The following is a 230686-nucleotide window of genomic DNA, read 5'->3' on the forward strand; positions in this document are numbered from 1 at the left end:
CGTTCCGAATCCCCGGCGTTCGACCTGCACCACCCCTCGGTACGGACCCTCGACGAGGGCGCCCACCATCCCGGCGCCAGGCCCGCGACCCCCGGGGACCGGCAGGCGTGAACGCGACGGTCCGGCGACAAGGAGGAAGGAGCACCGAGTGGACCCCGACAAGGAGAGCGCCCGCGGACTGGCACAGATGGAGGGCTTTCTGCTGTGGAGCGCCGAGGTCGAGGAGGCGCGCAGGCTGGCCGTCCGTTTCACCGACGAGCTGCCCTGGCTCACCACCACCCAGCGTGAGGACGTGGCCCGCGTCTACACCGCGGACCGTGTCGCCGCTTCCCGGGCGATGCTGGCCCGTATCGCCGCCCGCTCCACCGAACTGCGCGGCGAATACAACGACCGCTACCGCAGGCTCAGGGCGCGCTGTGTCGCGGCCGCGGTCGTCACCGCCGGCGCGGTCAGCGGTACCTGGACGGCGCTCACCCTGCTGACCCGCTGACACCGGGCGGTCGTCCGTTCTGTCGTCCCCAGCAGGCGAACTCGGACCCGGTTCGTGAGGATGGTGGGTGACGGGCGCGTGTGACCGGGCAGGAGAACGGGCGCCCGCGCAGACCCGAGAAGGGACGAACACCGTGGCACGACCCAGGATTCTCGTCGTCGGCGCCGGATTCGGCGGGGTCGAGTGCGTACGCCGTCTGGAGCGCGCACTCAAACCCGGTGAGGCGGACATCGCGCTCGTCGCCCCGTTCTCGTACCAGCTCTACCTGCCCCTTCTGCCGCAGGTGGCGTCGGGCGTGGTCACACCGCAGTCGGTCGCGGTGTCGCTGCGCCGCAGCCGTCGGCACCGCACCCGGATCATCCCCGGCGGGGCGATCGGCGTGGACACGACGGCGAAGATCTGCGTCATCCGCAAGATCACCGACGAGATCGTCGATGAACCGTACAACTACATCGTCCTCGCCCCCGGCAGCGTCACACGCACCTTCGACATCCCCGGCCTGCTCGACAACGCCCGCGGGATGAAGACACTGGCCGAGGCCGCCTACGTACGTGACCATGTGATCGCACAGCTGGACCTGGCGGATGCCAGCCACGACGAGGACGAGCGGGCCTCCCGGCTGCAGTTCGTGGTGGTCGGCGGCGGATACGCGGGCACCGAGACCGCGGCCTGTCTGCAGCGGCTCACCACAAGTGCCGTCCGGTACTACCCCCGGCTGGACCCGAAGCTCATCAAGTGGCATCTGATCGACATCGCCCCGAAGCTGATGCCCGAGCTGGGGGACAAACTCGGGCTCAGCGCCATGGAGGTGCTGCGCGAACGCGGCATCGACGTGTCGCTCGGAGTCTCGGTCGCCGAGGCGGGACCGGACAAGGTGACGCTCACCGACGGCCGGGTGCTGCCCTGCCGCACGCTGATCTGGACGGCCGGTGTCGCCGCGAGTCCACTGGTCGCCACCTTCGGCGCGGAGACCGTACGCGGGCGTCTGGCAGTGACCCCGGAGATGACCCTGCCGGGCTTCGACGGTGTCTTCGCGCTCGGCGATGCCGCCGCCGTACCCGACCTGGTCAAGGGCGACGGCGCGGTCTGCCCGCCCACCGCGCAGCACGCCATGCGGCAGGGCCGCAGACTCGCCGACAACCTGATCGCCACACTCCGCCACCAGCCGCTGAAGCCGTACGAACACAGGGACCTCGGGCTCGTTGTGGACCTCGGCGGCAAGGACGCGGTCTCCAAGCCGCTCGGCGTCGAGCTGCACGGGATCGCCGCGCAGGCAGTGGCCCGCGGTTACCACTGGTCGGCGATGCGGACCAATGTGGCCAAGGCACGGGTCATGACGAACTGGATGCTCAACGCCATCGCCGGTGACGACTTCGTACGCACGGGATTCCAGGCCCGCAAGCCGGGCACGCTGCGCGACTTCGAGTACACGGACTCCTACCTCACCCCGGAACAGGTCCGCCAGCACACCGCCTCGTTGACCGCCCGAGGCTGATCCGGGACGGGACTCCCTCTCCGGTCACATTCCTCTTCTCGTAGGGGGAGCAGCAGGCCGCCGGTCTCTCACACGTCGAGAATCCGCAGATCCATCCGGCCGAGGTGGTCGGCGTCGGCGACGAGGTCGATCGAGACGATCCGCCCGGCCTCGATGGTGAAGGCGATGACGACCCGCGGCCCTCCGCCCGGGGCCCAGACGGCGCCGGGAAGCCCGTCGATCAGGGCGGGCTGTGCTGCCGAGGCGCGCCCCGCGAACGTGCCGGCGACCGCAGTGGCCCCCACCGCCCCGGCCACGCCCGACAGGGCCGCCGCAGGGTCGACGCGGAGTACGACGTCCGGGTCGAGCAGGGCCGGCAGCGCCTCGAAGTCGCCGCCGCGCGACGCGGCCAGGAACGCGTCGACGACTTCGCGCCGACGGGCCAATTCGGTCCCGGGATCCGGGACCGTGCCCTGCACACGCCGGCGCGCACCACTGGCGAGCTGCCGGGTCGCGGCCGGGGTGAGTTCCACGATGGGGGCGATCTCGTCGAACGGCACGGCGAACATGTCGTGCAGCACGAACGCCAGACGTTCCGCGGGCGACAGCGTGTCCAGCACCACGAGCAGCGCCAGCCCGACCGAGTCGGTGAGCTCCGCCTGCTCCTCGGGCTCGGTGCCGACGTCGCGGCCCCCGGCGGGCCCCGGCAGATGCGATTCCCAGGGATCCTCACGGCGGGTCTCGCGGCTGCGCAGCATATCGAGGGAGACCCGGGCGACGACCGTCGTCAGCCATCCGCCGAGGTTCGCCACGTCACCGACGTCGGTACGGCTGAGACGCAGCCAGGTGCCCTGGACGGCGTCGTCGGACTCGGCGGCCGAACCGAGCATCCGGTAGGCCACTGCCCGCAGCCGGGGCCGGTGCTCCTCGAAGCGGGCCGCCAGAAGTTCCTGCTCGTCCATCGGTCACTTTCCTCCGTCGCTCCGTGTCGTACAAGTGACCCATGGGACCAGGCCTTTGTGACACGCTCCGGGCGCCGACACGCCGACACGCCGACACGCCGACACGCCGACACGCCGACACGCCGACACGCCGACGCGTCGCCGCGTCGCCGCGTCGCCCCGTGCGGGAGGCCGGTGACCGCCGGACAGCGGGCACCGGCCTCCCGGAGCCGTGACCGGCCGGCTCAGTCGTTGCCCTCGTGACCTGCGGTCAGCGCCGGGTCGCGCTCCACCACCGGGTCCAGTACGTCGTCGATGGCCTTCAGCAGATCCGCGTCGAACTTCACGCCCGCTGCCTTCACGTTCTCCGTGACCTGCTCGGGCCGGGAGGCACCGATGATCGCAGCGGACACGTTGGGGTTCTGCAGCACCCAGGCGACGGCCAGCTGAGCAAGGCTCAGACCGGCCTGGTCCGCCAGCGGCCGCAGCTGCTGGACCCGCTCCAGGACGTCGTCACGGAGCCAACCGGCGACGAACGATGCCCCGCCCTTGTCGTCCGTCGCCCGCGAACCGGCCGGCGGCTGCGCCCCCGGCTTGTACTTGCCCGTCAGCACGCCCTGGGCGATCGGCGACCATACGATCTGACCGATGCCGAGCTCCTCGGACGCGGGCACGACTTCACCCTCGATGACCCGCCACAGAGCCGAGTACTGCGGCTGGTTGGAGACGAGCGGAACGTTCAGCTCGCGGGCCAGGCCGTGTCCGGCGCGCAACTGGTCCGCCGTCCACTCCGAGACGCCGATGTAGAGGGCCTTGCCGGAGCGGACCACGTCGGCGAACGCCTCCATGGTCTCTTCCAGCGGGGTGCTGTGGTCGTAGCGGTGTGCCTGGTACAGGTCCACATAGTCGGTCTGCAGCCGGCGCAGCGAGTTGTCGATCGATTCGAGGATGTGCTTGCGGCCCAGACCGCGGTCGTTCTGCCCGGGGCCGGTCGGGAAGTAGACCTTGGTGAACACCTCGATGCTCTCGCGGCGCTGGTCCTTCAGCGCCCGGCCGAGGACGGCCTCGGCGCGGGTCTCGGCGTAGACGTCCGCGGTGTCGAAGGTGGTGATTCCGGCGTCCAGGGCGGCCCGGATACAGGCGGCGGCCGCGTCCTCCTCCACCTGGGAGCCGTGGGTGATCCAATTCCCGTAGGCGATCTCACTGATCGTCAGACCGCTGCGGCCGAGTCGGCGGAATTCCATGTGCCTGCTCTCCCTGTGCTGGTGCGTGGACACGTCATGCTATGCGTGCGCCACCGTGCCGGCCGGGAGGACTCAGGCGTCGGGCACGGTGCCTTGGATCCGGCGGAGGAAGGCCGCGTTGTCGGGGGTCTGCCGGATCCTGTCCAGCAGCACTTCCAGCATCGCCTGCGGGTCCCTCGTGTGCAGCGCGCGCCGCAGCCCTCGTACGGCGGTCAGTTCGGCGGCGGGGAGCAGCAGCTCCTCGCGGCGGGTGCCGGACTGCGGAATGTTCACGGCCGGGTGGATCCGCTTGTCCGCCAGTGCGCGGTCCAGCCGGAGTTCCATGTTCCCGGTGCTCTTGAGCTCTTCGAAGAAGTAGTCGTCGGCGCGGGACCCGGTGTCCGCCAACGCGGTGGCGAGGATGGTCAGCGAGCCGCCCTCCTCGGTGCGGCGTGCGGCGCCGAAGAGCCGCTTGGGGCCGAGCAGGGCGGCGGCGTCCACACCACCGCTGAGGGTGCGGCCTCCGGCGGACGCCACGTTGTTGTGGGCCCGGCACAGCCGGGTGAGCGAGTCGAGCAGGATCACCACGTCCTGGCCCTGCTCGACGAGCCGCTTGGCACGTTCCACCGCGAGTTCGGCGAGGGCGATGTGTTCCTTCGCGGGCCGGTCGAACGTCGAGGCGAGCACGTCGCCCCGTACGGAACGGCGCATGTCCGTGACCTCCTCGGGGCGCTCGTCGAGCAGCACCACCATGAGAAGGCACTCGGGATGGTTGGCTGCGACGGCGGCGGCGATCTGCTGCAGCAGCACTGTCTTGCCGGTCCGGGGCGGGGCGACGATCAGCCCGCGCTGTCCCTTGCCGACGGGGGCGACGAGATCGACGATGCGGGTTGCGGGGCTGCCGCCGGGTGTTTCCAGACGCAGTCGTTGCCCGGGGTGGAGCGGGGTGAGATCGGCGAAGTGCGGCCGGCCGCTCAGCGCCTGCGGGGGGCGGCCGTTGATCCGCTCGACCGCTGACAGGGCGCGCGGCCGGTCGCAGAGGCCTTCGACGAGGTCCCCCCTGCGCAGGCCGTGCCGGCGGACGAGGGCCGCAGGTACCTGGACGTCGGCGGGGGAGGGGTGGCCGCCCTCGGTGCGCAGCGCGCCGTGCCCCTGGCGCGTCACGTCGAGGACTCCTGACACGTTCGTGGGGAGTTGTTGCTGGTCAAGAGGGTGCTTGAGGGTGGTGGTCATGCGGGGTGGTCCTTTCGCGACATGGCGAATGAAGGGGCCCGGCGGATGCGTAAGGGCGGTGGGGTCACGCCCCGGACGACGGGCAGGAAAGTCCGTACCGGACTGGAGGAAGGTGGTGCGGGAGCTGCGTCGCCGGTCAGGAAAGGACGGACGGAGCAGCGAAAGGAAGGAGAACCGGCACCGGCGCCCGAATCCAGGGCGTTACACACGTGCCGTTTGCACTGTACCACCTGGCGGACGTGGTAGGTGTCGGGAATGCGGGAAGGGCGGTGGCTGCCGTGCAGCCACCGCCCTTCCCTACCTGCCCTGCCTGATCCGCTCAGTCGCCCCGGAAGGCGGCGAGGATCTCTTCGGCTGCCAGCGTTGCCGTCAACTCGCCGTCACGTACGCGTTGTTCGAGCGAGGGAGTGACCGCACGCACCTGCGGATGGCTGCGCAGGCTGTCCAGCAGCTCGTCGCGCACCATCGTCCAGGTCCAGTCGACCTGCTGGTCACGCCGCTTCGCGGCCAGCCGCCCCGTCGAGTCGAGCAGCGCACGGTGCTGCTCCAGCCGCTCCCACAGGGTGTCGAGGCCGGTCGACTCACGCGCACTGCACGTCAGCACCGGGGGAGTCCAGGCCGCGTCGGCCGGGTGCATCAGCCGCAGCGCGCCCGCCAGTTCGCGGGCCGCCGCGCGCGCGTCACGTTCGTGAGGACCGTCGGCCTTGTTCATCGCGATCGCGTCCGCCAGCTCCAGGACACCCTTCTTGATGCCCTGCAGCTGATCGCCGGTGCGGGCCAGCGTGAGCAGCAGAAACGTGTCGACCATCTGGGCCACGGCCGTCTCCGACTGGCCCACCCCGACCGTTTCCACCAACACCACGTCGTAACCCGCCGCCTCCATCACCACGATGGACTCCCGGGTCGCCTTGGCCACCCCGCCCAGCGTCCCGGCGGTGGGGGAGGGGCGGACGAAAGCCGCGGGATCGACCGCCAGCCGCTCCATCCTGGTCTTGTCGCCCAGGATGGAGCCGCCGGTCCGGCTGGACGACGGATCGACGGCCAGCACCGCGACCCGGTGGGCGAGCCCGGTGAGCATCGTGCCCAGTGCATCGATGAACGTGGACTTCCCGACCCCCGGCACCCCGCTGATGCCGATGCGCCGCGCGTTGCCGGAGTGCGGCAGCAGCTCGCGCAGCAACTGCTGGGCCAGGGCCCGGTGATCGGGGCGGGTGGACTCGACGAGAGTGATGGCGCGCGCGATGTGCGCCCGCTTCCCGTCGAGCACCCCCTTCACATAGCTGTCGATATCGATCGTCGGAGCCATCGGGTCAGCGGCTCACAGCTCATGGCCGAGCGCGGCACCGAGCCGCGTCACCAGATCGAAGGCGGCATCGGGGATCACCGTGCCCGGCGGGAACACGGCCGCCGCACCGGCCTCGTGCAGCGCTTCGACGTCCTGCGGCGGGATCACCCCGCCGACCACGATCATGATGTCGTCGCGGCCCTCGGCGGCCAGCTCCTCACGGAGCGCCGGTACGAGGGTGAGGTGCCCGGCAGCCAGCGAGGAGACGCCCACGATGTGCACATCCGCCTCGACCGCCTGCCGCGCCACCTCGGCCGGCGTCTGGAACAGCGGGCCGACATCGACGTCGAAGCCCAGGTCGGCGAAGGCCGTCGAGATCACCTTCTGGCCGCGGTCGTGGCCGTCCTGGCCCATCTTGGCGACCAGGATGCGCGGACGGCGCCCCTCCGCCTCCTCGAACCGGCCGACCAGCGTCCGGGTACGGTCCACGGAAGGTGACTCCCCTGCCTCGTTGCGGTACACACCGGAGATCGTACGGATCTGGCCCGCATGCCTCCCGTACACCTTCTCCAGGGCGTCCGAGATCTCGCCGACCGTGGCCATCGCCCGCGCCGCGTCGACCGCCAGCGCCAGCAGATTGCCTTCGAGACCCGGGCCGGGACCGCTCTCGGCTGCCGCAGTCAATGCCCGCAGGGCGGACTGGCAGGCCGCCTCGTCGCGTTCCGCGCGCAGCCGCCGCAGCTTCTCGATCTGCTGGGCGCGCACCGACGAGTTGTCGACCTTGAGCACATCGATCTGCTCGTCCGTCTCCACCCGGTACTCGTTGACTCCGATCACCGGCTGCCGCCCGGAGTCGATCCGCGCCTGGGTACGGGCCGCGGCCTCCTCCACCCGGAGCTTCGGGATGCCCGCGTCGATGGCCTGCGCCATCCCGCCTGCGGCCTCGACCTCCTCGATGTGCTGCCAGGCCCGCTGCGCCAGGTCGTACGTCAGCTTCTCCACGTACGCGCTGCCGCCCCACGGGTCGATGACCCGGCAGGTACCCGACTCCTGCTGGAGCAGCAGCTGGGTGTTCCGGGCGATCCGCGCCGAGAAGTCCGTCGGCAGCGCGAGGGCCTCGTCGAGCGCATTGGTGTGCAGCGACTGCGTGTGTCCCTGGGTGGCGGCCATTGCCTCCACACAGGTCCGGGTGACGTTGTTGAACACGTCCTGCGCGGTCAGCGACCAGCCCGAGGTCTGTGAATGGGTGCGCAGCGAGAGGGACTTGGCGTTCTTCGGTTCGAACTCCTTGACCAGCTTCGCCCACAGCAGGCGGGCCGCCCGCATCTTCGCGATCTCCATGAAGAAGTTCATGCCGATCGCCCAGAAGAACGACAGCCGCGGTGCGAACGCGTCCACATCGAGGCCTGCGTCCCGACCGGCTCGCAGGTACTCCACCCCGTCGGCGAGGGTGTACGCCAGCTCCAGATCGGCCGTCGCACCCGCCTCCTGGATGTGATAGCCGGAGATGGAGATCGAGTTGTAGCGCGGCATCTTCTGCGAGGTGTACGCGAAGATGTCGGAGATGATCCGCATCGAGGGCTTCGGCGGATAGATGTAGGTGTTGCGGACCATGAACTCCTTGAGGATGTCGTTCTGGATGGTCCCGGCCAGCTTCTCGGGCGGTACGCCCTGTTCCTCGGCGGCCACGATGTACAGCGCGAGTACGGGAAGCACCGCGCCGTTCATCGTCATGGACACCGTCATCTTGTCCAGCGGGATGCCGTCGAACAGTTGGCGCATGTCGTAGATCGAGTCGATCGCCACACCGGCCATGCCGACGTCGCCGGTCACCCGCGGGTGGTCACTGTCGTAGCCGCGGTGGGTCGGCAGGTCGAAGGCGACGGAGAGTCCCTTCTGCCCGGCCGCGAGGTTGCGGCGGTAGAAGGCGTTGGACTCCTCGGCCGTGGAGAACCCCGCGTACTGCCGGATCGTCCAGGGCTGGTTGACGTACATCGTCGGGTACGGACCGCGCAGATACGGGGCCATGCCCGGATACGTACCGAGGAAGTCGAGCCCTTCCAGGTCACGCCCGGTGTACAGCGGCTTGACCGCGATGCCCTCCGGGGTCTCCCACAGAAGATCGCCGTCGGAGCCACCGGTGGACTCCTTCACCGCCGTGTGCCACTGGTCCTCGGACCCCTCGGCGCCGGTGCCCGGCCCGAGTTCGATGTCGGAGAAGTCGGGGATCCGCATTACGCCACACCCATACGGTCGAGAACGGAGGAGAGTACGGCCACCACGTCGCAGCCCGCGAAGACGTACTCGTCGACACCGGCATACTCTGCGGGCCGGCCCGCGAGGAACACCCACCGCGCACCGGCCGTGCGCAACGCCGAGGCCACGGCCTCCGCCTGCTCGGCGTACAGCGCGTCACCGGAACACAGGCACGCCACCGTGGCCCCACTGGTCGCGAAGGCCTCGGCGGCCGTCGAGGCGTCCACCGACGCCGGGTCGTGCACGGGCTCGATCCCGCCCGCCTGGAACAGGTTCGAGGCGAACGTGGCCCGCGCGGTGTGCACCGACGCGGGGCCGAGCGCCGCAAGGAACACGCGGGGCCGCCGGCCCGTCTCCGCCAGATGGGCGTCCGACCGGGCACGCAACGCCTCGAACGCCTCGTCACGACGGACTGTGGGCAGGCCGCCCGACGCGCCATCGGCGGCGGGGGCCGCCTCGCGCTCCACCAGGCGCTCCGCAAGGTGCGGGAACTCACTGACGCCGGTGACCGGCTCCTTGCGCCGTGCCAGATCCTTGCTACGCGCCGCCCAGGTCGCCGCCAGCCGCTCACCGATCAGGCCGGAGCCGAGCGCCGCCGCCTGACCGCCCGCCCGCTCGATCTCCTGGAAGAACGCCCAGGCGGCGTCGGCGAGTTCGGTGGTCAGCCGCTCCACATACCAGGAGCCGCCCGCCGGGTCGATCACCCGGGCCAGATGCGACTCCTCCATGAGGATCGTCGACGTGTTACGGGCGATGCGCCGGGCGGACGCGTCCGGCAGCCCCAGCGCGTGATCGAACGGCAGCACGGTGACGGAGTCGGCCCCGCCGACGCCCGCACCCAGACATGCCAGCGTCGTCCGCAGCATGTTCACCCACGGATCGCGCCGCGTCATCATCACCGGCGACGTCACCGCGTGCTGGCGCTGCGCGCCGGCGTCCGCGGCTCCGCACACCTCGGCGACCCGCGCCCACAGCCGACGCGCCGCCCGCAGCTTGGCAATGGTCAGGAACTGGTCGGCGGTGGCCGCGTACCGGAACTCCAGCTGGGCGCAGGCCGCCTCGACGGAGAGCCCCGCCCCGGTCAGCGCCCGCAGATAGGCCACGCCGGTCGCCAGCGAACTGCCCAGCTCCTGGGCCGCCGAGCCACCGGCCTCGTGGTACGGCAGCGCGTCCACGGTCAACGCCCGCAGCCCGGGATACTCCTTCGCGCACCGCTCGGCCCAGTGCACGGCGGCCGCCGGCTCCGGGGCACTGCCGCTGCGTGCCGCGCGGCCCAGCGGGTCGGCGCCGAGATTGCCGCGGGCCGACTCCGGGGCCACGCCCCGCCCCTCGTACAGCCGCAGCAACTCTGCCGCGGCGGCGTCGAGTTCGCTGCCCGCGTCGAGCACGACCGGGGCCAGATCGAGATAGACACCGTCCAGCGCACGCGCCAGCCCGGATACCGGTACGCCCGTCGCACCCCCGACGGTCAGCCACAACGAGGTGACACCGTTCTCCAGATCCGCGAGCACGGCTTCGTTGAGCCGGGCCGGATCCGTCAGGCTGTGCCGCTGCCGTACGTCCCAGCCGTTCGCCGCGTTCCCCTCGGCCTTGCTGCCGCGGGTGAAGGGGGCGAAGCCCGGAAAACCGGCATCGGGCGCGTCATCGCGCGAGGTGTACAGAGGGCGGGTGATGAGCCCGTCCTCCACTGTGGTGGACAGCGCTTCCTCGGCTGCCGAACCCGCAACATCCTTGCCCGACTTGCGCAGCACACCTTCGACAAGGCTCTGCCACTGCTCATGGGCTGGGTCAGGGAATTCGGCGGCCAACGAAAGCCCGTCAGCAGGCAGGACCGTCATGCCCAGATGCTAGGCGAAGGCTCAGATGAGCAGCAGGGGAACCGCCTGTGACCTTGCCCTCTCCGCACGCACTTGATCCTTTACGGACGGTGGCGTAGTCAGGGGCTGCCGGCGGGCGGGGCGGGCGTGTCACGGCGGCCCGGGCACGCGCCGGCCGCCCCCGCCCGTTGCTGCTCGACAACCCCTCGCAGCACCCGATCGGACCACCCGCGTCCATGCACGCCACACTCGGCGCACCCATGCCGCCGGCGTCGGCGGCGTCTGCCTGCTCGTCGCCCCGACCCCGTCGAAACGGCTTCCGCACCGACCACGGCCGCGTATTCGACCAGGGACCCCACGAGGCGGCCGCTCAGCTCTCCGTCCCAGGTGAATTGCCACAGTGCATCACTAAATATCCGAAGTTATGCTGCAGGCAATCCATCCGTCAGGAGAGGACACGCCCGTGACTGTGGGACCTGTGGAGTACCTCGTCGTCGCCTTTCCCGGGAGCCGTTTCACCGGGGCCATTGCGCCGGCGCTGGCCGAAGCGGTCGCCTCGAAGGCGGTTCGGATCCTCGATCTGACGTTTGTGTACCGGGGTGAGGACGGCACGCTCGAATCAGTGGAGCTGGACGACCTCGACCCCGATGACCTGGTGTCGTTCGAGCCGGTCGAGGGAGTGGTCGGCGGCCTGTTGAACAGCGAGGACATCCGGACTCTCGGGGAGAGCGTGCCACCGGGCAGCTCCGCCGCACTGATCGTGTGGGAGGACCTGTGGGCGGTTCCGCTCACAGTGGCCGTCCGGGCATCGGGCGGTCAAGTGGTGGCGCATGAGCGGATCCCCGCCGAGATCGCGGAGGCGGCCGTGGCCGCCGGCGGTCCCACCGGCTGACGCTGCCCGGCCCGCTGCACGCCACGCACCGCACGCACCGCACCGCACTGGAAGGGGCGCACATCATGCCGATTTTCCGAGGACCGGGCATGAACCGCAGAGGACCGGGGCTGCTGGGCACCGTGGCGCGCACCGCCGTCGTCGCGGGCACGGCATCGGCGGTCAGCGGACGGGTCCAGCAGCGCCAGCAGCAGAGGTGGGGCGCGCAGGAAGCGGCCGCACAGGAAGGGGCCGCCGCACAGCAGCAACAGACACCCCCTGCCCAGGCGGCGCCTCCCGCGCCCCCGGCGGACGACATCATCGACCGGCTGGAACGACTGGCCGAGCTGAAGAAGCAAGGAATCCTGACCGACGCCGAGTTCGAGGCGCAGAAGGCGAAGGTTCTGGCCGGCTGATCCGGCCGGGGCGAATCCATTCATCAGCCGTGTCCGCAGTAAGCCGTGCCCCGAATGAGTCGCGTCCGGAAAAGGGGAATCCATCGTGCAAACCGCCAGGGCCGTTGCGGCTTCCACCGTTATCAATCTGCGTGACCTGGGCGGAATTTCACTGGGTCGCGACCGCTGCTTCCGGTCCGGGGCGGTGCTGCGCTCCGGTCAGCTCAGCGGATTCGACGCGGCCTGCGACGTGGCGGTGACCGCCCTGGGCATCCGGACGGTCGTCGACCTCCGCACCGCCGATGAGCGCATGGCGGCCCCCGATCGGCTGCCGACCGGAGCCCGGCTGTTCGTCGCCGATGTCCTCGGCGACAACCCGGGCGTGGCACCCGCCCGGCTGCGCGCGCTGCTCAGCGATCCGGTGGCTGCGGAGGAGTTGCTCGGGGGCGGAAAGGCCGAGGAGCTGTTCGCGCAGACCTACCGGAAGCTGGTGCTGTCGCCGGGCGCCTCGGCCGCGTACCGCGCCTTCGTCGAGACGGCCGCGGACGACCGTGCCCGGCCGGTGCTCGTCCACTGCACGGCGGGCAAGGACCGCACCGGGTGGGCGACCACGCTGCTCCTGCTCATGGTCGGGGCGTCACGCGATGTCGTACGGGCGGAGTTCCTCGCCGTGAATCCGGTGGCGCGAGCTGCCTTCCAGCCGTATGTGCAGGGCTTCCTCGACGCGGGCGGCGATCCCGAGATCGCGGCCGCGATCATCGAGGTCCGCCCCCGCTATCTCTCGACCGCCCTCGACGCGATGGATGAGCGGTGGGGCGGCCTGGACGGCTACGTGCGTGACGCTCTGCGGATCCCCGAGCCCGTGGTGGAGCGGCTGCGGAGCGGGCTCGTGGTCTCCGCCCAACCGGAACCGGCCATCGCCGCCACCCGATCGGCCAAAGCGGTCATCCGGGGATCCATGGGGTGACTCCATACCTCTGGCGGGTAGGGTTGCCGCCGCCCTCACGGTCGAGGTGATGCCACAGACGGGGACGCTCGGCGGACACGTGCATCGAGCGGTCCGGTTCCGGGGGACCGGCGCCTGGGCCGTTCTCGGTATCGTGGGGGTACTGGATCAAGGGTTCTCCGAGAGGGGTGCACGTTGACCGAGCGCAAACCCGCCGGCGTCAGCTTCGAATCGTGGGTCGACAAGCAGATCCGTGAGGCCGAGCAACGCGGCGACTTCTCCCAGCTGCCGGGTTTCGGTAAACCGCTGCCCGGTATCGACCGCCCGTACGACGAAACCTGGTGGATCAAGGCGAAGATGCAGCGCGAGGGGGTGTCGATGCTCCCGCCCGCCCTGGCCCTGCGCAAGGAGGCGGAGGACACCCGCGCGGCGGTGTCCGAAGCCCGCTCGGAGGCCGAGGTGCGGCGGATGCTCACCGCGGTCAACGAGAAGATCGAGGCGGCGATCCGTCGGCCGCCGCCGGGGCCCCTGCTGAACAAGCGCCCGTTCGACATCGACGCCGTGGTCGAGGAGTGGCGTGCCGAGCGCGGTTCGGCGTAGGTCACGGCGGGGGCAGGCGAGGCCGGGCATGCGCCCGGCCTCCGATGCGTAATACTCCCTTTATGAAACCGAGTGTTACGGGACCGGTAGGCGGGGCAGGTCACCGGGATGTGATGATCCGACGGGCGACCGCGCGCGACGCCAAGCGCCTCACCCGGTTGGTCAGGAACTCCCGCGCCTACGAGGGCCCGTACGCCCCCATGGTCGCCGGCTACCGGGTGGGGCCCGACTACATCGAGACCCATCGGGTCTTCGTGGCCGTCCACAGCGCTACCGACCGGCTGCTCGGGTTCTACTCGCTGGTCCTCGAACCGGCCGAACTCGATCTGATGTTCGTCGCCGAGGATGCGCAGGGTCGCGGTATCGGACGGCTGATGATCGCGCATCTGCGCGGCGAGGCGCAGCTGGCCGGGCTCACCGGCGTTCGCATCGTCTCGCATCCACCCGCCGAGGGCTTCTACCGCAGTGTGGGTGCCCTGCCGACCGGCACGGCCGCGGCCAACCCGCCCGCGGTGATGTGGGACCGGCCCGAACTGACGCTTCCGGTCGCCTGACGGACCGCAGAAGAGCCCGGCCGGGACCCGGTGACCCGGATCCCGGCCGAAACGCCTGGTGCGCCGGGAACCGTTACGAGGCGAAGCCACCGTACGGGCGCGTGATGATCTCCATGGCATGTCCGGCGGGATCGAGGAAGTAGATGCCCCGGCCGCCGTCATTGTGGTTGATCTCGCCCGGATGCTTCCGATGCGGATCGGCCCAGTAGGTGATCCCGAGCTCCTTGATGCGGGCGTACGACGTATCGAACTCCGCCTCCGAGACCAGGAAGGCGTAATGCTGCCCGACGATCGATTCGGCGGGAATGGTCGCGAAATCCAGCGTGACACCATTTGCCGTGGCGACCGCTACGAACGGTCCCCATTCCGCACCGATTTCCAGACCCAGGATGTGCGCAAGGAATTCGGCGGATTCCCGGTTGTTCCGGGCGTGAATGATGGTGTGATTCAACTCGACTGACACTGTGGAATGCCTCCAACGGGCATCTCACGGGCACCTCCACGCCTCACCCGGCCGGTGACCGGCGCGCGATGCCCTATTCAAGATCGTAGGCGCGACCGCATCGTTCGTCGAGGGCATCGCCGACGGCGCATCCGGGGGGCCACCCCGACGTGAGATCCCTACGGTGGGGTAGAAGGCGACGCAACGGGCTCGACACCTACCGCGGACGGAGGCTCACGGTGACCCCGACACCCGGCGAGGACCACGACGCGGAAAGCGGTCGGGAGCCCGACATCGGCCGCCACGAGACGGCCGAGGAACGAGCGGACCGGCTGTGGTCGGATCTGCTCCAGGAGCTGCGCGTCGCCCAGACCGGCGTCCAGATCCTGTTCGGCTTTCTGCTGGCCGTCGTCTTCCAGTCGCGGTTCGCCGCACTGTCGGACACGGACCGCACCATTTATGTGGTCACCGTGATGCTGGGGTCGGCCACGGCCGCCGCGCTCATCGGGCCCGTCTCCCTCCACCGCCTGCTCACCGGGCACCGGCTCAAGCCGCAGACCGTTGTGTGGGCGTCGCGACTGACCGTGCTCGGCCTCGTCCTGCTGTTCTGCACGATGTGCTCCGCGCTTCTGCTCATCCTGCGGGTGGCCCTGCACAACGCTCTCGCACTGTGGCTGGTGGGCGCCATGGCGCTGTGGTTCCTCATCTGCTGGTTCGTGTTCCCGGCCTGGGTGCTGGCGCGCTCGACATCGGAAGGCGAGAAGTGACCTCGGATACGTACTCGGCGCGCGGCGCACAGCCGAACAGCTGACTGCGACCGTTCGGCTCAGGTCCCCTCGGCAGCCGGGCTTCGGATGTCCGTGACGGTGAACAGCCCGCCGTCCGGGTCCAGCAGGGTCGCCTCCGCGCCGTGTCCCTGTGTCCGTTGCTCGACCACCGAGCCCCCGTGCTGCCGCGCCGCCGAGACAGTCGCCGCCACATCGGCCACCGGGAAGTGGACCTGCCAGTGCGGGCGGACCAGCGGATCCGGTGCGGCCTCGACCGCACCGGAGCTGATCCGGGCCAGCCGCTTGCCGCCGCAGTCCACCACGACCTGGTCCTTCTCGTACGACACCTCGCAGTCGCCGGGACGTCCGGTCGCCCAGTCGAGGACCTGGCCGTAGAAGATTGCGGCCTCGAAAGCGTCCCTGGTGCGCAGCTCGAGCCACGCGTTCGAGTGGTCGTCCGGCGCCGGCGGTGATGTCGCCGCCTCGGTGCGCTCCCAGATGCCGAACACCGCGCCGTCGCGGTCCGCCGCCAGGGCGCCGCGCCCCTTGCCGAGCGTCAGTGGCCCCACCGCCACCGTGCCGCTGCGCTCACGAATGCGCGACGCAGCCGCATCGGCGTTCTGCACGGCGAAGTACGGAGTCCATGCCACAGCGACCCGGAAGGCCGGCACTACCGCCGCGATACCGGCCACCGGCACGTCGTCGCGGCGTGCGACGGAGAATTCCTGCCCCAGCTTTCCCGGCCGGAACGTCCACCCCAGCGTGGCGGTGTAGAACTCCTGCGCCGACTTCAGGTCCCGGGTCATGAGGTTGACCCAGCAGGGCGCCGACGGTCCGGTCAACGGTGCCGAGGGGGGCGCGGTCCTGGGTCTGCTTCCCGTCATGGTGCTGCTGCCTTCATCGGTTCTGCGGCAAACGCATGCCGTGGCGGTCGGGCCTCTACCAGCCTCACTTCGGTCGGTCGGTCGCGCAACACGCGCCGATGCGGGCATGCGCCTGCTCAGTCGCGCGTCTCGTCCTTTTCGTGCCGGATGGGCTCGTTCCCGTGGTCACCCAGTTCGTAGGGGGAGAGTCCGCGCCCGTCGGCCGGGAAGCTGTCGTCGCCGTGGACGTCGCGCTCCTCGACGTGTGTGCGGTGGTCCGGCCGTAGCGGCTGCTCATCGGGCCGAGGCGGCGGCAGTTCCTCGGCCCGGCGCCGCCGTCCCAGCCAGACGGCGCCGATCAGCATGCCCACGAGGGCCACGCCGACGATCGCCATCACCACGCCGAGCGCACCCCGCCCGTCCGCGAGCGTGACGGCCAGGGAATTGAGGGCTCCATTCGATACGTCCATGCATGCCGGATACCCCGAGCCGGGGCCGTCACTCGGCTACGACCATGAATTCATGTTTTAAGTGGATATAAAGAGAAAAGAGTTTCACTGCTCGCCGACCGCTTCGTGTCGCAGACACCCAGCCGTGGGGTGAGCCTGGAGAAGGGCCAGCACTGCGAGCGGAAGGAACCCCCGTGAACAGCACACAGGCGCAGGCGGAGGAGAACCGGTACGGCAAGGAGGTGGCGGTCGCCATCAGCGGCTGCTCGAAGGACGACGCACGGATGGTCTTCGACGTGCTGCGGGCCGCTTTCACCACCGACCGGGCCTCGGTGGACGTACCGCAGGACCTGGGCGGGAAGCGACCCACCGTATGGAACGTGACCGTCGATGTGTCCGAGGCGAGGGTGGTCTCGGGCCCCGTCACGATCGACCGGCCCGTGACGCTCGATGTGCAGGGCGGCTACTGGGCGGTCGACGAGCTCAGGAGGCACCTGGCGGACGCCTTCACGGTGCGGGTCGTCGGAACGGTCTCCGGTGACCAGGAGGAGGAGGTGCGTCTGCGGGTGGAGAGCCGGTGAGGCGCGCACCTGCGCCCGGAGTCGGCGCAATGCGCAGGGAGGCTCCAGCGCATCTGGTACAAAGCTGCCAAAAGGTACAGCTTTGAGAGGTGCGAACGGGTGGAACACGCGAGCCGGCGGGAGGACGGTGCCGGTAATCCGGAGACAGCCCTTCACCGTTCGACGCTGACGCTGCACATCAACGGAACCGAACGGACCCTGTCGCTCGACCACCGCACCACCGTCCTGGACGCGCTGCGTGAGCACCTCGGCCTCACCGGAGCGAAGAAGGGCTGCGACCACGGCCAGTGCGGGGCCTGCACCGTCATCATCGAAGGCCGGCGCGCCAACAGCTGTCTGCTGCTCGCCGTCGCACACGACGGGGCCGCGATCACCACCGTCGAGGGGCTCGCCGACGGGGACGAGCTGCATCCCGTGCAGGAAGCCTTCCTCGCCCGGGACGCCCTGCAGTGCGGATACTGCACCCCCGGCCAGATCTGCTCGGCAGTGGGCATGCTCGACGAAGCGGCCGACGGCTTCCCGTCCGACGCCACCGAAACAGGCCGGCCCGGCGCCACCCCGGCCCGGCTCACTGCCCCCGAGATCCGCGAGCGCATGAGCGGCAACCTGTGCCGCTGCGGTGCGTACCCCCGTATCGTCGAAGCGATCCTGGACGTGGCGCCGTGAAGCCGTTCGAATATCTGCGCGCCCGCACCACCGCCGAGGCGGTCCGCGCGAGCACCGCCCGCCCCGGGGCCGTGTTTCTCAGCGGAGGCACCAATCTGGTCGACCTGATGAAGCTGGGTGTGGCCACCCCCGACCTGCTCATCGACGTAAGCGGACTGCCCCTGGACCAGGTGGCGGACACGCCCGACGGCGGCCTGCGCATCGGCGCGACCGTACGCAACAGCGACCTCGCCGCCCATCACGCCGTGCGCTCCCGCTACGCCGCCCTGTCGCAGGCGCTGCTCTCCGGGGCCTCCGGGCAGCTCCGGAACACCGCCACGACCGGCGGGAACCTGCTGCAGCGCACCCGTTGCCCGTACTTCCAGGACACCTCGAAGCCCTGCAACAAACGGGCACCGGGCACCGGATGTCCCGCCCGCGAAGGCGCCCACCGGGATCTCGCCGTCCTCGGCCACTCCGCGGACTGCGTCGCCACCCAACCCTCGGACATGGCCGTCGCCCTGGCCGCCCTGGATGCCGTGGTCCAGCTGCACGGACCGGACGGCGAACGCTCCGTGCCCGTCACCGAGTTCCACCGGCTACCGGGGGACACACCCGAGCGCGACACGGTGATCCGGCCGGGTGAGCTGATCACCGAGGTGCTGCTGCCGCCAGGTCCGGACGGCGCCGTCTCCCTCTACCGCAAGGCCCGAGACCGCGCCTCGTACGCCTTCGCCCTGGCCTCCGTCGCCGCGGTCGTCACCGTCCGCGACGGCCGGATCCAGCACGCCGCGCTGGCCTTCGGCGGGCTAGCTCACCGCCCGTGGCGCGCCCGGGCCGCGGAAGAGGTCCTGCGGGGCGCCACCGCCACCGACGACACCTTCACCCGGGCCGTGGACGCCGAACTCGCGGCCGCCCGGCCGTTGCGCGACAACGCGTTCAAGGTGGAGCTCGCCCGCCGCCTGGCCGTCGACGCCCTGGCCGCACTCACCGCCGCCGCCTGAGAACGTGAGGACGCCCGCCATGAGCCAGGTCCCCCAGCCGCTGGGCAGCCCCGTGGTCCGCCGCGAGGGCCGGGACAAGGTCACCGGCGCCGCCCGCTACGCCGCCGAGCACAGCCCGCCCGACTGTCTGTACGCCTGGCCCGTACCCGCCACCGTTGTACGCGGCCGGATCACGGCGATCCATACCGGCGAGGCGCTCGCCCTGCCCGGCGTGCACACCGTCCTCACCCATGAGAACGCCCCGAAACTGAGACAGCCCGACGACCCGGTCCTGGCAGTCCTCCAGGACGACCGGGTCCCGCACCGGGGCCGGCAGGTGGCGCTCGTGGTGGCCGACACGTTCGAGGCGGCGCGGGCAGGAGCCGAGGCCGTCCGGATCGAGTACGAGAGCAACGGACACGATGTCCGGCTCACCGAGGACCACCCGGGCCTGTACACACCGCAGACGGTGAACGGCGGATACCCGGCCGTCCGCGAACGCGGCGACTTCGACCGCGCCTTCGCCGTGTCCCCGGTACAGGTCGACGTCACGTACACAGTCGGGCCCCTGCACAACCACCCCATGGAACCGCACGCCTCCACCGCCCACTGGGCGGACGACGGGCAGCTGACCGTGTACGACTCGAGCCAGGGCACCGGAACGGTCCGCGACACCCTGGCCACCGTGTTCGGGCTCCGGCCCGATCAGGTCACGGTCGTCTCCGAACACGTCGGCGGCGGCTTCGGCTCCAAGGGCACCACGCGCCCACAGGCCGTGCTCGCCGCCATGGCTGCGCGCCACACCGGGCGCCCCGTCAAACTCGCCCTGCCACGACGCGAGTTGCCCGCCGTCGTGGGCCACCGCGCCCCCACCGTGCAACGCGTCAGACTCGGCGCGGAGTTCGACGGCACCGTCACCTCGCTCGCCCACGAGATCATCACGCACACCTCCACGGTCAAGGAGTTCGTGGAACAGGCGGCCGTGCCGGCCCGCACGATGTACTCGTCCGGACACAGCCGTACGGTCCACCGGGCGGTCGCCCTGGACGTACCCAGCCCTTCATGGATGCGCGCCCCCGGCGAGGCCCCCGGGATGTACGCGCTGGAGTCGGCCATGGACGAGCTCGCCGTGGCCCTCGGCATCGACCCCGTCGACCTGCGTCTGCGCAACGACCCCGCGTACGAACCCGACTCCGGCCGCCCCTTCAGCAGCCGCGGTCTCGCCGCCTGCCTGGAGGAGGGCGCCGCGCGGTTCGGCTGGTACGACCGCGACCCGCGCCCCGCGGTCCGCACCGAAGGCCCACTGCTGCTCGGTGCGGGCGTCGCCTCCGCCACGTACCCCGTGTACGTCGGCGGTTCCACCGCCTCGGCGCACGCAGCCGCCGACGGCACCTACCGCATCAGGATCAACGCCACCGACATCGGCACCGGCGCCCGCACCGTCCTCGCGCAGATCGCCGCGTCCGTGCTGGACACCCCCGTGGCCGACGTCCGGATCGACATCGGCAGCAGCGCACTGCCCGAAGCGCCGCTGGCCGGAGGTTCCGCGGGTACGGCCTCCTGGGGATGGTCCGTGCACAAGGCGTCCACGGCCCTGGTACGACACCTGAGGGAGCGCACCGGGCCCCTTCCCGACGAGGGCGTCACGGTCACCGCGGACACCAGGGAGGACACGGCGGTGGAATCCCCGTACGCACGGCATGCGTTCGGTGCGCACTTCGCCGAAGTCGCCGTCGACACCCGCACCGGTGAGGTCCGGATGCGCCGCATGCTCGGCGTCTTCGCCGCCGGGCGCATCCTCAACTCCCGTACCGCACGCTCCCAGTTCATCGGCGGCATGATCATGGGGCTCGGCATGGCACTGACCGAGGGCAGCACGATCGACCCCGTCTTCGGCGACTTCACACAGAACGATCTCGCCTCCTACCATGTGCCCGTCTGTGCCGACGTCCCACAGATCGAGGCGCACTGGATCGACGAGGACGACCCGCATCTGAACCCGATGGGCAGCAAGGGCATCGGTGAGATCGGCATCGTGGGCGCCGCGGCCGCTCTCGGCAACGCCGTGCGGCACGCGACCGGCGCCCGGTTGCGCAGCCTCCCGCTCACGCCGGACAAGCTGCTGCCGTATCTGCCGTGAGGGTGGATGCAGCGCGGTCACGCTCCGTGGCGAAATCACGCGCCCGCTCACCTTCGTGTTGCGCAACCGGTCCCACCGGGTCACCCTAAGGAGTGACCTAATAGTGACATCTGCTCACTCTTCGTATTCGGGGGTCGTTGGTTCAACGGGGCGAAGCAGATGGGCCTGGACGTGAGGAGCCTCGACGATGACCGTTCCACTCGACCGGCATTATCTGGTCGAACTCCAGGTATCGGAAGAGCGTGTTTCGCAGTTGCGAAGAATAGTCGCCGCTCATCTGCGCCACTGGAGTCTCGAACTTCACATCCGGCCGGTGTGCCGGGGTGTGGAGGAGCTGCTGACCAATGTCCACCGGCACGTCGGTGGCGACAACAAGTGCGTCGTCGAACTCCGCTGGTCCGGACGGCACCTCACGGTCTCCGTCGCCGACAACAGCTCCGAGATGCCGAGACTGCTCAGCAGCGGCGGCGGTGGTCTCAGCCGTGTCATGGCCCTCAGCCACAGCTGGGGCACCTGTCGGACCCTCGACGGCAAAGTCGTCTGGTTCACCCGCTACGCCGAGGCGCCGTGGAACACCCGACTGCTGCCGCGCGCACCCCTGCCAGGAGTACGCGAGTTCCTGCTGCCGCCGGCCTCCGAGCCGTCCGAGCCGTCCGAGCCCGCCAAGCCCGCCGAGCCCGCCCTCGTCTGAGGCGGGCCCCGACGACAGGGGAGGCGGGGATCCCTGCCCGGACCGGTACCCGAGTCCCTACGCGAAGAAGTCTGCTCTGCCCCCCGGCGCGGATGACGTGCACAGCGCACGCATGGTCCGCGCCGGTCGGGTTACCCGCACCGGAACCCGCGTTGCGCGACGGGGCGTCGCGCGGCACGGTCGAAGAATCCGAGGCAAGGAGACCACAGTCATGCCCATCGCGACGGTCAACCCGGCGAACGGCGAGACCCTCAAGACGTTCGAGGCACTGGGGGCGGCGGAGATCGAGCATCGGCTCGCGACCGCGGACACCACCTTCCGGGAGTACCGCACCACCGCTTTCGGTGAACGGGCCCAACTGCTCAACCGGGCCGCGGACCTCCTCGACGAGGACCAGCAGGACATCGCCCGCACCATGACCACCGAAATGGGCAAGCCCGTCAAAGCGGCCCGCGCGGAGGCCGCGAAATGCGCCAAGGCCATGCGGTGGTACGCGGCCAACGCCGAGGGACTTCTTGCGGACGAGCACCCGCCGGCCGACGACGTACGCGACGCCGGAGCCTCCCGGGCCTATGTCCACTACCGTCCGCTGGGCCCGGTCCTCGCCGTGATGCCGTGGAACTTCCCGCTGTGGCAGGTCGTACGGTTCGCCGCGCCCGCACTCATGGCGGGCAACGTCGGCCTGCTCAAGCACGCGTCGAACGTCCCGCAGACCGCGATGTACCTGGAGGGCCTGTTCCGCCGGGCAGGATTCCCGCCCGGCTGCTTCCAGACGCTGCTGGTGGGAGCGGGAGCGGTCGAGTCGATCCTGCGTGACCGCCGCGTCGTCGCCGCCACCCTCACCGGCAGTGAGCCGGCCGGCCGCTCCGTCGCGTCGATCGCGGGCGACGAGGTCAAGCACACCGTGCTGGAACTGGGCGGCAGTGACCCGTTTCTCGTTCTGCCGTCGGCCGACATCCCGCAGGCCGCCCGCACGGCGGTGACCGCCCGGGTCCAGAACAACGGGCAGTCCTGCATCGCCGCCAAGCGATTCATCGTGCACACCGACGTGTACGACGAGTTCGCCGAGCGGTTCACCGCGGGCATGAACGATCTGACGGTCGGTGACCCGCAGCAGGAGACCACCGACGTCGGCCCGCTCTCCAGCGAACAGGGCCGCGCCGACCTGGAGGAGCTGGTGGACGACGCCGTACACCAGGGCGCGACCGCACTGTGCGGTGGCAGCCGGCCCACCGGCCTGGGCGCGGAGCTGGAGCGCGGCTGGTTCTACACCCCCACCGTCCTCAGCGGGATCACCTCCGCCATGCGGATCCACCGCGAGGAGACCTTCGGCCCGGTCGCCACGCTGTACCGCGTCGAGGACCTGGACGAAGCCGTGAACCTCGCGAACGACAGCCCGTTCGGCCTCAGCTCCAACGTGTGGACGCGCGACGCCGACGAGAGCCGCCAGTGCGTGCGTGATCTGCAGGCCGGCGGCGTCTTCTTCAACGGCATGACCGCCTCCCACCCCGCGCTGCCGTTCGGCGGGGTGAAGCGCTCCGGTTACGGGCGGGAGCTGGCCGGTCACGGCATCCGTGAATTCTGCAATGCCACGACGGTCTGGTACGGCCCCGAGCCGGACGGAAGCGGCTCCGCCTAGCCGCTCCGTCCGGCGGTGGCGAGGGCTCAGCGGCCGACTGCTCTGGCCAGCTGGGCCTTTGTCATGCTCGAGCGACCCTTGACGTTCTTCCTTCTGGCCTCTTCGTAGAGCTGGTCGCGGGTGGGGTCTTCGGCCCCGTCGTGTGAGCGCAGCTCGGCGCGCCGCAGGGACGAGAGGTCGTGGACCAACGTACGGCTAGCGGTCGTCGGCTCACCGGAGCGGGCGCGCTCCTTGTTCGCCGTGCGCGCCGCGATCTCCTCCGCCCGCTCCTCGCTCACTCCGAGCTCCTGCGCGCTCTCCTTGATGTGCTCGTACTGCCGCTCGCGCCTGGGACTGGATCCGCGTGGCATGGTGCGGTCACTTCCTCTCCGTGGCCTCCGTGCCCGAGAGGGACGGTCCGGGGTGCACCTCCCAGTGTCCCAGCGGCTCCCGGGGCTTGCATCGGAATACGGTGCCCTACGGCCGAGGCCGCATCTGCGCCGAGCAATTGCGTGGGCTTACCCGACTGCTCGTCGAGGTGTCGCCGAGGGACACCCGTTCGGGTGTGCGACGGGACGCGGGTCACGTGATTCGGCGGGTGAATTCATACCTTTTGATCCTAATATGGGCGAGCTGGTCGGTTCCGGAGTCCGGAGGTATGCGCGATGTCCACGCTCACCGTGTGGAAGTTCCAGTCCGCCGAGGGCGCGGAGGACGTGGAGAACACACTGAAGGCCCTCCAGAAGGAGGGGCTGATCAAGATCCTCGACGCCGCGGTGGTCAGCTGGCCGACCGACAAGTCGAAGCCGAGAACGAAGCAGTTACTCAACCTGGTCGGCGCCGGCGCCCTGAGCGGCACGTTCTGGGGGATGCTCTTCGGGCTGATCTTCCTCATGCCGTTGCTGGGCGCGGCCATCGGCGCGGCGGCCGGGGCGCTGGGCGGCAAGCTGGCCGACGTCGGCATCGACGACGACTTCATCGCGGAGGTCAAGAAACAGGTGACGCCCGGAACTTCGGCCCTGTTCCTGCTCACCACGAACGAGGTGCCCGACCGGATCAGCGACGCGCTCCCCGGCGACGGCGCCGAGCTTCTCCACAGCAACCTGGACACCCTCAGCGAGGCCCGGCTCCGCGAGATCTTCGGCGAGGACGCCGAGTGATCCGGTGCCTTCCGCCCGTCCAGCCGTATCCCCCTGACTCTCTTTTCCGAGCAGACCCGGAGTGTCCGTGAACCAGCCCAGCCCTCTGCGACGCGCCCTCGGCGGCCGCACGGTCCGCAGTCTGACCCCCGCCGTGCTGGCCGCGGTGCTCATGGTGGGCGCCGCCGCCTGCGACTCCGGTGGAACGTCGCCGGGAACGGCCAGGAGTACCCGTACGGTGTCCCCGGAGCCGCACGAGTCGCCCTCCGCGAGCGCCTCGCCGCGTACCCAGACCGACTTCGAGGCCTCGGTCTCCGCCGAGCTCGAGCGCAGCCGACAGAAGGCCACCAAGCAGCTCGCAGGGGTCAAGGGGCAGGGCAACGCGATCAAGGACGTCTCGGTGAGCGGGCTGCCGATCGCGACGGGCGAGCAGTTCCGCAGCGCGCTGGTACGCGTCACCAACCCCACCGGCAAGGCCGCTTTCTACGCCGTGCGGGTGGAGTTCGTCGACGCTTCGGGGAAGGTGCTCGACTCGGTGGTGCTCGGCTTCCCGGACGCCCCGCCCGGCCGGACGGTCAGCGAACACGCGAACAGCCGTAAGGCGGCCGGGGTCAAGACGTTCCCCCGGATCACCCAGGCCGAGCGCAGCTGACGCCGGGAGCGAGGTGAGCTCCGCGGCCGGTGCGGTGACGGATGCGCTGCGTGAACTGCGCACCCGGTTCGCCGGTGTGCGCGACGGCGAACCGGCCGACTACATCCCGCAGTTGGCCATGGCCGACCCGGAGGCGTTCGGGCTGGCCCTGATCAGCATGGACGGCCATCGCTACAGCACGGGCGAGGTCGACGTCCCGTTCACCATGCAGTCCGTCTCGAAACCTTTCGTCTATGCCCTCGCGCTGTGCGAGCTCGGACTCGACGGGGTGTCCCGGTGGGTGAACGCCGAGCCCAGTGGAGAGGCATACAACGCCATCAGCCTGGAACCGGGCACCGGCCGGCCGGACAACGCCATGGTCAACGCCGGTGCGATCGTCACCACCGCGCTGATCCCCGACACCGCCGACACCCCGAGGTTCGACCGTATCCTCGACTGTCTGAGCCGGTTCGCCGGCCGGCAGCTGGACGTCGACGAGGCGGTGTACGCCTCCGAGGTCGCCACCGGCGACCGCAACCGCGCCCTCGCATATCTGATCCGCAGCGCGGGCCCGCTGCCGGTCGACCCGGTGGGAGCCGTGGAGACGTACTTCCGGCAGTGTGCGGTACGCGTCACCACGCTGGATCTCGCCGCCATGGCCGCGACCCTTGCCAACGGCGGTGTGAACCCTCTCAACGGTGACGTGGTCGTCGAGGAACCGGTCGCCGCGCAGGTGCTCGCCGTGATGGCGACCTGCGGCATGTACGACACGTCGGGCGACTGGCTGCTACGGGTGGGGCTGCCCGCCAAGAGCGGGGTGTCCGGCGGCCTGATCGCCGCGGGACCGGCCCGATTCGGCCTCGCGGCCTACAGCCCACGGCTGGATCCGACCGGCACATCGGTCCGCGGGCGCATCGCCCTCGGGGCGCTGTCGGAACGACTCGGCCTGCATCTGATGCACAACCCGGCGCTCGCCGCCTCGACCGTCACTCTGGTCACCACCGCCGACGATCTGCCGTCCGCCCCGACGGAGGAGCAGGAACGCGCCCTGCGGGAAAAGGTGGCGGTCGTCGCCGCGCAGGGCGCCCTCGACTTCACCGCGGCGGAACGCGTGCTGTACGCGCTCGACGAGTCCGGGCCGGAGGAGACCGCGTCCGTGGTGCTGGATCTGCGGCAGGTGACCGGCATCGACACGGTGGCGAGGTCGATGCTGCGCTCCGGACTGGCCCGGCTCACGGAGGGCGGCCGCCGCACGGCCGTGGTCGACCCGGCCGGTCACCTCGGAGTGACGGGCGGCGACCCGACGGCCCCGCGGCGCTTCACCTCCCGCGAGGAGGCCGTCGAGCGCGCCGCGAGGGAGGCGGGCCGTCCGACGGCCTGACGGCACCGGACAGCGCTGCTACCAGATGGCCTCGACCCACTCGGGGTGGTCGATGAACGGGTTCCTGTTGTGCTGGTACTGGTCGAATATGACGTCGTTGCGCCGCTCCTCGAAGGAGTCCGGCGGGTCCTCCTGGCTCCACTGCTTCAGTACGGAGAGCCTGCCGATGTTCGGCGCGGAGCCGTTGTCCACCCGGTCGTTCGGTTCGAGGTCGGCGAAGGCGTCGTCGCCCTCGTACCGCACCGCCATGTAGAGGATCATGCGGGCGACGTCACCCTTGACCGCGTCGCGCGGTTCGAAGGAGTCGCTGTCGGTGTAGTTGCCCGCCGCCCCGCCCACCGCGGTACCGCCGTTGTCGAAGTCCTTGTTGCCCCGGATGGAGTTGACCGTGACGTCCTCCGGGCGCAGGTGGTGGATGTCGGTGCCGGGTCCGGTGCTGGTGCCGAAGTCGCCGTGGGACTTGGCCCAGACGTGCTCGCGGTTCCACTGGCCGACCGCGCCGCCGTTGTCGCTCTTGGGCTCGGAGCGCCCGGTGTAGAGGAGGATCACGTTCGAGGAGTTGGCGGGGTCCTGGTCGGTGCTCTTGAGCGCGTCCCAGACCTGGCTGTAGGAGATCTTGGTCTGCACGCTGATGATCGAGTGGAGGGCGCTCTTGAGCTGCGTTCCGGTCTTGCCGAGCGCGTCCTGGTAGTACGTGTCGTCGAGCGTGGCGAGCGGCGTCGTGGCCACCGGTGTGATTCGGGGTGCGGCCGGCACGGCGGGTGCGGCGGCCGCGGTGCCGGCGAGTACCGCGAAGGCGGCGAAAGTGGCCAGCACTGGGCGCCGGTAGGGAAGGTGACGACGGGACATGTGGGGTGTCCTCTCCGGAAAAACATGCACCGCGGCGCCGTCACGGGGTGGGGGACGGTGCCGCGGTGTTCGTGTGTGGTGCGTGGTCAGCGGGAGCCTTCCACACGCACGGTGACCCAGGTGTGAACGCTGTGTACCTATCATGTGCAGGTCAAGTGGGCTCTCGGATGCGGTCCTGGAGCCGCAGGGCGAGAATTGCCGCAAGGACGAGGAGGCGGCATGAGCGAAGAGCCCGAATCCGTACCCGTATCCATGGCTCGGGGCGTGACCCCGGACAGCCTCTTGCACACCGGCGGGAGCGAGCATCCGTCGGCCGAGGATCTGGTGCTCGCCTCCGGGCGGGACCTGACTCCGCAGAATCTTGAGTGGGCGCAGCGCCGACTGGCACGAGAGGGCCGGGCGGCGATGGAGAAGCAGCTGCCGTAGGCGGCCGGTGCGGCGGGGAGTGTGTGGGCGCTCCCCGCCGCTCGGCTAGCCTGAATGCACAATGAACCGTTTGACGACGTCACAGGGCGGGTTCGACCTCGCCCGCTTCCCCGAGCACCCGCGCGATCCGTTCCGCGCCTGGGACGCTGCCGACGAATATCTGCTGCGGCAGCTGGAGGGGATCGACGGAGCAGAGCCGGTCGACCTGTCCGGCGCCGTGGTCGTGGTGGGCGACCGCTGGGGTGCGCTGACCACCGTGCTGGCCGGGCACCGACCCGTACAGATCACCGACTCGTATCTCGCGCAGCGCGCCACCCTGGCGAACCTCGCCCGCAACGGTGACGACCCGGACACCGTGCGTCTGCTGTCGGCCAGGGACACGCCGCCGGAGCGGATCGACGTCCTCCTCGTACGCGTCCCCAAGAGTCTGGCGCTCCTGGAGGACCAGCTGCACCGGCTCGCACCCGCCGTGCATGCCGGCACCGTCGTCATCGGCACCGGCATGGTGAAGGAGATCCACACCTCCACCCTCAAACTGTTCGAGCGGATCATCGGTCCCACCCGCACCTCCCTCGCGGTCAAGAAGGCCCGACTGATCCTCTGCAGCCCCGACCCGGCTCTGGCCCGCACCCCCAGCCCATGGCCGCACCGCTACGACCTGCCCGACGGCGTCGGCGCCGTCTCCGGCCGGACCGTCGTCAACCACGCCGGGATCTTCTGCGCCGAGCGCCTCGACATCGGCACCCGCTTCTTCCTGAACCATCTGCCCGAGCGCAGCGGCCGGGACCGCATCGTCGACCTGGGCTGCGGAAACGGGGTCGTCGGCACCTCCGCCGCGCTCGCCAACCCGGAAGCGACGGTGACCTTCATCGACGAGTCGTACCAGGCGGTCGCCTCGGCCGAGGCGACGTTCCGGGCCAACCTCGGGATGGACGCCGAGGCCGCCTTCCTGGTCGGCGACGGGATGGCGGACGTACCGCCGGGCAGTGTCGACCTCGTGCTCAACAACCCGCCGTTCCACTCGCACCTGGCCACCACCGACGCCACGGCCCGGACCATGTTCCACGGGGCGCGCACCGCGCTGCGGCAGGGTGGCGAGCTGTGGGTCGTCGGCAACCGGCATCTCGGGTACCACACCCAGTTGCGCCGCACCTTCGGCAACTGCACCACCGTCGCCGGTGACCCCAAGTTCGTCGTGCTGCGCGCCGTCAAGCGCTGACCGGCGGACAGGCCCTCGTGGCCCTTCCGGATTCTTGCAACACGTTCTAGTGTGTGCGCCGCCGCACACGGGCGACGCGACCGCGAGACTCCTGGAGGGGCCGTGCACCTCGAATACACGCCTGAGCAACAGCAGTTGCGCGCCGAGCTGCGCACGTACTTCGCCGGACTCGTTCCCGACAACGCCTACAGCAGGTACGACGACCCCGCCGCCCAGAAACGCTTCTACCGCGAGACGATCCGCCGCCTCGGCGCCGACGGCTGGCTCGGCGTCGGCTGGCCGACGGAGTACGGCGGACGCGGCCTGTCCCCGATGGAACAGTTCATCTTCTTCGACGAGGCCGCCCAGGCTGGCGTACCGCTGCCCCTGATGGCCCTCAACACCGTCGGCCCGACGATCATGCAGTTCGGCACGGACGAGCAGAAGGCGTACTTCCTGCCGAAGATCCTGGCCGGCGAGATCGACTTCGCGATCGGCTACAGCGAACCCGACGCCGGCACCGACCTGGCGGCCCTCAAGACCCGGGCCGTACGCGACGGCGACGAGGCCACCGGCCATTACATGGTCAACGGTCAGAAGATCTGGACGACCAACGGCGACACCGCCGACTGGGTCTGGCTCGCCGTCCGCACCGACCCCGACGCCCCGCCCCACAAGGGCATCACGATGCTGCTCGTCCCGACCGACGACCCCGGCTACTCCTGCACCCTGATCAACACCCTCGCCTCGCACGACACCACCGCCAGTTTCTACGAGAACATCCGCGTCCCCGTCTCCCGCCGCGTCGGCGACGAGAACAAGGGGTGGCGGCTCATCACCAACCAGCTCAACCACGAACGCGTCACCCTCGCCGCCCACGGCACCATGGCCATCCGTGCCCTCCACAACGTGCAGCGCTGGGCCACCGACACCAAGCTGGCCGACGGGCGCCGGGTGATCGACCTCGGTTGGGTCCGCACCCGACTCGCCCGCACCCACACCCGGCTCGACGCCATGAAACTCCTCAACTGGCAGATGGTCTCCGCCGTCCAGGAGGGCACCCTCACCCCGCAGGACGCCTCCGCTGTCAAGGTCTACGGCTCCGAGGCACGCCGTGACGCCTACGCCTGGCTGATGGAGGTCGTCGGCTCGGCCGGGCCGCTCAAGGAGGGTTCGGCGGGCGCCGTCCTGCACGGCGAACTCGAACGCGGCTACCGGTCCGCGGTCATCTTCACCTTCGGTGGCGGCAACAACGAGATCCAGCGGGAAATCATCTCGTGGATCGGCCTGGGGATGCCGCGCGTGCGCCGCTGACGGGTTGTGACTAGGCTCTTTAGTTGGCACAAAAGCAGGCTAGTTGGCACCGAATATTGCGGCCGTTCTAAAAGGGATGTCCCGCAACTGATCTTGGCATGAAGGTTGGTTGTCAGGACTGGATCCTGGGGACCACTGGGGCGCTCCGTCGCCACGGTCGCGTCGTTCTCGCGGACTGTCCGGTTTGGTCACTTGGTGTCCAAGGGTGCCCCAGGGCGCGACGGGTGGCGGGCGGATCTGTCTGGGGAAATGAGCGGCAGAGTCCGCCTGCTGTGGTGCGCCGATGTCAGCGATCAAGAGGTTCCAAGTCACCTTTGACTGCGCAGAACCTGAGCGCCTCGCTCGTTTCTGGTGCGAGGTGTTGGGGTATGTCATGCCGCCGCCACCGGAGGGGTTCGCCATCTGGGACGATTTCAACCGCACCCTGCCTCCTGTGGAGCAGGGTTCATGGTTCGCCTGCAGTGATCCCTCAGGCGTGGGCCCGCGCCTGTACTTCCAGCGCGTCCCCGAAGGCAAGATCGTCAAGAATCGGGTGCATCTCGACGTCCGGGTCGGCACCGGGCTCGTGGGGGACGAGCGCCTCGCCACGCTCGAAGCTGAGTGCGCACGACTGGTCGCGCTCGGCGCCACCCACGTGCAAACGCTGTATGCCGATGAGGAAAACGAGTCGTGCATCCCAATGCTGGACATCGAGGGCAACGAATTCTGTATCGACTGAGCATTCGCCGAGCCGGGGAGGCGGGGAGCCGCCTCCCCTGGGCCTCTCCGGTCTCGTATGGGGCGGGAGTTACCCCGTGAGGGCGAGGTTGTGCAGCCGGGCGATGCCGAGCATGGCGGTGTGAACGCCGTCGCCTTTCAGAAGGCAGTCACGAAGGATCTTCCATGCCTTCATCCGCGCGAAGGCGTGCTCGACGCGGGCCCGGACCTTGCGGTGGGAGTTGTTGTGCTCCTCTTTCCAAGCTGGTAGTTCGGTCTGGCCGCGTTCACAGCGGTGCGGGATGAGCAGGCCGGTGCCCTGATAGCGCCGTCCGCGATGACCGTGGCCCGGCCGACGGCGGCCTTCGCACCGGAAAGTTCCCACGCCTTGCAATCGTTGCGGTTGCCCGTGACCGGTCGGCCGATGGCGACGACGAGTCGGGTATCGGCGTCGACCGGTGGCGGTTGTCGAGTCGATGCTCACCGACCGTGATGGGGGCTTCTGTTGGGGAGGCGGGTGACGACATGTTGGTGGTGCAGCAGCGGATCGAAGGGTTCCCAGTCTGCGAGAGCCAGGTCAGGTGCCCCCGAGGTCGCAGCGTGGAGAGGGCAGCGCTGGGTGCGCCAGCGCAGCTGCTCGGAGTAGGACAGGCGCCCAAGGTCGTAGACGGCGATGTCGAGTGCGGGCAGAACTAGTTGGCGGCGGCGAGTGGGGGCCGCGGGGATGAGTGTCCACTCCCCGGGGGCGCTTCCGGGGGCAAGGACGGGGCGGGGGCATCGGGTTCGGCGGATGGTCTGGGCAACGCATTGGATGTCTTCGATGGGCTTGGCTGCGAGATAGCGGCAATAGAGGAGCTGGACGACGGGGCGGGCCGGCCGACAGGAGGCTGTTGTGGCTGACTCGGCGACCGGCTTCTCACCGGGGATGAAAGCGCCAGTGTCAAGGAGGCGTCGGGTGCGCAGGGCGAGGCGCCTGCGCAGGTCGTCGAGGTCGGGCGTGAGCTCCTGTGGCGTGGTGCGCTCGGGACACAGAGTGCGGTGGGTGATGCGGCACCAGCGGCTGCCGTCACCGGCCGGATGAGCGATTCCGGAGGCGACGTGCCAGCGGCAGGTGGTGGGGACGATCAGGGTCGGCAGTTCGGCTGGATGGAGTCCCACGGGTTGTTGGTTGCTGGTGATGTGCCAGTCGATTCGGTTGCCGCAGTCACGACATCGGCCGGCCTGAGCGATGCGCAGCAGGCGGCTGGGGCTGTCCGCGGCGACTCGGAGGGTGCGTCGGTAGCCGGGCGTGGTGGGGCTGCCGTCCCAGTGACGGCCGGTGGTGGCAGGGGTGAAGCACATGGGGGCGAAGGTGTCAGCCGCCACGCCGCATTTGTGCGAGCCGCACTGTGTTGGTCCCCTCGTCGGCCCAGCGTGGGGGAACGGGGAAGCGAAATCTCGCCTGTCCGTTCCCATGCCGTGACTGGTTCGGGTGATCCGTTGAGGTCGGAATGCCGACTATGAGGCGTTGTCGCCCGGGGGTTCGTGACCCTCGCAGAGTGCGGCAAAGAGGCCGCCGAGGGGGACATCGAAGGCATGGCCGAGCGCATGCCAGGTGGCGAGGGATCCCACGGTGCGACCCTGCTCGATTTCGATGAGGGTCCGCCTGGACAGGGCGGTTCTCATGGCGAGCTCGTCGTAAGACCAGCCGCGCACGCCCCTCAGGCGCGCGAGCTGCAGGCGCAGCGCGTCGAGGTTCGGCTCGGGCGGCAAGATCGTCACCTGTCCATCCGAAGGCGCATGCCCCTGCCCTGTCAGTGCAGATCTCTGCCCTATTTGCGTAGTCGCCGCTTTTCTCGGAGGGCAGAGATCTGCACTACGGTGTGCCGCCATCACGACACTCCACCCGCCGCCAGCCCTTTCTTGGGTGTCGGAGGCGGCGGGCGACAGAGAGGGGCCATCGGCCGATGAGGCTGTGCACCACGCGCCCGCCGGCGACACGCACCTGGACGGTCGAACTGCGGCCTCAGCCCCAGGGACCGCTCCTAACCTGCACCCAGTGCAATCTCAGGCCCGAGACAGTTCAGGGGAACACCGCACGCTCGGCCGCTCTCGAGCACCTCGCCCGCCATGCTCGCCACTCGCTGCTTCCCCAGCACCTGCGGACCTGCCAGTGCCACGAACGCGGCTGTCAATGGCACCCCCGCCACCGTGGCTGCGCTGGCCCGCTTCTCCTGGTCCTCTCCCGCGAACGAGGCGGTCGCCTGTGGCGTCTCACCGATACATGCATGGCCTGCGCCCGGGCCATCCCAGACGCTTCGGTCGTCCCCGAGACCGCCCTCAGCAACTCAGCATCTGGCCCCTCTCTCCGTCCGCGCCGCCGCTCTACGGTCATGCGCCACGATGGGGCAGAGCGGATGCTGGTGTGCGACATGTTGAGCTACCTTGCCGCCTCGCTCCCGCAAGGCCTCAGCGCGGAGGCCCGAGTTCTGGCCCTTCAGTGCACACTGCGCTCAGCGAGCTCCGGCCTTGTTCATCTGCCACCAGGTCTGACCCGCGGTCTGGCAGTTCACGAACCGCGCCTCCGCTGGGAGGAGCTCGAGGGCGCAGGCTGGCTCTACCTGGCTTCCGGTTCCGCCGCTTGGCTCGTCGACCCCCTCCTTGGCACCCCTGGCCGGCGTCGACGGGCCAGGGCGGCCGATTGGGCGCTGCGCGCGTTTCGAACACATGGCGATCGCCAGCTCAGCGCGTACGTACGCCTCGTCGCCATGGCCCTCATCGCCCACACACCCCCAGAGGAAACAGACGGGGTCTCTGACATGATCCAACTGGCCCGCCGGTGCGGGCTGCAACCGGCGACGCTGATCACCGCAATCCAGATACTGGTTGAGCACTGCGCGCTCGCGGCATGGACGCTTGACCACCGAACGGGCGACCTCGCCTGGATCACAGCTCCGGCAAGCGAATAGATCAGACGGCTTGAGAACGAGTCCGCTCACAAGCACTTCGGGCTTCCCCTTCCTGAACTGGAAGCTGCCCGAGCCGCGAACCGTAACCTGACCCGTCCCTGAACCAGCGCGGATGTCCTGCTGCAGCAAGGGCCATCACGCCGCCCGGAACCGTGGACGGTGGGGCCAAATCATGCCCGTCGGGTCCGCCAACGCGATGGACAGGAGCTGGGGTTCATGGGGGTGTCCCTGTTTCGTCAAGCCGAGCGAGGATGGGATGGGCCGACCGGCCCTTGGCCTCGGCTCCAGGAGTGGAAGACTGGGAACGTAGGCCAGCTCGGCGTGAGTGAGGAGCCCCCCGTGGCTAAACGCGAGAAGACCTCGGCAGGGGCCGAAGCTCGCCGCGCGGTGCCGGCGAAGGCATGGAGGCCCACCGACGAACCCCTGCGGCAGGACATGCTGCTGCGCTACCTCGGCGCGGTGGCCACGGTGTCCGCCAAGCAGGCGGCGGCACGGCGCCCGACCGTTCCCGAAACGGATTCGGCCGGTCGGGTGAAGAAGTCCGCCGAGCCGTCCGCTGCCGAACCCGCGCCTCTGCTGGTCCGTGACGTTATGGACATACCGGCCGCATCGGTGCGCGGTGACATGCCGTTCCTGGACATCGCGCGGAGCTTGACCCGTGAACACGTGGGGTCCCTGCCGGTGGTCGATGCCGACGACCGGGTGATGGGTGTGGTGTCGGAGTCCGACCTGCTGGCGAAGGCCGCGGTAGAGGCCTCCGGATACGAACCCGGTCCGATCGGCAGGCTGAGGGAACGGCGGCTGCACGACAAGGCCCGTACCGAGACCGCCGAGACGCTGATGACCACTCCGGCCGTCACCGTGTTCCCTGGTTCGACCGTCGCCGAAGCCACGTGGCTCGTGTCCCTGTCGCGTCTAAAGCGCCTGCCGGTGACGGACCATGAGGGCCGCCTGGTCGGTGTCGTGCACAGGAACGCACTGCTCAACGCGCTGATACGCGATGATGCCGGGATTCGCGAGGAGATCGAGTCGAGGATCCTCGCCGAAGGCTTCCCGGATGCCCGAAACGCCGTCGAGGTCACCGTACGCAACGGCGTGGTGGACATCAGTGGCCAGATGGCGGAAGACGACGTTCCGCGGCTCGTCGCAGAGATCAAAGACATCGACGACGTGACCGAAGTGATCGATCATCTGCACCTTGTCTCAGGGTGACGCCGGAGTCCCGACTTGCGTCAGCATGCACGCGGTCCACGATCTCGCTCGACCGAGTAGCCTAGCTGTCGCCCAGCGTGATGGTGGTCTCGGGAGGGGCGTCGAGTAAGGAGGCCGGGGCCTCGCTCCAATCATCGGGCTCGCACACAGTGTCCAGCAACGCGCGGGCGCATGCGGCGGGCTGCCAGCCGCGGCTGGTTCCGATCGACGAGAAGCCTGCAGATTCCGTGCACTGCCCCAGGCGCTGCTCGACTGTACGGCTGAGTCGGTTGGAGTCCACCAGGTGCCTCGTGGTGGTCGGTCCTACCGTGGAGGTGTGGCCCGCCCGGGATGGGTGGGTCAAGGTGGAGGCACCGTGGGCGACAACGGAACTGACCGCTGTGGTGGGGCGCGACGTCGGCTGAGCACGTTGCCGGCCGACCTCCAGGGGCGCCTTGATGCCGTGACCCATAGCTCTGCCGGGGCGGCCCTGCTACTGGATGCCGTGATGTCGGTGGGAAGGGGACTCGATCTGCCCCAGGTGTTGCGCCGGATTGTCGAAGCCGCAGTTGTTGTGGTCGATGCCGAGTACGGAGCCCTGGGAGTGGTTGGCGAGGGAACCCGGCTGACGCAGTTCCTGCCCGTGGGCGTCACCGTGGAGCAGCGGGAGGCCATCGGCCCGCTGCCAGCGGGGCACGGCCTCCTGGGCGAGCTCATCCGTCATCCTGAGCCCCTGCGGCTCGCGGAGCTTGCCGAGCATCCAGCGTCGTACGGGTTCCCGCCGAACCACCCCCCGATGCATTCGTTTCTGGGGGTGCCCATCCGGGTTCGCGACGAAGTGTTCGGCAATCTGTATCTCACTGAAAAACGGGGCGGTCGTGCATTCGATGCAGAGGACGAGACCGTGCTGTCGACGCTGGCCGTGGCGGCGGGAGTGGCGATCGAGAACGCTCGCCTGTACGCGGAGACGTGCGATCGCCAACGGTGGCAGGAAGCCAATAGTGAGATCGTCGCGGGTCTGCTGAGCGGGGTGAACGAGGCGCACGTCCTGCAGATGATCGTCGATCGTGCCTCGCGTATTCTCTCCGCGGACCTCGGCGTCCTGGCACTCCCCACGGAGGGTAGGAGCCTCCGGGTGGCACTGGCGTCAGGTGTGGACGCCGAGATTCATCAAGGTCTGGTCCTGCCACGTGAGGGATCGTTCGTCGGCGCGGCTCTCGATGCGGGCGAGCCGATCACCAGCCGCGATGTCGGGCACGATCCGCGGATCACCGAGGGCCCGCCGAGGTGGGCGGGGCTCGGCCCGGCTGTCGCGGTCCCGATGATTACGGGAGAGCGGACCCGTGGGGTGCTGTTGTTGGCCCGCGTACGGGAGCGTCCTGCCTTCACCACGTCGGAAACCTTGCCCCTGCTGACCTTCGCAGGTCAGGCTGCGCTGGCGATGGAACTCACCGAACGGCGCAAGTCCGCCGAGCAGATCGCTCTGCTGGAGGACCGGGACCGCATCGCCCGGGATCTGCACGACCTGGCCATTCAGCGGCTGTTCGCCACCGGTATGACCCTGCAGAGCGTGGTGCGGTTCGTGGATCATCCACAGGCGAGCGAGCGGTTGCTGCGCGCGGTGGACGATCTGGACGAAACCATCAAGATCATCCGATCCACGATCTTTGGCCTACGTGCACGCGGACCGGGCCGTGCCGACCAGGGGCTGCGAGGGCGGACGGTGGCTACGGTGGAACAGGCCGCACGTACCTTGGGCTTTCAACCCTCCCTGCGGATGGGAGGGCTCATTGACACAGATGTGCCGGCAGAGATCGCCGAGCAGGTGATCGCCGTCCTGGGGGAGGCGCTGAGCAATGTTGCTCGCCATGCACAGGCCACGTCGGTGGATATCTCGCTCGTGGTGGGTGAGGGGGCGCTGAACCTCGTCGTGTCCGACAACGGTGTGGGCATGCCCGAGAACGGTGGTTCCCGAAGCGGGCTCGCCAACCTTGCACGGCGCGCCGAGAAGCTCGATGGCGAGATGAGAGTGGGGGCATCGGGGAAGGGCGGCACCCAGCTGAACTGGCGGGTGCCACTGCGGCTGTCCTGATGTTTCGGGGCCGCACGGTTACGTCTGATGCTGTCCGGCTCCAGGCGGCGGGGAAGGTTCCGTGGCGTGCGCAGCGATCACGGCCGCCTGGATGCGGCGCTCGACGCCGAGCTTGGCCAGCAGACGGGAGATATGATTCTTGACGGTTTTCTCCGACAGGTAGAGGCGCTTGCCGATCTGGCTGTTCGTCAGCCCTTCACCGATCAGTTCGAGGACGTCCTTCTCCCGCGGGGATAGCCCGGACAGCGCGTCGTCCCCCTCGGGTTCAGCGGCGGATTCCTCCTCGCGCAGGCTGCTCATCAGCCGTGCCGTGGTCGTCGGGTCGAGGGTCGAACGCCCGGATGCCAGTGTGCGGACGGCGGCAACAAGGTCAGAACCCTTGATTACCTTGAGCACGTAGCCTGCCGCGCCAGCCATGATCGCGTCGAGCAGCGCTTCGTCGTCGTCGAACGAGGTAAGCATCAGACAGGCCAGCTCCGGCATCCGAGAGCGCAGTTCCCGGCACACGGCGATACCGTCGCCGTCCGGCAGCCGCACATCGAGAATCGCGACGTCCGGGCGGAGCGCCGGGCCGCGAGCCAGAGCCTGATCGGCTGTGCCGGCGTCGCCGACGACCTTGATGTCGGGTTCCGCGTCAAGCAAATCCTGCACCCCGCGCCTGACCACCTCGTGATCGTCGAGCAGGAACACGCGGATCGGTCTCTGGGCCGAGAACCCCGTCTCGTCGCTCATGGTGCCCTCCTCGCCGTCGAGGGGTTGCGCAGTCCCGCCCCTCCGCCATAGTGCATCCGCATAGGAGCTACGCACCAGGGCCGAACAGGCCCATGCTGCCGACCGTTCAGATCGCAGGAACCTCGGCCACGGCACCGTACGGCTACAGCAACCGGGGCCGCGTTCCGTCCAGCGGCCGTTCGCCGCCGTCGACTATCTGCGCACGTCGACGGCCAGTGCAGCGGCCTTCCCGCATCGAGGCGGCTGGACTTTAAGAAGACAGCCCCAATGACGCACTCGGGTGGCGATGGCCCACACCGTCGCGGTTCCGGAGGCTGCTCGCCAAATCGGACCCCGCCGGGCTCGGCCGACACTTGGAGTAGCTCCGTCGTGCCCCGAGCCAGCTCCGTCACGGTGGTGTCCACCGCTTCGGCCAGCCGCAGCAGAATCGGATCCCGGCGGAGTCCTCACCCCATCGGCTTTCCACCCGGCCGCGTCACGCGTGCGGGTATCGGCGTCATGCTCAAGGGGTGTGGGGCACAACGGCGACCGGGCAGGGCGCGTAGTGCAGAACCGCGTGATTTACCGGCCCGAGGTGGAGGCCGTGCCGTCCGCCGTCCCGCCGCGCGCCAACGACGAGGAGTTCCGCGCCTGTGGCGGCTTCGATCAGTGTCTGGTGGGCCGGTCCCTGGACCACCGAGTGCTCGATGACGGCATCGGAGCCGGAGCGGTCCAGCACCGCCAGGACGTTTTCGAGGTGTTCCTCGGCTTCCCGGCGGTGTGCGGATGCCGGAGTACCCGAGAGGAGCGGATGGTCCATGGCCTCGTGGGCGGGGCAGCGCCAGGCCCGTACGGCGATCAGTTCACCGTGACGCGATGCCGCTTGTTCGAGTGCGAAGCGGGCCGCTGCTGACGGGCCTGCGGCGTCTCCGATCCCGACGACGATGCGACCGGGCTTCGGTTGCGTGTTCGGCGGGGGCGTCGGGATCACGACGACCGGACAGTGGGAGCGGCCGGCCAGGGCGAGGCTGACGGATCCGAGGAGCATCCCGGCGATTCGGCCCCGGCCGCGGGAACCGAGCACGACAAGGGTTGCCTCGTGGCTCTCCTGGACGAGTGCGGTCACCGGGTCTTCGGGCTGCACGTCGGCGACCATGCTCACCTCCGAATGGAGGCGTTGTGCCCGCTCCTGCGCGGAGGCGACGACATGCTCGGCGAGGATCTGCTCGGCCGGACGCTCGGTGTCGAATGTGGGGCGCAGCCCTTCGTAGTGTTCCCACAGCGATGCGTGGATGACGCGCAGGGGGAGTCCTAGCCGGGCCGCCTCCGTCGCTGCCCAGTCCAGTGCGCGCAGACTGCCCTCTGATCCGTCCACTCCGACGACTACAGGGAGCTGCATCACTCCCACCGCCTTCCCTGCTCGGACGGTCGCCTGCCGCGGTGGCATACGACCGGGTTTCTAAGGTTCGATGGTCAGCACTTGGTTTACGGGGCGGCGTGGTGTGTGGGGCCCCGCCGGGCCGTATCCCAAGCGGATGATCATCTGTGCGTTTCCCGTGCCGAAGACCGGGTCGCGCAGGATCCATCGAAGGTCCGGCCACTCGAGGGGCTGCGTCGCGAATGAGCTGGATACGTGGTGGAGTGTGGCGGTGAGCAGGACGCGTTCCAGAGCCTGGCCGGCGCGCAGCCAGTCTTCGGCCCGGTCGCCCGCGGTGCTCAGAAGGGCCAGCTGCGGCCGGTTCTCGAACAGGACGCGTACTCGGCCTGCGAAAACGGCGGTGCCCGCGAAATCGCGGACGGTCGCCCTTTCGGAAGCGTCGCGGGGCCCGAACGCGTAGTCCGGAATTCCGTCGGCTGGGACCTCAGTTTTTGTGTCCCGGGTCCAGCTGCGCTGTTCCGCCTCTCGCGCCGGATCCCTGCGGTCGTATCCCTCGGCATCCCGGATCAGTTCGAGCACCGTCTCCAGATGCGTCGGAGTCAGGAAGGCGAAGTCCGCGCCCTCGATACGGGCCGCTTCGGCGAAGCGCACACGAATGTCCTCGGGGATGGCTCGCTCGTCGAACGGATAGCGGCTGGTATGCCGGTCCCGAATCGCAGGGTGGAGGGCCGCGAGTGCTTCGTCCGCCGGCTTCCGGGCGGAGTCGGGGCGGATACCCAGGCGTACGACGGCCAGGAGGGACGGGTCCGACGGTTCGGGCAGCAGCGTGGTGACCAAGTCCAGACCGAGGTAGGCGGCGGATACCCGCAGGTTCAACAGGGCCGCGCCGCAGCCGACATGGAGTCCGCGGGTGGAGGGGTCGGCCTCTGGCATCGCACGGTCGAGGTCCGCCCGGAGCGTGAGGGTGCGGCTGGAGCGTTCGTAGCAGAACTGCCAGGGCTGGGCGTTGTGCATGGATGGCGCGGAGGTGGCATCGGCGACTAGGTCGGTCAACGTGGTCTCGTCGAGCCTTTTGGTGAGCATCGCGGGTCTCCCGGAGAATCGGGAACGGTCGATGGCCCCTTCAGCATGGAGCGGTTCGTAGTCCCGTACAAATGGGCCGTTCGTCCCTCGACAGGGCCGGATGGACTCCCCGCCGGGGTCAGGCAGTGCTGGATTCACGGGAGGACGTATGAGGATGCGTTGCTGGACATACGGCGGAACAGCGACCGTCCAGACCCTTACTCATGCCTGTCGCGGGACGCCGCCTTAGCTTAATAGAGGGTGTTGCGGAGCCGGGTAATGGCTTGCGCCAGGTCGTCAAAGGCGCGCTGCTCCTGCTGCGGGGTGGTACGGGATGACTCGAAGATGCTGTCGCGACCTCCGCGGATCCGGGCGTAAGTATCGAAGCGAGCGAGGACGCCGTGCACCAACTCCTTGGGCGGAAAATGGGACGCGGAGGAAGGATCGTTCTGCGGGGACATCAGCGCTCTTCCTTGATCGGACGGCCGTGGGTTGGGAGAACAACGTGGTACTGCCCCGGCATTCTCCCAGCCACAGCTCACGGTCTCGCCACGCCATGGCTGCCCTTCGCGATCACCAACATTGAAAACATCCGCTTACCGGGCCGATGTGACGGCGCCGGGACCCTTCGGCCCGGAACCCGCGGGTGCGAGGTGATCTCCGGCTCAGGGGGATGTCAGGCCTTCGAGCCGACAGTCCACGCTGACCACGCCTTCCACGGACTGAGCGAGCCGGGCGGCGACGGGAATGAGGGTGGCGTCGCTGACGCGACCGGTGAGCGTGGCCACACCCCAGGTGACGCTGACCTTCACGTCTTGGTGCGCGACGGGGAACAGCCGGTTGACGACCTCACGACGAATTTCGGAGGCGAGCTCGTCGTCTGAGCGCAGGAAAACCTTGAGGAGATCGGCGCGGCTGACGATGCCCTTGAGACTGCCATCGGCGTCAACGACCGGTAGGCGCTTGACCTGCTGGTCGGCCATGAGCCGGGCGGCCTGCGGGAGAGGCGCGTCGGGCTTGACTGTGACGGCGGGGCTCGTCATCAGATCCTTAGCCTGGACCGAGCCAGCCTTGGCGATGTCTCCCAGGCGGCGCATATCCTCGATCATGCCGGGCGACTGCTCGTGGAACTCCTCCTTCGGGAGCAGGTCGGCCTCGGAGACGACGCCGACGACTCGGCCCTCGCCTTCGATGACGGGTACAGCGGTGACTTTCCACCGCTCCATGGCGGCGGCGATCTCTTTGAATTGCGCGTCGGGAGTGACGGTGACGACGGTCTTGGTCATGACGTCGTCGACGGTGTACCGGCCAGAGGTCATGTCACATTCCTCGGTGAGTGTGGGCGAGTGGCCGACTGTTGCCGTGAGGGCGAACAGCACGGGTGCGGGCCGATGCGACAGGCGGCCCGCTGGGGTGCGACCGAGGCCGCGGTGATCGCGCGAGTGGTCGACTCGGGAGAATTTCCCGCAGCCCGCTACGGCCGTGGCGTCGAGTCACATCGGATGACATGTCGACGAGCGAAGACGCCTTAGCCTCCATAGTTCGCCTCCAACCCCTCACTCGCAGCCTTGCACTGGGGGTAACGGAGTGCGGGAGAGTCTCGCGGCGTCAGATTGCGCAAGTCGTTCGGTACCAGTCAGCGGACCAGGACAGCCTCCCCAGGCTTGGGTACGACCGCTGTCCAATCCAGCTCATGGTCGATCCGGTCCCGCAGGGCATCGGACGATGACTCCTCGCCGTGGACCAGATAGGTCGTGCGTGGTGCAAGGGAGCCGCGGAGCCAGTCCATGATCTGGTCGGCATCAGCGTGGGCCGAAAAGTGCGGTAGGTCGGCCACCTCCGCGCGTACAGGGACGTAATCGCCGAACATCTTGAGTGTGTGGGCGCCGTCGACCAGGTCGCGGGCCCTGGTGCCAGCGGCTGCGAAACCGACGATGACGACGGCGTTGCGTGGATTGGGCAGGAGCCGGTGGAGGTGGTGCAGGACCCGGCCGCCGGTGGCCATGCCGGCTGAAGAGACAATGACGGCGGGACCGGGCGTGCTGTTGATGTCGATGGACTCCTGGACGGTTCGCGCGGGCAGAAACGGGTCAGGGCTGATCGCTGTCTCGCCGTGGTCGAGAATCTCGGGCCTGATCTCGGGGGAGCGGGCACGCAGTGCTTCGCGGTAGACGTCGAGCGCGGCCAGAGCCATGGGGCTGTCCACATAGACGGGGACGGACCGGGGCAGGACCCCGTCCTGGCGCAGGGCGGCGAGCTCGTGGAGGACAACCTCGGTGCGGTCGATCGCGAAGGCCGGGATGACGACGGTTCCGCCGCGCGCGAGGGTACGCGTGAGTACGGCTGCGAATGCGGCGTGGGCTTTTTCGGGTTCATGGTGACGATCGCCGTACGTCGACTCCATCAGTAGTACGTCGGCGCCGCTGAACGGCTCCGGTGGCAGCAGCAGTGGGTGGCCGGGGCGCCCGAGATCTCCGCTGGTGGCCAGGGTGTGGCCGTCCTCAAGGGTCAGGTGGGCCCAGGCCGAGCCGAGGATGTGTCCACCGTGGTGCAGTGTGAGCCGGGTGCCTTCCATGATCTCGATTTCGCTGCCGACCGGGACGGGGTCGAAGAACTTCACGGTGGTGTCGACGTCGGTCTCGTCATAGAGCGGTTTGGCGGGCCGGTGCTTGGACCAGCCGTGTGTATTGGCGTGGTGGGCCGCCTCCATCTGGAGGTGCGCGCTGTCACGGAGCACGATCTCGGCGAGCCGGGCGGTGCGGGCGCTGGTCAGGATTGGACCCCGGAAGCCGTTCCGGACCAGTCGGGGCAGGTAGCCGCAGTGGTCCAGGTGGGCATGGGTGATGACCACGGCATGGATGTCCGAGGCGTCGCACGGCAGCTTTGCCCAGTTGCGGCGGCGCAGGTCGGCAAAACCCTGGAAGAGACCGCATTCGAGGCGGACCCGGGCATGGTCACTCTCGATGAGGAACTTGCTGCCGGTGACGGTCCGGACACCCCCGAGGAAGCGCAGCAGCGCGGGTCTCGACGAGGGCGTGGCCGGGCCCGAGTCTGTGTCGAACATTGCCGGCCCCTCCTTCGGCGGGTGGTAGCCCTCTCGACCATCACACTCCCGGCACCGGGGCGGGATGGGCCCGACAGGTCCGGACGGGGACCGACCGGCCCATGCGCGACAGACCTGCGCCGAGTCAACCTGGGGGCAAACCTCACCGGAGAATTGGCAGGAAGAGGGGCGGCCTCGTGGAGTCACTCGTTCTTCAGGGCGCGGGGCAGACTGCATGGACGCGGCCCATGGCGTGTTCGCCGTCGAAGCCGCTGGCGCCGGGGCGGAAGCAGGGCATCGTCGCCCTGTGGGCCCGCTCGTCGGCCTCGGCCGGGCCTGGGCTTCAAACGCCGAACCGCACTGGTGCGCCCAAGACCTGGCTGCTGGGTCGTGCATTCATGACCGGAGAGCGGTCATGAGCACGACATGGGCCTGGGACTTCCACGGCTACGACCCCAAGGAGCAGCGGACAATCGAATCCCTGTGCACACTCGGTAACGGCAGGTTCGCCACGCGGGGGTCCGTGCCCGAGTCGCCGGCCGGTGCGGTTCACTATCCCGGGACCTACGCAGCCGGGTGCTGCAACTGGCTTTCCTCGAAGGTCGCAGGCCAGCAGGTCGTCAACGAGGACATGGTCAACCTGCCCGACTGGTCACGCCTGCGCTACCGCTGCCTGCCAGACGACGGACCGGCAGGGGAGTGGCTCACGCCCGATGACCCGAGCCTGCGGCACTACAAGGTCTCACTCGACCTGCGAGGCGGCGTTCTCACCCGCCGCTTGCTTTTCCACGACGGCCATGGCCGTCGACTCGGCGTCACCCACACCAGACTCGTCCACATGGGCGACCCGTACCTCGCCGCCCAGAGGACCACCTTCCGTGGGTACGGCTGGAGCGGTGCGATCGAGGTGGAGTCCGTCATCGACGGCAACGTCACCAATGCCGGCGTCGAGCGCTACCGCGGCCTGAGTCGACGCCACCTCACGGGCCACCGTGCCGGAGTGGAAGCGGACGGCGTCGCCTGGCTGTCCTGCCGGACCAGCTCGTCCCGGATCCGGATCGCAGTCGCCGTCAGAACGTCGTCGCGGCCCCTCGTCGCAGTGGGGGCGAGCTGCACGGAGACCAAAACGGTCCAGAGTATGAGGCTGCCGGTCTCCCGCGGACGTGCCGCGGTCGTCGTCAAGTCCGCCGTGTTGTACACATCCCTGGACCGCCCTCTGGGTGACCCCCTCTCTCTTGCCGTTGAGCGTGCATCACACGCGGAGGCGTTCGCGGCACTGCTCGCTTCTCACCGTGCTGCCTGGGACCGTCTGTGGAGCCAGGGGGAACTGCAGGTGCCGGGCGAATCGGGCCGCGTCCTTAGGCTCCATCTCTTCCACGTCCTTCAGACGCTTTCCCCGCACACGGCAGAGTTGGACGTCGGAGTGCCCGCCAGGGGCCTGCACGGCGAGGCGTATCGAGGGCATGTCTTCTGGGACGAGTTGTTCGTGCTGCCGTACCTCACACTGCACTTCCCCGAGGTGGCCCGAGGCCTTCTCATGTACCGGCACCGACGTCTTCCCGCGGCCCGTAAAGCGGCCCAGCGGGCGGGCTGCAGCGGGGCGATGTTCCCCTGGCAGAGCGGTAGTTCAGGTGCTGAGGAGACGCAGACACTGCACCTGAATCCCCGATCGGGCCGCTGGCTGTCCGACCACTCGCACTTGCAGCACCACGTCGGATCGGCTATCGCCTGGAACGTCTGGCGGTACGGGCAAAGCACCGGCGACACCGGCTTCATCCAAGGCCCAGGGGCAGAGCTGTTGTTCGGGATCGCCCGCTACTGGGGCTCCGTCGCCACGTACGACGCCGATCGCGACCGCTACCGCATCCGCGGTGTGCTAGGCCCGGACGAGTACCACGACGCCTACCCCGAGGCCGCTGCTCCCGGGATCGATGACAACGCGTACACCAACGTGACCGCCGCCTGGGTGCTCGCACGCGCACTCGAAGTGTTCGATGACCTGCCTGCTGCCCGTCGGAGGGAGCTTGCCGAGCAACTCGGCCTCGACGACGAGACGCTGAATCGCTGGGACGACATCTCCCGCCGGGTGTACGTACCGTTCCATGGCGATGTCATCAGCCAGTTCGAAGGCTATGGCGAGCTGGCCGAGCTGGACTGGGATGCCTACCGCTCCCGCTACTCCGACATCCGCCGCCTCGACCGGATCCTGGAGTCCGAGGGGGATACGGTCAACCGTTACCAAGCGTCCAAGCAGGCCGACACACTCATGCTCGGCTATCTCTTCCGCCCCGCCGAGCTGCAGGAACTTTTCGACCGCCTCGGGTACCGGTTCGACGACGAAGTGTGGCGCACGACCGTCAATTACTACCTGACTCGTACCAGTCACGGATCGACCCTCAGCAGCCTGGTGCATGGCTGGGTCCTCGCCCGCCAGAAGGGTCCGGACGCCTGGCGGTACTGGGAGGAAGCCCTGCTCAGCGACGTGGCAGATATTCAGGGCGGCACCACCGGCGAAGGTATCCACCTGGGTGCCATGGCCGGCACCCTCGATCTCGTCGAACGGGTCGTCGCAGGACTGGAGGCAGGCCCGGACGGACTCCGCATCGACCCGGTCCCGCTCCGGGAGGTGCCGCGCTGCTCGTTCACGTTCTGTTACCGCGGGCACCGGGATATCCGCGTCCAGTTTCTGCCTGGCCGGTTGGGGATTCGCGTGCCTCACTCGCGACTCAATCCCCCTCTGCCCGTGTGTCTACCCGGCGAGCGGCTGGTGACCGTGGCCGCGGGGGAACAACGTTGGTTTCGTCTGCCCGTGCGCTCTCTTCGTCGTGACAACGATGGTCGGTACAGCGCGCGCTCGACGGCCGCGAGCCCGAGAATGGAGTAGCTCTCAGCTGGTTCCGGAGGTGCATGGTGTGAATGCCGTACACGGACAGCAGCAGCCCTCGATCGTGGACCCTGAACGCTCAGCCAGGCCCGATCGCCTCTTCGACAAGGAAGACGAATGGGCAGCCTTGATGGCCTTCTCGAGCGATCCGCATCCGGGAACGGGCCTCGGCGTCGTCATGGGCCGGCCCCGCCAGGGCAAGACTCTCCTGCTGGAATCGGTGGCACGCGCCACGGGCGGGTTCTATTTCTGTGGACAGGAAGCCACACAAGCCGAGTCCTTGCGCAGGTTGGGCGAGGAGTACGCGCGATACCGGCAGGTCGCACAGCCCAGCCACTGGCGTGATTGGAAGGAAGGCATCGATGCCTTGCTGGCGCTGGGTGACACCCGGCCGCTGCCCGTCATCATCGACTCGTTCCCCGACCTTGTCGCGGCGAGCCCGGCTTTGCCCTCTGTCATCCACGGAGCCCTCCGGCACCTCGACAGACCGCCACTGGAAAGCCGTGCGCGATTGCTGCTCGGTGGTGAGACCGCACCGGTCATGATCCGGCTGTTCGCGCACTCCTCGCCGCTGCACGCACTCGCCGCTCTGAAGCTCGACATCCAGCCCCTGGACTTCCGCAAGACGGCGCAACTGTGGGGCATCGATGACCCGAGGCTCGCCTTTCTCGTCTACACGGTCGTCGGCGGGACGCCCGCCTATCGGCACGACTACGTCGACGACGATGTTCCTGTCGATCGTGACGACTTCGATGCCTGGGTCTGCCGCACCGTCCTGAATCCGCGCACGCCGCTTTTCCACGAGGCTCGCCATCTCCTCGACGAGGAGACCGGGCCTTGGAGCCACGGGGTTTGTCACTCCGTACTCGCCGCCCTGGCCAGAGGCTGCACGACCCACGGCGAAATCGCCACCTTCCTGGGACAGCAGCTCACAGATGCCTCCCGGACCCTCGCCCTCCTCCGCGACCACGGTCTGCTTCAATCGCAGACGGATGGGCTGCAGCCGGGGGTCAAGCGTCATCGCATCGCGGACCCGCTCCTCGCGTTCGAGCACGCCTTGGCGCGCCCACGCAGGGCCGCTCTTGAGCAAAGCGACGCCGAGACGGTGTGGGCAGGCGCGCGAGCCGATTTCAACTCTCTTGTCGCCGGACCGCAGTTTGCTCAAGTCTGCCGGGAGTGGGCGGTCCGCTTCGCCGACTCGGCTGTCTTCGGTGCCGACCATGTCACGGCGTCGTACGGCTCCCTCAGCGACCCGTCGGCGACGGCCGGGCTGGATGCCGAGGTCGTGGTCCGCCGGCAGGACGGGCCAATGACCGGTTCCCTTCTGTCGGTGGGGCTCGCACGATGGCACACCGGCATGGACATCCACCATCTGCAACGTCTGCGGTGCATCTTGGATGGACTCAATTCCCTTGAGGATGTAAGCCACGTCCGACTGGCCCTCTACGGTGCTTCGGGGTTCAGCCCCGAGCTCCATGCGGCGCATGCTCGTGGCGAGGTCATGCTCGTCGACCTTGACCGTCTGTACCGGGACGCGTAGCAGACGCCGTTGTGAGATGTGTGTGCCCTTCGGTGGTCACCGGCTCCGGGCTGCTCTTTCCGATGGGCCGGTCGGTCCCCTCCGTACAGCCCACTCGGCCCCGTGCTTCTGGTCCCCTCGGCACTGCGGCGACGGCGCCTCCGGAGCGATCGTGGAAGTCGAACGCCGTCTTGGGCTCCGCCTCCCGGAGAGGTGACAACGATGCAGCGCACTCGGATGCAGATGCGGCCGAGGCAGCCGCGCAAGCGCCCGCAGCTGGATCTGCGTACCCTCTTCGGTCGGTCGATGCCCTACTGAACCCCCGGCTACCGCACATACGGCGGAGGACATCATGGCAACCGCTCGACGGGTCGTACCGTTCGCAGAGCTCGGTCGGCAGGATGTCGGCTGTGTCGGTGGCAAGAACGCCTCCCTGGGAGAGATGACCGCACATCTGGCATCTGCAGGCGTGCGGGTGCCTCCTGGTTTCGCGACGACGGCGGACGCGTACAGAGATTTGCTCGACGGCCACGGACTGCGTGCGCGGATCGCAGCGCAGATCGGGCGTCTGCACGAAGGGGCCGGGCTGGATGAGGTGGGGGTGGCGATCCGGTCGATGATCATGGCTGAGGAGCTGCCGACCGGACTGGGGAGCGAGATCGTCACCGCGTACGAGAGGCTCGCGCGCGACCAGGGCCGCGAGGATCCCGAAGTCGCCGTGCGCAGTAGTGCTACCGCCGAGGACCTGCCAGAGGCAAGTTTCGCCGGCCAGCAGGAGACCTACCTGAACGTCCGCGGGCCTGCCCAGCTGTTGCAGGCCTGCCACCGCTGCTATGCCTCATTGTTCACCGACCGCGCGATCGACTACCGGGAGCGGACGGGCTTCGACCACCTTTCGGTCGCTCTCTCCGTCGGCGTTCAGATCATGGTCCGCTCGGACCTCGCGGGCGCCGGAGTGATCTTCACCCTCGACCCCGAAAGCGGCTTCCCCGAGGTCATCGTGGTCAGCGCGGCGTGGGGCCTGGGCGAGACCGTCGTCAGTGGCCAGGTCGACCCTGACGAGCACACGGTCTTCAAGCCGAGCCTGAAGGACCCGGCACTGGATGCCGTGATCGATGTACGGATCGGAGCGAAGCGGAAGAAGGCGGTCTATGGCGAGCACGGCCTGACCCGGACCGTCGACACGACCGGCGAGGAGCGCTCGCGACCTGTCCTGACAGTTGCGGAAGTCCGGCAACTGGCCGTATGGGCGATGACCGTCGAGGAGCACTACGGATGCCCCATGGACCTGGAATGGGCCAAGGACGGACTGACCGGCGAGCTGGCGATCGTCCAGGCCCGCCCCGAAACCGTACAGTCCCGGCGCCGTACAACGACGCTGCGTCGCTGTCGCCTGACCGTCAGCCCGGGGGAGAGCCTCATCGAGGGCATAGCGGTCGGCGAAGCCATCGGGTCCGGTCCGGTCGTCGTCCTCGACTCGCCTGTGGATCTCGACCGCTTCCCGACCGGCGGGGTGCTCGTCACCGGCATCACCGACCCGGACTGGGAACCGGTCATGAAGCGTGCCTCGGCGATCGTCACCGACCATGGCGGGCGGACCTCGCATGCCGCCATCGTCAGCCGCGAACTCGGTGTCCCAGCCGTCGTCGGCACCGGCCGGGCCACCGAGTTGCTGTGCACAGGCCATGAGGCGACCGTCTCCTGTGCCGAGGGTGCTCGCGGTCAGGTCTACGCGGGGCTGTTGGCCTACGAGGAGCGCGAAACCGATCTCGCCGAACTCCCTGCCACCCGGACCCGCGTGATGCTCAATCTCGCTGATCCGTCCGCCGCCTTCCGCTGGTGGCGCCTGCCCGCCGACGGCGTCGGGCTAGCGCGCCTGGAGTTCATCGTCGCCCACCAGGTCAAGGCCCACCCCATGGCTCTGCTGCACCCCGACCGAGTGGACCAGCACGACCGCTGCGCCATAGAGCAACTCACCGAGGGTTGCCTCGACCGCGGCCGGTACTTCGTCGACCGACTGGCGTACGGTGTGGCCCGCATCGCCGCATCTCGATGGCCCGACCCGGTCGTCGTACGGACCAGCGACTTCAAGACCAACGAGTATGCGCGGCTGCTCGGAGGGCGGGCCTTCGAACCGGTCGAAGCGAATCCGATGATCGGCTGGCGCGGCGCGAGCCGCTACTACAGTGACGCTTATCGCGAAGGATTCGCCCTGGAATGCCGGGCACTGCGACGGGTTCGCGACGACTTCGGCCTGACGAACGTCATCATCATGATTCCCTTCTGCCGCACCCTCGAAGAGGCCGACCGGGTTCTGGCCGTCATGGCGGAGCAGGGGCTGCGCAGGGGCGAGAACAGCCTCAAGGTGTACGTCATGGCGGAGATCCCGTCCAACATCATCCTGGCCGAGGACTTCGCCGAGCGCTTTGACGGCTTCTCCATCGGGAGCAACGACCTGACCCAGCTCACCCTGGGCGTCGACCGCGACTCCGAAGCCCTCGCCCATGTCTTCGACGAGACCAACCCCGCGGTCACGCGCAGCATCCAAACGCTGGTTCCGCGCGCCCAGTCCGTCGGCTGCACGGTCGGCCTCTGCGGCCAACGCCCCAGCGACGACCCCGCCTTCACTGAATTCCTGGTGAAGACCGGCATCGACTCGATCTCAGTGGCACCCGACAGCTTCGCCGCGGTGAAGCAGCACGTGGCTGCTGCCGAACTGAGCCTGCACGGAGAGGACCGAACGGCCCATTCGGGACTTGATCGCCCCAAGCGGGCTTGACGTCCGGCGACTGAAACTGAGCCCGACACCGCGGAAAGCGCCGCCAAGGCGCTGGAGACGGAGGACACCATGTCCGGAACCCAGATGGAGCGCAGGCGCCACCTCTTCCCTGACCTCATGGACTGGTTCGGAACCGACTTTCCCCGCATCCCGATGTGGCGGCCGATGGCCGGAGTCCACCTGATCCCGATCGAGGTGACCAGCCAGCAGGGAATGTACGTGCTGCGCGCCGAGCTCCCCGGGATGGACCCCACGAAGGACATCCACATCACGGTCGAGGGCGACACCCTCACCGTCAGCGCCGAACACACTGAGAGCAAGGAGGAGAAGGATCACTCGGAGTTCCGTTACGGCTCCTTCCACCGCACCGTTCGCCTGCCGGCTCAGATTCCGTCCGAGGGGGTCGAGGCAGAGTACGAGGACGGCATTCTCACGGTGCGCGTAGCGATGGAGCCTGACGTACCAGACACGGCACGCAGCATCCCCGTCAAGAGGGCCACAACCAACGGTGACGCCGAGTCGTGACGGATCGGCAGGTGCGGCGGTTGTTCGGCTGCCGTGCGAACGAGTTGCGACGCGCCGCTGACCGACAGCACGGCCACTGGCACGTCGCACCCTCGCTGGGCCGACCGGCCGCGGCGGGGGCGGGAGTGGAAGATGACTGAGGCCGACACCACCCCACACACCACCGGCCAGGGTCCGCTGCTGAGCCCCGACCCACTGGAGCCCCTGCCGTTGTTGCGGCGCGAACTCGGCACAGGGGCGAGCGGCCTTTCCGCACGGGAGGCGGCCCGCCGCCTCGCCGTCTACGGTCCCAACGAGGTCCGCCGCAAGGCGAGGTCATCCTTGGGGCGCGAACTCGTCCGGCAGCTGGTCCACCCGCTCGCCCTGCTGCTCTGGGCGGCCGCGGCGCTGGCGTTCGTCGCCGGCATCCCGGTGCTCGGCTGGGCCATTGTCGCCGTCGTCATCGTCAACGCGGGGTTTGCGCTCCTTCAGGAGCGGCAGGCCGAACGGGCGGTGGAGACGCTGGCGAAATACTTGCCCGAGCAGGCCATGGTGATCCGGGACGGCCACCCGTCGACCGTAGCAGCGAGGGGACTGGTGCCGGGAGACCTGGTCGTTCTCGAAGAGGGTGCCAAGGTCCCCGCCGACGCACGTCTGGCCGACGGCGCCATTGAAGTCGACCTGTCGATGTTGACCGGTGAGTCCGCGCCTGCCGAACGCATCGCCGGTCCCGGACTCGTCGGGGCACCGCTGTTGCAGGAGCCCAACCTCATCTTCAGCGGCACCACGTGCACGGGGGGCCAGGCCCGGGCGATCGTGTTCGCCACCGGCGACCACACGGAGCTCGGACGTATCGCCGCGCTGAGCCAGCGCACCCGACGTGACCCCAGCCCCCTGGAGAAGCAGGTCAAGAAGGTCGCCTGGCTCATTGCAGCCGTAGCGGTTGCCATGGGCGTGGTGTTCCTGATGGCCGGTGTCGCCGTGGGGCTGCCGCTGACTGACTCCCTCATGTTCGCGATCGGCCTGCTCGTCGCCAACGTGCCCGAGGGCTTGCTGCCGACCATCACCCTCGCACTTGCTGTCGGCGTGCGCGTACTCGCCCGCGAAGGAGCGGTGATCAAACGCCTGAGCGCCGTGGAGACGCTCGGATCCACAAACGTCATCTGCACGGACAAGACAGGCACTCTCACCCAGAACCGCATGAAGCTCCAAGCCGTGTGGACGCCGGAGCACGGCAGGGAAAACGGCCCCTGGGCGGGAGCGCTGGCGCGAACCAGCGCACTGTGTACCACCGTCTCCCGCGACGCCCAGGGCGAACTGCACGGAGATCCCACAGAGATCGCCCTGATCGAGGGTGCCGCGGCCCACGCCGCTCCCGTCGACCTCGACCAGCGGGACTCCGGGCGTCACGCCCTCTTCCACTTCGACCCACGGCTGCGCCTGATGTCGGTCGTCCAGGGTGACGATGCGCAGCATCTGCACGTCATCGTCAAGGGCGCACCGGAATCGGTGTCCCGCTGCCTGTCCGACGGCCGCGGTGCGGCAGCGTTGGCTGCGGCGGACGAACTCGCGCATGACGGCATGCGCGTGTTGGCCGTCGCCGGCCGTGAGCTGTCCTCAGGTTCCGAGCCGTCGGCCCGGCGCCAGGATGCGGAGACAGAATTGCGGCTCCTGGGCCTTGTCGGCCTGTACGACCCGCCACGGCCCGAAGTCGCGGACGCCGTTCGCCGCTGTCACGAGGCCGGACTCCGCGTCCACATCGTCACTGGCGACAACGGTGCCACCGCCGCGGCAGTAGCCCGTGAAGTGGGCATCGGAGAACCGAGCCTGCACGTGGTGGCGCAGTCCGAGTCGATCGGCGACCACGACCTCGACCAGGTCCTGGCACACGGGAACGCAGAGGTCGTCTTCGCGCGCTCCTCACCCGAGACCAAGCTGAAAGTGGCCGACACCCTGCGCGCCCACGGGCAGATCGTCGCCATGACAGGCGACGGCGTCAACGACGCCCCCGCCCTCCACAGGGCACACATCGGTGTCGCCATGGGCCGCTCCGGCACAGATGTCGCCCGTGAGGCTGCGACCATGGTGCTGACCGACGACAACTTCGCCACCATCGTCGATGCCATCGAGTCGGGGCGTCGGGTCTACGACAACGTGCGCAAGTTCATCGTCTACATTTTTGCCCACCTCACCCCCGAAGTCGTCCCCTTCCTGGTCTTCGCGCTCTCTGCCGGTGCCGTACCACTGCCGCTGACCGTGCTGCAGATCCTGGCCATCGACCTCGGTACCGAGACTCTCCCGGCGCTCGCACTCGGCCGCGAACGAGCCGAGCCGGGTGTCATGAGCCGCCCACCACGCCCGAGTTCGCAGGGAGTGATTTCCCGCGACATGCTTCTCCGCAGCTGGGGCCGACTAGGCGCGGTCTCCGCCGCTCTGATCATGACCGCCTTCTTCTATGTGCTGTGGCGGGCGGGCTGGCACCCCGGCAGTGCGACAGGCCCCGGCACGGCGCTGCACCACGCGTACATCACCGCGACCACCGCCACGTTCGCCGGCATCGTCACCTGCCAGGTCGGCACTGCGATGGCCGCCCGCACCGACCACGCCGCGCTGCGAGACATCGGCCTGTTCACCAACCCCCTGCTCTTGGCCGGTATCGCCTTCGAGCTGGCCTTCACCGCAGTACTCGTCTATGTGCCGCTCTTCCAAGGGCTGTTCGGTACGGCCGCCCTGCCCCCCGACGTCGTCGCCTTGATTGCTACCTTCCCCGTGCTTGTCTGGGGTACGGACGAACTGCGGCGTTGGGTCCGACGCGCACACCGAAAAACACAGCCCTGACGCATGTTCCGGAGGCTCACCTGCGCGCGGTGTGCCCGTTGACGGAGAACGTGAGGGGCTGGTCACGCGTGCCCGTTTCGGCTGAGCGGTCTGAGGATCTCGCCGGAAGTCAAGACCCAGCTTCACCTGAGTGGTGGCTACAGCAACGATGCGCGTCGCGGCCGCGGCCTATTCGTGCGCGATGACGGCGACAGGTGAGGTGGCGTGATGGAGGACCGCGTGAGTGATCGGTCCGATGTGTGCGCCGATCGAGGACCGGCGGATGCGACGGCCGACGACTATGAGGCCTGCTTCGGACCCTGTCTCCAAGAGCTGCTCGGAGGCACTGCCGACCGTCGCCTGCGCGTCGATGTGGACCGTCGGGTACTTGTCCCGCCAGGGCTTCAGCATGTCGTCCAGACCGGTGTTCATGCTTTGAGTGATCTGCGCAGTGACTTCCGGGTTGTACGCGAATCCGGACCCCGCCAGCGGGGGAAGCATCCAGCTGTGCAGAGCACGGAGTGTGCAGGCCCGCCGTGACGCCTCGTCGAATGCGAAGGCGAGGAGAGCGTCGCACGGCCGGCTGATGTCGATGCCCACGACCATGTCGCGGTCCGCGTGCCGCCCCTGGGCGTGCGGCATTGCGTCCTCTGCCGCGCGCACCAGGACAATGGGCCGCTCCGCGGCCTGAATGACCGCCATGCCGACGGAACCGAGGACGAATCCCGTGAGCGTGCCCAGTCCTCGGGAGCCGAGGACGAGCATGCCCGCGCTCGCTGCCACACCGACCAGCGAGTCAGCCGGTCGACCATCGAACGACTCGGTGGTGATGTCCAGTTGCGGGTGTTCTCCTCGGAGACCGTCATAAGCCTTGCGCAGGAGGGCCTCCGTCCACGGGCGACGCACGTCGGAACTGGCGGCAGGGATGCCGGGAGGCGACGACCATTCTTCGGCATGGACAAGGTGCAGCGGCGCATTGCGAAGGAGCGCCTCGCGCGCGGCCCAACGGGCCGCCGCGATGCTTTCTGTGGATCCGTCGAGGCCGACGACAATACGTTGGTTCATGATGGCCTTCCTCGGACAGGGACTGGCTTGCGGCCACGGGATTCGTTCTTGCGGATATCTGGAGGAGGTGTTTCCACGGCGCTGACAACCGCGCGGCTCATCACCGCGCACCGGCAGTCTTGGCGAGTCACGGCCCTCTCCTACCCTTGGGTGCCCGTCCGTGCATCGACCGGCATGTCGTCCTGCTCGTAGCTGAGCCGATTGATCACGTCCACGACGCCATCGACGCTCCGGCACAGGCGCAGGATGACGGGGACGAGGCTTCGCCGTCTCACGGTGCCGCTGAGGGTCACGAGACCGTCGGCGACCTCGACGGTCAGAGACGAGGGGCTGAGCCGGAGTGTGTGCGTCAGAACGTCTTCGAGGATCTCTTCCTGGATTGCGTGATCCCGGCGCAGGAAGAGTTGTAGGAGGTCGCTGCGGCTCAGGACGCCGATCAGCCGGCCTTCGCCGTCGACAACGGGCAATCTCTTGATCTTGTCCTTCTCCATGACACGGGCCGCGCGGACGACGTTCCACTCGGGCGCCGCAGTGATCGCCGGGTGATTCATGAGATCGACGGCGGTGTTCGCGCGGCCCCTGGAGCTGCGACTGTGGAGCAGGTCGGCTTCGGAGACGACGCCTACGGGACGATCGTCCTCGTCCACGACGGGCACCGCGGTTATGTCGAACTCGTCGAGGAGCCGGGCGATTTCCTTGAACGTGGTGCCGCGCTGGACGCTTACGACCGTCGGCGTCATCATGTCGAAGACTCTGCGATGCCTCATCGTCCCTCTCCTTCAGGCGGGGACTTCGACGTCGAGCCGGGCCGTGACGTCCACGACTCCCGGCACCGTGCGCGCGACACGGACCAGCACGTCGTTGAGCAATGGGTCGGGGATGCAGCCGTCCAGGCGGACGGCACCGTCGGACACCTGGACGTGCACGGTTGCCGAGCCGGACGGGATGAGTTCAGCCATGATCAATTCACGCAGTTCTTCGGCGATGTCCTCGTCCGGGCGGAGATAGATCTTCAGAAGGTCACCCTGGCTGACCAGCCCGATCAGGCGGCCGTCGTCGTCGACAACGGGCAGCCGCTTGAGGTGGCCGCGGGCCATCAGCCGAGCGGCACCCGCGATGCTTGCATTTCGGGTAACCGTCACGGCGGGTACGGTCATGAGTTGACCGGCGGAGACGGCGCGGGACTCGTCCCCGCCTTGCGCTTTGAGCAGAAGGTCTGCTTCGGAGACCACGCCAACGACTTGTCCCTCGTCCGTCAGGACGGGCAGAGCGCTCATCCGCCATTGCCGCATGGTCTTCACGATGTCCTTGAACGGCGCTGTGCGGTTGACCGAGATAACGGCATGCGTCATCACGTCATCGACGGTACGCATTTGTTTCATGATTCCTCCGAGAACGAACGGCCCTATATGTCCCAGCGTCGGCAGCGTTGTCTGCCGGCGGCAGGACCACCCGGGGTCCACAGGGGACTGTTCGGCCCTGTTGTCCTGACGCGAACGGTGCTTTCATGAAATTGACGGAAAGAGTCATTGCGAGGATGCGGAGAAGCGGCTGGCGGCCGTGCACCGCACGATCGGGAACCGCGAGAAGCGGTCGGCTCTTTCCGTCCCATGGTGTGAGCGCTCAGCGGTCGTCTGTATCACGCGCTGAATCCGGGGGCAGGTCCTCCACCGCGTATTCGAGGTACTGGTCGATGCTGACGACACCATCGACGGAAAGGCACAGGTGTTCAATAATCGGAATTGTTGAGTGTTCCTCGATCGTGCCGCTCAGGGTGACGACCCCTTCTTGCACGGTTACTGTGACGCCCCCTGGCGTCATCCGGAGAGTTCGGCCCAGCACCTCGTCGACGATCTCATCGTGTATGGCGTCGTCGCGGCGGAGCATCGGCCGCAGCAAGTCGGACCGGCTGACGATGCCCATGAGTGTTCCTGTGTCGTCGATCACCGGAAGGCGTTTGACCCCGCGCGCGTTCAGGAAGCGGGCTGTTTCGACGATGCCCCAGTCAGGCCGGGCCGTCAGCACGGGCGTGGACATCAGTTCGCCAGCTGTGCGGGCGTCCATGATGCGGCGGTCCACAGCGGCCGTCTCGCGCATTTGGTCACGGCCCTCTGTGTCCGGCAGCCCGGCTTGTCTGCGGAGCAGATCGGCTTCGGAGATGATGCCGATGGGGTGATGGCGGGTGTCCACAACGGGCAGAGCCGAGACATCGTTGTAGTCGAGGCTCCAGGCGACCGACTTGAGTGTCGCCTCGGGGCTGGCCGTGGCCACGTCCCGGGTCATGACTTCGGAGACAGTGCGGTGCAACATGGTCCGTTTTCCCTTTCATTCGGGGCTGTCAGCTGTGGGCTACGACAGCCACGGGGGCTGCGGCATGATGCAGGACGGCATGGGCCACCGGCCCGAGATGCGCACCCAGAGGGGACCGGCGAAGGTGCCGGCCGACGACGACGAGGTCCGCGTCCGCCGAGGCCTGGACGAGGTGAGGACCCGCCGGTCCCATGAGCGCGACCTGGTCGACGTTCACCGACGGGAACTTGCGGCGCCAGGGCTCCAGTAGTTCGTCGAGCATCTTCGCGACACTCCGACCTGCTTCCCGTTCGTTGTCGGGGTCGACGTTGGGGAAGGACCTGTAGGCGCGGGGAAGCTTCCAGCTGTGAATCGCCCGCAAGGCGCAACTGCGGCGGGCGGCCTCTTCGAAGGCAAAGGCCAGAACTTTGTCGGGTGCTTCGTGGATGTCGACCCCCACGATCATCTCGCCGTACCGGTTCGGGTCGGCGTCCTCCGGCACGTCCGCCACCCGTACGAGGGTCACCGGCGTTTCGGTGGCTACAAGGGTCGCCGTGCCCACCGTGCCGACGAGGAAGCCCAGCAGGCTGCCCAAGGAGCGAGAACCAAGGACGAGCAAGTCGGCACCGACTGCTTCGACGGCCAGGGCGGCGGCCGGCCTGCCGGAGAGGTACCGGGTGGTTATCTCCAGATGCGGGTGCCGACGTCGTACATCCTCCAGAGCCGCGGCGAGCGCCTCGTCGGCCCACCGACCGGCCGTGTCACAGTCCAACCGCGGAACGGCTGGACTGATGGGCCAGTCGATCACGTGGACGAGCCTCAGCGGCACCTCCCGCAAGGACGCCTCTTTGGCACCCCAAACGGCGGCCGCCCGGCTCTCGGGGGATCCGTCGACGCCTACTGTCACGAGGTGCTTCATGCCACGAACCTCCCGTCTCGCAGCTTTGTCGCCCACTCTCAGTGTGGCCCGCGGGCCAGGAGCGGAGGAGGGGCCATCTGGCCCGTTGCGGGGCCGATCAGCCCCACCGTGTCTTGGGCGTGCGTCTCACAGCTCTCCGGTCAGCCCATGCGCGGCACACTGTGGGGGGCAGGTGTGGGGGCATCGGCGTGTGCAGTCACATGGCCTACGACCGCGACCACCCCGTCGAGTTGTTCTGCAAGGCGCGTCAGGATCGCAATCTGGCTCCGGCTCTCCAATTGGCCTTCCAGAGTGACGACGCCGTCGATCACATGGACGGCGACCGCGTCGGCTCCGAGCCCCATGGTGCCCACAACTACGTCCTCGATGATGCGTCGTCGTATCTCCGCGTCGGGGCGCAGAAACAGGCGGAGCAGATCCCGGCGCGTGACGATACCGACGAGCCGGTCCTCGTCGTCCACGACCGGCAGCCTCTCCACGCCACTACGCATCATCAGCCGAGCGGCGTCCGGTGCGGTCTCGTCTGCGTGGACGGTCACCGCCGGTGTCGACATGACCTCGGCAGCCATGAATTCCGCTCCCGACGACACTGCGGTCCCGGTGCCGGTCCCTGTGCCGGCGTCTGGTCCGTCGCTCGGCACGAGGTGTCTCGCGGCCTGTCGGTTCACCAGGTCGCTCTCGGAGACGACGCCGACGACCTGGTCCTCTTCGTCGAGCACCGGCAGTCCGCTGATGTTGTACTGGGCGAGCAGCTTCGCGACCTCCTTGAAGGAGGTGGCGGGGACGACCGAGACGACCTCGTCGGTCATCAGGTCTCCCACTCTGATGTGCTTCATGGAGGCTCCTCCTGCCGTCTCGCCGACCCGCACGGACGCAATGCCGGAGGTCGTTCAGAGACCACGATCCGCCGGCCGTACCGGAGTGAGGAGGGCCGAATGGGTCTCAGCCGGGACCGGTCGGACCCGGCTCGAGTGCTCGGGCAGGGCAGGATTCCCTCGGCAGGGACCATTGGGCCCCGGGCGGTCCTGAGCGGCCCTCCACATGCGGGGCCCCGCGGTGCCAGCGTGAGAGCTGCCACTTTTGCTGGCTCTCGGTGAGGAGGAACCATGGAAGGCACGACTGGCAGGCTGGAACTGGGTGCCGTCATCGTCGGCGTCGATGGCTCCAAGCCGGCCCGCCAGGCAGCGTTGTGGGCGGCGGCCGAGGCTGTACGCCGTGACAGTCCACTGCACATCGTCCACGCGGCTGACACGGACCGCCGGGCTCTCTACCTTTCAGTGGAGAGCATCGAGCGTGTACGCAACGCGGGCCAAGAACTGCTGCGGGACACTGCCGCCGCCATCAGGGACCAGTATCCCGGTGTGCACATCACCACGGAGCTCAGCCGCAGCTCCGCCGTCCCCAGCCTGCACCGGACCGCGGGGCTCCGCGGCACTGTCGTGGTGGGGAACCGGGGTCTCGGCGGTTTCGAATCTCTCATGCTCGGATCCGTCGGTCTGAAGGTTGCTGCCGGTGCCACGACGCCCGTGATCGTGGTCAGGGGCGTTGAGAAGGGAGGTGAGGCCGGAGTGGTGCTCGCCGCGGTCCGTGACGAGCACGACGGCGAATGCGCCCGCTACGCGGCGCGCGAAGCCGAGCTCCGCCAGGCATCGCTGCGGCTGTTGCACGTGTGGAACGTACTCGAGTCCGCCGGACTGGCCGTGACCATGCTCGACAACGTCGAAGGAATGGCCGGCGAACAGGTTCACCAACTGACGGCGGTGGCGGACGGGATCCGCGATGAATTCCCGGCCCTGACCGTGCAGACGGATGCTGAGGGAAGCCTCACCGTGGCCGGAGTTCTGGTCGAGGCATCCCATCACGCGGATCTGCTGGTGATGGGCGGACGGCGGTCACCCGGTTACATCGGACGCACCCTCGGGCGGACGACGCACACTCTCCTGCACCACGCGCACTGTCCAGTGCAGCTTATTCCGCGGCACGGTCCCGGACACGGGAGTGAGTCGTGATGGCCGCCGCTGAACGCCGCGAGCTCGTCGTCGGCATCGATCCGGCCAAGGATTGGCACCTGCCGCTGGCCTGGGCGGCGGACGAGGCCCATCGACGCGGGCTGGAGCTTCGGCTCGTCGTGGTCGTATCTCCACTACACGACACGCAGCACTGCGATGACAGCGCGCGCAGGATGTCCATGATCCAAGCCGGGTCACACGCTCTCCAAGCAGGTGCCGACTGGGCCCGGGAGCGCCATCCGCAACTGCAGCCGGTCACCGATCTGCTCGATGGCTTCCCGGCTTCGGTGATCGCCCGACTGTCCGAGGACGCCCGGATGGTCGTCCTCGGATCCCGACACCTGAACCGTACGGCGGAGCACTTCAGCGCCGGCTCCCTCGTCGTCCCCGTCACGGCAAGGGCACGTTGTCCTGTGGTGGTCGTGGGCGACGCGGAGCACGTCACCCAACAGCCGACCTACCTGGTCGTGGGAATTGACGGCAGCGAGTCCTCGAAGGCGGCGCTGGGGCTGGCGTTCGAGGAGGCAGACTTCCGCGGAGCCGCGCTCCGCGCCGTCTCGGTGTGGCAGCCGCCCGTGATCATGCTTCACGACGCGAAGGCCGCCGTGCAGGCTCAGCGTCGGATGCTCTCCGAGACCACAGCAGGTTGGTCGCTGAAGTACCCGGACGTGCACCTGGCCCACGAAGTGCCGACCGGACATCCGGTGGAGGAGCTCGCCAAGGCGTCCGAGCACGCCCTGGCTGTCGTCGTGGGCCGCCGCGGCCGGGGCGGTTACACGGGCATGCGGCTCGGTTCAGTCGTCCACGGACTGCTGCACCGCGCGCACTGCCCGGTGATCACAGTTCCCCTCGTGTGAAGCCTCATCGTGACTACCACCTCGGACGTGGACGAGTGCCGGTAGAGGAGCCCGGCGGGTTGACCGCGGCGGAGGCCGAGCGCCGTCTGGCCGAGCACGGCCGCAACGAGGTGGCGGAGGTGCGTAGCGCACCTCTGTACAGCCGAGTCGTTGCGCAGCTCGGTGATCCGCTGATCATGGTGTTGCTCGGTGCGGCACTGCTGACGATTGTGATCGGCGATCACGCGGACGCGGTGGTCATCGGTCTGGTGATCGTCTTCAACACGACGGTGGGGGTCGCGCAGGAGATCCGCGCTGACCACGCCGTGGCAGCTCTGTCGGCGATGTCGGCACCGAGCGCTCGTGTCCTGCGGGACGGCTCAGCACGGGAGATTGCCGCAACGGTTGTGGTGCCCGGCGACGTACTGCTGCTCGGCGAGGGCGACATCGTCGCTGCCGACGCCGAGCTCATCGAGGCATCTGCCCTACTCATCGACGAATCCATGCTTACCGGGGAGTCCGTCCCTGTGGACAAGGATTCCGGCGCGCTGCTGGGCGCAGGGACTGTCGTGGTGCGCGGACGGGGCGTCGCAACGGTCACAGTCACCGGCGCCGAAAGTGCGCTCGGCCGTATCGCCGCACTCCTCGACGGTGCACGCGAGCCGACACCACTGCAGCGCCGTCTCGCCTCCCTGGGGCGCATCCTGGCCGTCGTCACCCTGGGACTCTGCCTTGTGGTCTTCGTCTTCGGGCTCGCACGCGGCCTGCCGGCCGGGACCATGGCCGTGACGGCGATCAGCCTGGCCGTCGCGGCGGTCCCCGAGTCCCTGCCTGCCGTCGTGACCCTCGCACTGGCGCTGGGCGCCCGGCGTATGGCGGCCCGGCACGCCCTCGTACGCAGGCTCCCGGCCGTGGAGACGCTCGGCTCCGTGGCAGTGCTGGCTACCGACAAGACCGGAACCCTCACCGAAGGTCGCATGGTGGTTCAGCACGTTTGGACGCCGCGGCTTGCAGCGGATTTCTTCGGGGTGGGTTACGAACCTTATGGGGACATCCAGGTCGATGGCAGGAAGCCGACGCCCGCTGAACTTGGCCCCGTACGGGACCTGCTGACGGCGGCATCGCTGTGCAATGACGCCGCCCTGCGGCCACCGAAGGATCATGCCGCCCATGAGAACCGGTGGACTGCGGTCGGTGACCCCATGGAAGCCGCACTCTTGGCGGCAGCGGCCAAAGCAGGTTGTGCGGATCAAACGGAAATCAGGCGGCTGTACCCGAGGACATGGGAAGCACCGTTCGACAGTCTCCGCAAGCGCATGACCACAGTGCACCGAATGCCTTCAGGTGCTCTGCTCGTGTGCTTGAAGGGCGCGCCTGAAGTGGTGCTCGACGTCTCCGTGCTCGCCGACCGCAAAGACGTCCTGATGGGCGCGCGACAGCAGGCGGCGATCCTTGCTTCCCGCGGCTTCCGAGTGCTCGCCGTTGCATCCACCGAGCGGCGGAACGAACCGAGCAACGCTGCCACAGCTGAGACAGGCCTGCGGCTGCTGGGCCTCGCTGCCATCAGCGATCCCCCGAAACCAGCGGCGGCCGCTACGCTCGCCGCCTGCCGTGCAGCGGGGATCACACCAGTCCTTATTACGGGAGATCACCCCGCCACAGCACGCGCGGTGGCCGCTCGTGTGGGACTCATTGACGGAGTCTGCGGTGACGACTCGGTACTTACTGGCCCTGATCTGGCATCAGGGCGCACAGACGACCTCACCACAGCACGGGTATTCGCCCGGACGAACCCGCAGCAGAAACTGGACATCGTCGATGCCTGGTGTTCCCGAGGGGCGGTCACGGCCATGACCGGCGACGGTGTCAACGACGGCCCGGCCCTGCGCCGGGCCGACATCGGTGTGGCCATGGGCAAGCGGGGAACGGAGGTCGCACGACAGGCGGCTGACCTCGTCCTCACCGACGATGACCTGTCGACCGTAGTCGCGGCCGTCGAGGAGGGCCGGCGCGTGTACGACAACATCCGGCGCTTCTTGATTTATGGCCTGGCTGGCGGTACCGCGGAGATCCTCGTCATGCTGGTCGGTCCCCTTGTCGGACTCCCGCTGCCCCTCCGGGCCGGCCAGATCCTGTGGATCAATTTGCTGACCCATGGTCTGACTGGTGTGGTCATGGGCGCAGAGCCGGCGTCCCCGGATGCCATGCACAGGCCACCGCGGCCACCCGGTCAGCACATCCTCGGCGCCGGTGCTTGGCAGCGTCTCCTCGTGCTGGCCACGGTCGTTACCGCGGTCTGTCTGGCGGCAGGGGTTGTTGCACGTGCCTGGGACCTTCCATGGCAGAGCGTCCTGTTCCTGTCGCTGCTCGGCGCGCAACTCGGCGTCGTCATGGGGCTGCGGACGCGTCTACTGACCCGGCAGAACCCCTTCCTCCCCCTGGCCGTGCTCGCATCTGCCCTGCTGGCGCTGGCGGCCCTGTACGCTCCGCCGCTGCGGTCGGTTCTGGAGACCGAGCCGCTCGGTTGGTCCGGGGCCGCTCTTGCGACGGCCGCCTTTATGAGTGGCTACCTGGCTGCTCGGTTCACACGACATGCATTCCGGGAAAGGAAGGCCGCGGAGGCGAAGTCATGAGACTGGTGCGAGTCTTCGCCCACCGTGAACCGCCGCACGATCTTCAACCGGCTGGTCACCGCAGACCGGAGCACGGTGGCGGTAGGTGCCGACTCGGTACGAGGGGTTACGTCATAGAGCGATGGCAGCGTAAAAGCAGGTGTTCTGGCGTTCCGTTCAGGGAGGGCCGACACGGTAGGGCCGCATCATCTCGTTGTCCTCGTGTTCCAGCATGTGGCAGTGCCACACATACTGTCCCGCCCGGTCGAAGGTGGCTTTGACCCGGGTGATGGCGTGCGGATAGGCGATCACCGTGTCCTTGAAACCGCTCTCCCCGGGCTCTGGAGGTCTTGCACTGTGCCCGGCGGTCTGCCGGTCGACGACCTGGAACTGAACCTCGTGGATGTGGATCGGGTGGGCGTCTTTGGTGGAGTTGTGTATTTCCCAGATCTCGGTCGCCCCGAGTGCCGGGTTCTCCGTGATGGGATCACTCCATCCCATGGGGATCCGGTTTCCGTGCCGGTCCACGGTGCCGAGCATCACCATGCGGGGGCCCACCCCCCGCAGGACTGCGGAGTTCTGCTCCTGCAAGGAGACCTGCCGTGTGTGGCTCGCTGGACCCAGTGGTTCGAACGGCGGAAGGGTGAGCTGGGCGGGGGGTATGGTCCTGTCCGGTGTAGCGAGCGGTCGTGCCACGGTGAATTTCATGACCTGTCCGGTGGTCCCGGGAGCCGCCGGCTGGAAGTCTGTGCCCGCTTTCCCGCCCTTGAACGGCTCGTCGGGGCCCTCGTTGACGAGGTACAGATTGGTGCCGACCGGGATCGAGGTGAAGTCGACGATGACGTCGGCGCGTTCGGCGGGGGCGGTGAGCAGTTGGTCGCGCTGCACAGGTGCGGGCAGGAAACCTCCCTCCGAACCGATCTGCCAGAAGGGGAGCACCGGAGCTGAGGGACGAGGGGCCATCGGGTCGGTGACGATCTTCAGGATCAGGAAGCGTGCGTTGCAGCCGTTGAGAATCCGCAGGCGGTAGCGGCGCGGCTCGACGGAGAGAGTGGGCCAGGTACGGCCGTTGGTCACCATCGTGTTGCCGAAGAACTCCGGGTTCCAGATGGGAGAGATGTCACTGCCGGGGATGTAGGGACCGGTGAAGTGGTCGAAGGATGCACGACTCGCCGGGTAGAACAGGCTGCCGTCGGTGGAGAACGACCGGTCCTGGATGACGACCGGGATCTCGTAGTAGTGCCTCCCCGGGGGGTCACCGAGCTTCGGTGCCGGCCCCGGAAGCACACCGCTCGGAAGGTCGGCAGGCCCGCCACGCAGGAGGTAGAAGCCCGCCAGCCCCGCGTAGACGTTCAGCCGAGTGACCCCCAGGGCATGGTCATGGAACCAGGAGGTGGCGGCACGCTCCTGGTTGGCGTACTGGAATACGGCGGTTCCTGGCTCCCAGGCTGCATGGAACTGGTCCTCGAATATCATCTTGAACTGTTCATAGAAGGAGCCCACCCGTGCATATCCGTCGGGGATGTCGGATGCACGGGGTAGATACCACGCCTCGGGGTAGCCGTCGCTCTCCTGCGTGTTGTGCCCCCCGTGCAGGTGGGTCACGATCGGCACGGGCCCGGTATAGGGGCCGGGTGTCGAGGTGAAGGTCGGTCGGGCATCACGCCATGAAATACCGCCTTCAGGGTTGGCCCAGTGCAGTGTGGGGTCTACCGGCAGTAGGTGCGGCAGATGGTTGCCGTGGCGGTCGAGCAGCTGGTTCACCCACGTGACCTGTATGGCCCGGCCGAAGGTCGCCTCGACGGTGCATGACGGGTAGGCGAAGCTTCCCGGATGTCGGGTCGACCCGTATCCCCACACCGTCGTGGCAGGCATACCGGCCGGCAGAATCTGCTGCCGAAACTGCCGAACACCGATCGTGTAGTGATCGACGTGTCCTGCCTCGTCCCTCTCGGCCCAGGGCATGACTGACGGGACGGCGAGCTCGGTGACGTACTTGTCGATTGCCGTCGGGTCCAGGACGCGACTGGCGAACCCCGGCCAGGCCGACGTGGAGGCAGGCCCGGCCGGGAGGAAGAGGCAGGCTCCGCCGCCTAGGCCGGCCTTGATGAATTGACGCCTTGTGGCCATTTGCGTCCTCCTGGACACGGCCCCCCATCGGCTGTAGTCCCAGAAACCGTTCCAGTGTTTCGGACACAACGAAGAAGGGCCACTCGGAACGTGGCGGGCCGAGGCCTTCGTGCAAGTGCAGCGTTTCAGGTCGCCCGGAGCTCCACTCCGTGGCGTTCACGGTGCATCGCCTACGACTGTGGCGACAGTCGGCTTGATAAAGGAGACTGGTACGGCCCGGCCCGGTTTCAGCGGCAGCGCAGTCACGACACTGCCCCCCCCCGTAACGTGGAGGTTGAGTGTCCACTCCGCCGGAGGAACTTCACTCAGTCGATGCCCCTGGTGAGTCGCGACCACCCGCACGGCGGAGCCGGACCGGCTGTTGCAGGACGCAGTGCCTGGAGGGAGCTTCAGACAAGCTCCATGCGCACGTCCACGACGCCTTCGACCGCGCGAATGGCCCGAGCGAGAAGCGGCACCAGGGAACGGTTTTGGAGAGGCCCTCGCAGGGTGACGACACCATCCAGCACCGAGAACTCCAGCTCGACCGGGGGAACGAGCTCCGCGAGGACAGCGGAGCGGATCTCATCGCCGATCTCCTCGTCCGGGCGCAGGAACACTTTCAGCAGGTCGCTGCGGCTCACGACACCCTCCAGCATGCCGAGGCTGTTCACGACGGGCAGACGCTTTACCCGCTTGCGCGCCATGATGCGGGCGGCCTCGGCGAGCGTGGCATCGGGGTGGACGGTGACGGCCGGACTCGACATCAGCTCCTCGGCCAGCACGGCGTCGGCTTTGGATGCCTCCTCGAGCTGGTCGGGCAGCTTGGGCTCGTCCTGCCGGAATTCCTCCTTCGGCAGCAGGTCCGCCTCGGAGACAACCCCGACGACACGGCCCTCGCCTTCGAGTACCGGCACTGCGCTGACCTTCCACTGGTGCATCAGCTCGACGATCTCCTTGTACGAGGCCTCGCGGCCGATGGCCACGGCCGTGTGGGTCATGACGTCGCTGACGGTGTACCGGGATGCAGTCATGGGGTGCTCCTCGGGCCGGGGCTATTGCGGTGGCGCGGCGGCGTTCATCACGGACAACTGCCGCTGCCGTGAGGGGTGTAAAGGTTAGAGCGGCGGATCCGAGAGGCGCTGCAATCGGTTGACGAGAACAATGGCTTTTGCGTGGTGGCGAGATCGGATCAAATGACTTCGCCAGAGTCCCATATCAGATTCTTCTTGATATATTCGCGGACATGTGCCGCGAGTGAGTTGAGGAGCCCTGAGAGTTCCGCTTTCGGCGCGACGGGTGCCCATATGGTGCGGGCCCCGGGGGGCAGTGCCGCGAGGTCGGCCGCGAACCTTTGCCGCGCTGTGAGCAGCTCCGTGCGTTCCGAAACGCGTCGGCCCTCCCGCATGACCGACTCCAGCAGCGGGACGCCATCCGGAGGCGGCGGTTCGTCGATGAGAGCTATGAGATCCGCATATCCCGGCCTTCGGAACACCTGCTTGCGCCCTGGCGCTGTCACCTTGGCCGAAGAAAGCTTCATTACCGGCCGCCCGTCGTACTCGACCAGCTTGTACGCGGAATCCAGGTAGGGGGCATCCGCGGAGACGCCGATCCGGGTCCCGACGGCGTACGTATCAATGGGCGCTCCGGAGCGGACCAGACTGTCCACGGCGAACTCGTCGAGACCACCGCTCGCCACGATGCGTGTCTCCTGTAGACCGGCGGCATCAAGGATCGTCCGCGCCCGCACGGCCAGTGCTCCGAGGTCACCGCTGTCCAGCCGGATGGCGCACCCCGGACCGAGCCCCAGATCGCGCAGCACACGCGCCGCGGTCGCCACGCCCGTCACGGTGTCGTAGGTGTCCACGAGGAGTGTTACAGGGCCTGGATGGGACCGGGCGAAGGCCCGGAACGCGTCCTCCTCGAGACCGAATGCCTCGATGTACGAGTGGGCCATCGTGCCTACTGCGGACAAGCCCTCGGAGTGAGCTGCCGCCACATTGCTGGTTCCGGCGAAGCCAACCATGGCACCCAGCCGAGCTGCCCGGTGCCCGGCTTCAATGCCATGAGTGCGCCGCAGGGAGAAGTCCACGACCTGGTGTCCGTCGGCGGCCAGGACGCAGCGCGCGCATTTGGAGGCGATGGCGGTCTGGTGGTTGAGCTGGTTGAGTACGTAGGTTTCAACCAGCTGGGCCTGCGGAAGCGGCGCAGTGATTTCCAGCAGGGGTTCGCCGGCCAGCACGATACGCCCTTCGGGCACTGCCCGTACCTCACCACTGAATTCCAGGCCGAGTAGTGGTGCCAGATCCTCGGGCGGTCGTCCCATCACAGAGGCGAAGACATCCACGTCATCCGCGTCCACACGATAGGCGGAAAGGAAGTCGAGGACTGATTCCAGACCGGCACAGACAAGAAAGCCCCGGTCCGGAGGCAGGTTGCGCACGAACAGACTGAACGTCGCCGAACCGGTCATGCTCTCGCTCAGGTACGACTGGGCCATTGTGACCTCGTAGAGGTCGGTGCTCGTGGCATTCGACATCGACGGCACCTTCCCGCCCTGAACGGTTCGCGCGCCTGGCTTCCCTCCCCCCTCCACTATCGGCCTCTGACGCCACGTGGGCCAGCCAAGCGCCAGGCGGCGCCCAGCGAACCTCCTGCTGCCGCTGTAGCAGAGGGGCCCGTCATGGGTGCGGCCCGGGCGGATCACGTCCGTCCGCAGGGGCGGCTCCACCTTCCCGCCTCACGTCCCTAGTTCTGAGGCGTGGTCGGGGACGTAGGTCTGAAGGTCCCTCGGCGGCCGTTGGTATCCGGTGGCCGGCGGCCGCCGAGGGATTTCGATCACTGGTGGAGTGACTGTCTCGTATGGCACGGATGACAGAAGATGGGCGATCATGTTCAGTCTGGCCCGGCGCTTGTCGTCGCTCTCGACTACATACCAGGGAGCCTCCGAGATGTCCGTATGGACGAACATCTCGTCCTTTGCACGGGAGTAGGCCTCCCAGCGGGTGATCGATTCCAGGTCCATCTGCGAGAGCTTCCATCGGCGGGTGGGATCCTGGAGCCGGCGTCGGAACCGTTCCTCCTGCACGGCGTCACTCACCGAGAACCAGTACTTGCGCAACAGAATGCCGTCCTCCACGAGCATTCGCTCGAAGATCGGGCATTGGCGAAGGAACCTCTGGTGTTCCTCCATGGTGCAGAAACCCATGACGCGCTCGACGCCCGCGCGGTTGTACCAGCTCCGGTCGAGGAGGACCACCTCCCCTGCAGCTGGAAGATGCTCTGTGTACCGCTGGAAGTACCACTGGCTGCGCTCGCGCTCGGTGGGCTGCGGCAGGGCGACGATGCGTGCTACCCGGGGATTGAGGTGTTCAGTGACGCGCTTGATCGTGCTGCCCTTGCCGGCCGCGTCACGTCCCTCGAACACCACGACGAGTCGTGCGCCTTCGGCCCGTACCCACTCCTGGAGCTTCACGAGCTCGGTCTGGAGTCGGTACAGCTCCGGTTCGTACAGCGAGCGTCGCAGCTTTCCGGGCCTGCCTGTGCCTTTCTCGTCTGCCATGGGATGACGTTACGGACGGGACCACGCTCGAAGTCAAGCGTCAGCGCCGAACGGACCTCGCCGCGCGGACCCGTTACGGCGTCCGCGTATGGCTCGGGCGGCAGACAGGTGACGCGGGTGTCTCCGTGGCCGTGCCACTGGCGGGTGTGGTGCCGCCGCCCGCTGAGGGTGGCGGGCGAGCGGCCCGGGGTGCGCCGGGGGACCGGGTGCAGAAGCGCTCTGGCATAGGAGATGGCGGCGCGCAAGGGAACGTACACGTCGCACGCAGCCAATTCGCGCCTATCGGCTGCCAGCAGAACCCACATGCAGCGCGACTTCTTCCGCGATCCGTTCGGCGAGCGGCTCCACGATGGCTGCGACGGGTGCTGACAGGCCGGTGCCCAGGCTGCTGTCGGCTCCCTCGATGGCGTAGACGACCAGTTGTCCGGGCAGGCGGTCCAGTTCGCGGGCGAGTTCGACGGCGTCGCCGAGCCCGAGCCCGTGGGAACTCGTCGCACTGCCTGTCTGCGACAGCTGCCCACCATCCAGTTCCAGGCGATGTAGCCGACCGGGATGCCCGGGGTGTGCGTGTGCGGCGTCCACCACGATGGCGAGGTCGGCGTCTTCCCACAGGGTGATCAGTCGGGCGGGGTCACCGTCGCACACCAGAAGGGCGGTCCCACTCGGCAGTGGCCATTCCTCGGCTCGTTCTGTCAGCCGGGCCACGACGGCCCAGCCCACACCGTCGTCGTGGCGGAACTCGTTCCCGACGCCGATGACGGCGATCCGCGTAGTGAGGTTCACACGCTTGCCCCTTCCCGCCGGACAGGCCCGGCAGTTGTACCGGGTCCGCGCGGGGGCCGTACGGGGTGACGGACACCGCCACCTGGACCACGCAGGGGCCGGTCGGCCCATGCCGAGCAGCAGGACCGTGCGCATACTGGCCGGGAAGGCATCATCGGCGACGTCGGAAGGTTGGCGATGGCGGACGACGGCGGCACGGCCGCAGTGATCGGCAAGGACGGCCTGGACGCGCTGATCACGGTCCTGGCCGGGCGTGGCCGTACGGTCGTGGGACCGACCGTCCGCGACGGGGCGATCGTCCTGTCCGAGATCTCCGGCGGTGCCGAACTCCCCTACGGCTGGGGAGTCGAGTTGGAGGCAGGCGTCTACCGGCTGCGTGCCCGTGAGGACGGCGCCGTGTTCGCTCACAGCGCGGGCCCTCAGTCCTGGAAGACGTTTCTGCATCCGCCCCGGGAGCGGCAGTGGACTGCCGATCGCGGTGCCGACGGCGAGCTCATGGTGACCGAGGACCGGACATCACCGTCGGCGTACGCGTTCCTCGGCGTGCGCCCCTGCGACTTGCGGGCCATCGCAATTCAGGACCGGGTGCTGACCGGCGGGAAGTACAACGACCCGGCGTACCGTGGGCGTCGTGAGCGGGCCTTCTTGGTGGCGGCGGAGTGTACCGAGCCGGGTGCCACCTGCTTCTGCGTGTCCATGGGCAGCGGGCCGGCCGTGGGGCCCGGCTACGACCTGGCGCTGACCGAGGTGCTCGATTCCGACGGCCACCGCTTCCTGGTGCGGATCGGGAGCGAGGAGGGAGAGTCAGTCCTGGCCGATCTGCCCCACGGTCCCGCCGACGCCGCGACTCGGACCGCGGCGCGTGAGCGTGTCGCCGAGGCGGCGGATCGCATGGGCCGCAGCATGCCGTTGGTGGACCTGCAGATGCTGATGCGCGAGACGCTCACGGCCGAGCGCTGGGACGATGTCGCGGCCCGCTGTTTGACCTGCGGAAACTGCACCATGGTCTGCCCGACTTGCTTCTGCACCACCACCGAGGACGTCACGGACCTCACCGGTGAACACGCCGAGCGATGGCGGCGCTGGGAGTCCTGCTTCGACCTGGATTTCTCCCATCTGCAGGCGGGGCCTGTCCGCAACTCCTCGCATAGCCGCTACCGGCAGTGGGCCACCCATAAACTCGGCACCTGGTACGACCAGTTCGACAGCTCCGGGTGCGTCGGCTGCGGGCGCTGCATCGTGTGGTGCCCGGTCGGTATCGACATCACCGAGGAGGCCCATGCGCTGAACCTGGAACGGGAGGCCGCCCGGCAGGAGCCGGGGGAGAGCCCGAAATGACCGTTGTGCGCCACGGGTTTCTCGGTGCCCTGTCGCCCGGCCACCGCGAGCGGCTGGTCACGTTCGCCCACGATGTCTCCTTCCCCGGTGGCACCCGCATCTTCGACGAGGGCGGTGTCGCCGACCGGTTCTGGATCATCCGTTCCGGGCTCGTTGCGCTCGACGTTCACGTTCCGGCCCGCCGCGAGGCAGTCCTGGAGACCCTTGGTGAAGGCGATCTGCTGGGCTGGTCCTGGCTGTTCGAGCCGTACCTCTGGCACCTCGGCGCGCAGGCCCGCAGCACCGTGTCGGCGTCAGAGTTCGACGCGCAGCAGGTCCGAGCCGCGTGCGAGAAGGATCCGTCGTTCGGCTTGGCGTTGACCAACTGCGTTGCGCAGGTGATCGCAGGGCGGCTGAAGTCCACCCGAATCCGCCTGCTCGACCTGTACGGGCCCCCCGACGCCGGTGAATCGTGATGACGGCTTCCGCAACATTGACTGCTCGGCCGGGAACCGTCCCCATTCCGTACCGGGTGGTGGAACGCGAGGCCGAGACGCCCGACACCGCCACGATCGTCCTGGAACCGGTCCGCTCGACCCTGCAGCCCTTCACTCCTGGGCAGTTCGCGATGGTGTACGCCTTCGGCATCGGCGACATCCCGTTGTCGGTCTCCGGGATCAACGGGCACCGACTGACGCACACCGTCCGCACGGTCGGAGCGGTCTCCGGCGCGCTGCACGGGCTGCGGCGTGGTGACACGGTCGGAGTGCGCGGCCCGTTCGGCACCGGCTGGGAACTACCCGCCGCAGTTGGGAACGACCTGCTCGTCGTAGCTGGAGGTATCGGTCTGGCGCCGCTGCGCCCGCTCGTACGCGACGCGCTCGCCACCCCTGAGCGCTACGGACGGCTGAACGTTCTCATCGGAGCCCGCACGCCCCACGAGTTGCTCTACGCCGAGGACGTTCGCAGTTGGCAGTCGGCTGCCCGGGTCTTGACCACCGTGGACCGCGCGGACCCGCTGTGGCAGGGCGAGGTCGGCGTCGTCACGACCCTGCTCGACCGGGCCGCCTTCGATCCCGGGGCGTCGGCGGCGTTCATCTGCGGCCCCGAGCCGATGATGCGCGCCACCGCCGGCGAACTGGCGCACCGTGGCGTCGATCCGGAGCTGATTCGGGTCTCGCTGGAACGCAATGTGCACTGTGCCACTGGCCACTGCGGGCACTGCCAGCTCGGCCCCCTCCTGCTCTGCCGCGACGGCCCCGTCGTCAGCTGGAACAAGGCCGCACACCTCCTCATGGTCAGGGAGTTGTGACATGACCGGGAGCGATCGTCCGAAACTCGCCGTCTGGAAGTTCGCCTCCTGCGACGGATGCCAGCTCACTTTGCTGGACTGCGAGGACGAACTCCTCGGCATCGCCGAGAGGGTGGAGATCTCACACTTCCTGGAGGCTTCCAGCACCGACGCGCCGGGCCCGTACGACCTGTCGCTGATCGAGGGATCGGTGACCACCCAGCAGGACGTCGACCGGGCCCGGCACATCCGGGCCGTCTCCAAGCGGTTGGTCACCATCGGGGCGTGCGCGACCGCAGGTGGCGTCCAGGCGCTGCGCAACTACGCGGACGTCGCTGACTTCCAGGCTGTCGTCTATGCCAGACCGGACTACATCGAGACGCTCTCCACCTCCACACCCATCAGCGCCCATGTCCCGGTGGACTTCGAACTGCGCGGCTGCCCCATCGACCGAGGCCAACTGGTAGAGGTCATCACCGCCTACCTGGCCGAACGCAAACCCGACGTACCCGCACACAGCGTCTGCTTCGAGTGTAAGCAGCGAGGCACGGTCTGCGTGACGGTGGCGCATGGTACACCCTGCCTGGGTCCGGTCACCCACGCCGGATGCGGTGCGATCTGCCCAGCGTACGGGCGCGGCTGTTACGGCTGCTTCGGCCCGTCCAACTCGACCAACTTCCCCTCGTTCATTCCCCTCCTGCGCCGAGATGGCATGGACACTCTCGACGTGGTGAGGGTGCTGCGCACCTTCAATACCGCCGCTCCTGAGTTCGATGCGGCCTCCCGGAAGGAACTGGAAGAGTGACCCACCGCGGCTCAAGGGTGTTGAAAGTCGGATCGCTCGCCCGCGTCGAGGGTGAGGGCGCACTGCATCTGCGCATGGGCGGCGGCGAGGTCGCAGAGGCCAGGCTGGCGATCTACGAACCGCCACGCTTCTTCGAGGCGTTCCTACGCGGACGCTCCTACGCCGAGCCGCCCGACATCACCTCCCGAGTGTGCGGGATCTGCCCGGTCGCGTACCAGATGAGCGCCTGCCGAGCGATCGAGGACGCCTGCGGCGTCGTCGTGGACGGGCAGTTGGCGGCGCTGCGCCGACTGCTCTACTGCGGCGAATGGATCGAGAGCCAGACGCTGCACATCTACCTTCTCCACGCACCCGACTTCTTCGGCTGCGACAGCGCCATCGACCTCGCACGCACCCGGCGCGCCGACATCGAACGCGGCCTTCGGCTCAAGCAGGCCGGCAACGCGATCCTCGAACTGCTGGGCGGCCGGGCGATCCACCCGGTCAATGTCCGCCTCGGTGGCTTCCACCGCATCCCGAGCACGACCGAACTGCGCCCGCTGACCGACCGGTTGCGTCGGGCCCGGGACGACGCGGCCCAAACCGTCCGTTGGGTTGCCGGCTTCGAGTTCCCTGACGCCGGTTGTGATAACGACCTGTTCGCTCTGTCCGAGCCCGGCACCTATGCCATCGAGTCCGGCACCCCGACCGTCATGCCCGCGCCGCACACCGGCTGCCTTCCCCCCGAATCCGACCGCGCGCTGCCCACTCGTACCTTTGGGGTCCACGAGTTCGGCGCCCACGTCGCCGAGAGCCAGGTACCCCACTCCACCGCCCTCCACTCCCTGCTGGACAACCGCCGCCATCTCACCGGCTCACTCGCCCGTTACGCCATCAGCGGCCGCTGGCTGTCCCCGATCGCCCTCCAGGCTGCCTACGACGCCGGACTCGGCGACCCCCGGCAGGGCACCGTCTGTCGAAACCCCTTCCGCAGCATCATCGTCCGAGCGGTTGAGGTGCTCTACGCGGTCGACGAGGCACTGCGGATCATCGACGCCTACGAACCCCCGCCGCACCCCTACGTCGACGTGCCCTCACGCGCCGGTACCGGGCATGGGGCGACCGAGGCGCCGCGCGGTCTCTTGTACCACCGCTACACCCTCGACTCCGAAGGGATCGTCACCGACGCCAGCCTTGTCCCGCCGACCGCGCAGAACCTGGGTGCGATCGAGGAGGACCTCCGCCGAATCGTGCAGGAACGCCTGGGAGACGGCGATCCCACCGACGCGGAGCTGACCGCCCTGTGCGAACGGGCGGTCCGCAATCACGACCCGTGCATCTCATGCTCGGCCCACTTCCTCAATCTCACCGTCGAGCGGACCTGAAAGCCGAACGAGGGCGGTGCGTGAATCGGCGTGGCAGCGTACTGGGCCAGCGTAGGTCGCCGCGTCGACGCAGCTCGTTCGGCCGTACTGCGACAGTCGCCCCTGCACCTCGATGGAGGTCAGCCGTACTGGGCAGACAGCAGGGGAATGCCGCACGGCACGCATCGGTGCCGCGTACAGGTGCATCCCGAGGGTCGGACATCGGGCGGCAGCGCGACGGCCGACGCTGTGCAGCGGCGGACCTTTTCTGTCCACCAGTCGGGGCGGCTGCCCTCGACGCCCGTTCAACCGGGCGCGGCAAGGTCACCCGACGCGGAGTCGGCTCTTCCGGCGCGGAGCAGCTGGTTACCGAGGTCGATCAGGGCCCGGCCGACGGCGAACTCGTCGCCGATCTCGGGAACGGGTGTGTCGTTAGGGTTGCGCTGGGCGGAGGTGCGACTCCGAAGGGTGGTGTCACCGGTGTCGAGGACGGCGTGAACCTTGGTGATGTCACCTTCCTCGAAGAGGTCCAGACGCACGTCCCAGTGCTTGCTGCGTGGCTTCTCGGTGCTGGTGTGCAGGGTCATGGCCAAGACTTCCTTCCGTTGAATGGCCCAGCCTGCCGGGGGCGCGACCGCCGTCGGCACGCCGGTTTCCCACGACGGCGAAGTACGAGGATTCGGCGCGGCAACGATCCTTCTCGAATTGTTCCGGCCTCCATTCTGCGCCGTGTGAGCTGTTCCGGGCTTGGGCCTACTGGCCCACAGGGCGTGCCGGACAGGTCCGTCCGGCACGTCCTGCGGGCCGTCCTGCGAGCACGCGGCCGACCGTCCGGCAACCGGGGACCATCCGGCCCTACACCGGCGGTCAGGGCCGAGGGACCGTGGTAGTGACAGTGACAGAGAACGTGGCAGGACAGCGGGCTCCGCGCCCGGGGCCCCCGGCAACAACCGGGAAGTGAAACGCGATGTTTTGGTACGGCCACGGTGGTGGCTGGGGCTGGTTCGCGATGTCAGTGAGCATGGTCTTGTTCTGGGTGGTGATCGTCGGTATCGGCGTGCTCATCTTCCGCGCCTTGGGCCGCACCACTGAGCACCCCCACGTCCAGACTGGGCCCTCGCACGAACAGCTGCTTGCCGAGCGGTTCGCCCGCGGCGAGATCGACGAGGAGGAGTACCAGCGGCGCCTGACGACCCTGCGCGCTTCCCCGCCTTCCACGAAACACGGGTGACCCCTGAGGATGCCCTTGCCGACCGATCGCATCAAGGACGCCGTGACCGCATCAGACGGGGAGGAGCCGTCACGACTATGCGTCCAAGCGCAGCGCCCTCTCCCGCCGGTGCAGCATCAACGTCACCCCCGCGGAGCGCGGCCTTGTCTCGTGATGATCTGCGCAGGGAGATCCCACTGAGCCGAACCGCCCCGACTGGTTCTCCTCAAAGCCAGTGTGAACACTTCGCATCCCGTACGCATGCCAGGGAAGAAGCCGTGCGGTTCTGCCGCATTCCTGGAATTGCTTTGCGGTGACGGTCAGATCGCGGTCGTGGAACGCGCGCCGGGCAAGCCGCAGTCCGTGGCCCTCATTGATCGGCAGGACTGATGCGACGCCCCGTTAGGCGCGTGGGCCGGATCGACACCCACATCTCGCGTTGGCCCCCCGCCCAAGGCTTGGTATGGGCGCGAACGGCTAGCCGATGTACCGCGTCGGGCTCCGTAACAACCCGTGCAGGGCCGACTGCGAGCACGCTCCAGCCCTGGCTCATGGCCTCATCCACATGGTCGACCTCGAATGCGACATCCGTTCCCACAGCTGCTGCGGGCACCGAGGCAGGCGCGGTCCGGAAAACGATCGCGTCATCGATGACCTCGTAGTTCACCGGGATGACGGCTGGCCCGTCGGGTGTCGACACCGCGACTCGCCCCACGCCATGCGTGGAAAGCCGGGCTCGGCATTCGTCTGGGCCTATGTCCTGCAGCCGGGGGTGCACGAGCGCGCGACCTTGGCCTGGCGGCCGGTTGATGCCGCCTCCGCGCAGGACTGCAACGTTGGTGCCCAGCGCGCCGGCCAGTCTGATGAGACTCGCCACAGTCGGGTCGGCCGGCCGTTCTTCGAGATACGCCAGGTAGGCCGGCGCCATTCCGGCGAGGCGGGCTGCTTCTGCCCGGGTGAGTCCCTGGCGCTTGCGTTCGAACGCCACGCGCCGACCGATGTCGCCAGGGTTGGGTGCCCTGCCAAGCGAGGTCCTGGCGGACTCGGCACCCGCCTCATCCGTGGTTTCTCTCTCGGGCCGGTGTTCGATGTGTTGGACATGCGCGTCGGGGCCCGGGAAAACGAGAGTCACCGCGTCCGTATCCGACCAGCGCACGTCGTAGGGAGGGGTTCCGTCCTCGTGGTGGAGTCCGACAATCTCGCCGTCGCGCCTGGTAGCGCCGGTGGCTGGGCTTTCGACCACAAGTTGATCGCCGAGGTGAGCTCGCATGATCGCCGCCGTTTCCTCACTATGTTGCTGTATCCAACGTGCCACGCGCGGCGTGCTGCCGCACGGGGTGAAACCCTGACCGCCTCGGCTCAACGGGCCAGGCTGGGGCTTCCCCCCAAACGGACCCGGGCGGCTCACCTGTGGGCGATTGGTTCCTGATGCGCCTCACATGTGCGTGTCACACCCCCGAAGGGAGAAGCATCATGCACCACCGAACGGTCGCAGAGCTCATGACCCGAGACGTCGTCCGGGCACGGCGTGACATGCCCTTCAAGGAGATCGTCAAGCTGTTGGCGGAGAACGATGTCACCGCCGTACCCGTGGTGGATGCACGGGACCGCCCCATGGGGGTGGTGTCCGAGGCCGACCTCCTGCGCAAATCCGCGGACCAGGCCGATCCCTCCGGCCGGACCCCGATCCCACATCTGGAGGCGTGGGAGCGCGCCAAGGCCGAGGGGGCCAGGGCCGAGGAGCTGATGTCGGCTCCCGCGGTGTGCGCCCGTCCGGAGTGGACCGTAGTTGAGGCCGCCCGCCTCATGGCAGTCCAGAACGTCAAGCGGCTGCCCGTCGTCGACGAGACGGACAGGCTCCAGGGCATCGTCAGCCGCAGTGACCTGCTGCGGATCTTCCTGCGCCGTGACGACGCCATTCGCGAGGAGATCAACCGGGATGTGCTGCAGGGGACGTTGGGCCTCGCTCCCTCGGAGGTGACGGTCGAGGTACGTGAGGGGCAGGTCACCCTCAATGGATCTGTCGAGTTCAAGAGCCTGGTCCCCATCATCGAGCGGTTGTGCCGGAGCGTTGACGGCGTGGTCTCGGTCTCTGAGCACATCGCGCACCGCACCGACGACGCCCGGAATTCCCCCACCGGCACGTGAGCCATTCAGGACCGGGGCGGCGACGGGACCGTCGGCCCTTCGCGCAACGGGTGAACGCCGGTCCGTGTTGTCTGCACAGACCTTGACGGCTGGGTTCGCGCCACTTCAGCCGATGATCTTGATGAGGAATGGCCGGGCCCTTTCGTGGCTTGCGGGACGCGCACGCGCGGTGTGGACTCCGTCGGCCAGCTCGCACTGATTGATCGGGGAGCGGTGACTGTCCGTCAGATCGGCAATGGCGGGTCCCCTGGGCCGCGTTCCTGACGAGCGTTCGACGGACGGTGTTCGTCCGGAGTCTCCCCGGGGCTTGGCGGGGTTCGCAGGGCGAGGATGGCCATGTCGTCGTTGCCGTCGCTGGGGTGGTTGTCGGCCAGTGCTTGCACGAAGTCGTGCAGGGGCATGGCGGCGTGGGCGACAGCGATAGCTGCGAGGCGTTCCAGCCTCTCTTCAATCGGGTGCTCACGGTGTTCGACGAGCCCATCGGTGAAGAACATCACCACCGCTCCAGGGGGCAGAGGGTAGGTGTGGTCGTGGCGTGACTGGGCGATGTCGACGCCGAGGGGCAAGTCAGGGTCGGCATGAAGATAGCGAGCCCGGTGGTCTGGGGTGATCAGCAGTGGTGGGGGGTGGCCTGCGGTGCTCCAGCGCAGTGTCCAACCAACCGGTTGTCTGGGTTCGATGCGTGCAAGGCATGCGGTGGTGACGGGGCTGTCTGTGATGGCTTGGAGGGTGCGGTCGAGTCGACTGAGGACGGCGCTGGGCGGGGTGTGTCGGTCGTAGAGGAGGGCGCGCAGCATGTTGCGGGTCTGGGCCATCGCGGCGGCGGCCTGGAGATCGTGGCCGACGACATCGCCGATGACTGCGGCGCAGGCTTGGTCAGGGACCAATAGAGTGTCGTACCAGTCTCCGCCGACTTGTCCGGGTGTGCTGGCAGGAATATAGGCAGCGGCAGCCTCGAACGGCTCCAGGTGCTCGGGAAGCCTCGGTAGCAGGAGCCGCTGGAACCGCTCGGCGTCGAGGCTGGCCTGCTCGTACAGGCGGGCGTCGTCGATGGCCAGGGCCGCGGCGCCGGCCAGCGCGACGATCAAGACTTCGTCGTGGGCATCAAAGGGCCGGTCGTCGAGCCGCTCGGAGACATACAGATCCCCGTAGATCTTCCCGCGGATGCTGATCGGCGCTCCCAACAGGGTCCGCAAGGCCGGATGGCCGGGCGGGAAGCCTGCTGAGTCAGGGTGGTCGGCGATGTCATCGACGCGCAACGATTGAGGGTGGGCGATCAGATGCCCGAGCAGACCGCGCCCGCGAGGGAGCTCCACGCCGACCAGGTCTGCCCGTTCCTGCTCGGACAGGCCCACGGGGACGAACAGTTCAAGGTTTTCGCCCTCCTCGTCAAGCACGCCCAGCGCGCCGTAGCGGGCGCCGACCAGTTCCATCGCTGTGGACACGATCAGACCCAGCACGACGGGCAGCTCTACGTCGCGGCTCAGGACGGCTTCGTACAGGTCATGCAACTGGTCCTGGGCCCGGGCCAACGATCTGAGCTGCTCGGCGATCCGCTCCAACTCAGTGCCCAGACGCAGGCGCAGCGTGGGGTCAGGGTGCTGCTGGGGGGCTTCGGCATTCCCGGTCATCACGGCCGCCTGGTGATTCGATTTCGGTTCGGTGGCCCTCAGCTCATCAGGAGTCGGTACCAGTGTGGATCAGACTGCCTTGCAGGTGAGTCGGGAGGGGCTGCCGCACGAAACCTCGCGTTGGTCGAAGGCCTTGCGTCACTGCTTAAGGAGGTGTTGACGGCTTCTTGTCCAGGTTCAGGTACCCCAGCTCCGGCGACACCGGCGTCTGTGCTGTTCCGGCACCCCTGGGCCAACGCCGGGCTGTGACAGTGGGATCCGCGTGGCAGGCACGACGGATCGGCTCATCACCCACTCACGCGAGCGGTGCATCTCGGGCTCCTGACACGACCGTGATCAAGCAAGATCACAGCGTGACACGATCAAATAGCCCAACCCGCTCATTACTCCGAAAGCGGCACGCCACACCTGGCGCAGCTCGGGCAGACCGGTCCGCGTTCGCGGGAACGTCGCTGCGTATTCCGGTTGGCACCATCGCTGGGAAGGTTTTGTGACGGCAGCGGTGCGCCGGCCGACGGCGGGCCTCCGTGCCGGTTTACAGCAGGGCGATCAGCCCTGTCGGCGGGGGTCGGCCTCCGAGCCGATGCTTACCGGGATCGGTGCCATCGTCGTGCTCACCGCTCCAACGCGGGCCGAACGCGCGGCACGGCCCCAACCTCGACCCCACGGACGGCGAGAACATCTCCCCGGAAGGGGTCGACTCGCTTTGCGCGAGAGCGAGCTCTGAGAAACGATCCGAGCGACGCCCCGGTGACCCGATTTTGATCTTGCTCCGGGAATGGATCGTTGTGAGAAGCAGCCGTTGTGCCACCGGCGCTTCGCGGCTACGGGGGTCAGTTCCCCGTGTGGTTCGCGGTGTGATCACAGGGACCGACCGCGTGAGCCGAGCAGTGGTGCTCGGGCATGTCCTGGACCTCCTGCTTTTGGTTTTGGTGCTCAATGCGCATCAAGCAGAAGGGCTGGATGCTGTGTGGTTGTCAACGAGCGCGGTCCCCGGGCTGGGGTGCCCCCCGACGGATGCCGGTCAGTCACGGTTGGAGTGCGCGGTGGAGGAGTAGGCGTCGTGCCAGGCGGCTTTGGCACCGGACTCGCCGATTCGGTACACCTGTACGCCCGCGCCGACTCCGACGACGAGGGACAGAACCGCTGCGGTGATGCGCAGCGGGATGGCCACCGTGCTGGTGGATCCCCCCGCTTCGGGGGTGCGGTGGGCGGTGTGGTGGTAGGACCACCACACCGCCGTGGCCGCCAGGAAGAGTGCGACGACCCAGGGAAGGAGTTCCTCGCCGAGTTCGGTGTGCTTGCGGACCAGGGCGTTGCTGTCCACGTGCCGCTCCAGCCACTCGCCGGCGTTTGTCGTCAACGGCACGCTAATCAGGGACACCAGGGCGAGGGCCGGGAGTGCAAGTCCGAACCGGCGCATGACCGAGGGGAGGGCGGCGCACAGGATCAGAGCGAGAGCAGTGAGGGGTACCAGGATCACGACGAAGTGCACGAACAAGACGTGCGCGGGAATGCCGTTGATCAGGTCGGGTCCCACAGCGGGGCTCCTTCGGGGTTGGTGTTCAACGCTGGACAGGGAACAAGTAGAGCTTCTACGGCGCCTTCGGTGGCGAAGCCGCGGCCGTGACCGGGAGGCGGCCGTTCCCTGCGAGCGGGAATGAGTCCGCGCCCTGTCTCATGATCCATATCGCCGGAATCCTGGGGTACGCCATTCCTGGCCGTCGGGCAGCACCGCGAGTGCTTCGTATCCGTCCAGTGTTTCCACCCAGCCCTGTGCCCCGTCGCCTCTGGCGAATGCGGCGGTGGCGTAGGTGTCGGTGAGCGTCAGGCGGGGCCCGACGAGGGTGAGGGAAGCGAACGCCGCGGCGGGTGTACCACTGTGCGGGTCGACGATGTGAACGCCGCGTTCGGCAGTGCCCGAGGTGGCGACGGCCAGGTCGTGGCCGGCGGTGATGACGGTGGCCAGTTCGCCGGGGCGCAGCGGGTGGGCGATGCCGATGCGCCACGGAGTGCCGGGGCCGGCCTGACCGCGGAGCTGCAGGTCACCGCCGCCGTTGACGCACGTGTGGTGCGCGCCCGCGTCGTAAAGAAGCTGGGACGCCGTTTCGGTGGCCCAGCCTTTGACGAGACCTGAGGGGTCGAGGGTGCCGGAGGGGGTGATGCTGAACCAGCCGTCGCTGTCGTGGGTGGCCTGTGCGCACAGGGACAGGACTTCGTGGACTTCGGCCGGACAGTCCTGAAGGCGGATTTCGCCGCGGTCGAGGCGGCTGATGTAGCTGTCGGGCCGGTAGGTGGAGAACACGGCGTCGACCCGGTGGAGGTGGTGCACAGCCTCGGCGAGGGCACGGTGGATGGCGGTGGTGGGCTTGTCACGGAGGTCGAAGGAGAAGACGGTGTCCATGACGTGCTCGACGTGGCGCAGCCCGCGCGCGGGGTCAGGCATGGGCCCGGTCCAGGGCGCTTTGGAGGGACTGGATGTAGCCCTGGCTGGTGTAGCTCGCACCGGAGACGGCATCGATGTGCGCGCTCTGAGCCCCGATGGCCTCCTGGGTGAGGCGGGGCAGGGCGTAGGCGGCGATCTGCTGGTCGCGGCCGTTCTGGTCCGGTGCCTGAAGAACCTTGACGGAGGTGATCTTTCCCTTGGAGAGGACGGCGGCGACCTGCACGGCTCCGTACTGGGTATCGATGGGATCTCCGGTGAATGTGCCCGTCCCCGTGGACGCACCGGCGGGGGTGTGTGGCGATGCGGAGGCTGTTGGGGACCTGGGGGCCACTCCTGCGAGGGCGGGGAGCTGGTGAGGTTTGAGGGCGAGCAGGGTTACGACGAGGGCGCTGATCCCGGTGGTGGCGAGGACGGCTGGGCGCATGGCGGTTCTCCTCAGAACGCGAAGGACTCGTGGTGGATACGCCGTGCCGGCACACCGGCGTCGCGCAGGGCTGTGATCGCGGCCTGGGTCATGCCGGGAGGGCCGCAGAGGTAGACGTCGTGTGCGGCCAGGTCCGGCACCAGATCGGTCAGGCCCCGGGCGGTGAGGGGTGAGGAGTAGGCGGCCGGTTCGTCGACGACGTAGTGCACGCCGGCGCGCCGGCGGGCGGCTATCGCGTCGAGTTCACTGCGCAGGGCGAGGTCGGCCGGGCGGCGGGCCCGGTAGACGAGGGTGACCTGGCCAGGCAGTGTCTCGAAGAGCGCGCGCAAGGGGGTGATGCCGACACCGCCGGCCAGAAGAAGGACCTTGGGGGCGGTGCGGCGCCTCGCGGTGAAGGCGCCGTAAGGTCCCTCGGCCCAGACCCGGGTGCCGGGTGCCAGGCGGGCCAGCGCGGCGCTGTGCCCGCCTGCCGTCTTCACGGTGATGCGCAGGTGGCCGGATTGCGCGGGGGCGGAGAGGGAGTAGGGGTTGGCGGTCCACCACAGCCCGCGGGCCAGGAAGCGCCAGCGCAGGAACTGCCCCGGCTCACCGCCCAGCTCGTCCAGGTGGTCGCCGGTGAGGTGGACGGAGACCACACCCGGTGCCTCGGGATGGACCGCGGCCACGCGCAGTCGGTGGCGCAGTCCGCGCCGGACGGGTACGGCGAACCGGTACCAGGCGACCAGCGCCGCGACGCCGAGGAACAGCGTGTACCAGGCCGCCTGGGCGGAGCGGTTACCGACGAAGTCGGCGCCGTTGGAGAGCTGGTGCCCGAAGGTGAGGAAGACGGCCAGGTAGGTGGCGAAGTGCAGGTAATGCCAGGTCTCGTAACTCATTCGGCGGCGGGCCGCGCGGGCTGAGAGGATTCCGGTGGTCAGGAACAGCAGGAAGCCGGCGGTGCCCTTGAGGAGGTCGGGGTAACGTAGGACGAGCGTGGAGGTCTGGCTGACCACGTTCGTGTGCGAGGTCAGTGAGTAGCCCCAGTTGATCAGCAGGGTGTGGGTGAGGGCCAGGGAGATGGTGCAGCGGCCGCCGAACGCGTGCCAGCGGGCGAGCCGGTCCGTGCCGATGGTGTGGTCCAGAAGCGGCATGCGGGCCATCAGCGCGAGGAGGACCGCGCAGCCGTAGCCGGCCAGGAGCCCGGTGATGCGTCCCGCACCGGTGAGCCAGCCCGCCGGACCGACGACCGAGGTCGTGTCGCTCCACCACAGGGCCAGCACCCCGGCAGCGCTGGCCCAGATCACGAGCAGCGCCAGAATCGGCACGATGCTGCGGCGCGGGCGCCGGTGGCGCATCCCACGGCTCGCGTACGTGGTGGTGGATGTGGTGGCGGTCATGGCGCTCCTCCGGAAGAGACACGCTCCGGTGATGGGCGGCCAGCCTCACAGTCCAACTTCTGTGTACCTTCTGAAACGGCCCTGGCGGCCGCCCTCAGCGCCGATTCAGAGGAAACTCAGAGACACGGCGCGCCCTGCTGTGGCCTGTGCCGGGGGATGCTGAAGGAACCATGGACGAGCCACGTAAGACCTCGCTACTGCACCGCCCCGACGGAGAGCCCGTACGGATCCTCGTCGTCGACGACGAGCCCGACGTCACGGACGTGCTGGCCGGGGTCATGACCGGGGAGGGCTGGCAGGTCCGCACCGCCGCAGACGGCGCGACCGCGCTCACCACGGCCCGTGATTTCCGGCCCGATGCGGTGGTCCTGGACTGGATGCTGCCCGACCTCGACGGCCTGCACATCCTGCGGGCCCTTCGGCGCGAGGCACCCAGCGTGTGCGTGCTGTTTCTGACCGCCCGCGACGCCGTCGAGGACCGTATCGCCGGCATCACCGCCGGCGGCGACGACTACGTCACCAAGCCCTACAGCCTGGAAGAAGTCCTGGCCCGGCTGCGCGGGCTGCTCCGGCGGGCCGGGATGACCGCCGAGCCGGGCACGAACCGGCTCACCGTCGGCGACCTCGTCATGGACGAGGAAGCCAGGGAGGTCAGACGCGGCGGGACCAACGTCGACCTGTCCCGCACCGAGTTCGAACTCCTACGCTTCCTCATGCGCAACCCGCGCCGAGTGCTGTCCAAGGACCAGATCCTCGACCGGGTCTGGGCCTACGACTTCGGCGGACGCGCCCATGTCGTCGAGCTCTACATCAGCTACCTGCGCAAGAAGATCGATGCCGGACGCACCCCGATGATCCACACCGTGCGCGGCGTCGGCTACGTCCTCAAGCCGGACTCCCCATGAGGCGCCTGCCGCCCCGCACCCTGCGCGGTCAGCTCACCGCCGGACTCGTCACTCTGCTCGCCCTCGCCTGCCTCGCCGTCGGCCTCACCACCGCCGTCGCTTTGAGAGGCTTCCTGATGGGGCGGCTGGACGAACAGCTCTCCGCCTCCGGCGGCCGGTTCGCCGCCAGCTTGGAACACGAGGCCGAACCCGACGCGGACAACCGTCCCGACACGCGCGGTCAGGCCGAGGCGACCTTCGGTGCCCGCCTCCTGAACGGCACCGTCACCCAGGCGGCCGTCGTCGATGAAGCCACCGACCAACCCCTCCACCTCACCCCCAGTGATCGCCGCGCCCTTGCGGGAATTCCCGTCGACGGAAGCGGGCACAGCATCCGCCTCTCCACACTGGGGGGCTATCGCGTCACGGCCGTCCAGGGCGACGACCAGGACATTCTGATCACCGGCCTGCCCCTGCACCCGGTGGAGGAGACCCTCCACCGCCTCGAAGCGGTCGAAGCCGTACTGTTCGGTGCCGCCCTCGTAGTCACCGGCATCGCCGGTGCCCTGTGGGTGCGGATCTCCCTGCACCCCCTCCAGCGGGTCACCGCCCGGGCAGCGGAGGTTGCCGGGCTGCCGCTCGCCAGCGGCGAGGTCGCCATGCCCGGGCCGCTTCCCGACACCGACCCGCGCACCGAAGTCGGCCAGGTCGGCACCGCCCTCAACCACATGCTCGGCCACGTCGAAGACGCCCTCACCCGACGTCAGGCCAGCGAGGAGAGGCTCCGGCACTTCGCCGCCGACGCCAGCCACGAGCTACGTACCCCCGTCGCCAACATCCGCGGCCACGCCGAACTCGCCCTGCGCCACCACGGCCCCGTCCCCGCCGAAGTCCGCCACGCCCTGGAACGCATCGATGCCGAGGCCCGGCGCATGACTCGCCTTGTCGACGACCTGCTGCTCCTCGCCCGCCTGGACGCCGGACGCCCCCTCGAACACGAACCGGTCGATCTGACCCTGCTGATCCTGAACGCGACGGAGGACGCACGCGCCGCTGGCCCCGGCCACCGCTGGCTCCTCGACCTCCCCGAAGAACCTGTCACCGTCGCCGGAGACGCCCACCGGCTCCAGCAGGCCATCGGTAATCTCCTCGCCAATGCCCGTACCCACACCCCGCCGGACACCGACGTGACCATCGCCCTCACCACCGATCGGGCCAGCGTCTCCCTCAGCGTGAGCGACAACGGGCCAGGCATCCCCGAAGAGCTTCAGCCCGAGGTCTTCGGCCGCTTCGTACGTGCCGACCATGCCCGCTCCCGCAGTACGGGAAGCACCGGTCTGGGCCTCGCCATCGTCCATGCCGTCATCACCGCCCACGGCGGAACCGCCACCGTCACCAGCAGTCCCGGACACACCACCTTCCGCCTCACACTCCCCAACTGACACCGCTCGCCTGGCCCGAACACCGATGGAGCAGGCCCGTTCGCTCGCTACGGTGCGCATGGCGGCGCCGATCTTCGTGGGTCCGTGGCCGGTCTCCTTCAATCTGTGGGGACCGTGTCAGCGCAGCCGACGCAGATACGGGTCGTGGGCATGGCGCGGGACGAGCCGGACGCGGGCGTCGAGCGTCGTGATCCCGTGCGCCCCGGCGAGGACCGGGTTGAGGTCGACGTCGGCCAGCTGGGGCAGGTCCGAGGCCATTCGCGACAGCCGATGCAGCAGCTGCTCCAGAGCACCGAGGTCGGCGGTGGGACGGCCGGCGTAGCCGAACAGCAGCGGGGAGCAGCGTGGCGAGGTCAGCAGGTCGTGCGCGTCGAGCTCCGTCAGCGGGGCCAGCCGGGCCGCATGGTCGGCGAGCAGTTCGGTCGCCGTACCGCCCAGCCCGAACACCACGAGGGGTCCGAAGACCTCGTCCTGGACGACCCCGGCGAACAGTTCGGTGCCGCGTTCGGCGAGTGGCTGGATGACCACCCCAGTCATCCGGTCACCGAACCGGGTGACCAGATCACGGTGAGCGGCTCTGATCTGGGAGGCGTTGTGCAGGTCCAGGTGGAGGGCGTGCTGCTCGCTCTTGTGCAGCAACCCTGGCCAGTAGGCCTTCATCACGACGCGCCCGTCAGGCCCTGCGAGTCGCTCGGCCGCGTCGACGGCCTCGTCCTCGTCCCGGGCCCACGCCCAGGGGATCTGAGGGATGCCATAGCAGGCGAGGAGCGCCGCGGTCGCCTGCGGATCCAGCCAGCCACCTTTCGGGTTGCCGTCCAGATATGCGGCGGCGAGATCCCGTGCGCGGCCGGTCTCCACGCTCGGCAAATCGGGTACTGAACTCGGTAGCCGGGAGAGCCAGTCGGCGCGGGCGGCGGTGTGGGCGAGGGCACGGGCGGCGTCCTCGGCGTCCGAGTACGCGGGGACGGTGCTCTCGTCGGCCGCCGGTAGAAGTTCGACACGGGCCGCCTGGGCAGGCAGGACCGCGACGACCGGACGGGGGAGCGGCTCTGGGGCCGATGTCAGGGCGCGTACCAGGTCCTCGCCGGTGGCCGCGGCGACAGCAGTGGGGACCAGCGCGACGAGCACGGCGTTCACGGCGCCGTGCCGGGCCAGGAGGCTGACGCACGCCTGTAGTTGCTTTTCGCCGACCGCCGCAGTGACGTCCACGGGATTGGTGGCGGTGGCACCATCCGGCAGTAGGCCAAGAAGCTCGTCCACCAGGTCGGCGCTGAGCGCCGGGACGACGAGCCCGGCGTCCGTGCACGCGTCCGCGGCCAGGACTCCCGCTCCCCCTGCATTGCTCACAACAACGACCTTGGTACCTGCGGCCAGGGGCTGTGCATGCAGCAGGGCAGCGGTGTCCAGGAGCTCGCCGATGGTGCGGGTGGCAGTAATACCCGCCTGGGTGAACAGAGCCTGCCGGGTCATGGTCGGGGTGGCCGCCGCCGCGGTGTGGGAGGCTGCGGCGCGCCGGCCGGCCTCGGATCGGCCGGCGTCCACGGTGAGTATCGGCATTGCCCGGGCCACTCGGCGGGCAGTGCGCGAGAAGGCACGGGGGTTGCCGAAGGATTCCAGATGCAGCAGCGCCAGGTCCGTGTGCCCGTCGCTCTCCCACCACTGGAGCATGTCGTTACCGCTGACGTCGTACTTGTCGCCGAGCGAGACGAAGCTGGACGCGCCGATGCCGAGGCGGGCGAGGCCGTCCAGCAGCGCGATGCCGACACCGCCTGATTGCACGGCGACTCCAGCGGTTCCCGGTCCGGGATGGCGGGCAGCGAAGGTCGCGTCGAGACGTACGCGGTCCTCCGTGTTGGCGAGCCCTAGGCAGTTGGGACCAACCAGTCGCATACCGTGGCGCCGGCACGAGCCCATCAGGCCCGCGGCCTGGTGCGTGTTCAGTCCCGCAGAGACCACGAGCAAGGCTCGCACGCCAGCCTTCCCGCACTCCTCTGCCACTCCGTCGACGTACGCGGCCGGTATGGCGATCACGGCCAGGTCAGGCACCTGCGGCAGATCGGCGACGGAGCTGTAGGCGTGTACTCCGGCGACGGCTGCCGCTTCGGGGTGTACGGCGTAGACCAGCCCGGTGTAGGAGCTGGTGCGGATGTTCCTCAGGATCGCCCGCCCTACGGAGCCTGGCTTGCGTCCGGCACCGATCACCACAACGGCCCTCGGCCGCAGCAGCGGCTGCAGGCTGACGACGTCGGCGACCCGGCCCCGGATCTCGACGGCATTCAGGTAGGTGTTGTCCTCGGTGAGTTCGACCGTGCAGTGCACCTCAGGACCGTCGAAGTGACTGGTGACGCGCAGCCCCAGGTCGTGGAAGACCTTCAGCACATCGTGATTCTCGGCCAGGGCCTCCGCGCTGAACGCCGTCACCCCTGCCGTACGGGCCGCGTCCGCCAGGTGTTCCAGCAACAGCGTCGCCACACCCCGGCGGTGCCACCCATCGGCGACGGCCACCGAGATCTCGGCGGTGCTTCCTGGTGGCAGGACCTCGTATTCCGCCAGGCCTACCAGATGTCCCGCGTATTCAGCTGCTAGCGCGCGGTAGCCAGGCCGCTCACCCGCTGCCACGCGGTCGGCGGCCTTCCCTGCGGAGGCGGGGTTGGCGGAGAAGAACCGCAGCCGCAGATTCTCCGGCGACATCTCCTGGTACAGCCGTAGCACTTCTTCGCGGTCCGCCGACCCCGCCTGGCGAATCCGTACGGTGGTGCCGTCGCCTAGCAGTGCGTGCACCGGGGCTTCCTTGGTGCCGGTCATCGCAAGATCTCCTTCCGGACGCTTCCTCTCCAGTGTTCGGCGCGTGCTCCGTGGGCCACAGGGGCTGAGCGGGTAAGCGGCGGGGCCGAGTGGCCCCAGTGCCCCGCCTGTGCGGTCCACACCGAGGCGCATTGGCCGGGCGGGCTTGGTAGACGTGGCAGCCGTGTCTGCGGAGAGGCTCACCCGGGGTGATCGTTAGGAGCACCGGTCGAGCCGAAGCCAGGCTGTCGGTGGCGCCTGGCCGGATGGGGCATGCAGTACCGGTGAAACTATCCGCACACGTTCCCAAGATTCGAGAAGGGTGTTCCCGGGGCAGTCTGGGGCAAGCCCCTGATCTGCTGCTTCGTAATTTTCATCAAGGCCCGCCGGTGTCCTGGGCGGCGCACACAGCAGCTCCACCGCGGAACACCGCCCAGGTGAAAGGCACTGTCAAGTGTCGGGTTCAGTGGCCGATCTCAGCAGGTTTCGGCCGGGTACGGCTGGATTGGACCATGGTCGAAGGTAGTGGCGAGATGCTCGGCGTAGTGGTCGATTCGGCGCAGGAGCTCGATTTTGCTGCCCTTGCGGTTGGCCGGTGTCACGAGCTGGGCGATCGACGCGGTCAGGGTCTGGGTGCTCTGCTGGGCGGCGCGCAGGGCGGTGGTCATGGGACTGTGCAGGTGGTCACCCTGGGTGACCACCGTCCAGATCAGGACGGTACCGGTGTCCCCGGTGGGAGAGCTGGCGCCGCAGCCGAGCCGGAGGTTTTGGGTCAGCACGGCCCAGTCGGAGTCGGGAAGCCGCCAGGGGGCCAGGGCACGGCGGCGTTCGGCGTAGTTCACACGGTCGGCGAGGGCGTCGAGGTCGTGGGCCACGGCCTCGACGGCATGGTCGAATACTGGCCACAGCTTGCCGGGAGAGAGTTCGCGCTTGAGGACCTTGAGGCTCTGCTGGGCGGTGTTCCATGGGATCGCCAGAGTCTCGGCGCAATCGGGCCAGGCGCCTCCGGCCGCCATCTCGACCAGTTTGAGTGACGCTGCCCGGCGTAGGTGGCGGGCAGTCCAACTGCCCAAAGGTGCCAGTTGTCGAGTGACCTCGGCAAAGTGGGCGTCGAACCAGAGTGTGGGCAGGAGCGCGGGGACCTCTTCGGAAGTGAAGCCGTCGGCGCGTGAGGGCAACCGGAGGCCGGATGAGCGGTGCCCACCCGCGTGGTAAAAGCCGTTGGTCTTGCGGGCGACGGCACGGGCCATGGCCGGGGTGAAGTCCCACCGGCGGAAGGCTGCCGCCGTGTTGGCGGGAATACGTTCGAACGCGGCTTCTGCCAAGGGCTGGACACGGTCTCGCAGGGCGGTTTCGTCGGCAGGGTCGTTGCCGAGCAGACTCTTGGCGGCCAGCAGGAGGGCTCCGCGTAGGGAACTGTCGGCTGGGGCGGCCCAGCGCGAGGTACGCCCCGGCCCTGGCCCGGGCCTGCCGGGGACGGTTGGCGCGGCGGATGCCACCACGTGCAGGTCGACCAGGGCGGCCAGGGCCGGGGAGCCGAGCAGGTCCGCGCCGGTTGGCCAGCTCAGCGTGATCAGGTGGGCGGCAGCGACCAGGTCGGTGAAGAAGGAGCCGGGTGCTCCGGGGGAAGAACTCCCGGGCGTGAGATGCCGGTCGATCAGCTGCTGCAGCGCAAGCAGGGACCGGAGATCGCCCGCCGTCAGGGTGCCGCTGCGGCTGGGGACCTGGTCCAGACGCGCCCCGCAGGTGCCCTTGGCCCACGCGGGGTGGGAGTGGCCCTTTGGACGTTGGCGGCATTGGGCGGGGTGAAGGTTGGCGAGTGAGTGCTGTGTGATCAGGCCGAGACGCTCGCCGCTGGCGTGCGCGTTGGCCGGGGTGTCGCAGCCGGGGCAGGCGGAGGTGAGCAGGCTGTGATGGTTGAGGCAGGCGAAGACGACGGGGAGGTGCCAGCGCAGCTTCCAGGCGCCGCCGAGGGCCTGTTGGGCCGGACTGCTGTCGCCGGCTAGGCACGAGGGGCAGTAGCGGCTGGAGAGGTCCCAGGCCCAGTGCCGCTGCGCGGCGGCGTGGTTGCGGCCGAAAGCCGCGGTGCCCTTGGCCAGCGGCGGGTAGGCGTCGGCCAGGTCAGCCAGGGTGAGCGCACGGGCTTCGCCGACGGTCAGGCGAGCGGCGCGGGCCAGGACGACGGCCCGGTCCTCGGGCAGCCCGGCAAGGTACCCGGCAGGCACCCGCCGTTGCGCGGTAACGAGTCCGCACAGGTGGGCGACGCGGCTTGGAGGCAGGTTCAGGCGGTAGGACAGCCGCAGCAGGAAGCCGCGCAGGGATTCCTCTGGCAGTGGGGCGAGGCTCCTGGCCAAGGCGCGGCCGGTCATTGCGGTGCTTCCTGCACGGCCACGGAGATCGGCAGATCGAGTCCTTGGTCGCAGGCCGTCGCGAGGCGTTCTGCGTGCCGTTGGAGGCGGTCGAGGAGCATGCGCCGTGACCGGCGGCAACGGTCGGGGTTGTACAGCACGGTGACCTGACGGACCAGGTTTTCCGTCGTGGGAGCGGTACGTCGGCTGGTCAGGGCAGGGCTGCAGAGGTAGCTGGCCTGGTTCACGGCGCTCCAGACGACGGCTTCGCCCAGGCGCGGGTCCCCCTTCTGTGCCAGTTGTTCGAGACGGGGAAGTCCAGCGCACAGCCGCTGCCAGTCCTCAGTGGTCAGCTTCCAGTCCGCCGTCAGCCGCCGCCGACGGGCGTAGTCGATGCGCTTGTCGCAGGCGTCGAGGTCCCGGGCCACCCGGTCGACCGACTCTTCGAACGCCAGCCATAGGCCGGAGTCCGCCAGCTCGCGGCCCAGGACGTTCATGGTGCGCTTGGCGCTCCCTGCAGGAATCCCCAGGGCAGGTGCGCAGTCGCGCCATTTCCTGCCGCATGCCAGCTCGGCGAGCCGGAGTGACCCGCCCTGCCTCAGTTGATGCTCCAACCGTCTGGTCATCCGGGGCATCTTCTGTGTCAGAGCCGGGAAATGTACGTCGAGCCAGCTTTGCGGCAGAAGGGGTGGGACCTCCTCGATCCGGAACAGGTGACCGGGCAAGGAGTACCGATTGGCGACGCGCCGCTGGAAGCCGTGGATCCGCGGCGCGGCGGCGCGCAACAGAACAGCAGAGACGTCGCTGCGGGTGAACAGCTTGTCGGCGATCGAGGTCGATCGCCGGTACGCCTCGCGGGTCAGCGGCTCGATGCGCTCGCGCAGCGACGCCAGAGTTCGGTTGCCCAGGACGGTGTCGGCGGCCACGAGGAGGGCCGCGCTCCGGGCGGGTTCGCCGGGTGCGGACCGTCGCGCAGCGAACCCGGCGCCGGACCGGGCTCCCGAGTCGGAGATGTGCGCGTCGACCAGGTCGGCGAGGGCCGAGGACGGCAGGAAGGCGGCGCCCAGGGGCCAGGTCAGCGTGACGAGGTGTGCTGTCAGGACCAGGTCGGGGAAGAACGAGCGGTCCGCCGCTCCAGCGCTCCCACGCTGCTGCCCGGACTCCAGGTTCAGGTTCAGGTAGTGCTGCAGGGAAAGGACGCGTTCCAGATCCTCCTCGTGCAGAACAGTTGTGGAGGCGGCGGGCACGTCGAGGCGTCCGCCGCACGGTGTGTTGCGGGCACGCGGCGCGCGGGGTAGGCCGGGGGCGGGACTGCGGCACTGCAGCGGGTGCAGGCCCGGGACGTGCGGGAGCTGGAGCAGGTTGTAGCGACGGATGACGCGGCCGGTCAAGGGCTGCGCGCAGTGCGGGCAGGCGCACTCCAGCAACTGGCGGTGTACGGTGCAGGCGAAGACGATTGGCAGGTGCCAGCGTAACTGCCAGGGGCCGCCGAAGGCGGACTGTATCGTGCTGCCATCGCCGGCCAGGCACTGTGGGCAGTAGCGACCGACCGGGTTCGTGGCCCAGTTGACGTGGGATTTGAGCCCGGGGGCCGAGGTGGCGCAGGCCCGCAGTTTGGCCAGCGGGGGGTATGAGGCCGTGAACCCCCGAAGGGTGAGGCCCTCGACCTCCTCGTCGGTCAGGTGCGCGGCGCGGGCGAACTTGCGTGCGGTGTCGGCGGGTAGTCCGCGCAGTTGCTCCTGGGGGATGCTGTCGCTGCGGCAGGCTAGCCCGCACAGGGTCGCTACACGGTGGGGAGTCAGCCTCAGCCGGTAGGACAGCCGCAGCAGGAAGCCGGCCATGGACTCTCCCGGTAGGGGGGCAAGACTTCGGGCCAACGGCCCCGGCTGGGTCATACGGCCGACTCCGCTGCCGGGCCGTCGTCGTCGAAGACGGTGTTGCGACTCCGCGCCTTTTGGGGCGGCTTGGAGCGCACCGGCGGGATCACCGGCTGCTCACCCGATTCCGCGTCCAGGTCCGCCAGGTCGGTGGGGGAGATCGCGCAGCGGTCCAGGAGCGTGCGGGTCAGCCGCTCGCTGCCATTCTCGATAGCCAGCCGACAGCCCCTCTGAATGAGCTTCTCCAGCAGCCCGACGACTCCGTTGGTGCGTTGGAAAAGGTACTCCGGCATGTCCTGCTCGGTCAGCATGCCTGCTGTGTCGTGCAGCAGCCGCACGCACTTCTCCAGCCCCCGCAGATGGACGATCCAGGCGTTGATTCCGGCCGGGGTCTCGTAGCTGAACGGGTCCAGGTGGACCAGTTCGAAGCGGCGCTCGTGCTGGGTAGCGGCCAGGTCGTTGGGGCTGCGGCCGCGGTCCTTGATAGGCGGGAAGACCCACTGCTTGGTGGCCGGGTCCAGGCGCCCCCGGCGCAACAGGCCGGAGGTGGGGATGCCGACGCCGACCAGGATCAGGGTCACAGTCATGCTCATCATCTCCAGCAGCAGGTCCAAGACGTCCTGGTCGGCCTCCCGATGGAGCTTGAGACGGGTGATGTCGTCGATCACCAGCGCTTTGGTGCCGTGCTCGGCGAGGGCGTCGTGGACAGTGCGGACCAGGTCCTCCAGGCGCATTCCCTTGTAGTCCTCGCCGAAGTAGTCCAGGATCCGCTTGCAGGTGGAGATCGGCGTCGCCTTGACCGGGCAGCGCACATAGGCGACCGGCGCGACCAGGTCCCTGGTGCCCATGACGGCGCCCGGGTTGAGGTAGTTGTTCACCTTCAGCCACTCCTCCTCGAAAGCTGCCAGCGCCTCGCAGACCGTCTCGGTCTTGCCCTGCGCTCCACCGCCGTTGACCATGACCCCGGTGCGGATACCGGCCTTGTGACTGAACGCCCCGTCCTCGATCCGGGCCTTCACCGTCCACCCCACCGCCTCGCTCATCGGAGTGCCCTGCACCGGCAGACTGCTGTGAGTGGCCAGCCGGTGCAGGTTGTGGATATGGCGCCGACGCGGAGTCAGATCGGCGTACTGGGCCATCGTCAGCACGGGGGCCGGCACGAACAGGTCGCGGGTGCACCGCCAGCGCTGGAACCCCTCGACCCGGGTGCGGTCGATCGGGGGACCGGGCAGGAACGAGGCCCCGGCTCGGGGTTCTTGGTCCTTCAAGTCGCTCATCATGCTCCCTAGCGCCCGTCCCGGGCGTCTGCGTGGTCCGCGTCTGTGTCTGCGTTTTCGGTTTCGTGTTCGTCCGGTAGGGCCAGCAGACTGCGTTCGCGCAGCCGCTGGCTGAGCACTGGGGGCGCGGCGGTCTCCTCCGGGGTTGCCGCTTCGCGCCTGCGTCGGCGCTCGCCGTCGACGGCGGCTTGGCCCTGCTCGGCGCGCTCGCGCCACTGCAGCGGCACCACATTGCTCGGCTCAATGTCGCTGACGTCATGGGGCGCGGGGACGCCGACCGGGGCGGGCACGGCGGTCGCCAGGGCAGGTTTAGGCCGGTCGGCTGCTGCCGCTGCCGCCTGGGCCTCCTCGCGGGAGTGCTCGGTGCGCTGCGCTTTTGTCAGCCGGGTCGGCCACTGGTCCACCGGTACCCGGCCGCCGATCAGGTCCAGCAGCAAGGGCAGCAGTTCCGCGTCGGACTTCGGCGCCAGCCCCCGGCTGCGCAGGTCTCGCAGCACCTGCCGCACCCGTGCGTCGCTGAAGGCCGGCACCCGTCCCTCCTCGGGCAGGCCGACCCAGCGCAACTGGTGCCAGTCGTGCGTCAGCGGGTCCTGGAAGTAGACGAAGCACGGATCACGGGGATCGCGGTGGATCACGTACTTGTTCTTCGAGACCCCGCCCCGCCCCGAGAGACCGAAGCGGTAGTCATCCAGGGCGGACCCGTCGTACCACAAATTCTTGATCTTCACGCCCCGCCTACCGTGGATCATCACCCGGTGCGAGGGCAGAAGCTGGTAGTACAGCTCAGCCGGCGGGATCTCCAGCGCGAAGCCGCTCTGCGCCATGGACGCGGCGAACAGGGAATTAGGGCTGTGGTCCCCGGACGGATCCCAACTGGGCGCGTAGGAGGCGAACTTGCGGTTCTGCCAGATCTTCACGATCCAGGACGCGATCAGGTGCTCCATCTCCGTGACGGTCAGGCACGCGTCCCCCTCGGGGTCCACCCCGCGGTCCGCGGTGTCGACTCCCTGGTAGCCCGGCAGGATCCGGAACAGCAGCGACTGGATCGCCCCGAACGCACGCTCCACCGCGTGCTTGTCAGTCGGACGAAGAACCCGGCTGGGGCGGATGTTCGCCCCGATCACCCGCTGGACCTCGATCAGATAGTGGTTCTTGTACACCGAGCCGTGGTCGGTGGTGACGGTCTCCGGCGAGAAGAACGGCAGCCCGGCCACCTTGTGTCCGCTGAACTCGGCGACCATCGTGGCGGGTACGCCGGGATAGGCCCACTCCATCTCCTCGCCCCAGTCCGGGCGCATCGGCAGCGGCATCATCACGTCCCGCAGCACCATGGCGATGTCCACCGAGGTGTCGGAGACCAGGGTCAGCCGGAACGCGACGATCGAGTGCGTGTATACATCCAGGGCCAGACTCAGATGAACCGAGACCGGGTCGCCGAACATCTCCTCTCGCACCTTCACCGGCAGCACCGTCGTGTCCAGGGCCACCACCTGCCCTGGCCGCGACGCCACCACATGCCGGCCCGTCGCATGCTGCTGCATCCGGGCCGCCGAGCGCGCGTAGCGGCTGCGGGAACCCGAGGAGCCGAACCACTCCAGCCACAACTGCCGGAGCGTGTCGTAGGCGGGAACGGGCTCCTTCTCCCCGTACTCCTCGCGAACGTACTGCTTGATCAAGCGCTCGCGGTCCTTCGCCGTGAGCTTGGAGCGGTGCAGAGTCTCCTGCCGCACCACGAACAATGCCTCCCGCACAGCCGGAGTGACGCGCCGTCCAGTTGCCCCCCGCAGCCAGCGGTCGTCTGCACAGCCCACCGGACCGAAACGATGGCGGTCGCGGTCCCAACGGACCAGGGTCCGGTAGCTGACCTTGTCCATGCCCTGCTCCACCGCCAGGCCGGGGTTCCGCGCCGTGGCCTGCCGTAACTCCCGGGCCTTGGCCTGGCGCCGCTGCGTCAGCGTCGTGACCGCCGGGTCGTACTGCGGCTTGGGCTCCTCCGGCAGTGCCATCAGGTAGTCGCCGCTGCGATACCCGGTCTCGACCTCGCGCAGGTGTTCCATCCGAAGCATGACCAGCCGCTGCTTCTCCGGCGGGAGGTCGAACATCGCCTTCGGCTGCCGGCCGCGATTGGCCGCGGGTAGGTCTCTCCGAGTCTTGGTCGAGGGCCGGAAACTCGGGTGGTGCATCAGCTGGCGCACCGAGGTCTTCCAGGGCTCTCCTTCGGCCGGGACCAGGACGACCTTCCCTACCTGGGGCTCGAACGCCGACACCGTCCACACGGCGCCGTTCACGATGAACTCGCTTCCTGGGGAGAGGTCCCAGGCGATCGGTCCGGTCACCGTCACCACCCCGTCCGCAGCCGGCGCCCTGCCTCGGGGGCTAGACGGACCGTGCTCGCGTCCGCCAAGGGGCCCGACATGTCCAATCCCAGCCGTCGGTGCCACAGCAGGTGGATCGCCTGGGCTCGGCCGACCGCCGGAACGCTGCACTGCTGCACCAGCGACCCGAACGGCATCGGCCCTTGGGCAGCCGCCGACAGCAGTTGCTGCTGCAGGCCCAGGCGGTCGGACAGCGGCCGCCTTCCAACGGAGAAGCTGTCGACCAGGCCCACCGCGTGCCGCCGCCAGCCCGACACCACGCTGTAGTTCCACCCGACGGTCAGCGCGACCTCCGCCGAGGCGGCGAACTTGACCTCGTCTTCGGGGGCGATGCGCTCGGCCGGGCGCACATCTACCAACCAGGGCGTCCCGCGTGTCAATAGCAGGAAGTCGGGAATGTGGTCGACGGCTCCGTCTGTGGTCAGGAACCGCAGCCGGAAGGGCTGAGCCAGGGCTTCGATCAGCCGACCGGCGAAGTCGGCGGCCAGCAGCAGCAACTCCTCCTCGAAACTCTCGAACCCGTGGTGCCGATCGGTACTGACCAGGTATTCGAGCCCCGGTCGGTGCCACTGCCCGGTCCGCCAGGTGAAGCGGCGTACAGGCACAGTGCGCGCCATGTCCACCCCGTTCAGATCCCGGACCGGGCAGGTCACCAGCTCGCGCCCGAGCCGCCAGGACGTGGTCCAGCGGGAGCTCCACCCCGAGGGCATGGCCAACCGCTCGACGGCATCGGGGCTGAGAGCGTACGGGCGCGCGAGATCATGCAGCGTCGACACATCCGACCAGCGCGTCGCAGGAAGCGTGACGTCGACCGGCACGCTCTCGTGCCGTACAGAGGCCAGCGAAAGCACAGCTCCACCCTTTTATCCGAACCCAACTGAAGAGGTTTCCGGCGAGGAGCATGGTGGAGTCGCAGCCGAGCGGCAAATCGCGTCAAATGCACCAGTGTTGAGCTTCTGCAGAGCGCCTGTAGTAGCAATACCGGGCCCCTGCTGTCCTGTTGTGGACTCGGATTGGATCCGCGTGGACTTGGGAAGAGGTGCAGGCAGGGAAACTCCGCACCGAGGGTTCGCCCGATCGGATGAACGATGCCATCGATAGGGAGCCGAAGGAATCTGCGCGGTCCTACAAGCGCAAGAACCTGTACCCAGGTGCCAAGAAGACTCCGCAGCCGGCCCGAGGTCGTGCTGATGCCATCTGGCAAAAGCCGAGGTGGTTGGGGCGCGTCAATGTCAACTACCGTCAGCGGTCACACGGGTTGTGACCAGGCTTTTCAGTTGGCACAAAAGCAGGCTGGTCGGCACAGGGCGTTGCGCTCGTTCTGGTCGGCGCCGAGCTTGTCTCTGCGTACGCTTGGGGGCGCTGAACTGCCCCTTTGGCCGGCCGGTCACGGCTCGGACGCTTCGTGAATGCTCGTCCTGGGGACGACGGCGGGCACTGAGGCGTACGGCGGCAGGTTGTGGTCGCAGGCCACCCCCCGGCAGTGTCAACGAGAAAGCCCGGAAACAGGCTGTGACGAGGGTTTGTAGTTGGTGCGAAAGCTGCGGCGGGCGCGGTACCGGTGACGTCGGCCGGATACAGGGAAAGGTCACGGCCTTTCGACGCGGGTGAGGATGATCGCATAGCGGCACTCGGCATCGCTGGTGTTGGCGAAGACGTGCGGGACGGGTTCGTCGACGTCGATCGAGTCGCCCGGGTTGAGTTCGTGCACTGCATCGCCTTCGTGGAAGGTCAGCCGGCCGTCGAGTACCCAGACGGCCTCCCGTTGGAAGGCCAGGGATGCTGCCGGATACGGCACGCGGCCCGGTGATCTGGCGACGACGATATCCGGTGGCAGGATCGTGCCATTCCGTGGCGTCGGCCATCCGGTGTCCGAGTAGATTCCCGGCGGCATACGGCCGCGGCGCATTACCGGCCGCGTCCTGGTATCGCTGACTCGTCGGGACTGCGATCTCTGACAACCCGATTCCACCTGTTGGAGGACCTATGGAACTCGGTCTGGCACTGCCCACCGCCGGGCCGCAGACCTCGCCGGAGACGATCGTCAAGGTCGCCAAGGAGGCCGAACGGCTCGGCTACGCCGCCTTGTGGACGTTCGAACGCCTGCTCCGCCCGATTGACAAGGTCGTGCTGTGGACGGGGCGTGAACCCGAGATGGTGCCGGAGTTCTACGGCTCGACATACGAGCCGCTGGAGACGCTGAGCCATATCGCCGCCGTGACCGAGCGGATCAAGCTTGGCACCGCGGTCCTGGTGGCGCCGCTGCACGTACCCGTGATGCTCGCCCGCCGGCTCGCCACCCTGGACCGGGTCAGCGGCGGTCGGGTCATTGCCGGCCTGGGACAGGGGTGGCAGCACAACGAGTTCGAGACGGCGAACGTGTCGATCGGCCGCAAGGGCGCCCGCACGGAGGAATTCATCGCGGCGATGCGGGCCGCGTGGGGCCCGGACCCGGTCCGGCACGAAGGCGAGTTCTACCGGATCGCGCCGTCGCAGGTGAACCCCAAGCCGTTCCGGGCCCGCATTCCGGTGCTGCTGGCCGCGAATGCGCCGGCCGCCGTCAAGCGCGCACGGACGGATCGCGGACGGCCTGATCCCGATCGCCTCTTCGGCGCAGGAACTGCGCGACATCGTGTCCACGCTCCATGACGCCGCCCGGGAGACGGGCCGCGACCCCGGGGACCTCATGGTGGTCAACCAGGTGCCCTGGCCGACCCCGGTCACCCGTGAGCCGATCGGGGAAGGCCGGCCCTTCCTCGGCGGATCGCCCCGGCAGATCGCCGAGGACCTCATGGCCGCCCGCGAGAGTGGTGTGACCCAGGTGTACCTCGCCGGCGGCCAGGGCCTCGGGCTCGACGTGGGCCTACAGGCCGCCGACGTGGACCAATGGCTCGGGCTGCTCGGTGAGGTGATCGAGGCGGCCGACCGCCTCGGCGTCCTCGCGCCGTGAGGATCGGCATGCAGCGGGCGCCGACGCCCACCGGACCGACTTCCGGTCTCAGCGCCTCAAAGCCCCCTCAGCGCGCGAGCGGGCAGCGACGGCTGCTGTCATCGGGGGCTGTCACGTTGCTCAAGAAGGGACTTCCGACTCCCAGGCGCCAATTCTCAGCTGCTCGCTTTCTCGCTCTCCGGCCACAGCGTCGGCCGCATGCGTGAGGTCGCCGGCCGACGTGCCGTAGTCGAAGGTCTGGTGGCGGCAGGAGCCTGGGGAGGCAATCAAGCCTCCTGTTCGATATCGGCATGACCCCTCGGCGCTCGGCGGCCGGCGCGAGGGCATGAGACCGCGCCGGTTCGAACGCATCGAAGTCATGGGCGCACAGCGGGCGGCTTGGGAAGAAGCTGGCGGCGGCCCAGAGCAATCAGCGTGCGCAAGGCGATTGCGCCGATGAGCGCGGTGACCGCAGCAAGCACGAGGTAGGTGTAGGCGAGGTGACCCGCGGGGCGGCCGGTCTCGATCCAGTGCAGTGCCACGGTGCAGACCGCGGCCCAGGAGAACGTGAACGCCCACGTGCTGGGTGTGAACTTGAGGGGGAGGAACAGCGGCAGCAGGCGCAGTTGCGCCAGAACCATCAGCAGTCCGTACCCGGCCAGTCCGGCGGCGAAGATGTCGAGGCCGCCGTTGATAGCGAAATAGGCCAGTGATGCCACTGCGGCCGGTGCCACCTCAATGGCGAGCGTCGGCAGGAGCGGCGCCGGCAGGGACGGACGAAACAGCAACCGGGTCAGGATCATCGAGCCAAGAATGAGCCAGCAAATCAGCCCGAGTCCGAACATGACTTCAGCCAATCGCTGTTGTCCGACATCGGCCGCCGAAGCAGCAGCGATCAGGCCGCCTGCGACAGTGGGCAGAAAGTACCCCGGGTGCAAATGGTCCAGTTCAAGCGGGCCGTAGACCCACTGTCCAGTGAACCATCCGCCGAGCAGCACGGTCAGCACGAGGAAGACGTCGACCACGATCTTCCCTGCGTTCGCGGCATGCGGAGCGAGGCCCTGGGCGGCCAGGATCATGGGGGTGATCAGGGCAAGCGAGGCAAATGGCCCGGCAACAGCGTCCGTCAGGTCGGCTTTCAGCCGCCCGGCGCCGGCTCCCACGTACCGCAGATAGCCGACAACGGTAGCCAGCCACACCAGTGCTGCGATGACCAGCAGGACAACTCCCACCGTGTCGGGCGCATGGCCCTGCTGGGCGGCGGTCAACCACGTCTCGGCCAGACCGGCCAGGCCGAAGGACATGCCGAAGAAGTTGAGCGGGATTCGAGGGGCTAGCATCATCGACTCCTTCGGTGCCGACTGCGGCACCCGTTTCCACCAAGACCGCCCCACACGCCCACTCCACACTGCAGCAGCGCAAAGTACCGAACCGGAGCACGTACATTGGAGGCGGTGGTGCGACGAACTGGCGGGCGTGACACGCCGCGCCTGACTCTTCTTCGAGGGTTTTCGATCTTCGTCGCACCTCCGCCGCCGACCTGACCACGGTCCAGGCCGAGTGCCCGCGACCGACCACTGCCGCGGGTGCGAATATACGTAGCCGCGCAGCGCGATGCGCATCGCTCCGCAGAGCTGTCCGTGCCCGCCCACGACGCCATGGCCGGATCCACCGGATGAGCCCGCCTGACGGCCTTCTTGCTGGATGTCTGTATCTGTGGGCTGTATGGCCTCGTGGCCATGGCGGAGTCGTGGCTTGGTTCGGAGACTGGAGGTGCGCCGGAAGTGCCGGCGGACGAAGAAGCAGGTGGTAGCGGTGGCGAACGACTTTTCCGCGGCTGGAGTGCAGGTCCCGGATTCAAAACTGGCGGGTGAGGCGACTCAGCTCGTCCGGGACACTACGAATGATCTCATCTACGATCACTCGCGGCGGGTGTACTTCTTCGGCAGCCTTCAAGGCCGCAACCGGGATCTCAGCTTTGACCCGGAGCTGCTCTATGTCGCGGCGATGTTCCATGACCTTGGGTTGGGCGAGCCGTTCCACGACAGTGGGCGCCGGTTCGAGGTGGACGGGGCCGACGAGGCCCGACGCTTCCTGCAGGCAAGGAGCGTGCCCGAGGACAGCATTCGCCGTGTGTGGACCGCTATCGCCCTGCACACCACTCCGGGCGTCCCGGAGTTCATGGAGCCGGAAGTAGCTCTGGTGACGGCGGGCGTGGAGACCGACGTGCTGGGCATCGGTTATGACGAGATTTCAGAGGCGGAGCGTTCCGCAGTGGTGGCTCTGCATCCCCGCCCCGACTTCAAGCGCCGCATTCTGGACGCCTTCACCGAGGGCGTGCGGCCCAAGCCGGAAACCACCTTCGGTAACGTCAAGGCCGATGTCCTCGCCCACTATGTGCCTGGCTTCGAGCGTGGTGACTTCGTCCGCACCATCCTGGACTCCCCGTGGCCCGAGTAAGCGCAGGTCCACCGGATCGAGTGGTGGCCATCACCGCATTCGAGGGCGTGCAGTTGTTGGATGTGACCGGCCCCGCCGAGGTGTTCGGGACAGCCAACCTGTTCGGTGCCCGCTATGACGTCCGGGCAGTCTCTCCGAGCGGCGCAGACGTGCGTACCTCCTCAGGGGTACGGATCGGCGTGGACAGCGCCGCGAGGAGTCTGCCGGCGCGGCTGAGTACCGTCGTCGTGGCCGGCCGACGCGACTGGCGGCGAGCGGTCGCCGACGTCGATATCGTGGAATGCGTCACCGAGTTGGTTCACCGCTCCGACCGTGTCACCTCGGTGTGCGCTGGAGCCTTCCTGCTCGCGCACGTCGGCGTGCTGGACGGGAGACGAGCGGCCACACACTGGCGGCTGGCCGACGAACTGGCGGCAGCCTATCCGCTGGTCAGCGTGGAAACGGATCCGCTCTTCGTCAGGGACGGGCACGTCACCACCTCCGCCGGCATCACCGCAGGCATCGACCTGGCGCTCTCCTTGGTCGAGGACGACCACGGCCCCGACCTGGCACGCGAAGTAGCACGCGAACTCGTCGTATTCATGGCCCGTCCGGCGGGGCAGTCTCAGTTCAGCGTCCGCCTGACTCCGCGTGAGGCCAGGCATCCCCGGCTGCGACGGGCCATGGACACTGTCGTGGCCGACCCAGCAGCCCCGCACAGCCTGGACACACTCGCCCGGGACGTCGGCGTCAGCCCCCGCCACCTGACTCGCCTGTTTCGCGGCGAAACCGGAATGTCGCCAGGTCAGTACCTCGAATCGGCGAGGCTGGAGAGCGCTCGAGCCCTGCTTGAGGCTGGTGACGAACCCGTCGAAGCCGTAGCGAGCCAGTCCGGTTTCGGTTCTGCGGAGACCATGCGCCGCGCTTTCCACCACACGCTAGGAGTCGCACCCACCACCTACCGGGCGCGTTTCCGTTCCACCAAATCCGCTCGCTGAAGGCGCTGGTGGATTCCTTACGTGCAGAACGCATCGCGCTCCGGCCGCACATAGCTCTCATACGGAGACCGTCAGGAACAACGAGATTGTCGCGTTCTTCCTTTCGGGATGGTTGTCCAGTCGCAACAGGGCGAACGGTGTCTGATGCGGCACTCGTCGGCCCGGATGGGAGCTTTGGGTGGCTCGCAAGTGAAGGTCGTGGCCGGGCCGTATCTGAAGGATGCGCGGGTGGGGCGCGGACATGGGGATTCTCCCGGATCGGAGAGTGTGCTGGTCAGCGGCCAAACCGTCACGCACCCGCCGGGCCGGTGGTGAAGAACTCGATCGTCTTCTCCAGGCCGCCCTCGCCGAACATGGTCTCCAGGCTGCTGGCGGACTCGGCGGCGGACGCCTCGCTGCGGGGGAAGAGTGCCTCCTCGTACGCGGCCAGGCCGGCCTCGACGTCGCCTGCGTGAGCCGCGATGGCCCGGCCGAGTTCCGCGCCGTCGAGCATGGCCAGGTTGGCGCCCTCCCCGGCGAAGGGGGACATCAGGTGGGCGGCGTCGCCCAGCAGTGTCACGCCCGGCACCCGGTCCCAGCGGTGTCCGATGGGCAGGGCGTGGATGCGGCGGGGAGTGAGCGGGCCGTCGGCATCGGCGACAAGGCCACGCAGGCCCTCGTCCCAGCCCTCGAAGTGTGCGAGGACCGCCGCCTTGGCGGCTGCCGTGTCGCCGAAGTCGACCGTGTCCAGCCAGCCCTCGTCGGCCTTGAGGGCGGTGTAGACGTGGAGGCTGCCGTCGGTCTCCCGGTGGGCGAGGAAGCCGCGCTGGTCGCCGAGGCAGATGAAGAACCCGCCACCGATGGCGGCGGCGCTGCGCGGGTGGCGGCCATCTGCGTCCAGGAGGTCGGTCTCCACGAACGAGATGCCGGTGTAGGCAGGCCTGGCGTTCGAGACCAGTGGCCGGATCCGCGACCAGGCGCCGTCGGCGCCGACCAACAGGTCGGTGGTCATGGTGGAGCCGTCGGCGAAGGCCACCTCGTGGCGTCCGTCGCCCAGCGGACGCGCGCCGGTCACCTTGCTGCCCCAGCGGATCATGTCGCCCGGCAGGGAGTTCAGCAGCAGGTCGCGCAGATCGCCCCGGTCCACCTCGGGGCGGTCACCGCTGTCGTCGTCCTCCTTGGAGACGTGGACAGTGCCGTCGGCGCCAACAAGGCGCATGGCCTGGCCGCCCTCGTGGATGATCTTGCAGAAGTCGTCGTAAAGGCCGGCGGCATGCAGTGCTTTCTGGCCGTTCTCCTCATGGATGTCGAGCATGCCGCCCTGCGTGCGGGCCTCCGCGGACGCCTCCAGCTCGAAGAGCGTCGCCTCGATGCCGGCCGTGTGCAGGACCCGGGCGGCGGTGAGGCCGCCGAGACCTCCGCCGATGATCGCGATGGGGTAGTGGGTGCTCATGAGGGCCTCCGAAAGGGTGTGCGGGCGTGCAGGAAGCGGACCACTGGGAAGGGTGTGGGGGTGGGCACCCCCCGGTCCGCCACGGGGCGGCGAGCCAACGGCTACGTCGGAGTGGGTCCCGACCGAACACTTTGACTCTAACGAACATGTTCGTTGCGAACAAGTTCGCCAGCGCGCACGTGATCGGCCCGGCGGGACGCGGACGCGCCTGCCGGGCCGCCGGTGAAAGGCGCCTCAGCCCCCAGCGCCGCGGACGGGTGTGTGCGTGATGCCGTTCACGAGTACGTCGAAGCTCCAGCGCGTGCGGTCCCTGACGGAGCCGCTGAGCAGAGCGGGCATGTGCGCCTTGATCGCCGGGTGGGAGGTCTCGTCCACGGCGTGCAGCGCCCGGGTGAGTGCGTTCCAGTCGTCCTCGGCCGCGGGGTCGTGCTCCCGTGTCGACTGCTCGGCGGCGGTGGCCGTGGCGTCTTGGAGCAGCTTGTCGACCCCCCAGGCGACCTGCTCGCGGGATGCTCCGCTGCGGGACAGCAGATCCAGGATGCGCTCCACCAGCCGCAGGTAGTTCTCGCCGTTGGGTCGCGCCACAAGAGCCGACCTGGCGAGCTGCGGATGCTCGAACAGCACGAGGGTGTAGGACGTCAGCACGGCCAGGAGCTGGTCACGCCAGCCGTTCCCGGCTCCTTCGCCGGCCAGGTCGACATCCCCCAACAGGGCGTCCAGCACGGCCGCGTGCAATTCGGCGGTGTTGGCCACGTAGACGTAAAGCGAGGCCGGACCGGTGTCCAGTTCCTGAGCCAGGCGGCGCATGGTGACCTTCTCCAGCCCCTCGGCGCGCATGACCCGCACGGCGGTGTCCACGATCCACCGCTGGGAAAGGGCGGGCTTGGCTGGACGCTCCCGGCGACTGATCGGCTCTCTTCTCGCAGTCATACCGGGATCGTAACGAACGCGTTCGGCGTGTGGGGCCGTCCGGTGCCCGCTTCGGGTGCCGACGCAGACGACGCCGCGCGTCCCACCCGTTGCCGCTACCGGACGCGAAATCGGCACCGGTTCTACGGGGCCCCTTCTCGCGCAGGTGGACCAGGGTGAGCAGAGCCTGCTGACAGCAACCGAGCTTGAGCCACAGGATTTGAGTTCACGTCCTTGGGCGCAGATGAGCCAGGAGACGTACTCAATGACATCGTGCGGGACATCGAGCATGGCTCGATACGGTTGCTCACCGCTCCGGACCACTGCGCACGGCCGGGGCTTCGGCTCCGAGGTCGGATGCTCCCGTGGGGCCGACATATACGGGCGCGATCGTGTACCGAAGCGCCATGTATCTCTCTGAATTTTGCCCTGTACGTGCTGAACCTCATTGGCATCACTGCGGGTCAGGGGCGTCAGCAGGTGCCGGCTATGAATCATGGCCACACCGGTGGTGACCAGGATTCGGCGGTTCAGGGGACGAGGGCGGCTTCTGGCCACCGCCCTCGACGCGGCTGTCAAACGGTGGAAGCCGTCGGGGCGGGACCCCTCTCCTGGGGAATCGGGCCGGCGGTGCCGTTGTGAGCGGCCAGCGCCTTCTCCAGTCGCTTGATGTGGTAGTACTGCACCCGCGTGGTGCGCTGCAGGGCCATGACTGCCGTGAGGAACTGATCCATCTCGGCGGCTCGGGTGAGGATGTCGTCGGGCACGTGCTCGTCGTGCAGGCCGGCTTCCGCGTCCTGGCTGAGGACGGCTTGCGCCCAGCCACGGGTGATCGGCTTGAACAGGCCTGGGTGGTTGGCGACGATGCGCGCGCGGATGGCCAGGTCGTTCTCGGCGGCTTCCAGGTGCAATCCGGTGTCCTTGTTGCGGGCCCCGAAGAGTGCCTCATGGGTGTGGTGGGCATCGAAGCCGTGCTCGACGCAGCCGATCCAGAAGTCCCAGTCCTCTCCGGCCCGCATGCTCTCGTCGTACCCGCCCACGGTCTGCCAGGCGACACGGCGGTACAGCGAGCAGTAGAACATGATCAGTCGCTGGAGCAGCAGTTCTCTGCTGTAGGCGGGGAGGGGCATCGCCTGCGGGGGCAGGTCGTCGTCGGTGAAGGTGAACACATCGGTCGAGGCGATGGCGATGCCGGGGTCGCTGTCCAGTACTCCGACGGTCTTCTCCAGCATGGTGGCCGCGATCACGTCGTCGGCGTCCAGCGGAAGGATGTAGCGGCCGGTACTGGCCTCGATCCCGGTGTTGCGGGCGGCGGAGACCCCGGCATTGGGCTGCTGGAGCAGCCTGATGCGCCGGTCGCGGTGGCGGGCGATCAGGCCCTGGGTCACCTCGACCGTGTCGTCGGTGCTGCCGTCGTCGACGATGACGAGTTCCCAGTCGCGGAACGTCTGGGCAAGGACGCTGGACACCGCCTCGGGAAGATAGCGGGCGTAGTCATGACAGGGGATGACCACCGAGACCACAGGGTCGGAACCGTGGGGCATGCGTCGTCTTTCGCTTCGGAACGGGAAGGAGATGGATTCAGGGGGGATACGGCTGGTCGGACGGATTCCGGCATGTCGGGTGGCGCCCCCCCGGCGTTCGAGAGCCACCCGCCGGGCCGGACCCGCTGGACCACGTCCTAGCTGTGCTGCTGTTGGAACCAGGGGGAGTAGTTGTCGTAGTCGTCGTATCCGTGCTGGTGGTGGTGCCCGTAGTAACAGACGGTCAGGTTGCCCACCGGCGTGCTGTACTGGCCGTAATCGGTAACGGTCATGTTGCCCACGGGGGTGCAGCACCGGTGGCCGTAGTCGGTGATCGTGACGTTGCCCATCGGCGTGCAGGGGTGTACGGATCCGGGGGTGAGGGTGACGTCGCCCATCGGCTGTTCCTGGTACCCGTACTTCGCCGACGTTGTCAGCGTGTCCGAACCGGCGGTGGCGGCGTAGGCGGCCTCCGCGGTGTTGAGCAGTCCGGCGGTGGCCAGCGCCGCGGGGAGCGCCAGGGAGGTGATGACACGGGCCTTCACAGTGGGGCCCTTTCTCTCGGGGGGTGGGGGAGCTGCCCGGTCATGCCGGCGAACTTCACGGCGGGGCAGTAGCGTTACCGTAGGATTTGCATACATAACGTGTCAAAACGATTACTCCTTGTTGCGTAATGGCTGTGTCGGCGTCTCTGCGGCCCCTGTTGGTCAGGCAAGGGACGTGGCCCCGGCGTGCGCAGGCTCCGGGACGTGGTGCGGGTGCACGACTTCCAGGTCCGGCAACGCCCAGCAGGCGGTGCCCATGTCCCGTGCCATCGCGGCCAGGCCCTCGGTCTCGATGAGGTGCAGATAGGGGAAGGGCGGGAAGATCAGGCCGTCGCGGTGCAGGTCGGCGCGGACCAGCAATGCGGTGCCGCCGACCGAATCGACGCGGACGAGTCCCTGTCCGCGCAACTCGTCGAGGTACGTCCGACCGAACCCCTTGGGGGGCTGGAGGATGCCGTCGCGAAGCCATTGGGACCAGTTGAGCGTGCCGGCTCTGGGCTGAAGGACGAAGGTGTTGAGGTCGTACGTGGGCCCACCGGGCGCGGCGGCACAGTGCGGGACGACGATGTCCTTACGCGTGCCGAGCAGGCGCTGGACGAGGTCGGCCGGATAGTCGGTGACATCGACGTCGAGCCATAGCACCCACTCCTCGTCGACGAGGGCCCGGGAGAGCAACTGGTTGCGCACCTTGGCCAGCACGGATCGGCGTCGGCGCTGGATGCCGGCCTCCCAACGGGGCCCGGCCAACTGGAGGCCGAAGTCACGGCGTACGAGGGTGACCCGCCGGTACTCCGCCTCGAGGCGGGGCAGGACATGCTGGAGCAGTTCCGGTGTCGTGTCCTTGCTGTCGCCCTCCAGAAGTCCCAGCGAGATCGCCTCGCGCGGGTAGTCCAGGGCGCGAAGGCTGTCCAGATAGCCGGGCAGGAACGCGGAGGCGTCCTTGAGGGGGGTGAGCACCAGCACCAGGGGCCGCTCACCAGCCGGGGCCGCGGCGGGCTCCACGACCGCCTGTGGTCGCCCGGAGGTTCGAGTGGCGGCGGGGCCGGTCTCGGCGTGGGCGATGTCCCCCGGCTCGATCGGCAGCCGGGTCGCCATGGCCAGCAACCGTTCGGCGTAAGCGCCGGGTTCGGCCCAGATCTCGGTCGCCACCGCGAAGTGCTCCGCGAAATGGGACTCGTTGAACGTGTTGTTCCCATGGCACACATACGTGTACAGCTCGGGCGCGTCGATCGATACGACCCGGCAGCTCCGGACCACCCCTTCCGCTACCGGGGTGTCCTCGCCGCGGCGTTGCGCCGGGTAGCGCGGGAGCCGGTCCTTCGCGCACACCATCGACCCTTCCCAGACCCGCGCACAGGAGACCGCGAGCTTGCGGCGGGCGGGCCACCACAACCGCTCGCGGGCGAGGAAGCACGCCTCGGCGCCGAGCGCGAGAATCGCGGCCATCTGCGTCTCGACCCGCTCCGGGTCATACAGGTCGTCGTCGTCCCACTGGCACACGTAGGGCCCGGTGGCCCGGTCCACCGCCTCATTGCGCAGTTCGCCCAACGTCCGCCCCTCCGGGGGGAGCCGGTGATGGCGGATCCGAGGGTCGCCCAGGTCGCGGATGTGCTGTGCGAGGGCGTCATCGGTGCCGTCCTCCACCACGACCAGTTCCAGGTTCGGGTAGGTCTGGGTGAGGAAGCATCTGATCGCACGTCGCGCCGTCGCCGAGCGGTCCTTGGTCACCATCAGACAGGACACCGTCGGCGCGGGCGCGCCCGAGGCCCAGCGGCGGCGCTGCGCGTCGAGGCTCATCGAGCCGTCGGCGACCGGTTGCATCTCCTGGCTCACCCAGAACGGGAACCGTTTGCCGGCCGAATTCCGTGGCGTCCCGGAGGTGTTGTACGCCCAGCTGCCCGACCAGTGGTGTACGGCGTACGCACGGTCGTAGTCGGCTTCCTGCGGCCCGAACAGCTCTGTCGCGTACGGGCTCACCTCGGGGTACAGGATCTCCGCTTCGAGAACCGTGATCGACTCAGGCTCCGGGGCGCTCTCGACCGCTCTGGTGAGGAAGAACGGCCCTGTCACGTCCAGAGTGCTGGGCAGCTTGTGGGTGGCAACCATCTGGCGGTGTACATGGGCCCAGAACGGGTGGCCCGGCCGTGACGCGATGAACGCGTTGCCGACGATGCGGTCGAATCCGCGTTGGCGGGCCAGCAGTAGCCGGGTGTGCGCGTCGGGCTCGCAGCCGAGGACGAGATCGTGCCCGTCCAGGATTTCGGTGACCGGCTTCCGGCACTCGAAATCCAGATCCACATAGAGGCCGCCGAAATGGTCGAGCAGGAAATAGCGAATTGCGTCGGCCCGCATGATCGCTTCGGGATAGCCGTCGTAGACCGGCAGGAACCACGGATAGTGCTCCTGGAGGAATGCGCGGTTGTCCGCGTCGGTCCACAATCGGTAGCCCCAGCCGGGATGCTGGATGCGCCAGGAATCGGCCCATTTCTGCCATTCCGGGGGTACGTCCGTGTCTTTCCAGGTCTGGTGAATCAAGGCAGGAATTCTAATATGCGCAACCATTTGCGCAGTATGCCGGTCGGCCTGGCCGACGGGATTTACGGTAGGACCCGGCGGGAGAATATTCACCCGGGCGGCCCACCCACTGGGGCCCCGGCGTATGACCGGCGCCCACGTGGGCGATGTGGGCGAGTGTCAACGGGAAACCCGGTCCGGCGCTCCGGTCTCAGGCCGGGGCGGTCAGGGAGGCGGCGGCTGTCTCCTTGAGGACGTCGAGCAGGTGTCGCAGGCCCGGGCGGCCGGTGGTGCCGGTGCGGCTGGCGGTGTCGATCGTCCGGGTGACGGGCTGCATCAGCGGGTGCAGGCTCAGTGGTGCGTTCGCCTCATGCAGGGCAGGCGGGGCACGAGCGCGACTCCGGCTCCGGCGGCCGCGAGCGAGGTCAGCACGGAGGAGTCGCTGCTGCGGACCCGGATGCCGGGGACGAATCCGGCGGCGGCGCGTTCGGCGGCGATCAGCTTGTTGACCGGTGTTCCTGCTCCCAGAGGGCTCTGGTGACGGCGGCAGGCCGTGGAAGAAGTTGCCCGTCGAGGTAGAGGTCCACGTGTTCGTTGTAGAAGGCGACCAATCCGGCGACGGGCATTACCTGCCGGGTCGGGAAGTCGTACGCCCAGGCGAGGTCGGGGTAGGTGGCCGTGTCGGTTGTGACAGACCAGTAACCGCTGGTCCTGCCTTTATAGGGGCAGTCGGTGACGGTGTCGGTGGGCTGCATGCGTGTCCAGTCGATGCGCACGCGGTCGAGGTAGTAGCGCGTCGGGAGGCCTGTCTCCAGCACCATCACCGAGGACGGCGCGTCGGCGAGCACGGCTCCGTCGAGCATGACGCGGACACTGCGGCTCGACCGCAGCGCGTCGACGCGGGTGTAGGGGCTGCGAGGGTGGACGAAGACCTGCTCGTCCTCCTCGAACCATGTGTCGAGGGCCTCCCAGCGGAAGCTGACGGAGCCGGAGATGGCGGGTGGAGCGTCGTCAGCCCATTCCCAGGCCGCGCCCGAGCGGGTGAGCGAGCCCAGTCGGAGGGTGTGGCGGCGCGCCGTGCCGATCCGTAGTGCCACGTTTCGGCCCTCGTCGAGGAGCACCCCGTCCCGGATGTCCGCCCGAGGGATGCAGTACTGCGGGTAGCCCGGCCACAGCCACACATATCGCGCTCGCACGGTGTCGAGGACGGGAAGGTTTGCCGCGTAGCCGCGGATGCGGCGCGGAACAGGCTCGACATGGCCGACCGGGACGATCATTTCCGGGTAGTCCGGTGTGTACTGCGTCATGATGCGTGTCCTCGTGGCGGTTCATGCCGTCTCTGCGGGGCCAGAGACGCTGAACAGCCCATCGGCACCAGGCAATCACGGGGGCGGCTGTCGAGCATCTTGGCCTGGCCTGCCGAGTAGGGCATCCGGCCGGGCTCCTCGTGATGATCAGCAATGGACCCGCGCCACAGGTGTCTCGTCCCGGCGCAGGGCATTGAGCGCCTGGTCGAGGGAGGTCTCGAGGTAGGTCAGGGAGTCGGTGGCCTGGAGCAGGGTTGCGCCGCCGGTGACAGCGGTCAGAACGGCCGTTGCCGCTGCGTCGGCATCCAGGTCCGCGTCTGCCTCGCCCGAGTCCTTCAAGGCCTGTACGCCTTCGGAGAGATGGGCGTGCCAGCGGTCGTACAGCCGCGTGATGATGCCCTGCGTGGCCGGCCGGGCGACGTCGAGTTGGGCGGTGAGCGCGGACAGTGGGCAGCCGGCGCGCTGGGCGTCGTACTTCTCGATCACGCGGTCGCGCCAGTCCTGCCACTTCTGCCAGTTGGTGAGGTCGCCGAGCATCGGCTGCTGGTCGGCGAGGACCTGTTCGGCCTCGTACTCGGCCACTGCGAGAAGCAGGTCGGACTTGCCCTGCGGGAAGTAGTGGAACAGCTGGCTCTTGCTGGTGGAGGTGGTGGCGCGGATGTCGTCGAGGCTGACTCCGGCGACGCCGTGGTCGCGGATCAGGGCTGCCGCGCCGGTGATGATGCGCTGACGGGTGGCGGCTCCACGGGTGGTGAGCACGATGTCGGTGACCTCCTTGCCGGCCCACCTTCCGGGAGGCGTCGAGGGTGACCAGGCTAACTCCATTGGACTTGACAGTCCAGTTTCGTGGGTTCACATTGGACCTCGCAGTCCACTCTGGACCTCGCGGTCCACTTTGCCGCTTTGCGGCAGCCCGGACCAGTTCATCCCGCGCGCCGCGACGACGCCGCACCGACGAGAAGAGACACCGCATCATGGGTACTCGCCTGCAACACAAGACCGCTCTGGTCACCGGAGCCACCAGCAACATCGGACGTGCGATCGCCGAGGCATACGCCGCCGAGGGGGCACATGTCGCCGTCTCCGGCCGGAACCACGAGCGCGGACAGGAGGTCGTCGACGGCATCCGGGCCGCCGGTGGGCGCGCCGACTTCGTCGCCGCCGACCTCGACGGCAGTGCGGCGGCCTCCCGGGCCCTCGCCGACGAGGCGACCCGGGTGCTCGGCGGGCGGGTCGACATCCTGGTCAACAACGCCGGCATCTACCCCGGCTCGACCACCCCGGCCACGGACGAGAAGACGTTCGACCAGGTCTATGCCGTCAACGTCAAGGCGCCCTTCTTCCTGACCGCCGCCCTCGCCCCCGCCATGGCCGAGGCGGGCGGCGGCGCGATCGTCAACCTCGGATCGTGGATCGCCCGCCTCGGTATTCCCGTCGGAGCCCTCTACAGCTCCAGCAAGGGAGCGGTGGAGACACTGACCCGGGCGTGGGCCGCCGAGTTCGGCCCGTCCGGCGTGCGGGTCAACGCGATCTCGCCCGGTGTGGTGCGCACGCCCGCCCCGGACGAGACCGAGGCGCACCCCGGCGACATCATGATGAAGGGCACTCCGGCCGGCGGGGTCGGCAGCCCCGAGTCCATCGCACAGGCGGCGGTGTACCTGGCCGGCGACGAGGCGGCGTTCGTCCACGGAACCGTGCTCGACGTCGACGGCGGCCGGGTCGGCGTGGCGGTCATCGCCGGGATGTGACCGATCAGGAGCCGGAACGTGGAGCATCAGCCCGGTACCAGCGCATCCTGTGGGTGCAGACGTCATATGTAGGGACGCGGCCGAGCGGGAGGTAGGAGCAGACATGGCGCACGCCGATCCGGGGCTCTTCGGACCCGAAACCGTCACCTGGCAGCTGCACGGCGACCCGATGATGTGGATCGCCGGCGTGCGCGCCCTGTACCTGCAGGCCCTGCACCCCCGCGCCGTCCGCGGAGTCATGCAGAACTCCGACTTCCGCAAGGACGCGTGGGGACGGCTGATGCGCACGGCCGGCTTCGTCGGCACCATCACCTACGGCACCACGGAAGCCGCCGAGAAGGCGGGCGGCCGGGTCCGCAGGATCCACCGGCTCCTCAAGGCCACCGACCCGGCGACCGGCGAGACGTACGGTGTCGACGAACCGGAACTGCTGCTGTGGGTGCACTGCGCCGAGGTCGACTCCTACCTTCAGGTGCAGCTCCGCTCCGGCCAGTCCCTCACCGCCGTGCAGGCCGACCGCTACATCGACGAACACCGCACGAGCGCCCGACTGGTGGGCCTCGCCCCCGACGACGTACCCGCGACCACCGCCCAGCTCGCCGCCTACTTCGACCGGGTGCGGCCCGAACTCGCCGCGGGGGCCGAGGCACTCGACGTCGACGACTTCCTCCGCCGTCCGCCCGTTCACGCCCTGCTGATCCCGGCGCGCGAACTGCTGTGGCGGCGCGTCGCAGCACTGGCCTACCAGTCACTGCCCCCGTACGCGCATGACCTCTACGGCAGGCCCGCGCCACCCCTGCGCACCGTCGACCGGCGCCTGCGTGCCACCGGAACCGCCCTGCGCTGCATCCCGTCGCGGCTGCGCTGGCAACTCCCGCCCGGCCACATCGTGCAGGCGATGGAACGACTCGGCGCCGGTAGCCGCCCCGCCCCCTCCAAACTCCGTGACGCGGCAGCCATACTGGACGGGCCGGGGAGGGCGCAGCAGTAGGCGAAGCAACGGGGGCGACAGCACGCGATGGCGGAAACCAGGCTGATCCAGAGCCGGTACCGGCTGCTCGATGTGATCGGGCGCGGGGGCATGGGCGAGGTGTGGCGCGCCCGCGACGAGTCGCTCGGCCGCCACGTGGCCGTCAAATGTCTCAAGCCGATGGGGCCCCAGCACGATCAGTCGTTCACTCGGATCCTGCGCGAACGGTTCCGCCGCGAGGCCCGGGTGGCCGCCGCCCTCCAGCACCGAGGCGTCACCGTCGTCCATGACTTCGGCGAACACGACGGCGTGCTCTACCTGGTGATGGAACTCCTCGACGGCCGCAACCTCAGCCAGCTCCTGGACGACAACGAACAGCACCCGCTGCCGGTGCCCGACATCGTCGACATCGCCGAGCAGGTTGCCGACGCGCTCGGGTACACCCATCAACAGGGCATCGTGCACCGCGACCTGAAGCCCGCCAACATCATGCGGCTGACCGACGGCACGGTGAAGATCTGCGACTTCGGCATAGCCAGGCTCGGTCACGACATCGGCTTCACCTCGCGCCTCACCGGTACGGGCATCGCCATGGGTACCCCGCACTACATGTCGCCCGAACAGATCAGCGGCGGCCATGTCGACCACCGCAGCGACCTCTACTCACTGGGCTGTGTGCTGTACGAGATCGCCACCGGAGTCCCGCCGTTCGACCTCGACGACGCCTGGGCCGTCCTCGTCGGGCACCGCGACACCCAGCCCGAACCGCTGCGCACCCACCGCGCCGAACTCCCCGGCTTCTTCGACCGGGTCGTCCTGGAGCTGCTCGCCAAGACACCGGAGGAGCGGCCCGCCGACGCGGGCGACCTGCGGCAGCGGATCGCCGTCGGACGTACCGGTGAACAACGCCACCTCCCGGCGGCAGGGCATCCCCAGCCGTCGGGGCAGGTCCGGCTCGCCCCGCCGGTTCCCGTCCTACGCCCCGGCCGGCAGCCCCACGGCCCCGGGCCGCGACTGCCGTCCTGGACCCGCGGCATGACCGTCGGACACAGGGCATCCGGGGCCACGCACCTCGGCGTCGCCCCGCCCGACCACTCCGCAGGCCTGACCGGCGAATGGACCACCGGTACCGACCTGCGAGCCCTGACCGGAGGCGTCCCGCTCGCCCGGCCCGAGCGGCCCACACCCTCGCCGGAACTGCTCTCCACCCTCGCCAACCGGCACAGCGCGGGCCTCAACCTGGGCCGGCTCGGCCACTGGGAGGAGGCCGGCGAGGTGCACCGCGCGGTCGCCGCCGAACGCGAGCACGCCCTCGGTCCCGACCACCCCGACACCCTCTCCAGCCGGTTCGAGGTCGCGTTCACCCTCAGCCGCACCGGCCGCGCCGCGGACGCTCTGCGCGAGTTCGACCGGGTTGCTCAGGGCCGTGAACGGACCATGGGCCCCGACCACCCCGAGACGCTCGCCGCCCGGCAGGAGGCGGCGTACGTACTGGGCCAGCTCGGCCGCCACTTCGAGGCCCATCAGGTGTACGCCGCGGTCCTCGCCTCCAGGGAGCGGTCGATGGGCCCCGACCACCCCGACACCCTGCGCTGCCGGCACAACCTCGCGTTCAACCTCAGCAGGCTCGGGCGTCTGGAGGACTCGTACCGGATGGCCCGCGACGTGGCACACGCCCGCAGCCGGCTGCTCGGCGCCAGTCACCCCGACACCCTGGTCACCCTTTACGAAGTCGCGTACACCTTGGGCCAGTTGGGGCGCTGGTCGGACGCGCTGCAGACCTATCGGCAAGTCGCCCAGGCCCGCGCGGCGGCGCTCGGCGCGGACCATCCCGACACGCTCTCCGCACGCTACGAGGTCGGCATCAGCCTCGGCAGGCTGGGCCGCAGCGCGGAGGCCCTGGAGCTGTACCGGGCCCTCGTCGACGACCGGACCAGGGTGGGCGGCCCCGCCGACCCCGAGACGCTCCGCGCCCGCCACGGCCTCGGCGTCAATCTGGGGCGACTGGCCCGCTGGGAGGAAGCCCTCGCCGAGTCGCGCGATGTGTGCACGATCCGGGAGCGCATCCTCGGCCCCGACCACCCCGACACCCTCGTCAGCCGTCGCGAGGTCGCGGTCGGCCTGGGCTGGCTGGGCCGCTGGGCCGATGCCCTCACCGTGTACCGGACGGTCGCCGAGGCCCGCGAGCGCGTCCTCGGCGCCGACCACCCCGACGCGCTCGCCAGCCGGAACGACGAGGCGCACTGTCTCGAACAGCTCGGGCGCGGCACGGAGGCGGTCGAGCTGTACCGCAAGGTCGCGGCGCTGCGCCGGCAGCGGGGCGTCGAACCGCACTGACCAGGAACCTCCGACCCGCCGCCTCTGGTCAGAGGCGATCGTCCCGTGTTACCAAGGGCCATGCCCGCACCTGACACGTATGACGCAGTGATCGTGGGCGGCGGCCACAACGGTCTGGTCGCCGCCGCCTATCTCGCCCGCGCCGGACAGTCCGTCCTCGTCCTCGAACGCCTCGGCACGACCGGGGGAGCGGCCGTCTCGACCCGTCCCTTCGACGGAATCGACGCCCGGCTGTCGCGCTACTCGTATCTGGTGTCCCTGCTGCCGCAGAAGATCGTCCGCGATCTCGGGCTGGACTTCGCCGTACGCAAGCGGACCGTCTCCTCGTACACACCGACCGTGCGGGGCGGCCGCTCCACCGGACTGCTCGTCGGCGGGGACACCACCCGGGAGTCGTTCGCCGCGCTCACCGGGGGCGAGCGCGAGTACGCGGCCTGGCAGCGCTTCTACGGCATGACGCAGCAGGTCGCCGAGCGGGTCTTCCCGACCCTCACCGAGCCGCTGCCCAGCCGGGACGCGCTCCGCGACCGGATCGGTGACCCGGACGCCTGGCGGATGCTCTTCGAAGAACCGATCGGTGTGGCCGTCGAGGAGAACTTCGCCGACGATCTCGTACGCGGTGTCGTGCTGACCGACGCCCTGATCGGCACCTTCGCGGACGCGCACGACCCGTCCCTGCTCCAGAACCGCTGCTTCCTCTACCACGTGATCGGCGGCGGCACCGGCGACTGGGACGTCCCCGTCGGCGGCATGGGCGCGCTCACCGACGCCCTCGCGCAGGCCGCCCGGACGGCGGGCGCCGAGATCCGGGTCCGGCACGAGGCGACCCGGGTCGAGACCGACGGCACCCGGGCCGAGGTCACCGTCCGCTCACCCGACGGTGAACACCGGGTCGCCGCCCGCCGGGTCCTCGTCAACGCATCGCCGCAGGCCCTCGCCGCACTCCTCGGCGACGAGCCGCCGGCCCCAGCCGAAGGCGCCCAGCTGAAGGTCAACATGTTGCTGCGCCGACTGCCCCGGTTGCGCGACCGCTCCGTCGATCCACGCCAGGCGTTCGCCGGAACCTTCCATATCGCGGAGGGGTACGGGCAGCTGGCCGACGCCTACCGGGACGCCGCATCGGGCCGGCTGCCGACGGCGCCCCCGTCCGAGATCTACTGCCATTCACTGACCGACCCGTCGATCCTCGGTCCCGACCTCGCCGCCCGCGGCTACCAGACCCTCACTCTCTTCGGCCTGCACACGCCCGCCCGGCTCTTCGCAGCGGACAACGAGGCGACACGCGCCGCCCTCCTCAAGGCCACGCTCGCCGAACTCGACACGCATCTCGACGAGCCGATCGCCGACTGTCTGGCCGTCGACGGGAACGGCGAGCCGTGCATCGAGGCGAAGACCCCGCTGGACCTCGAACGGGATCTGCGGCTGCCCGGCGGCCATATCTTCCACCGGGATCTCGCCTTCCCGTACGCCACGGAGTCCACCGGTCGGTGGGGCGTCGAGACGGCGCACGCCAATGTGCTGCTGTGCGGGGCGGGCGCCGTGCGCGGTGGCGGGGTCAGCGGGGTTCCCGGCCACAACGCCGCGATGGCGGCACTGGGCCGGTGACCCGCACCTGCTGATCCGTACCTATTGACCGAACACGCCGCGCAGCGCGCCCAGTTTGCGCGGCAGGTCGTACTCCGCTCCGCCCTCGTGTCCGTTGTACGTGAACACCTCGATCGCGGCCGGTCCGGCGTAGCGGTGGTAGGCGGCGAACACCGTCGACGACGGGCAGATCTTGTCCATCAGGCCCACCGAGAACCACGCCGGAGCGGTCGCGCGCGCCGCGAAGTTGACCCCGTCGAAGTAGGACAGCGTCTCCATCGCCTCGTCGATCCGGAAGCGGTGCCCGGACAGCCAGCGGGCGATCTCCGCGTACGGGCCCGCGTCCGTGATCTGCGAGGCGCGCCGGTAGTGGCAGAGGAACGGCACATCGGCGACCGCCGCCACCACATCGTCGCGCAGCCCCGCAGCGGCGAGGGCGAGCCCGCCGCCCTGGCTGCCCCCGAGGACCGCGATCCGCGATGCGTCCACGGCCTCGTGCGCCTTCGCCGCATCGACGGCCCGCACCGCGTCCGTGATGAGCCGCCGGTAGTAGTGCCGGTACGGATCCTCGATGCCGCGCGTGAGGAAGCCGGGGGACGAGGAGCCGTGGCCGTCAGGGCCGATGTCCGGGGTGTCCGCGGTGTTCTTGCCCCCACCGCCCTGCCCCCGGTTGTCCATGATCAGATGCGCGTAGCCGAGGGCGCTCCAGGTCAGCCAGGAGTACGGAATGCCCCGGCCGCCGTTGTAGCCGATGTACTGCACCACGGCGGGCAGCGGCGCCGAGCGTGCTCGCGGCAGCATGAGCCATGCCTTCACCGGTTGCCCGCCCCAGCCGCGGAACGTCACATCGAAGGCGTCGACTGTCGCGAACCCGGCGTCGTAGGGGACGAACTCGGCGTCCAGCTCGTGACGGGCCGTCTCGGTGAGCGTCTTCGCCCAGAAGGCGTCGAAGTCCGCGGGCTCCTCCGGCTCCGGCCGGTACGCCCGCAGCCGCTCCAGGTCCATGTCGAACAGCACGGGTCTAGCTCCTGTTCAGGGTGAGGGTGAGGGTTGCGCCGTGGCGTTCAGCGGTGTCGGCCGTGATCCGGATGCCCGTTGCCGTGGCCGAGACGCTGACGCCCGGATCGGCGGAGACGACGGTCAGACCGCGCTGCGCGAGGTGGAGCACAACCGAGGACCGTAGCTGGGTCGGATCGGACAGGGACACCGTCACCGTCTTGCCATCGGGCCGCACCAGCACCGACGCGGGGCCGTCCGAGGTGAGGTCCTGAGCGGTGCCCGCGGTCCAGAAGTTCGCCGCGAACAGCCCGTCCGCGCACCGGCGTACCGCATGCACGGCCGTGGAATCGGCGACCAGCCTCACCGGCGGTGCGTCCGACCAGAGCCTGGTGCGTGCGGCGGACGCGGCGGGCGCCTGCAGCCAGAAGTAGCCGGCCCCGTCCGGTGCCGTTCCGTGGTCCTGCCACAGCGTCAGATAGGGGCGGGTGACGGGGGTGTCGGTGCCGTACTTCAGGTTGATCTCGCGCCAGGTCGCGGTGCGCTCCTCGCGCACGCCGTCGACCGTGGTGGCCCTGGGGAAGATGTAGCCGCCGGTCCCCGCGAGGTGCAGCCAGCGGACCCGGTCGAGCCGGTCCGACCAGCCCGCGCCGGCCGGAACTGCTGTGCCGTTGACGAGCAGAGCCGCCTGCGGGTCGCGCAGTTTGCGGTTCTCCACGACCGTCTCTGCGGTGCCCGCGTCGGCGGTGATGCCCGAGCCGACACAGGCGATCACGTCGTCCAGGCAGAACCAGCTCTTCAGACCGCGCAGCGAACTCCCGAACGCGCGCAGCTCCATGCCGTACGCGCCGAGCGTCGTTCCGGGCAGTGCCGCACCGCCCGCCCAGTCCGCCGTGCTGGTGGTGCGCTGGCCGGCCGCATCCCCGGGGCGGCCGGCGATGACGGTGGTGCCGGGCAGCCGGGCCGGGTCGACGGTCGGCCAGTAGTCCTCGCTGTAGTGCCCGAGATCGTCCGTGTAGAGCAGGACCATGCCGTCGGAGAGATGCCAGGCGTGCAGGTTCTCGTTCTGGATCGACTCGTAGTTGTAGATCCTCGAGGAGTACGCGGAGATGCCGAGCGCGAACGACGGCCGGTGGTGGGCCGCCTTGTCCATCCGCGGGTGCTGCTTGTGGGCGACCAGCGAGCCGCGCGCCGGGACGGGCGAGGCGATGATCCGCCGGGCGGCGACGAGTGTGGCCAGGTCGGTGACGGCGAGGAAGTCCCGGTAGGTGTCCTCGGCGATCCATTGCTTGACCAGCGCCGTGAACCGGTCGGCGGTGTCCCCGGGGAAGCTCGGGATGAGCCGCACCACGGCCTCGATGACCGTCTGTGCCGAGACATGCCCTTGTTTGCTGGGGCGGGCGATCTCGCGCCCGCAGACCGACGCCATCACGTCGCCGCGGGCGATCAGCGGGTCGAAGCCGTCGTCGACCCAGTGCCGGACGTTGTCGAGATCGGGGTCGGTGACCGTCCACGGCGTCCCGGCGAGCAGGTTCAGCAGCCGCGAGAGATTGCCGAGCAACTCCTTGCCGTAGCCGCCGTTGTACGGGTGTTTGTAGTGCTGGAGGAACGAGCCGTCGGAGTAGAACCCCTCGCCGGTCCCCTCCGCGGCCGCACTGGTGTCGTTGAACGCCAGCACACTGTTGGCCCCCGAACCCTCGACGTCCGAAAGAGCGTCACGGACCCGGACGAGATCGTCGACGTTGTCGCGCAGTACCGCGTTGACCGCGACGACGGTGGAGATCCACACCCGGTTGGCACCGGTCGCGATCTGCCGGTCGGCCCGCCACAGGTTCGGGTCGGGCGTGTAGTGCCGGACGGCCGTGCTGATCCGGTCCAGCCGCCCGGTACCGAGGGCGTCGTACAGCAGGACGGACGCGTCGTTGAGGGCGAGCGCGGAGCCGATCTCCCAGTCCCAGTCGTTGTCGAACCTGGTGTGCTCGGGGCCGTAACGGTTCGTCAGCATCCAGTCGATGCCGGCCAGCAGCAGATCACGCAGCGCGGTGTCGCCGTGCTGCGGGGTGCCGGGGACGGCCCACGCGGTCGCGACCGTGGCGAGGCGCTTGAACGACGTGGTGACGTGGTTGGAGAGCGTGGTACTGGTCAGATCGGGGAACAGCCCGTCGGTTCGGGTCGGGTCGAGGCCCTTGACGGACGTGGTCGCGGCTTTGCCGATCCTGGCCACCGTCGCCGCGATCTGCGGGTCCGTGAGATCGAGACCCGGGCCGCCGGTGAGGAGGGTGTGCCAGCGGGTGCGTAGCGCGGCGGCGTCACCCGCTGCGGCGGACGCGGTCCCTCCGGCGGACGTGACAGGCAGCGCGGCGGCTGCGCCGAGCGCCGCCGCCCCGGCGAGAACAGTGCGTCGGGTGGCGCCACGGGTAGTGCCTCGGTTCATGATGCGGGCCCTCACAGGAGGTGTCGGCGGTCGACGGCCGCGGCGAGCGCCGCATGGCCGGAGGGGTTGGGGTGCAGTCCGTCCCCGCTGTCGTGCGCGGGCAGCATCCGCGAGGGGCGGTCCGGGTCGCGGACCGCGGCGTCGAAGTCGGCGACGGCGTCGAAGACCCGGCCGGTGCGCACCGTCGCGTTGATCCGCTGCCGGACCGCTTCGAGCCCGGGCGTCCAGCGGGCCCAGCCTTCGAACGGCGTGATCGTCGCGCCGACGACCCGCAGCCCGGCGCCCCTGCCGCGCAGGACGAGCTGCCGGTAGCCGGCCAGGACGAGCGTGGGATCCGTCTGACCGGGCGGCTGCTGAAGATCGTTGACCCCGAGATGTACGAACACGGTCCGCAGTCCGGGCAGCGACAGCACATCGCGGTCGAAGCGGGCCTGTCCGCTCGGACCGAACCTGGCGTCGTCCAGCAGCACCCGGTTGCCGCTGATGCCGAGATTGGCGACGGCCGAGCCGGGAAGGCGTCGCGCCAACTGGTCCGGCCAGCGCAGATCGGCGTCGTCCGGGGTGCCGACACCCTCGGCTATGGAGTCGCCGAGCACCGCGATCACCGGTCCGTGCGCGTCTGTCACCTCGACGGCCGTCAGCAGGAACACGGAGGTCGTGCGGACGCCGTCGACACTGTGCGAGGCATGGGTGTTGCGGTGGAAGGAGAGCGGTCCGGTGGGGCCCGGCAGCCGGGTCTCCACGGTCAGCAGGGCCGCTTCGGTGGTACGCAGACCGGCGACCGGATCACTCGTCAGCGAGGCGCCCGCGGCGATCCACGCCCGCGGCTGCCCGCCGAAGGTCACGGCGTGCCCGCCCGCGGTCACCGGCCCGACCAGGACCGGCACGGTGCCGAAGGCATGCCCGTACCGCAGCCGGACCTGTCCGCCGGCGGACAGCCGCACGGCGGCGGTGAACGTCCCGTCGGTGAGTCCGGCGCTCGCCAATGTGTCGGTGGCGGTCGGCGCGGTCTGCGCGGCCGCCCAGGAGGTCGTCCAGCGTGAACGGCCCGCCTCGCGACTCGGCGCCGCCACGGCCTGCGGACCTGGCGCCGTCGCGGCTGCCGCGGCCAGTCCGGCCGCCGCCGTCAGTACCCCGCGTCTCGCAGGTCCCCGGCCGCTCACTGCGGGCACGCACCCGTCGGCGTGTACTCGCTGCCGTAGGTGCCGACGGCGTCGCCGCCGGTGTTGCCGCTCATCGTGTTGGTGCACACCGGTCCCTGCGGAGTGCGCATGAACTTGATGCCGCCGCCCGCGTTGCCGGTGATGGTGTTGCCGTAGACGCTGGTGTCGATACCGTCCGTCGCGGTGTCACCACCGAGCCTGATGCCCGCGCCGACGTTGTCGTGAACTGTGTTGTAGCGGAAGATGTTGCCGCTGCCGCGCGCGTCGAGACCGCCCGAACTCGAGTCCTTCTGGCCGCTGCAGTCGTTGTACTCGACGTAGTTGTTCGTCGAGTTCTCCTTCAGGTCGACGCACTCATTGCCCTGGGTGGCGATGGTGTTGTGGTGGATGCGGTTGTTCCTGCTGATGTCGGGTGCCGCGTCCGGGGCGCCGTTCGCGCCCTGCTGCTCGGGGGCGGTGCCGAGGTAGATGCCCTCACCGTTCTTGCCACCGCCGCCGAACTTGAAGTCTGCGACGCCACAGTTGGTGATGGTGTTGCCGGAGATGTCGGCGCCGGTGACGAGATAGCGCACCCGCAGGCACTCGTCGGCGGCGTTCTTCAGCGTCATATCGGTGATGTGCAGCGTGCCCACACCATTACCGGGGGTCGTGCTCATGACATAGATGAGCTTCAGGCGGTAGCCCGACACATCGGTGGACGACCCGTGCAGCCCGTCCACGGTGAAGCCGCTCAGTGTGGTCGAGTCGTGCTGCACCTGAATGATCCGGGCGTCGCCCGCCCCGTTCACCACCGCCGTCGAGGGTCCGGTGATCGTGACGCCGGCCCGCCTCGTCACCACGTCCTGCGCGTACGTACCGGCGGCGAGATGCACCACCGCGCCCGTCGGCGCCAGGTCCACTGCCTTCTGGATCGTGGCGAGCGGAGCACTCGCCGACGTCCCGGCGTCGGAGTCACTGCCCGACGGCGACACGTAGTAGGCGGTCGCCGACTCCGCCGCGACGGACGGCGGCGGGAAGGCGAGCGGAGCGCCGGCGGCGAGGGCGGCGACGAGGGCGGTGCGCAGTAAACGGCTCATGGGGTGTGCCTCCTGGGATCGGCGAAGGACAGGGCGAGCAGTACCGGAATGCTCGGGCCGAGAAGCAGTGGGCCCAGCGGTACGACGAGGGAGAGCAGCGCTGCGGAGATCACCGCGCCGAGCAGTGCCGTGCCACGGGCCGCGGACCCGAAGCCGAGCACCAGCGCAGCCCGCGACCAGGAACGGACCGTCCCCCGTGGCGAACGGCCTGCCTCGGCCGCCAGCGCCACATGGTGGATGACCGCGGCCGCCGCGATGCCCACCTGAGCGGCGAGTACCACGAACGTCCAGGGCTCCGAACGGCCCAGCAGGTGGGTGATGTTGGCGGTGAGGACGAAGGCCGCGACAGTGGACACCAGCGAGTGCAGCCACAGCTTGCGCCAGTACTGCGGGAACGCGGTGAACGCGCGGGTGAAGCAGCGGGTGTCCCCGTCGGTGCGCCACCGCTGCAGGGCGTAACCCATCGTGGCGAGCGCGGGCAGCCACGTCACGACGCCGAGGGACAGTACGGCGAACGCGGACCCAGCAGCCGCCGGGTAGGCCACGAACTCCAGCCGGCGCAGCAGTGTCGGCCACCCGGACGAGGCGGCGGCCCGCTGTTCCGGGGGCGGGAGTGTTGCCTGCATGGGTCAGCCGACCTTTCCTGTGTACGGCTCCGGGACATCGAGGAGCACGCGTCCGTTCAGCTCCAGCCGCGTGGCCGCGACGACGTACGGTGCGTGGGCGTCGTCGCGGAGGAGCACGGCCGCGGCATCGGCGGACACAGCGGCGGTACGGATCCGGCGCGCGACGGGGGAGAGCAGCACCGTTTCGCCGTGGAAGGTGACGCCGTGCCCGTCCGTGCACTCGGCCCGCTCGCCCGGGTCCGCCGCACCGGGCGTGATCGCCGTGAGGAACAGCCCGTGGACGGACCGCGAGGATGTCGACCGGAGAGTGTGCAGTGTGCGGGTGAGACGCAATTCCGGTGTGCTGGACGTCGGATTGGCCTCGACCTCGGTGACCTCCGAGGCGACCGATGCGTCGAGCGGGGCGAACTGCCGTACCCCCGCCACGGCCGAGCCGGACCGGATCAGCCGCGTACCGTCCGGCTGCGGCTCGGTGGGCCGGTCGGTCTGGAGGAGGAACGTCCATTCCCGCCCCTCGCCCGGCTCCGATTCCGCCAGGTCGAGCAGCACCAGCCGCCCCGACGGGGTGAACACCAGCGTCCGGTCGAGCCGTCGCACCCCGAGCCCCGGGTCGTACATCGCGGCGATCTCCGCTGTCGCGTGCACCCAGCCGCACTCGTCGCCGACGAGCACATCGCGCTGCCGGGCCTGCCGCTCGAACGGAAGGTCCTTGTAGACGTGGTACCGGTCCTCGTCCGCGTAACCCTGCCCGTCCACCAGCAGCAGATTGTGGTGCGCGGCCCGCTTGCGGTTGCTGTACCCCTCGTCGATCGCAAGGAACTCACCCTGCGAGACCATCACGAAGGAACCGGAGTCCGGGTGATGGTGCCCCTGGTTGAGGGTCTCCCAGCCCCGTTCGGCCCGGTGCTTCGCAGATGTCTCCCACGCCTTGTGACCGCCGCCCGGACTCGCCTTGAACGAGACGAACGTGGCATCGTCGTCCCATCCCGTACGCGCCGCCAGCAGCCCCAGATCCGGGAAGAACGCCCGGGTCCCGGTGGGCCGCGTGGCCGGCACGGACGGGTCGTACCAGAGGTATTCGAGATGGGCCTCCGGCAGGATCCCCGGTCGCACCCCGCTCTCCGACGCCTCCTGCCAGAGCAGCTCGCCCGACGCCAGATCGCCCATCCACTGAGCCTCCGGGATGCCGTACTGGGCGGCCAGGCGGTAGTACAGGGCGGCGCTGTGCCCGCTGCGCCGGTCGTGGCAGTCGCCGTGGTCGACATTGCGGGCGAAGCCGGGGGCGGTCTGGTGCAGCCGGTAGTGGAACGTACGGGAGAGAAAACCGCCCCGGTCCCACCAGTCGATGCCTTCCGCCTCCTGGAGGAGATCCAGATGGATCGCCAGGAACGGCACACCGTATCGCCAGTAGACGACCCCCTCGGCGTGCGAGCCGTCCTCCGGCATCAGATCGAGGACCGTACCGAGGTTCTCCTTGGCGCGCTCGGTCCACTCCTCCTTGCCCAGCACGTACCCGGCCGTCGCCAGCCCCGCGTAACAGATCCAGTTGTGGTTCTGCCAGTACGACGACGACCACCAGCCGCCCTCGCTCGCCACCGCGAACTCGTACATCCGCCGCCCCTGGAGCAGCAGTTTGTACCGGAGCAGCGCCCGCAGCCCGTCCGGCAGATCGTCACCGATCCACCGATGGGCGAGCGACAGATGGTGCAGCAGCCAGCCGGCGTCCAGGTCGTGGTCCGGCATATGGGCCTTGCCCCAGTGCGGCAGTCGGACCGCCGCCTCGATCCAGCGACGGCTCTCCGCCAGATGGGCCGGATCGCCGCCGACCCGGTGGGCCAGCGCCGGATTGGACGCGGCGGGACCCAGCCAGGTGATGCTGGCCAGAGGGTGGGTGCGGGGCGGGGTCAGGCCGCGCAGGCGGGCGGCCTCCTCGTACAACCGCGCCTGCTGGGCGGGGCGCGGACCGGGCGGCGGGGTCGCCGAGAGCAACACGATTCAGTCCTCCGTCCGGAACCACGCCGTGCTGCCGTCGGCCAGACCCACCGTCAGCCCGTCACCGCCCAGCTGTACGTGGGTGACGGGGGGCCCCGCCGACGACGCCTGGTACACCGAGGCGAACGTGACCCGCTGCGTCTGCGCAGTGAAGTCGACCCGGGTGCAGATCCGCTGCGGATCGTCGGCCGGGCCGGGGCCCGGCCGGGTGACCGGACGGACCGGTACGCCGGCGGTGTGCGTGTGCCAGCCGTGCAGCGTCTCGTCGCCGTACCACGTGGTGCGTACGGGGCCGCCGGCCTGCAGCTGGACGTCCAGCGCGACGCCGGGGCGCAGCTGCTCGGTGAACTGTCTGGAGTCCTCCGCCGTGACCGTCAGCACATCGACGAGGTAGCCGTCACCGACCGTGATCCGCCGTACCGCGCGCACACCTTCGTAAGCTTCGGTCACCTCGGCGCGGACGGAGGCGCCGTCCGAATCGAGCAGCTTCCCGGTGCACTCCGCCTGTTCGGCGCGGTCCACCCGGAAGGCGGGATGCGCCTCGGTGGACGCGTACAGATCACGGAACTCGGCGTGGCCATAAGGGACCTGACCGGGATCGGGTTGCCATGGGGCGGTGTCCCCGTACAGATACAGCGACAGCTTGTCGCGATGTCCGTGCGAGCCCCCGTGCGGACCGAAGTCCAGCAGCGCATGGATCCCTGCCCCGCGCAGCACCGCATATCCGGTCGCGCGGAACACAGTGACCCGACCCGGCGCCGGACGCTCCGGCAGCGGCGGGCCCGCGAACCAGCCGCCCAGCGCCCGGTCCAGTCCGTCGTCGTGCGTGCCGAGTTCGGACCGGGCCCACGCCGCCACCGCCTCCAGGGCCGAGGACGGCACCAACTGCTGTGCCAGTGCCACCAGCTCGAGCCACTCCAGGGCGAGCGGACGGCGCAGATACGGGCCGTCGTGCAGTGCGGGGAGAACGCCGCCGGGTGTTGCGACGGTCGCCAGCACATCCGTCATTCCGGCGAGTACGTCGACCACATCGGACGGAATGGCCGCCGGATCCGTGGAGCGCAGCGCCAGCAGCGCGGCCCGCAGCACGAACCCGTGGTAGTAGGTGCTGCCCTCCCACTCCCAGCCGTCGTCGGCGACCGCGACGCGCAGATGCGCGTACAGCCCGTGGTCGCCGTCGAGCCATATCTTCGCACCCTCCCACTCCTGACCGCGGGCCGCGGCCGCGCCACGACTCGCCGCCACACCTGCGGCGTTGAGCCACGCCGTGTAGTTGGAAGCGAGGTGTCCCTGTCCCGTCAGCACATCCCGGGCGTCCAGCGCCGCCCGCTCCAGATCGTCGAGGAGCGGCAGCACCGCTGCCAGACCGTCCGCGGATTCCTCGGCCAGTGAGATGACGGTGTGTCCGATGTTGACCGCCCAGATGGCGTCGGTCAGCGCCTGGTGGAAGAGCCGGCCGCGCAGCATCCAGGCCTGTGCCTCGCCGTGCCGCTCGGTGGCGAGCTCCGCGTACAGACCGGCGTACTCGACGAGCCGGGCCACCGCCTCCGCCCGCTCACCCCGGTGGGCGAGTATCCGCAGATGCCGCGCCCACGCCTGGTGCGACAGCACCAGCCAGGCGCCGCGTACCGCCTCGTCGTCCACCCGGCAGCCGTACGCGCACCGCGCACCACCGTCCGGGAAGGTCCCGGCGAGCAGATCACCGTGGTCGAGCTCGACCCCGTGTGCCGGGCAGACGTACGCGTGCCACCAGCCGCCGCGCTCCCGGGCGATCCGCTTCAACGCGGCCATACGCCACCGTCGATGTCCACCGTGGTGGCGGTGAGGAAGCCGGACGTCGGCGACGCGAGGTGGACGACGGCCGCGGCCACGTCCTCCGGCGTGCCGGCCCGGCCGACGGGGATGCCCGCCTCCATCGCCTGCTGCGCCGCCGGCGCGGTGAACGTGTCGTGGAAGGCGGTGCCCTTGATGAAACCCGGGGCGACGGTGTTGACCGTGATCCCGGTACCGCCGAGTTCCTTGGCCAGCCCCTTGGTGAAGCCGCGGATGCCGGCCTTGGCCGCCGCGTACGCCACCGAACCGGGGCCGCCGCCGTTGTGCGCGGCCAGCGACGACATGGTGATGATGCGACCGGCCGACGACTGCGTCAGATGCGGCAGCGCGGCCCGCACGGTACGGAACGTCGACGTCAGGTTGGTGGACATCACCCGGTCGAAGTGGTCGTCGGTCATCTCGGCGATCGTGGTGCGGCCGATCAGATGGCCCGCGTTGCAGACCAGCACGTCCAGTCCGCCGAGGAACCCGGTCGCTTCATCGACGACCCGGTCGACATCCGCGGTCACGGTCACATCGGCCTGGAACGCCTTCGCCCTGCGGCCCAGCGCCTCGATGGCGGAGACCGTCCTCGCGGCCTCGTCGGCCGAGGAGTGGTAGTGGACGGCGACATCGGCGCCGGCCTCGGCGAGGGCGACGGCGATGGCCCGGCCGATGCCGTGCCCCGCTCCCGTCACCAGAGCGCGGGATCCGTTGAGATCAGCAGACATGGGAGACAACCCTTTCGATGACCGGCCGCTCGGGACCGGAACCGGTCACTTGAGACCGGCAGTTGCGAAGCCCTGCACGAAATAGCGCTGGCCGATGAGGAAGAGCACGACCATGGGGAGGGTGGCGAGCGTCGTGCCCGCCATCAGGAAGTGCCACTGGGTGCCGTTCTCCGTCTTGAAGACGGAGAGCCCGACCTGGATAACCCGCAGGCTGTCCGTGCGGGTCACCAGCAGTGGCCAGAGGAAGTTGTTCCAGGACGACTCGAAGGTCAGCAGCGCCACCGTGGTGAGTGCGGGCTTGACCTGCGGTGTCATGATCCGTGCGTAGATCCGGAACTCGCCGAGCCCGTCCAGCCGGGCCGCCTCCTCCAGCTCCACCGGAAGGTCCAGATAGAACTGGCGGAAGAGAAAGACGGCGAACGGGGTGACGGCGCCGGGGACGATCAGCGCCCACCAGGAGTCCAGCCAGCCGCTGCCGCCCTGGCCGAAGATGTCGTTCCCGCCGGCCAGCGGCATGAAGCGGACGATCAGGAACTCCGGCAGCACCTTCGTGTACGTCGGGATCATCAGCGCGGCGATGAAGAGATAGAAGATGACCTCGCTGCCACGGAACCTGATGCGGGCCAGGGAGTACCCGGCCATCGACGCCACCAGCACATTGAGCACCGTGTGGCTGATGGCGATGATGAAGCTGTTGCGGGCGTACGTGGCGAACGGCGCCGCCTTCAGCGCGTCGAGGTAGTTACCGAACTCCCAGTGCTGCGGCAGCAGTCCGGCGTTTTGCGAGGCGATCTCCGCCGGTGTCTTGAGCGAGGTGAGCACCATCCAGATGAACGGCACCACCATCAGCAGCGAGATGACGGCCAGCGTCACGTAGAGCGCGATCCGCCCGGCGGAGACCATTGTGGACGGGCCACGCGCGGGACGTGGCCGGGCGCTCGACTTCTGCAGCTCAGCTGTGGCCACGGGTGCCTCCCATGATCCGCCGGTTGACCAGGGTGAACCCCATGAGCAGCACGAACAGCACCAGTGACTGCGCACAGGCGTAGCCGACGCGGAACTCCCGGAAGGCGGACTTGTAGATCTCGTACGTCATCATCGTGGTGCTGTTGGCGGGGCCGCCGTCGGTCAGGATGTAGATCTGGTCGAAGGACTGGAACGCGCTGATCATCGACGTGATGAGCACGAAGAACGTGGCGGGTTTCAGCAGCGGCAGCGTGATCGAGAAGAACTGCCGCACCTTGGAAGCACCGTCCACCGAAGCGGCCTCGTACAGCTCCTTCGGCAGGGACTGCAGTGCGGCCAGGTAGATGAGCATCTTCATGCCGATGCCCTGCCAGATTCCGACAAGGATCACCGAGGGCATCGCCCACGTCGTCGACGAGAGCCAGGCCGGCCCGTCGATCCCGAGGAACGAGAGCAGCGCGTTCAGCAGCCCGTTGCCAGGGTTGTAGATCCACAGCCAGACCAGTGCGATCGCGACGGTCGCCGTCACCTGTGGCAGGAAGATCGCGGTACGGAAGATGCCGCGGGCTCGCAGTCCGGTGTGCAGCGCCAGGGCCATCAGCAGCCCCAACGCCATCCCGAACGGCACGGTGAAGAAGGTGTAGACGACCGTGTTGACGATGGACTTTCGGAAGACCGCGTCGTCCAGCATGTCCCGGAAGTTGTCCAGGCCGACGAACTGTGGCGCAGTCAGCACGTCGTACTTCGTGAAGGCCAGGACCACCGAGGCGACGACCGGCAGGCCGATCCAGAGCGAGGCGTGCAGCAGGGCGGGCGCCACCATCAGCATTCCGGCCCGGCGCCGACGGCGCCCCGGACCCGTCGGGACCCTGCCGGTACGCTTCGGCACCGTCTTCTTCTCAGGCGGGGAAGGCGGCCGTGCGGGCCTGGCCTTCACTACGGATGTCGTTCCCACAGTGACGGGTCCTCACATCCTGCCGATGGCGGCCTCGGCGAGCCGGCCGAGTTCCGCGATGGCGTCCTTCGCGGACTGACCGCCCACGATCGCGGGCTCCAGCGTCGGCTTGATCTTCTCGCGTATCTCCATCCAGGCCGCAGTGCCGCCCTCCGAGCAGGCATCGCCCATGCTCTGCAGAGAGAGATCGACGAACTTGTTCTCCTTCACGTAGCTGGTGTCGTTGAGGTCCTTCAGCCCCGGCACCGAGCCCCGCTGCTCGGCGGCGCCGAGGATCGACTCGGGCGTCGCGAGGTGCTCGACGAGCGCACGGGCCGCGGCAGGGTGCTTGGAGCTTGCGGACTGGGAGACGAGCGTGCCGCCCTGAAGCATCGCCGGCTTGCGGTTGGCGAGGATGAACGCACCCACCTTGTCACCCTCGATCAGCTCCGGATTGGTGTCCTTCAGCTGATTCCACAGGGCGCTGGTCGACATCATCATCGACGCCTTGCCGGTCTGGATGTTCGACGGAGCACCGAGGTCGGTCTTCTTGGCGTAGTCCGACGAGCCGTCCTTGATCAGGTCCTTGAAGAACTGTAGCGCCTCCACCCCACGGGCGTTGTTGAACAGCACCTTCTTGCCGTCCGCGCTGAAGAGCCGGCCGCCGTTGGCGAAGAGGAACGTCTCCCAGCACTGGCGCAGATCGATCGAGAACGGGTCGAAACCGAGGTGACCATCCCTCGTCAACTGCCTTGACACAGCCCGCAGTTCGGCCCAGTTGGCCGGAGTCTTCTTGATTCCCGCCTCGGCGAAGTGGTCCTTGCGGTACACGACGATGCGAGTGTCGAGGACGACCGGCAGCGCGTACAGCCTGCCGTCGTACCGCGACGGCTCCAGCACCCGCTTCTCGTAGTCGTGCGCGGAGGCCAGCTTCTCCGGCAGCTCGGCGATCGCCTTCTTGGCGGCGAACGGCGGGATCCAGCCGACCCCCATCATCAGTACATCGGGCAACAGCCCGCCCGCGAGGCCCGTGGTGATCTTCTCGTTGAGCTGGGCGTACGTGGTGTAGTCGACGTTCACCTTGACCTTGGGATGCTTCTTCCTGAAACCCCCGAGGATCTCCTTCTCCAGCAGCGACTTGCCGTCGGCGCCTTCGTAGATCGGGGTGAGCAGCGTGATCTCGCCCTCGGCGGGGCCGTCGGCGGAGCCGGCCGTCGATGTGCCGGTACCGCATCCGCCGAGCGCTGCGGCAGCGGCGCCCGCACCGATTGCGGCGAGCAGCGACCGTCTGTTGAGTTCCATGGGACACCCCTCTGGAGGTGGAAGCTGTAGATCGATCCAGCGATGGCAACCCGGCCACTACTGGGAAGCGCTAGTAAATCGATGCACTGATGCTAGGAACGCCTCAAGAGAGACGTCAACAGCTGATGCACGAGAATTTTCAAGGGAGTTAACAGGTGTACCGGTGAAGAGTGTTCAGTAAATCGGTACACTGGATCGTCGAATGGGTTCCGAACCGGAGGTGGCATGAGCGGGGTAACGATCCATCAGGTCGCGGAGGCTGCTGGGGTTTCCGCGAGCACGGTTTCGAACGTCCTCAACGGACGTACGGACCGTATGCAGGCGACCACCCTGGCCCGAGTCGAGCGGGCGATCGACCAGCTGAGCTACCGGCCCAACCGTGCGGCAAGGATGCTGCGCACCGGCCGGATCAAAGTCATCGGTCTCATCGTGCCGTCGGTCGCCAACCCCTTCTGGGGGTCGCTCGCCCGCGAGTTGGAGTCCATCGCGCTCGCCGAGGGCTACCACGTACTGCTCTGCAACAGTGAGCGTGATCCGGCCCGCGAGCTCAAGTACGGCGAGGAGCTGCTCGCCGACGGGGTGAGCGGAGTAGTGCTCTGTTCCTCGCTGCCGTCGCTCGATCATGTGGCACCGCTGCTCAGTCGCGGTCTGAAAATGGTCGCCTTCGACCGCACCGCCCAGGCGGGTGACCCGCCGTCACTGGCATCCATCAGCGTGGACAACGCGATGGGTGCCGAACTCGCCACGCGTCATCTCATCGAACTCGGCCACCGACGGCTGGCGTTCGTCTCCGGGTCGGTCAGCAGCGTCAACCGCCGCGAGCGACTGCGCGGCTTCCGCGCCGCCCTGGAATCGGCGGGGCTCGACCCGGCCGACGCGGTGGTCTGGCCGGGCGCCGACACCACCGAGTTCAGCGACAAGGATGCCGCCGAACTGGGCCGCAAGGCGGCGCGGGAGCTCCTGTCCGGACCGCACCCGCCCACCGCTTTCGTCGCCATCAACGACATGTGCGCGATCGGGATCTGCCGGGGCGCGAAGGACGCGGGGCGCAGCGCCGGACAGGACGTCTCGGTGGTCGGCTTCGACGACATCCTGCTCGCCGACCTCTTCGAACCGCCGCTCACCACGGTCCGCCAGCCGCTGCCGGAGATGGCAGCCGAGACGTTTCAGCAGCTGCGGGCCAGGATCGACTCGGCCCCGGTGGCCGGGCGTTCCCTGCTCATCCGGCCGCGACTGGTCGTACGGGAGTCGACGGCGCCGGCCCCGGTGCCCGCTCCGGCCGGTGCCTCCGTCCCTGCATCGACGGAGGCCGGACAGCCGCTCGTGGGATAGCCGGAGTGCGGAACCGCCCGCCGATTCCGCACCCCGCCCTGTTCCGTACAGCGGTGCAGGACGCCGTACGACGGTTCAGGCGCGGCGACCGGGAAACGCCGCGCCCTGCGCGCCCGTCACCGACGGTTGATCAGGAGGCAGTGCAGGCAACGATGGAGGGCGTCGCCGTGCTGCCGTTCGTCATGACGGTGAACCCGAAGGTCGTCGACGCTCCGGCCGCCAGGCTGCCGTTGCCGTTCGGCTTCATGGTCATCACGTTCCCGCTGGTGTCCCAGCTGGGAGTGCCGTTCCAGGTCGTGGAGACCTTCTGCGGCGAGGTCAGGGTCACCGGCACCGACCAGCCGGTGATCGCGGAACTTCCGGCCTTCACCGTCACCTGCCCGTTGTAGCGGTCACTCCAGGAGTCGGTGCGGGTGTAGGTCGCCGTGCAGGTGGCGCCGCCCGTGCCGCCACCAGGAGTACCGCCACCGGTGCTGCCGCCGAGTGCGGCGAGCACCGCGTCGTACGCGGGCTTCTTGTTGTAGTTGTTGTCGAACAGCAGCGGGGTGCCACTGCTGCGCCACGAGTACTTGTCGGGGATGCCCCAGACAGTGATGCCGGTGCAGCGCGAGACGGCCAGGCAGGCCTTCACCACGTTGCCGTAGTTGGTGGCCTGCGCCGAGCCGGAGCCCTCGATGTCCAGTTCGGTGATCTGCACATCGACGCCGAGGTCGGCGAAGCGCTGCAGATTGGCCTGGTAGTCACTGGGGACGGGCGAGTTGCTGTTGAAGTGTGACTGGAACCCCACGCAGTCGATCGGCACGCCGCGCTGCTTGAAGTCCTTCACCATGTTGTAGACCGCGTTGCTCTTCGCGTTCTGACCGTCGGTGTTGTAGTCGTTGTAGCAGAGCTTGGCACCCGAGTCGGCGGCGCGAGCGGTACGGAACGCCTCCTCGATGTAGCCGTTGCCGAGCTTGTCCTGGAACGGGGAGCTGCGGCGGGCGCCACTGCTGCCGTCCTGGAACGCCTCGTTGACCACGTCCCAGGCGTAGATCTTCCCCTTGTAGTGCGTCATGACCTGGGTGATGTGGTTGTTCATCGCCGTACGCAGGTCGGCGGCGGCGAGGCCACCCACCCAGCCGGGCAGCTGCGAGTACCACACCAGGGTGTGGCCGCGGACCTTCATCCCCTTGCCTTGGGCGTGGCTGACTATCTGGTCGGCCGAGGAGTAGTTGAACGAGTTGCGGGTGCCTTCGACGGCGTCCCACTTCATCTCGTTCTCCGGCGTCACCGCGTTGAACTCGGTGTCCAGCGTGGAGGCGTACTGCGCCTCACCGAGGTGATTCGCGGCCACCGCCGTACCGAAGTACCTGCCCTTGGCCGCGGCCGAGGCGCCGAGTGTGCTCGCGGCGTTCGCGCTGCCGACGAGCGAGAGGACACCGGCGGCGGCCAGGACGCCGGCCGTTCCGAGGGTGAGTGCCTTACGGACCCGGGCACGGAACTGCGGGCGTTCGGGCTCGAAGCCTCGGGGGGAATTGTCGATCACTGACCAACCTCTTCTTCCGATTGCCGGACGGAATGAGCGGACCGCCCGGACAGGGATGGATGGACCGTTCAGGGCTGTGTGTTCCGCCTCCGGACGCGCCGACGAATGGCGGTTCTGCGGCGGGGAGTTGATCGGTGAAGCAAGGAGCGAGGGAGAGTATGCGCCCGACGATGGGTAACGTCAACGCAGCATTTACGAAATATTTCGAAGAGGTAAAGTGCGGAATCTGCACACGAGGTGGCTTTGACCTGCTCAGATGCTGTTCCGATGGTGTCGGCGAGGGTGTTCTGAGTCGCCTGGTGGACGCAGTCGCATGCGTGAATTACGAAAGTCTGCCGAAATGAGGCATGTGCATCGGGTGGAGGTACGGGTTTGCTTCGTGGATCACCCGGGTCATCCGCATCTAACGGCGGAGCAGTTCGTACTTTTCGGTGGATCAAGGCTCGATCTCGGTACGAAAGCGGCCGTAAGTGCATCGAAATATTTCGGAATGGATGCGGATCGAGTGCATCGCGAGCCGCTCGATGCTCCGCGCGCAAGGTCGCCATGTGTCGGTAATGCTTGTTCCGCATCGAGTGAGCCTTCTGCAATCTGAAACATGGGTGATGGTGGCCGCTCGCTCGTTGGGGCTGTGGCCTTGATGTGTCTGCCGCTCGGAGACCGTAGCGCTGCTCGACGAGGCCGTTATTGATACGTAACAGGCGTTACAGTGGAACGAATGAAGGCGCCATGTGTAACGTGCGGGAAGTTCGTCGGCGGTGAACCGACCGCACGGCAGTTCCGCGAGAAGAGGTCCGTGTTGCACACCCACCCATGGCGCCGCGCAGTTGCGGCCACAGCACTGTTGATCACAGCGGCCACGACGCTGTCCGGCTGCGGCAGCGACCCAGGCGACAGCGACACCGCTGCGCCCGCAGCCGGCGTCACCATCACCGGCGTACGCATCACCCGCGATGCGAAGCTCCACGCGGCCCTGCCTGCGGCCGTGCGGTCCGCCGGTGCGGTCAGGGTCGCCACCGACGTTCCGTACGCCCCGTTCGTGATGTTCGCGACCGAGGGCAAACCCGAACTGACCGGGCTCGACTACGACTTGGGGCAGGCGCTGGGGGCCAAGCTGGGGGTGCGATTCACCTTCACCGCGCAGAAGTTCGACGGCATCGTGCCGGCGATCCAGGCCGGCAAGTTCGACGCGGTGATGTCGGCCATGACCGACACCAAGGAGCGCCAGCAGGTCCTGGACTTCGTGGACTACTCCGTGTCCGGCTCGGGCATCCTCGTCACCGAGGGGAACCCGCATCACATCACCGAACTCGACGATCTGTGCGGCAAGAAGGTAGGTGCCGAGGCCGCCACCCACCAGCTGGACGTGCTCAAGGCCCATCAGGCCGCGTGCAGGGACGCCGGCAAGGAGCCCGTCTCCATCCAGACGTTCCCGAAGGAGGCGGATGCCCAACTGGCCCTGCGATCACGGAAAGTCGCAGCCGACCTGCTGACCAAGCCCGCCGCGGGCTGGACCGCCGAGACCGCCGACGGCGGCCGGGCCTTCGAAGTCGTCGACGACCCCGAGGCGGTCGGCGGCTACGAGGCCACCCCCAACGGGATCGGCGTCACCAAACGCCTGCCCGGCCTCACCCACGCGGTCCAGAAGGCCGTGCAGGCGCTCATCGACGACGGGACGCTGCGCAGGATCTGCGCCAAGTACGGTGTCGAGTCCATCGCGGTGCGGGAAGCCACCAAGAACGCGGCGGTGTCCTGACATGACAGCCATGACCCCCGCCGGGGCGATGCAGAGCCCTCCCGTACCGGCCGCGCCCGCACCGGACACCCTCACCGCCGTGCCGGTCCGTCACTGGGGCCGCTGGCTCGCCGCGGCGGCGGCCGCCACCGCCCTTGTCGGGCTCATCGGTTCCCTGGCCGGCAACAAGAACCTGCACTGGGACATCGTCGGACGCTACGTCTTCGCCGACCTCGTGTTCAGCGGACTGGCCACGACGCTGTGGCTCACCGCGGCCGCCATGGCGATCGGGCTCGGTCTCGGTGTCCTCGTGGCAGTGATGCGGCTGTCGTCCAACCCCGTCCTGCGCGCCCTCGGCACCGCTTTCGTCTGGGTGTTCCGGTCGACGCCCCTGCTGGTCCAGATCATCTTCTGGGGGTATGCGGGAGCGCTCTACCAACACGTCCTGATCGGCCTCCCGTTCACCCACGTCACCTTCCTCCAGGCCGACACCAATGCACTGCTCACGCCCACGGTTGCCGCGCTCCTGGCGCTGGGGCTGAACGAGGCGGCGTACGCGAGCGAGATCGTGCGCGCGGGTATCCAGTCCGTCGACCCGGGCCAGGCGGAGGCCGCGCACTCGCTCGGCATGCGTCCTTCCCTCACCACCCGGCGCATCGTGCTGCCCCAGGCCATGCGGGTGATCATCCCGCCGCTGGGCAACGAGACCATCAACATGCTCAAGATGACCGCACTGGTCTCCGTGATCTCCGCCCACGACCTGATGTCCAACATCCAGGACGTGTACGCGCAGAACTACCAGGTCATCCCCATGCTCGTGGTCGCCTCCATCTGGTACCTGATCCTTGTCACGGCCCTGAGCCTTCCGCAGTCCTGGCTGGAGCGCCGGTACGGGCGCGGCCTGGCCCCCACCGCCGCAGCCGGTCCGCTGCAGCGCCTCGTCGCCGGTGCCCGGCTGAGCCTGTCCCGTACCACCCCCGCCCCGACCGGCCCGAAGGGATGACGACGGTGAAGACGCCGATGGTGCACGCCGAGGGTGTGCGCAAGCACTTCGGGAAGGTCGCCGTGCTCCAGGGTATCGACCTGACCGTGGAACGTGGCCAGGTCTGCTGCCTGCTGGGCCCCTCCGGCTCCGGGAAGTCCACGTTCCTGCGCTGCATCAACCACCTGGAGAAGCTCGACGGGGGCAGGCTGTCCGTCGACGGTGCGCCGGTGGGCTACCGGCAGCAGGGAAACCGGCTGTACGAGCTGAAGGAGCGCGAGATCGCCCGCAGCCGCCGCGACATCGGGATGGTGTTCCAGCGGTTCAATCTCTTCCCGCACATGACGGCGGAACAGAACGTCATGGAGGCGCCCATGAAGGTCACGGGCGTCGCCAGGGACGAGGCCCGCGCGGACGCCCGGCTCCTGCTGGACCGCGTCGGTCTCGCCGACCGTGCCGACCGGTACCCCGCCCAGCTGTCCGGCGGCCAGCAGCAGCGTGTCGCCATCGCACGGGCCCTGGCGATGAAGCCCAAACTGATGCTCTTCGACGAACCGACGTCCGCACTCGACCCCGAACTGGTCGGAGAGGTTCTGGACGTCATGCGCCAACTGGCCTCGGAAGGAATGACGATGGTGGTTGTCACCCACGAAATCGGGTTCGCCCGCGAAGTCGCGGACACGGCCGTCTTCATGGACGGCGGCGTCGTGGTCGAATCGGGCACCCCGCGGCAGGTACTCGGCGACCCGCAGCAGGAACGCACCCGCGCTTTTCTGTCGAAGGTCCTGTGAGCGCCCCCGCCCGGGCCCGGGGCACGGCGGCACGCACCGCGGCCCTGCTCCGCCCGGACGCCGTCGCCCTGCACGACCGCTACCTGTCGGACCTGCGGTACCTCGTCTCCATCGACTCCGGCTCGTACAGCCCCGAAGGGGTCAACCGGGTCGCGGCATGGATCGTACGGCGACTGACCTCCCTGGGCTTCGAGACCGACCGGGCAGTCGTCACCGCCGAAGGCCGCGACTCCCGGTTCGGAGACCTGGTGGTGGGGCGGCTACGTGGCCGACTGCCCGTGGAGCGCGGCGGGCGACGCATCCTGCTCGCCGGGCACATGGACACCGTGTTCGACGACGGGACCGCGGCCGAGCGGCCCTTCCGTCTGAGCGGCCCGCTCGCCCACGGACCCGGAGTCAGCGACGACAAGGGAGGACTCCTCGCCGGGCTCACCGCCGTGGAACTCCTGCTGCACCGGCGGATGCTGGACTTCGCGGAGATCGTCTTCCTCGCCACCCCCGACGAGGAGATCGGCTCACCCGCCAGCCGCCCGGTCACCGCGGCGCTCACGGGCGGAATCCACTACGCGCTCGGTCTGGAGTGCGCCCGCGAGAACGGCGACCTCGTCATCGCCCGCAAGGGCGTGGCCGACTTCGTGATCACTGTGACGGGGCGGGCCGCGCACGCCGGAATCGAACCGGAGCGTGGGGCGAACGCCGCGCTGGCGGCCGCGCATCTGCTCATCGACTGTCAGAAGATGAACGGGCGCTGGGGCGACGTCACCGTCAATGTGGGCATGGTCAGGGCGGGCAGCCGCATCAACATCGTCTGTCCCGAAGCGCAGCTGCACGTAGAGGTGCGGTCGTCGACCGACGACGGGATCCGGCACGCCCGAGAGGCCATCGAAAAAGCAGCCGCCCGACTCCGCGTGCCCGGCACCAACGCCACCGTCCGGCAGACCGAAGCCTGTCCGGCGATGGAGGACACCCCGGCAGCACGCACCATGTTCGCCCACGCCGTGGAGGCCGGGAGGGAACTCTCCATCGCTCTGGGCGCCACAGCCACCGGTGGAGTCGGCGACGCCAACACCATCGCCGGCGCCGGCGTCCCCACCCTCGACGGCCTCGGCCCGGTCGGTGGTGGGGACCACGGACCGGACGAGTGGCTCGACGTCACGACCGTTCCGTCCCGCGTGGCCCTGCTGGCCGCCCTGATCGTGACGCTCGGGGATGCGGGCGGCAGCTGACCGGGCTCCCCGGCGCGACCCGTCGTCGATGCGGAGGGAGTCCGGGGCCGGGCCCCGCGTAATCTGAACCCCTTTGGAAAGGTGGCCCGGCCCATGTCCTCACTCGCCGAAGAGATCCGGCACCGCATCGGTGATCTCAGTCCCGCCGAACGCAAGGTGGCCCGGGTGATCCTCGCGGGCTATCCGTCGGCAGGCTTCGAGACCGTGGCCACGCTCGCCGAACGGGCCGGCGTGAGCGCGCCCACGGTGATCCGCTTCGTCAACAGGCTCGGCTACAAGGGATTCCCCGACTTCCAGGCGGCCCTGCGCGAGGAGCTCGACGAACGCAGCGCCTCTCCGCTGGCGCTGTACAGCACGCGCGGATACGGCAGCACTCCGCCTCGGGCGCAGGACGACTCCGGGCCGGACACGGGGGGCGCCGAAGGCGGCCAGGATGTGTTCAGCGCCGAGGTCGCCCGCACCCTGCGTGAACTGCCTCCGCACGATGTGGAGGCAGCAGTGGCGCTGCTCTGCCACCCCAAGCGCCGGGTCGTCCTCGTCGGCGGCCGGTTCACCCACCTGCTGGCGCAATATCTGGGCCTGCATCTCATGCAGTTGCGCGGCGACGTCGTGATCCTGCCGGGCCGGGACGTGGAACGGACCGCTGTGCTCGCGGGCCTGGGCAGACAGGACGTCCTCGTGGTGTTCGACTACCGCCGCTACGAACCGGACAAGGTCGTCATCACCGAGCTGGCCAGGGAGCGCGGCAGCAAGATCGTGCTGTTCACCGATGCCTGGCTCTCGCCGGTGACCAATCTCGCCGACGTCGTCCTGCCCAGCCGGGTTGCAGCCCCGTCGCCGTACGACAGCATGGTGCCGACGCTGGCCACGGTCGAGACGGTCCTTGCGGGCGTTCTCGGACAGCTCGGCGAGAAGGGGCGTGTCCACCTGGAGCACAGCGAGAACGTCGCACGGCAGGCCGGGATCCAGCCCGCCGACCGGAGGCCGGACGCCCCGTAGCCAGGGGGACGGGACGGGCCGCCGACCACGGGTTCGCCGGTCTGCGGACCATGAGGTACGCCTGACGGGCCGGCCCCGTTTCGGCCTGCCTCGCGCACGAGCGTGGTGTCCACGACCAACGCGGCCGGCGCAGCAGCTCCGCCACACGCTCGGGCTCCAGCCAGTGGACGTCGAGCGCCATGGGATGGCCGTACGGGTGTTCAAGGTGCCGGATCTGGTCACCGGCCTCGAAGGCGAGCGGCAGATGGCCGCCCGGGCTCAGCGCCGGTGGAACTCGGCGAACACTTCCGGCAACAGCTCCGACGGGGTGTGGATGATGGAGTACCAGGCGATGATGCAGCCGAGACTGCCGTCCGTCGTGGTGGCTGACAGAAATTGCATTGCCCGCGCCCCGGGCCGCCTCCATCCTCTGCTCATGAACTCGATCACCGTCCTCCTGTCGCCGACCTCCACCGCCGCCCGCCCGGTCCGAGGCCAGCAGCAGCCCGGCCCACCGCGGAGGCCCGTCTCCCTGCACGCGTGATCGCCGCCCTGGTCGCGGGGCTCCTGGCCGGCTTCGGCATTGCCATGCCGATCGGAGCGGTCGGGGCCTACCTGGTGACCCTGACGGCCCGGACGTCGCTGAAGATCGGTGCCGCAGCCGCGCTCGGTGTCGCGACGGCCGACGGCCTCTATGCGCTGATCGCGGTCGTCGGAGGTTCGTCGCTCACGCATGTCATCGAACCCGTCGCACTGCCCCTGCGCTGGGTCTCGGCGCTGGTGCTCGTCGCGCTGGCGGTTCTGGGTGCTGCCACGGCAATCGGCAGGTATCGCAAGCGGCATTCGGCAGTCCGGGCCGACGGAGCACCCCTCGGCCCCGCGCGGGCCTATCTGGGGCTGCTCGGAATGACGATGCTGAACCCCACCACCGTGATCTATTTCGCGGCGCTGGTGCTCGGCAGCCGGACGGCCGCTGCAGATCCGGACCGCTGGGAACAGTCGGTGTTCGTCCTCGCGGCCTTCGCGGCATCCGCGGGCTGGCAACTGGTGCTCGCCGGTGGGGGAGCGCTGCTCGGCCGTGCGCTGACCAGCCATCGTGGGCGGCTCGTCACCGCCCTGGCCTCCAGCACGCTGATCACCGCACTCGCCGTCCATCTGCTCGTCCCGTCGTCATGACGCCGGGCTGCCGGCCGACACGGCCGGCAGCCCGGGTCCTGCTCGACGTCACCTGCCGGGCGCGACTGCCCGCCTCAGTCCGCGGACACCGTCCACCCGTTGGCCTCGATACGCCCCGCGTCGGCGGACCTGCTGTCGTCGAAGACCGTACGGCCGTGGTCCTCGACCCGGATGCCGTCCACGTACGCCCCGCGTCCGACGTACAGTTGGTCCGTGGTGTACCGCCACCGCAGCCGCACCTCCTTGTCGCGCCAGGCGGCAAGGTCCGCGTCCAGTCGGTGCCAGACCCGGCCCGACCAGCCGGAGACGGAGCCGGCCGGATGCGGTTCGGGCTCTGTCCCGTGGTGTTCGGCCGCTGTCGGTACGGTGGTGAACGGCACCGGCTGCCAGGTCGCCCCGGCGTCCGAAGAGGCCTCCAGGAACAGGAAGTCGGAGCCCGGCTCGGTGTCCCACCACAGCGCGCAGCTCAGCGTGGCACGCGACGTCACCGGACGCAGCACGGGCAGTGCGAGCGTGGCGGAGGCGGCGCTCGCCATGCCGGAGAACCAGGCGGTACGGCCCCGGGCCGGGCGCACCGCCACCGCTCGCGCCATCTGGTTCGCGGTGGCGACCCGTGGTGCGCTGCCGGAGCGCCAAGTGCGCACCGGGTGGACCGAGTTGCCCAGGACGATCAGGAACGAGTCGGTCGTCGGATCGAGGACCAGGCTGGTGCCCGTGAAGCCGGTGTGGCCCGCGGTGCGCGGGGTGGCCATCGCGCCCATGTACCAGTGCTGGTAGAGCTCGAAGCCGAGCCCGTGCGCGTCACCCGGGAACGCGGTGTTGAAGTCGGTGAACAAGAGATCCACGGACTCGTCGGAGAGGATTCTCGCGTGCCCGTAGACGCCGCCGTTGAGCAGCGTTCGGGCGAGGATCGCCAGGTCCCAGGCGCAGGAGAAGACTCCGGCGTGGCCCGCCACCCCGTCCAGGCTGTAGGCGTTCTCGTCGTGCACCTCGCCCCAGACGAGGCCGCGGTCCAGGCCGGACCAGGGGAGCCGGGCGTCCTCGGTCGCCGCGATCTTCGGCTTCCATGCGGCCGGTGGGTTGTAGCGAGTGCGGTGCATACCGAGCGGAGCGGTGATCTCCTCGCGGAGCAGGACATCCTGGGCGCGACCGGTGATCTTCTCCAGGACCAGCTGCAGCGAGATCAGATTGAGGTCGGAGTAGAGGTACACGGTGCCGGGCGGGTTGGCCGGCACCTCGTTCCACAGCAGCTCCAGCTTTCCCTCCCGCGTCGGCGCCTTGTAGAGCGGAATCCAGGCACGGAAACCCGACGTGTGCGTCAGCAGCTGACGGATCGTGATGTCCTGCTTGCCGCCCCCCGCGAAGTCGGGAAGATACGACGCGACCTTCGCCTCCAGCTCCAGCGCCCCGCGCTCGATCTGCTGCACGGCCAGGATCGAGGTGAACAGCTTCGACACCGACGCCAGATCGAAGATCGTGTCCTCGGCCATCGCGATCTGCTGGTCCGCCGGGAACTCCACCCCGGTGTCGGTCTTCTCGTCGTACGCCGCATACCGCACCGCCTTGCCGATCGGCCGGTGCAGTGCCACCGTGCCACCGCGCCCCGCGAGCAGCACCGCGCCCGCGAACCACGGGTGCTTGGGGGAGGCGCCGAGGAACTTCTCGGCGTCGGTGACCAATTGGTCCAGCGGTCCTTGCAACAGGCCCGCGCGGGCGGCAGAACCGCGCCGCAGCGTCGGCCGGCCGTGCGCGGCACCCGCGCCCGGTCCCGATGTCCCCGCCTCCGACGTTCCCGACGATCCCGCCCCAGTTTCCATGGCCGACGCCGTCTCCGCGAACGGAATCGGTGCCAGGGCGAGCGCCCCGCCCAGTGCCAGCATCCCGCCGCTCAGCCTGCGTCGGCTGATTCCTCTGCCGGTTGCGTCCTCGGTCATCCGGAACCCCTTCCTACCGGGTGAAAGTAACTTTCGTCATCCAGTCCCGTGCTGAAACTTCCTGCCGCCGCAGAGATTACTGTCACCCCTGCCGTCCCGGAGGCTCCCGGCGCCACAAAGAATCTGACACTGCATCAGAAAATCTCTTCCTTCGGATGTCCGACTGCGGCATCCTGCCGCCCATGGAGACGGAGCTGAGCAAGAAACTGGGAGTCGAGCACGCCATCTTCGGCTTCACGCCGTTCCCGGCGGTGGCCGCGGCCATCACCCGGGCCGGCGGGTTCGGCGTACTCGGTGCGGTCCGCTACACCGCCCCCGACGACCTCGCGCGCGACCTCGACTGGATGCAGGAGCACACCGACGGCAAGCCGTACGGCCTCGATGTCGTCATGCCCGCCAGAAAGGTGGAGGGGGTGACCGAGGCCGATGTCGAGGCGATGATCCCGGCCGGACACCGCCAGTTCGTCCAGGACACCCTCGCCAAGCACGGCGTCCCCGAACTCGCCGAGGGCGAGGCCTCCGGCTGGCGGATCACCGGATGGATGGAGGAGATCGCCCGCAACCAGCTCGACGTGGCCTTCGAGTACCCCATCAAACTGCTCGCCAACGCCCTCGGTTCGCCGCCCGCCGACGTCGTGCGACGCGCACATGACGGGGACGTTCTCGTCGCCGCCCTCGCCGGAAGCGCCAGACACGCCCGGCACCACGCGGACGCGGGCATCGACGTCGTCGTCGCCCAGGGGTATGAGGCGGGCGGCCACACCGGAGAGATCGCCTCCATGGTCCTCGTCCCCGACGTCGTCGACGCCGTGGGCCCCCTCCCCGTCCTCGCCGCCGGAGGCATCGGCAGCGGAGAGCAGATCGCCGCCGGACTCGCCCTCGGAGCGCAGGGCGTCTGGCTCGGCTCGCTCTGGCTGACCACCGAGGAGGCCGACCTCCACTCCCGCGCGCTGACCCGCAAACTTCTTGCCGCCGGTTCCGGCGACACCGTCCGCTCCCGCGCCCTCACCGGCAAACCCGCACGCCAGCTCCGTACCGAATGGACCGACGCCTGGGACGACCCGTCGGGACCCGGCACGCTTCCCATGCCGCTCCAGGGACTGCTGGTCGCCGAGGCCGTCTCCCGCATCCAGAAGTACGAGACCGGCGCTCTGCTCGGCACCCCCGTCGGCCAGATCGTCGGCAGGATGAACACCGAACGCAGCGTGCAGGCCGTCTTCGACGACCTGACCAGCGGCTTCGAACGCGCCGTGGACCGGATCAACCGCATCGCCGGACGGAGCGTCGCATGAACCAGCCGCCGAACGGCTTCTGGGCCCAGGCCACCGCCGACCCCGACCCTACGGTCCTTATCGCGCCCGACGGGCAGACCTGGACCGCGGGCCGGCTGCACGCCGCTGCCAACCGCCTGGTCCACGGACTGCGTGCGGCCGGGCTCCGGCAGGGTGACGCGTTCGCCGTCGTCCTCCCCAACGGCGTCGAGTTCTTCACCGCCTACCTCGCCGCCACCCAGGCCGGCTTCTACCTCGTACCCGTCAACCACCACCTCGTCGGCCCCGAGATCGCCTGGATCGTCTCCGACTCCGGCTCCAAGGTGCTGATCGCGCACGAGCGGTTCACCGACGCCGCGACCGCCGCCGCGGACGAGGCGAAGCTGCCCGCGAGCCACCGGTACGCCATCGGCGAGGTCGACGGCTTCCGTCCCTACGCCGAACTGCTCGACGGGCAGCCCGACGCCCCGCCCGACGACCGCACACTCGGCTGGGTCATGAACTACACCTCCGGCACCACCGGCCGGCCGCGCGGCATCCGCCGCCCGCTGCCCGGCAGGCTCCCGGAGGAGAGCCATCTCGGCGGGTTCCTCGGCATCTTCGGCATCAGGCCGTTCGACGACAACGTCCACCTGGTCTGCTCGCCGCTCTACCACACCGCCGTACTCCAGTTCGCGGGCGCCGCCCTGCACATCGGGCATCCCCTGGTGCTGATGGACAAGTGGTCGCCCGAGGAGATGCTGCGGGTCATCGACGCACACCGCTGCACGCACACGCACATGGTCCCCACCCAGTTCCACCGCCTCCTGGCCCTGCCCGACAAGGTGAAGGAGCGGTACGACGTCACCTCGATGCGGCATGCCATCCATGGCGCGGCCCCCTGCCCCGACCACGTCAAACGCGCCATGATCGACTGGTGGGGACGGTGCGTAGAGGAGTACTACGCCGCCAGCGAGGGTGGCGGGGCGTTCGCCACCGCCGAGGACTGGCTGAAGAAGCCCGGCACGGTCGGGAAGGCCTGGCCGATCAGCGAACTCGCCGTCTTCGACGACGGCGGCAACCGTCTCCCGCCGGGCGAACTGGGCACCGTCTACATGAAGATGAGCACCGGCGGCTTCAGCTACCACAAGGACAGGACCAAGACGGAGAAGAACCGCATCGGCGACTTCTTCACCGTCGGCGACCTCGGCATCCTCGACGAGGAAGGCTATCTCTTCCTCCGCGACCGCAAGATCGACATGATCATCTCGGGCGGCGTGAACATCTACCCCGCCGAGATCGAAGCCGCCCTCCTCGCCCACCCCGCGGTCGCCGACGCCGCCGTCTTCGGCATCCCGCACGCCGACTGGGGCGAGGAGGTCAAGGCGGTCGTCGAACCGGCCGAGGGACACCTGCCGGGCGACGGCTTCGCCACCGAGATCCTCGCCCACTGCGCACAGCTGCTCGCCGGGTACAAACGGCCCAAGAGCGTCGACTTCATCGAGACGATGCCACGCGACCCGAACGGCAAGCTGTACAAGCGACGGCTGCGCGACCCGTACTGGGAAGGCCACCAGCGGCCCCTGTGACCGACGGGCCGGTACCCCGCCATCTCGGGCAGGTTACCGGCCCGCGGCGGACTACCGGTGCTCGTGCACCCGCACCACCCGCAGCGCGGGAGAGCGCGCGATGTCCTTCTCGCAGAACCGGGAGGTCACCCAGCGCTCACCCGAGTAGAGGGTGGTCTGGTCGCTGAAGTGCGCAGACTTCGGGTTCGAGGACTGGGAGTACGTCAGCAGGGTTCGGGCCACCGGGCACTTGGAGCCGTCCCAGCCGACCGCCTGGACATAGCTGGAGCCGGCCGACACCTCCGTGTAGCCGCCATTGGCCGCGTCCCACACCGGCTCCGTCTTGTTCCAGATACCGAGGGACTCCGTACCGCCGCCGACCGGGATGCGCTTCCCGTTCCGCACGACCCCTTGGTGGTCGCCAAGCCGTGCGTCCAGGGCGATCCCGGCCGCGCGCAGCTCGGCGACCGCGTCGGCGAGCGCCGAAGTGACGCCCGGAGCCGAGGTGTTCAGCGTGTTCGGGGTACGGACCGGGTCCGCGGCGGAGAAGGGCACCTTCCACAGCTCGGCCGGGGGCACCGCGGTGGCCCTGCGCCAGAACCGGTCGAAGAGCAGCGCGCCCCGGCTGCCGGTGTCGACCCGCCGGTCCCAGTGGGCGAGCACACCGCACGCCGCCGACACGTCGACCGCTGTCCCGTCGCTGCCGACGGCACGCCCGCCGGGCAGCGCGGCACAGGCGCGCGCCAGGTCGGCCGCGGCCAGATCTCCGGCCGGGGCGCGGTTCGCGTACTGCTGGTCCTGCAGGTCGCCGACGGTGAGTCGGCCCTTGGCCGCCATCGCCGACACATCCTCGATCGCGCCCCGGGTCCGCATCGACCGGGGTGCGGCGACCGTACCGAAGACCCGCTCGAAGCCGGTCAGCGGAGCGTCGGCGTTGGTCAGCCAGGCGCTGTCGTTGGAGTTCTCGACGTACGGGGCGTCCTTGACGGTCGGCATCCGGGCCGGACCGAAGATCCCGGGCTGCACCGCGTCCGGGTCCGAACCGAGCGCGCAGTCGCTCCTCGAACCGTCCAGCACCGCGAGCCCCGACGACGGGTACGTCGCCCGGCCCAGCGGGGTGGAGCACCGCTGCGCGAGCTCGTCCGTGATCCTCGGCAGCACCTGCGACTGGGAGAAGAACGAATGCCCCGACGAATCGGCGGCGATCGTGTTCACCCACGGCAGCCCCTGGGTACGGCGCAACGCGGTCTGGATGTCCGCGGTGCTGCGGGCCCTGCTGAACCCGAGACCGGTGTCCGGGGATCGCAGATTCGTGGCGTTCGGGTCATTGAGCGCGTACGCGGTCGTCGCCGTCCACGGCAGCGGCAGCCCGGCACCGAGCGAGGTGACGACCGGACCGTACCGGGTCCACCACTGCGTCCGGGTCACAGCTGTGCCGCCCTTCACGGCCACCGAGACCGTGCGTTTCACCATGCGCTCCGGCCGGCCGTCCACCAGATACACGGTCGGATCCGCCGGGTCCAGGGTCAGCTGATGCAGATTGAGGGTGACACCGGTGGCGACCGTGTGGCTCCAGGCGATGTTCGCGTTGTGCCCGATCGACACGGTCGCCGAACCGAGCAGCGAACCGCCCGCCACATTCAGCTCCCCGGGGATGGTCTGCTGCGACTGCCAGAACCGCCGCCCGCCCTGCCACGGGTAGTGCGGATTGCCCAGCAGCAGCCCACGCCCGTTCGCCGTCGAACTGCCGCGGAACGCGACCGCGTTGGATCCCATGTCCGCGTTCTGCGTGGACAGCAGCCGCTGTGCCGCCTGTGCCGCGTCCGTGGGCGGGATGCCGGGCGCCGCGGCCGCGCCCGTCGGCGGCTGCGCCGCTGTGATGCCGTCGATGCCGCGGCCCTGACCGCCCAGCACGGAGAGCGCGAAGGCGCGGGTCGTGACATCCAGGACCGTCACCGGCCGCACCCAGTCGGCGTCCCGGCAGGCCGGATCCGTGATCCGGTTCTGGGCCAGCCAGGCGTTGTACCCGGCCGCCCAGCCGCGCTCCAGCTCCTTCACCTCATGGCTCTGACCCGCCGGAGCGTGCACCTTCAGCAGTTTCTCGACGGTGTGGCTGTCGCGTATCCCGCGGAAGTAGAGATCGCTGGAGAGATTCTTCGTCGCGGAGGACAGCGAGCCGTCCGGCGCCGCGTCCGGACCGAAGTACCTCGACCGCTCGCCGCGCAGTGTCACAAAGCCGTCGGCGAGCGTGCACACCTGGTCGGCGGCCTGCGCCCAGCCGTTACCGAACCCGAGATCCGCGTAGTCCTTCGCCACGATGTGCGGGATGCCGTACTCGGTGTAGCGGATCACGGCGGACAGTCCGCCGCCCGACGGGTGCCGGCCGTGCGAGGGGTCGGCCGCGGCCGGTGGCAGGGACGCCGACACGGTGAACAGAGCGAGACCGGATACCGCGAGAAGTCTCAGACGGTTTCGGAGGGGCAAGGGTCCTCCCAACTGTGCGTGCACGAAAGGCGGTTGCTCGGATCTTCCGAGACGCCACGCGCAACTCAGCCAGCACCCGCACAGCCCTGTCAACATCGAGGCCGGGATCCGCCCTTGACCACCGGGCCCCGGCCGCACAGGATCACGCCATGACAGGTGTACGCAGCTCCACCGTCGACGGCGTCGTGACGCGCAGCGCCCGGCGCACTCCTGAGCACACCGCCGTGCGGTACGCCGAGCGGTCCTGGACCTACCGGGCCCTGGACACGGCGGTCAGCACCGCGGCCGCCGTCCTCCTCGACGGACACGGCCTGCACCCCGGCGACCGGGTCGCCTCCTACGCGCACAACTCCGACGCGTACCTGATCGCGTACCTCGCCTGCGCCCGCGCCGGCCTGGTCCATGTGCCGGTCAACCAGAACCTCACCGGCGACGACCTGACGTACATCCTGCAGCAGTCGGGGAGCGCCCTCGTCCTCACCGATCCGGACCTCGCCGACCGGATCCCGGCCGGTTTCGCCGTACGTCCGCTGCGCGACGCGCCGCACTCCCTTCTCGATGAACTCGCCACCCCGCGCCCCTTCACCGCCGAGCGCGAACCGGCCGCCGGCGACCTGGTGCAGCTGCTCTACACATCGGGCACCACCGCGCTCCCGAAGGGCGCGATGATGACGCACGGCGCCCTCGTCCACGAGTACGTCAGCGCGATCACCGCCCTCGATCTGCGCCCCACCGACCGGCCCGTCCACTCACTGCCGCTCTACCACTCCGCGCAGATGCATGTGTTCCTGCTGCCGTATCTCGCGGTCGGCGCGGAGAACACCATCCTCGACGCGCCCGAAGCGGGCCGGATCTTCGATCTCGTCGAGGCCGGGCAGGCGGACAGTCTGTTCGCCCCGCCGACTGTCTGGATCGGCCTCGCCAACCACCCGGAGTTCGCCACCCGCGACCTCGGCGGGCTGCGCAAGGCGTACTACGGGGCGTCGATCATGCCGGTTCCGGTGCTGGAACGGCTCCGTGAGCGGTTGCCCGCGCTCGCCTTCTACAACTGCTTCGGGCAGAGCGAGATCGGCCCGCTCGCCACCGTCCTCGGGCCCGACGAGCACGAGGGCCGGATGGACTCCTGCGGCCGGCCGGTTCTCTTCGTCGAGGCGCGAGTCGTCGACGAGCACGGCAAGGAGGTCCCGGACGGGACGGCGGGCGAGGTCGTCTACCGCTCCCCGCAGCTGTGCGAGGGCTACTGGGACAAGCCGGAGGAGACCGCCGAGGCGTTCCGCGACGGCTGGTTCCACTCCGGTGATCTCGCGGTCCGGGACCCGGAGGGCTTCTTCACCGTCGTCGACCGGGTGAAGGACGTCATCAACTCCGGTGGTGTCCTCGTCGCCTCCCGCCAGGTCGAGGACGCCCTCTACACCCACCCCGCCGTCGCGGAGACAGCCGTCGTCGGGCTGCCCGACGAGCGCTGGATCGAGGCCGTCACCGCCGTCGTGGTCCTGCGCTCCGACGCCACGGAACAGCAGTTGCTCGACCACGTGCGGGCACGGCTCGCCCACTTCAAGGCCCCGAAGAGGGTCCTCTTCGTGGACGAGCTGCCGCGCAACGCCAGCGGAAAGATCCTCAAGCGCGAGCTCAGGGACCGGTTCGCGCTCCCTGGGTGACCATCGCGCCGCAGCCGATGTCGATGACGGACCCCGAGGACCCCGGCACGGCGGCGGCGCGGGCAGCGGCCGGGAACACCGCGGTGCCCGCCCCATCCGCCGCGGCGCACCGCGCCCGCTCACCGGCGGCCAGACGACAGGCGCTCAGCGCCCGCCGCGCTCGTCCACGATCCGCTTGAACTTGCCGACCGACCGCTCCAGCGTCTCGGGGTCGACGATCTCGACCCCCACCGACACCCCGATGCCCTCCTTGACGGCCGTCGCGATCGCGAGTGCGGCTGCCGCCCGCTGGTCCGGCGTCGACTCCGCCCGCGCCTCCGCCCGCACCGTCAGCGCGTCGAGCCGGCCCTCGCGGGTCAGCCGGAGCTGGAAGTGCGGTGCCACTCCGGGTGTACGCAGCACGATCTCCTCGATCTGGGTCGGGAACAGATTCACCCCGCGAAGGATCACCAGGTCGTCGCTGCGGCCGGTGACCTTCTCCATCCGCCGGAAGACCCTGGCCGTGCCGGGCAGCAGCCGGGTCAGATCCCGGGTCCGGTAGCGGATGACCGGCATGGCCTCCTTGGTGAGCGAGGTGAAGACGAGCTCTCCCTCCTCGCCCTCCGGCAGCACCTCACCGGTGAGCGGGTCGACGACCTCCGGATAGAAGTGGTCCTCCCAGACGTGCAGTCCGTCCTTCGTCTCGACGCACTCCTGGGCGACACCCGGGCCGATCACCTCCGACAGGCCGTAGATGTCCACGGCGTCGATGGCGAACCGCTCCTCGATCTCCCGGCGCATCTCCTGCGTCCACGGCTCGGCACCGAATATCCCGACCTTCAGCGATGTCGTACGCGGATCGACGCCCTGCCGCTCGAACTCGTCGAGAAGCGTGAGCATGTACGACGGCGTGATCATGATGATCTCCGGCCGGAAGTCCTGGATCAGCTGCACCTGGCGGGCAGTCATGCCGCCGGACGCCGGGATGACCGTGCAGCCGAGCCGCTCCGCTCCGTAGTGTGCCCCGAGTCCACCGGTGAACAGCCCGTACCCGTACGCCACATGGACCTTCTGGCCCGGGCGGCCGCCGGCCGCCCGGATCGAGCGGGCGACCACATCCGCCCAGGTGTCGAGATCCGCCTGGGTGTAGCCGACGACGGTGGGGCGGCCCGTGGTCCCGCTGGACGCATGGATGCGCCGTACCTGGTCCTCCGGCACCGCGAACATGCCGAACGGATAGTTGTCCCGCAGATCGGCCTTCGTCGTGAACGGGAAGCGGGCCAGGTCGGCGAGGCTGCGGCAGTCGTCCGGGCGCAGCCCCGCCGCGTCGAACGCCGCACGGTAGAAACCGACGTGGTCGTACGCATGGTGGAGTGTGGCGCGCAGACGCTCCAGCTGCAGTGCCTCCAGCTCCTTGCGGTCGAGCCGTTCCGCCGCGTCCAGCAGAGCCGTCATCCCGATCTCCCTCGTCCCGAGCAGACGACCGATCATTCGGTCGATCGTTACGGGAGCAGTAATTCAGGATGATCCGCAACCTGGCAAGGGGGGCGACACAATCGTGCGGGTCGGAGCCGGACCGCGGTGCGGATACGCTCACACCGAACACCGGTGCAGCCCGGCGCGGTGCCTGTTTGGATGGCCTGCATGCCGTTCTTTCACACATATGACGGGACCGAGCTCACCTACCACCTCCAGGGCGAGGGCGAGCCACTGATCTGTGTGCCCGGTGGGCCGATGCAGGCCGCCGTCCACCTCGGCGACCTGGGCGGACTCTCCGCCCACCGGCAGCTGGTGCTGCTCGATCTACGGGGGACGGGCGACTCCGCAGTGCCCGACGCCCCCGCGACGTACCGCTGCGATCGCCTCGTCGACGACGTCGAGGCGCTGCGCGTACACCTGGGCCTGGAGCGTATCGATCTGCTGGGGCACTCCGCGTCCGGCAACCTGGTCGAGCTCTACGCCGCCCGGTATCCGCAGCGGCTGCGCTCGCTCACCCTCGTCACTCCGGGAGCCCGGGCCGTCGGGGTGGAGATGACCGACCAGGACCGGACCGACGCCTTCGCGTTGCGCAGCGGCGAACCCTGGTACGAGGCCGGGGTCTCGGCACTGAAGGAGATCCAGGCCGGACGCGCCGGGAGCGAGCAGTGGGCGGCGGTCGAGCCGTTCGCCTACGGAAGGTGGGACGCCGCAGCTCAGACGCATGCCGCCGGGAGAGCGGCACAGCGCAATGCCGGGGCTATGGCCGTTCACTACGAGGACGGCGCCTTCGACACGGTGGCCACGGTTGCCGCACTGCACGACCTGCCGGTCCCGGTGCTCGTCCTCGCGGGGGAGTACGACGCAGCACCGACCCCCGACCGCGCCGCCGAACTGGCCGCGCTCTTTCCGCACGCCGAGTTCGCCGTGCAGCGCGGTGCCGCGCACTTCCCGTGGCTCGACGACCCCGGCGCGTTCGTCCGCACCGTCCGTGCATTCCTCGACCCCGAGGTGCACAGCGTGCAGGCCGGCGGCATACGGCTCGCGTACCGCGTCTGGGGCGATCCGTCCGCCCCGCCCGTCGTCCTCGCCCACGGGCGGGGCGGCGACAGCCGGGACTGGACGGAGATCGCTGAACAGCTCGCCGTCGACCATCGCGTGTACGCACTCGACTTCCGCGGCCACGGCCTCAGCGACTGGACCGGCCGCTATTCGTTCGAGCTGTTCCGCGACGATCTGCACGCCTTCATGGAGGCCCGCAATCTGGCCGGCGCCACCGTCGTCGGGCACTCGATGGGTGGCGCCGCCGCCTATCTGCTCGCCGAGCGGGCACCCGGACTGATCGGCAGACTCGTCGTCGAGGAAGCCCCGACGCTCATCCCGCTCGACCCGCCCCGTCCGCCTGCCGAACGCCCGGACCAGGAGCTCGGCTTCGACTGGCCGGTCGTCCCGTCGATCGACGCCCAGCTCAACGACCCCGATCCGACGGGCCGTGAGCGTCTCGGCGACATCACCGCCCCGACACTCGTCATCGGCGGAGGCCCCGGCAGCCACATCCCACAGGATCAACTCGCCCGGATGGCACAGCAGATCCCCGACTGCCGGTTCGTCACCATCGACGCCGGACATCTCGTCCACACCGCCCGGCCCGCCGAATTCCTGGTGGCGCTGCGGTCGTTCGGCATGGACTGAGACGTCGGCGACCGGACCCGACGGGCTCCGCCGGAGTCAGTCGCGGCTGAGCAGGGTGGCCAGGACCTCGTGCAGGGTCGCCTCCGGGTCGGGTACGGAACCGGCCGACCGCCAGGCCACGAAGCCGTCGGGGCGCACCAGTACCGCGCCCTCGGCGGTCGTACCGTGGGCCTCGGCCCAGTCCGCCCCGTTCTCCGGCTCCAGATCGGATCCGGAGCCGATGCCGAACGCGTCGAGCCGCAGCGACAGCCGGTCGGCGACGCGCACGGCCGCACGACGCCACGCTTCATCCGCGCCGTCACAGAGCAGTACGAACGAACGCTCGTACAGATCCAGTGTGGACTTGCGCTCACCGGACTGACGGACCCACAGGTGGGGGGCCCGGGAGCCGGGGTCGCCCGTCAGCTGCAGTCCGCGCGGCACCACGGGCTGCTCGGGGTCGACGCCCACCACGGCGCCACGGACATAGCGGTAACCCAGTGCCACGGGCAGCAGGCCGCCCTGCTTCCCGCCCCCCGCACCGGGCGGCGGGGCATAACCGGGGTGGCTGTGTTCCGCGGAACGGGCGGAGGCCCGCTCGCTCGTCGCCCGGGCCACCGGCCGCCGCTCCGCCTCGTACGTGTCCAGCAGTCCCGGACCGGCCTCGCCGCGCAGCACGGCGGCGAGCTTCCAGGCGAGGTTGTGCGCGTCCTGGATACCGGTGTTGGAGCCGAACGCCCCGGTGGGGGACATCTCGTGGGCCGAGTCGCCGGCGAGGAACACCCGGCCGGAACCGTACCGGTCGGCGACGCGCTCCGCGGCGTGCCACGGGGCCTTGCCGGTGATCTCCACATCGATGTCCGGGGCGCCCGTCGCCAGGCGGATGTGGTCCGCGCACCGCTCGTCGGTGAAGTCCTCGAGGGTCTCGCCCTGTTCCGGCTTCCACGGTGCGTGGAACACCCAGTCCTGCTCGTTGTCCACGGGCAACAGTGCGCCGTCCGCAGCCGGGTTGGTGAGGTAGCACACGATGAACCGCCGGTCGCCCAGCACATCGGCGAGTTTCTTGGACCGGAAGGTGATGCTGACGTTGTGGAAAAGGTCGCCTGGGCCCGACCGGCCGATCCGCAGCTGCTCCCTGATCGGGCTGCGCGGGCCGTCGGCCGCGATGAGGTAGTCGGCGCGTACGGTCGTGTGCTCGCCGGTCTCCCGGTTCTTCAGCACCGCGTCCACCGCTGACTCGTTCGAGTCGAAACTGAGCAGCTCGGTGGAGAACCTCAGGTCACTGCCCTGCTCACGGGCCTGGGCCAGCAGCACCGGCTCCAGATCGTTCTGGCTGCACAGGCACCAGCCGCTCGGGCTGAACCGGGCGAGTCCGCCACCTGGGTCGATCTCCTTGAACAGCCACTCCTGGTCGTCGCCGGTCAGCGAGCCCGCCTGGAGGATGCCATGGTTGTCAGCGAGGACCGAAGCTGCCTCCCGGATCCGCTGCTCCACCCCCGCCGTGCGGAACACCTCCATGGTCCGGACGTTGTTGCCGCGCCCCCGCGGATGTGTAGAGGTGGCCGCGTGCTTCTCGACCAGCAGATGCTCGATGCCGAGTCTGCCGAGGAAGAGCGATGCGGACAGGCCCACCAGCGAGCCTCCCACGATGAGGACTGGTACGCGGTGGTCGACGTTCTCGTTCATCAGTTGCTCCCGCTAGGACGCTGTGCAGATGCACTGTCCATGCCCTTGTGGGAGCCGTTCGGACGGCCGCCGGAGCGCTGCTCACCTGAACGGTTCATAAATCTCGCGTCAGCCGGACCAGCGTTTCACGATCGGTCACGGAGAGATGCCCGCGGTCCGGGGGCGGACCGTACACATCCGCCGGGGGAAGCCCCGCTCCGATTCCACTCGACAACCGACGGCCGGCCGACCGATACGGCCACCGCACCGTCTCGAAGGAGAGCGCAACCATGACCACCCTCTCGGAACGGATCTCGCAGTCCGCCTTCGACGGCTCCAGGCTGCGGATCGTTCTGCTGCTCGATCTGCACGACGGAGCCCAGAAGCAATTCCTGGAGGCGTATGAGGACATGCGCAACCAAGTGGCATCCGTCCCCGGACACATCAGCGACCAGCTGTGCCAGTCGATCGAGAACCCCTCCCAATGGCTCATCACCAGCGAGTGGGAGAGCGCGCCGCCCTTCCTCGCCTGGGTCAACAGCGAGGAGCACGTCAAGACGGTCCAGCCCCTGCACAGCTGCGTACGCGACACCCGCTCGCTGCGCTACAGCATCCTGCGCGAGACCGGCAGCGCCTTCGACGCGCTGCCCGAGTCGGCCAAGGGCGGCCTGCAGGCCTCGCCGCGGCTGGGTGACGGTGTGGTCCGCCACGCGCTCACGTTCACCGTCAGGCCGGGCACCGAGGAGATCGTCGCCAAGATCCTCGCCGACTACGACTCACCGCAGGCCCGGGTCGACGAGCACACCCGGCTGCGCCGTACCTCGCTGTTCATGCACGGCAACCGCGTCGTTCGTGCGGTGGAGGTCGAGGGCGACCTCCTCGCGGCACTGCGTCACGTGTCCCGGCAGCCCGAGGTCAGGGCCGTCGAGGAAGCCATCAACCCATACCTGGAGCAGGACCGGGACCTCACCGATCCCAACTCCGCCCGGATGTTCTTCACCCGGGCGGCGCTCCCCACGGTCCACCACGTGACGAGGGGCCGGCACAACCCCGACGAGATCCGCCGGCACGCGCTCTTCTACCAGGCCAAGGAGGGCTGCGGCATGGCGCTCGCCCGGCTCCTCGCCGGCTACGACGAAGAGGCCGCCGACGACACGACGAGCCCGATCGACAGCAGCACCATCTTCCAGCGCGACGACATCGTCGTCCGGCTCCTCGAAGCCGTCGGACCGCTCGACGCCCAGGCCGCCCAGGCGGTCGGTGTCGACGGACCCGGCAAGGTGGCCAGACTCGGACGCCTCCTCGACGAGGACGCCAACGCCGTCCCCACGAACGACCGGGAGATCTCCCGCTTCATCACCCATGCCGAGATGAAGCTGATCACCGATCGGCGGGCCGCGGAGTCCTGAACCGCGCGTCAGCACCTGGGGGGTTCTCGCTCAACCCGTCACCATCACGCGCACTGCGCCAGGAGGAAGGCAGTCATGACCACGCACCGGCCACGCATCGTGGACCTCAGTGAGACCCAGCCCAACCGCAGGCGCGGAGGCGATCTGCGCGCCATGCTCACGCCGACAGCGGTGGGCGCCACCAGCGGCTTCATGGGGCTGGCCATCGTGCAGCCCGGCGACCGCATCGGAGAGCACTACCACCCGTACTCCGAGGAGTTCGTGTACGTCGTGAACGGTCTTCTGGAGGTGGACCTGGACGGTGAACCGCATGCCCTGCGGCCCGACCAGGGTCTGCTGATCCCTCCGTACGTACGCCACCGCTTCCGCAACGTGGGCGATGTGGAAGCGCGCATGGTCTTCCATCTCGGCCCGCTCGCCCCACGCCCGGAGCTCGGCCACGTCGACACCGAGCACACGGAGACGGCGGACCGGGCCGCGCCGCCAGAACGAGCCGAGGCCGCTTCATGACGCGGCGCGTGGCGGTCACCGGGGTCGGCGTCGTCGCCCCGGGCGGAATCGGCGCGCCGGCCTTCTGGGACCTCCTCGCGAACGGGCGGACCGCGACACGGGGCATCACCCTCTTCGACCCGGCCGGGTTCCGCTCCCGGATCGCCGCCGAGTGCGACTTCGACCCGGCGGAGCACGGTCTCGGCGAGGAGGAGATCGCCCGCTCGGACCGGTACGTCCAGTTCGCGCTGGTCGCCGCCCGGGAAGCCCTCGGCGACGCGAGTCTCGACCTGGAGAAGGTGGATCCCTGGCGGATCGGCGTCTCGCTCGGCACGGCAGTCGGTGGCACCACCCGACTGGAGCACGACTACGTCGCCGTCAGCGGCAGCGGCGCCCGCTGGGACGTCGACCACCGCCCGGCGGGCCGGCACCTGGAGCGGGCCTTCTCGCCCAGCTCCCTCGCCTCGGCGGTGGCCGAGGAGGTCGGCGCGCACGGCCCGGTGCAGACCGTTTCGACGGGCTGCACCTCCGGCCTCGACGCGATCGGGTACGCCTTCCAGTCCATCGAGGAGGGCCGCGTCGACGTGTGCATCGCCGGCGCGTCCGACTCGCCGATCACCCCCATCACGGTGGCCTGCTTCGACGCGATCAAGGCGACCTCGGCGAACAACAGCGACCCGGAGCACGCCTCCCGGCCGTTCGACGCCAGCCGGGACGGCTTCGTCATGGGCGAGGGCGGAGCCGTGCTCGTCCTGGAGGAGCTGGAACACGCCCGCGCCCGCGGCGCGACCGTGTACTGCGAGATCGCCGGCTACTCCACCTTCGGCAACGCCTACCACATGACCGGGCTGACCCCCGAGGGACTGGAGATGGCCGAGGCCATCAACCAGGCCCTCGGCCACGCCCGTATCGACGGTTCGGAGATCGACTACGTCAACGCGCACGGCTCCGGCACCAAGCAGAACGACCGGCACGAGACGGCCGCGGTGAAACGAGCCCTGGGCGCACACGCCTATGACGTGCCCATGAGCTCCATCAAGTCCATGGTCGGTCACTCACTCGGAGCCATCGGTGCCATCGAGATCGCCGCCTGCGTCCTTGCGTTGGTCAACCAGACAGTGCCGCCGACGGCGAACTACGAGACCCCTGACCCCGAATGCGACCTCGACTACGTGCCGCGTACCGCACGTCCCATGAAGCTGCGCAGCGTGCTGTCGGTCGGCAGCGGCTTCGGGGGTTTCCAGTCCGCGGTGGCCCTGACCAGAACAGGCGGGAGGACACGATGAACGTCCGAGAGGCCCGGCGCACCGTCGTCACGGGTATTGGTGTCGTCGCCCCCAACGGCACGACCACGGAATCGTTCTGGAAGATGACGCTGGAAGGGATAAACGTCCTCGACCGCGTCACCCGCGAAGGCTGCGAACATCTGCCTCTGCGGGTCGCCGGTGAAGTCCGGGGTTTCGACCCGGTGGCGCTGGTGGAAGAACGTTACCTCGTACAGACCGACCGGTTCACGCACTTCGCGATGGCCGCGGCGGATCTCGCGCTCGACGACGCCCGGCTCGGCCGGGCCGACTACGAGAAGGCCCCGTTCGGCGTGGGGGTGGTGACCGCCGCCGGGTCGGGCGGCGGCGAGTTCGGCCAGCGCGAACTGCAACGGCTGTGGGGTCAGGGGTCCAAGTACGTCGGCCCCTACCAGTCCATCGCCTGGTTCTACGCCGCCAGCACCGGCCAGATCTCCATCCGGGGCGGTTTCAAGGGACCGTGTGCCGTCGTCGCCAGCGACGAGGCGGGCGGCCTGGACGCGCTGGCGCACGCCGCCCGGACCATCCGCCGCGGCGCCGACGCGGTGGTCGTCGGCGCGGCGGAGGCTCCCCTGGCCCCGTACTCGGTCGTCTGCCAGCTCGGGTACGAGGACCTGAGTGTCTGCGACGACCCCGCACGGGCGTACCTCCCCTTCACTGCCGACGCCTGCGGCTTCGTGCCGGCCGAGGGCGGCGCCATGCTCGTGGTCGAGGAAGAGGGAGCGGTGCTGCGCCGTGGGGCCAAGGTCCGGGCCGAACTGGCGGGCCACGCGGCGACGTTCACCGGGGCGTCCCGGTGGGCGGAGTCCAGGGAGGGCCTGTCCCGGGCGATCAGCGGTGCGCTCCGGGAGGCCGACTGCGCGCCGGAGGAGATCGACGTGATCTTCGCGGACGCGCTCGGAGTACCCGCGGCGGACCGCGCCGAGGCGCTGGCCATCGCCGACGCGCTCGGCGCGCACGGCAGGCGCGTACCGGTCACGGCGCCCAAGAGCGGGATCGGCAGGGCCTACTGCGGAGCGCCGGTACTGGACGTGGCTGCCGCAGTGCTGGCCATGGAGGACGGTCTGATACCGCCCACCCCCAATGTGGTCGACGTGTGCCACGACCTCGACGTGGTCACCGGCCGGGCGCGCCCCGCCGAGCTGCGGACGGCGCTCGTGCTGAGCCGCGGCCTCATGGGTTCGAACGCGGCGATTGTGCTGCGGCACCCCACCGACACCCACGCGTGAGAAGGAGAACCCCCTCATGACCAATCCACTGACGTACCAGGAGCTGGCCGCGCTGATGAAGAAGGGCGCGGGAGTCACCGTCGACCCGACCGAGATGGAGAGCCGGCCCGCGTCCGGCTTCGACGAGTTCGGCCTGGACTCGCTCGGCCTCCTCGGCATCGTGGGTGTGCTGGAGAACCGGCACGGCCAGGCGCTCCCCGCCGACGCGGACCGCTGCAAGACCCCCCGTGAATTCCTCGACCTGGTCAACAACAACCTCGTGACAGGAGCCTGAAGTGTCCGGACACACCGAGAACGAGATCACCATCGCCGCCCCCCTGGACCTCGTCTGGGACGTGACGAACGACCTTGAGAACTGGCCGCGACTGTTCAGCGAGTACGCGTCCGTCGAGGTCCTCGAGCGGGACGGCGAGAGGACGAAGTTCAGGCTGACCATGCACCCCGACGAGAACGACAAGGTCTGGAGCTGGGTCTCCGAGCGCACCATCGACCGCGCCGCGCGTACGGTCGTCGCCCGCCGGGTCGAGCCCGGCCCCTTCCAGCACATGAACATCCGCTGGGTGTACTCGGAGGCCCCCGGCGGCACCAAGCTGCACTGGCAGCAGGACTTCGCGATGCGGCCCGACGCACCCGTCGACGACGCGTGGATGACCGACAACATCAACCGCAACTCCCGCGTCCAGATGGAACTCATCCGGGACAAGATCGAGCAGCGCGACCGTGAGCGGCGCACCGCCCCGGTCAGCGCCCGCTGACGCTCCGCCCGTCCACCCCGCCGCCCGGCGGGTACCAGAAAGGCATCCTCTCGATGCACCATGCTCTGATCGTCGCCCGTATGGCGCCGGATTCGGCGCCGGACATCGCCGAACTGTTCGCCGCCTCGGACGGCAGTGAACTGCCGCACCTCGTCGGCGTGAGCCGGCGCAAGCTGTTCCAGTTCGGTGACGTGTATCTGCATCTGATCGAGTCCGACCGCCCGCCCGGCCCGGAGATCGCCAAGGTGCACCAGCACCCGGAGTTCAAGGATCTCAGCGACAAGTTGACCGCCTTCATCAGCCCGTACGACCCGAAGACCTGGCGTGGTCCGAAGGACGCGATGGCGCACGAGTTCTACCGGTGGGAGCGGGACTCCACCGCCTGAGCAGGAATGAGCGATTGCCCCGGGTCCGGCTCGAGAGCCGGACCCGGGGCGATTCCACGGCCCGAAGCCTCCACGGTCCGAGGAGCGAACGGGTCAAGCGGGGACGACGCATTCGAATGCGTGCAGATACGCATTGACCGGACTGATGTCGCCGATGATCAGGCCGGCCTCCGCCATCCGGCTCATCAGACTCTCCCTGGTGTGCTTCGCTCCGCCGACATTGAGGAGCAGCAGCAGATCCATGGCCGTGGTGAACCGCATCGACGGCGTGTCGTCGACCAGGTTCTCGATGATCACGACCCGGGCACCCGGGCGGGCGGCCGTCATCACATTGCGCAGCGTCCTGCGGGTGCTTTCGTCGTCCCATTCCAGGATGTTCTTGATGATGTAGAGGTCGGCCTGGACGGGGATCTCCTCGCGGCAGTCCCCGGCGACGATGCGGGTCCGTCCGGCGAGCGGACCGCCGTCCCGAAGCCGTGCGTCGGCCCGCGCCACCACGCCCGGCAGATCCATCAGAGTGCCGCGGACGGACGGGTGCTTCTCCAGCAGGCTGGCGAGCACGTGTCCCTGACCGCCGCCGATGTCGGCGATCTCGGACACCTCGGCGAGGTCGAGGAGTTCGGCGACTTCCAGCGCGGACTGCATGCTGGAGGTGGTCATGGCCCGGTCGAAGACCTGGGCCGACTCGTGCGCGTCCTGGTGCAGGTAGTCGAAGAACCCCTTTCCGAACACCTCGGGGAAGACGCTCGAGCCGGTGCGCACCGCGTCGTCCAGGCGGGGCCAGACCTCCCAGGTCCAGGGCTCGGTGCACCACAGGGAGATGTACCGCAGGCTGTTCGGGTCGTCCTCGCGCAACAGCCGGGACATGTCGGTGTGGACGAATTTGCCGTCCTCGGTCTCGGCGAAGATCCCGTAGCAGGACAGGGCGCGCAGCAGACGCTTCAGCGGCATCGGCTCGACGCTCAGCTCCGCCGCGAGCTCCTCCGCGCCGGCGGGAGTCTCTCCGAGCGCGTCGGCGACGCCCAGCCGGGCCGCCGCACGCACGGCGGCTGCGCAGGCTGCGCCGAAGACGATCTCGCGCAGCCGCATCCCGGGATGCGGGGTGAGGGGGGTGATGGGGGTGGTGGGGGTGGTGCTCACGGTGGTCATACCGTCTCGCTTCTCCTCGTGCGGGGGGACATGGGTCAGCACATTCCGGCCGGTGCGGATGTCGCGCATACGTTGCGGGCGAAGCTGTTGCGCTGTGTGGTTTCCTGGTTGGTCAGGTCCGCGGGCCGGTTGCCCGTCGCCCGGTTGTCGCTGATGGTGTTGCCGGTGTTGTGAGCGCCCACGAAGCTCTTGAACAGCACGATCCCGCCGGAGAGCGGTGTGGCGCCCACGTTGTTCTCGACGGTGTTCTTGCGCACATCGGTGTCCACGGTGCCGGTGAGGATGATCCCGGACCCTTGGATTGCGGGCAGTCGCTCGGTCTTGGCGCAGTACTTGTTGTTCTTGGTGACCCGGTTGTCGTGGATGGACATCGCCCCGGCCTGCGGCTTGCCCTCGTCTCCCACGACGAAGACACCGCTGCAGTTGCCGGTGAAGGTGTTGTTGTGGATCGAGAGGTTGCGGACCCGGCGGACGGTGAGGCCGATCCGGTTGTCCGTCATCGTGTTGCCCTGGACCGTGGTGCCACGGGTGTCGGTTGCGCCACCCTCCTCGTCCACGGTGTTCGCGACGAAGATGCCGGCGTCGGCGTTGGAGCGGGTGGTGTTGTCCCGGATGTCGGAGCGGGTGGACCGCTCCTGGGCGATGCCCCAGATGCCGTTGGACCGGGACGTCACCTGCCGGACCGACAGCCCGTCGGTCCAGGAGGCCCAGACTCCGTTCTTCTTGAATCCGGAGACGGTCAGCGAGCGGATGCGCACACCGTCGACAGGATGTTTTTTCGTGCCCTGGACGCAGATGCCGTTTCCGGCCTTTGCGCAGGCGTTGGCTGCCTTGACCCCGGTCGTGGGTGGCATGAGCACGGTCCCGGCCGTGGCGCCCCGCAGGGTCAGGTGCGCCTTCTTGATCAGGACACTCTCGTGATACGTGCCGGGCCGGATGTCGATGGTGTCACCCGACCGGGAGGCATCCACCGCGGCCTGGATCGACTGGCCCGGACGCACCACGCGCACGACTGGGGAATCCACGGAACGGGAGGCAGCCGCGGTGCAGGCCGGCACAGCGGCGCCCACGGCGGTGGCCGCCACGGCGAGGCACAAGAGCTGTTTGGTGTGACGTTTCTCCATGAGCCGAAACTATGGGCGAACACCCCTCGATGCCACGCAGGGTGAGCGGTTGGACACATCACGTGCCCGAATGGCTTACGTCGGAACAGCCGCTGCGCACAAGTGGTGGACGCGCGGCGGCGCACTCGGGTGAGATTGCAGGCTCGGTGCCGGTCCTCGCACCCGGGTCGGGCCCGGGATCAAGCACAGGCGTTCAGACCTGCGGTCCACGGCCGGGCGCGACGATCGAGCGGGCCCACCGGTAGTCGGCCTTGCCGCTGGGCGAGCGCTGGATCCGCGGGGCGATCACCAGCTGCCGGGGGATCTTGTATCCGGCGAGACGGGTCCGGCAGTGCGCCTGGACCTCGTCGAGCGAGGGTTCGGCCGCTCCCTCCCGCAGTTGCACCACCGCCGCGACGTGGTTTCCCCACCGTTCGTCGGGCACCCCGGCGACCAGCGCGTCGTACACGTCCGGATGGGACTTGAGCGCCTGTTCGACCTCCTCCGGGTACACCTTCTCGCCCCCGGTGTTGATGCACTGCGAGCCGCGGCCGAGGACCGTGACGATGCCCTCCGCGTCGACGGTGGCCATGTCGCCGAGCAGCACCCATCGCTCCCCGCCCCTGCGGAAGAACGTCTCCGCGGTCTTGCGCGGGTCGTTGTAGTAGCCGAGCGGTACGTGGCCGCGCTGGGCGATCCGGCCCGGCTCGCCCGGCGCCACCGGTTCGTACGTCGTCGGGTCGACGACCGCCGTACGGGAGTTGACCTGGATGCGGAACCCGTTCTCCGGCCCCGAGTCGGCCGTTGCGGTGCCGTTGAAGCCGGACTCCGACGAGCCGAAGTTGTTGAGCAGCATCACGGTGGGCACCAGCGACTGGAACTCCGCGCGCACCGAGTCGGACATGATCGCGCCCGAGCTGGAGACGGAGAACAGAGACGAGCAGTCGGTGCCCTTCAGTGGCCCCCGCAGCGCGTCGATCAGCGGCCGCAGCATCGCGTCACCAACCAGCGACACACTGGTGACCTTCTCCTTCTCGATCGTACGGAGCACCTCCTCGGGCACGAACTTGCGGTGGACGACGACCCGCTGACCGAAGTTGAACCCGATGAACGCGGTCAGCGTCGAAGTTCCGTGCATCAGTGGGGGAGTGGGGAAGAAGGTGATGCCGTCGCCGCCCGCGGCGACCCGCTCGGCCAGCTCCTGCGGGGTCTTCACCGGGTCGCCGGTCGGCGCGCCGCCGCCGAGACCGGAGAAGAAGAGGTCCTCCTGGCGCCACATCACGCCCTTGGGCAAGCCCGTGGTGCCACCGGTGTAGATGATGAACTGGTCGTCGGCCGATCGGGGCGCGAAACCGCCCTCGGGATCCCCGTCCGCCTCGGCGTCGGCGAACGCCACGGCATCCGGACCCGGGGCGCCCGCCGCCGGCGTACCGACCCGTACGAGATGGCGGAGCTTTTGTGCTCTCGGTGCGGCGGCCGCGACCCGCTCGTCGAACTCGGCGTCGAAGACCAGGGCCGCCAGATCCGCGTCCCGATAGAGGTAGACCAACTCGTCTTCCACATACCGGTAGTTGACGTTCACCGGGACGATGCGCGCCTTGAGGCAGGCCAGTACGGTCTGGAGGTACTCGATGCCGTTGTAGAGGTGGAGCCCGAGGTGCTCGCCGGGGGTCAGACCGGCGTCGATCAGATGGTGGGCGATCCGGTTGGCGGCTCCGTCCAGCTCCGCATAGGTGAGCCGCCGCTCGGCACCCGTACCGGGATGGTCGAGATACACGAGCGCCTCACGATCCGGGACCGCGTCGACGACCGACTCGAACAGGTCGGCAAGGTTGTACTCCACCGTTCCTCCTGACCCCGGATGCTGAGTGGTCCGGCGGTCATTAGAGCGCCGACCGGCACAACTGGGAAGGGGCGCCACCGAAGAAATCTGACTGACTGTCAGAAAACTATTGAACTGGGCCCCCACCTACTGCAACCTGTTCTAGATCTGGAGACGGGAGGCAGGCAATGGGTGGTACGGAACACCTCACCGTGCAGCGCGAAGGCGCCACACTGGTGCTCACCTTGAACAGGCCGGAGGCGAAGAACGCGCTCTCGCTGCCGATGCTGGTCGGGCTGTACGACGGCTGGCTGGCCGCGGACGAGGACGACGGAATACGCTCCGTCGTCCTCACCGGCGCAGGAGGCTCCTTCTGCGCCGGCATGGACCTCAAGGCCCTCGCGGGCAAGGGCATGGAGGGCGAGCAGTACCGGGACCGAATGACGGCCGACCCCGACCTGCACTGGAAGGCGATGCTGCGCCACCACCGCCCCCGCAAGCCGGTCATCGCCGCCGTCGAGGGGTACTGCGTGGCAGGCGGAACCGAGATCCTGCAGGGCACCGATATCCGTATCGCCGGTGCGAGCGCCACCTTCGGGCTCTTCGAGGTCAAGCGGGGACTGTTCCCCATCGGCGGCTCGACGGTACGGCTGCCGCGCCAGATCGCCCGCACCCACGCCCTCGAGATGCTCCTCACCGGACGCCCGTACAGCGCCGACGAAGCAGCCCGCATCGGGCTGATCGGCAGAGTCGTCCCCGACGGCACCGCACTGGAACAGGCACTCGACGTCGCCGAGCGGATCAATGCCTGCGGCCCGCTCGCCGTCGAGGCCGTCAAGGCCTCCGTGTACGAGACCGCCGAGATGACCGAGACCGATGGGCTCGCTGCCGAGCTGAAGCGCGGCTGGCCGGTATTCGCGACCGCCGACGCCAAGGAAGGCGCCCGCGCCTTCGCCGAGAAGCGCCCGCCCGTCTACCGGCGCGCCTGAGCCAAGGAGACAACCGTGCCCGACGTCCTCAGCGCACCACTGGTGGTCGAGTTCCCCTTCACCCGCTCCCTCGGCCCGGTCCAGAGCGCCTTCCTGACCGGACTGCGCGAACGGACGGTGCTCGGCGTGCGGACCGGCGACGGAAGGGTCCTGGTCCCGCCCGTCGAGTACGACCCCGTCACCGCCGAGGAGCTGTGCGAACTGGCCGAGGTCGCCACCACCGGCACCGTCACCACCTGGGCCTGGAACCCGGCCCCGCGCCGCGACCAGCCCCTGGCCACCCCGTTCGCCTGGGTGCTGGTCAAGCTGGACGGGGCCGACACCGCCCTGCTCCATGTCCTCGACGCTCCGGGGCCCGAAGCCGTGAACACCGGCATGCGGGTCCGGATCCGCTGGGCCCCGCAGCGCACCGGTGCCATCACGGACATCGCCTGCTTCGAACCGTACGAGAGCGAGGCGACGGCCGAAAGCACCCCGCACAGCGGCGAGTTCGCCGACCCCGTCACCGGCATCGTCACCCCGGCCCGCCTCGACTACACGTACACCCCCGGCCGCGCCCAGAGCGCGTACCTCAACGCCCTCTCCGAGCAGCGCACCGTCGGCGAGCGCTGCCCGTCCTGCCGCAAGGTGTACGTCCCGCCCCGCGGCGCCTGCCCCACCTGCGGCGTGGCCACCGCCGAACAGGTCGAGGTCGGCCCGCGCGGCACCGTCACCACGTACTGCATCGTCAACATCAAGGCGAAGAACCTGGACATCGAGGTCCCGTACGTCTACGCCCACATCGCCCTCGACGGCGCCGACCTCGCCCTGCACGGGCGGATCGGCGGCATCCCGTACGACCAGGTGCGGATGGGGTTGCGGGTCGAACCCGTCTGGACCGAGGGCGCCCGCCACCCCGACCACTACCGGCCCACCGGAGAGCCGGACGCCGACTACGACGCGTACAAGGAGCTGCTGTAGATGCGAGACGTAGCGATCGTCGCCTTCGCGCAGACGGACCATCGGCGGCGCACCGACGACCTCTCCGAGGTCGAAATGCTCATGCCGGTCCTGCATCAGGTCCTCGACGCGACCGGCCTCAGGGCGCGTGACATCGGCTTCACCTGCTCTGGATCCAGCGACTACCTCGCCGGTCGCGCCTTCTCCTTCACCATGGCCCTCGACGGCGTCGGCGCCCAGCCGCCGATCTCCGAGTCCCATGTGGAGATGGACGGCGCCTGGGCGCTGTACGAGGCATGGGTGAAACTCCGGACCGGCGAGGCCGACACCGCCCTCGTCTACGCCTATGGGAAGTCCTCGCCCGGTGAGGTGCGCGACGTCCTCACCCGCCAACTCGACCCGTACTACGTCGGCCCGCTCTGGCCCGACTCCGTCGCGCTCGCCGCACTCCAGGCCCAGGCGCTGATCGACGCGGGTGAAACCGACGAGGCCGCCCTCGCCTCGATCGCCGCCCGCAACCGCACCGCCGCCGCGCACAACCCGCACGCACAGCTCGCGGGCTCCGTACCGGCCGGCGACTATGTCGTCCAGCCGTTGCGCACCGGTGACTGCCCGCCGGTCGGCGACGGCGCCGCAGCCGTGGTTCTCGCCGCCGGTGACACCGCGCGCGCTCTGTGCACCCGCCCGGCCTGGATCCGCGGCATCGACCACCGCATCGAGGCCCACAGTCTCGGGGTGCGGGAGCTCACCGACTCGCCGTCGGCCCGGCTCGCCGCCGAACGGGCCGGGGCCTTCGAACGGCCCGTCGACACCGCGGAGTTGCATGCCCCGTTCACCTCCCAGGAGGTCGTTCTGCGCAGGGCGCTCGGGCTCGACGACAGCGTCCGCGTCAACCCGTCCGGCGGTGCGCTCGCCGCCAACCCCGTCATGGCCGCCGGACTGATCCGGCTCGGCGAGGCCGCGGCCCGTATCCACCGCGGCGAGTCCGACCGGGCGCTGGCCCACGCCACATCGGGACCCTGTCTGCAGCAGAATCTGGTCGCCGTCCTCGAAGGGGAGACCACCCATGTCTAAGGAGCCCGTGGCCGTCGTCGGCATCGGCCAGACCAAGCATGTCTCCGCCCGCCGGGACGTGTCCCTCGCCGGTCTCGTCCGCGAGGCCGCCGTCCGCGCGCTGGAGGACGCCGCCCTGACATGGGCGGACATCGACGCCGTGGTCATCGGCAAGGCACCCGACTTCTTCGAGGGCCTGATGATGCCGGAGCTCTATCTCGCCGACGCCCTCGGCGCGGTCGGCAAACCGATGCTCCGCGTGCACACCGCGGGCTCGGTCGGTGGATCCACCGCGCTCGTCGCCGCCAATCTCGTCGCCGCGCGGGTGCACCGCACCGTGCTCACCCTGGCCTTCGAGAAGCAGTCCGAGTCCAACGCCATGTGGGGACTGTCGCTGCCCATCCCGTTCCAGCAGCCGCTGCTCGCGGGCGCGGGCGGCTTCTTCGCCCCGCACGTGCGCGCGTACATGCGCCGCACCGGGGCGCCCGAGACGGTCGGCTCCCTCGTCGCCTACAAGGACCGGCGCAACGCGCTCAAGAACCCGTACGCACACATCCACGACCCGGACATCACCCTGGAGAAGGTGCAGGCCGCACCGATGCTCTGGGACCCGATCCGCTACTCCGAGACCTGCCCGTCCTCGGACGGCGCGTGCGCGATGATCCTCACCGACGGGACGGGCGCCGACCGTTCGCCGCATCCGCCCGCCTGGGTGCACGGCGGCGCGATGCGCAGTGAACCCACCCTGTTCGCCGGCAAGGACTTCGTCTCGCCGCAGGCGGGCAAGGACTGCGCGGCCGATGTGTACCGGCAGGGCGGGATCACCGACCCGCGACGGGAGATCGATGCCGTCGAGATGTACGTCCCGTTCTCCTGGTACGAGCCGATGTGGCTGGAGAATCTCGGCTTCGCAGCCGAGGGGGAGGGCTGGAAGCTCACCGAGTCCGGGGTCACCGAACTCGACGGCGACCTGCCGGTGAACCCCTCGGGCGGTGTGCTCTCCACCAACCCCATCGGCGCGTCCGGCATGATCCGCTTCGCCGAAGCGGCCCTGCAGGTACGCGGACAGGCAGGCGAACACCAGGTGCCGGGCGCCCGTAAGGCGCTCGGCCACGCGTACGGCGGCGGGGCGCAGTACTTCTCCATGTGGCTGGTCGGAGCCGAGCCTCCCCGCACCTGAGGCGAGCGCCGTCCCGGGCCGGCCGAGCCAGCCTTGGCCGTGGCCTGTCCGGGACCGCCCCCGGTGGCTAGGCTTTGGCCGGAACGATTAGCGGGAGGAGCCGACGTGGCGGAGAGCACCACCACCCAGCAGCCCTTTGCCGGCTGGGACAAGCCGGACCTCGACCTCAGCAACGCCGACTGGCAGTCGGGCACACAGGGGGCCGGGGATGTCCAGATCGCCTTCGTCGAGGGATTCATCGCGATGCGCAACGCCGGTAAGCCCGGCAGTCCTTCGCTGATCTTCACCCCGGCCGAGTGGCGGGCCTTCGTGGTGAACGCCCGCGACGGCGAGTTCGACCTCACCTGACGGCGCGGCCCGTGCGCAGCGGACTCAGGGCCACAACAGTTCGTGCGCCCAACCGGAATCCGTGGCACGGTGGTTGAGCCGGGTGTGGTTGCGCTGTTTGTCGCCCTGCCAGAACTCCACGGTCTGTGGCTGCACCGAGTGCAGCGCCCATCCCGGCGGTACGCGATCCGGCTCCCGCTCCACCCAGGCGAGCGACTGACGTACCGCCGCGTCACGCACCGCGAGATCCGTCAGCGGGCTGCTCTGCCGCCCGAGCAGTGCCTCCGCCCTGCCCCCCCGCCCCACGGGCCACGAAGTCCGCGGCGCTCCGCTCGGCACTGTCGGCGACGACGGGCCCGCGCACCCGCACCTGGCGGGCCGACTGCGGCCAGTAGAAGACCGAGTCCCACCTACGCCCCGGGAACCTGATGCCCGTACCCGAGGCACTCGACCGGCTCAATGCCGCGGCCGCGGCTGTCCCGACCGTCCCCCGTCTTGACCGGCCGGACGAATGCGAGCCCCTCGCCTCGCACCACCCGACCGGCGCAGCGCAGTGCGAGGACACCCTGCCCGCCGCCCTGACCCGCGCCGTGATCGGCTTCCTCGCCGGACGGCGCCGCGCTGCGTGCCTGTCACGCCCCACGGCGCGTGTGCTACTTCATCAAGGAGCACCCACGCCAGGAGTGGTGCAAGCCCTCCTGCAGGCAACCGAGCCCGGGTGGCCCGCCACCATGAGTGGCACCGCTTGTCGCACCCGTAGCCGGATGAACCGCCGTAGCGTGGTGATCATGACTGGTGAACGCGACCTGCGAACCCTGCTGAGCGGCATGAAGCCGGTGCTGAACGCCGGCCGGTACGTCTTCACCACGGTGCCCGACGGGGCTGCGCCCACCGGCGTCGCTCCCGTGGTGACGGTCGCCGAGCGCGAGGGGCTGACCCTGGTGCTCCCGGAGGAGGAAGCCGTCGCCGCCGGGCTGGCGTACGACTATGTGGCGGCCTGGATCACCCTGCGCGTCCACTCCGCGCTGGACGCCGTGGGGCTCACCGCCGCCGTCGCGCTCGCTCTCACCGATGCGGGGGTGAGCTGCAATGTGGTGGCCGGCTACCACCACGACCACTTGTTCGTCCCGCACGGACGCGGCACCGAGGCGGTGGACGTCCTGGAGGCGCTGGCCGCGGAGTCGGGCCATGATGCGCCGGACACGCCTTGGCCCGCAGGTCGGCCGTCCGACGTGCGCGGGCCCGGCTCCGCAACGTGAGCGGGGACACGTAACATGTCTGCATGTCCTTCCTCCGCCGCCGTAGCGCCGCCACACCCGCGGGCCCGGATTTCGACGTCCTGGCCATGGACCCGGGGGACTGGCCCGGAAACCTCGGCGCCGGTCTGCTGCCCGCACCCGACGGGAGCTGTCAGGGTGTCTTCCTGCGGTACGACCTGTTCGGCGGCCGCGGCCCCGCGATGATCATCGGTAACCTCCCGGAGGGTTCGCCCGCCCGCGAGACCGAGGAGGGCCAGGTCCCGTTCGAGGTCGCCCAGCTGCTGCTCGCGCTGGAGAACGACGAGCCGGTCGAGGTGACCGGCACCGACGACATGCCGGTGATGCAGGGCGACAACCTGCTGATCGTCCGCCGGGTGAAGCTGTCCGAGACCCGGATCTCCTGCGTCCAGTTCGACCGCAGCGACGGGGTGCTCGTCACCATTGCCAGCTGGGACCGGCCCATCACCGACGATCTCTACACCCTGTTGAAGCCACTGCCCGCCGAGCTGTTCCAGCAGGGCTGAAACGTCCCTGCCGCGGCCGTCCGTACCGATCCGGACGGCCGCGGGGCACTTTTGTCCAACCCTGAGCAGCCTCTGTCCATGAGGCTGCTTTGTCATGCACCTTGTCCGGGCAGTCGTCGGACCTTTAGCGTCATGCGCTATGACACCCGGGATGACGCGACGCACCACAGTGAAGACAGCCATCGGCGCAACAGGCGCCCTGGCGCTGGGAGTTCCCGTACTCGCCGGAACGGAGGCTGCCGCCAATACCTCCGATGAATCGTCCGGATCGCAGGGGCCGGACCGGGCCAGGGCGCTGGTGGACCCGGTTCTCTGGTACCGCACCCCCGCCGCCGACTGGGAGCGCGAATCACTGCCCATCGGCGGTGGCGCCCTGGGCGCGAGCGTCTACGGAACGCTCGCCTCCGAACGGCTCACCTTCAATGAGAAGACGCTGTGGACCGGCGGCCCCGGCTCCGTCCAGGGGTACGACTTCGGGAACTGGACCGCCCCCAGACCTGGCGCGCTCACCGCAGTGCAGCAACGCCTCGACAGCGAGGGTGCGATCGACCCGGACTCGGTCGCCGCGGAGCTCGGCCAGGCTCGCCGCGGCTACGGCGCCTACCAGGTCTTCGGCGACCTGCTGCTCGACCTGCCGAATGCCCCGGCCGCCCCCGACGCCTCCTACCGGCGCGCCCTCGACCTGCGGACCGCGCTCGCCACCGTCGCCTACACCCACCAGGACGTCCACCACACCCGGGAGTTCTTCGTCTCCCACCCCGGCAGCGTCATCGCCGGGCGGCTCGGAGCGGATCGCCCGGGACAGGTCTCCTTCACCCTGCGCTACACCTCGCCGCGCAGCGACTTCACCGCGACCGCCGCTGAGGACCGGCTGACCGTACGGGGCGCGCTGAAGGACAACGGGCTGCGCTTCGAGGCCCAGGTCCGGGTCCGTACGCGTGGCGGCCGCGTCACGGCCGGGACCGACGGCACGCTGACCGTCACCGATGCCGACAGCGCCTGGTTCGTCCTCGCCGCTGCCACCGACTACGCCGACCGCTATCCCGCCTACCGCGGCGACGACCCGCACCGTGCGGTCACCCGCACGGTGGACGAGGCGGCCGGAACGTCGTACGAGAAGGTCCGGGCCGCCCACGTACACGATCACGGAGCACTCTTCGACCGGGTCGCCCTCGACATCGGCCAGCAGTTGTCCGACCTGCCGACCGATCAGCTGCTCGCCCGGTACACCGGCGGTACGAGCCCCGCCGACCGGGCGCTGGAAGCGCTGTTCTTCCAGTACGGCCGCTACCTGTTGATCGCGTCCTCGCGGGCGGGTTCGCTGCCCGCCAACCTCCAGGGCGTCTGGAACAACTCCACCACCCCGCCGTGGTCCGCCGACTACCACAGCAACATCAACCTCCAGATGAACTACTGGCTCGCCGAGGTCACCAATCTTGCCGAGACCACCGCACCGTACGACCGCTACATCGAGGCGATGCGGGAACCGGGGCGCCGGACGGCGAAGGAGATGTTCGGGACGTCCGGGTGGGTGGTGCACAACGAGACCAACCCGTACGGCTTCACCGGCGTCCACGACTGGTCAACCGCCTTCTGGTTCCCCGAGGCCGCCGCCTGGCTCACCCAGCAGATGTACGAGCACTACCGGTTCAGCGGCTCCACCGGCTACCTGCGCTCCACCGCCTATCCCGCGATGAAGGAGGCCGCCGAGTTCTGGCTGGCCAATCTGCGCACCGACCCGCGCGACGGGCTGCTCGTCGTCACCCCCAGCTACTCTCCCGAGCACGGCGACTTCACCGCGGGCGCCGCGATGTCCCAGCAGATCGTCCATGACCTGCTGACCAACACCCTGGAGGCCGCCCGCACGCTCGGCGACGCCCCCGCCTTCCGCAGTCACCTGCGGACGACCCTCGACCGACTCGACCCCGGGCTGCGGATCGGCTCCTGGGGACAGCTCCAGGAGTGGAAGACCGACCGGGACGACCCGGCCGACGACCACCGCCACGTATCGCACCTCTTCGCCCTTCACCCAGGGCGGCAGATCGAACCCGGCAGCAACTGGGCCGAGGCGGCCAAGGTCTCTCTCGGGGCGCGTGGCGACGGCGGCACAGGCTGGTCCAAAGCATGGAAGATCAACTTCTGGGCGCGGCTGAGCGACGGCGACCACTCCCACAAGATGCTCGCGGAACAGCTGAAGAGCTCCACCCTCCCCAACCTCTGGGACACCCACCCGCCGTTCCAGATCGACGGCAACTTCGGTGCCACCTCGGGCATCGCCGAAATGCTGCTGCAGAGCCAGTACGACGTGATCGAGATCCTCCCCGCCCTCCCGGCCGGCTGGCCGGAGGGATCGGTGCGCGGACTGCGCGCCCGCGGAGGCTTCACCGTCGACATCGAATGGTCCGCCGGGCAGGCCCGCCGTGTGGTGATCACGGCGGGCCGAAGCCGCGAAGTGACCGTCCGCAGCTCCCTGTGGCCGAGCGGCGAGAGGACCTTCAAGGCCCGTGCGGGCGGCCGCTACACGCTGGTGGCGGAGGGCTGAGCCGAGCGCTGAGCGAACAGCGCGGTGACCCGCGCCGCCGCGACGCCGCGCCCCGTGGGACCACTGAGGTGCCACGGGGCGCCGGAGCCCCACCGCAGATCCTCTTCGCGGTAGCGGCGGCAGTCCCGGTGCCAGATCAGGATGCCCGCGATCCAGTGCCTGAGCTCCTCCACGTAACCCGCCAGAATCTCCCTGGCCTCGGCGTCCAGCCCGAAGTCGTCGTACAGGATCGGGAGTTCCTGCTCGGCGACATGGAGGAACTGGCGCAGCCGCGAGTTCATCAGGTCGTGCACGATCGCCACCGCCGTCGGATAGTCGACTCCGAAGAAGTTCTGCACGACCAGGACGCCGTTGTGCACCTCACCCTCGTACTCGATCTCCTTCTGGTACGAGAACAGGTCGTTGAGCAGCGTGGCATAGTCCGCCGCCGCGTTCTCCAGGGAGCGCAGCGGGCCGCTGCGGTAGATCTCCTCCGGCACCTTCTTCCCGTGACCGAGCCGGCACAGGCTCATCGTGAGGTCCGAACCGAATGTCAGCCGCCGCATCTCGATGTAGTCCACCGGGTCCGGGATCCGGTTCTGCGCCTGGTTGGCCAGCTCCCAGAGCCAGCTCGCCGTCATCGACTCGATGGCCGTGCGGAACGCGTGCCGTGCGCGCTCGTCCATCGGGGCCGCCGTGCGCTGCCACAGGTCGGCGAGACCGCGCTCCAGCGCATTGACCGGCTCCGGCGCTGCGGAGCCGTCCAGCGGCATGAACAGCGAGAGACGCGCATTGGCCAGCCGCGCCCCGGCCAGGTCCCGGGGCCGCCCGTGCACCACCGGGAACCAGTCGTCGCCGTAGGTACCCCAGGCCAGCCACCCAGAGGAGAGATCCAACTCGTCCGCCGTGGCGTCCGGATGCAGACCCGCCGCGCACAACGGCAGATCGATGGCGACGAGCCGCTCCTCGTCCCAGATGTGCGAGCCCGGCACCCCGGGTTGCGCCTCCAGGATCCCCATCCGGCGCGCCCAGTCGACGATCCGGACCCGCGCCCCGGCCAGATGCGGACTGAGAGTCGTACCGAACGGCAGGTCGAATTCGGGCAGCAGCGACGGGCCGACGTGCCGGTAGGGCACATGGGTGTGGCTGCGCAGCCGGGCCCGCTCCGATCGCGGTGTGAAGCGGATCGACGCGGCGGACATACCGAAGCCGAGAGCGGCCTCGCCCGCGCCGCCGTCGTTCATGTAGCGGCTGGAGCGCAGGTGCCACTCATGGCCGCCGGACTGCCAGTCCTGCAAGCCCTTGACGTACGCGAGAACCGCCGCGGTCTCCGTCGGATCGAGCCCCTTCTCCGCGCACAGCGGCCCGAGTTCGGTGAGCGCGGTGTTCTCGAACTGCTGGAGCCGTGAGGTCAGCAGATCGTTCACCGCCTCGGCGGCCTCCTGGGTGGAGCAGTTCAGAAACCTCTCCAGTACCAGCACGCCGTTGCTGTTCTCGCCCTCGTCCTCCACCTCCCGCTGGTACGAGAACAGGTCGTTGCGCAGATGCACACCGTCGGAGAAGGCGTCCCGCAGGACCCGCAGCGCCCGCTCATCGGCCACCGAATCGGGGACCTCGGCGCCCGCCGCGTACTCCACGAGCCCCGCCGACCATGGCGCGCCGCCCACCTTGCGCCGCATCTCGATGTACTCCACGGGGTTCGCGATGCGGCCCTCGTTGATATTGGCGAGTTCCCACAGCGACTCGTTGAGCAGGTTCTCGGTCGCCTCGGCGAACCTGGCCCGCCATGTGTCGGACATGCTCGGCACCGTCCGCGCCCACAGATCGGCCAGCCCCGCCTCGACCGGGTTCGTCGGCTCGGGTGTCCGCACCCCTCGTTCCATCGGCATGAACGCCGGCAGCCGGTCCAGATACTGCTTGCCGCCCTCCCGGTCCGGGGTGCGCTTGAACAGCTCCAGGAAGTGGTCGTCGAAGAAGAACACCCACACATACCAGTCGGTGACCAGTGACAGGGCCTCCGCCGAGCAGTCGGGGTGGGTGTACGCGCACAGCAGCGCGTAGTCATGGGAGTCGAGGTCCTTCTCCTCCCAGATGCCGGACCCTTCCACCATCCCTATGCTGCGCGCCCAGGACTTGGTGTGCTGTCGCGCCTCCTCGACATGGGGGTTGAGCCGCGCCGGATACGGAACATAGAAGTCCGGCAGGGTGAAGGGCTGAGCCATGTGCGTCCGGCCTTTCCGAGAATTTCCGCGCGGGGCCCGCGCGGATCTTTCGTGTCCGCGCGAGCACTACCCTTCGGCCGTCCGGGGCACGCACACCAGGAATTAGTCACACAAAAGGTGCGTGTGCGTGCGGGCATCGACGGACCGCGGCGCTTGCCCGTCCGCTCCGTAAAACTCAGGTAACGCCCCACCGCCACACAGTCATTGCTTCCTGACCTTCGCAGGTCAGAGCCCCTGCCAGTGGTCTGGTCCAGTGGCTCGTCCGACAACCCGCCTTGCGCTCTTGACGTGCTATCACCTCAGGTCACAGAGTGTGCGCCCATAGCCGAACAGTGACATCGGACCACGTACGACTTTCGAAGCGCGCAGTTCCAAGAAGGGTTGTCATGACGTCCAAGCAGAGGACCAGACTCACTCTCGCCCTGACCACCGTCGGCGCCCTGAGTCTCGCGCTGCTCTCTCCCGCGGCGCAGGCCGGTGCGGACGGGGTGCGGCCCGAGTGTCCGCGCGGCCTCGACTGCGACTGGGTCCCGGCGGCCTATCAGCAGACCGGCGATCCGGCCGACAAGGAGACGTACGGCAACTACGACACCGCGGACCGTCCACACAGCAACAAGATCAAATTCATCGTTCTGCATGACACCGAAGAAGACTTCGACACCACCCTGAAGATCTTCCAGAACCCGCTTAAGCAGACCTCGGCCCACTATGTGGTGCGCTCGGGCGACGGTCATGTCACCCAGATGGTCAAGGACAAGGACGTCGCCTGGCAGGCGGGCAACTGGTACGTCAACACCCACTCCATCGGCATCGAGCAGGAGGGTGTCGCCGTCGAGGGCGCCAAGTGGTACACCCCCGAGCTGTACAACTCGACGGCGAAGCTGGTGCGTTACCTCGCCGCCAAGTACGACATCCCGCTCGACCGCCAGCACATCATCGGCCACGACGGCGTGCCGCCCACCAGCACGGCCGGTACCAAGAACATGCACTGGGACCCGGGAACGTACTGGGACTGGAACCGCTTCATGGCGCTGCTCGGCAAGCCGACGACCGTGCCGAGCGCACCGAAGAGCAGCCCGCTGGTCACCGTCAGCCCCCGCTTCAAGGACAACAAGCAGGCTTTCCGCGACTGCGAGAAGAACGTCGACCTGCCGGTCCAGGGCAGCAGCGCCGTCCCGCTCCACACCGAACCGTCCGCCGACGCACCGCTGTTCTCCGACCCGGGCCTGCACACCGACGGCTCGCCCGGCACGAACTGCGCGGCCGACTGGGGCAGCAAGATCAGCGCGACTCAGCAGGCGGTGGTCGCAGACCACGCGCCCGGCTGGACGGCGATCTGGTGGTACGGCCAGAAGGCCTGGTTCGAGACTCCCGCGAAGGCCCGGACCACCGTGCCGACCGCCGGCTACGTCGTCCGGCCGAAGGCCGGCCGTACCGATGTGCCGGTGTACGGGGTCGCCTACCCGGAGAAATCGGAGTACCCGGCGGACTTCGCGGACCAGCGGGTGGGAACGCCGCTGCCGTACACGATCAAGGCCGGGCAGTCGTACCCGGGCGGGGGCGAGGCGCCGACCGGGTTCTTCTACGCGCCGACGATCGACGCGTCGTATCCGCTGGACCATGCGTACTTCAAGGGCGCGGAGAAGTACGTGACGGTGCAGATCGGACACCGGATCGCGTTCGTGAAGGCGTCGGAGGTGGATGTGGTGCGGGTGCGGTGACAGCTCGGGGCTGAGCGGGCGGGGCCCTTCAGGGGCTCCGCCCGCGAACCGGCCCCCCCGCTCCGCGATGGCCGGAGGGGCTGAACGCAACAGCGCGCTGCAGGCCCGGTGTGTCGGCACCGGACCCGCAGCGCGCATCCCTGGTGGTGCCGCGTCAGCGAGTGCCGACCGCAGCACGCACAGCCCGCCGGGCCATCGCGCAGTCGTCGTGCAGCCGACGCAGCAGCAGCCGCTGCTCCTCGCCCGACGACAGCACACCCGGACGCTCCTGACCGCCGCCCGTGGGCGTGGTCTCCCGCATCGCCCGCTGCACAGCCGTCTCGTACGTACGGATCTCCCGCGTCAGTACGAGCATCAGGTTCACCAGGAACGCGTCCCGCGCCGCCGGACCCGTGGCCTGTGCCAGCTGGCTGATCTGGCGCCGCGCGACCGGTGCGTCGCCCAGCACCGCCCACAGCGTCGCCAGGTCGTACCCCGGCAGATACCAGCCCGCGTGCTCCCAGTCCACCAGCACCGGACCCGTCGGCGACAGCAGGATGTTGGAGAGCAGGGCGTCACCGTGGCAGAACTGCCCCATGCCCTGACGGCCGCCCGCGTGCGCCAGGCCGTGCAGCAGCTTCTGCAGGTCACCCAGATCACGGTCGGTGAAGAGACCCAGCTCGTGATAGCGGGCGATGCGTGACGCGTAGTCCAGCTGGGCGTCGAACAACCCGGCGGCCGGCCGCCAGGCGTTGACCCGGCTGATCGCGCCGAGCGCGGCCCGTACATCGGCCCTGGGCGGAGCCTCCGACGGGTGCCTCGTCAGCGCCGCCACACGTCCCGGCATCCGCTCGATGACCAGCGTGCAGTTCTCCGGGTCGGCTGCGATGAGCCGCGGCACCCGGACCGGCGGACGGTGCCGGACGAACGCCCGGTATGCCGCTATCTCGTGGCGGAACCGCTCCGACCAGACGGGGGAGTGGTCCAGTAAACACTTCGCGACCGCCGTCGTGCGTCCGGTGGTGCCGACGAGCAGTACCGAACGCCCACTGCGGCGCAGCACCTGGACCGGGTTGAACTCCGGGCAGATCCGGTGCACCGAGGCGATCGCCATCCTCAGCTGCGCGCCCTGCGGACCGGACAGATCCAGACGCCCGCTGAGCGGTGGGGCACCCGGCCCCGCCGGCCGCCGGGGCCGGACCGTGCCGGGCGCGGACGGTCCGGCATGCGGGGCGAGGTACGGTCCGGCGCCCGCCCCCATGGGACGCAGGGGCCGGGGCGGGGCGGACACGGAGGACGATGCTGTGTACATGGGCGAGACAGATCCCTTCGTGCGCCGACAAGTTGCGTGCGCCGCCCCGGCCGGCGGCCGTTCGGCACCCTGGGGAGTGCCTAGGGCTGCCGGGCGGGGTGGCGCTTTCCTACCTGACACCGGTGTGCGGGTGGCAGACCATCTGGCGGACCCTGGCGAACCCTGGCGAATAGTCGCAAGGCATCTGACAGGGGGTTACTGTCAACTCAGCCGAGAACCTGGGGGCTTGACGTGACCGGAGAACCCAACACCCGTCTGTCGGATCTGTTCGGCCTTGCCGGCTGGTCCAAGGGCGAACTCGCGAGAATGGTGAACCGGCAGGCGGCGGCCATGGGCTACCCGCAGCTGGCCACCGACACCTCGCGCGTGAGGCGCTGGATCGACATGGGGGAGTCCCCCCGCGATCCCGTGCCCGAAGTGCTGGCAGCCCTGTTCACCGAGCGACTCGGTCGTGTCGTGACCATCGAGGACCTCGGGTTCGGCCGGCGCGGGCGTGTGGGGAAGCGGAAAGAGGTCGGGACGGAAGACAATCCCGACGGTCTGCCGTGGGCGCCCGAACGGACGGCAGCGGTCCTCACCGAATTCACGGGAATGGACCTCATGCTCAACCGACGCGGCTTGGTGAGCGCGGGCGCCGCGCTCGCCGCAGGATCGACCATCACCGGCCCCATGCACGACTGGCTGCACACCGACCCCGTGTTGGCGGCCGATGCTCCACGGATCGACGACCCCCTCCACGTGGACCCGGCCGGCTTCGACCGGTACGAGGCCGCACCCATCGGGTCGGAGGAGATCGAAGCACTCGAACGGTCCGTCGAGGTGTTCCGCGCCTGGGATGCCTCCCGGGGCGGCGGACTCCAGCGCAAGGCGGTCGTGGGCCAGCTCAACGAGGTGGGCGGCATGCTTTCCTACCGCCACCCCGACCATCTGCAGCGCCGCCTCTGGGGTGTTGCCGCCAACCTCGCCGTACTCGCCGGATGGATGTCCCACGACATCGGCCTCGAACCCACCGCCCAGAAGTACTTCGTCATCGCCGCCCATGCGGCACGCGAGGGAGGCGACCGCCCGCGCGCGGGCGAGGCGCTCTCCCGGGCGGCCCGTCAGATGGTCCACCTGGGCCGTCCCGACGACGCGCTGGACCTGATGAAGCTCGCCAAGTCCGGTTCCGGGGACATGGTGCTGCCACGCACCCAGGCGATGCTGCACACCATCGAGGCCTGGGCGCAGGCGTCCATGGGCCGCGGCCAGGCCATGCGCCGCACGCTCGGCAAGGCCGAGGAGCTCTTCGTGTCGGACAAGGGCGATGTGCCGCCGCCCAGTTGGATGCAGCTGTTCGACGAGGCGGATCTGCACGGCATGCAGGCTCTGGCGTTCCGCACGCTCGCCGAGCACGATCCGTCGGTGGCCATCATCGCGCAGCGCCACGCCAAGCAGGCCCTGGAACTGCGCGCCAACGGGCGCCAACGCTCCAAGATCTTCGACTACATCTCGCTCGCCTCGGCGTGCTTCATCGCCGACGACCCGGAGCAGGCCGACCGATACGCGCGGCTCGCCCTGGTGACGATGGGGGAGACCTCCTCACACCGAACCTGGGACCGGCTGCGCCAGATGTACCGGCTCACAGGACAGTTCGCCGGGTACGCGAAGATCGAGGACCTGCGTGAGGAGATCAATCTCGCGATGCCGCAGAGCTCCGTGATCAGGCGGCCCAGAAGCTCGGAGATCTGATCCAGGGGCACTGCGACGACAGGGCGCCGATCACCCACCGTCCGAGCACCGCACGACTCGAGCAGGCGGCTTCCGCCTACGTCCCCGTGCTGTGCCGCACTGGCTGTGCACTCGTGCTCCTGACCCGACCCGGGCTCATACCCCGATACGGGCGACCAGCACACATGCGTCGTCCAGGCGCTCGGTACCACCGAACTCCTCGACGACCGTCCGTACGCAGTCCTGTGCCGTGCGCGCTTCGGCGAAGCGCGGTGCGAGCGCGAGCAGCGCCTCCGGGCCCGCCCCCCGGTCGCTGCGGCGGGTCAGTCCGTCTGTGTGCAGAACCAGCACATCGCCGGGCAGCAGGGTCACCTCGTCCTGCTCGTACGCGACCGAGGAGGCGGCGCCGAGCAGCACCCCGTCCGGTGACGGCAGAGGTCGCCCCGCTCCGTTGCGGAACAGCAGCGGTGCGGGGTGGCCGGCCTGCGCCCAGGCGAGAGTTCCGGTCACGGGGTCGAAACGGCAGCACATCGCACTGCCGAGCGCGGGCTGCACGGACGCTTCGAGCAATTGGTTCAGGTGACCCATCAGGGCGCCCGGCTCGATGCCCGCCACCGCCATCCCGCGCAGTGCACCCAGCAGCATCGCCATGGCCGAGGTGGCCGGGATACCGTGACCGGTCAGATCGCCGACCGTGAGCAGTGTCCTGCCGTCCGGCAGTTCCAGCGCGTCGTACCAGTCGCCGCCGATCAGATCACTGGCATGCGACGGCAGGTAGCGGGCCGCGACATCCAGTGCGCCGGGTCCGCGCTGCGGGAGCAGCAGCGAGCCGCGCCATGCGGGAAGTACGGCCTCCTGGAGCTCGACCGCCATACGGCGCTCGGTCTGTGCCATGTGCTGCTGGCGCCGTAATGTGTCGCCGGTCTGGCGCACCACGCGCTGGCTGCGCCGCAGTTCGCTGACATCCCGTAGGACGGCCCACATGGAGGCGGTGCAGCCGTCTGCGTCGAGAACAGGTTCGCCCATCATGTGCAGGGTGCGCATCCGGCCGTCGGTCCGCACGATGCGGAACTCGCCGTCAATCGGCTTTCCGTCGACGAGACAGTCCGTCACCAGCGCGGTGAGCAGCGGCTGGTCCTCGGGGAACAGCACGGCCGGAAGTTCGTCGAGTGACAGCGGTCCCGCCTCCGGGGGCCGGCCGAAGATGTCGTACAGCTCCTCCGACCAACTGACCTCGTCGGTCAGCAGATTCCACTCGGCGCTGCCCACCCGGCTCAGCAGCGCACCGGCCTGCGGTTCGCCGACGGTCTCCTGCCGCGCCCGCTCCGCGTCCTGTGCCGGTTGTTCCGCCGACCCGGGCGGCGGGCCTTCCTTGAGCTGTCCGAGATGCGTGCCGAGATCGTCGAGATGATGAACCGCCAGCTCACAGAGCGCGCGCTGCCAGCGCAGCTGCGGATCGTCCTCGTCGACCAGCGCCGCGTCCCGCCGCACAGCATCCACATCTCCGCGCAGCCGACGGGTCCGGTTGATCAGCACCTCGACGGCATCGCGCTCGGGAGGCTGTGGTGCGGGGCGGTCCGCGGACAGATGGGACGGCATCTCGTACTCCGATACAGGCGCGGCACAACCAGGTCTGAAAGGTGGACCGAACACGACTGTGGCACAGGCTGAGGGAGCCCGTAAGTGGTTTGGCAACACTCGATGCGTTGTTGCTTCTGGCATATGCCACAGGCTGTGCAGAGTGCCGGTTCTTCGAACAGCCTTGCTCCACACGGCTGTTGATGCAAGTCATCCGGCGCGTGGGGCTCGCCGCGCGCCTGCGTGCGCCGCTCCCGTGCGGGCCACCGCATCTGATCGGGGCATATGCGCCGGAGCCTCCGCCGCTGAGCTGACGCTCCGTCGGTCCGGGGTCCGGGCGCGCCGGGCTGCGGTCCAAGTCCGTCACGTGTTCACGGCGGTGCTCGCGACGGTGGCCACGGCCTCGGGGTCGGCGAAGGGGTTCGAAGGCGGGGAGGTCGATGCCCGAATGGGATGCGCACGGTGGATCGTCCCGGTTCGTCGTGGGGCCGGGCCTTCGGTACCCGGTATCCGGTATCCAAGGCTGGATCGCGATTCCCATCCCTCCGGGCGGACGTCCGGGACGGGAATGCGGCCCGACCCTCTCGCGTTACAGCACCAGAACGAAAACGACACCCATTCCCACAAGGGTGGGATGGGGTCGGTGACAGTGTCCGGAGGTGCCCATGGCACGCAGTGAATCCCGCCCCGTCGTCACTCTGAGGTCGACCGCCGGCACGGGACAGACCTATGTGACACGCAAGAGCCGCCGCAACGATCCCGACCGGCTGGTCCTGCGCAAGTTCGACCCCGCCGCCGGGCATCACGTCCTCTTCCGTGAGGAACGCTGACCCGTCGGCCATGGCCGACGGCGGCAGTCCTCCCCATCCATGACCTCGAGGAAGGAACGCATATGAAGCCCCGCATCCACCCCGTCTCCCACCAGGTCGTCTTCCGCGACCGCGCCGCGGGGGTCGCCTTCCTGACCCGTTCGACCGCTGACGCGGATCAGCGCGTGGAATGGGAGGACGGCAACAGCTACCCCGTCATCGATGTGGAGACCTCGTCCGCGAGCCATCCGTTCTATACCGGGACCAACCGGGTGGTGGACACCGCCGGACGAATCGAGCAGTTCCGGCGCCGTTACGGAACGACGGCGGCCGCCGGACACTGATGTCCCGTGCGACGCGTCACAGTCGACGGTGTCGATTTCGGGGAACAGGGTGCGATGGTTTATCGTTCACCTACGTGTGGATGACGCGCTGAGCGCCCGCACCCAAGCTGCCCCGGCTGGTTTCCCCCGATCCGGCCGGGGCTTCTCGCTGTCCGCTCGTTCCTCACCCCCGGGACGGTCGCCCCGGCACCAGCTCGGCGAGCAGGGCTCCCGCCGCCAGCGCCGCAGTGACCCAGGCAGCGGCGCCCGGCCAGACCCGGACCGTCAACGCAGTCGCCGTCGCACCCACCACGACAGCGATCAGCCGGCCCATCACCCAGCCGTCCTCGCCGCGCAGGGATCGCAGTGCCACCCGCCCGACAAGCGACGTCAGCGTGCCGGTGAAGTAGTTGGTCGGCGTTGCGCGGATCCGGCCCTGAATCCCCATCGCCACGGAGATCACTGCCAACAGCCCGAGCCGGTCCCCGTCGGACGTGATCAGCTCCAGCCCCCACAGCACGGCGCCTGCCGTGAGCAGCACCACCTCGACCAGCAGCATCATCGGCAGCCGCCACCGCAGCCCCTCACCCATCCACGCGCCGCACGCGACCCCGCAGCCGTACGCAACGAGCGCGGTGACGACTCGCAGTGCCACCCCGTGCTCGCCGACACCGGCGGCGGAGCCGCCCAGCAGCACGAGATTGCCGGTCATCACCCCGGCGAACACCTGGCCGAGACTGAGGAAGGCGAACGCATCCGCGGCCCCGGACGCGGCGGACAGAAGTATCAGCGCCCACTCGCCCCATGGATCGCGTGCGGGATCCGCGCTGAACCGGCCGGTGGGCACCGTAGGAGTGGACACGCTGCCACCCTAGGGTTCCACTCGGTGAACCGACAGATGCGTTACGCGTGACGCCACAACTTCGGCGACGTCGGTGGATGCACGGGCGCCGCGGGGTGCCCCGTCCGACGGGGCCGGCTGGACCCTTCCGACTCGCTCGGCAAGGTCCGGGGGCGAGGACGGGGTTGCGAGGACGACGTCGTCGCCGACGCCGCCCCCGCCGGCCGGCGGGCGGACCTCGAGGACCAGGAGCCGAACCGATCCGGCTGCGGAACGGCGCCTGCCGCCGTCATGACCCTCTTCCCGGCGGATCTGCCGCGTACGGCTCCGTACGCGGCTACGCCGAGAGCGGCTCGGCGCAGACGACGAACCGGTGCCCGCGCTGCGCCGTGACCTCGTCGGACCCACCCGCCTCCGTCAACCCGCCGCGCGCGGCACGACCGTCGAGAGCACCTGAGTCAGCGCATGCCAGTCCGCGGTGATGATGCTCGCGTGCCGTCCCGCCAACAGGGCGAGTCGGTCGAGGGCCTGAGCCTGTGTCGGGCTCGTGCCGTCGATGGCGGGCGCCACATTGTGGGCGTCGGTCATCACGACGAGATACTGGTTCCGGGCGTACCACCCCGTGTCGATGGACCCACCGGCGTACGTGGCCGCGTCCCCGTCGAAGACCACGAACCACGGCCGGATGCCCGCGTCCGTGTAGCGCCCTCTCGGGTCACCGGCCTCGGCCCGGTGCACGGCGGGGAAGGCGGCCGCGTCCCCCAGCCGTCCGGCCGCCGCGAGATCGCGCAGATGAGTGGCGTACTCCCGGTCGGTCCACAGCGTGTCGGCGGGGTTGCCCTCTTCGACGGTCCCGGGTATCAGCTCCACGACGAAGCGCCCGGCGAGCGCGGACCGGGCGGGCCAGCCGCCGGCCCTTACCGCCTCGTCGAGCGTGGCGTGGTCACCGGCCAGATCGGCGGGCCGGAACAGTGCGCTGCCGAGCTTGTCGGACAGCAGCGCGTCCAGCTGGGCGGGGCCCCGGCCGTTGTTGGCCTGGAAACCGTCCTTTAGTTCGAGCTTCAGCACCACCGGCCGGTGTCCGGGGTGTGCGTCGTGCCAGGCCCTGATGTCCGCGAGACAACCGGCCAGATTCTGGTTGCGCGCCTTGGTGCGCAGCTGGCTCGCATTCGCGGCGTTCTCGCAGTTGTTGTCGTTGCCGATCGGATTGCTGTGCGAGACCCGCCAGGAACTGCCGAAGACATTGGTCCACACATCGAGCTCGAGAAGCGCCGCACCGGAGTCGAGTGCGTCGGCGAAGTAGGGATAGGTGCCCTTCTCGTACGCGTTGTGCACACCGACACCGGTGGTCGCCGAGTAGGCGGACTCACCCGTGTCGGCCGATCGGGCAGATCCGGCAGTCAGTCCGACAGCGAGCAGACCGGCCGCCGCGGTCGTCAGCCCTCGACGCCATCCGTGTCCCATGTGCCGTCCGTCTCCCATGACCCTCACCCTCATCGTTGATGCGAACGCGTCAAACGACAGGCACGATAAGAGAGTTGGGTGACGGGCAGGGGTACGGAAACCGGCCGTTCGGGTCCGACCGCGACGACAGGTCGTCATGCCGGCCCTACGGACCGGGTGCTGGGTGGAGCGGCGGACCACGACGGGACCTGAACCGCTCGCGGTCGTTACCGATCCGTGGCCCGGGTGCGGGGGCCGGATGTGGCCCCGGAAGTCCCACCGGGCCGGGGGCGCTGATCCGCGTTCTCAGCGGCCGGGACGAACGCATCGCGACCTGATGGGTCGACACGACCTCGTGCGCACCGGGCCGGACGCCACCCTCACCCGGTCGGCCGGGTGTATCGGCCCCGATCGGCCCGTGACCGATTGCGGGCCGGTTTCCGAGGGCTCAGCGTGGGGTGATGACGTGTGTGCCGATGGCGCACATGTCACCCGCCGAGGAGGAGCGAGATGGCTGACGCCCAGTGGACGGGCCCCAGGGGAGCGGACCTCGGCGAATGGCTGCCCGTCCTGGACCTCGTCGAGCCGCCGGGACAACGGCGACTCACCGTCCTGTTGCGACTCCTACTGCTGATCCCGCACTTCATCGTGTTGTTCTTCCTCCACGTCGCGGCCTTCTTCACCGTCATCGTGGGATGGTTCGCCGCCCTGGTCCTGGGGCGGCTGCCCGAGCCGGTCTTCCGCTTCCTCGCCGGATATCTCGGCTACGGGATGCGGGTCGGCGCGAGTGCGATGCTGCTGATCGACCGCTATCCGCCGTTCACGCTGACCCCGCCGACGGACTATCCGGTCCAGATCGAGGTACGACCGACGGAGCTCAACCGGGCGGCCGTCTTCTTCCGGCTGTTCCTGCTGATTCCGGCGGCTGTTGTGCAGGGCCTCGCCTCGTCGGGCTGGTGGGCCCTGTCCTTCATCTGGTGGCTGATCACGCTCATCCTGGGGCGCATGCCCCGTCCCCTCTTCGAGGCCTCGGCCGCCACACTCCGCTACAGCATGCGCTTCTCCGCCTACTTCATGATGCTCACGCCCGCCTACCCCAAGGGGTTCTTCGGGGACGACGCCCTGTCCGTACCGGAGCAGCAGACACGTTCTGCCACCCGGCCGCTGGTCATGAGCGGCGCAGGGAAGGCCCTGCTGATCCTGTTTCTGATCATCGGAGTGGCCACCGACATCAGCACATCCACGACGACCACATGGACATCGGACACCGCCGAAAACTGGTGAAGGGCCTGGCGCGGACTTCCGGCCAACAGGCATGATCATGCGATGACTTGGACAGCACCTGAAGCGAAGCGCACCCCCGGCTCCTTGGTCGCCGACGAGCGGGAGATGCTCACGGGATATCTAGGCTGGTTCCGCGGCACGCTGCTGCAGAAGTGCGCCGGCCTGACCGGTGAACAGCTCGCCGCAAGGACCGTTCCGCCGTCCAACCTCACCCTTCTCGGGCTGCTCCGCCATATGGCGAAGGTCGAACGCACCTGGTTCCGGGAGCGATTCGCCGGACAGCCGCTGGACCCGATGTACGACCCGTCCCGGGGCAAGGACGCGGACTTCGAGGACCTGGACCCTGCCCATGCGGCCGACGACTATGCGCGCCTGGTCGAGGAGTGCCGCCTCGCGGACGCCGTCATCGCCGACGCGTCGCTCGACGACACCTTCACACATGGCGGCGAGGTCTTCTCACTGCGCCTGGTGCATGTCCACATGATCGGGGAGTACGCGCGTCACATCGGCCACGCCGACCTGGTGCGCGAACGCCTCGACGGGGTGACGGGGGACTGAGCGGCCACCCCGTCGCTGTTCCCGCTTCCCGCACACGCCGGGGGCCGTGGCCGCGCCCGACGGGTGGCCGGCTGACCGTCGGCACCTATCGTTCGCCGTTTCTCTCGAGCAGCCGTTCCACACGGTCGAATCTCTCGTGCAGCGCTCGAAGCTCGGAGTCGAACACTTCCTCGCCGTGCCGGGCATAGCGGCGAACAGCCCTGCCCACATGCTGGGCATCCTGCTCGGCCCGGCCGACGAACCACGTGGCGATGGACGCGGTGACCATGCCGAAGGTGGTGATACCGGCCAGCATCATGACGGAGGCGATCACCCGCCCCCATGCGGTCACCGGGTACAGATCCCCGTACCCGACCGTCGTCGCGGTCTCGATGGCCCACCAGACGGCTTTGGGGAACGAGGTGATGTTCGCGCCGGGCGCGCCCTCCTCGGCGGGAACGACCAATGCTGCCCCGGCCAGCAGGACCGCGGCCGTGGCCGCCGACACCGACAGTGCGGCCCGGGCATGAAAGGTGCGCCACCACCGGTTGGTCAGCAGACGACCGAGCAGAAGCGCGAAGAACGATTGCTGCACGGGCAGAAACCCCCGGGGCTCCAGGCAGAGAGAAGAGTGAGGGCGACGCTACCGTCGAACGGTCCTGGTGAGCGCCCTGACACACGCCGGTCCGGGCCAGGAAATCGCGTCCCTGCTCCTCGTTACGGAACCGGCGTGACCGGGCCCATTCCGAGCCTTTCTCGGCTGCTGCGGCACTGGGCGCCGCCCCCGGGAACACGCCCGCCCGATCGCTCGGACTCGGCCGAACTGCCGCCTGGCCGACGCCTCGGAAGACTTGTGGACGAGCGGTGGCCCTCCCTGCTTCGCCGCCCGGCGCGCCCGCCCGTTTGCCCAGTTGCCCCGGCCTATCCGGCGGCGACCGGCCGGTAGGTGCACACCTGCACGCCCGTCCCGCTGGTGACCGTGGAGACCAGTTCCAGCGCGCGCTGCGCACCGTCGTCGGGGAAGATCGTCTTGCCGCCACCGAGGATCACCGGCATGAGCATGAGCCGAAGCTCGTCGACCAGGTCCTCGTGCAGGAGGGTGCGCACGAGCGTGGGGCTCCCCATGACCAACAGGTCGCCTCCGTCGGTGTCGTGCAGCTCCCGGATGCGGGCGACCGCCTCGTCGCCTGAGATGCGCGTGGTGTTGACCCACGCCAGCTTGTCGTCGCCCAGGGTCGCGGACACGACGTACTTCGGGATGGCGTTCATCCGGTCGGCGAACGGGTCACCGGCTCGCTCGGGCCACGCCGCTGCCATCGTCTGCCAGGTGCGGCGCCCGAACAGCAGCGCCTCCGCCTTGGTCAATGCGTCGTCGAAGGCGCCGCCCACCACCTCCGGATCGAAGAACGGGTGCGACCAGCCTCCGTGGGCGAAGCCGCCGTCCGTGTCCTCGTCGGGTCCGCCCGGGGCCTGCACGACGCCGTCCAAGCTCATGAACTCACTGATCACGATGCGCATGGGCTCGCTCCCTTTCGGTGTTCGGGTGTACGGCAATGGAGACTGTCGCGCCGCCCGAAAATCATCGCGCGCGTTCGGTATCGGCGTGTGACGACTCCACGTACACGTGGGCACTGCCCGGGTCGGCACTCCGGCGGGCCCGTCTCGACCGTGGTGAGCGAGAGGCGGCGGAAGCGTCCGGATCTCGCCGGCCGCATCAGTCCAGCAGCAGCTCAGGATCGTAGAGATCGAGCCAGACAGCCAGGTCCAGGGTGCGCTCCAGACCGCGCCGCGACGCCTGGGTGATCTGCGGGAGTTCACGGTGCGCGGCCCGCTTCAGCCGGTCCCGGTCCACGAGTTCGAAGACCCGGTGAGAGGGGCTGGCCAGCAGATCCCTGGCCTGCTCCTGCAGGGCGATCGCGTACTTCGGATCCTGTGTCGAGGGATACGGGCTCTTCACCCGGTCGTACACCGACCGGGGGAGTACATCGCGAGTGGCCTCCCGCAGCAGGCTCTTCTCACGTCCGTCGAACGACTTCAGCGACCATGGCGTGTTGTACACGTACTCGACGAGCCGGTGGTCGCAGTAAGGCACTCGAACCTCGAGGCCGACGGCCATGCTCGTCCGGTCCTTGCGGTCCAGGAGTACGCGGACGAAGCGTGTCAGGTGCAGATGACAGATGCGCCGCATCCGGTACTCGAAGTCGGACTCGCCGTCCAGGCGGCGGATCCCGGCTGTGGCGACCGCGTAACTGTGGCGGATGTACCCGGGCAGGTCGAGCGCGTCCGTCAGGTCGGGGCGCAGGACATCGGCGTCGTCCCCGAAGTGCTCCGCGAACTTCACGAGCCACGGGAAGGTGTCGGCAGCGCGGGCCTCTTCGTCGAAGAACTGGAGGTAGCCGCCGAACACCTCGTCCGCGGACTCGCCGGAGAGGGCCACCGTGGAATGCTCGCGAATCGCCTTGAACAGCAGATACAACGATGCGTCCATGTCGCCGAAGCCCATCGGCAGGTCACGGGCCCGGATCACCCGCGCCCGCACGTCGGGATCGGCGAGCGCCTGGGAGTCGAGGACGATGTCGAGGTGTTCGGTACCGGCCGCCCGGGCCACGTCGTGCACGTACGGGGTGTCGGGCGTGGCGCGCAGCTCGTCCGCGACGAAGTTGTCGGCTTGCCCCACGAAGTCCACAGCGAAGCTGCGCACCGTCTCGCCGCGTTCCGCGAGATGCCGGGCGGCGATGGCGGTCATGGCGGAGGAATCCAGACCGCCCGACAGGAGTGTGCAGCGCGGTACGTCGGAGACCAGCTGGCGGCGCACGATGTCGTCGAGCAGCTCGCGCACGGTGGCGATCGAGGTGGCCTGGTCGGCGGTGTGCGGCCGCGTCTCCAGGGTCCAGTAGGTGTGGCGGTGCAGCCCGTCGCGGTCGACGGTGACGACCGTGCCGGGCTCGATCTCGCGCATCCCGTCCCACACGGCGTGCCCCGGGGTTTTCACGAAGGCGAACAGCTCACGCAGCCCGTCCAGGGTGACCGCGCGCCGGGCGAGAGGATTGGCGAGGATCGCCTTCGGCTCGGAGCCGAACAGCACGCCGTCCGCCGTGGGGGCGTAGTAGAAGGGCTTGATGCCCATGCGGTCGCGGATCATCACGAGCTTCTGCGTGCGGGCGTCCCACACGGCGAAGGCGTACATCCCGTTGAGCCGCTCGGCCACCGCGTCCCCCCACTCCAGGTACCCGTGGAGCACGACCTCGGTGTCGGAGTCGGTCGTGAACCGGTGTCCGAGACCGGCCAGTTCGACTCTGAGCTCGGGGTAGTTGTACGCCTCGCCGGAGTACACCATCGCCACGTCGCCCTGCGGGGTCCGGACCGTCATCGGCTGACGGCCGCCCGGCAGGTCGATGATGGCGAGCCTGCGGTGCCCCAGGCCGGCCGGGCCGTCGAAGAACGTGCCGCTGTCGTCGGGGCCGCGGCACGCCATCGTCGCGGTCATCGCGTCCAGTACGGCGGACTCGGACCGCAGATCGCGGTCGAAGGAGATCCAGCCGGTGATGCCGCACATAGATGCCTCCTGCCTATGGCTCGACCTCGCGAGGCATCGCCGCGGCTCTTCGCGTGTGCATCTTTCGCGACCATCGAACAACATGTATGTCGCACTTATATGACGAGCGTGCGCCTCCCCGTTTCAATCGTCAACGCGACGACAGCCCGACGCCTCCCGGGGCCCCGCCGTTCGGCCCTGTCGGCCCACGACGAGCGGATCAACCGATTCCGCACATCTGTGCTGCACAGGGATTGCGTACGACCGGGGCGAGTCCCGTACGTGGCTGTCCGGCCACCGGCAAGGTCTTGATCAGCCCTGATGCCGACCGTGCGCTGCCCGGAGCACCTGCTGAAGTTCGCCGGTGTGCTGCTCCACGAGATCCGGACGGTGGTGATACGCCGCCGGAGTGTTCTGGAACAGGGCTACGCGCCATGATCCGGAACCGTACTCGGCAACCAGGGTCTGCACCGCATTCACCGCGGGATTCAGCTCGGACTGTCCGGGCGGCACCATCCCCGCGATGGCGCGCAGCATCGCCGCGTTGCCGCCCACTGGCCGCACCTCCCGCACCTTCCACACATATGCCGCGGTCGGATGGTCGGCGAAGACCGGTGCGAGATGACGCTCCACCTCCGAGCCGCGCACCTGGCTTCCGTCGAACCCGATCATCGCGGCATCAGGGGTGAACAGCGCCGCATAGGCGTGAGCGTCGCGGCGGTTCCAGGCGCGGAGCAGCTCTTCGTAGAGTTCCCGCACCGCAGGTGTTACGGACTCCTCAGCGGGGCTCTCGTTCATGGCGCCGATCCTGCCACGGTCCGTTCCGCTGCGGACCGCGATCAGGCGTGACCCATCGCCGTGGGGCATGCCCTGCCCGAGGGTGCCGCGCGCCGCCTCGGCGGCAGCGTGCTGATCCGCCGCCCCGTCGGCGAGGGATGGTTCGATGCTGGTGGCCGGCTGAGCTTGAGTCTCCAGCAGGGGGAGACAAGAAGGTGGGGGCATGGACGGCGACACGCTCTACTCGATCGGCGATCTGGCCCGGCGCACCGGGCTGACGGTCAAGACCATTCGGTTCTACTCCGACCGCGGGATCGTGGCGCCGACAGGCCGCAGCCCGGCCGGTTACCGCCTTTACGACATCGACGCCGTTGCGCGCCTGGACTTCGTGCGGACTCTTCGTGCTCTGGGGCTGGACCTGCCCACGATCCGCAAGGTCGTGGACCGGGAACTGCCGCTGTCCGAGGTTGCCGCAGCGCACGCCGAAGCACTGGCGGTGCAGATCCGCACCTTGCGCCTGCGGCGCGCGGTGTTGACGGCGGTGGCCAGGCGCGGGCCCACCCCTGAGGAGATGGATCTCATGCACAGACTCGCCAAGCTCTCCGAAAAGGAACGCGGAGGCCTGATCGCCGAATTCCTCGACGACGTCTTCGCCCACCTGCATGCCGACCCCGCATTCACGGCGGTGATCCGCACGATGACGCCTGAGCTGCCGGACGACCCCGAGGCGGAGCAGGTCGAGGCGTGGGTGGAGCTGGCCGAACTGTCCCAGGATCCGGACTTCCGCGCCGCTGTGCGGCGGATGGCGGACGACCAGGCGGCCGAGCGCGCCGCGGGTGACACCGCGGTGGTGCGCCGCGACCTTGCCGCATTCGTCCGTGACCAGGTCGGCCCCGCCCTGGCAGCGGGCGTCGCCCCCGCCTCACCCGAGGCCGGTCCTGTCGTCGCCGCGCTCACGGCTCACTACGCGTGCATCTCCGGTCACGGGGATGACAGCGATCTCCGGCGCCGGCTGCTGACCCGGCTGGAGACTGTGAACGACCCGCGCAGGGAACAGTATTTTCAGCTCCTGGCCGTGATCAACGGCTGGCCGGCCCCACAAAGTCTGACCACGGTGTTCGACTGGTCCATCCAGGCATTGCGTGCCCGGATACAGCGGGCAGGGCCGTGATCGCATCGCCGGTGAACCGGTCGCGGGCGGGCGACGGCACCCCGGGGCCGCCCCTGGGCACTACGACCGTACCCGCCAGGACACGAGGTGCCGGACACCGAGTGGGCGGTTGAGGTACAGTTCTTGAGTCCTGTTGTCTCCGATAGAGGTGGACGTTGCGCATCTGAGGTTCGCGATCATCGCGCGGTACGGCATCAGCCGTACGCCCGTCACGCTGCTGCCGGCTTTCTTGCCGCCCGTGACCCCGCGTGGATGCGACCTCGGTGCATGAGCCGTCCTTCACCCTTCGGAGGGCCACACCTCCTTTTTGTTCCCGGTTCGGTCGCCGCGTGGTGCTCGCATACGAAGCCCCCTGCCCCTGCGCTTGCGACTGCGAGAATCATGATGACCAACCCCATTGCGCCCAGCACCTCCGTGACCTGCTCCGCCATGTCCTTCCAGTGGCCGGATGGCACGACCGTCTTCGACGGGCTCTCCCTCACCATCGGCCGGGGCCGCACCGGCCTCGCGGGCGCCAACGGCACCGGCAAGTCCACCTTGCTGAGACTGCTGGCCGGCCAACTGCGTCCCTCGCAGGGGTCGGTGACCGTCGGCGGCAGCCTCGCCTACCTGCCGCAGAACATCACGCTCGACACGACGCTCCGCGTCGACCAGGCCCTGGGCATCGCCGGGCGGCGTGCGGCGCTGCGCGCCATCGAGGCCGGAGACGTGAGCATCGAGCACTTCGAGACGATCGGCGACGACTGGGACGTCGAGGAGCGGGCCCTGGCAACACTCGGCTCGCTCGGACTCCACGACGTCGAACTGGACCGCACCGTAGGCCAGATGTCCGGCGGAGAGACCGTTCTGCTGCGCCTGGCCGCCCTGCTGCTGGAGCGCCCCGACGTACTCCTGCTCGACGAGCCGACCAACAACCTTGACCTGTTCGCACGGCGTCGGCTCTACGAAGCCGTCGACTCCTGGCGCTCCGGAGTACTGGTCGTCGTCAGCCACGACCGTGAGCTGCTGGAGCGGGTGGACCGTATCGCCGAACTGCGCTCCGGATCAGTGAGTTGGTACGGGGGCGGCTGGTCCGCCTACGAGGCGGCGGTGGCCACCCAGCAGGAAGCAGCCGGCCGGATGCTGCGGGTCGCCGAGGCGGATGTCCGCCGGCAGAAACGCGAACTGGAGGAGGCCCGGATCAAGGCGGCGCGACGCCAGCGGCACAGCAAGAAGATGGACGCCGAGCGTCGGGCCCCGAGAATTGTCGCCGGTGAGCGCAAGCGGTCCGCGCAGGAGTCGGCGGACAAGCTCCGCGGCCTGCAGGAGGACCGACTTCATGAGGCGCGCGAGCGGCGCGAGGAGGCCGCGGACGCGGTGCACAACGACGCCGAGATCAGGGTGAGCCTGCCCCATACCGCCGTGCCCGCCGGCCGCACCGTCCTGAGTCTGCACGACCTGAGCCTCCGGTTCGGCAAGCTGCGCGAAGGCAACCTCCAGGTGCACGGGCCCGAACGCATCGCTCTGGTCGGGCGCAACGGAGCCGGAAAGACCTCTCTGCTGCGCACCCTCACCGGGGAGCTGGCACCGCTGTCCGGTGAGGCCAGGACATGTGTGCCGCTGCGGTTCCTACCGCAGCGCCTGGATGTACTGGACGAGGAGCTGAGTGTCGCAGCGAACGTGGCACGCCTGGCGCCCGGCGTCACCGACAACCACATCCGCTCCCAGCTCGCGCGGTTCCTGTTCAAGGGGGCACGCGCGGAACAGCCGGCGGGCACCCTGTCGGGCGGCGAACGCTTCCGGGCCGCCCTCGCGGCGACCATGCTCGCCGCACCGGCCCCGCAGTTGCTCATGCTGGACGAGCCCACCAACAACCTCGACGTGGCCAGCGTGCGACAGCTGACGAGCGCGCTCGACTCCTACCAGGGCGCGCTCCTGATCGCCAGCCACGACCTGACCTTCCTCGAATCGGCGGGCATCACCCGCTGGTTGCTCCTCGGCGAGGAGGTCCAGGAGACGAGCGCCGAAGAGGTCCGCGACCTGCTCGAAGCGCCAGAGGCCGGTTGAACGTCCCCGCAGGGCGGATGAGCCCGGAGCTCACTGGTCCGGTGCCTGCGTGGCCTCGGCGGCGGCAGCCGTGCCGGTGTCGGTACGCGCAGCCGGCGCCGGGGGAGCGGCCAGGTGCGCGAGCATCTGAAGCCGTTCCCCTGTGGGGGAGCCGGGCTCGGCATGGTAGGCGACAAGCATCTGACCAGGGGCGCCGGGAAGCGCGAGCTTTTCGTAGTGGAGATCGAGAGGACCGACCTGAGGGTGGAGCAGGCGGCTGACTCCGCTCGTCTTCTGGCGTACGTCCTGGCGGGCCCAGAGCGTGCGGAAACGCTCGCTGTGCAGGCTGAGTTCGCCGATCAGCTCGACGAGCTCGGGGTCGTCGACGGCGGCTGCGCTGACCGACCGCAAGTAGGCGACGGCCTTGGCGGTCATCTTGTCCCAGTCCCGGTAGAACTCGCGCATTTCCGGTTCGAGGAATGCGGCTCGCAGTGCGTTGATCCCCGGCGCGAAGAGGGGGTTGAGTGCGATGGCCATCGGGTTCGTGGCCAGCGTGGTCATGTAGCGGCCATGGACGAGGGCGGGCGTGGTGGGCCAGCCGTCGATCATGTTCTGGATGCTCGCGCTCACCCTCTCCGGGCGGGAGGTCCTGCGCGTGGCGGTCCGGGGCGAGTGGGCGAGCGCGTGCATGTACACGAGGGCATCGGCTTCGAGCCGCAAGGCGTCGGCGATGCTGTCGAGGACCTGGTCGGAGGGGTGCCGGTCGCGGCCCTGTTCCAGACGCAGGTAGTACTCGGCGCTGATGCCGGCGAGCAGGGCGACTTCCTCCCGGCGCAGACCGGGCACCCGTCGGCGCTCTCCGGCGGGCAGTCCGACATCCTCGGGGCGCACCTGTTCGCGGCGTGCTCGCAAGTAGTCACCCAGCTTGCTCGCTGTTGCCATGAATCCCAGGGTAGGTCCCGTCGGCCGCCGCATCCTGTCCCTGTCGGTACCAGGGACAGCGGGGCCTGGTCGCCCTGGCTGGCCGAATCTAGCGTGAACAGGAACCAGCCGCAGGCACCCGGAGTCCGGCTGCGGCACACAACGCCACGCGAACAGAGATGAGCACGTCGCACCATGACCGACCTCCTGCGTACGCCCTTCGGATTCTCCTCGACAGCCGACGACGTGATCGCCGGGATCGACCTCACAGGACGGCGTGCGTTGGTCACCGGCGCGACTTCCGGACTCGGGGTCGAGACCGCGCGCACCCTGGCCGCAGCGGGCGCCGAAGTGGTCCTCGGAGTCCGGCGCCGCGAAGCCGGTGACCGCATCGCCGCACAGATCACCGAACGGACCGGTAACCCCCTGGTGAGCGCCCGCGCACTCGACCTCGCCGATCTGCGGTCGGTGACCGCATTCGTCGCGTCCTGGGACGGTCCCCTGCACATCCTGATCAACAACGCCGGGATCATGGCGCTGCCCGAGCTGGAAGTGACCCCGGAGGGGCACGAACTCCAGTTCGCCACGAACTACCTCGGTCACTTCGCCCTGACCAGTGGCCTGCATGACGCACTCGCCGCGGCTTCCGGCGCCCGGATCGTCTCGGTCAGCTCGAGCGCGCACCTGTTCTCACCGGTGATCTTCGACGACCTGGACTTCCGGTTCCGCCCCTACGACCGGTGGGCGGCCTACGCCCAGTCCAAGACCGCCGATGTGCTGCTCGCGGTGGAAGCCGACCGTCGGTGGTCGCACGAGGGCATTCTCGCCAACGCCCTCAACCCCGGGGCGATCGCCACCGGGCTGCAGAAGCACACCGGTGGCCTGCAGACCCCCGTCGACAAGCAGAAGACGCCCGCGCAGGGCGCCGCCACCTCTGTGCTGCTCGCCGCATCACCCCTGGTCGAGAGCGTCGGCGGCCGCTACTTCGAGGACTGCAACGAAGCCCCGGTCCTGCGTGGCAAGCCCGTCATGTTCGGTGGCGGAGTCGCCCCTTGGGCACTCGACGCCTACAACGCGGAGCGGCTGTGGGACACCTCGACCGATCTCGTCGCACGTGCCACGACCGTGCGCTGAGAACCTGACCGTCTCCTTGCAGATCGCTCTCCTTGCCCCACCGCGTCGACACCGAGGCCGGTTTCCGGTCGCCGCAGGGTCACGCCGCAACCATCGTCCGACGGCTGCGACGTGACCCTGCGGGCTGTCTCGGAGTCTCAGAGGGTTGGGAGACCTGTCTCGGGATGCTGGGCTCCGATATGTGGCTGCGCCGTGTCTGCGGCTCGTACATGGGTCGAATCGAGGACCACCGGTGAAGGACCCGCGGGCCTTGTTCGGCTGTTGCGTCCAACTTCGCCCGGTGAATTCTCCCCGCGGACCTCGGTCCGGGGCCGGACCGGGAGCGGCGGACGATGCACGGTGGACGTCGGAGCCTCGGAGTACGGCGGCACCTGCTGCGCTGCGCCCCCGCTCTTCAACACGTAAATGAGCGCGGCGATGACGGCCTCGTCATCGACGCTCGGTGTGCGGGCGAGCTGCGGGCGCGTTCTCACCGACGGCAACAACGGCCGTGCGATCTCCCGCAATCCGCCCGGAACACTCCATCCACGTCGCCCGATTTCCTTGATCCGCTCCAGGGCGTACGCGTGGTCCGTGTGTCCGTCTCCGGCCGGAAGCGCCAGGGCATCCCTGCGCTCCTGGATGCGCTCGAACTGGCAGATGATGTCTGCTACTTGGGATGGGTCTTTCAAGGCTCCGGTGGCGAGCTGCTCCTTTGCCTCCAGAAGTTCGCGGTACATCGCTCCGTATGTGCTGCACAGCTTGATGGATTCGTCCCCGCGATCGCTCAGGCCGATGGCATGGGGGGCGACGATGGCCAACGCGGCGAGACCCGACAGGACCGAGATGAGCACCTGCGCAGTGAGGTGCGACGACTCTCCGATGACGGGCCAGGCCAGGAGCCCTGTGATAAGGCTGAGTGCTGCGGCGGTGGAGGTGTACAGACGGACTTTCTGCACCAGCCGAGCCGCTTCCCTCGGCATTCTGTTTGCCCAGTAGCCGGCACTTTCGATGGTTTCCTCAAGCCGCTGCGACATTGCTGCGTCAGCCGGGTTCTTCGACCCTCTGAAAATCTTGGACAGGAGTTTCATGACACCTCTCACGATCGGAGGGCGGTGGGTGAACAGTGACATCCCCGGCTCGTACTTCTCGACACCAACGCACATACAGTCGTTTTAATGACCTGGGTGGAGCAGTGCGGGTTGTTTCGGCTGTTTCGTCGGTGGTCGAGCCGCTCGTCATCCGAATCCGTGACCGGTGCTCACAGACTGCGGTAGCTGCCGGGGATGGCTGCCCCACCGGGTCGTGCCCGGTCGCTGGGTACTCCTGCGGGCCGCGCGCGCATTCCGTCACGCGTTCGGCGGTTACTTCGCGTGCGGGCCGTCATGTATGGGTTCGACGGGTTCGAGTCCGCCGTCCGCGACACACTTACGCCCGGCTGACGCTTGAAGTGGCATAGAGGGTGTGTAGGGGACCGGGATCGGGCTGCACGTGTATGTGGCCCCCCGGAGGAGGCAACCGCCGAGAAGCTCCCCATGGGGAAACCCCGGCCCGATTCCGACGGGCCGGGGTTTCCGTGTTGTGCGGGTGGGGCTGTTACCACTTGTTGCCGTAGTAGTGGTCCCGGACCACGCGGAAGCTGCCCACGACGCCATTGCGAACCTTCACGCCACCGCGGATCTGGCGGGTGAAGACGCCGTTGCTGGTGCTCCAGGGGCCGACAGTGGCGACAGGGGAGCCGTTGTCGCAGGTCGCCCCGCGGAAGACCTCGACGGTGTGACGGCTGTCGTTGCGGACGTTGAAGCTCCGCGAGCCCAGCCCGCTGACCACAGTGATGCAGCCGTCCGGGTGGCCGGAGTACGTCCGCTCGTTGAAGTGGATCCTTCCCTCGTAGTGGTAGCCGCCGTGGCCGCCGCCGCCGTAGCCGCCGCCGTAGCCCTCGTTGCCCTTTCCTTCGTTCCCCTTCGCGGTTCCAGCGGTTCCACCGTCGCCGCCGAAGGGAGCTGCGGCAGGAGCCTGGATGGACGGGGCCGCCTGGGTGGAGCCGGCAGCCGATGCGTAGGTGATACCAGTTGTAGCGAGAACCGCGGCGCCAACTACAGCGGCGGTCACTGCGACGGTACGCGTGGTCATGTCACTTCTTTCTTCTCAGAGACGTCGGCTGGGATGCCGACCTGTGAATGAAAGTACGGATAGTCTGTTTATCTGCCAAATCCGACATGCCGGAAATATGAATTCTCACTCACTTGGCAGTACGCCGCTGATTCCGGAACGCGCAGGCGCACACCCGCACCGGCCTGAGCAACCGTCATCGGCCCCCACTTCCCGGCACCTTGACTGCTGTCGCGGCCTGTCGCACACCTCCGGCCGCACCATCACGAAGTCGCTGTGGCGACGTCGGAGTACGACCACCACGGTTACGCGATCAATGGAGTGATTGGATCCCACTCGGTGTCAGTTCGCTCACGTTGCGGGGGTACTGGAATGGCGCGGGGAGAGGCCCTGCGAAGCAAGTGACAACGTGTCGGATGTGATCGAGTTGCTCTTGCACCGCCGAGAGGTCACCGGCTCGATACGCTTCGGCCCCACCACGCCCGTCGGCACCTTCACCCTCACCCTCGGACGGCCGCGCCGTCGTCGTCACCGTCCATCAGGAGCACCCATGACCACCGAGCAGGAAGCCCGCGACGCCATCCGTCACGCGTTCGGCGACACGGCACACGTCGAGGTGGAGACCTTCCCCGGCGGAAACCTCTCCATCACCATCACCAAGGGCAAGCACGCGGCAACCATCGACGGGCACCCCGAAAGCGGCTGGGGCTGGACCGTCGACCCGGGCGAGGACGACGGCTTCAGCGGCCACGAGAACGTTGCGACCACCCTCGACGAGGCGCTCGCCGACGTGCGCGCCGCACTCATCTGACCCGGCCGGCCCGATGTCACGGCCCGGCCTCGTCATTCGTCTCATCGAGGCAGCGTGATGCGGCAGCAGGCCGTGGCCGAGGTCGGACGCGCGGTGCGGGCCCCGTCGATTCACGCGGTACGAGATGGGTGGCGAGCTCCACGTGCAGGGTGTCCACAGTGTGGCGCTCCAGCAGCCGCATCAACAGTGAGACGGCCATCCGGCCCATCTCCTCCAGCGGCTGACGAACCGTCGTCAGCCGGGGCACAGTGCTGCGGCCCAGATCGGTGTCATCGAACCCGGTGATCGACAGATCGTGCGGCACCCGCAGATTTCGTTCGTACGCGGCCCGCAGGGCCCCGACCGCCGTTCTGTCGTTGAACGCGATCAGCGCAGTGGGACGTTCGGGCAGGTCGAGGAGTTCCCCCGCGGCTTCATAGCCTCGGTCGGCCGTCGGCTCGACGCTGCGGAACAGACCGGGAGAGGGCAGCAGACCGGCCTCGGCGAGCGCCGCGCCGTGGCCGGCGATGCGCGACTGACTGGCCAGCCAGTCGCCGGGGCCACCGATGACGCCGATGCGCCGGTGGCCCAACTGCACCAGATGAGCGGTGACGGAGCGGGCCGCAGTCAGGTGGGCCGCGGAGACCGAGGCGATGTCCTGGGACAGCGGGCTGCGGGGATCGACCACCACGAAAGGGAAGTTCAGGGCTCGCAGCGTTTCCAACTCAGCTTCCGGCTCGGGTGGCAGGAGCAGTACCGCCCCCGCGATTCCCGCTTCCTGCGGCAGTCCGGCCAGCACTCCGGCCCGGCGGCCGGCGTCGCCCGCGCTGAGCACCACGCGTCTGCCGTGCAGTTCCAGCGTCTCTGCGATCGAGGAGACGATGACCCCGAAATAGTCGGTCAGCACATACGGGCAGCGCACATAGATCGCACCTCCCGCAGCCCCGCGCCTGACGGGCGTGGGAGCGCCCAGTCGTTCGACCGCCCGGTGCACCAGCGCCCGCGTCTCGGAGGCCACATGGTGATGCCCGTTCATCACGCGCGACACCGTAGCGATCGACACGCCTGCCTCCGCCGCGATCGCCCGCACCGTGACCCGGGAACGCCTCGGCTCAGCCACTTGTTACAGCACTTCGTTTCATGGGCGCAGCATAGCGGGGGAGTGTTCACGGGCTGAGAAAGGCTTGACAGCTCAAGTCGGTTGGAGATTCTCTGTGGGCGCGTCGCAAGAGTTTCCAAGATGTTTCAGTTTGTTTCATGGCGAGTTACAGCAACCCGCCTCCCGCGGAAGGCGGCCGCTGTCCACCGTCTCCGCCCCGTCACGGCCCTTCGCCCCCAGCTCCCACCGCGCCAGCGAGGAAAACCACTTATGAAACGTGCCCTGGGTGCCGCCGCCTTCACGGCCGCCGCTCTCTGCCTGACCTGTCTGCCGGCCACGGCGACCACCACACACGCGCCCGCGTCATCGAAGCACCACCCGGCGGCTCCCCGGGCACAGGTGTGGCTGACCACCGCCGACGGCACGCAGGAATTGCGGCAGCAGGAGCCGGTCGCCTTCCACCCCGGGGCATCCGACCTCACCACCATCACCGTCGACCCCGATCAGAGCTTCCAGCGCATGGACGGCTTCGGCGGCGCGCTCACGGACTCCTCCGCCCATGTTCTCGCCCAACTGCCCCGCCGGGCGAGGGACTCCGCGATGCAGAAGCTCTTCGACCCCGAGGAGGGCATCGGCGTGAGCTTCGTACGCCAGCCGGTCGGCTCCTCCGACTTCACCGCCGAGGCCACTCACTACACCTACGACGACGTCCCGGCCGGACGGACCGACTTCGCTCTTCGCCACTTCAGCATCGCCCACGACCAGCAGCAGATACTGCCGCTGCTGCGCCAGGCGAAGAAGCTCAATCCTCAACTCACCGTGATGGCCACTCCCTGGAGTCCGCCTGCCTGGATGAAGGACAACGACTCCCTCGTCGGCGGGCACCTCAAGGACGACCCGAAGGTGTACGACGCGTATGCCCGCTACCTGGTGAAGTTCGTCCAGGCATACGCCGCCGCAGGCGTGCCGGTCGACTACCTCACCGTGCAGAACGAGCCGCAGAACCGCAAGCCCAGCGCCTACCCCGGCACCGACCTGCCCGTACAGCAGGAGGCCAAGGTCATCGAGGCCCTCGGGCCGCTGCTGCACAGGGCCAGCCCGCGCACCAAGATCCTGGCGTACGACCACAACTGGACCACCCACCCCGACGACATCGCCACCGCCGAAAAGCTCGGCGAGGACCCGGAGACCGACTACCCCTACGAGGTGCTGGACGGTCCGGCTGCCAAGTGGATCGCGGGCACCGCCTACCATTGCTACTCGGGCGACCCCAGCGCACAGAGCGCCCTGCACGACGCGCACCCCGACAAGGGCATCTGGTTCACCGAGTGCTCCGGCTCGCACGGCGCCGGCGACACCCCCGCGCAGATCTTCCGCTCCACGCTCACCTGGCACGCGCGCACCATCACCGTCGGCACCACCCGTAACTGGGCCAAGTCCGTCGCCGACTGGAACCTCGTGCTGGACGCGGAGGGCGGCCCGCACAACGGCGGCTGCGACACCTGCAGCGCGCTGCTCGCCGTCCGGCCGGACGGGACCGTCACGACCAGCGCCGAGTACTACACCATCGGCCACCTGGCGAAATTTGTGCGCCCCGGCGCGGTACGGATCGGCAGCACCAACTACGGCACCACCGGCTGGAACGGCCGGCTCACCGATGTCGCCTTCCGCAACCCCGACGGTTCCACCGCACTCGTCGTCCACAACGAGAACGACGACCCGCGCAGCTTCGCCGTCGCAGTCGGCGACCAGACCTTCGAATACACCCTGCCGGGCGGCGCGCTGGCCACCTTCACGTGGCCGAAGTCGACGGCCCTGACCAGCCGACTCCACGAGGTTTCCTTGGACGGCGCCCACGCCACCGCCCAGCCCGCCGGTCAGGGCGCGGCCGGCCTGGCCATCGACGCCGACGGTTCGACCCGCTGGTCCAGCGGACAGGGTCAGGAGCCCGGTCAGCACATCGAGATTGATCTCGGCAAGCCCACCGCCTTCCGTCGTGTCGCCGTCGACAGCGGCGACGAACCCGGGGACTACGCCCGGGCGTGGGAGGTCTCCGTCAGCGACGACGGAACCAACTGGCACACTGCGGCCACCGGTACCGGAACCGGCCAGCTCACCAACGTCGACCTGCGTCCCACCACCGCACGCCACGTCCGCGTGACAGCGACCGGCACCGCCGGTAACTGGTGGAGCCTGGCCGACGTCCGCCTCTACCGCTGACCACGAGAACCATCGGCTGCCGGCTCGGCCTGTGGCATCAGCCGTGCCGGTGGCAGATGGGGCGTGGGGCCGGAGGGCGCCACATGCGCCGGCGCGGGTCCGTGAGCGAGGTCGAATCCGGCGTCGGTCCGCGCGGCCGGCAGCCCAGCTGCATCGCCGGGACCGACTCCATGGCCCTCGCGCAGATCGATGAACTCGATCCCACCGGAGCGGGCGGTCCGACGATCGCGTGCGGGCAGGGTGCCACCTGCGGCGCCGTCAGGATCCCTCGTCCTGCGGTTCGATGGGCAGGCACACCTGAAAGCGGGTGTCACCCGGCTCCGAGGAGACCCGGATGTCCCCGTGATGTTTGTTGACCACGATGCGGTAGGTGATGTCCAGCCCCAGCCCGGTGCCCTCACCGACCGGTTTGGTGGTGAAGAAGGGCTCGAAGATCCGAGGCCTGATGTCGGACGGAATCCCTGCGCCGGTGTCGGCCACCTCCACGAGCAGGTGGGCCTCCTCCCGCCAGGTCCGGATGGTCAGCGTGCCCCCGGCAGGCATGGCGTCGACGGCGTTGATGATCAGGTTGGTCCACACCTGATTCAGCTCGGCTCCGAAGGCCAGGATCGGCGGTAGTTCACGGTCGTAGTCCTTGACCACCTCGACACCGGACGGGATCTTCGCCCGCAGCATCGTCAACGTGGCGTCGAGCAAAGTGTGTACATCCACGGTCTGCTGCGGCGCCCGGTCCAGCTGCGCGTACTGCTGTGCGGCGCCGACCAGTCCCGAGATGCGGGTCACGGCGTCATCGATCTCACCCATCAGAAGTTCCGCGTCGATGGTGTACGCCAGCCACCTCACCGTGGAGCCGAGATTGTCCTCACCGATGGTGTCGGCCACCGAGGTCAGCCACGGCACGCCGATTTCCGCGGCGACCAGAGTCGGCGCAAGCTCCCACGCCTCCGTGACCCCGCGCTCCTCGAGCCAGTCGCCGACCGTGTCCTCCGCATCCGCCGCCGCCAGCGCCGGCAGACCGGAAGCCGCAGCGGCCTGTTGAACCGCGTCGTCCTGCAGCTCCACGAGACGATGCAGCTCACTTCCGTCCAGTCGGCCGTCAGCGATCATGGCGAGCTTGTGGCGCATGGCGGTCACTCGCTCCCGCAGAGCCGCGGTGGCCCGTACAGCGGCTGCCGCAGGATTGTTCAGCTCATGTGTGAGCCCTGCCGACAGAGACGCCAGTGCCAGCAGCCGCTCGCGCTCATTGACGATGGCATTGGCCGCACGCGAACCGAAGAACAAGCCCTCCAGCAGGTGAAGTGCCATCGGGAACCATGTGCCGATCGCGCTCGCGAAATCATCGGCAGGCAGTACGAAGAACTCGGCATCGGTGACAGCCCGCATGGTGTGGGGATAGCGCTGCTCGACGCGGTCCCCGAGGTATGCGCGAGTCGCCCCGCTGTAGACACCGCGTTGATCGGTGCGGGTGACCTCCACCTCGTCGCCGTGCAGCACACGGCTGAGCGCGATCGCTCCGCTGAGCAGCACGAAGAAGCATGTGGCCCGCTCGCCCTCCGCGTACACCACGGTCCCGGCAGGCCGTTGCTCCGCACGGCCGCGCTCTGCCAGCCAGTCGAGCTGCTCGTCGCTGAGCTCCTCGAACAGGAACAGAGTCCGCAACTGCGCCGCTGACAGATGTGCTGACGTGGTCACTGCGCCTCCAGATAGCGGTGCACCAGCGCGACGGCCATGGCTCCCTCGCCGACGGCCGACGCGACACGTTTGACCGAGGAGGAGCGCACATCCCCCGCGGCGAAGACACCGGGCACGCTCGACTCCAGGTGGTACGGATCCCTCGGCAGCCGCCAACCGGGCGGCCGCTCCCCTCCGGCCACCAGGTCGGGGCCGGTCACCACGAATCCGCGCTCATCGCGGGTGATCACCCCCGCCAGCCACTCCGTATGCGGCTCGGCCCCGATGAAGATGAACAGCCACGACGCGGCGACGGTGCGCGCGGCGCCGGACCGGGTCTCGCGGAGGGACAGCTGCTCCAGGTGCCCTTCGCCCTCAGCGCCGACCACCTCGGTCCACGGGTGGATGTCGATGTTGGAGATGCAGTTGATCTGGTCGATCAGATAGCTGGACATCGACCGGCTCAGATCGCCTTGGCGGATGAGGACGTGAACACGTCGTGCGTAGCGCGAGAAGTACACCGCCGCCTGCCCTGCAGAGTTGGCACCGCCGACGATGTACACGTCCTCCCCGGAGCAGCTCGGCGCCTCGGTGACGGCGGACCCGTAGAAGACGCCCGCTCCCGTGAACTCCTCCAGCCCGGTGGCGCCCAGCCGTCGGTAGGACACGCCGGTGGCCAGGACCACGGTGTGCGCGGCGATGGAGCTCTCCGGACCCAGGCGCAGCACCCGGCCCGACCCCGCCACCTCCAGTGCGACAGCCTGCTGCGCGCTGAGGATCTCCGCCCCGAACTTCAGCGCCTGGCGGCGGGCCCGCTCGGTCAGCTGGGAACCGGAGACGCCGTCGGGGAAGCCGAGGTAGTTCTCGATACGGCTGCTCTGACCGGCCTGCCCGCCGGTCGCCTGCTGCTCCACCAGCACCGTACGCAGTCCCTCCGAAGCGCCGTAGACAGCAGCTCCCAGACCGGCCGGTCCTCCACCGACCACTACCAGGTCGTAGAAGTCCGAGGCCGGAACGGTACTGAGTCCGACCTGCGCGGCGAGCTCCCGCTCGGTGGGGGAGACCAGAGTCTTCCCGTCCGGGGTGACAACCAGCGGTACATCGGTCGCGGAGAGCCCTGCGGCAGCGAGCAGGCGCTCCCCCTCCGGCTCGTCGGACAACAACCACCGATAGGGGACGAGATTACGCGTGAGGAAGTCGCGAACCGTGAAGGAGGGAGCGGACCAGCGGTGCCCGACCACGCGGGTCTCCAGCTCTCCTGGATCAGGCGTCGCGTGCCACAGGTCCAGCAGCGTGTCGATCACCGGATACAGGTGCTCTTCCGGCGGGCTCCAGGGCTTGAGGAGATAGTGGTCGAGGTCCACGACATTGATGGCGTCGATGGCCGCTTCCGTGTCCGAGTAGGCGGTCAGCAGCACGCGACGGGCGAGCGGAAAGAGGTCCATGGCCGCCTCGAGGAACTCGATGCCGTTCATCTGCGGCATGCGGTAGTCGGCGAGCATGAGCGCGAGCGGATCGCCACGGAGCTTGAGCTCACGCAGTGCTTCCAGGGCATCGCGGCCGGAGAGTGCGCGCAGGATGCGGTAGCGGTCGCCGTACTGCCGCCGGATGTCGCGGGCGACCGCCCGGGAGACTGCCGGGTCGTCGTCGACAGTCAGGATCGTCGGGTTCGGCATGTATCCATCATTGCCGCAAAGGCCAGGAAATGACGGCCTCAGCCGGCGTGGCCGCCGGGCAGATGCGGCGGGCCGGGCCACCCGGCGCCCTCCATCTGTCGGTGTCTCCCGGAGGCACGTGCGATGCCACGCCACGCGAAACGGACCCGGCAGGTTGCCGGAACGGCCTACGTCGGCCGGTACCGCTCCGAGCCGGGCACCGGCCGTGTGGTGGAATTCCGAATCACCACCAGCGAACGCGCTGGAGCCCGCAGGCGGGCCGCGGCGAATACCGCAGCCGGCTGCGGGGCAGTGCTCCCGCACCGGTGGCGCTGTTTCCCGGTACCTGCCGCCCGGAGCCGCCCGCGGCCCCGCACGCCCTCGCCCTCAGGAGTACGCATGGCCTTCGACGTCGACGCGGTCCGCGCGCAGATCCCCGCCCTGAAGTCCGGCTCTGCCCGCTTCGACGCACCCGGCGGCACCCAGACACCGCAACCGGTGATCGACGCCCTCATGGATGCGCTGGCCAACCCGCTCGCCAACCGGGGACGTACCACCGAGGGCGAGCGCAACGCGGAGGCGATCGTGGCCGGTGCCCGCCGTGCGCTGGCCGACCTGCTGGGCGCCGATCCGCGGGGCATCGTGTTCGGCCGCAGCGCCACCCAGCTCACCTATGACCTGTCCCGCACCCTGGCGAAGAACTGGGGCCCCGGCGACGAGGTGGTCGTCAGCCGACTTGACCACGACGCCAACATCCGCCCCTGGATCCAGGCGGCAGAGGCCGTCGGCGCCACCGTCCGATGGGCGGACTTCGACGCGGCCACCGGCGAGCTGACGACCGAGCACATCGCCAGGGTGCTCTCCGGACACACTCGTCTCGTGGCCGTCACCGCAGCGTCGAACCTCATCGGCACCCGCCCCGACATCCCCGCCGTCGCAGACCTGGTGCACCGGGCCGGTTCCCTGCTGCATGTGGACGCTGTGCATTACGCCTCGCACGCCGCCGTCGACCTGTCCGGCCTCGGCGCGGACTTCCTGGTCTGCTCGCCGTACAAGTTTCTCGGCCCGCACCTGGGCGTGCTGGCAGGCCGTCCCGAAATGCTGGAGACACTGCGGCCGGACAAGCTGCTGCCCTCCACCGACGCGGTTCCCGAGCGTTTCGAGCTGGGCACCCTGCCGTACGAGCTGCTGGCCGGGGCCCGCGCGGCGGTGGACTTCCTCGCCGGTCTGGCCCCTGTGGCCGACGGCACCCGCCGGGAACGTCTGATCGCCGCCTTCGCGGCGATCGAGGCCCACGAGGATGCCCTGCGGGCCCGTATCGAACAGGGGCTGGCCGCCCTCGGTGGCATCACCGTGCACTCCCGGGCCGCCCGGCGGACCCCGACCCTGCTGCTCACCTTGGCGGACCACAGCGCGGCCGCCGCCTCGCAGTACCTGGCGGAGCGCGGCGTCGATGCTCCGGCCGGGTCCTTCTACGCGCTGGAGGCATCCCGCCGGCTCGGACTGGGCGACGAGGGCGGGCTGCGGATCGGCCTGGCCCCCTACAGCAGCGACGAGGACGTCGATCGCTTGCTGGATGCCCTGTCCGGCTTCCTCGGCACCCCGCCCGTCACCGGCTGAACCGATGGCGCCCAAGGACGAACAGGGACCCACCGGTAGGGCTCGGTCGCGCACGGCCAAAGGCCGGGGCCCTGCCGGCTCTCGCGAATAACCCACCCCTTCCCAATACCAATACGGAATGCTTATCCAGCATTACGGCGAGCGAATACCGAGTTGTCGATATGACGCAGGCCACATGATCTGCGTCACTCTTGTGTCGTTTTGAGGCGTTTGCCGTGTGGGGTGAGCCACGTGACGGGCGCCACTCCGAATCCGAATAGTAGAGCACCGGGCCCCGCTTGCAGTCCCCGAAGCCACTTCCTCGACCATTTTCAATGCCCGGTACGAATACCGGTAGTAAAAAGAGGGCATTGACCCGGGTTTCCCGCTCCCCTAACAATTCTTGGCATCACCACCCGGCGATGGAAAAGGAATTTCTCGAATGCAGCTCACCGCGATGTCCAAGAAGTTCGCCCGCATGACCAAGACCAAGAAGATCTCGCTGGGCATGGTCGCAGCCGGCGCCGCCGTCATGGCCGGCACTGTCGTCAGCGCCCCGGCCGCCTCGGCCGCCACCCCCGCCCAGTCCGGCGGCAACGTTGACGCCTGGATCAACCAGTCGCTGCAGATCATGCGTGAGAAGGGCATCCCGGGCACCTACGAGGGCATCCGCAAGAACCTGATGCGCGAATCGAGCGGCAACCCGAACGCCATCAACAACTGGGACTCCAACGCCGCCAAGGGCATACCGTCCAAGGGCCTGCTCCAGGTCATCGACCCCACCTTCAAGACGTACCACGTCAGCGGCACCTCCCAGAACATCTACGACCCCGTCGCCAACATCACCGCCGCGTGCAACTACGCCGCGCACCGCTACGGCTCGATCGACAACGTCAACTCGGCCTACTGACCGCACAGCGCGGCCATACGCCTCGCCTGAGGCGCCGGTCCCCCTGTGACGCAGCCAGTCCGGGCCGGTCAGCCCACCAAGCAGGCACACCCTACGGACCACCGCGGACGCGGAGTTCGAGACCGGCCCGCCGACGACGTTCACACAGTCACCCACGGCACGCCCTGACCCCGTGAGGCACGGACCGCAGCCGCGGTCTGGGCCCCCGGCCCCGCGCGGCTTCCGGAGAACAGCGTCCACAGCAGCCCGCACGCGGAGCTGATCTGGGTGCATCGACCCGCAGGACCCGCCAGGTACTCCCTGGCGGGCGCACAACAACTACGGCACCTCGCTGCGTTGTCGGAACACCCGAATGCGACCGTACGAGGACGCCCCTCCGCCTTGCGATGCACCGCATCCGACGCCGCGCGCTCTTCCTCCAAGGGCTATGGGGCAGTCGTCAGCCGTGCAGCCAGATCCGCAGCGGACCGACCGGCTCGAAGCCGTGGCGGACCGCGGCCGCCAGGTCATCGCCGTGCTCGTAGCCGACCACCGGCAGGGTGGGGAACAGCCTGTGCACCGCGTCCAGCACGAGCGGCCAGGCCGCTTCCGGGCCTCCGTCCAGTGCGAAGACATTGGAGATTCCGACCACCTGGTCGCTGCGGCTCGCCACCGCTCCGGCGATCACCCGGCCGCCGGAGGAGTGTCCGGCGAGCACGAAGGTGTCCGGGTCATCCAGCAGTTCGGGCCGGAAGAGACCCGCGTTGCCGTCGCCGTCGTCCCAGGCGAGCGCCCAGGCGCGCAGCTCGTCCGGGTCGCCCGTCACGTGCCAGGCAGGACCCGACGGGATGATGGGCGCACTCGCCGGACGGTGGATCCACTGCGCCTCGAACAGCACCTGGAAGCCGGCCTCCGTCAGGTCGAGGTCGGCGAAGCTGTCCTTTATGGAGGCGCCGGGCACGGCTGTGTCGATCCGGGCTGCCAGTGCGACCGGGTCGGCACCCGGTATCAGGGTCACCGCGTCGGGGTAGTACAGCGGCGTGCGGGTCGGCGCGGTCCAGGCCTGCGCCTCGAACTCGCTCGCCAGGTCGTGCGATCGGCTCATCGCCGCGCACCACTCGGCATTGTTGCGGGCGGCGCTCCGGACCAGGAACTGCTTCGGCGTCATCACGAGTGCGGATCATGACCTGTGTCGGCCATGCCCGTCGAACGACTTTCCGTCACCTGCCGGCCGGACGCTCCACTCGAAAGCACATGGCACAGCTCCTGGGGACCGTTGACGACTTCGGCGTTTCCCGTATGCGGGCCGGAACCGGGCCCGCCCGGCACCCGTAGGTGTTCGCCGTTGTGCTCGGCCGTACCGCCGTGTCGGCGCGTCGTCGGATGGTGACGGCCCTGACGTCGTCATCGGTGTGATGTCAGGGCCGTCCCGCGGGTCCGGCGTGGGGCACCGGATTACTGGAGTTGTCTAGCACATCGGTGCATAGGGGGCGTAAGAGACACGCGTTCTCGAAGTGAAGCGACCCCATACGTGCGATGGCCCGCCAGGCGCCTCACCGATACCCCGGCCGGAGCCGCGTCGTCAGGCCGGCCTGGCGGGGGGCCCTGTCGACGGGGTGGCCCGTGGTGGTGTCGGCGGGGCGTGCGGGGCATGCCGACACTCTCTCGGTGTGCCGGACGGAGTCCATGACGGATGTTCAGGGTCCGAGAGGGTGAGTGGGTGTCATGAAGTCGCTCAGACGGCCTAATCGACTCCCAAATAAGCCTGCAGTTCTACTTATTGATGGCTCGTCATATCTGTGACGCGTGTGCCGTACCGGCTGCTTTTACGCCCGTTCGGCCCTCTGGCGTCACGCTTTCGATGTATCCGATATGACAGGTAAAGGCCCCATAAGTACTTTTAATTCAGGCCGGTTGCCCGGCCGACCCTCAGAGACAAGGGAGAATGACATGACGACGCGTACCGTCGCCGTGACCGCCGCCGCAGTGGGCGCCGCGGTCCTCGCAACTACTGGTATCACCTATGCCTCGGCCGCTGGTTCCCCCCAGGCTGCCCCGTCCGTCCAGCAGGCCGCGCCGGCCGTCCAGCAGGGTGCCCCTGCGGCGGCTCCGCTCGGTGGCGAAGGCGGCAACGAAGGCGGAGTCGCGGGCGGGAAGGGCAATGAAGGAGGCGGCTACGGGGGTGGCGGTGGCTACGGTGGTGGCCACGGCTACAAGTACGAAGGCCGGATCTTCATCAACGAGCGGTCGTACTCGGCCCGCTCGGAGGAGGGCTGCATCACTGTGGTCAGCGGGCTGGGCTCGCGGAGCTTCAACGTTCGCAACGACAGCCACCGGTCTGTGGAGCTCTTCCGTGGGGCGACCTGCGACAACGGCTCCCCGGTCGCCACTGTCGGTCCCTGGAGCACCAGCAACGGTGTCTTCACCCGCCACGTCCGCGGTGGCGTGAAGGTTCGCAATGGCGTCGTGGGCAGCTTCCGAGTGGTCAGGGACCACTACGGCAACAAGTGGTAACAGCCCCACCCGCCCAACACGGAAACTCCGGCCCGTCGGAATCGGGCCGGGGTTTCCGGCGCATGGGGGGAGACTCCGCGGCGAATGCGCCGGCTCCGGACGGCACATGCATGAACCGCGCCCTGCGTCCCATACACCCTCTACGCGATGATAGGTGTTCACCGAGTTCCCCGCGTGTCGCGGCAGGTGGACGCGGTCGGCCGCAGTCCTGCCAACCTGCCCCAGGCCCCGTGCCCTTGGGGTCCCCGAACACCGTGCGATCAGGGCCTGCGGACTACACCGAAAGGGGTCCGGAGCGTGGTCCGGAGAGGTGCGGCGACGATGTCATTCGTTCACAGGTATGTTGGGGACACCGCCGCCGTCAGCACGCGGTGCGGGGTGCCTCCGCCGTCGGCCGCCACGGCGTAGAGGTCCGCGCCGTAGTCGCCCGGGAGCGCGTACGTGAGAGTGGTGTCGTCCTGCCAGACCGCCTGGTCGTCCACGCTGCGGGTTTCGGCCAGGGGGTGGTCCCTGAGCGTGCGCAGGTCCATGACGTGCAGTCGCCACGGGGCGTCGGCGGGCAGGCCTTTGTCGCGGCTCTTGTAAGCGATGCGGGTGCCATCGGGGGAGAGTGAGGGGCACTCCACGTTCGTCCGGAGCGTGGTGAGCGTGCGGGTGCGCAGGTCGCCCCGTACCAGATAGGTCCTGCCCTTGGTGGCGAGCGTCGCGTAGAAGTGCCGGTCGTCGGCCGCGAAGGTGACGCCCCAGAAGTTGACGTCCGCGGCCCGGTAACGGTGGCCGTCCTTGCGTATCGCGAAGCCCTCCAGGCTCGGGGTGAGCTTGCCGGTGCGGGTGTCGAGGATTGCCGCGCGGGTGGAGAAGTTCGTGCCGGCGTAGCTGTCACCGCCTACGAAGACCGTCCAGGCCGCCAGCCGTCCGCTGGGGGAGACCCGGGCGCGGGAGGGAATGCCGGGGATCGTGTAGTGCGCCTGCTCCCTGAGGTGCGTGTCGAGGATCGTGGCCCGGTAGCTGTCCTGTACCGCCCCGTGCACGGCCTGGAGGCAGACTCCGGTGCCTGAAGCCGCGTAGAACCGCAGGCACTTGACGCCCGACGCCGTGCGGGCACCCGTGGGTGACGCCGCCGGGACCGTCGTCAGCTCGTCGCGGTGCGGCCCCCACGCCATGTTCCGGAACACGATCCGCCGCTTGTCGGTAAGTGTGACCCGGCCCGCGGCGATCGTCGGGCCGTCCGGCCGGGCCACGTCACGCCGTTCGGAGCGCGCGGCAGCGTGCAGCACGGAGGTCGTGGCGACCGCCGCGAGCACGGTGACCGCGCAGACGAGGACGAGCAGCTTGGTGCGGGCGTTCGTCATACGGAAACCTTCGCGGTCGGGCCAAGACGGAACGAGAAGACGGCGCACACGGCGAGCGCCACCGCAGCCGCCAGCAGCGCCGTGCGGTCGCCCCACGCCGTCCACGCGGCGCCGAACGCCAGCGAGCAGACGAACCGGGCGACGGCCTGCCCGGTCTGCACCAGGGCGAGCCCCGACGAACGCAGTTCCTCGGGCACGCTCTCCGACGCCGCCGCCATCAGAATGCCGTCCGTGGCCGCGTAGAACGAACCGTGCAGGATGAGCACGACGTACGGGAGCGCCGTGCCGTGCCAGGACGAGAGCAGCAGTCCGTACGCGGCGAGCAGCGCCCCGTGGCCGGCGAGGAACACCCGCCAGGGGCCAACCCGGTCCGCGAGCCGCCCCAGTGGCAGGGCGAGCAGCAGGAAGGCGGCGGCGGTCCCGATCGGCAGGAGCGCGAACCAGCGGTCGGGCACGCCGAGGCGGCGCTGGAGGAGCAGGTAGACGAACGAGTCGCTGACGGTCGCAAGGCCGAGCAGCAGGGCGCAGATGCAGATGCGCCGGATGCCTGGCCGCCGCAGGAGGGCGAGGGCGGCTCGGAGCGTGGTGCGGGGCCGCTGGGCCGCGGGGTCGGCACGGCGTGCGGCTGCCCCGCCCGGCACGAACAGGACCAGCACAAGCACGCCGATTACCGCGACGCAGAAGCTCACCGTGAACACCGCGTCGTAGCCGTCGACCGTGGCACGCAGGATCAGGAAGGCGGCGAGCGGACCGAGCAGGGCGCCCGCGGTGTCCATCGCGCGGTGGACGCCGAAGGCACGGCCGCGGGCCTCCGGTGGCGATGACAAGGAGATCAGAGCGTCGCGCGGCGCGGTGCGCAGGCCCTTGCCGGTGCGGTCGGCCGCGAGGACGAGGCCTATGGGCGTGAGGGTGTGGGCGATGAGGAGAAGGGGTTTGCACAGCGCCGAGAGGCTGTAGCCGATGATCGCGACGGGCTTGTGGCGCCCGCCGCCCCGGTCCGCGGAGTGTCCGCCGACCAGCCGCACCAGGGCCGAGAAGCCGTTGTAGACGCCGTCCAGGAACCCGAAGCCGAGCGGGCTGAGGCCGAGCCCCGCCACCAGGTAGAGCGGCAGGACCGCCGTCACCATCTCCGATGACACGTCGGTGATCAGACTGACCGTGCCGAGCGCCAGCACCGTGGGGGCGACCGCCACGCGCCGCCGGGCCGGGGGAGTGCCCGGCCCGGTGGCGCGCTCGGCGGACCTCGCGCGGGTGGCGCGGCTGTCCGCTACGTACATGTCAGGATGCCCAGACCCCGGTGATGTCCTTGGCGGACGCCGCGTTGCCCGCGTGGCCGAGGCCGTGCATGTCCTCGAGCGTGCGCAGCAGGTCGTAGTGGTTGTACGTGGTGGCGGACGTGGAGCCCGGGGTCACCTGCTGGCCGTAGAGCACCGTGGGGATGCGGTTGCCGCTGAGCCGGTTGTCCTCGTCGAAGGTGACGACGAGGAGGCTGTTGTGGGTCTTCGCCCAGGTTGCGTAGGCGCCGAGGTTGTTCTTCAGCCAGGTGTCACCGGTCGAGACCGAGCAGTCGTGCATGTCGCTGCACAGGTTCGGGACGACGAAGGAGACCTGCGGCAGTTTCGTGTAGTCGGTGGGGAACTGCTGGAACGTGTACGCGGATGAGGTCGGGACGTTGCTGAAGCCGAACCACGGGTTGTGCTTGCGGGCGTAGCTGCCGCTGCTGCACGTGGTCGAACCCTGGCTGGGAAGCGTCTCGTTGTAGCTCGCCCAGGTCTTGCCCGCGGCGATCAGCTCGGACGCGAGGTTGGGCTTGCTGGAGAAGCCGGGGGTGTAGCAGCTGTCGTCCGTGATGCCCTGCGTGGAGCCGGAGAACAGGGCGAAGTAGTTGGGCTGACTGGGGTGCGTCTCGGCGTACGAGGCGCTCAGGTTGGCGCCGCCGCTCTTCAGCGAGTTGATGTACGGGGCGCTGGAGGAGCCGATTACCTGGCTGTAGCCGTGGTTCTCGAAGACCACGACGATCACGTGGTCGGGAGTTGGCACGCCGGCCGCGGCCTGGGCGGACGAGGAGCCGCCAATGCCGGTCCACAGGCCGACGACGGCGGCAGCGGTGAGGGTCAGGGCGCAGGTGAGGGCGGTGCGACTGCGGCGGAACACGGATCTGCCGGGCACTGGGAACCTCCGGTGGGGGAGTGACGGGGGCGGTGCAGACAGAGCATGCTCACGCCAAGATGCATCCGGCGTACCGCATCCCACAAGGGGCATGAAGATCGGGTGAACGATCTCCTGCGCACCGTTTGCCCGCCGGCGACTGCGGCCCGATACGCTCGCCGGGTGCGAGGAGGCACTGCCGGCGCCGAGGTGTCGAGACCGTCGCGACGGGCGATGAGGAGTCCCAGCGCGTGGCGGCTGAGGCGCCGCTCCGTATGTGACGCCCTGAACGTTGGTCGAAGGCAGCGTGGATCTGCGCCTGCGGGCCCTGTCCCGCGGATGTTCCAAGGACAGGGCCTGGGCGGGTATGGCCTACTTCAGGGCGACGCTGTCGCCGTAGGCGGTTGCGGTGCTCGTCGTGCTTGTGCCGGCGAACGCCCAGCGCCAGGTACCGGCGGAATTCGCGGTGACCGTCGTCCTGAGCTTGCCGCCGCTGTCGGTGGTCACCTTCTTGACCGTGGTGTAGGTGGAGGAGCCGGACTTCTTGTACTGAAGGGCCACGGTCTGGCCGCTGTACCCGGCGTAGGCGTTGGTGTCCCAGTTGGCCCGGGTGAGCGTCCCGGTCACGGTGAGCGTGCCGCCCTTGGCGACCGGTTCGGGGGAGGCCCGGGTGTCGGCGAGCTTGGCGTAACGCTTCACCTTGACCGGCGCGCTGTCCTCGAGGTCGTAGAAGTCGCCGTCATTGGCGGCGGCCTCGGCAGTGAAATGCCAGGTGCCGGCCGAGCTGTTCTTGAGGTCGTAGTAGTCGGTGCGGTCGGCGTCCAGGGTGAACTTGAGGACGCACTTCCTGGTGGTGGACGTGGGGCGGGTGCAGTCGGCGGAGCCTGCGTGGATGATCCGGCTGTCAGCGCTGACCAGCTTGGAACCGTAGATGTCCTTGATCCCGGACCCGTCCTTGGCGACGGCGGTGACGGTCAGCGTCTGCGCCGTGCTGACTCCGGCGTTGACTGTCTGCTTGCTGAAGGACAGCGACGTGAAGACGGTGTCGCCCTTCTGTGCGTCGGCATGCGCGGCCGGCGTCAGGAACGAGAGCAGTGCCAGAGCGCCGACGGCAGCGGCCGCGGTGGAACGAATACGCATGTTTCTCCGAAAACGATGAGCCGGATCTTGTCCGGGCGCGAGAAAGACCACTGACACCCGTGGTTGGTTGTACGACGGCGGACGGCGCCCTGTCCGTGCTCTCTGCGGCAGTGTTCAACCGGATGCTCGGACCGCTCGATCACTGCCTGCTGAGCCGCGCCCGCTCCCACGGAAACCATCGCCTTCCCGGCCCTTGTCGCACCGAGGCCGTCGACCCCGCACGTGCCCCGGTCTCCTCGAGGCCGGCGGAGGGCGAGTCGCCCCGCGGCACCGCCGACCGGGTTTCCTTCCCTTCGGCGAAAACTGCATGGGAATGATTCAAACTTCAATGAAGTTTCATCCACCAGTAGGGCCGATCGGCCCTCGCGCCCCGGAACGCCGTGGGCGCCAGGTGCCTGCACCGCAGAACGCATGCTCGTGCAGTGAACGGAGAATGTGATGGTCGGCATACAGGGAGTGAGCTGGAACGAGCGGCGGCAATACGCGAGCCGTCTCTTCGAATCCCAGCGTTACCGCGCGGCTTCCCGGGTTCTCAAGGACCTGGTTGCCTCGGCGCCCCGCAACCTGGACCTCCGCATGCTCCTCGCCCGTTCGTACTACTACACGGCGCAGCTTTCCCTGGCCGAGGCGGAGCTGCGCCAAGTGCTGCGCGCCGAGCCCGCCCACCCCTCTGCCCACCTCGCGCTCGCCCGCGTCCTGGAGCGCCAGCACCGCTGTTCCGAGGCGGCGCCCCATATGAGGGCCGCGGACACGATGACCGCACGCGACCTCCTTGCCCTCAGGCACCCCCACAACTCATCCCCCCGACTCGCCGGTTGAGGCTGGTCGAGAAAGCAGAAAGCGCCTCTGAGCTGCAACGATAGGACTCGCTCAGGGTCCTGTACGTGGTAGCGGAGGGGGCACCTTCGCAGGTGAAGAACAGTATCGGGTCGTGCTTGGCGTTGTTCTGGCCGGACGCTACGGGATGGGCCTTCTCGGTGTGGTCGGTCAAGCCAGGATCTCGATGTACCCGTCGGTTCCGTGCACACGGATCCGCTGCCCGTCCCGGATCAGCCGAGTGGCCTGCTCGACGCCCACGACGGCCGGCAAGCCGTACTCCCGGGCGATCACTGCGCCATGGGTCATCAGGCCGCCCACCTCTGTCACCAGGCCCGCGATTCCGACGAACAGCGGCGACCAACTGGGGTCCGTGAAGGTCGTGACCAGGATGTCGCCCGCTTCGAGATCGGCCTCCGCCATGTCAAGGATGACGCGGGCCCTCCCCTCGATGGTCCCGGCGGAGACCGGGAGGCCGATCAGGGCGCCGGCCGGCACATCGTCGCGCCGGTACGCCCCGGTGACGGCCTCGCCATCCGATGTGAGGACCCGGGGTGGTGTGAGCGCGTGGTACGACCGGAACGCGTCCTTGCGCTGCTGGATGAGCTGGTCATCCACCTGGTTCGAGCGCACGACGTGGTGGAACTCCTGGAACGTGAGATAGAAGATGTCCTCCTTCTCAGGAAGCACGTTGGCCTGCACGAGGCGCTCGGCCTCCTCCAGCAGGGCCTGCTTGTAGACGAAGTAGCGGCTGACGATTCCGTACTTCGGGTACTCCCGGTACCCGATGAAGGTTCGGACCCGGTCGATCATCCGCTTGGCCTCGTCGGCCTTCTGGTCCCCGTCCGGCAGGGCCCGCAAGCGTGACAGCACGTCCTGTTCCTTCTTCTGCGCCTTCTGCCGGCCTTCCTCGAAGCGCCGCTCGGCGGCGCCCGGCTCGAAGATCCTGACGTTGTCGAGGATCACGGGCACGAGCGTGGTGGGGCGCTCGCGCCAACGCGGTCTCGTGATGTCGATCTCGCCGACGCAGCGCATGCCGTACCGGTCGAGGTAGGACTCGATGGCGTCTCGCGCTTCGGTCCCGCCGGCGAGCTTCGTCAGCTCGTCCAGGAAACCCTCGTCCTCGACGCCCTGCAGGAACGCCACCACCTCCGGCTGCGGGCGGATCACGTCCGCGACATCGAGCAACGCCAGGCCCATCTCCGACGTGACGTTGTCGGGGGCGGACAGCGTGAGTGTGTCAGCCGCGTTCTTCTCGCCCAGCCACTCCTGCAGCTTGTCGTTGAGCCACCACGTGGCCTCCATCCCCGCCATGATCGCCTGAAGGTTCAGCGGATCACTGAGGACTCGCTTGTGCTCCTCGAAGGCCTCCAGCAGGTAGTCGAACAGCGCCGGTCCGGTCTTCGACCGGATGTCGCGCTCCAGGGCGGCGATGGACACCTGGCGGCGCTCGATCAACTCGGTGACGATGGCCGGATCGGTCTCGATCGAGGCGGACGCGCCGCCGGCCGGCGGCCCGCCGGGACCCGCGTCCGGGAGCGACGGGACGAAATCGTCGTGGTCGAGGACGGTCTCCAGAGCGTCCCTGATCAGCGGATCGCCTCTCCCCATGACGTCCAGAAGACCGGCGCGGCTCGCGGGCGAGGCCAGGCGCCGGGTGACGTCGACGAACAGCCTCCCGCCGGCCTCGTGCATCGGCACCATGGCCGTCAGCTGCCACATGGAGAGCCCCAGGGGCTTCATGGGGTCGGTCATCATCTGCCCATGGCCAACCGAGACGTAGACGTGATTCTCCTGGTCGCCGGTCGCGGGGATGGGGAACAGCGTCGTGATCGGCCGGCTCTGAACGATTTGGAAGCCATCATCGACCAGGCACCATTCGATGTCCTGCGGGCTGCCGAAGTGCGCTTCGATCCGCCGCCCGAGCTGCACGAGCCGCACGACCTGCGCATCCGTCAGCGCCGGCTGCTCCTGCCGCTGCGAGTCGATCGCCACTTCCTGCGTACCGCCGGCCGGCAGGGCGCGAACGGCATGCTGTTTGGCCGCGATCGCCTTCGCGACGACTTCGCCGTGTCGCACCTTGAAGACGTCCGGGTTCACCAGGCCGGAGATCAGGGCCTCGCCGAGGCCGAAGCCGGCGTCCACGGTGGCGACCTTCCGGTTGCCTGTGACGGGGTCGGCCGTGAACAGGATGCCGGCCGCATGCGGGAAGACCATCTGCTGGACCACCACGGCCATGTGGACCGTACGGTGATCGATGCCGTTCCGCTGACGGTAGGTCACGGCCCGCTCGGTGAACAGCGAGGCCCAGCACCGGCTGACGTGCTGGAGGATCGCAGCCGGCCCCACGACGTTCAAATACGTGTCCTGCTGGCCGGCGAAGGAGGCCGTCGGCAGGTCCTCTGCCGTGGCGCTGGATCGGACGGCATAAGCGGCCTGCTCGCCGAGCCGGGCGAGAGCGCGGGTGATCGCCGCCGCGAGATCGTCCGGGATGGCGATCCCTTCGATGGCCCGACGAATCTGGGCGCTGAGCGTGCAGATCGCCTCCCGGTCGTCCGGGTTCAGGCGCGACAACTGATCGAGCCGATCGTCGATCGACGGTGCTTCCGCCATGATCCGCCGGAAGGCGTCCGTCGTCACGCAGAAACCAGTGGGCACGCGAATGCCTTCGATCCGTGACAGCCCGCCCAGGTGAGCGCCCTTTCCGCCGACGAATGCGACCTGCGTCTCGTCGACCTCTTGAAGATCCCACACGTACTGCTCGATCATCGCGACACCTCCGAGGCAGCCGTGTCCCGCTGCACTGCACTGGCCGATCGAATCACCGGCGCCCCCAGCTCTGTCGAACCTCTCGTCAGGCACCTCCTCGTCTCTGACCGCCCTCTCTCTGACGAGTCGGCCGACCGCTCCGCCCGGTCGGTCGGCGCGCACACCCGCACAACCGCCCCGAGCACTCGTGACCGCACTGCCGGTCCCACCACTGGTTCAACGTCACCTCGTCCCCGATACGTCGACAACACACGCACGTCGTGTCCCCATTTCCGCAGGTTGTGGCCTCGGCCGACGATTTTGCGCCACCACCTGGGTCTTGCCGCAAGCCCCCCAGTGCGCTATACGTTAGGAGTGGCGGGGAGAGAGATCTCTCTGCCTTTGTTTTTTGCCGTCCGCTGGAACTGACAAGCTTCTCGCGAAGTGGCGGCGTGCCGCGTACGGCGGTACGCGTCGCCGGCCCAGGTGGATGTCTCATCAGCCTACGGATGCAGCCGCGGAACCAAAGGTTCTCTCCCCTGTCGGCAAGGTCCGAACGCCGTCGAGCGCGTCGCCATCTCCCGCGAGGTCCAGCAGGACCTTGCACGGATCGTGCACCGCACGCGGCTTGCGCCACGGTGCCGGCGCCGCCGGTATCGCCGTGTCCAGACCGGCCTTGCGGGCGGTCTCCACCAGCAGCACCCCACCAGCCTGCGAGACCACTGCACCCCCGTCCCCCTGGACGCGGACATGCGGATACGACCCGATACGCTTGTTCACCTGGAGAGTGCTTCTTTCCTTGCAGCGGACAGGACCCTGGAAAGGTCACATCGTTGCAGGTCAGCAATACTCTCCACGTATTTGATCAAGAGCCGGACAAGCCCGCTCGTGAAAGCGCGAGGATCGAGGGGTTGTCGTCAACGCGACTGGCCGACGCCGGATTTGAAGTGGCTGACCGCCAAGGGGCCTGCCTGCTCGGAGCAGATGCTGCGGCCCGTGAGGTACTGGAGGAGACCGGCGCATCGCAACTGCCGTGGCTGACGAGCCTGCCGCTCGGCATCTCGTTTCCCGCGGACTGCCCGCGTCCAGCAGTAGCTGAGCAACTGAGCCTGGTGGAGTTCCTCCTGCAGACGAACCCCAGCGTCTCCCTGATCTCCTTCAACGCCTCGTCCGGGACCGGGAGATGACACACCCCAGCCGTCGCATCGGCGGCGGCCTGTTGGTGGCGCTCACCACGCAATGCTAGGCATCGCTCACTCCACAACCTCGCCCTCGGCGGATATCTTCGCCCCCGTACGGGAGACACTTTCGAGGGGGAGCCATGACCATCCGGGCATCGCTGCACGCGGCCCATGTCTACATGATCCTGGGCGTCGTTTCCGGGCTCTACTACCGTGAACTCACCAAACACAACGGGTTCGACGGGGAGACCCAACTATCGGTAGTCCACACCCATTTGCTGGCCCTCGGTATGTTGGCCTTCCTCATCGTCCTCGCGCTCGACAAGCTGTTCACCCTGTCCGGCGGCCGGCACTTCACCTATTTTTTCGTCTTCTACAACGCCGGCATCGCCATCACCGTGGGCTCCATGATCTTCCGCGGTACGCAGACCGTCCTCGGCCACCCCGTCCCCGAGGCGGTCTCTTGGATCGCTGGCCTTGGCCATACGGTCCTCACCGTCGGCCTGATCCTCCTCTTCACCCTGCTCGGCAAGCGCGTCACCAATAGGCGCAACACCTCAGAGGCTGCTCCGGGCCATGACCTGCAGGCCGACCTGGAGAAGGGCAACGCGCTGTAGTAGGCGACAGTCGAGAGCTGTTGTCGATCGCTTTCTGGAGAGCAGACGTCGGTCTGATGACGTCGAGATGTCGCTGAGTTCCGAGGCCGGGCGCCTTCGGCAGTCGACCGCTGTCTGCGGCAACAGCCGCTGCGGCAGAGCGCTTTGCCCGTTCATCAGATCGTCTCGAGCTATCCCGGGATCGTTCCACGAGTTCGATCAGCGTCAGCGGCGCGCGGCGGCCCAGGGCCGCCGCGCGCTACCTCTCAGACCGCCGTCCGCTCCACGGGGATCCACAGCTCCGCGTCCGCCTGTGACGCGTCCTGCGACAGCCGGGTACGCAGGATCTCGGGCCCCGGCCGGCTCCGGTACGGATTGGACGGGAACCACTGCGTGAACACGTCCCTCCACAGGTACTGGAGCGCCTGCGGAAACGGCCCGGAGCTCTCGAAGACGGCCCACGTCCCGGCCGGGACGGTGAGCGCGTCCATGCCCTCGGGCACGGCGGCGAGGGTCACCACGCCGTGGTAGTAGTCGAGCTCGGTCCCCTCGGCGCGGCTGTCGTCCAGATTGTCGCTCACCGAGACGATCCCCTTCGGCTCCTGATCGGACAGGCTCTTGATGCGCTGCAGCGTCTCCTGGTCGATGGCCCGGATGAAGGCGGCGATGGCCGGGTTCACCCCCTCGTGCACGAGAGGGACGCGCGCCTTTCTGCCGACCACACGGAATTCCTCCTTCTCCACGACCTTGTACCGCATGCTGCTGCTCCCTTCGACGATGAGGCGGAAGGACATCCGTGGCTGGGACTGCAGACTCGCACCGACCCGCCTGACCTCGCCGGGACCTACGCCGTGCATCGCGCGGAAAGCACGCGCGAACGCCTCCCCCGAGGTGTAGCCGTACCGCACCGCGACCTCCAGCAGCGTCCGCTCCCCGGCCAGCACCTCGGCACCCGCGACCGTAAGCCGCCTGCGCCGGATGTACTCCGACAGTGGAATCCCCGCCAGCGCGGAGAACAGCCGCCGGAAGTGGTACTCCGACGTCGCCGCGATCCGCGCCAGGTCGGACACCTCGATCCGCTGATCGAGGTGACACTCGATGTGCTCCATGGCCTGGTTCAGCCGCTCCAGCACCCTGGCCTCCTTCCCTTTCGATCGCTCACGTTAGGAAGGAATCACCCTGCCTGACCCGACATTCTGTGCCCGGTCCGGTCGGGTACGACAGGACCCCTGACCGCGCGAACCCCACACCTGCGTGCGCGGCTCCTCGGATATCAGCCATACGGAAGAAGCCCGTTGCGAGCCGTTCCCGGCAAGCTTTGATTGCCGTTCGTCGTTGTTCGTCCTCCGGGTGCACTCGCTTGAACAGCGGCAGTACACGCTCAGCGGGCTGAGGGACGTAATTCTCCGAAGTGTGAGGCATTGTGCCTGTTACCCGATTTACGTGACACCGGTGGCGGAGCGCGGGGTGGTGTGCCACGGCGTGCGGAGGCGCCGGAAAGGGCTTGTTGCCGCGGGTGGCCGGGATGGTTGCCGTGCCCAGTGAATGTCAGGGGCACGCCCGTGCGGGGTCTGTGATCGGTACAGTCATCGGTTACGGAAATATCCGCATTTTGTAACGCAGGCTGAAGCTTGCGCCGACAGGCGGACGGGTGGTTCAGAGTGTGGGTCCTCGGCTTGTTGAGCCGGGACCCGCACCGCGCAACATGGCTCCGACCTGGGCCTGGGCGCCTCTACTTGAGGGGACATCACGTGTCTGCTTCTCGTACTGTCCGTCGTCTCGTCGCTACCGGTCTGGCGGCCGGTTCCCTTGTCGCCGTCGTGGCGATGCCGGCATCCGCCGACAACGGCCACAACCGTGACCGTCACCACCAGACGTACTCCCGTGTGGTGCTCGGCAGCATCCAGTACAACAGCCCGGGCCGTGACGACCACTCCAACCGTTCACTGAACGGGGAATGGGTCGAGGTCACCAACACCGGCTACCGGCCGGTGAACCTGGACGGATGGACACTCTCGAACCGGGACGGCAACCGTTACCGCTTCGACGACCTCCGCCTGGGCGCCCGGGCCACCGTCCGCATCCACACCGGACGCGGCCACGACACCCGCGCCAACGTCTACCAGGACCGCCGCACCGACTACATCTGGAGCAACTACTCCGACAAGGCCACCCTGCGCGACAACCACGGCCGGACCGTCGACACCAAGTCCTGGGGCCGCGACCGCGACCACCGCACCAACGACCGCGGACACCGCCGCTGACCTGACCCCCACCCGCCACTGACAGCCGACCCCCTCCCGGAACCGCTGCGTGCCGCCACCCCCCGCCCCCGAAGTGGCGGCACGCAGCCCGCGCACACACCGGCCACCTCCCGGACGGAGGTCCGCGGGGGCACCACGCCTGGGACACTCACAGGGCCCTGGTCCGGACGGCGAATTCCAGGGCCCTGGCGCGTACATCAGCGTCGGGCGCATCACGCACTTCGAAGCTGCGGGGAGCTGGGCTCACGGGCTCGGGCTGTTGCATCGGGGCCGTTTGCTGCCGTCAGAGGTGGAGACGGTTGCGGAGATCCTGGGCGACGTGGTCCCAGGCGATCCGTGCGGCGCCGGGATGCGACTTCGTGTGGCGAAACAGGTGGCCGGACCGGTCAGGAATCGAGAAGCGCGGGTCACGGAGCCGCACCTAGCATGACCGTCATGGACATCACCATTCACACAAGCTTCCTCCCGCATGACGACCCGGACGCGTCCCTGGCCTTCTACCGCGACACCCTCGGCTTCGAGGTCCGCAGCGACTTCGGGCAGGGCAAGATGCGCTGGATCACGGTCGGCCCCGTCGGCCAGCCCGACACATCCATCCTTCTGGCGCCGCCGGCTGCCGACCCTGGGGTCACCGAGGACGAGCGCCGCACCATCGCCGAGATGATGGCCAAGGGCACCTACGGCTGGATCCTGCTTGCCACCCGGGACCTCGACGGCACTTTCGAGAAGGTGCAGGCCGGCGACGCCGAGGTCGTGCAGGAGCCGACCGAGCAGCCGTACGGCATCCGCGACTGTGCCTTCCGTGATCCCGCGGGAAACCTGGTCCGCATCCAGGAGCTTCGCTGAGCCGTCCGGTCATCGATTCGGCCATGGAGGCCGACGTCGCGACCACCTATGAAGTATGCGGCGGCCGGTGCTCCCGGGCCGCTGTCCCCGAACCATCCCCGGGCGCCCGCCTGTCCCAGAGCCTGAGCCGACCCCCGGCCTCCGTCCCGCCGCCGCTCGGTCTGCTCGACCGGCTCGTCGATTCCGGCAAGTCGGTCATCGCCACCGAGCACCTCGCCGTCTGCCGCGGCTTGAGACCCAGGTGCTCGCGGACATCGACGAAAAGGAGTTCTCCCATGTGTCACCCCTCGTGGGGGCGCGCACGCACCGCGGCGCATCGCCTGAGCGACCTCGCGCGACTGCGCCGCGTCCGCGACCGGATCGACCGCGAGTACGCGCAGCCGCTGAACGTCGAGGCGCTCGCCCGCGGCGTGAACATGTCGGCCGGGCACCTCAGCCGCCACTTCAAGCTGGCGTACGGCGAGTCTCCGTACACGTACCTGATGACGCGTCGCATCGAGCGTGCGACGGCGCTACTGCGTCGTGGCGACCTCAGCGTCACCGAGGTCTGCTTCGCGGTCGGCTGCTCATCGCTGGGCACGTTCAGCACCCGCTTCACCGAGCTGGTCGGCATGCCGCCCAGCGCCTACCGACGCCGCGCAACGGGCGCTGTGGCGGGGATGCCGCCGTGTGTTGCAAAACAGGTGACAAGACCGGTCAGGAATCAAGAAGCGCCGGCCGTCGAGCCGCAACTAGCGTGATGGCCATGGCATCCATCGCATCCGTAACCCTCGACGTGGCCGACCCCTCGGCCGCCGATCGCTTCTACACCACAGCCTTCGGCTTGGACACGCAGATTCGTCTGCGCGCCTCGGAGGCACCCACAACCGGCTTCCGCGGGTTCACGCTGGCGCTCACGGTGTCCCAGCCGGCCACCGTGAACAACCTCATCGACGCCGCCCTCGACGCCGGCGCGACGCCGCTGAAGCCTGCCGCGAAGTCGTTCTGGGGCTACGGCGGTGTCGTACGAGCCCCGGACGGGACGATCTGGAAGGTCGCCACCTCGGCGAAGAAGGACACCGGTCCGGACACCCGGCGGATCGACGAGATCGTGCTCCTGCTGGGAGTCGAGGACGTGGTCGCGAGCAAGCGGTTCTACGTCGAGCGCGGCCTTGCCGTGGCGAAGAGCTTCAGCCGCATGTACGTCGAGTTCGCTGCTGGGCCGAGTCCCGTCAAGCTGGCCCTGTACAGGCGTCGTGCCCTGGCCAAGGACGTCGGCGTCGCTCCCGAAGGCACCGGATCGCACCGGCTCATGATCGGCGGCGACGCCGGGCCCTTCACCGACCCGGACGGGTTCGCGTGGGAGGCCGCATCGCTGACACCTACGACCTGATGTGCCGCTGCCGCCTGTCCTCCCTGGCCGCCGATCACGAGACGGCCGCCGGGTGAATCGGCGGACGACCGAGGAGCCACTCCCCTGGAGGAAGGGCTTCCCACGAAGTGACTGGAGGAAGCATGACGGGCGCGCCGCCACGTGGGCTTGAGGAGAGGCTGCGGGACACCCGCGCGAAACTGGAGAGCGACGTCGATGTCTGGGTCGCGACGTCGAGCTCCCCGGGCGGCGTCCACCTCATCCCGCTCTCGTACCTCTGGGACGGGACCACGTTCCTCATCTCGACGCCGCGCGCCTCGGTCACCGGCCGCAATCTGCTGGCGGAAGGCCGGGTGCGACTCAGCCTCGGGCCGACACGTGACGTCGTCGTCGTGGACGGCATCGCCGAGCGGGTGGACATCGCCGACCTCGGTCCGGAGACGGGCGACGCCTTCGCGACCAAGACCGGTTTCGATCCGCGCGAGCTCGACGAGCCCTACCAGTACTTCCTGATCCGGCCGCGGCGCCTCCAGGCCTGGCGGGAGGCGAACGAGCTGCTGGGACGCGACCTCATGCGCGACGGCCGTTGGCTCGACTGACCGCCCGACGGGAACACAGCCGCCCCACCTGGCGATCGTTGCGGGCAAGGACGTGGACTTCACGCGGGGACTCCTCACTCGGACCGAGCAGAGCTGACGCATCTCGGACCGCTCCAGCACCGGCCTTCGCCGGGAGAGGCACGTAACACCCGTGACGGTCGGCGGCCGGTTGTCTCCTCAGCAACTGACCGTCGGTGAGGAGTTCCAACTGGCCGCAGTCACCCGCCGCCCGTCATTCGGCCTTTCGGGTGACGGGCGTTCTGCTCGCCATCGTCGAGGGATGCGGCGGCGACGTCGTGGAAGCCAGGGTTCGGCTCATCGACATGAGCGTGGGGCGAGCAAGTGAATGGTGCCACCTCGGCGGTGCGCAGGAGAGCCATCCAGTACTCACACAAAGCCTCGGGTCCCTGCGTGCGCAAGTCCGCATGCACCTGCTCGGCCCCCTGAGCCTACCTACCTGTATGCAGACCACTGACGGTGACGGTCGGTGCCGAAGCAGGTTGCGACCTCGAGGGGTTGGTGTTGCTGTTGAGGTGACGAAGACGCTGCGCACACGCAGGACCCTCTCAGCTGACGCCCAATCTCCATGGAAACGGAAGTGAGCATGGAAGGCGCAAACCACGGTCTCCACGCTGATGTCCTGGTCATCGGCTACGGCAAAGGTGGCAAGACGGTGGCCGCGAAGATGGGCCGTCTCGGCAAGCGGGTCGTGCTCGTGGAGCGGTCGGACCGGATGTACGGAGGCACTTGTCCCAACGTGGGGTGCGTGCCGACGAAGGCGCTGGTCCACCACGCCGGCAAGCGCCGGCCGGAGGATGCTGCGCAGGAGTGGTACGAGCGTTCCGTCACCAAGGTCCAAGCGGTGACCAAGATGATGCGCGACGGTAACTACGAAGGGCTGAGCGGCATGGAGACCGTCACGGTCCTCACCGGTCAAGCCGCGTTTGTCGACCCGCACACCGTCGCGGTCCAGGCAGGCCGCGAACGCCTTACGGTCACCGCCGACACCATCTTGATCAATACCGGCTCCGAGCCGATCATCCGCGACATTCCTGGCCTGCGTGACAGCCAGTACACCGTCACCAGCACCGAACTGATCGAGACCACCGTCCTGCCGGAACGACTGACCATCATCGGCGGCGGATACCTCGGCCTGGAGTTCGCCGCGATCTACCGACGGTTCGGCTCACAGGTGACCGTGCTCGAGGCATCTCCGAAGATCCTCGGTCGTGTCGACGACGACGTCGCCGCCGTCGCCCAGGACATCCTCACCGACGAGGGCATCGAGATCATCGCCGGCGCCCAGGTGAGCCAGGTCCGCGACGGGGACGGCGGCGGGACCGTGTTCTACGACAAGGACGGCCACGAGCACTCCGTAGCAGCCGACGCCATCCTGGCCGCCACCGGCCGCGCCCCGGTCACCCGCGACCTCGCCCTGGAGGCGGCCGGGGTCCGTACCACCGAGCGGGGAGCGGTCGAGGTCGACGCGTTCTTGCGCACCAGCCAGCCGCACATCTACGCCCTCGGCGACGTCAACGGCGGTCCGCAGTTCACCTACATCTCCCTCGACGACAGCCGCATCGTCCTCGATCAGCTCATCGGTGAAGGCAAGCGCTCCACGGCGGACCGGGTGGCCATCCCGCACACGCTGTTCATGACCCCGCCGCTGGCGACCGTCGGTCTGACCGAGAAGGAGGCCCGCGCGGCCGGACTCCGGGTGAAGATCGCCAGCCAGCCGGTGGCCGAGATCATCGCCATGCCACGCGCCTACATCGTCGAAGACCCCCGCGGCGTCATGAAATTCGTCCTCGACGCCGACACCGACGACATTCTCGGCGCCGCCCTGCTCAGCATCGACGCGCAGGAACTCATCAACACCGTCGCGCTCGCCATGCGGCACGGCGTCAAGGCGGCCGAACTCCGCGACGCCGTCTACCAGCACCCCACCTCCACCGAAGCGTTCAACGACGTACTCGCCACCATCGTGCGAGCCGACTGACCACAAGCCGCTCGCCGCCCCGGGGCGTTTCTCGCGGATCAGCCGGCGTGGCATCGAGAAAGGAAGGGCGCGGCTGTGACCACCGCATCGATGACGGGGAAAGTCGCGCTGGTGACCGGGGCGACCAGCGGCATCGGGGCGGTCGCTGCGGAATCGCTCGCCGAGCGCGGTGCGCACGTAGTGGTGGCGGGCCGGGACAGAGTACGCGGGGAGGCCGTCGTCGAGACAATCCGGGAACGTGGTGGCACGGCCGACTTCTTGGCCGCCGATCTGCTCGACGCCGGCTCGGTCCGGCAGTTGGCACGACAAGCCGTCGAACTGGGTGGTGGCCGGGTGGACATCCTGGTCAACGGCGCAGGCGTGTACCCCTTCGGGCCGACCGAGCAGACATCGGAGAGCGAGTTCGACGCCGTCTACGCGCTGAACGTGAAGGCTCCCTTCTATCTGGTGGCGGAACTCGCGCCGGCGATGGCCGAGCGGGGCAGCGGGGCGATCGTCAACGTCAGCACCATGGCGGCCGCGCGCGGCTTCTCGGGAACGGCGCTGTACGGCTCGAGCAAGGCCGCCGTGAACCTGCTGACCAAGGCCTGGGCTGCCGAATACGGCCCGCGCGGGGTCCGCGTCAACGCCGTGCAGCCCGGTCCGACCCGGACCGAGGGAACGGCGGGCATGGGGGAGGACCTCGACGCCCTCGCCGCGCAGGCGCCCGCCGGGCGGCCGGCTTCCCCAGGGGAGATCGCCGAGGCGATCGCGTACCTGGCCGGCGATGCCGCGAGCTTCGTGCACGGCGTTGTGCTGCCTGTCGACGGCGGCCGCACGGCTGTGTGAACAGGGCCTCCAAGCCCGGCACTCGACGGAAAGTTGTTGCCCGTACCCATGGGCGGTGGCGGTACGGATCTGCGCACAGGCTTCGCCAAGGCGCTCGGAGCGCGGCCCCGGCCGGATGTCATCGTGGTCCTGACCGACGGGCAGACGCCCTGGCCGGCCGCACCACCACCGTGCCGGACCGTGTTGGGTCTGTTCCCCCGGCAGCGTGCAGCCCGGTCGTGGGACGAGGACGATTCCGATTACGTTCCGGACTCGCCGCCCGTGTGGGCACGAGTAGTTGACATCGGGTCCTCTCCTGCAGATCGGTGAGCCCGTCCTCGGCCGCCGCGTCCAGGGTGATCGCCGGCACGCACATCCATCTGGGACAGCACCATCTACCCGGGCCGGAACCTGATCACCGAGCTGTTGCGTCCTATCGGGCACGTCGTGCTCATGGCTTCAGGCCGAGGACGGGTCCGAGGCAGATGGGTGGTACATGGTGAAGCGGGATACCAGCACGATGGCGTCGGAATCCAGGGCTGCGGTGCCCCGGTGGCGGCCGATTCACGTCGGCCGGTGGCGGAGGCTGTGGCGGTGGGGCAAGGACGCCAAGGGCCGGTCATCCTGGGCGCGCGGGCGTGTTCTCGCCTCACTTGCCGTGCTGACCTCCGGCCTGATGGCCTTCCACGCGATCGTGCCCAACGCCGTGGGCCACCTGGGCAGTTTGCTGGAGGCATTCCTCCCCTGGCTCGGCCTGGCAGTCCCGGTGCTGCTCGTCCTGGCGCTGCTGCGCCGCTCGGCCACCGCGCTCGTGTTCCTGCTTCTCCCCGCAGCAGTCTGGGCGAACCTCTTCGGCGCGTTGCTCCTCC

Annotated in this window: 195 protein-coding genes and 5 pseudogenes (2 of these 200 only partly in view); 102 read left to right on the plus strand and 98 right to left on the minus strand. The window is 68.9% G+C overall.

Features of this window, described 5'->3' with window-relative positions:
* The 3 genes from ctaD to OHB49_RS39305 form a co-directional block, all read left to right on the plus strand.
* Window positions 1–111, plus strand: partial view of an aa3-type cytochrome oxidase subunit I gene (gene ctaD / locus OHB49_RS39295; RefSeq protein ID WP_329166786.1) — the final stretch only. It extends 1608 nt beyond the left edge of the window; 111 of the gene's 1719 nt are visible here — the last part of the coding sequence; its start codon lies off the left edge, out of view; it ends in the stop codon at window positions 109–111.
* A 37-nt stretch (window positions 112–148) separates the two neighbouring features.
* Complete coding sequence (locus tag OHB49_RS39300) at window positions 149–490, plus strand: hypothetical protein (protein WP_329165715.1); 342 nt, start codon at window positions 149–151, stop codon at window positions 488–490.
* Window positions 491–623: 133 nt separating this feature from the next.
* Window positions 624–1985 carry an NAD(P)/FAD-dependent oxidoreductase gene (locus OHB49_RS39305; protein ID WP_329165716.1) on the plus strand — a complete coding sequence of 454 codons (1362 nt, stop codon included), beginning with the start codon at window positions 624–626 and terminating at the stop codon, window positions 1983–1985.
* Between the two features lie 68 nt (window positions 1986–2053).
* On the opposite strand, the gene OHB49_RS39310 is transcribed toward OHB49_RS39305, so the two are convergent.
* From OHB49_RS39310 to mutA, 6 genes are all read right to left on the minus strand, one after another.
* The gene (locus OHB49_RS39310) at window positions 2054–2926 is read right to left on the minus strand and encodes a sigma-70 family RNA polymerase sigma factor (RefSeq protein ID WP_329165717.1); all 873 of its coding nucleotides are present in this window, start codon (window positions 2924–2926) and stop codon (window positions 2054–2056) included.
* Between the two features lie 224 nt (window positions 2927–3150).
* A complete protein-coding gene (locus OHB49_RS39315; protein WP_329165719.1) occupies window positions 3151–4149 on the minus strand; it encodes an aldo/keto reductase family protein in 999 nt (332 codons plus the stop codon).
* A 72-nt stretch (window positions 4150–4221) separates the two neighbouring features.
* Window positions 4222–5361 (minus strand): transcription termination factor Rho, encoded by a 1140-nt coding sequence (rho, locus tag OHB49_RS39320; RefSeq protein WP_329165720.1) that lies wholly within the window; start codon window positions 5359–5361, stop codon window positions 4222–4224.
* 319 nt (window positions 5362–5680) lie between these two features.
* A complete protein-coding gene (meaB, locus tag OHB49_RS39325; protein WP_329165721.1) occupies window positions 5681–6667 on the minus strand; it encodes a methylmalonyl Co-A mutase-associated GTPase MeaB in 987 nt (328 codons plus the stop codon).
* 12 nt (window positions 6668–6679) lie between these two features.
* Window positions 6680–8881 carry a methylmalonyl-CoA mutase gene (scpA, locus tag OHB49_RS39330; RefSeq protein ID WP_329165723.1) on the minus strand — a complete coding sequence of 734 codons (2202 nt, stop codon included), beginning with the start codon at window positions 8879–8881 and terminating at the stop codon, window positions 6680–6682.
* Complete coding sequence (gene mutA / locus OHB49_RS39335) at window positions 8881–10740, minus strand: methylmalonyl-CoA mutase small subunit (protein WP_329165724.1); 1860 nt, start codon at window positions 10738–10740, stop codon at window positions 8881–8883. The genes scpA and mutA overlap by 1 nt, the downstream gene beginning before the upstream one ends.
* Window positions 10741–11182: 442 nt before the next feature.
* On the opposite strand from mutA, the gene OHB49_RS39345 reads away from it, so the two are divergent.
* From OHB49_RS39345 to OHB49_RS39365, 5 genes are all read left to right on the plus strand, one after another.
* Window positions 11183–11611, plus strand: coding sequence for a DUF6325 family protein (locus tag OHB49_RS39345; RefSeq protein ID WP_234433072.1), 429 nt, complete (start codon window positions 11183–11185; stop codon window positions 11609–11611).
* An 89-nt stretch (window positions 11612–11700) separates the two neighbouring features.
* Window positions 11701–12006, plus strand: a complete 306-nt coding sequence (locus OHB49_RS39350; protein WP_329165725.1) for an SHOCT domain-containing protein — start codon at window positions 11701–11703, stop codon at window positions 12004–12006.
* A gap of 85 nt (window positions 12007–12091) precedes the next feature.
* Window positions 12092–12952: a tyrosine-protein phosphatase gene (locus OHB49_RS39355; RefSeq protein WP_329165726.1), complete on the plus strand. Its 861-nt coding sequence runs from the start codon at window positions 12092–12094 to the stop codon at window positions 12950–12952.
* Between the two features lie 174 nt (window positions 12953–13126).
* Window positions 13127–13531 (plus strand): J-domain-containing protein, encoded by a 405-nt coding sequence (locus OHB49_RS39360; RefSeq protein ID WP_030980097.1) that lies wholly within the window; start codon window positions 13127–13129, stop codon window positions 13529–13531.
* Window positions 13532–13593: 62 nt separating this feature from the next.
* Window positions 13594–14085: a GNAT family N-acetyltransferase gene (locus OHB49_RS39365; RefSeq protein WP_443079614.1), complete on the plus strand. Its 492-nt coding sequence runs from the start codon at window positions 13594–13596 to the stop codon at window positions 14083–14085.
* 73 nt (window positions 14086–14158) lie between these two features.
* Here the strand turns inward: OHB49_RS39365 and OHB49_RS39370 are convergent, their stop codons facing one another.
* Window positions 14159–14548 carry a VOC family protein gene (locus OHB49_RS39370; RefSeq protein WP_030980095.1) on the minus strand — a complete coding sequence of 130 codons (390 nt, stop codon included), beginning with the start codon at window positions 14546–14548 and terminating at the stop codon, window positions 14159–14161.
* A gap of 218 nt (window positions 14549–14766) precedes the next feature.
* On the opposite strand from OHB49_RS39370, the gene OHB49_RS39375 reads away from it, so the two are divergent.
* Window positions 14767–15294 carry a DUF6328 family protein gene (locus OHB49_RS39375; protein WP_329165729.1) on the plus strand — a complete coding sequence of 176 codons (528 nt, stop codon included), beginning with the start codon at window positions 14767–14769 and terminating at the stop codon, window positions 15292–15294.
* 59 nt (window positions 15295–15353) lie between these two features.
* On the opposite strand, the gene OHB49_RS39380 is transcribed toward OHB49_RS39375, so the two are convergent.
* Together OHB49_RS39380 and OHB49_RS39385 are read right to left on the minus strand one after the other, a co-directional pair.
* The gene (locus OHB49_RS39380; RefSeq protein WP_030980093.1) at window positions 15354–16178 is read right to left on the minus strand and encodes a VOC family protein; all 825 of its coding nucleotides are present in this window, start codon (window positions 16176–16178) and stop codon (window positions 15354–15356) included.
* Window positions 16179–16294: 116 nt separating this feature from the next.
* Entirely contained in the window at window positions 16295–16627 is a 333-nt protein-coding gene (locus OHB49_RS39385; protein WP_030929141.1) for a DUF6479 family protein, read from the minus strand.
* A 173-nt stretch (window positions 16628–16800) separates the two neighbouring features.
* On the opposite strand from OHB49_RS39385, the gene OHB49_RS39390 reads away from it, so the two are divergent.
* From OHB49_RS39390 to OHB49_RS39415, 6 genes are all read left to right on the plus strand, one after another.
* Window positions 16801–17187, plus strand: coding sequence for a hypothetical protein (locus tag OHB49_RS39390; protein ID WP_030980092.1), 387 nt, complete (start codon window positions 16801–16803; stop codon window positions 17185–17187).
* 99 nt (window positions 17188–17286) lie between these two features.
* Window positions 17287–17853, plus strand: coding sequence for a 2Fe-2S iron-sulfur cluster-binding protein (locus OHB49_RS39395; RefSeq protein ID WP_329165731.1), 567 nt, complete (start codon window positions 17287–17289; stop codon window positions 17851–17853).
* Window positions 17850–18836: an FAD binding domain-containing protein gene (locus tag OHB49_RS39400; protein WP_329165732.1), complete on the plus strand. Its 987-nt coding sequence runs from the start codon at window positions 17850–17852 to the stop codon at window positions 18834–18836. The genes OHB49_RS39395 and OHB49_RS39400 overlap by 4 nt, the downstream gene beginning before the upstream one ends.
* A gap of 19 nt (window positions 18837–18855) precedes the next feature.
* Window positions 18856–20955, plus strand: coding sequence for a xanthine dehydrogenase family protein molybdopterin-binding subunit (locus OHB49_RS39405; RefSeq protein ID WP_329165733.1), 2100 nt, complete (start codon window positions 18856–18858; stop codon window positions 20953–20955).
* Between the two features lie 187 nt (window positions 20956–21142).
* Window positions 21143–21646: an ATP-binding protein gene (locus tag OHB49_RS39410; protein ID WP_329165734.1), complete on the plus strand. Its 504-nt coding sequence runs from the start codon at window positions 21143–21145 to the stop codon at window positions 21644–21646.
* 211 nt (window positions 21647–21857) lie between these two features.
* Window positions 21858–23285: an NADP-dependent succinic semialdehyde dehydrogenase gene (locus OHB49_RS39415; protein WP_329165736.1), complete on the plus strand. Its 1428-nt coding sequence runs from the start codon at window positions 21858–21860 to the stop codon at window positions 23283–23285.
* A gap of 26 nt (window positions 23286–23311) precedes the next feature.
* Here the strand turns inward: OHB49_RS39415 and OHB49_RS39420 are convergent, their stop codons facing one another.
* Entirely contained in the window at window positions 23312–23635 is a 324-nt protein-coding gene (locus tag OHB49_RS39420) for a hypothetical protein (RefSeq protein ID WP_030980086.1), read from the minus strand.
* 294 nt (window positions 23636–23929) lie between these two features.
* Here OHB49_RS39420 and OHB49_RS39425 point away from each other — a divergent pair, with 294 nt between their 5' ends.
* From OHB49_RS39425 to glsA, 3 genes are all read left to right on the plus strand, one after another.
* Window positions 23930–24424, plus strand: a complete 495-nt coding sequence (locus OHB49_RS39425; protein ID WP_030980085.1) for a DUF1269 domain-containing protein — start codon at window positions 23930–23932, stop codon at window positions 24422–24424.
* Window positions 24425–24491: 67 nt separating this feature from the next.
* Complete coding sequence (locus OHB49_RS39430; RefSeq protein WP_037854102.1) at window positions 24492–25055, plus strand: hypothetical protein; 564 nt, start codon at window positions 24492–24494, stop codon at window positions 25053–25055.
* 13 nt (window positions 25056–25068) lie between these two features.
* Entirely contained in the window at window positions 25069–26415 is a 1347-nt protein-coding gene (gene glsA, locus OHB49_RS39435) for a glutaminase A (RefSeq protein WP_329165739.1), read from the plus strand.
* 18 nt (window positions 26416–26433) lie between these two features.
* On the opposite strand, the gene OHB49_RS39440 is transcribed toward glsA, so the two are convergent.
* On the minus strand, window positions 26434–27264 hold the full coding sequence (locus OHB49_RS39440) for an endonuclease I family protein (RefSeq protein ID WP_329165741.1): 831 nt from the start codon (window positions 27262–27264) through the stop codon (window positions 26434–26436).
* 219 nt (window positions 27265–27483) lie between these two features.
* Here OHB49_RS39440 and OHB49_RS39445 point away from each other — a divergent pair, with 219 nt between their 5' ends.
* The 4 genes from OHB49_RS39445 to OHB49_RS39460 all read left to right on the plus strand — a co-directional run bounded on the left by OHB49_RS39445 (window position 27484) and on the right by OHB49_RS39460 (window position 30920).
* The gene (locus OHB49_RS39445; protein ID WP_030929108.1) at window positions 27484–27690 is read left to right on the plus strand and encodes a hypothetical protein; all 207 of its coding nucleotides are present in this window, start codon (window positions 27484–27486) and stop codon (window positions 27688–27690) included.
* 61 nt (window positions 27691–27751) lie between these two features.
* On the plus strand, window positions 27752–28909 hold the full coding sequence (locus tag OHB49_RS39450) for a methyltransferase (protein ID WP_329165743.1): 1158 nt from the start codon (window positions 27752–27754) through the stop codon (window positions 28907–28909).
* Between the two features lie 102 nt (window positions 28910–29011).
* Window positions 29012–30202, plus strand: a complete 1191-nt coding sequence (locus tag OHB49_RS39455) for an acyl-CoA dehydrogenase family protein (protein WP_329165744.1) — start codon at window positions 29012–29014, stop codon at window positions 30200–30202.
* Between the two features lie 283 nt (window positions 30203–30485).
* Window positions 30486–30920, plus strand: coding sequence for a VOC family protein (locus OHB49_RS39460; RefSeq protein ID WP_306092131.1), 435 nt, complete (start codon window positions 30486–30488; stop codon window positions 30918–30920).
* Between the two features lie 69 nt (window positions 30921–30989).
* Here OHB49_RS39460 and OHB49_RS39465 read toward each other — a convergent pair.
* The 3 genes and pseudogenes from OHB49_RS39465 to OHB49_RS39475 all read right to left on the minus strand — a co-directional run.
* Window positions 30990–31354: pseudogene (locus OHB49_RS39465) on the minus strand (transposase); the annotation flags it as partial.
* Window positions 31355–31378: 24 nt separating this feature from the next.
* On the minus strand, window positions 31379–32263 hold the full coding sequence (locus OHB49_RS39470) for a DUF6083 domain-containing protein (protein WP_329165747.1): 885 nt from the start codon (window positions 32261–32263) through the stop codon (window positions 31379–31381).
* 132 nt (window positions 32264–32395) lie between these two features.
* Window positions 32396–32659 (minus strand): helix-turn-helix transcriptional regulator, encoded by a 264-nt coding sequence (locus OHB49_RS39475; RefSeq protein WP_306092133.1) that lies wholly within the window; start codon window positions 32657–32659, stop codon window positions 32396–32398.
* Between the two features lie 1526 nt (window positions 32660–34185).
* Between OHB49_RS39475 and OHB49_RS39480 the strand changes: the two genes are divergently transcribed.
* Entirely contained in the window at window positions 34186–35058 is an 873-nt protein-coding gene (locus OHB49_RS39480) for a CBS domain-containing protein (RefSeq protein ID WP_329165749.1), read from the plus strand.
* A 355-nt stretch (window positions 35059–35413) separates the two neighbouring features.
* Window positions 35414–37129: a sensor histidine kinase gene (locus OHB49_RS39485; protein WP_405890966.1), complete on the plus strand. Its 1716-nt coding sequence runs from the start codon at window positions 35414–35416 to the stop codon at window positions 37127–37129.
* 18 nt (window positions 37130–37147) lie between these two features.
* Here OHB49_RS39485 and OHB49_RS39490 read toward each other — a convergent pair whose 3' ends face one another.
* From OHB49_RS39490 to OHB49_RS39515, 6 genes are all read right to left on the minus strand, one after another.
* Window positions 37148–37861 carry a response regulator transcription factor gene (locus OHB49_RS39490; RefSeq protein ID WP_326632954.1) on the minus strand — a complete coding sequence of 238 codons (714 nt, stop codon included), beginning with the start codon at window positions 37859–37861 and terminating at the stop codon, window positions 37148–37150.
* A 502-nt stretch (window positions 37862–38363) separates the two neighbouring features.
* Window positions 38364–39239 carry a universal stress protein gene (locus OHB49_RS39495; RefSeq protein WP_329165751.1) on the minus strand — a complete coding sequence of 292 codons (876 nt, stop codon included), beginning with the start codon at window positions 39237–39239 and terminating at the stop codon, window positions 38364–38366.
* Window positions 39240–39299: 60 nt separating this feature from the next.
* Complete coding sequence (locus tag OHB49_RS39500; protein WP_326632957.1) at window positions 39300–40301, minus strand: Acg family FMN-binding oxidoreductase; 1002 nt, start codon at window positions 40299–40301, stop codon at window positions 39300–39302.
* A 230-nt stretch (window positions 40302–40531) separates the two neighbouring features.
* Entirely contained in the window at window positions 40532–40741 is a 210-nt protein-coding gene (locus OHB49_RS39505) for a hypothetical protein (RefSeq protein ID WP_329165752.1), read from the minus strand.
* 204 nt (window positions 40742–40945) lie between these two features.
* Window positions 40946–41566, minus strand: coding sequence for a CBS domain-containing protein (locus OHB49_RS39510; protein WP_433917150.1), 621 nt, complete (start codon window positions 41564–41566; stop codon window positions 40946–40948).
* Window positions 41567–41916: 350 nt separating this feature from the next.
* The gene (locus tag OHB49_RS39515) at window positions 41917–43344 is read right to left on the minus strand and encodes an MBL fold metallo-hydrolase (protein ID WP_329165754.1); all 1428 of its coding nucleotides are present in this window, start codon (window positions 43342–43344) and stop codon (window positions 41917–41919) included.
* A gap of 394 nt (window positions 43345–43738) precedes the next feature.
* Between OHB49_RS39515 and OHB49_RS39520 the strand changes: the two genes are divergently transcribed.
* From OHB49_RS39520 to OHB49_RS39540, 5 genes are all read left to right on the plus strand, one after another.
* Complete coding sequence (locus OHB49_RS39520; RefSeq protein WP_329165755.1) at window positions 43739–46207, plus strand: glycoside hydrolase family 65 protein; 2469 nt, start codon at window positions 43739–43741, stop codon at window positions 46205–46207.
* A 28-nt stretch (window positions 46208–46235) separates the two neighbouring features.
* Entirely contained in the window at window positions 46236–47747 is a 1512-nt protein-coding gene (locus tag OHB49_RS39525; RefSeq protein WP_326632966.1) for an AAA family ATPase, read from the plus strand.
* A 331-nt stretch (window positions 47748–48078) separates the two neighbouring features.
* Window positions 48079–50505, plus strand: coding sequence for a phosphoenolpyruvate synthase (ppsA, locus tag OHB49_RS39530; protein ID WP_329165757.1), 2427 nt, complete (start codon window positions 48079–48081; stop codon window positions 50503–50505).
* A gap of 69 nt (window positions 50506–50574) precedes the next feature.
* Window positions 50575–51030: an Hsp20/alpha crystallin family protein gene (locus tag OHB49_RS39535; RefSeq protein ID WP_326632970.1), complete on the plus strand. Its 456-nt coding sequence runs from the start codon at window positions 50575–50577 to the stop codon at window positions 51028–51030.
* Window positions 51031–51162: 132 nt separating this feature from the next.
* A complete protein-coding gene (locus OHB49_RS39540; protein ID WP_326632972.1) occupies window positions 51163–53847 on the plus strand; it encodes a cation-translocating P-type ATPase in 2685 nt (894 codons plus the stop codon).
* Window positions 53848–54015: 168 nt separating this feature from the next.
* Here OHB49_RS39540 and OHB49_RS39545 read toward each other — a convergent pair whose 3' ends face one another.
* The 6 genes from OHB49_RS39545 to OHB49_RS39570 all read right to left on the minus strand — a co-directional run bounded on the left by OHB49_RS39545 (window position 54016) and on the right by OHB49_RS39570 (window position 58935).
* Window positions 54016–54891: a universal stress protein gene (locus OHB49_RS39545; protein ID WP_326632974.1), complete on the minus strand. Its 876-nt coding sequence runs from the start codon at window positions 54889–54891 to the stop codon at window positions 54016–54018.
* A gap of 140 nt (window positions 54892–55031) precedes the next feature.
* Window positions 55032–55658 (minus strand): CBS domain-containing protein, encoded by a 627-nt coding sequence (locus tag OHB49_RS39550; RefSeq protein ID WP_326632975.1) that lies wholly within the window; start codon window positions 55656–55658, stop codon window positions 55032–55034.
* Window positions 55659–55670: 12 nt separating this feature from the next.
* Window positions 55671–56264: a CBS domain-containing protein gene (locus OHB49_RS39555; protein WP_326632977.1), complete on the minus strand. Its 594-nt coding sequence runs from the start codon at window positions 56262–56264 to the stop codon at window positions 55671–55673.
* A 250-nt stretch (window positions 56265–56514) separates the two neighbouring features.
* On the minus strand, window positions 56515–57201 hold the full coding sequence (locus OHB49_RS39560; protein ID WP_326632979.1) for a CBS domain-containing protein: 687 nt from the start codon (window positions 57199–57201) through the stop codon (window positions 56515–56517).
* 28 nt (window positions 57202–57229) lie between these two features.
* Window positions 57230–58099, minus strand: a complete 870-nt coding sequence (locus OHB49_RS39565; protein ID WP_329165758.1) for a universal stress protein — start codon at window positions 58097–58099, stop codon at window positions 57230–57232.
* 140 nt (window positions 58100–58239) lie between these two features.
* Entirely contained in the window at window positions 58240–58935 is a 696-nt protein-coding gene (locus OHB49_RS39570) for a CBS domain-containing protein (RefSeq protein WP_327123647.1), read from the minus strand.
* Between the two features lie 270 nt (window positions 58936–59205).
* Here OHB49_RS39570 and OHB49_RS39575 point away from each other — a divergent pair, with 270 nt between their 5' ends.
* From OHB49_RS39575 to OHB49_RS39585, 3 genes are read left to right on the plus strand one after another with little or no spacing between them, the layout of a single operon-like run.
* Window positions 59206–60108, plus strand: coding sequence for a universal stress protein (locus OHB49_RS39575; RefSeq protein ID WP_329165761.1), 903 nt, complete (start codon window positions 59206–59208; stop codon window positions 60106–60108).
* Entirely contained in the window at window positions 60108–60965 is an 858-nt protein-coding gene (locus OHB49_RS39580; RefSeq protein WP_326632984.1) for a universal stress protein, read from the plus strand. Before OHB49_RS39575 ends, OHB49_RS39580 begins: the two co-directional genes overlap by 1 nt.
* Window positions 60966–61024: 59 nt before the next feature.
* Entirely contained in the window at window positions 61025–63577 is a 2553-nt protein-coding gene (locus OHB49_RS39585) for a cation-translocating P-type ATPase (RefSeq protein ID WP_329165762.1), read from the plus strand.
* A gap of 156 nt (window positions 63578–63733) precedes the next feature.
* Here OHB49_RS39585 and OHB49_RS39590 read toward each other — a convergent pair whose 3' ends face one another.
* The 5 genes from OHB49_RS39590 to OHB49_RS39610 all read right to left on the minus strand — a co-directional run bounded on the left by OHB49_RS39590 (window position 63734) and on the right by OHB49_RS39610 (window position 70010).
* Window positions 63734–65686, minus strand: coding sequence for a multicopper oxidase family protein (locus tag OHB49_RS39590; RefSeq protein ID WP_329165763.1), 1953 nt, complete (start codon window positions 65684–65686; stop codon window positions 63734–63736).
* 389 nt (window positions 65687–66075) lie between these two features.
* On the minus strand, window positions 66076–66699 hold the full coding sequence (locus tag OHB49_RS39595; protein WP_329165765.1) for a CBS domain-containing protein: 624 nt from the start codon (window positions 66697–66699) through the stop codon (window positions 66076–66078).
* A 158-nt stretch (window positions 66700–66857) separates the two neighbouring features.
* On the minus strand, window positions 66858–68204 hold the full coding sequence (locus OHB49_RS39600) for a nicotinate phosphoribosyltransferase (protein ID WP_327123641.1): 1347 nt from the start codon (window positions 68202–68204) through the stop codon (window positions 66858–66860).
* Between the two features lie 201 nt (window positions 68205–68405).
* Window positions 68406–69227: a polyphosphate kinase 2 gene (ppk2, locus tag OHB49_RS39605; RefSeq protein WP_329165766.1), complete on the minus strand. Its 822-nt coding sequence runs from the start codon at window positions 69225–69227 to the stop codon at window positions 68406–68408.
* 279 nt (window positions 69228–69506) lie between these two features.
* A complete protein-coding gene (locus OHB49_RS39610) occupies window positions 69507–70010 on the minus strand; it encodes a hydrogenase maturation protease (protein ID WP_329165767.1) in 504 nt (167 codons plus the stop codon).
* A gap of 177 nt (window positions 70011–70187) precedes the next feature.
* Between OHB49_RS39610 and OHB49_RS39615 the strand changes: the two genes are divergently transcribed.
* Genes OHB49_RS39615 through OHB49_RS39635 form a run of 5 tightly spaced genes read left to right on the plus strand, consistent with a single transcriptional unit; the run spans window position 70188 to window position 74787 of the window.
* A complete protein-coding gene (locus OHB49_RS39615; RefSeq protein ID WP_329165768.1) occupies window positions 70188–71348 on the plus strand; it encodes a 4Fe-4S dicluster domain-containing protein in 1161 nt (386 codons plus the stop codon).
* Window positions 71345–71803, plus strand: coding sequence for a Crp/Fnr family transcriptional regulator (locus OHB49_RS39620; protein ID WP_329165769.1), 459 nt, complete (start codon window positions 71345–71347; stop codon window positions 71801–71803). The genes OHB49_RS39615 and OHB49_RS39620 overlap by 4 nt, the downstream gene beginning before the upstream one ends.
* Window positions 71803–72639: an FAD/NAD(P)-binding protein gene (locus OHB49_RS39625; RefSeq protein WP_329165771.1), complete on the plus strand. Its 837-nt coding sequence runs from the start codon at window positions 71803–71805 to the stop codon at window positions 72637–72639. Before OHB49_RS39620 ends, OHB49_RS39625 begins: the two co-directional genes overlap by 1 nt.
* Before the next feature lies 1 nt (window position 72640).
* Window positions 72641–73423: an oxidoreductase gene (locus OHB49_RS39630; RefSeq protein WP_327123636.1), complete on the plus strand. Its 783-nt coding sequence runs from the start codon at window positions 72641–72643 to the stop codon at window positions 73421–73423.
* Entirely contained in the window at window positions 73420–74787 is a 1368-nt protein-coding gene (locus OHB49_RS39635; protein WP_329165772.1) for a Ni/Fe hydrogenase subunit alpha, read from the plus strand. Before OHB49_RS39630 ends, OHB49_RS39635 begins: the two co-directional genes overlap by 4 nt.
* A gap of 284 nt (window positions 74788–75071) precedes the next feature.
* On the opposite strand, the gene OHB49_RS39640 is transcribed toward OHB49_RS39635, so the two are convergent.
* Complete coding sequence (locus OHB49_RS39640; RefSeq protein WP_327123634.1) at window positions 75072–75353, minus strand: dsRBD fold-containing protein; 282 nt, start codon at window positions 75351–75353, stop codon at window positions 75072–75074.
* Between the two features lie 434 nt (window positions 75354–75787).
* Here OHB49_RS39640 and OHB49_RS39645 point away from each other — a divergent pair, with 434 nt between their 5' ends.
* On the plus strand, window positions 75788–75997 hold the full coding sequence (locus OHB49_RS39645; RefSeq protein ID WP_329165773.1) for an SHOCT domain-containing protein: 210 nt from the start codon (window positions 75788–75790) through the stop codon (window positions 75995–75997).
* Window positions 75998–76346: 349 nt separating this feature from the next.
* Here OHB49_RS39645 and OHB49_RS39650 read toward each other — a convergent pair whose 3' ends face one another.
* Window positions 76347–77246 carry a pyridoxamine 5'-phosphate oxidase family protein gene (locus tag OHB49_RS39650; RefSeq protein ID WP_329166789.1) on the minus strand — a complete coding sequence of 300 codons (900 nt, stop codon included), beginning with the start codon at window positions 77244–77246 and terminating at the stop codon, window positions 76347–76349.
* A 203-nt stretch (window positions 77247–77449) separates the two neighbouring features.
* Between OHB49_RS39650 and OHB49_RS39655 the strand changes: the two genes are divergently transcribed.
* Window positions 77450–78124, plus strand: coding sequence for a CBS domain-containing protein (locus tag OHB49_RS39655; RefSeq protein WP_327123633.1), 675 nt, complete (start codon window positions 77450–77452; stop codon window positions 78122–78124).
* Between the two features lie 224 nt (window positions 78125–78348).
* On the opposite strand, the gene OHB49_RS39660 is transcribed toward OHB49_RS39655, so the two are convergent.
* From OHB49_RS39660 to OHB49_RS39680, 5 genes are all read right to left on the minus strand, one after another.
* Window positions 78349–79755, minus strand: a complete 1407-nt coding sequence (locus tag OHB49_RS39660) for a PP2C family protein-serine/threonine phosphatase (RefSeq protein ID WP_319740170.1) — start codon at window positions 79753–79755, stop codon at window positions 78349–78351.
* Between the two features lie 1024 nt (window positions 79756–80779).
* Window positions 80780–81295, minus strand: coding sequence for a DUF2231 domain-containing protein (locus tag OHB49_RS39665; RefSeq protein WP_329165775.1), 516 nt, complete (start codon window positions 81293–81295; stop codon window positions 80780–80782).
* Between the two features lie 138 nt (window positions 81296–81433).
* Window positions 81434–82201, minus strand: coding sequence for an FAD:protein FMN transferase (locus OHB49_RS39670; RefSeq protein ID WP_329165776.1), 768 nt, complete (start codon window positions 82199–82201; stop codon window positions 81434–81436).
* Complete coding sequence (locus tag OHB49_RS39675; RefSeq protein ID WP_306092165.1) at window positions 82194–82625, minus strand: FMN-binding protein; 432 nt, start codon at window positions 82623–82625, stop codon at window positions 82194–82196. Before OHB49_RS39675 ends, OHB49_RS39670 begins: the two co-directional genes overlap by 8 nt.
* Before the next feature lie 11 nt (window positions 82626–82636).
* Window positions 82637–84001, minus strand: a complete 1365-nt coding sequence (locus OHB49_RS39680) for a ferredoxin reductase family protein (RefSeq protein WP_329165777.1) — start codon at window positions 83999–84001, stop codon at window positions 82637–82639.
* Between the two features lie 170 nt (window positions 84002–84171).
* Here OHB49_RS39680 and OHB49_RS39685 point away from each other — a divergent pair, with 170 nt between their 5' ends.
* Together OHB49_RS39685 and OHB49_RS39690 are read left to right on the plus strand one after the other, a co-directional pair.
* Entirely contained in the window at window positions 84172–84906 is a 735-nt protein-coding gene (locus OHB49_RS39685) for a response regulator transcription factor (RefSeq protein WP_329165779.1), read from the plus strand.
* Entirely contained in the window at window positions 84903–86327 is a 1425-nt protein-coding gene (locus OHB49_RS39690; RefSeq protein WP_329165780.1) for a sensor histidine kinase, read from the plus strand. The genes OHB49_RS39685 and OHB49_RS39690 overlap by 4 nt, the downstream gene beginning before the upstream one ends.
* A 117-nt stretch (window positions 86328–86444) precedes the next feature.
* Here OHB49_RS39690 and OHB49_RS39695 read toward each other — a convergent pair whose 3' ends face one another.
* From OHB49_RS39695 to OHB49_RS39725, 7 genes are all read right to left on the minus strand, one after another.
* The gene (locus OHB49_RS39695; RefSeq protein WP_329165781.1) at window positions 86445–89132 is read right to left on the minus strand and encodes a bifunctional acetate--CoA ligase family protein/GNAT family N-acetyltransferase; all 2688 of its coding nucleotides are present in this window, start codon (window positions 89130–89132) and stop codon (window positions 86445–86447) included.
* A 455-nt stretch (window positions 89133–89587) separates the two neighbouring features.
* On the minus strand, window positions 89588–91480 hold the full coding sequence (locus OHB49_RS39700) for a TniQ family protein (protein ID WP_329165782.1): 1893 nt from the start codon (window positions 91478–91480) through the stop codon (window positions 89588–89590).
* Window positions 91477–93354, minus strand: a complete 1878-nt coding sequence (locus tag OHB49_RS39705) for a TniQ family protein (protein ID WP_329165783.1) — start codon at window positions 93352–93354, stop codon at window positions 91477–91479. The genes OHB49_RS39700 and OHB49_RS39705 overlap by 4 nt, the downstream gene beginning before the upstream one ends.
* On the minus strand, window positions 93351–94613 hold the full coding sequence (locus OHB49_RS39710) for an AAA family ATPase (protein ID WP_329165784.1): 1263 nt from the start codon (window positions 94611–94613) through the stop codon (window positions 93351–93353). The genes OHB49_RS39705 and OHB49_RS39710 overlap by 4 nt, the downstream gene beginning before the upstream one ends.
* An 8-nt stretch (window positions 94614–94621) precedes the next feature.
* Window positions 94622–96949, minus strand: coding sequence for a transposase (locus OHB49_RS39715; RefSeq protein ID WP_329165785.1), 2328 nt, complete (start codon window positions 96947–96949; stop codon window positions 94622–94624).
* A gap of 2 nt (window positions 96950–96951) precedes the next feature.
* The gene (locus tag OHB49_RS39720) at window positions 96952–97839 is read right to left on the minus strand and encodes a TnsA-like heteromeric transposase endonuclease subunit (protein ID WP_329165786.1); all 888 of its coding nucleotides are present in this window, start codon (window positions 97837–97839) and stop codon (window positions 96952–96954) included.
* Window positions 97840–98576: 737 nt separating this feature from the next.
* On the minus strand, window positions 98577–98897 hold the full coding sequence (locus OHB49_RS39725) for a cupin domain-containing protein (RefSeq protein WP_329165787.1): 321 nt from the start codon (window positions 98895–98897) through the stop codon (window positions 98577–98579).
* 77 nt (window positions 98898–98974) lie between these two features.
* On the opposite strand from OHB49_RS39725, the gene OHB49_RS39730 reads away from it, so the two are divergent.
* Together OHB49_RS39730 and OHB49_RS39735 are read left to right on the plus strand one after the other, a co-directional pair.
* Window positions 98975–99637: a TIGR03619 family F420-dependent LLM class oxidoreductase gene (locus OHB49_RS39730; RefSeq protein ID WP_329165788.1), complete on the plus strand. Its 663-nt coding sequence runs from the start codon at window positions 98975–98977 to the stop codon at window positions 99635–99637.
* Window positions 99621–99938 (plus strand): hypothetical protein, encoded by a 318-nt coding sequence (locus tag OHB49_RS39735; protein WP_329165790.1) that lies wholly within the window; start codon window positions 99621–99623, stop codon window positions 99936–99938. Before OHB49_RS39730 ends, OHB49_RS39735 begins: the two co-directional genes overlap by 17 nt.
* 356 nt (window positions 99939–100294) lie before the next feature.
* On the opposite strand, the gene OHB49_RS39740 is transcribed toward OHB49_RS39735, so the two are convergent.
* A complete protein-coding gene (locus OHB49_RS39740) occupies window positions 100295–101260 on the minus strand; it encodes a TDT family transporter (RefSeq protein WP_329165791.1) in 966 nt (321 codons plus the stop codon).
* A 472-nt stretch (window positions 101261–101732) separates the two neighbouring features.
* On the opposite strand from OHB49_RS39740, the gene OHB49_RS39745 reads away from it, so the two are divergent.
* Window positions 101733–102377, plus strand: a complete 645-nt coding sequence (locus OHB49_RS39745; protein WP_030975284.1) for an HD domain-containing protein — start codon at window positions 101733–101735, stop codon at window positions 102375–102377.
* A gap of 23 nt (window positions 102378–102400) precedes the next feature.
* Complete coding sequence (locus OHB49_RS39750; protein WP_329165793.1) at window positions 102401–103354, plus strand: GlxA family transcriptional regulator; 954 nt, start codon at window positions 102401–102403, stop codon at window positions 103352–103354.
* A 289-nt stretch (window positions 103355–103643) separates the two neighbouring features.
* Here the strand turns inward: OHB49_RS39750 and OHB49_RS39755 are convergent, their stop codons facing one another.
* The 8 genes from OHB49_RS39755 to OHB49_RS39790 all read right to left on the minus strand — a co-directional run bounded on the left by OHB49_RS39755 (window position 103644) and on the right by OHB49_RS39790 (window position 112343).
* Entirely contained in the window at window positions 103644–104786 is a 1143-nt protein-coding gene (locus OHB49_RS39755; RefSeq protein WP_329165794.1) for an FAD-dependent oxidoreductase, read from the minus strand.
* Window positions 104787–105020: 234 nt separating this feature from the next.
* Window positions 105021–105716, minus strand: a complete 696-nt coding sequence (locus tag OHB49_RS39760) for a TetR/AcrR family transcriptional regulator (protein WP_329165796.1) — start codon at window positions 105714–105716, stop codon at window positions 105021–105023.
* Between the two features lie 554 nt (window positions 105717–106270).
* Window positions 106271–107239, minus strand: a complete 969-nt coding sequence (locus OHB49_RS39765; RefSeq protein WP_329165797.1) for a glycosyltransferase family 2 protein — start codon at window positions 107237–107239, stop codon at window positions 106271–106273.
* A gap of 137 nt (window positions 107240–107376) precedes the next feature.
* Window positions 107377–107763, minus strand: a complete 387-nt coding sequence (locus OHB49_RS39770) for a hypothetical protein (protein ID WP_329165798.1) — start codon at window positions 107761–107763, stop codon at window positions 107377–107379.
* Between the two features lie 162 nt (window positions 107764–107925).
* Complete coding sequence (locus OHB49_RS39775; protein WP_329165799.1) at window positions 107926–110298, minus strand: glycosyltransferase; 2373 nt, start codon at window positions 110296–110298, stop codon at window positions 107926–107928.
* 190 nt (window positions 110299–110488) lie between these two features.
* Window positions 110489–110614, minus strand: coding sequence for a hypothetical protein (locus tag OHB49_RS39780; RefSeq protein WP_329165800.1), 126 nt, complete (start codon window positions 110612–110614; stop codon window positions 110489–110491).
* A 160-nt stretch (window positions 110615–110774) separates the two neighbouring features.
* Window positions 110775–111584 carry a DUF427 domain-containing protein gene (locus OHB49_RS39785; RefSeq protein ID WP_329165801.1) on the minus strand — a complete coding sequence of 270 codons (810 nt, stop codon included), beginning with the start codon at window positions 111582–111584 and terminating at the stop codon, window positions 110775–110777.
* Window positions 111585–111731: 147 nt separating this feature from the next.
* The gene (locus OHB49_RS39790; protein ID WP_329165803.1) at window positions 111732–112343 is read right to left on the minus strand and encodes a TetR/AcrR family transcriptional regulator; all 612 of its coding nucleotides are present in this window, start codon (window positions 112341–112343) and stop codon (window positions 111732–111734) included.
* A 215-nt stretch (window positions 112344–112558) separates the two neighbouring features.
* On the opposite strand from OHB49_RS39790, the gene OHB49_RS39795 reads away from it, so the two are divergent.
* The 4 genes from OHB49_RS39795 to OHB49_RS39810 all read left to right on the plus strand — a co-directional run bounded on the left by OHB49_RS39795 (window position 112559) and on the right by OHB49_RS39810 (window position 118244).
* On the plus strand, window positions 112559–113332 hold the full coding sequence (locus tag OHB49_RS39795) for an SDR family NAD(P)-dependent oxidoreductase (RefSeq protein WP_030975301.1): 774 nt from the start codon (window positions 112559–112561) through the stop codon (window positions 113330–113332).
* Window positions 113333–113435: 103 nt separating this feature from the next.
* Entirely contained in the window at window positions 113436–114323 is an 888-nt protein-coding gene (locus OHB49_RS39800; protein ID WP_329165804.1) for an oxygenase MpaB family protein, read from the plus strand.
* A 27-nt stretch (window positions 114324–114350) separates the two neighbouring features.
* Window positions 114351–116639, plus strand: a complete 2289-nt coding sequence (locus tag OHB49_RS39805) for a serine/threonine-protein kinase (protein ID WP_329165805.1) — start codon at window positions 114351–114353, stop codon at window positions 116637–116639.
* A gap of 60 nt (window positions 116640–116699) precedes the next feature.
* On the plus strand, window positions 116700–118244 hold the full coding sequence (locus tag OHB49_RS39810) for a phytoene desaturase family protein (RefSeq protein ID WP_030975307.1): 1545 nt from the start codon (window positions 116700–116702) through the stop codon (window positions 118242–118244).
* A 21-nt stretch (window positions 118245–118265) separates the two neighbouring features.
* Here OHB49_RS39810 and OHB49_RS39815 read toward each other — a convergent pair whose 3' ends face one another.
* From OHB49_RS39815 to OHB49_RS39865, 11 genes are all read right to left on the minus strand, one after another.
* Window positions 118266–119240, minus strand: a complete 975-nt coding sequence (locus OHB49_RS39815; protein WP_329165806.1) for an acetylxylan esterase — start codon at window positions 119238–119240, stop codon at window positions 118266–118268.
* A 4-nt stretch (window positions 119241–119244) separates the two neighbouring features.
* Entirely contained in the window at window positions 119245–121653 is a 2409-nt protein-coding gene (locus tag OHB49_RS39820) for a polysaccharide lyase 8 family protein (protein ID WP_329165807.1), read from the minus strand.
* Window positions 121654–121664: 11 nt separating this feature from the next.
* Window positions 121665–122726, minus strand: a complete 1062-nt coding sequence (locus OHB49_RS39825; protein WP_443079615.1) for an SGNH/GDSL hydrolase family protein — start codon at window positions 122724–122726, stop codon at window positions 121665–121667.
* Between the two features lie 86 nt (window positions 122727–122812).
* Window positions 122813–123892, minus strand: coding sequence for a right-handed parallel beta-helix repeat-containing protein (locus tag OHB49_RS39830; RefSeq protein ID WP_329165809.1), 1080 nt, complete (start codon window positions 123890–123892; stop codon window positions 122813–122815).
* Entirely contained in the window at window positions 123889–124518 is a 630-nt protein-coding gene (locus tag OHB49_RS39835) for a YesL family protein (RefSeq protein WP_329165810.1), read from the minus strand. The genes OHB49_RS39830 and OHB49_RS39835 overlap by 4 nt, the downstream gene beginning before the upstream one ends.
* Window positions 124519–124521: 3 nt before the next feature.
* Window positions 124522–126510, minus strand: coding sequence for a hypothetical protein (locus OHB49_RS39840; RefSeq protein ID WP_329165811.1), 1989 nt, complete (start codon window positions 126508–126510; stop codon window positions 124522–124524).
* Between the two features lie 3 nt (window positions 126511–126513).
* The gene (locus tag OHB49_RS39845; RefSeq protein WP_329165812.1) at window positions 126514–128301 is read right to left on the minus strand and encodes a heparinase II/III domain-containing protein; all 1788 of its coding nucleotides are present in this window, start codon (window positions 128299–128301) and stop codon (window positions 126514–126516) included.
* Window positions 128289–129053 (minus strand): SDR family NAD(P)-dependent oxidoreductase, encoded by a 765-nt coding sequence (locus tag OHB49_RS39850; RefSeq protein ID WP_030975323.1) that lies wholly within the window; start codon window positions 129051–129053, stop codon window positions 128289–128291. Before OHB49_RS39850 ends, OHB49_RS39845 begins: the two co-directional genes overlap by 13 nt.
* A gap of 45 nt (window positions 129054–129098) precedes the next feature.
* Entirely contained in the window at window positions 129099–130019 is a 921-nt protein-coding gene (locus tag OHB49_RS39855) for a carbohydrate ABC transporter permease (protein ID WP_030975325.1), read from the minus strand.
* Window positions 130006–130908 (minus strand): carbohydrate ABC transporter permease, encoded by a 903-nt coding sequence (locus OHB49_RS39860; RefSeq protein ID WP_329165814.1) that lies wholly within the window; start codon window positions 130906–130908, stop codon window positions 130006–130008. Before OHB49_RS39860 ends, OHB49_RS39855 begins: the two co-directional genes overlap by 14 nt.
* A 78-nt stretch (window positions 130909–130986) precedes the next feature.
* Window positions 130987–132255, minus strand: coding sequence for an ABC transporter substrate-binding protein (locus tag OHB49_RS39865; RefSeq protein WP_329165816.1), 1269 nt, complete (start codon window positions 132253–132255; stop codon window positions 130987–130989).
* A gap of 225 nt (window positions 132256–132480) precedes the next feature.
* On the opposite strand from OHB49_RS39865, the gene OHB49_RS39870 reads away from it, so the two are divergent.
* Window positions 132481–133587: a LacI family DNA-binding transcriptional regulator gene (locus OHB49_RS39870; RefSeq protein WP_329165817.1), complete on the plus strand. Its 1107-nt coding sequence runs from the start codon at window positions 132481–132483 to the stop codon at window positions 133585–133587.
* 130 nt (window positions 133588–133717) lie between these two features.
* On the opposite strand, the gene OHB49_RS39875 is transcribed toward OHB49_RS39870, so the two are convergent.
* Window positions 133718–135112 (minus strand): endo-1,4-beta-xylanase, encoded by a 1395-nt coding sequence (locus OHB49_RS39875; protein WP_329165818.1) that lies wholly within the window; start codon window positions 135110–135112, stop codon window positions 133718–133720.
* 796 nt (window positions 135113–135908) lie between these two features.
* Here OHB49_RS39875 and OHB49_RS39880 point away from each other — a divergent pair.
* The 7 genes from OHB49_RS39880 (at window position 135909) to OHB49_RS39910 (ending at window position 142000) form a co-directional block, all read left to right on the plus strand.
* The gene (locus tag OHB49_RS39880) at window positions 135909–136868 is read left to right on the plus strand and encodes an ABC transporter substrate-binding protein (RefSeq protein WP_329165819.1); all 960 of its coding nucleotides are present in this window, start codon (window positions 135909–135911) and stop codon (window positions 136866–136868) included.
* A 10-nt stretch (window positions 136869–136878) separates the two neighbouring features.
* Window positions 136879–137850, plus strand: a complete 972-nt coding sequence (locus tag OHB49_RS39885; protein ID WP_443079691.1) for an amino acid ABC transporter permease — start codon at window positions 136879–136881, stop codon at window positions 137848–137850.
* Window positions 137847–138620, plus strand: a complete 774-nt coding sequence (locus OHB49_RS39890) for an amino acid ABC transporter ATP-binding protein (RefSeq protein WP_329165820.1) — start codon at window positions 137847–137849, stop codon at window positions 138618–138620. Before OHB49_RS39885 ends, OHB49_RS39890 begins: the two co-directional genes overlap by 4 nt.
* Window positions 138617–139846, plus strand: a complete 1230-nt coding sequence (locus tag OHB49_RS39895; RefSeq protein WP_329165822.1) for a M20/M25/M40 family metallo-hydrolase — start codon at window positions 138617–138619, stop codon at window positions 139844–139846. Before OHB49_RS39890 ends, OHB49_RS39895 begins: the two co-directional genes overlap by 4 nt.
* Before the next feature lie 93 nt (window positions 139847–139939).
* On the plus strand, window positions 139940–140845 hold the full coding sequence (locus OHB49_RS39900) for a MurR/RpiR family transcriptional regulator (RefSeq protein WP_329165824.1): 906 nt from the start codon (window positions 139940–139942) through the stop codon (window positions 140843–140845).
* A gap of 163 nt (window positions 140846–141008) precedes the next feature.
* Window positions 141009–141368 carry a hypothetical protein gene (locus OHB49_RS39905; protein WP_329165825.1) on the plus strand — a complete coding sequence of 120 codons (360 nt, stop codon included), beginning with the start codon at window positions 141009–141011 and terminating at the stop codon, window positions 141366–141368.
* Window positions 141365–142000, plus strand: a complete 636-nt coding sequence (locus tag OHB49_RS39910; RefSeq protein ID WP_329165827.1) for a LysE family transporter — start codon at window positions 141365–141367, stop codon at window positions 141998–142000. Before OHB49_RS39905 ends, OHB49_RS39910 begins: the two co-directional genes overlap by 4 nt.
* Before the next feature lie 74 nt (window positions 142001–142074).
* Here OHB49_RS39910 and OHB49_RS39915 read toward each other — a convergent pair whose 3' ends face one another.
* On the minus strand, window positions 142075–143934 hold the full coding sequence (locus tag OHB49_RS39915) for a serine hydrolase (RefSeq protein WP_329165828.1): 1860 nt from the start codon (window positions 143932–143934) through the stop codon (window positions 142075–142077).
* 182 nt (window positions 143935–144116) lie between these two features.
* On the opposite strand from OHB49_RS39915, the gene OHB49_RS39920 reads away from it, so the two are divergent.
* Together OHB49_RS39920 and OHB49_RS39925 are read left to right on the plus strand one after the other, a co-directional pair.
* Window positions 144117–145226: an NAD(P)H-dependent flavin oxidoreductase gene (locus OHB49_RS39920; protein ID WP_329165829.1), complete on the plus strand. Its 1110-nt coding sequence runs from the start codon at window positions 144117–144119 to the stop codon at window positions 145224–145226.
* Complete coding sequence (locus OHB49_RS39925; RefSeq protein WP_329165830.1) at window positions 145223–146773, plus strand: acyl-CoA synthetase; 1551 nt, start codon at window positions 145223–145225, stop codon at window positions 146771–146773. The genes OHB49_RS39920 and OHB49_RS39925 overlap by 4 nt, the downstream gene beginning before the upstream one ends.
* Window positions 146774–146824: 51 nt before the next feature.
* On the opposite strand, the gene OHB49_RS39930 is transcribed toward OHB49_RS39925, so the two are convergent.
* Window positions 146825–149236 (minus strand): penicillin acylase family protein, encoded by a 2412-nt coding sequence (locus tag OHB49_RS39930; RefSeq protein WP_329165831.1) that lies wholly within the window; start codon window positions 149234–149236, stop codon window positions 146825–146827.
* Window positions 149237–149385: 149 nt separating this feature from the next.
* On the opposite strand from OHB49_RS39930, the gene OHB49_RS39935 reads away from it, so the two are divergent.
* Window positions 149386–150894, plus strand: coding sequence for an acyl-CoA synthetase (locus OHB49_RS39935; protein WP_329165832.1), 1509 nt, complete (start codon window positions 149386–149388; stop codon window positions 150892–150894).
* A 144-nt stretch (window positions 150895–151038) separates the two neighbouring features.
* On the opposite strand, the gene paaK is transcribed toward OHB49_RS39935, so the two are convergent.
* Window positions 151039–152328 (minus strand): phenylacetate--CoA ligase PaaK, encoded by a 1290-nt coding sequence (gene paaK, locus OHB49_RS39940; protein ID WP_329165833.1) that lies wholly within the window; start codon window positions 152326–152328, stop codon window positions 151039–151041.
* Between the two features lie 189 nt (window positions 152329–152517).
* Here paaK and OHB49_RS39945 point away from each other — a divergent pair, with 189 nt between their 5' ends.
* Entirely contained in the window at window positions 152518–154041 is a 1524-nt protein-coding gene (locus OHB49_RS39945; protein ID WP_329165834.1) for an alpha/beta fold hydrolase, read from the plus strand.
* A gap of 36 nt (window positions 154042–154077) precedes the next feature.
* On the opposite strand, the gene OHB49_RS39950 is transcribed toward OHB49_RS39945, so the two are convergent.
* Window positions 154078–155706, minus strand: a complete 1629-nt coding sequence (locus OHB49_RS39950) for an FAD-dependent oxidoreductase (protein ID WP_329165835.1) — start codon at window positions 155704–155706, stop codon at window positions 154078–154080.
* Window positions 155707–155975: 269 nt separating this feature from the next.
* On the opposite strand from OHB49_RS39950, the gene OHB49_RS39955 reads away from it, so the two are divergent.
* The 7 genes from OHB49_RS39955 to OHB49_RS39985 all read left to right on the plus strand — a co-directional run bounded on the left by OHB49_RS39955 (window position 155976) and on the right by OHB49_RS39985 (window position 161257).
* Window positions 155976–157094: a SchA/CurD-like domain-containing protein gene (locus tag OHB49_RS39955; RefSeq protein ID WP_030975365.1), complete on the plus strand. Its 1119-nt coding sequence runs from the start codon at window positions 155976–155978 to the stop codon at window positions 157092–157094.
* A 75-nt stretch (window positions 157095–157169) separates the two neighbouring features.
* Window positions 157170–157604, plus strand: coding sequence for a cupin domain-containing protein (locus tag OHB49_RS39960; protein WP_313935416.1), 435 nt, complete (start codon window positions 157170–157172; stop codon window positions 157602–157604).
* Window positions 157601–158869: a beta-ketoacyl-[acyl-carrier-protein] synthase family protein gene (locus OHB49_RS39965; RefSeq protein ID WP_329165839.1), complete on the plus strand. Its 1269-nt coding sequence runs from the start codon at window positions 157601–157603 to the stop codon at window positions 158867–158869. The genes OHB49_RS39960 and OHB49_RS39965 overlap by 4 nt, the downstream gene beginning before the upstream one ends.
* Window positions 158866–160116 (plus strand): ketosynthase chain-length factor, encoded by a 1251-nt coding sequence (locus tag OHB49_RS39970; RefSeq protein WP_030975369.1) that lies wholly within the window; start codon window positions 158866–158868, stop codon window positions 160114–160116. Before OHB49_RS39965 ends, OHB49_RS39970 begins: the two co-directional genes overlap by 4 nt.
* A 16-nt stretch (window positions 160117–160132) precedes the next feature.
* Entirely contained in the window at window positions 160133–160390 is a 258-nt protein-coding gene (locus tag OHB49_RS39975) for an acyl carrier protein (RefSeq protein ID WP_030975370.1), read from the plus strand.
* 1 nt (window position 160391) lies between these two features.
* Window positions 160392–160871, plus strand: a complete 480-nt coding sequence (locus OHB49_RS39980; protein WP_329165841.1) for an SRPBCC family protein — start codon at window positions 160392–160394, stop codon at window positions 160869–160871.
* A 53-nt stretch (window positions 160872–160924) separates the two neighbouring features.
* Window positions 160925–161257 (plus strand): TcmI family type II polyketide cyclase, encoded by a 333-nt coding sequence (locus OHB49_RS39985; protein WP_030975372.1) that lies wholly within the window; start codon window positions 160925–160927, stop codon window positions 161255–161257.
* 93 nt (window positions 161258–161350) lie between these two features.
* On the opposite strand, the gene OHB49_RS39990 is transcribed toward OHB49_RS39985, so the two are convergent.
* The 3 genes from OHB49_RS39990 to OHB49_RS40000 all read right to left on the minus strand — a co-directional run bounded on the left by OHB49_RS39990 (window position 161351) and on the right by OHB49_RS40000 (window position 165352).
* The gene (locus OHB49_RS39990; RefSeq protein ID WP_030975373.1) at window positions 161351–162406 is read right to left on the minus strand and encodes a methyltransferase; all 1056 of its coding nucleotides are present in this window, start codon (window positions 162404–162406) and stop codon (window positions 161351–161353) included.
* Window positions 162407–162441: 35 nt separating this feature from the next.
* Window positions 162442–163530 (minus strand): right-handed parallel beta-helix repeat-containing protein, encoded by a 1089-nt coding sequence (locus tag OHB49_RS39995; protein WP_329165842.1) that lies wholly within the window; start codon window positions 163528–163530, stop codon window positions 162442–162444.
* A gap of 193 nt (window positions 163531–163723) precedes the next feature.
* A complete protein-coding gene (locus OHB49_RS40000) occupies window positions 163724–165352 on the minus strand; it encodes an acyl-CoA synthetase (protein WP_329165843.1) in 1629 nt (542 codons plus the stop codon).
* A gap of 167 nt (window positions 165353–165519) precedes the next feature.
* Here OHB49_RS40000 and OHB49_RS40005 point away from each other — a divergent pair, with 167 nt between their 5' ends.
* The 5 genes from OHB49_RS40005 to OHB49_RS40025 all read left to right on the plus strand — a co-directional run bounded on the left by OHB49_RS40005 (window position 165520) and on the right by OHB49_RS40025 (window position 169840).
* The gene (locus OHB49_RS40005; protein ID WP_329165844.1) at window positions 165520–166320 is read left to right on the plus strand and encodes a crotonase/enoyl-CoA hydratase family protein; all 801 of its coding nucleotides are present in this window, start codon (window positions 165520–165522) and stop codon (window positions 166318–166320) included.
* A gap of 15 nt (window positions 166321–166335) precedes the next feature.
* The gene (locus OHB49_RS40010; protein ID WP_329165845.1) at window positions 166336–167280 is read left to right on the plus strand and encodes a Zn-ribbon domain-containing OB-fold protein; all 945 of its coding nucleotides are present in this window, start codon (window positions 166336–166338) and stop codon (window positions 167278–167280) included.
* Window positions 167281–168333, plus strand: coding sequence for a thiolase domain-containing protein (locus OHB49_RS40015; protein WP_329165846.1), 1053 nt, complete (start codon window positions 167281–167283; stop codon window positions 168331–168333).
* Window positions 168326–169492 carry a thiolase domain-containing protein gene (locus tag OHB49_RS40020; RefSeq protein ID WP_329165848.1) on the plus strand — a complete coding sequence of 389 codons (1167 nt, stop codon included), beginning with the start codon at window positions 168326–168328 and terminating at the stop codon, window positions 169490–169492. Before OHB49_RS40015 ends, OHB49_RS40020 begins: the two co-directional genes overlap by 8 nt.
* 105 nt (window positions 169493–169597) lie before the next feature.
* A complete protein-coding gene (locus OHB49_RS40025; protein WP_313935404.1) occupies window positions 169598–169840 on the plus strand; it encodes a DUF397 domain-containing protein in 243 nt (80 codons plus the stop codon).
* Between the two features lie 24 nt (window positions 169841–169864).
* Here the strand turns inward: OHB49_RS40025 and OHB49_RS40030 are convergent, their stop codons facing one another.
* On the minus strand, window positions 169865–170125 hold the full coding sequence (locus OHB49_RS40030; protein WP_329165849.1) for a pyridoxine 5'-phosphate oxidase C-terminal domain-containing protein: 261 nt from the start codon (window positions 170123–170125) through the stop codon (window positions 169865–169867).
* Between the two features lie 482 nt (window positions 170126–170607).
* Here OHB49_RS40030 and OHB49_RS40035 point away from each other — a divergent pair.
* The 3 genes and pseudogenes from OHB49_RS40035 to OHB49_RS40045 all read left to right on the plus strand — a co-directional run.
* A pseudogene (locus OHB49_RS40035) lies at window positions 170608–171003 on the plus strand (ACT domain-containing protein); the annotation flags it as partial.
* A 98-nt stretch (window positions 171004–171101) separates the two neighbouring features.
* Window positions 171102–171602 (plus strand): hypothetical protein, encoded by a 501-nt coding sequence (locus OHB49_RS40040; RefSeq protein ID WP_030928952.1) that lies wholly within the window; start codon window positions 171102–171104, stop codon window positions 171600–171602.
* A 151-nt stretch (window positions 171603–171753) separates the two neighbouring features.
* Window positions 171754–174144, plus strand: coding sequence for a glycoside hydrolase family 95 protein (locus OHB49_RS40045; protein ID WP_329165850.1), 2391 nt, complete (start codon window positions 171754–171756; stop codon window positions 174142–174144).
* On the opposite strand, the gene OHB49_RS40050 is transcribed toward OHB49_RS40045, so the two are convergent.
* A complete protein-coding gene (locus OHB49_RS40050; protein ID WP_329165851.1) occupies window positions 174120–176345 on the minus strand; it encodes a terpene synthase family protein in 2226 nt (741 codons plus the stop codon). The genes OHB49_RS40045 and OHB49_RS40050 overlap by 25 nt on opposite strands.
* Before the next feature lie 386 nt (window positions 176346–176731).
* Here OHB49_RS40050 and OHB49_RS40055 point away from each other — a divergent pair, with 386 nt between their 5' ends.
* Complete coding sequence (locus OHB49_RS40055) at window positions 176732–178066, plus strand: N-acetylmuramoyl-L-alanine amidase (protein WP_313935399.1); 1335 nt, start codon at window positions 176732–176734, stop codon at window positions 178064–178066.
* A 154-nt stretch (window positions 178067–178220) separates the two neighbouring features.
* Here OHB49_RS40055 and OHB49_RS40060 read toward each other — a convergent pair whose 3' ends face one another.
* Window positions 178221–179357: an aminoglycoside phosphotransferase family protein gene (locus OHB49_RS40060; protein WP_030975393.1), complete on the minus strand. Its 1137-nt coding sequence runs from the start codon at window positions 179355–179357 to the stop codon at window positions 178221–178223.
* A gap of 231 nt (window positions 179358–179588) precedes the next feature.
* Here OHB49_RS40060 and OHB49_RS40065 point away from each other — a divergent pair, with 231 nt between their 5' ends.
* Window positions 179589–181085, plus strand: coding sequence for a DNA-binding protein NsdB (locus OHB49_RS40065; protein WP_329165852.1), 1497 nt, complete (start codon window positions 179589–179591; stop codon window positions 181083–181085).
* Between the two features lie 135 nt (window positions 181086–181220).
* Here the strand turns inward: OHB49_RS40065 and OHB49_RS40070 are convergent, their stop codons facing one another.
* On the minus strand, window positions 181221–182663 hold the full coding sequence (locus tag OHB49_RS40070) for a PP2C family protein-serine/threonine phosphatase (protein WP_329165853.1): 1443 nt from the start codon (window positions 182661–182663) through the stop codon (window positions 181221–181223).
* A 644-nt stretch (window positions 182664–183307) separates the two neighbouring features.
* Between OHB49_RS40070 and rpmG the strand changes: the two genes are divergently transcribed.
* Window positions 183308–183472, plus strand: coding sequence for a 50S ribosomal protein L33 (gene rpmG, locus OHB49_RS40075; RefSeq protein ID WP_329165854.1), 165 nt, complete (start codon window positions 183308–183310; stop codon window positions 183470–183472).
* Window positions 183473–183534: 62 nt separating this feature from the next.
* Window positions 183535–183795, plus strand: coding sequence for a type B 50S ribosomal protein L31 (locus tag OHB49_RS40080; protein ID WP_329165855.1), 261 nt, complete (start codon window positions 183535–183537; stop codon window positions 183793–183795).
* Between the two features lie 66 nt (window positions 183796–183861).
* Here OHB49_RS40080 and OHB49_RS40085 read toward each other — a convergent pair.
* Window positions 183862–184561: pseudogene (locus tag OHB49_RS40085) on the minus strand (YoaK family protein).
* A gap of 471 nt (window positions 184562–185032) precedes the next feature.
* The gene (locus OHB49_RS40090) at window positions 185033–186097 is read right to left on the minus strand and encodes a phosphatidylinositol-specific phospholipase C domain-containing protein (RefSeq protein ID WP_329165857.1); all 1065 of its coding nucleotides are present in this window, start codon (window positions 186095–186097) and stop codon (window positions 185033–185035) included.
* 471 nt (window positions 186098–186568) lie between these two features.
* Between OHB49_RS40090 and OHB49_RS40095 the strand changes: the two genes are divergently transcribed.
* Together OHB49_RS40095 and OHB49_RS40100 are read left to right on the plus strand one after the other, a co-directional pair.
* Complete coding sequence (locus OHB49_RS40095; RefSeq protein ID WP_329165858.1) at window positions 186569–187342, plus strand: DUF4389 domain-containing protein; 774 nt, start codon at window positions 186569–186571, stop codon at window positions 187340–187342.
* Between the two features lie 42 nt (window positions 187343–187384).
* Entirely contained in the window at window positions 187385–187900 is a 516-nt protein-coding gene (locus tag OHB49_RS40100) for a DinB family protein (RefSeq protein ID WP_329165859.1), read from the plus strand.
* A gap of 85 nt (window positions 187901–187985) precedes the next feature.
* Here OHB49_RS40100 and OHB49_RS40105 read toward each other — a convergent pair whose 3' ends face one another.
* The 4 genes from OHB49_RS40105 to OHB49_RS40120 form a co-directional block, all read right to left on the minus strand.
* Entirely contained in the window at window positions 187986–188474 is a 489-nt protein-coding gene (locus OHB49_RS40105; RefSeq protein ID WP_037852992.1) for a potassium channel family protein, read from the minus strand.
* A 326-nt stretch (window positions 188475–188800) separates the two neighbouring features.
* Entirely contained in the window at window positions 188801–189397 is a 597-nt protein-coding gene (locus OHB49_RS40110; protein WP_329165860.1) for a dihydrofolate reductase family protein, read from the minus strand.
* Window positions 189398–189593: 196 nt separating this feature from the next.
* The gene (asnB, locus tag OHB49_RS40115) at window positions 189594–191435 is read right to left on the minus strand and encodes an asparagine synthase (glutamine-hydrolyzing) (protein ID WP_329165861.1); all 1842 of its coding nucleotides are present in this window, start codon (window positions 191433–191435) and stop codon (window positions 189594–189596) included.
* Between the two features lie 291 nt (window positions 191436–191726).
* A complete protein-coding gene (locus OHB49_RS40120; protein WP_329165863.1) occupies window positions 191727–192416 on the minus strand; it encodes an SgcJ/EcaC family oxidoreductase in 690 nt (229 codons plus the stop codon).
* On the opposite strand from OHB49_RS40120, the gene OHB49_RS40125 reads away from it, so the two are divergent.
* Together OHB49_RS40125 and OHB49_RS40130 are read left to right on the plus strand one after the other, a co-directional pair.
* Window positions 192415–193362: a MerR family transcriptional regulator gene (locus tag OHB49_RS40125; protein ID WP_329165866.1), complete on the plus strand. Its 948-nt coding sequence runs from the start codon at window positions 192415–192417 to the stop codon at window positions 193360–193362. The genes OHB49_RS40120 and OHB49_RS40125 overlap by 2 nt on opposite strands.
* A 384-nt stretch (window positions 193363–193746) precedes the next feature.
* Window positions 193747–195408, plus strand: a complete 1662-nt coding sequence (locus OHB49_RS40130; RefSeq protein WP_329165867.1) for an ABC-F family ATP-binding cassette domain-containing protein — start codon at window positions 193747–193749, stop codon at window positions 195406–195408.
* Between the two features lie 30 nt (window positions 195409–195438).
* Here OHB49_RS40130 and OHB49_RS40135 read toward each other — a convergent pair whose 3' ends face one another.
* Entirely contained in the window at window positions 195439–196329 is an 891-nt protein-coding gene (locus tag OHB49_RS40135) for a helix-turn-helix domain-containing protein (RefSeq protein WP_329165868.1), read from the minus strand.
* A gap of 174 nt (window positions 196330–196503) precedes the next feature.
* Between OHB49_RS40135 and OHB49_RS40140 the strand changes: the two genes are divergently transcribed.
* The gene (locus OHB49_RS40140; RefSeq protein ID WP_329165869.1) at window positions 196504–197442 is read left to right on the plus strand and encodes an SDR family NAD(P)-dependent oxidoreductase; all 939 of its coding nucleotides are present in this window, start codon (window positions 196504–196506) and stop codon (window positions 197440–197442) included.
* A gap of 137 nt (window positions 197443–197579) precedes the next feature.
* On the opposite strand, the gene OHB49_RS40145 is transcribed toward OHB49_RS40140, so the two are convergent.
* On the minus strand, window positions 197580–198512 hold the full coding sequence (locus tag OHB49_RS40145) for a hypothetical protein (protein ID WP_329165871.1): 933 nt from the start codon (window positions 198510–198512) through the stop codon (window positions 197580–197582).
* A 505-nt stretch (window positions 198513–199017) separates the two neighbouring features.
* Window positions 199018–199554: a hypothetical protein gene (locus tag OHB49_RS40150; RefSeq protein ID WP_030975421.1), complete on the minus strand. Its 537-nt coding sequence runs from the start codon at window positions 199552–199554 to the stop codon at window positions 199018–199020.
* 529 nt (window positions 199555–200083) lie between these two features.
* On the opposite strand from OHB49_RS40150, the gene OHB49_RS40155 reads away from it, so the two are divergent.
* On the plus strand, window positions 200084–200344 hold the full coding sequence (locus tag OHB49_RS40155; protein ID WP_329165872.1) for a hypothetical protein: 261 nt from the start codon (window positions 200084–200086) through the stop codon (window positions 200342–200344).
* 16 nt (window positions 200345–200360) lie between these two features.
* On the opposite strand, the gene OHB49_RS40160 is transcribed toward OHB49_RS40155, so the two are convergent.
* Window positions 200361–201443, minus strand: coding sequence for a LacI family DNA-binding transcriptional regulator (locus OHB49_RS40160; protein WP_329165873.1), 1083 nt, complete (start codon window positions 201441–201443; stop codon window positions 200361–200363).
* Window positions 201444–201692: 249 nt separating this feature from the next.
* Here OHB49_RS40160 and OHB49_RS40165 point away from each other — a divergent pair, with 249 nt between their 5' ends.
* Complete coding sequence (locus OHB49_RS40165) at window positions 201693–203642, plus strand: discoidin domain-containing protein (protein ID WP_329165874.1); 1950 nt, start codon at window positions 201693–201695, stop codon at window positions 203640–203642.
* A gap of 258 nt (window positions 203643–203900) precedes the next feature.
* Here OHB49_RS40165 and OHB49_RS40170 read toward each other — a convergent pair whose 3' ends face one another.
* The gene (locus OHB49_RS40170; protein ID WP_030975428.1) at window positions 203901–205334 is read right to left on the minus strand and encodes an ATP-binding protein; all 1434 of its coding nucleotides are present in this window, start codon (window positions 205332–205334) and stop codon (window positions 203901–203903) included.
* Window positions 205331–206989, minus strand: coding sequence for an FAD-dependent oxidoreductase (locus OHB49_RS40175; RefSeq protein ID WP_329165875.1), 1659 nt, complete (start codon window positions 206987–206989; stop codon window positions 205331–205333). Before OHB49_RS40175 ends, OHB49_RS40170 begins: the two co-directional genes overlap by 4 nt.
* 378 nt (window positions 206990–207367) lie before the next feature.
* On the opposite strand from OHB49_RS40175, the gene OHB49_RS40180 reads away from it, so the two are divergent.
* Together OHB49_RS40180 and OHB49_RS40185 are read left to right on the plus strand one after the other, a co-directional pair.
* Window positions 207368–208588, plus strand: a complete 1221-nt coding sequence (locus tag OHB49_RS40180; RefSeq protein ID WP_329165878.1) for a cysteine desulfurase-like protein — start codon at window positions 207368–207370, stop codon at window positions 208586–208588.
* A gap of 421 nt (window positions 208589–209009) precedes the next feature.
* Entirely contained in the window at window positions 209010–209477 is a 468-nt protein-coding gene (locus tag OHB49_RS40185; protein WP_030975434.1) for a transglycosylase SLT domain-containing protein, read from the plus strand.
* A gap of 439 nt (window positions 209478–209916) precedes the next feature.
* Here OHB49_RS40185 and OHB49_RS40190 read toward each other — a convergent pair whose 3' ends face one another.
* On the minus strand, window positions 209917–210624 hold the full coding sequence (locus OHB49_RS40190) for a hypothetical protein (protein ID WP_443079616.1): 708 nt from the start codon (window positions 210622–210624) through the stop codon (window positions 209917–209919).
* A 782-nt stretch (window positions 210625–211406) separates the two neighbouring features.
* Here OHB49_RS40190 and OHB49_RS40195 point away from each other — a divergent pair.
* A complete protein-coding gene (locus tag OHB49_RS40195; protein WP_329165881.1) occupies window positions 211407–211970 on the plus strand; it encodes a hypothetical protein in 564 nt (187 codons plus the stop codon).
* Window positions 211971–212302: 332 nt separating this feature from the next.
* Here the strand turns inward: OHB49_RS40195 and OHB49_RS40200 are convergent, their stop codons facing one another.
* From OHB49_RS40200 to OHB49_RS40215, 4 genes are all read right to left on the minus strand, one after another.
* Entirely contained in the window at window positions 212303–213322 is a 1020-nt protein-coding gene (locus OHB49_RS40200) for a TolB family protein (protein ID WP_329165882.1), read from the minus strand.
* Entirely contained in the window at window positions 213319–214599 is a 1281-nt protein-coding gene (locus OHB49_RS40205; RefSeq protein ID WP_329165884.1) for an MFS transporter, read from the minus strand. The genes OHB49_RS40200 and OHB49_RS40205 overlap by 4 nt, the downstream gene beginning before the upstream one ends.
* A 1-nt stretch (window position 214600) precedes the next feature.
* The gene (locus OHB49_RS40210; protein WP_030980773.1) at window positions 214601–215491 is read right to left on the minus strand and encodes an alkaline phosphatase family protein; all 891 of its coding nucleotides are present in this window, start codon (window positions 215489–215491) and stop codon (window positions 214601–214603) included.
* Window positions 215492–215842: 351 nt separating this feature from the next.
* Window positions 215843–216610, minus strand: a complete 768-nt coding sequence (locus OHB49_RS40215; protein WP_329165886.1) for a calcium-binding protein — start codon at window positions 216608–216610, stop codon at window positions 215843–215845.
* A 438-nt stretch (window positions 216611–217048) separates the two neighbouring features.
* Between OHB49_RS40215 and OHB49_RS40220 the strand changes: the two genes are divergently transcribed.
* Window positions 217049–217429: a tetratricopeptide repeat protein gene (locus tag OHB49_RS40220; RefSeq protein WP_329165888.1), complete on the plus strand. Its 381-nt coding sequence runs from the start codon at window positions 217049–217051 to the stop codon at window positions 217427–217429.
* Window positions 217430–217597: 168 nt separating this feature from the next.
* Here the strand turns inward: OHB49_RS40220 and rph are convergent, their stop codons facing one another.
* Window positions 217598–220195, minus strand: coding sequence for a rifamycin-inactivating phosphotransferase (rph, locus tag OHB49_RS40225; protein WP_329165889.1), 2598 nt, complete (start codon window positions 220193–220195; stop codon window positions 217598–217600).
* A 489-nt stretch (window positions 220196–220684) separates the two neighbouring features.
* Window positions 220685–220954 (minus strand): annotated as a pseudogene (locus OHB49_RS40230) (IS1380 family transposase); the annotation flags it as partial.
* 53 nt (window positions 220955–221007) lie between these two features.
* Here OHB49_RS40230 and OHB49_RS40235 point away from each other — a divergent pair.
* Both OHB49_RS40235 and OHB49_RS40240 read left to right on the plus strand, forming a co-directional pair.
* Window positions 221008–221361 carry a hypothetical protein gene (locus OHB49_RS40235; protein ID WP_329165891.1) on the plus strand — a complete coding sequence of 118 codons (354 nt, stop codon included), beginning with the start codon at window positions 221008–221010 and terminating at the stop codon, window positions 221359–221361.
* A 134-nt stretch (window positions 221362–221495) separates the two neighbouring features.
* Window positions 221496–221972, plus strand: coding sequence for a DUF2871 domain-containing protein (locus OHB49_RS40240; RefSeq protein ID WP_329165892.1), 477 nt, complete (start codon window positions 221496–221498; stop codon window positions 221970–221972).
* A 245-nt stretch (window positions 221973–222217) separates the two neighbouring features.
* Here the strand turns inward: OHB49_RS40240 and OHB49_RS40245 are convergent, their stop codons facing one another.
* Together OHB49_RS40245 and OHB49_RS45960 are read right to left on the minus strand one after the other, a co-directional pair.
* Entirely contained in the window at window positions 222218–223084 is an 867-nt protein-coding gene (locus OHB49_RS40245; protein WP_329165893.1) for an AraC family transcriptional regulator, read from the minus strand.
* 25 nt (window positions 223085–223109) lie between these two features.
* Window positions 223110–223373 (minus strand): putative immunity protein, encoded by a 264-nt coding sequence (locus OHB49_RS45960; protein ID WP_443079617.1) that lies wholly within the window; start codon window positions 223371–223373, stop codon window positions 223110–223112.
* Between the two features lie 329 nt (window positions 223374–223702).
* Between OHB49_RS45960 and OHB49_RS40250 the strand changes: the two genes are divergently transcribed.
* From OHB49_RS40250 to OHB49_RS40290, 9 genes and pseudogenes are all read left to right on the plus strand, one after another.
* Window positions 223703–224215: a lamin tail domain-containing protein gene (locus OHB49_RS40250; protein WP_329158463.1), complete on the plus strand. Its 513-nt coding sequence runs from the start codon at window positions 223703–223705 to the stop codon at window positions 224213–224215.
* Between the two features lie 435 nt (window positions 224216–224650).
* On the plus strand, window positions 224651–225061 hold the full coding sequence (locus tag OHB49_RS40255; RefSeq protein WP_329165894.1) for a VOC family protein: 411 nt from the start codon (window positions 224651–224653) through the stop codon (window positions 225059–225061).
* A gap of 275 nt (window positions 225062–225336) precedes the next feature.
* On the plus strand, window positions 225337–225801 hold the full coding sequence (locus OHB49_RS40260; protein ID WP_329165895.1) for a helix-turn-helix transcriptional regulator: 465 nt from the start codon (window positions 225337–225339) through the stop codon (window positions 225799–225801).
* A 5-nt stretch (window positions 225802–225806) separates the two neighbouring features.
* On the plus strand, window positions 225807–226433 hold the full coding sequence (locus OHB49_RS40265; RefSeq protein ID WP_030980430.1) for a glyoxalase: 627 nt from the start codon (window positions 225807–225809) through the stop codon (window positions 226431–226433).
* 122 nt (window positions 226434–226555) lie between these two features.
* A complete protein-coding gene (locus OHB49_RS40270; RefSeq protein ID WP_030980429.1) occupies window positions 226556–227011 on the plus strand; it encodes a pyridoxamine 5'-phosphate oxidase family protein in 456 nt (151 codons plus the stop codon).
* A 604-nt stretch (window positions 227012–227615) separates the two neighbouring features.
* Window positions 227616–229010, plus strand: coding sequence for an FAD-dependent oxidoreductase (locus OHB49_RS40275; protein WP_329165897.1), 1395 nt, complete (start codon window positions 227616–227618; stop codon window positions 229008–229010).
* A gap of 90 nt (window positions 229011–229100) precedes the next feature.
* Window positions 229101–229838: an SDR family NAD(P)-dependent oxidoreductase gene (locus tag OHB49_RS40280; protein WP_329166791.1), complete on the plus strand. Its 738-nt coding sequence runs from the start codon at window positions 229101–229103 to the stop codon at window positions 229836–229838.
* 48 nt (window positions 229839–229886) lie between these two features.
* Window positions 229887–230147: pseudogene (locus OHB49_RS40285) on the plus strand (DUF2201 family putative metallopeptidase); the annotation flags it as partial.
* A 190-nt stretch (window positions 230148–230337) separates the two neighbouring features.
* Window positions 230338–230686: the start of an endonuclease/exonuclease/phosphatase family protein gene (locus tag OHB49_RS40290; protein WP_443079618.1), read on the plus strand. 677 nt of this gene lie beyond the right edge of the window; 349 of the gene's 1026 nt are visible here — the first part of the coding sequence; the start codon lies at window positions 230338–230340; its stop codon lies beyond the right edge, outside the window.

Origin of the sequence: Streptomyces sp. NBC_01717, from assembly GCF_036248255.1 — a bacterium.
Taxonomy (GTDB): domain Bacteria; phylum Actinomycetota; class Actinomycetes; order Streptomycetales; family Streptomycetaceae; genus Streptomyces.

Coding starts and splice junctions, on each gene's coding strand:
- OHB49_RS39310 (WP_329165717.1), bottom strand. CDS start 2,926: ATGGACGAGCAGGAACTTCTGGCGGCCCGCTTCGAGGAGCACCGGCCC.
- OHB49_RS39315 (WP_329165719.1), bottom strand. CDS start 4,149: ATGGAATTCCGCCGACTCGGCCGCAGCGGTCTGACGATCAGTGAGATC.
- rho (WP_329165720.1), bottom strand. CDS start 5,361: ATGACCACCACCCTCAAGCACCCTCTTGACCAGCAACAACTCCCCACG.
- meaB (WP_329165721.1), bottom strand. CDS start 6,667: ATGGCTCCGACGATCGATATCGACAGCTATGTGAAGGGGGTGCTCGAC.
- scpA (WP_329165723.1), bottom strand. CDS start 8,881: ATGCGGATCCCCGACTTCTCCGACATCGAACTCGGGCCGGGCACCGGC.
- mutA (WP_329165724.1), bottom strand. CDS start 10,740: ATGACGGTCCTGCCTGCTGACGGGCTTTCGTTGGCCGCCGAATTCCCT.
- OHB49_RS39350 (WP_329165725.1), top strand. CDS start 11,701: ATGAACCGCAGAGGACCGGGGCTGCTGGGCACCGTGGCGCGCACCGCC.
- OHB49_RS39365 (WP_443079614.1), top strand. CDS start 13,594: ATGAAACCGAGTGTTACGGGACCGGTAGGCGGGGCAGGTCACCGGGAT.
- OHB49_RS39380 (WP_030980093.1), bottom strand. CDS start 16,178: ATGACGGGAAGCAGACCCAGGACCGCGCCCCCCTCGGCACCGTTGACC.
- OHB49_RS39385 (WP_030929141.1), bottom strand. CDS start 16,627: ATGGACGTATCGAATGGAGCCCTCAATTCCCTGGCCGTCACGCTCGCG.
- OHB49_RS39405 (WP_329165733.1), top strand. CDS start 18,856: ATGAGCCAGGTCCCCCAGCCGCTGGGCAGCCCCGTGGTCCGCCGCGAG.
- OHB49_RS39410 (WP_329165734.1), top strand. CDS start 21,143: ATGACCGTTCCACTCGACCGGCATTATCTGGTCGAACTCCAGGTATCG.
- OHB49_RS39415 (WP_329165736.1), top strand. CDS start 21,858: ATGCCCATCGCGACGGTCAACCCGGCGAACGGCGAGACCCTCAAGACG.
- OHB49_RS39420 (WP_030980086.1), bottom strand. CDS start 23,635: ATGCCACGCGGATCCAGTCCCAGGCGCGAGCGGCAGTACGAGCACATC.
- OHB49_RS39425 (WP_030980085.1), top strand. CDS start 23,930: ATGTCCACGCTCACCGTGTGGAAGTTCCAGTCCGCCGAGGGCGCGGAG.
- OHB49_RS39440 (WP_329165741.1), bottom strand. CDS start 27,264: ATGTCCCGTCGTCACCTTCCCTACCGGCGCCCAGTGCTGGCCACTTTC.
- OHB49_RS39445 (WP_030929108.1), top strand. CDS start 27,484: ATGAGCGAAGAGCCCGAATCCGTACCCGTATCCATGGCTCGGGGCGTG.
- OHB49_RS39450 (WP_329165743.1), top strand. CDS start 27,752: ATGAACCGTTTGACGACGTCACAGGGCGGGTTCGACCTCGCCCGCTTC.
- OHB49_RS39460 (WP_306092131.1), top strand. CDS start 30,486: ATGTCAGCGATCAAGAGGTTCCAAGTCACCTTTGACTGCGCAGAACCT.
- OHB49_RS39490 (WP_326632954.1), bottom strand. CDS start 37,861: ATGAGCGACGAGACGGGGTTCTCGGCCCAGAGACCGATCCGCGTGTTC.
- OHB49_RS39495 (WP_329165751.1), bottom strand. CDS start 39,239: ATGCAGCTCCCTGTAGTCGTCGGAGTGGACGGATCAGAGGGCAGTCTG.
- OHB49_RS39500 (WP_326632957.1), bottom strand. CDS start 40,301: ATGCTCACCAAAAGGCTCGACGAGACCACGTTGACCGACCTAGTCGCC.
- OHB49_RS39505 (WP_329165752.1), bottom strand. CDS start 40,741: ATGTCCCCGCAGAACGATCCTTCCTCCGCGTCCCATTTTCCGCCCAAG.
- OHB49_RS39510 (WP_433917150.1), bottom strand. CDS start 41,566: ATGACCAAGACCGTCGTCACCGTCACTCCCGACGCGCAATTCAAAGAG.
- OHB49_RS39515 (WP_329165754.1), bottom strand. CDS start 43,344: ATGTTCGACACAGACTCGGGCCCGGCCACGCCCTCGTCGAGACCCGCG.
- OHB49_RS39520 (WP_329165755.1), top strand. CDS start 43,739: ATGAGCACGACATGGGCCTGGGACTTCCACGGCTACGACCCCAAGGAG.
- ppsA (WP_329165757.1), top strand. CDS start 48,079: ATGGCAACCGCTCGACGGGTCGTACCGTTCGCAGAGCTCGGTCGGCAG.
- OHB49_RS39535 (WP_326632970.1), top strand. CDS start 50,575: ATGTCCGGAACCCAGATGGAGCGCAGGCGCCACCTCTTCCCTGACCTC.
- OHB49_RS39540 (WP_326632972.1), top strand. CDS start 51,163: ATGACTGAGGCCGACACCACCCCACACACCACCGGCCAGGGTCCGCTG.
- OHB49_RS39545 (WP_326632974.1), bottom strand. CDS start 54,891: ATGAACCAACGTATTGTCGTCGGCCTCGACGGATCCACAGAAAGCATC.
- OHB49_RS39550 (WP_326632975.1), bottom strand. CDS start 55,658: ATGAGGCATCGCAGAGTCTTCGACATGATGACGCCGACGGTCGTAAGC.
- OHB49_RS39555 (WP_326632977.1), bottom strand. CDS start 56,264: ATGCGTACCGTCGATGACGTGATGACGCATGCCGTTATCTCGGTCAAC.
- OHB49_RS39560 (WP_326632979.1), bottom strand. CDS start 57,201: ATGTTGCACCGCACTGTCTCCGAAGTCATGACCCGGGACGTGGCCACG.
- OHB49_RS39565 (WP_329165758.1), bottom strand. CDS start 58,099: ATGAAGCACCTCGTGACAGTAGGCGTCGACGGATCCCCCGAGAGCCGG.
- OHB49_RS39570 (WP_327123647.1), bottom strand. CDS start 58,935: ATGAAGCACATCAGAGTGGGAGACCTGATGACCGACGAGGTCGTCTCG.
- OHB49_RS39575 (WP_329165761.1), top strand. CDS start 59,206: ATGGAAGGCACGACTGGCAGGCTGGAACTGGGTGCCGTCATCGTCGGC.
- OHB49_RS39580 (WP_326632984.1), top strand. CDS start 60,108: ATGGCCGCCGCTGAACGCCGCGAGCTCGTCGTCGGCATCGATCCGGCC.
- OHB49_RS39590 (WP_329165763.1), bottom strand. CDS start 65,686: ATGGCCACAAGGCGTCAATTCATCAAGGCCGGCCTAGGCGGCGGAGCC.
- OHB49_RS39595 (WP_329165765.1), bottom strand. CDS start 66,699: ATGACTGCATCCCGGTACACCGTCAGCGACGTCATGACCCACACGGCC.
- OHB49_RS39600 (WP_327123641.1), bottom strand. CDS start 68,204: ATGTCGAATGCCACGAGCACCGACCTCTACGAGGTCACAATGGCCCAG.
- ppk2 (WP_329165766.1), bottom strand. CDS start 69,227: ATGGCAGACGAGAAAGGCACAGGCAGGCCCGGAAAGCTGCGACGCTCG.
- OHB49_RS39615 (WP_329165768.1), top strand. CDS start 70,188: ATGGCGGACGACGGCGGCACGGCCGCAGTGATCGGCAAGGACGGCCTG.
- OHB49_RS39620 (WP_329165769.1), top strand. CDS start 71,345: ATGACCGTTGTGCGCCACGGGTTTCTCGGTGCCCTGTCGCCCGGCCAC.
- OHB49_RS39625 (WP_329165771.1), top strand. CDS start 71,803: ATGACGGCTTCCGCAACATTGACTGCTCGGCCGGGAACCGTCCCCATT.
- OHB49_RS39630 (WP_327123636.1), top strand. CDS start 72,641: ATGACCGGGAGCGATCGTCCGAAACTCGCCGTCTGGAAGTTCGCCTCC.
- OHB49_RS39640 (WP_327123634.1), bottom strand. CDS start 75,353: ATGACCCTGCACACCAGCACCGAGAAGCCACGCAGCAAGCACTGGGAC.
- OHB49_RS39645 (WP_329165773.1), top strand. CDS start 75,788: ATGGTCTTGTTCTGGGTGGTGATCGTCGGTATCGGCGTGCTCATCTTC.
- OHB49_RS39650 (WP_329166789.1), bottom strand. CDS start 77,246: ATGCGAGCTCACCTCGGCGATCAACTTGTGGTCGAAAGCCCAGCCACC.
- OHB49_RS39655 (WP_327123633.1), top strand. CDS start 77,450: ATGCACCACCGAACGGTCGCAGAGCTCATGACCCGAGACGTCGTCCGG.
- OHB49_RS39660 (WP_319740170.1), bottom strand. CDS start 79,755: ATGACCGGGAATGCCGAAGCCCCCCAGCAGCACCCTGACCCCACGCTG.
- OHB49_RS39670 (WP_329165776.1), bottom strand. CDS start 82,201: ATGCCTGACCCCGCGCGCGGGCTGCGCCACGTCGAGCACGTCATGGAC.
- OHB49_RS39675 (WP_306092165.1), bottom strand. CDS start 82,625: ATGCGCCCAGCCGTCCTCGCCACCACCGGGATCAGCGCCCTCGTCGTA.
- OHB49_RS39680 (WP_329165777.1), bottom strand. CDS start 84,001: ATGACCGCCACCACATCCACCACCACGTACGCGAGCCGTGGGATGCGC.
- OHB49_RS39685 (WP_329165779.1), top strand. CDS start 84,172: ATGGACGAGCCACGTAAGACCTCGCTACTGCACCGCCCCGACGGAGAG.
- OHB49_RS39690 (WP_329165780.1), top strand. CDS start 84,903: ATGAGGCGCCTGCCGCCCCGCACCCTGCGCGGTCAGCTCACCGCCGGA.
- OHB49_RS39695 (WP_329165781.1), bottom strand. CDS start 89,132: ATGACCGGCACCAAGGAAGCCCCGGTGCACGCACTGCTAGGCGACGGC.
- OHB49_RS39700 (WP_329165782.1), bottom strand. CDS start 91,480: ATGACCGGCCGCGCCTTGGCCAGGAGCCTCGCCCCACTGCCAGAGGAA.
- OHB49_RS39705 (WP_329165783.1), bottom strand. CDS start 93,354: ATGACCCAGCCGGGGCCGTTGGCCCGAAGTCTTGCCCCCCTACCGGGA.
- OHB49_RS39710 (WP_329165784.1), bottom strand. CDS start 94,613: ATGAGCGACTTGAAGGACCAAGAACCCCGAGCCGGGGCCTCGTTCCTG.
- OHB49_RS39725 (WP_329165787.1), bottom strand. CDS start 98,897: ATGCGCCGCGGCCGTATGCCGCCGGGAATCTACTCGGACACCGGATGG.
- OHB49_RS39730 (WP_329165788.1), top strand. CDS start 98,975: ATGGAACTCGGTCTGGCACTGCCCACCGCCGGGCCGCAGACCTCGCCG.
- OHB49_RS39740 (WP_329165791.1), bottom strand. CDS start 101,260: ATGATGCTAGCCCCTCGAATCCCGCTCAACTTCTTCGGCATGTCCTTC.
- OHB49_RS39755 (WP_329165794.1), bottom strand. CDS start 104,786: ATGAGCACCCACTACCCCATCGCGATCATCGGCGGAGGTCTCGGCGGC.
- OHB49_RS39760 (WP_329165796.1), bottom strand. CDS start 105,716: ATGACTGCGAGAAGAGAGCCGATCAGTCGCCGGGAGCGTCCAGCCAAG.
- OHB49_RS39765 (WP_329165797.1), bottom strand. CDS start 107,239: ATGCCCCACGGTTCCGACCCTGTGGTCTCGGTGGTCATCCCCTGTCAT.
- OHB49_RS39780 (WP_329165800.1), bottom strand. CDS start 110,614: ATGCAGCCCGTCACCCGGACGATCGACACCGCCAGCCGCACCGGCACC.
- OHB49_RS39785 (WP_329165801.1), bottom strand. CDS start 111,584: ATGACGCAGTACACACCGGACTACCCGGAAATGATCGTCCCGGTCGGC.
- OHB49_RS39795 (WP_030975301.1), top strand. CDS start 112,559: ATGGGTACTCGCCTGCAACACAAGACCGCTCTGGTCACCGGAGCCACC.
- OHB49_RS39800 (WP_329165804.1), top strand. CDS start 113,436: ATGGCGCACGCCGATCCGGGGCTCTTCGGACCCGAAACCGTCACCTGG.
- OHB49_RS39805 (WP_329165805.1), top strand. CDS start 114,351: ATGGCGGAAACCAGGCTGATCCAGAGCCGGTACCGGCTGCTCGATGTG.
- OHB49_RS39810 (WP_030975307.1), top strand. CDS start 116,700: ATGCCCGCACCTGACACGTATGACGCAGTGATCGTGGGCGGCGGCCAC.
- OHB49_RS39820 (WP_329165807.1), bottom strand. CDS start 121,653: ATGAACCGAGGCACTACCCGTGGCGCCACCCGACGCACTGTTCTCGCC.
- OHB49_RS39830 (WP_329165809.1), bottom strand. CDS start 123,892: ATGAGCCGTTTACTGCGCACCGCCCTCGTCGCCGCCCTCGCCGCCGGC.
- OHB49_RS39835 (WP_329165810.1), bottom strand. CDS start 124,518: ATGCAGGCAACACTCCCGCCCCCGGAACAGCGGGCCGCCGCCTCGTCC.
- OHB49_RS39845 (WP_329165812.1), bottom strand. CDS start 128,301: ATGGCCGCGTTGAAGCGGATCGCCCGGGAGCGCGGCGGCTGGTGGCAC.
- OHB49_RS39850 (WP_030975323.1), bottom strand. CDS start 129,053: ATGTCTGCTGATCTCAACGGATCCCGCGCTCTGGTGACGGGAGCGGGG.
- OHB49_RS39865 (WP_329165816.1), bottom strand. CDS start 132,255: ATGGAACTCAACAGACGGTCGCTGCTCGCCGCAATCGGTGCGGGCGCC.
- OHB49_RS39870 (WP_329165817.1), top strand. CDS start 132,481: ATGAGCGGGGTAACGATCCATCAGGTCGCGGAGGCTGCTGGGGTTTCC.
- OHB49_RS39885 (WP_443079691.1), top strand. CDS start 136,879: ATGACCCCCGCCGGGGCGATGCAGAGCCCTCCCGTACCGGCCGCGCCC.
- OHB49_RS39890 (WP_329165820.1), top strand. CDS start 137,847: ATGACGACGGTGAAGACGCCGATGGTGCACGCCGAGGGTGTGCGCAAG.
- OHB49_RS39900 (WP_329165824.1), top strand. CDS start 139,940: ATGTCCTCACTCGCCGAAGAGATCCGGCACCGCATCGGTGATCTCAGT.
- OHB49_RS39915 (WP_329165828.1), bottom strand. CDS start 143,934: ATGACCGAGGACGCAACCGGCAGAGGAATCAGCCGACGCAGGCTGAGC.
- OHB49_RS39920 (WP_329165829.1), top strand. CDS start 144,117: ATGGAGACGGAGCTGAGCAAGAAACTGGGAGTCGAGCACGCCATCTTC.
- OHB49_RS39925 (WP_329165830.1), top strand. CDS start 145,223: ATGAACCAGCCGCCGAACGGCTTCTGGGCCCAGGCCACCGCCGACCCC.
- OHB49_RS39935 (WP_329165832.1), top strand. CDS start 149,386: ATGACAGGTGTACGCAGCTCCACCGTCGACGGCGTCGTGACGCGCAGC.
- paaK (WP_329165833.1), bottom strand. CDS start 152,328: ATGACGGCTCTGCTGGACGCGGCGGAACGGCTCGACCGCAAGGAGCTG.
- OHB49_RS39945 (WP_329165834.1), top strand. CDS start 152,518: ATGCCGTTCTTTCACACATATGACGGGACCGAGCTCACCTACCACCTC.
- OHB49_RS39950 (WP_329165835.1), bottom strand. CDS start 155,706: ATGAACGAGAACGTCGACCACCGCGTACCAGTCCTCATCGTGGGAGGC.
- OHB49_RS39955 (WP_030975365.1), top strand. CDS start 155,976: ATGACCACCCTCTCGGAACGGATCTCGCAGTCCGCCTTCGACGGCTCC.
- OHB49_RS39960 (WP_313935416.1), top strand. CDS start 157,170: ATGACCACGCACCGGCCACGCATCGTGGACCTCAGTGAGACCCAGCCC.
- OHB49_RS39965 (WP_329165839.1), top strand. CDS start 157,601: ATGACGCGGCGCGTGGCGGTCACCGGGGTCGGCGTCGTCGCCCCGGGC.
- OHB49_RS39970 (WP_030975369.1), top strand. CDS start 158,866: ATGAACGTCCGAGAGGCCCGGCGCACCGTCGTCACGGGTATTGGTGTC.
- OHB49_RS39975 (WP_030975370.1), top strand. CDS start 160,133: ATGACCAATCCACTGACGTACCAGGAGCTGGCCGCGCTGATGAAGAAG.
- OHB49_RS39985 (WP_030975372.1), top strand. CDS start 160,925: ATGCACCATGCTCTGATCGTCGCCCGTATGGCGCCGGATTCGGCGCCG.
- OHB49_RS39990 (WP_030975373.1), bottom strand. CDS start 162,406: ATGACCACCGTGAGCACCACCCCCACCACCCCCATCACCCCCCTCACC.
- OHB49_RS39995 (WP_329165842.1), bottom strand. CDS start 163,530: ATGGAGAAACGTCACACCAAACAGCTCTTGTGCCTCGCCGTGGCGGCC.
- OHB49_RS40005 (WP_329165844.1), top strand. CDS start 165,520: ATGGGTGGTACGGAACACCTCACCGTGCAGCGCGAAGGCGCCACACTG.
- OHB49_RS40015 (WP_329165846.1), top strand. CDS start 167,281: ATGCGAGACGTAGCGATCGTCGCCTTCGCGCAGACGGACCATCGGCGG.
- OHB49_RS40020 (WP_329165848.1), top strand. CDS start 168,326: ATGTCTAAGGAGCCCGTGGCCGTCGTCGGCATCGGCCAGACCAAGCAT.
- OHB49_RS40040 (WP_030928952.1), top strand. CDS start 171,102: ATGTCCTTCCTCCGCCGCCGTAGCGCCGCCACACCCGCGGGCCCGGAT.
- OHB49_RS40045 (WP_329165850.1), top strand. CDS start 171,754: ATGACGCGACGCACCACAGTGAAGACAGCCATCGGCGCAACAGGCGCC.
- OHB49_RS40050 (WP_329165851.1), bottom strand. CDS start 176,345: ATGGCTCAGCCCTTCACCCTGCCGGACTTCTATGTTCCGTATCCGGCG.
- OHB49_RS40055 (WP_313935399.1), top strand. CDS start 176,732: ATGACGTCCAAGCAGAGGACCAGACTCACTCTCGCCCTGACCACCGTC.
- OHB49_RS40060 (WP_030975393.1), bottom strand. CDS start 179,357: ATGTACACAGCATCGTCCTCCGTGTCCGCCCCGCCCCGGCCCCTGCGT.
- OHB49_RS40070 (WP_329165853.1), bottom strand. CDS start 182,663: ATGCCGTCCCATCTGTCCGCGGACCGCCCCGCACCACAGCCTCCCGAG.
- rpmG (WP_329165854.1), top strand. CDS start 183,308: ATGGCACGCAGTGAATCCCGCCCCGTCGTCACTCTGAGGTCGACCGCC.
- OHB49_RS40080 (WP_329165855.1), top strand. CDS start 183,535: ATGAAGCCCCGCATCCACCCCGTCTCCCACCAGGTCGTCTTCCGCGAC.
- OHB49_RS40090 (WP_329165857.1), bottom strand. CDS start 186,097: ATGGGAGACGGACGGCACATGGGACACGGATGGCGTCGAGGGCTGACG.
- OHB49_RS40095 (WP_329165858.1), top strand. CDS start 186,569: ATGGCTGACGCCCAGTGGACGGGCCCCAGGGGAGCGGACCTCGGCGAA.
- OHB49_RS40100 (WP_329165859.1), top strand. CDS start 187,385: ATGACTTGGACAGCACCTGAAGCGAAGCGCACCCCCGGCTCCTTGGTC.
- OHB49_RS40110 (WP_329165860.1), bottom strand. CDS start 189,397: ATGCGCATCGTGATCAGTGAGTTCATGAGCTTGGACGGCGTCGTGCAG.
- asnB (WP_329165861.1), bottom strand. CDS start 191,435: ATGTGCGGCATCACCGGCTGGATCTCCTTCGACCGCGATCTGCGGTCC.
- OHB49_RS40125 (WP_329165866.1), top strand. CDS start 192,415: ATGGACGGCGACACGCTCTACTCGATCGGCGATCTGGCCCGGCGCACC.
- OHB49_RS40120 (WP_329165863.1), bottom strand. CDS start 192,416: ATGCCCCCACCTTCTTGTCTCCCCCTGCTGGAGACTCAAGCTCAGCCG.
- OHB49_RS40130 (WP_329165867.1), top strand. CDS start 193,747: ATGACCAACCCCATTGCGCCCAGCACCTCCGTGACCTGCTCCGCCATG.
- OHB49_RS40135 (WP_329165868.1), bottom strand. CDS start 196,329: ATGGCAACAGCGAGCAAGCTGGGTGACTACTTGCGAGCACGCCGCGAA.
- OHB49_RS40140 (WP_329165869.1), top strand. CDS start 196,504: ATGACCGACCTCCTGCGTACGCCCTTCGGATTCTCCTCGACAGCCGAC.
- OHB49_RS40145 (WP_329165871.1), bottom strand. CDS start 198,512: ATGAAACTCCTGTCCAAGATTTTCAGAGGGTCGAAGAACCCGGCTGAC.
- OHB49_RS40150 (WP_030975421.1), bottom strand. CDS start 199,554: ATGACCACGCGTACCGTCGCAGTGACCGCCGCTGTAGTTGGCGCCGCG.
- OHB49_RS40155 (WP_329165872.1), top strand. CDS start 200,084: ATGACCACCGAGCAGGAAGCCCGCGACGCCATCCGTCACGCGTTCGGC.
- OHB49_RS40165 (WP_329165874.1), top strand. CDS start 201,693: ATGAAACGTGCCCTGGGTGCCGCCGCCTTCACGGCCGCCGCTCTCTGC.
- OHB49_RS40175 (WP_329165875.1), bottom strand. CDS start 206,989: ATGCCGAACCCGACGATCCTGACTGTCGACGACGACCCGGCAGTCTCC.
- OHB49_RS40180 (WP_329165878.1), top strand. CDS start 207,368: ATGGCCTTCGACGTCGACGCGGTCCGCGCGCAGATCCCCGCCCTGAAG.
- OHB49_RS40185 (WP_030975434.1), top strand. CDS start 209,010: ATGCAGCTCACCGCGATGTCCAAGAAGTTCGCCCGCATGACCAAGACC.
- OHB49_RS40190 (WP_443079616.1), bottom strand. CDS start 210,624: ATGACGCCGAAGCAGTTCCTGGTCCGGAGCGCCGCCCGCAACAATGCC.
- OHB49_RS40195 (WP_329165881.1), top strand. CDS start 211,407: ATGACGACGCGTACCGTCGCCGTGACCGCCGCCGCAGTGGGCGCCGCG.
- OHB49_RS40200 (WP_329165882.1), bottom strand. CDS start 213,322: ATGACGAACGCCCGCACCAAGCTGCTCGTCCTCGTCTGCGCGGTCACC.
- OHB49_RS40205 (WP_329165884.1), bottom strand. CDS start 214,599: ATGTACGTAGCGGACAGCCGCGCCACCCGCGCGAGGTCCGCCGAGCGC.
- OHB49_RS40215 (WP_329165886.1), bottom strand. CDS start 216,610: ATGCGTATTCGTTCCACCGCGGCCGCTGCCGTCGGCGCTCTGGCACTG.
- OHB49_RS40220 (WP_329165888.1), top strand. CDS start 217,049: ATGGTCGGCATACAGGGAGTGAGCTGGAACGAGCGGCGGCAATACGCG.
- rph (WP_329165889.1), bottom strand. CDS start 220,195: ATGATCGAGCAGTACGTGTGGGATCTTCAAGAGGTCGACGAGACGCAG.
- OHB49_RS40240 (WP_329165892.1), top strand. CDS start 221,496: ATGACCATCCGGGCATCGCTGCACGCGGCCCATGTCTACATGATCCTG.
- OHB49_RS45960 (WP_443079617.1), bottom strand. CDS start 223,373: ATGCCTCACACTTCGGAGAATTACGTCCCTCAGCCCGCTGAGCGTGTA.
- OHB49_RS40255 (WP_329165894.1), top strand. CDS start 224,651: ATGGACATCACCATTCACACAAGCTTCCTCCCGCATGACGACCCGGAC.
- OHB49_RS40260 (WP_329165895.1), top strand. CDS start 225,337: ATGTGTCACCCCTCGTGGGGGCGCGCACGCACCGCGGCGCATCGCCTG.
- OHB49_RS40265 (WP_030980430.1), top strand. CDS start 225,807: ATGGCATCCATCGCATCCGTAACCCTCGACGTGGCCGACCCCTCGGCC.
- OHB49_RS40270 (WP_030980429.1), top strand. CDS start 226,556: ATGACGGGCGCGCCGCCACGTGGGCTTGAGGAGAGGCTGCGGGACACC.
- OHB49_RS40275 (WP_329165897.1), top strand. CDS start 227,616: ATGGAAGGCGCAAACCACGGTCTCCACGCTGATGTCCTGGTCATCGGC.
- OHB49_RS40280 (WP_329166791.1), top strand. CDS start 229,101: ATGACGGGGAAAGTCGCGCTGGTGACCGGGGCGACCAGCGGCATCGGG.